At 35.3% G+C, this 230,686-nt stretch carries 238 protein-coding genes, 2 pseudogenes and 3 riboswitches (2 of these 243 only partly in view); of the genes and pseudogenes, 43 read left to right on the forward strand and 197 right to left on the reverse strand.

Going from position 1 to position 230,686, the window contains the following annotated elements; genetic code table 11:
- Both LKACC16343_RS01610 and LKACC16343_RS01615 read right to left on the reverse strand, forming a co-directional pair.
- Nucleotides 1-582, reverse strand: the 5' portion of a protein-coding gene (locus LKACC16343_RS01610) for an ABC transporter ATP-binding protein (RefSeq protein WP_056952417.1). 144 nt of this gene lie to the left of the window's left edge; only the first 582 of its 726 coding nucleotides appear in the window; the start codon lies at nt 580-582; its stop codon lies beyond the left edge, outside the window.
- Between the two features lie 97 nt (nt 583-679).
- The gene (locus tag LKACC16343_RS01615) at nt 680-1,177 is read right to left on the reverse strand and encodes a methylated-DNA--[protein]-cysteine S-methyltransferase (RefSeq protein WP_056952416.1); all 498 of its coding nucleotides are present in this window, start codon (nt 1,175-1,177) and stop codon (nt 680-682) included.
- Nucleotides 1,178-1,420: 243 nt separating this feature from the next.
- On the opposite strand from LKACC16343_RS01615, the gene LKACC16343_RS01620 reads away from it, so the two are divergent.
- The 3 genes from LKACC16343_RS01620 to LKACC16343_RS01630 all read left to right on the forward strand — a co-directional run bounded on the left by LKACC16343_RS01620 (nt 1,421) and on the right by LKACC16343_RS01630 (nt 3,437).
- Nucleotides 1,421-1,900: a PTS sugar transporter subunit IIA gene (locus LKACC16343_RS01620; protein ID WP_056952414.1), complete on the forward strand. Its 480-nt coding sequence runs from the start codon at nt 1,421-1,423 to the stop codon at nt 1,898-1,900.
- A gap of 124 nt (nt 1,901-2,024) precedes the next feature.
- Entirely contained in the window at nt 2,025-2,852 is an 828-nt protein-coding gene (locus LKACC16343_RS01625; RefSeq protein ID WP_056952412.1) for a site-specific integrase, read from the forward strand.
- A gap of 15 nt (nt 2,853-2,867) precedes the next feature.
- Nucleotides 2,868-3,437 carry an LOG family protein gene (locus tag LKACC16343_RS01630; RefSeq protein ID WP_056952410.1) on the forward strand — a complete coding sequence of 190 codons (570 nt, stop codon included), beginning with the start codon at nt 2,868-2,870 and terminating at the stop codon, nt 3,435-3,437.
- A 264-nt stretch (nt 3,438-3,701) separates the two neighbouring features.
- Here the strand turns inward: LKACC16343_RS01630 and rbsK are convergent, their stop codons facing one another.
- The 11 genes from rbsK to parE form a co-directional block, all read right to left on the reverse strand.
- A complete protein-coding gene (rbsK, locus tag LKACC16343_RS01635; protein ID WP_056952408.1) occupies nt 3,702-4,613 on the reverse strand; it encodes a ribokinase in 912 nt (303 codons plus the stop codon).
- Nucleotides 4,614-4,678: 65 nt separating this feature from the next.
- Complete coding sequence (locus LKACC16343_RS01640; protein ID WP_056952407.1) at nt 4,679-5,638, reverse strand: D-ribose ABC transporter substrate-binding protein; 960 nt, start codon at nt 5,636-5,638, stop codon at nt 4,679-4,681.
- A gap of 24 nt (nt 5,639-5,662) precedes the next feature.
- Nucleotides 5,663-6,649: an ABC transporter permease subunit gene (locus tag LKACC16343_RS01645; RefSeq protein ID WP_056952405.1), complete on the reverse strand. Its 987-nt coding sequence runs from the start codon at nt 6,647-6,649 to the stop codon at nt 5,663-5,665.
- Nucleotides 6,633-8,132, reverse strand: coding sequence for a sugar ABC transporter ATP-binding protein (locus LKACC16343_RS01650; protein WP_056952403.1), 1,500 nt, complete (start codon nt 8,130-8,132; stop codon nt 6,633-6,635). The genes LKACC16343_RS01645 and LKACC16343_RS01650 overlap by 17 nt, the downstream gene beginning before the upstream one ends.
- A gap of 16 nt (nt 8,133-8,148) precedes the next feature.
- Entirely contained in the window at nt 8,149-8,541 is a 393-nt protein-coding gene (gene rbsD / locus LKACC16343_RS01655; RefSeq protein ID WP_056952401.1) for a D-ribose pyranase, read from the reverse strand.
- Nucleotides 8,542-8,556: 15 nt separating this feature from the next.
- Complete coding sequence (locus LKACC16343_RS01660; RefSeq protein ID WP_056952399.1) at nt 8,557-9,573, reverse strand: LacI family DNA-binding transcriptional regulator; 1,017 nt, start codon at nt 9,571-9,573, stop codon at nt 8,557-8,559.
- Between the two features lie 145 nt (nt 9,574-9,718).
- Entirely contained in the window at nt 9,719-10,603 is an 885-nt protein-coding gene (gene rbsU / locus LKACC16343_RS01665; protein ID WP_056952396.1) for a ribose/proton symporter RbsU, read from the reverse strand.
- Nucleotides 10,604-10,936: 333 nt separating this feature from the next.
- Nucleotides 10,937-11,872 carry a manganese-dependent inorganic pyrophosphatase gene (locus LKACC16343_RS01670; protein WP_025084917.1) on the reverse strand — a complete coding sequence of 312 codons (936 nt, stop codon included), beginning with the start codon at nt 11,870-11,872 and terminating at the stop codon, nt 10,937-10,939.
- A gap of 24 nt (nt 11,873-11,896) precedes the next feature.
- Nucleotides 11,897-12,856 (reverse strand): LysR family transcriptional regulator, encoded by a 960-nt coding sequence (locus LKACC16343_RS01675; protein ID WP_054642262.1) that lies wholly within the window; start codon nt 12,854-12,856, stop codon nt 11,897-11,899.
- An 88-nt stretch (nt 12,857-12,944) separates the two neighbouring features.
- Nucleotides 12,945-15,392, reverse strand: a complete 2,448-nt coding sequence (parC, locus tag LKACC16343_RS01680) for a DNA topoisomerase IV subunit A (RefSeq protein ID WP_087721249.1) — start codon at nt 15,390-15,392, stop codon at nt 12,945-12,947.
- Between the two features lie 10 nt (nt 15,393-15,402).
- A complete protein-coding gene (gene parE / locus LKACC16343_RS01685) occupies nt 15,403-17,406 on the reverse strand; it encodes a DNA topoisomerase IV subunit B (RefSeq protein ID WP_056952395.1) in 2,004 nt (667 codons plus the stop codon).
- A gap of 210 nt (nt 17,407-17,616) precedes the next feature.
- On the opposite strand from parE, the gene plsY reads away from it, so the two are divergent.
- On the forward strand, nt 17,617-18,237 hold the full coding sequence (plsY, locus tag LKACC16343_RS01690) for a glycerol-3-phosphate 1-O-acyltransferase PlsY (protein ID WP_056952393.1): 621 nt from the start codon (nt 17,617-17,619) through the stop codon (nt 18,235-18,237).
- Between the two features lie 133 nt (nt 18,238-18,370).
- Entirely contained in the window at nt 18,371-19,075 is a 705-nt protein-coding gene (locus LKACC16343_RS01695; protein WP_056952382.1) for a DUF3862 domain-containing protein, read from the forward strand.
- A 198-nt stretch (nt 19,076-19,273) separates the two neighbouring features.
- Here LKACC16343_RS01695 and LKACC16343_RS01700 read toward each other — a convergent pair whose 3' ends face one another.
- From LKACC16343_RS01700 to LKACC16343_RS01755, 12 genes are all read right to left on the reverse strand, one after another.
- The gene (locus tag LKACC16343_RS01700; protein WP_056952381.1) at nt 19,274-20,155 is read right to left on the reverse strand and encodes an aldose 1-epimerase family protein; all 882 of its coding nucleotides are present in this window, start codon (nt 20,153-20,155) and stop codon (nt 19,274-19,276) included.
- A gap of 9 nt (nt 20,156-20,164) precedes the next feature.
- Nucleotides 20,165-21,604 carry an ATP-dependent protease ATPase subunit HslU gene (gene hslU / locus LKACC16343_RS01705; RefSeq protein WP_056952380.1) on the reverse strand — a complete coding sequence of 480 codons (1,440 nt, stop codon included), beginning with the start codon at nt 21,602-21,604 and terminating at the stop codon, nt 20,165-20,167.
- 19 nt (nt 21,605-21,623) lie between these two features.
- Entirely contained in the window at nt 21,624-22,148 is a 525-nt protein-coding gene (gene hslV, locus LKACC16343_RS01710) for an HslVU peptidase proteolytic subunit (RefSeq protein ID WP_054642268.1), read from the reverse strand.
- Nucleotides 22,149-22,159: 11 nt separating this feature from the next.
- On the reverse strand, nt 22,160-23,059 hold the full coding sequence (xerC, locus tag LKACC16343_RS01715; protein WP_056952379.1) for a tyrosine recombinase XerC: 900 nt from the start codon (nt 23,057-23,059) through the stop codon (nt 22,160-22,162).
- A complete protein-coding gene (gene topA / locus LKACC16343_RS01720) occupies nt 23,060-25,144 on the reverse strand; it encodes a type I DNA topoisomerase (RefSeq protein ID WP_056952377.1) in 2,085 nt (694 codons plus the stop codon).
- Nucleotides 25,145-25,249: 105 nt separating this feature from the next.
- Nucleotides 25,250-26,068 (reverse strand): DNA-processing protein DprA, encoded by an 819-nt coding sequence (gene dprA, locus LKACC16343_RS01725; protein WP_056952374.1) that lies wholly within the window; start codon nt 26,066-26,068, stop codon nt 25,250-25,252.
- 50 nt (nt 26,069-26,118) lie between these two features.
- Complete coding sequence (locus LKACC16343_RS01730; RefSeq protein ID WP_056952372.1) at nt 26,119-26,892, reverse strand: ribonuclease HII; 774 nt, start codon at nt 26,890-26,892, stop codon at nt 26,119-26,121.
- Nucleotides 26,882-27,736 (reverse strand): ribosome biogenesis GTPase YlqF, encoded by an 855-nt coding sequence (gene ylqF / locus LKACC16343_RS01735; RefSeq protein WP_054642272.1) that lies wholly within the window; start codon nt 27,734-27,736, stop codon nt 26,882-26,884. The genes LKACC16343_RS01730 and ylqF overlap by 11 nt, the downstream gene beginning before the upstream one ends.
- A 9-nt stretch (nt 27,737-27,745) precedes the next feature.
- Complete coding sequence (locus tag LKACC16343_RS01740; protein WP_025084931.1) at nt 27,746-27,970, reverse strand: YozE family protein; 225 nt, start codon at nt 27,968-27,970, stop codon at nt 27,746-27,748.
- A gap of 12 nt (nt 27,971-27,982) precedes the next feature.
- On the reverse strand, nt 27,983-28,576 hold the full coding sequence (locus LKACC16343_RS01745; protein ID WP_056952370.1) for a YpmS family protein: 594 nt from the start codon (nt 28,574-28,576) through the stop codon (nt 27,983-27,985).
- Between the two features lie 2 nt (nt 28,577-28,578).
- A complete protein-coding gene (locus tag LKACC16343_RS01750) occupies nt 28,579-29,439 on the reverse strand; it encodes a DUF459 domain-containing protein (protein ID WP_056952369.1) in 861 nt (286 codons plus the stop codon).
- A 45-nt stretch (nt 29,440-29,484) separates the two neighbouring features.
- The gene (locus LKACC16343_RS01755) at nt 29,485-30,327 is read right to left on the reverse strand and encodes a DegV family protein (RefSeq protein ID WP_056952366.1); all 843 of its coding nucleotides are present in this window, start codon (nt 30,325-30,327) and stop codon (nt 29,485-29,487) included.
- Nucleotides 30,328-30,533: 206 nt separating this feature from the next.
- Here LKACC16343_RS01755 and trhA point away from each other — a divergent pair, with 206 nt between their 5' ends.
- Nucleotides 30,534-31,184: a PAQR family membrane homeostasis protein TrhA gene (trhA, locus tag LKACC16343_RS01760; RefSeq protein ID WP_056952364.1), complete on the forward strand. Its 651-nt coding sequence runs from the start codon at nt 30,534-30,536 to the stop codon at nt 31,182-31,184.
- On the opposite strand, the gene LKACC16343_RS01765 is transcribed toward trhA, so the two are convergent.
- The 14 genes from LKACC16343_RS01765 to LKACC16343_RS14255 all read right to left on the reverse strand — a co-directional run bounded on the left by LKACC16343_RS01765 (nt 31,181) and on the right by LKACC16343_RS14255 (nt 43,669).
- A complete protein-coding gene (locus tag LKACC16343_RS01765) occupies nt 31,181-31,669 on the reverse strand; it encodes a dihydrofolate reductase (RefSeq protein ID WP_056952362.1) in 489 nt (162 codons plus the stop codon). The two genes, trhA and LKACC16343_RS01765, sit on opposite strands and share 4 nt — an antisense overlap.
- Nucleotides 31,670-31,681: 12 nt before the next feature.
- Entirely contained in the window at nt 31,682-32,632 is a 951-nt protein-coding gene (locus tag LKACC16343_RS01770) for a thymidylate synthase (protein ID WP_056952360.1), read from the reverse strand.
- A 9-nt stretch (nt 32,633-32,641) separates the two neighbouring features.
- Complete coding sequence (locus LKACC16343_RS01775) at nt 32,642-34,546, reverse strand: ATP-binding cassette domain-containing protein (protein ID WP_056952359.1); 1,905 nt, start codon at nt 34,544-34,546, stop codon at nt 32,642-32,644.
- A gap of 105 nt (nt 34,547-34,651) precedes the next feature.
- Nucleotides 34,652-34,822: a hypothetical protein gene (locus LKACC16343_RS14250; protein WP_156638752.1), complete on the reverse strand. Its 171-nt coding sequence runs from the start codon at nt 34,820-34,822 to the stop codon at nt 34,652-34,654.
- A gap of 67 nt (nt 34,823-34,889) precedes the next feature.
- Nucleotides 34,890-35,354 carry a hypothetical protein gene (locus LKACC16343_RS01780; RefSeq protein ID WP_025086352.1) on the reverse strand — a complete coding sequence of 155 codons (465 nt, stop codon included), beginning with the start codon at nt 35,352-35,354 and terminating at the stop codon, nt 34,890-34,892.
- A 52-nt stretch (nt 35,355-35,406) separates the two neighbouring features.
- Nucleotides 35,407-36,606 carry a CCA tRNA nucleotidyltransferase gene (locus LKACC16343_RS01785; protein WP_056952357.1) on the reverse strand — a complete coding sequence of 400 codons (1,200 nt, stop codon included), beginning with the start codon at nt 36,604-36,606 and terminating at the stop codon, nt 35,407-35,409.
- A 146-nt stretch (nt 36,607-36,752) separates the two neighbouring features.
- A complete protein-coding gene (locus tag LKACC16343_RS01790; RefSeq protein WP_056952355.1) occupies nt 36,753-37,997 on the reverse strand; it encodes a tetratricopeptide repeat protein in 1,245 nt (414 codons plus the stop codon).
- A 64-nt stretch (nt 37,998-38,061) separates the two neighbouring features.
- Nucleotides 38,062-38,337, reverse strand: a complete 276-nt coding sequence (locus tag LKACC16343_RS01795) for an HU family DNA-binding protein (protein ID WP_010019909.1) — start codon at nt 38,335-38,337, stop codon at nt 38,062-38,064.
- A gap of 188 nt (nt 38,338-38,525) precedes the next feature.
- A complete protein-coding gene (der, locus tag LKACC16343_RS01800) occupies nt 38,526-39,839 on the reverse strand; it encodes a ribosome biogenesis GTPase Der (RefSeq protein ID WP_056952352.1) in 1,314 nt (437 codons plus the stop codon).
- An 11-nt stretch (nt 39,840-39,850) separates the two neighbouring features.
- Nucleotides 39,851-40,510, reverse strand: a complete 660-nt coding sequence (cmk, locus tag LKACC16343_RS01805) for a (d)CMP kinase (protein ID WP_056952350.1) — start codon at nt 40,508-40,510, stop codon at nt 39,851-39,853.
- Between the two features lie 63 nt (nt 40,511-40,573).
- Complete coding sequence (locus tag LKACC16343_RS01810; protein ID WP_056952348.1) at nt 40,574-41,737, reverse strand: LysM peptidoglycan-binding domain-containing protein; 1,164 nt, start codon at nt 41,735-41,737, stop codon at nt 40,574-40,576.
- A gap of 90 nt (nt 41,738-41,827) precedes the next feature.
- Nucleotides 41,828-42,379: an ECF transporter S component gene (locus LKACC16343_RS01815; RefSeq protein WP_056952345.1), complete on the reverse strand. Its 552-nt coding sequence runs from the start codon at nt 42,377-42,379 to the stop codon at nt 41,828-41,830.
- Between the two features lie 72 nt (nt 42,380-42,451).
- Nucleotides 42,452-42,570, reverse strand: a riboswitch (FMN riboswitch).
- A 545-nt stretch (nt 42,571-43,115) separates the two neighbouring features.
- Nucleotides 43,116-43,292, reverse strand: coding sequence for a hypothetical protein (locus LKACC16343_RS14155; protein ID WP_156638751.1), 177 nt, complete (start codon nt 43,290-43,292; stop codon nt 43,116-43,118).
- Nucleotides 43,293-43,495: 203 nt separating this feature from the next.
- Complete coding sequence (locus LKACC16343_RS14255) at nt 43,496-43,669, reverse strand: hypothetical protein (protein WP_156638750.1); 174 nt, start codon at nt 43,667-43,669, stop codon at nt 43,496-43,498.
- 433 nt (nt 43,670-44,102) lie between these two features.
- Between LKACC16343_RS14255 and LKACC16343_RS01820 the strand changes: the two genes are divergently transcribed.
- The gene (locus LKACC16343_RS01820; protein WP_056952343.1) at nt 44,103-44,543 is read left to right on the forward strand and encodes a hypothetical protein; all 441 of its coding nucleotides are present in this window, start codon (nt 44,103-44,105) and stop codon (nt 44,541-44,543) included.
- Nucleotides 44,544-44,571: 28 nt separating this feature from the next.
- Here the strand turns inward: LKACC16343_RS01820 and LKACC16343_RS01825 are convergent, their stop codons facing one another.
- The 6 genes and pseudogenes from LKACC16343_RS01825 to LKACC16343_RS14265 all read right to left on the reverse strand — a co-directional run bounded on the left by LKACC16343_RS01825 (nt 44,572) and on the right by LKACC16343_RS14265 (nt 46,868).
- On the reverse strand, nt 44,572-44,871 hold the full coding sequence (locus LKACC16343_RS01825; protein WP_056952340.1) for a minor capsid protein: 300 nt from the start codon (nt 44,869-44,871) through the stop codon (nt 44,572-44,574).
- Between the two features lie 425 nt (nt 44,872-45,296).
- On the reverse strand, nt 45,297-45,524 hold the full coding sequence (locus LKACC16343_RS14690; protein ID WP_143444156.1) for a phage portal protein: 228 nt from the start codon (nt 45,522-45,524) through the stop codon (nt 45,297-45,299).
- Between the two features lie 137 nt (nt 45,525-45,661).
- A complete protein-coding gene (locus LKACC16343_RS01830) occupies nt 45,662-45,844 on the reverse strand; it encodes a hypothetical protein (protein WP_056952336.1) in 183 nt (60 codons plus the stop codon).
- A gap of 168 nt (nt 45,845-46,012) precedes the next feature.
- Nucleotides 46,013-46,171 carry a hypothetical protein gene (locus tag LKACC16343_RS14260; RefSeq protein ID WP_156638749.1) on the reverse strand — a complete coding sequence of 53 codons (159 nt, stop codon included), beginning with the start codon at nt 46,169-46,171 and terminating at the stop codon, nt 46,013-46,015.
- 87 nt (nt 46,172-46,258) lie between these two features.
- Nucleotides 46,259-46,688 (reverse strand): annotated as a pseudogene (locus tag LKACC16343_RS01835) (phage terminase large subunit); the annotation flags it as partial.
- A gap of 39 nt (nt 46,689-46,727) precedes the next feature.
- Nucleotides 46,728-46,868 (reverse strand): hypothetical protein, encoded by a 141-nt coding sequence (locus LKACC16343_RS14265; RefSeq protein ID WP_156638748.1) that lies wholly within the window; start codon nt 46,866-46,868, stop codon nt 46,728-46,730.
- 296 nt (nt 46,869-47,164) lie between these two features.
- On the opposite strand from LKACC16343_RS14265, the gene LKACC16343_RS01845 reads away from it, so the two are divergent.
- On the forward strand, nt 47,165-47,632 hold the full coding sequence (locus LKACC16343_RS01845) for a hypothetical protein (RefSeq protein WP_056952330.1): 468 nt from the start codon (nt 47,165-47,167) through the stop codon (nt 47,630-47,632).
- Nucleotides 47,633-48,233: 601 nt separating this feature from the next.
- Here LKACC16343_RS01845 and LKACC16343_RS01850 read toward each other — a convergent pair.
- From LKACC16343_RS01850 to LKACC16343_RS01865, 4 genes are all read right to left on the reverse strand, one after another.
- Nucleotides 48,234-48,731 (reverse strand): TIR domain-containing protein, encoded by a 498-nt coding sequence (locus LKACC16343_RS01850; RefSeq protein WP_056952327.1) that lies wholly within the window; start codon nt 48,729-48,731, stop codon nt 48,234-48,236.
- A complete protein-coding gene (locus LKACC16343_RS01855) occupies nt 48,715-49,569 on the reverse strand; it encodes a macro domain-containing protein (protein ID WP_056952325.1) in 855 nt (284 codons plus the stop codon). Before LKACC16343_RS01855 ends, LKACC16343_RS01850 begins: the two co-directional genes overlap by 17 nt.
- Nucleotides 49,570-49,827: 258 nt before the next feature.
- Nucleotides 49,828-50,004 carry an integrase core domain-containing protein gene (locus LKACC16343_RS14470; RefSeq protein ID WP_256970542.1) on the reverse strand — a complete coding sequence of 59 codons (177 nt, stop codon included), beginning with the start codon at nt 50,002-50,004 and terminating at the stop codon, nt 49,828-49,830.
- A 169-nt stretch (nt 50,005-50,173) separates the two neighbouring features.
- Complete coding sequence (locus LKACC16343_RS01865; protein ID WP_056952322.1) at nt 50,174-50,584, reverse strand: IS3 family transposase; 411 nt, start codon at nt 50,582-50,584, stop codon at nt 50,174-50,176.
- Between the two features lie 680 nt (nt 50,585-51,264).
- Between LKACC16343_RS01865 and LKACC16343_RS14475 the strand changes: the two are divergent.
- Nucleotides 51,265-51,840 (forward strand): annotated as a pseudogene (locus LKACC16343_RS14475) (site-specific integrase).
- Between the two features lie 23 nt (nt 51,841-51,863).
- Here the strand turns inward: LKACC16343_RS14475 and LKACC16343_RS01885 are convergent.
- From LKACC16343_RS01885 to LKACC16343_RS01915, 7 genes are all read right to left on the reverse strand, one after another.
- Nucleotides 51,864-52,208 carry a hypothetical protein gene (locus LKACC16343_RS01885; protein WP_056952313.1) on the reverse strand — a complete coding sequence of 115 codons (345 nt, stop codon included), beginning with the start codon at nt 52,206-52,208 and terminating at the stop codon, nt 51,864-51,866.
- Nucleotides 52,209-52,445: 237 nt separating this feature from the next.
- Nucleotides 52,446-53,171 carry a pseudouridine synthase gene (locus LKACC16343_RS01890; RefSeq protein ID WP_056952310.1) on the reverse strand — a complete coding sequence of 242 codons (726 nt, stop codon included), beginning with the start codon at nt 53,169-53,171 and terminating at the stop codon, nt 52,446-52,448.
- Nucleotides 53,158-53,703 carry an SMC-Scp complex subunit ScpB gene (gene scpB / locus LKACC16343_RS01895; RefSeq protein ID WP_082604522.1) on the reverse strand — a complete coding sequence of 182 codons (546 nt, stop codon included), beginning with the start codon at nt 53,701-53,703 and terminating at the stop codon, nt 53,158-53,160. The genes LKACC16343_RS01890 and scpB overlap by 14 nt, the downstream gene beginning before the upstream one ends.
- A 1-nt stretch (nt 53,704) precedes the next feature.
- Complete coding sequence (locus LKACC16343_RS01900; RefSeq protein WP_056952308.1) at nt 53,705-54,427, reverse strand: segregation and condensation protein A; 723 nt, start codon at nt 54,425-54,427, stop codon at nt 53,705-53,707.
- Nucleotides 54,427-54,819: a hypothetical protein gene (locus tag LKACC16343_RS01905; protein ID WP_025085494.1), complete on the reverse strand. Its 393-nt coding sequence runs from the start codon at nt 54,817-54,819 to the stop codon at nt 54,427-54,429. Before LKACC16343_RS01905 ends, LKACC16343_RS01900 begins: the two co-directional genes overlap by 1 nt.
- Nucleotides 54,820-54,833: 14 nt before the next feature.
- Complete coding sequence (gene xerD / locus LKACC16343_RS01910) at nt 54,834-55,754, reverse strand: site-specific tyrosine recombinase XerD (RefSeq protein WP_179207677.1); 921 nt, start codon at nt 55,752-55,754, stop codon at nt 54,834-54,836.
- 11 nt (nt 55,755-55,765) lie between these two features.
- Nucleotides 55,766-56,626, reverse strand: coding sequence for a CvfB family protein (locus LKACC16343_RS01915; protein WP_056952305.1), 861 nt, complete (start codon nt 56,624-56,626; stop codon nt 55,766-55,768).
- A 288-nt stretch (nt 56,627-56,914) separates the two neighbouring features.
- Here LKACC16343_RS01915 and LKACC16343_RS01920 point away from each other — a divergent pair, with 288 nt between their 5' ends.
- The 5 genes from LKACC16343_RS01920 to LKACC16343_RS01940 all read left to right on the forward strand — a co-directional run bounded on the left by LKACC16343_RS01920 (nt 56,915) and on the right by LKACC16343_RS01940 (nt 61,576).
- A complete protein-coding gene (locus LKACC16343_RS01920) occupies nt 56,915-58,036 on the forward strand; it encodes an NAD(P)-dependent alcohol dehydrogenase (protein WP_056952302.1) in 1,122 nt (373 codons plus the stop codon).
- Between the two features lie 187 nt (nt 58,037-58,223).
- Nucleotides 58,224-59,096 carry an ABC transporter ATP-binding protein gene (locus LKACC16343_RS01925; protein ID WP_056952299.1) on the forward strand — a complete coding sequence of 291 codons (873 nt, stop codon included), beginning with the start codon at nt 58,224-58,226 and terminating at the stop codon, nt 59,094-59,096.
- Complete coding sequence (locus LKACC16343_RS01930) at nt 59,089-59,850, forward strand: ABC transporter permease (protein WP_056952296.1); 762 nt, start codon at nt 59,089-59,091, stop codon at nt 59,848-59,850. Before LKACC16343_RS01925 ends, LKACC16343_RS01930 begins: the two co-directional genes overlap by 8 nt.
- Before the next feature lie 8 nt (nt 59,851-59,858).
- On the forward strand, nt 59,859-60,965 hold the full coding sequence (locus LKACC16343_RS01935; protein ID WP_158106688.1) for a sensor histidine kinase: 1,107 nt from the start codon (nt 59,859-59,861) through the stop codon (nt 60,963-60,965).
- 2 nt (nt 60,966-60,967) lie between these two features.
- Nucleotides 60,968-61,576 carry a response regulator transcription factor gene (locus LKACC16343_RS01940; protein WP_056952291.1) on the forward strand — a complete coding sequence of 203 codons (609 nt, stop codon included), beginning with the start codon at nt 60,968-60,970 and terminating at the stop codon, nt 61,574-61,576.
- Between the two features lie 97 nt (nt 61,577-61,673).
- Here the strand turns inward: LKACC16343_RS01940 and LKACC16343_RS01945 are convergent, their stop codons facing one another.
- The 4 genes from LKACC16343_RS01945 to dnaE form a co-directional block, all read right to left on the reverse strand.
- Entirely contained in the window at nt 61,674-62,480 is an 807-nt protein-coding gene (locus LKACC16343_RS01945; RefSeq protein WP_056952288.1) for a DUF4931 domain-containing protein, read from the reverse strand.
- A gap of 120 nt (nt 62,481-62,600) precedes the next feature.
- Nucleotides 62,601-64,370 carry a pyruvate kinase gene (pyk, locus tag LKACC16343_RS01950; protein WP_056952285.1) on the reverse strand — a complete coding sequence of 590 codons (1,770 nt, stop codon included), beginning with the start codon at nt 64,368-64,370 and terminating at the stop codon, nt 62,601-62,603.
- A 63-nt stretch (nt 64,371-64,433) separates the two neighbouring features.
- Entirely contained in the window at nt 64,434-65,393 is a 960-nt protein-coding gene (gene pfkA, locus LKACC16343_RS01955) for a 6-phosphofructokinase (RefSeq protein ID WP_054642294.1), read from the reverse strand.
- Nucleotides 65,394-65,497: 104 nt separating this feature from the next.
- The gene (gene dnaE, locus LKACC16343_RS01960; RefSeq protein ID WP_056952282.1) at nt 65,498-68,821 is read right to left on the reverse strand and encodes a DNA polymerase III subunit alpha; all 3,324 of its coding nucleotides are present in this window, start codon (nt 68,819-68,821) and stop codon (nt 65,498-65,500) included.
- Between the two features lie 93 nt (nt 68,822-68,914).
- Here dnaE and LKACC16343_RS01965 point away from each other — a divergent pair, with 93 nt between their 5' ends.
- Nucleotides 68,915-69,121 (forward strand): YjzD family protein, encoded by a 207-nt coding sequence (locus LKACC16343_RS01965; protein WP_082397480.1) that lies wholly within the window; start codon nt 68,915-68,917, stop codon nt 69,119-69,121.
- Between the two features lie 99 nt (nt 69,122-69,220).
- On the opposite strand, the gene LKACC16343_RS01970 is transcribed toward LKACC16343_RS01965, so the two are convergent.
- The 7 genes from LKACC16343_RS01970 to obgE form a co-directional block, all read right to left on the reverse strand.
- Nucleotides 69,221-69,955 (reverse strand): hypothetical protein, encoded by a 735-nt coding sequence (locus LKACC16343_RS01970; protein WP_056952279.1) that lies wholly within the window; start codon nt 69,953-69,955, stop codon nt 69,221-69,223.
- A gap of 64 nt (nt 69,956-70,019) precedes the next feature.
- Entirely contained in the window at nt 70,020-70,202 is a 183-nt protein-coding gene (gene rpmF / locus LKACC16343_RS01975; RefSeq protein WP_025085314.1) for a 50S ribosomal protein L32, read from the reverse strand.
- An 87-nt stretch (nt 70,203-70,289) separates the two neighbouring features.
- On the reverse strand, nt 70,290-70,613 hold the full coding sequence (locus LKACC16343_RS01980; protein ID WP_056952277.1) for a lipopolysaccharide assembly protein LapA domain-containing protein: 324 nt from the start codon (nt 70,611-70,613) through the stop codon (nt 70,290-70,292).
- Between the two features lie 14 nt (nt 70,614-70,627).
- Nucleotides 70,628-71,425, reverse strand: coding sequence for an SDR family NAD(P)-dependent oxidoreductase (locus LKACC16343_RS01985; RefSeq protein WP_056952275.1), 798 nt, complete (start codon nt 71,423-71,425; stop codon nt 70,628-70,630).
- 14 nt (nt 71,426-71,439) lie between these two features.
- Nucleotides 71,440-72,366, reverse strand: coding sequence for a ribonuclease Z (gene rnz / locus LKACC16343_RS01990; RefSeq protein ID WP_056952272.1), 927 nt, complete (start codon nt 72,364-72,366; stop codon nt 71,440-71,442).
- Nucleotides 72,367-72,386: 20 nt separating this feature from the next.
- Nucleotides 72,387-74,312, reverse strand: coding sequence for an acyltransferase family protein (locus LKACC16343_RS01995; protein WP_056952270.1), 1,926 nt, complete (start codon nt 74,310-74,312; stop codon nt 72,387-72,389).
- 12 nt (nt 74,313-74,324) lie between these two features.
- Nucleotides 74,325-75,605: a GTPase ObgE gene (gene obgE / locus LKACC16343_RS02000; protein ID WP_179207679.1), complete on the reverse strand. Its 1,281-nt coding sequence runs from the start codon at nt 75,603-75,605 to the stop codon at nt 74,325-74,327.
- Nucleotides 75,606-75,799: 194 nt separating this feature from the next.
- Here obgE and LKACC16343_RS02005 point away from each other — a divergent pair, with 194 nt between their 5' ends.
- Genes LKACC16343_RS02005 through LKACC16343_RS02015 form a run of 3 tightly spaced genes read left to right on the forward strand, consistent with a single transcriptional unit; the run spans nt 75,800 to nt 79,436 of the window.
- Nucleotides 75,800-76,552 carry a DeoR/GlpR family DNA-binding transcription regulator gene (locus LKACC16343_RS02005; protein WP_056952974.1) on the forward strand — a complete coding sequence of 251 codons (753 nt, stop codon included), beginning with the start codon at nt 75,800-75,802 and terminating at the stop codon, nt 76,550-76,552.
- Nucleotides 76,553-77,473, forward strand: a complete 921-nt coding sequence (gene pfkB / locus LKACC16343_RS02010) for a 1-phosphofructokinase (RefSeq protein WP_056952265.1) — start codon at nt 76,553-76,555, stop codon at nt 77,471-77,473.
- Nucleotides 77,474-77,492: 19 nt separating this feature from the next.
- Entirely contained in the window at nt 77,493-79,436 is a 1,944-nt protein-coding gene (locus tag LKACC16343_RS02015; RefSeq protein ID WP_056952263.1) for a PTS fructose transporter subunit IIABC, read from the forward strand.
- A 104-nt stretch (nt 79,437-79,540) separates the two neighbouring features.
- Here the strand turns inward: LKACC16343_RS02015 and LKACC16343_RS02020 are convergent, their stop codons facing one another.
- A complete protein-coding gene (locus tag LKACC16343_RS02020) occupies nt 79,541-80,080 on the reverse strand; it encodes a GNAT family N-acetyltransferase (RefSeq protein ID WP_056952261.1) in 540 nt (179 codons plus the stop codon).
- Nucleotides 80,081-80,414: 334 nt separating this feature from the next.
- Here LKACC16343_RS02020 and LKACC16343_RS02025 point away from each other — a divergent pair, with 334 nt between their 5' ends.
- Entirely contained in the window at nt 80,415-82,355 is a 1,941-nt protein-coding gene (locus tag LKACC16343_RS02025; protein WP_056952257.1) for a hypothetical protein, read from the forward strand.
- A 39-nt stretch (nt 82,356-82,394) separates the two neighbouring features.
- Here LKACC16343_RS02025 and map read toward each other — a convergent pair whose 3' ends face one another.
- Together map and uvrC are read right to left on the reverse strand one after the other, a co-directional pair.
- Nucleotides 82,395-83,234: a type I methionyl aminopeptidase gene (gene map, locus LKACC16343_RS02030; protein ID WP_056952256.1), complete on the reverse strand. Its 840-nt coding sequence runs from the start codon at nt 83,232-83,234 to the stop codon at nt 82,395-82,397.
- A 14-nt stretch (nt 83,235-83,248) separates the two neighbouring features.
- Entirely contained in the window at nt 83,249-85,066 is a 1,818-nt protein-coding gene (gene uvrC / locus LKACC16343_RS02035; protein WP_056952253.1) for an excinuclease ABC subunit UvrC, read from the reverse strand.
- A 203-nt stretch (nt 85,067-85,269) separates the two neighbouring features.
- Here uvrC and LKACC16343_RS14270 point away from each other — a divergent pair, with 203 nt between their 5' ends.
- Nucleotides 85,270-85,416 carry an SPJ_0845 family protein gene (locus LKACC16343_RS14270; protein ID WP_167593944.1) on the forward strand — a complete coding sequence of 49 codons (147 nt, stop codon included), beginning with the start codon at nt 85,270-85,272 and terminating at the stop codon, nt 85,414-85,416.
- A gap of 350 nt (nt 85,417-85,766) precedes the next feature.
- Here the strand turns inward: LKACC16343_RS14270 and LKACC16343_RS02040 are convergent, their stop codons facing one another.
- The 6 genes from LKACC16343_RS02040 to LKACC16343_RS02065 all read right to left on the reverse strand — a co-directional run bounded on the left by LKACC16343_RS02040 (nt 85,767) and on the right by LKACC16343_RS02065 (nt 89,951).
- On the reverse strand, nt 85,767-86,276 hold the full coding sequence (locus LKACC16343_RS02040; RefSeq protein ID WP_056952250.1) for a hypothetical protein: 510 nt from the start codon (nt 86,274-86,276) through the stop codon (nt 85,767-85,769).
- Between the two features lie 141 nt (nt 86,277-86,417).
- The gene (locus LKACC16343_RS02045) at nt 86,418-87,119 is read right to left on the reverse strand and encodes an MgtC/SapB family protein (RefSeq protein WP_025085295.1); all 702 of its coding nucleotides are present in this window, start codon (nt 87,117-87,119) and stop codon (nt 86,418-86,420) included.
- A 62-nt stretch (nt 87,120-87,181) separates the two neighbouring features.
- A complete protein-coding gene (locus LKACC16343_RS02050) occupies nt 87,182-87,760 on the reverse strand; it encodes a PTS sugar transporter subunit IIA (protein WP_082604521.1) in 579 nt (192 codons plus the stop codon).
- A 48-nt stretch (nt 87,761-87,808) separates the two neighbouring features.
- The gene (locus tag LKACC16343_RS02055) at nt 87,809-88,261 is read right to left on the reverse strand and encodes a low molecular weight protein-tyrosine-phosphatase (protein WP_056952241.1); all 453 of its coding nucleotides are present in this window, start codon (nt 88,259-88,261) and stop codon (nt 87,809-87,811) included.
- Between the two features lie 2 nt (nt 88,262-88,263).
- A complete protein-coding gene (locus LKACC16343_RS02060) occupies nt 88,264-88,545 on the reverse strand; it encodes a helix-turn-helix domain-containing protein (protein ID WP_056952238.1) in 282 nt (93 codons plus the stop codon).
- 536 nt (nt 88,546-89,081) lie between these two features.
- Entirely contained in the window at nt 89,082-89,951 is an 870-nt protein-coding gene (locus LKACC16343_RS02065; RefSeq protein WP_056952236.1) for a LysR substrate-binding domain-containing protein, read from the reverse strand.
- A gap of 232 nt (nt 89,952-90,183) precedes the next feature.
- Between LKACC16343_RS02065 and LKACC16343_RS02070 the strand changes: the two genes are divergently transcribed.
- Nucleotides 90,184-91,806 carry a malolactic enzyme gene (locus tag LKACC16343_RS02070; RefSeq protein WP_056952233.1) on the forward strand — a complete coding sequence of 541 codons (1,623 nt, stop codon included), beginning with the start codon at nt 90,184-90,186 and terminating at the stop codon, nt 91,804-91,806.
- A gap of 35 nt (nt 91,807-91,841) precedes the next feature.
- Nucleotides 91,842-92,807 (forward strand): AEC family transporter, encoded by a 966-nt coding sequence (locus tag LKACC16343_RS02075; protein WP_056952230.1) that lies wholly within the window; start codon nt 91,842-91,844, stop codon nt 92,805-92,807.
- A gap of 156 nt (nt 92,808-92,963) precedes the next feature.
- On the opposite strand, the gene LKACC16343_RS02080 is transcribed toward LKACC16343_RS02075, so the two are convergent.
- From LKACC16343_RS02080 to LKACC16343_RS02100, 5 genes are all read right to left on the reverse strand, one after another.
- Entirely contained in the window at nt 92,964-93,293 is a 330-nt protein-coding gene (locus LKACC16343_RS02080) for a PTS lactose/cellobiose transporter subunit IIA (protein ID WP_056952227.1), read from the reverse strand.
- A 1-nt stretch (nt 93,294) separates the two neighbouring features.
- Nucleotides 93,295-94,512, reverse strand: coding sequence for a PTS sugar transporter subunit IIC (locus tag LKACC16343_RS02085; protein ID WP_056952223.1), 1,218 nt, complete (start codon nt 94,510-94,512; stop codon nt 93,295-93,297).
- Between the two features lie 27 nt (nt 94,513-94,539).
- Nucleotides 94,540-94,848 carry a PTS sugar transporter subunit IIB gene (locus LKACC16343_RS02090; protein ID WP_056952220.1) on the reverse strand — a complete coding sequence of 103 codons (309 nt, stop codon included), beginning with the start codon at nt 94,846-94,848 and terminating at the stop codon, nt 94,540-94,542.
- A 179-nt stretch (nt 94,849-95,027) separates the two neighbouring features.
- The gene (locus tag LKACC16343_RS02095; RefSeq protein ID WP_056952218.1) at nt 95,028-95,360 is read right to left on the reverse strand and encodes a hypothetical protein; all 333 of its coding nucleotides are present in this window, start codon (nt 95,358-95,360) and stop codon (nt 95,028-95,030) included.
- 82 nt (nt 95,361-95,442) lie between these two features.
- Nucleotides 95,443-96,294, reverse strand: coding sequence for a fructosamine kinase family protein (locus LKACC16343_RS02100; protein ID WP_056952215.1), 852 nt, complete (start codon nt 96,292-96,294; stop codon nt 95,443-95,445).
- 83 nt (nt 96,295-96,377) lie between these two features.
- On the opposite strand from LKACC16343_RS02100, the gene LKACC16343_RS02105 reads away from it, so the two are divergent.
- Nucleotides 96,378-96,812: a GNAT family N-acetyltransferase gene (locus LKACC16343_RS02105; protein WP_056952212.1), complete on the forward strand. Its 435-nt coding sequence runs from the start codon at nt 96,378-96,380 to the stop codon at nt 96,810-96,812.
- A 72-nt stretch (nt 96,813-96,884) separates the two neighbouring features.
- Here LKACC16343_RS02105 and LKACC16343_RS02110 read toward each other — a convergent pair whose 3' ends face one another.
- The gene (locus tag LKACC16343_RS02110; RefSeq protein ID WP_056952210.1) at nt 96,885-98,024 is read right to left on the reverse strand and encodes a glycerate kinase family protein; all 1,140 of its coding nucleotides are present in this window, start codon (nt 98,022-98,024) and stop codon (nt 96,885-96,887) included.
- A 12-nt stretch (nt 98,025-98,036) separates the two neighbouring features.
- Complete coding sequence (locus LKACC16343_RS02115; RefSeq protein ID WP_056952206.1) at nt 98,037-99,320, reverse strand: GntP family permease; 1,284 nt, start codon at nt 99,318-99,320, stop codon at nt 98,037-98,039.
- Nucleotides 99,321-99,574: 254 nt separating this feature from the next.
- Between LKACC16343_RS02115 and LKACC16343_RS02120 the strand changes: the two genes are divergently transcribed.
- The 4 genes from LKACC16343_RS02120 (at nt 99,575) to LKACC16343_RS02135 (ending at nt 103,125) form a co-directional block, all read left to right on the forward strand.
- Nucleotides 99,575-100,615, forward strand: a complete 1,041-nt coding sequence (locus LKACC16343_RS02120) for a CdaR family transcriptional regulator (protein WP_056952203.1) — start codon at nt 99,575-99,577, stop codon at nt 100,613-100,615.
- A 93-nt stretch (nt 100,616-100,708) separates the two neighbouring features.
- Nucleotides 100,709-101,434, forward strand: a complete 726-nt coding sequence (locus LKACC16343_RS02125; RefSeq protein ID WP_056952200.1) for an alpha/beta hydrolase — start codon at nt 100,709-100,711, stop codon at nt 101,432-101,434.
- 70 nt (nt 101,435-101,504) lie between these two features.
- The gene (locus LKACC16343_RS02130) at nt 101,505-102,164 is read left to right on the forward strand and encodes an HAD family hydrolase (RefSeq protein WP_056952972.1); all 660 of its coding nucleotides are present in this window, start codon (nt 101,505-101,507) and stop codon (nt 102,162-102,164) included.
- A 115-nt stretch (nt 102,165-102,279) separates the two neighbouring features.
- Nucleotides 102,280-103,125: an aldo/keto reductase gene (locus LKACC16343_RS02135; RefSeq protein WP_056952197.1), complete on the forward strand. Its 846-nt coding sequence runs from the start codon at nt 102,280-102,282 to the stop codon at nt 103,123-103,125.
- 104 nt (nt 103,126-103,229) lie between these two features.
- On the opposite strand, the gene ribH is transcribed toward LKACC16343_RS02135, so the two are convergent.
- From ribH to LKACC16343_RS02210, 16 genes are all read right to left on the reverse strand, one after another.
- Nucleotides 103,230-103,703 carry a 6,7-dimethyl-8-ribityllumazine synthase gene (gene ribH / locus LKACC16343_RS02140; RefSeq protein ID WP_056952194.1) on the reverse strand — a complete coding sequence of 158 codons (474 nt, stop codon included), beginning with the start codon at nt 103,701-103,703 and terminating at the stop codon, nt 103,230-103,232.
- A gap of 1 nt (nt 103,704) precedes the next feature.
- Nucleotides 103,705-104,907 (reverse strand): bifunctional 3,4-dihydroxy-2-butanone-4-phosphate synthase/GTP cyclohydrolase II, encoded by a 1,203-nt coding sequence (locus tag LKACC16343_RS02145; protein WP_056952191.1) that lies wholly within the window; start codon nt 104,905-104,907, stop codon nt 103,705-103,707.
- A complete protein-coding gene (ribE, locus tag LKACC16343_RS02150; protein ID WP_056952188.1) occupies nt 104,897-105,496 on the reverse strand; it encodes a riboflavin synthase in 600 nt (199 codons plus the stop codon). The genes LKACC16343_RS02145 and ribE overlap by 11 nt, the downstream gene beginning before the upstream one ends.
- Nucleotides 105,496-105,663 carry a hypothetical protein gene (locus LKACC16343_RS14480; protein ID WP_321197783.1) on the reverse strand — a complete coding sequence of 56 codons (168 nt, stop codon included), beginning with the start codon at nt 105,661-105,663 and terminating at the stop codon, nt 105,496-105,498. The genes ribE and LKACC16343_RS14480 overlap by 1 nt, the downstream gene beginning before the upstream one ends.
- A 32-nt stretch (nt 105,664-105,695) precedes the next feature.
- On the reverse strand, nt 105,696-106,526 hold the full coding sequence (ribD, locus tag LKACC16343_RS02155; RefSeq protein WP_256970543.1) for a bifunctional diaminohydroxyphosphoribosylaminopyrimidine deaminase/5-amino-6-(5-phosphoribosylamino)uracil reductase RibD: 831 nt from the start codon (nt 106,524-106,526) through the stop codon (nt 105,696-105,698).
- Nucleotides 106,527-106,643: 117 nt separating this feature from the next.
- Nucleotides 106,644-106,778, reverse strand: a riboswitch (FMN riboswitch).
- A 156-nt stretch (nt 106,779-106,934) separates the two neighbouring features.
- Nucleotides 106,935-107,681 carry a gamma-glutamyl-gamma-aminobutyrate hydrolase family protein gene (locus tag LKACC16343_RS02160; RefSeq protein ID WP_056952186.1) on the reverse strand — a complete coding sequence of 249 codons (747 nt, stop codon included), beginning with the start codon at nt 107,679-107,681 and terminating at the stop codon, nt 106,935-106,937.
- Nucleotides 107,682-107,954: 273 nt separating this feature from the next.
- Nucleotides 107,955-108,323, reverse strand: coding sequence for a dihydroxyacetone kinase phosphoryl donor subunit DhaM (dhaM, locus tag LKACC16343_RS02165; protein ID WP_025086021.1), 369 nt, complete (start codon nt 108,321-108,323; stop codon nt 107,955-107,957).
- Between the two features lie 2 nt (nt 108,324-108,325).
- Nucleotides 108,326-108,910, reverse strand: coding sequence for a dihydroxyacetone kinase subunit DhaL (gene dhaL / locus LKACC16343_RS02170; RefSeq protein WP_056952183.1), 585 nt, complete (start codon nt 108,908-108,910; stop codon nt 108,326-108,328).
- Between the two features lie 15 nt (nt 108,911-108,925).
- Nucleotides 108,926-109,918 (reverse strand): dihydroxyacetone kinase subunit DhaK, encoded by a 993-nt coding sequence (gene dhaK, locus LKACC16343_RS02175; protein ID WP_056952180.1) that lies wholly within the window; start codon nt 109,916-109,918, stop codon nt 108,926-108,928.
- Between the two features lie 99 nt (nt 109,919-110,017).
- Nucleotides 110,018-110,830, reverse strand: coding sequence for a Cof-type HAD-IIB family hydrolase (locus LKACC16343_RS02180; RefSeq protein ID WP_056952177.1), 813 nt, complete (start codon nt 110,828-110,830; stop codon nt 110,018-110,020).
- Between the two features lie 11 nt (nt 110,831-110,841).
- Nucleotides 110,842-111,603, reverse strand: a complete 762-nt coding sequence (locus LKACC16343_RS02185) for a Cof-type HAD-IIB family hydrolase (protein ID WP_056952174.1) — start codon at nt 111,601-111,603, stop codon at nt 110,842-110,844.
- Between the two features lie 137 nt (nt 111,604-111,740).
- A complete protein-coding gene (locus LKACC16343_RS02190) occupies nt 111,741-113,051 on the reverse strand; it encodes a Sapep family Mn(2+)-dependent dipeptidase (protein ID WP_056952172.1) in 1,311 nt (436 codons plus the stop codon).
- An 11-nt stretch (nt 113,052-113,062) separates the two neighbouring features.
- Entirely contained in the window at nt 113,063-114,379 is a 1,317-nt protein-coding gene (locus tag LKACC16343_RS02195; protein ID WP_056952168.1) for a PTS sugar transporter subunit IIC, read from the reverse strand.
- Between the two features lie 15 nt (nt 114,380-114,394).
- Nucleotides 114,395-114,919 carry a GrdB-related putative oxidoreductase gene (locus LKACC16343_RS02200; RefSeq protein ID WP_056952166.1) on the reverse strand — a complete coding sequence of 175 codons (525 nt, stop codon included), beginning with the start codon at nt 114,917-114,919 and terminating at the stop codon, nt 114,395-114,397.
- 16 nt (nt 114,920-114,935) lie between these two features.
- Nucleotides 114,936-115,652 (reverse strand): GntR family transcriptional regulator, LSA1692 subfamily, encoded by a 717-nt coding sequence (locus tag LKACC16343_RS02205; protein ID WP_056952164.1) that lies wholly within the window; start codon nt 115,650-115,652, stop codon nt 114,936-114,938.
- Between the two features lie 12 nt (nt 115,653-115,664).
- Nucleotides 115,665-116,618 carry a glycosylasparaginase gene (locus LKACC16343_RS02210; RefSeq protein ID WP_056952162.1) on the reverse strand — a complete coding sequence of 318 codons (954 nt, stop codon included), beginning with the start codon at nt 116,616-116,618 and terminating at the stop codon, nt 115,665-115,667.
- A 377-nt stretch (nt 116,619-116,995) separates the two neighbouring features.
- On the opposite strand from LKACC16343_RS02210, the gene guaD reads away from it, so the two are divergent.
- Together guaD and LKACC16343_RS02220 are read left to right on the forward strand one after the other, a co-directional pair.
- Nucleotides 116,996-118,333, forward strand: a complete 1,338-nt coding sequence (gene guaD / locus LKACC16343_RS02215; RefSeq protein WP_056952160.1) for a guanine deaminase — start codon at nt 116,996-116,998, stop codon at nt 118,331-118,333.
- Nucleotides 118,323-119,672, forward strand: coding sequence for a uracil-xanthine permease family protein (locus LKACC16343_RS02220; RefSeq protein ID WP_056952159.1), 1,350 nt, complete (start codon nt 118,323-118,325; stop codon nt 119,670-119,672). Before guaD ends, LKACC16343_RS02220 begins: the two co-directional genes overlap by 11 nt.
- Before the next feature lie 60 nt (nt 119,673-119,732).
- Here LKACC16343_RS02220 and LKACC16343_RS02225 read toward each other — a convergent pair whose 3' ends face one another.
- The 14 genes from LKACC16343_RS02225 to LKACC16343_RS02290 all read right to left on the reverse strand — a co-directional run bounded on the left by LKACC16343_RS02225 (nt 119,733) and on the right by LKACC16343_RS02290 (nt 136,149).
- Nucleotides 119,733-120,860 carry a GGDEF domain-containing protein gene (locus LKACC16343_RS02225; RefSeq protein ID WP_056952157.1) on the reverse strand — a complete coding sequence of 376 codons (1,128 nt, stop codon included), beginning with the start codon at nt 120,858-120,860 and terminating at the stop codon, nt 119,733-119,735.
- Between the two features lie 132 nt (nt 120,861-120,992).
- Nucleotides 120,993-122,120 (reverse strand): GGDEF domain-containing protein, encoded by a 1,128-nt coding sequence (locus LKACC16343_RS02230; RefSeq protein ID WP_056952156.1) that lies wholly within the window; start codon nt 122,118-122,120, stop codon nt 120,993-120,995.
- A gap of 149 nt (nt 122,121-122,269) precedes the next feature.
- Nucleotides 122,270-123,433, reverse strand: a complete 1,164-nt coding sequence (locus tag LKACC16343_RS02235) for a GNAT family N-acetyltransferase (protein ID WP_056952155.1) — start codon at nt 123,431-123,433, stop codon at nt 122,270-122,272.
- A 53-nt stretch (nt 123,434-123,486) separates the two neighbouring features.
- Entirely contained in the window at nt 123,487-124,572 is a 1,086-nt protein-coding gene (locus LKACC16343_RS02240) for a DUF871 domain-containing protein (protein WP_056952153.1), read from the reverse strand.
- Nucleotides 124,573-124,596: 24 nt separating this feature from the next.
- Nucleotides 124,597-125,898: a PTS cellobiose transporter subunit IIC gene (gene celB, locus LKACC16343_RS02245; protein ID WP_056952151.1), complete on the reverse strand. Its 1,302-nt coding sequence runs from the start codon at nt 125,896-125,898 to the stop codon at nt 124,597-124,599.
- Nucleotides 125,899-126,039: 141 nt separating this feature from the next.
- Nucleotides 126,040-126,813, reverse strand: a complete 774-nt coding sequence (locus tag LKACC16343_RS02250) for a MurR/RpiR family transcriptional regulator (RefSeq protein ID WP_056952149.1) — start codon at nt 126,811-126,813, stop codon at nt 126,040-126,042.
- A 140-nt stretch (nt 126,814-126,953) separates the two neighbouring features.
- Nucleotides 126,954-128,411, reverse strand: coding sequence for a 6-phospho-beta-glucosidase (locus LKACC16343_RS02255; protein ID WP_056952147.1), 1,458 nt, complete (start codon nt 128,409-128,411; stop codon nt 126,954-126,956).
- A gap of 17 nt (nt 128,412-128,428) precedes the next feature.
- The gene (locus LKACC16343_RS02260) at nt 128,429-129,874 is read right to left on the reverse strand and encodes a 6-phospho-beta-glucosidase (protein WP_056952145.1); all 1,446 of its coding nucleotides are present in this window, start codon (nt 129,872-129,874) and stop codon (nt 128,429-128,431) included.
- Nucleotides 129,875-129,880: 6 nt separating this feature from the next.
- Nucleotides 129,881-130,216, reverse strand: a complete 336-nt coding sequence (locus tag LKACC16343_RS02265; RefSeq protein WP_002819703.1) for a PTS lactose/cellobiose transporter subunit IIA — start codon at nt 130,214-130,216, stop codon at nt 129,881-129,883.
- Nucleotides 130,217-130,331: 115 nt separating this feature from the next.
- Nucleotides 130,332-130,640: a PTS sugar transporter subunit IIB gene (locus LKACC16343_RS02270; protein ID WP_025085508.1), complete on the reverse strand. Its 309-nt coding sequence runs from the start codon at nt 130,638-130,640 to the stop codon at nt 130,332-130,334.
- Between the two features lie 243 nt (nt 130,641-130,883).
- Nucleotides 130,884-131,705, reverse strand: a complete 822-nt coding sequence (locus tag LKACC16343_RS02275; RefSeq protein WP_082604519.1) for a Cof-type HAD-IIB family hydrolase — start codon at nt 131,703-131,705, stop codon at nt 130,884-130,886.
- Nucleotides 131,706-131,789: 84 nt separating this feature from the next.
- Nucleotides 131,790-133,097, reverse strand: a complete 1,308-nt coding sequence (gene aroA, locus LKACC16343_RS02280; RefSeq protein ID WP_056952143.1) for a 3-phosphoshikimate 1-carboxyvinyltransferase — start codon at nt 133,095-133,097, stop codon at nt 131,790-131,792.
- A 190-nt stretch (nt 133,098-133,287) separates the two neighbouring features.
- Nucleotides 133,288-134,625, reverse strand: a complete 1,338-nt coding sequence (locus LKACC16343_RS02285) for a M20 family metallopeptidase (protein ID WP_056952141.1) — start codon at nt 134,623-134,625, stop codon at nt 133,288-133,290.
- Nucleotides 134,626-134,646: 21 nt separating this feature from the next.
- On the reverse strand, nt 134,647-136,149 hold the full coding sequence (locus LKACC16343_RS02290) for a YfcC family protein (protein ID WP_056952139.1): 1,503 nt from the start codon (nt 136,147-136,149) through the stop codon (nt 134,647-134,649).
- 169 nt (nt 136,150-136,318) lie between these two features.
- Here LKACC16343_RS02290 and LKACC16343_RS02295 point away from each other — a divergent pair, with 169 nt between their 5' ends.
- Nucleotides 136,319-136,861 (forward strand): hypothetical protein, encoded by a 543-nt coding sequence (locus tag LKACC16343_RS02295; RefSeq protein ID WP_056952137.1) that lies wholly within the window; start codon nt 136,319-136,321, stop codon nt 136,859-136,861.
- A gap of 63 nt (nt 136,862-136,924) precedes the next feature.
- Here the strand turns inward: LKACC16343_RS02295 and LKACC16343_RS02300 are convergent, their stop codons facing one another.
- The 3 genes from LKACC16343_RS02300 to LKACC16343_RS02310 all read right to left on the reverse strand — a co-directional run bounded on the left by LKACC16343_RS02300 (nt 136,925) and on the right by LKACC16343_RS02310 (nt 139,532).
- On the reverse strand, nt 136,925-137,695 hold the full coding sequence (locus LKACC16343_RS02300) for a DUF4097 family beta strand repeat-containing protein (protein ID WP_056952135.1): 771 nt from the start codon (nt 137,693-137,695) through the stop codon (nt 136,925-136,927).
- Between the two features lie 111 nt (nt 137,696-137,806).
- Nucleotides 137,807-139,189: a DUF4097 family beta strand repeat-containing protein gene (locus LKACC16343_RS02305; RefSeq protein ID WP_162255718.1), complete on the reverse strand. Its 1,383-nt coding sequence runs from the start codon at nt 139,187-139,189 to the stop codon at nt 137,807-137,809.
- Nucleotides 139,182-139,532 (reverse strand): PadR family transcriptional regulator, encoded by a 351-nt coding sequence (locus LKACC16343_RS02310; RefSeq protein ID WP_056952131.1) that lies wholly within the window; start codon nt 139,530-139,532, stop codon nt 139,182-139,184. The genes LKACC16343_RS02305 and LKACC16343_RS02310 overlap by 8 nt, the downstream gene beginning before the upstream one ends.
- Before the next feature lie 254 nt (nt 139,533-139,786).
- Here LKACC16343_RS02310 and LKACC16343_RS02315 point away from each other — a divergent pair, with 254 nt between their 5' ends.
- Nucleotides 139,787-141,373 (forward strand): L-lactate permease, encoded by a 1,587-nt coding sequence (locus LKACC16343_RS02315; protein WP_056952129.1) that lies wholly within the window; start codon nt 139,787-139,789, stop codon nt 141,371-141,373.
- Between the two features lie 562 nt (nt 141,374-141,935).
- Nucleotides 141,936-142,307 (forward strand): hypothetical protein, encoded by a 372-nt coding sequence (locus tag LKACC16343_RS02320; RefSeq protein ID WP_056952127.1) that lies wholly within the window; start codon nt 141,936-141,938, stop codon nt 142,305-142,307.
- A 3-nt stretch (nt 142,308-142,310) separates the two neighbouring features.
- On the opposite strand, the gene LKACC16343_RS02325 is transcribed toward LKACC16343_RS02320, so the two are convergent.
- From LKACC16343_RS02325 to tyrS, 7 genes are all read right to left on the reverse strand, one after another.
- The gene (locus LKACC16343_RS02325) at nt 142,311-143,123 is read right to left on the reverse strand and encodes a Cof-type HAD-IIB family hydrolase (protein WP_056952125.1); all 813 of its coding nucleotides are present in this window, start codon (nt 143,121-143,123) and stop codon (nt 142,311-142,313) included.
- Between the two features lie 136 nt (nt 143,124-143,259).
- Nucleotides 143,260-144,408 carry a quinone-dependent dihydroorotate dehydrogenase gene (locus LKACC16343_RS02330; protein WP_056952123.1) on the reverse strand — a complete coding sequence of 383 codons (1,149 nt, stop codon included), beginning with the start codon at nt 144,406-144,408 and terminating at the stop codon, nt 143,260-143,262.
- Complete coding sequence (gene pyrE / locus LKACC16343_RS02335) at nt 144,408-145,043, reverse strand: orotate phosphoribosyltransferase (RefSeq protein ID WP_056952121.1); 636 nt, start codon at nt 145,041-145,043, stop codon at nt 144,408-144,410. Before pyrE ends, LKACC16343_RS02330 begins: the two co-directional genes overlap by 1 nt.
- A complete protein-coding gene (gene pyrF, locus LKACC16343_RS02340; protein ID WP_056952118.1) occupies nt 145,043-145,735 on the reverse strand; it encodes an orotidine-5'-phosphate decarboxylase in 693 nt (230 codons plus the stop codon). Before pyrF ends, pyrE begins: the two co-directional genes overlap by 1 nt.
- Before the next feature lie 2 nt (nt 145,736-145,737).
- Nucleotides 145,738-147,021: a dihydroorotase gene (locus LKACC16343_RS02345; protein WP_056952116.1), complete on the reverse strand. Its 1,284-nt coding sequence runs from the start codon at nt 147,019-147,021 to the stop codon at nt 145,738-145,740.
- The gene (locus LKACC16343_RS02350; RefSeq protein WP_056952114.1) at nt 147,021-147,920 is read right to left on the reverse strand and encodes an aspartate carbamoyltransferase catalytic subunit; all 900 of its coding nucleotides are present in this window, start codon (nt 147,918-147,920) and stop codon (nt 147,021-147,023) included. Before LKACC16343_RS02350 ends, LKACC16343_RS02345 begins: the two co-directional genes overlap by 1 nt.
- A 266-nt stretch (nt 147,921-148,186) precedes the next feature.
- Nucleotides 148,187-149,431 carry a tyrosine--tRNA ligase gene (gene tyrS, locus LKACC16343_RS02355; RefSeq protein WP_056952112.1) on the reverse strand — a complete coding sequence of 415 codons (1,245 nt, stop codon included), beginning with the start codon at nt 149,429-149,431 and terminating at the stop codon, nt 148,187-148,189.
- Nucleotides 149,432-149,767: 336 nt separating this feature from the next.
- Between tyrS and LKACC16343_RS02360 the strand changes: the two genes are divergently transcribed.
- A complete protein-coding gene (locus tag LKACC16343_RS02360) occupies nt 149,768-150,343 on the forward strand; it encodes a histidine phosphatase family protein (protein WP_056952110.1) in 576 nt (191 codons plus the stop codon).
- Between the two features lie 59 nt (nt 150,344-150,402).
- On the opposite strand, the gene yihA is transcribed toward LKACC16343_RS02360, so the two are convergent.
- The 7 genes from yihA to rpsO form a co-directional block, all read right to left on the reverse strand.
- The gene (gene yihA, locus LKACC16343_RS02365) at nt 150,403-150,984 is read right to left on the reverse strand and encodes a ribosome biogenesis GTP-binding protein YihA/YsxC (RefSeq protein WP_056952108.1); all 582 of its coding nucleotides are present in this window, start codon (nt 150,982-150,984) and stop codon (nt 150,403-150,405) included.
- Between the two features lie 48 nt (nt 150,985-151,032).
- Nucleotides 151,033-152,280: an ATP-dependent Clp protease ATP-binding subunit ClpX gene (clpX, locus tag LKACC16343_RS02370; RefSeq protein WP_056952106.1), complete on the reverse strand. Its 1,248-nt coding sequence runs from the start codon at nt 152,278-152,280 to the stop codon at nt 151,033-151,035.
- 139 nt (nt 152,281-152,419) lie between these two features.
- Nucleotides 152,420-153,706: a trigger factor gene (gene tig, locus LKACC16343_RS02375; protein WP_054643610.1), complete on the reverse strand. Its 1,287-nt coding sequence runs from the start codon at nt 153,704-153,706 to the stop codon at nt 152,420-152,422.
- 223 nt (nt 153,707-153,929) lie between these two features.
- Nucleotides 153,930-155,120, reverse strand: a complete 1,191-nt coding sequence (gene tuf / locus LKACC16343_RS02380; protein WP_056952104.1) for an elongation factor Tu — start codon at nt 155,118-155,120, stop codon at nt 153,930-153,932.
- Between the two features lie 205 nt (nt 155,121-155,325).
- On the reverse strand, nt 155,326-156,273 hold the full coding sequence (locus tag LKACC16343_RS02385; RefSeq protein WP_056952102.1) for a tetratricopeptide repeat protein: 948 nt from the start codon (nt 156,271-156,273) through the stop codon (nt 155,326-155,328).
- Nucleotides 156,274-156,309: 36 nt separating this feature from the next.
- Complete coding sequence (locus LKACC16343_RS02390) at nt 156,310-158,007, reverse strand: ribonuclease J (protein ID WP_056952100.1); 1,698 nt, start codon at nt 158,005-158,007, stop codon at nt 156,310-156,312.
- Between the two features lie 173 nt (nt 158,008-158,180).
- A complete protein-coding gene (gene rpsO / locus LKACC16343_RS02395) occupies nt 158,181-158,450 on the reverse strand; it encodes a 30S ribosomal protein S15 (protein ID WP_054643613.1) in 270 nt (89 codons plus the stop codon).
- A gap of 215 nt (nt 158,451-158,665) precedes the next feature.
- On the opposite strand from rpsO, the gene rpsT reads away from it, so the two are divergent.
- Entirely contained in the window at nt 158,666-158,914 is a 249-nt protein-coding gene (gene rpsT / locus LKACC16343_RS02400; RefSeq protein ID WP_025085884.1) for a 30S ribosomal protein S20, read from the forward strand.
- Between the two features lie 75 nt (nt 158,915-158,989).
- On the opposite strand, the gene holA is transcribed toward rpsT, so the two are convergent.
- The 17 genes from holA to LKACC16343_RS02485 all read right to left on the reverse strand — a co-directional run bounded on the left by holA (nt 158,990) and on the right by LKACC16343_RS02485 (nt 175,653).
- Nucleotides 158,990-160,003, reverse strand: coding sequence for a DNA polymerase III subunit delta (gene holA, locus LKACC16343_RS02405; RefSeq protein ID WP_056952098.1), 1,014 nt, complete (start codon nt 160,001-160,003; stop codon nt 158,990-158,992).
- Entirely contained in the window at nt 159,978-161,639 is a 1,662-nt protein-coding gene (locus tag LKACC16343_RS02410; protein WP_082604518.1) for a DNA internalization-related competence protein ComEC/Rec2, read from the reverse strand. The genes holA and LKACC16343_RS02410 overlap by 26 nt, the downstream gene beginning before the upstream one ends.
- The gene (locus LKACC16343_RS02415; RefSeq protein ID WP_143444160.1) at nt 161,640-162,116 is read right to left on the reverse strand and encodes a DUF4131 domain-containing protein; all 477 of its coding nucleotides are present in this window, start codon (nt 162,114-162,116) and stop codon (nt 161,640-161,642) included. It abuts the gene before it with no gap.
- 115 nt (nt 162,117-162,231) lie between these two features.
- A complete protein-coding gene (locus LKACC16343_RS02420; protein ID WP_056952093.1) occupies nt 162,232-162,858 on the reverse strand; it encodes a helix-hairpin-helix domain-containing protein in 627 nt (208 codons plus the stop codon).
- 39 nt (nt 162,859-162,897) lie between these two features.
- Nucleotides 162,898-163,953: a SepM family pheromone-processing serine protease gene (locus LKACC16343_RS02425; RefSeq protein ID WP_056952091.1), complete on the reverse strand. Its 1,056-nt coding sequence runs from the start codon at nt 163,951-163,953 to the stop codon at nt 162,898-162,900.
- A 6-nt stretch (nt 163,954-163,959) separates the two neighbouring features.
- Nucleotides 163,960-164,451: a pantetheine-phosphate adenylyltransferase gene (coaD, locus tag LKACC16343_RS02430; protein WP_056952089.1), complete on the reverse strand. Its 492-nt coding sequence runs from the start codon at nt 164,449-164,451 to the stop codon at nt 163,960-163,962.
- A gap of 2 nt (nt 164,452-164,453) precedes the next feature.
- The gene (rsmD, locus tag LKACC16343_RS02435; RefSeq protein ID WP_056952088.1) at nt 164,454-165,008 is read right to left on the reverse strand and encodes a 16S rRNA (guanine(966)-N(2))-methyltransferase RsmD; all 555 of its coding nucleotides are present in this window, start codon (nt 165,006-165,008) and stop codon (nt 164,454-164,456) included.
- Entirely contained in the window at nt 165,008-165,274 is a 267-nt protein-coding gene (locus tag LKACC16343_RS02440) for a DUF2129 domain-containing protein (protein ID WP_025084713.1), read from the reverse strand. The genes rsmD and LKACC16343_RS02440 overlap by 1 nt, the downstream gene beginning before the upstream one ends.
- Nucleotides 165,275-165,278: 4 nt before the next feature.
- On the reverse strand, nt 165,279-166,451 hold the full coding sequence (locus LKACC16343_RS02445; RefSeq protein ID WP_056952085.1) for an FtsW/RodA/SpoVE family cell cycle protein: 1,173 nt from the start codon (nt 166,449-166,451) through the stop codon (nt 165,279-165,281).
- 131 nt (nt 166,452-166,582) lie between these two features.
- Nucleotides 166,583-168,442 carry a translational GTPase TypA gene (typA, locus tag LKACC16343_RS02450; RefSeq protein ID WP_056952083.1) on the reverse strand — a complete coding sequence of 620 codons (1,860 nt, stop codon included), beginning with the start codon at nt 168,440-168,442 and terminating at the stop codon, nt 166,583-166,585.
- A gap of 55 nt (nt 168,443-168,497) precedes the next feature.
- A complete protein-coding gene (locus tag LKACC16343_RS02455; RefSeq protein ID WP_056952081.1) occupies nt 168,498-169,277 on the reverse strand; it encodes an inositol monophosphatase family protein in 780 nt (259 codons plus the stop codon).
- Nucleotides 169,261-169,551 (reverse strand): UPF0223 family protein, encoded by a 291-nt coding sequence (locus tag LKACC16343_RS02460; RefSeq protein ID WP_054643624.1) that lies wholly within the window; start codon nt 169,549-169,551, stop codon nt 169,261-169,263. Before LKACC16343_RS02460 ends, LKACC16343_RS02455 begins: the two co-directional genes overlap by 17 nt.
- Nucleotides 169,552-169,683: 132 nt before the next feature.
- Complete coding sequence (lpdA, locus tag LKACC16343_RS02465) at nt 169,684-171,111, reverse strand: dihydrolipoyl dehydrogenase (RefSeq protein WP_056952079.1); 1,428 nt, start codon at nt 171,109-171,111, stop codon at nt 169,684-169,686.
- A gap of 5 nt (nt 171,112-171,116) precedes the next feature.
- Nucleotides 171,117-172,400, reverse strand: a complete 1,284-nt coding sequence (locus LKACC16343_RS02470) for a 2-oxo acid dehydrogenase subunit E2 (protein WP_056952077.1) — start codon at nt 172,398-172,400, stop codon at nt 171,117-171,119.
- 25 nt (nt 172,401-172,425) lie between these two features.
- Nucleotides 172,426-173,403: an alpha-ketoacid dehydrogenase subunit beta gene (locus tag LKACC16343_RS02475; protein WP_056952075.1), complete on the reverse strand. Its 978-nt coding sequence runs from the start codon at nt 173,401-173,403 to the stop codon at nt 172,426-172,428.
- 2 nt (nt 173,404-173,405) lie between these two features.
- Nucleotides 173,406-174,506, reverse strand: a complete 1,101-nt coding sequence (pdhA, locus tag LKACC16343_RS02480; protein ID WP_056952971.1) for a pyruvate dehydrogenase (acetyl-transferring) E1 component subunit alpha — start codon at nt 174,504-174,506, stop codon at nt 173,406-173,408.
- A gap of 148 nt (nt 174,507-174,654) precedes the next feature.
- On the reverse strand, nt 174,655-175,653 hold the full coding sequence (locus LKACC16343_RS02485; protein WP_056952073.1) for a D-2-hydroxyacid dehydrogenase: 999 nt from the start codon (nt 175,651-175,653) through the stop codon (nt 174,655-174,657).
- 223 nt (nt 175,654-175,876) lie between these two features.
- Here LKACC16343_RS02485 and def point away from each other — a divergent pair, with 223 nt between their 5' ends.
- The 4 genes from def to LKACC16343_RS02505 all read left to right on the forward strand — a co-directional run bounded on the left by def (nt 175,877) and on the right by LKACC16343_RS02505 (nt 179,491).
- Entirely contained in the window at nt 175,877-176,437 is a 561-nt protein-coding gene (gene def, locus LKACC16343_RS02490; protein ID WP_025084720.1) for a peptide deformylase, read from the forward strand.
- A gap of 137 nt (nt 176,438-176,574) precedes the next feature.
- Nucleotides 176,575-176,787 (forward strand): DNA-directed RNA polymerase subunit epsilon, encoded by a 213-nt coding sequence (locus tag LKACC16343_RS02495; RefSeq protein WP_025084721.1) that lies wholly within the window; start codon nt 176,575-176,577, stop codon nt 176,785-176,787.
- 3 nt (nt 176,788-176,790) lie between these two features.
- A complete protein-coding gene (rnjA, locus tag LKACC16343_RS02500) occupies nt 176,791-178,482 on the forward strand; it encodes a ribonuclease J1 (RefSeq protein ID WP_025084722.1) in 1,692 nt (563 codons plus the stop codon).
- Nucleotides 178,483-178,537: 55 nt separating this feature from the next.
- Nucleotides 178,538-179,491, forward strand: coding sequence for a diacylglycerol/lipid kinase family protein (locus LKACC16343_RS02505; protein WP_056952970.1), 954 nt, complete (start codon nt 178,538-178,540; stop codon nt 179,489-179,491).
- A 17-nt stretch (nt 179,492-179,508) separates the two neighbouring features.
- Here LKACC16343_RS02505 and recD2 read toward each other — a convergent pair whose 3' ends face one another.
- From recD2 to mraZ, 26 genes are all read right to left on the reverse strand, one after another.
- On the reverse strand, nt 179,509-181,890 hold the full coding sequence (gene recD2 / locus LKACC16343_RS02510) for an SF1B family DNA helicase RecD2 (protein WP_056952071.1): 2,382 nt from the start codon (nt 181,888-181,890) through the stop codon (nt 179,509-179,511).
- Nucleotides 181,883-182,545, reverse strand: coding sequence for a tetratricopeptide repeat protein (locus LKACC16343_RS02515; protein WP_056952069.1), 663 nt, complete (start codon nt 182,543-182,545; stop codon nt 181,883-181,885). Before LKACC16343_RS02515 ends, recD2 begins: the two co-directional genes overlap by 8 nt.
- Nucleotides 182,546-182,553: 8 nt before the next feature.
- Nucleotides 182,554-183,204 (reverse strand): histidine phosphatase family protein, encoded by a 651-nt coding sequence (locus LKACC16343_RS02520; protein WP_056952067.1) that lies wholly within the window; start codon nt 183,202-183,204, stop codon nt 182,554-182,556.
- A 161-nt stretch (nt 183,205-183,365) separates the two neighbouring features.
- Nucleotides 183,366-184,484: a tRNA 2-thiouridine(34) synthase MnmA gene (gene mnmA, locus LKACC16343_RS02525; RefSeq protein ID WP_054643632.1), complete on the reverse strand. Its 1,119-nt coding sequence runs from the start codon at nt 184,482-184,484 to the stop codon at nt 183,366-183,368.
- Between the two features lie 13 nt (nt 184,485-184,497).
- Nucleotides 184,498-184,833, reverse strand: coding sequence for a hypothetical protein (locus LKACC16343_RS02530; RefSeq protein ID WP_054643633.1), 336 nt, complete (start codon nt 184,831-184,833; stop codon nt 184,498-184,500).
- Between the two features lie 54 nt (nt 184,834-184,887).
- On the reverse strand, nt 184,888-186,036 hold the full coding sequence (locus LKACC16343_RS02535; RefSeq protein WP_056952065.1) for a cysteine desulfurase family protein: 1,149 nt from the start codon (nt 186,034-186,036) through the stop codon (nt 184,888-184,890).
- A gap of 12 nt (nt 186,037-186,048) precedes the next feature.
- The gene (locus LKACC16343_RS02540; protein ID WP_025084729.1) at nt 186,049-186,738 is read right to left on the reverse strand and encodes a 5'-methylthioadenosine/adenosylhomocysteine nucleosidase; all 690 of its coding nucleotides are present in this window, start codon (nt 186,736-186,738) and stop codon (nt 186,049-186,051) included.
- Between the two features lie 10 nt (nt 186,739-186,748).
- Entirely contained in the window at nt 186,749-187,036 is a 288-nt protein-coding gene (locus LKACC16343_RS14485; RefSeq protein ID WP_056952063.1) for a selenoprotein S family protein, read from the reverse strand.
- Nucleotides 187,037-187,606, reverse strand: coding sequence for an NUDIX hydrolase (locus tag LKACC16343_RS02550; protein ID WP_056952061.1), 570 nt, complete (start codon nt 187,604-187,606; stop codon nt 187,037-187,039). It abuts the gene before it with no gap.
- A complete protein-coding gene (locus LKACC16343_RS02555; RefSeq protein WP_056952059.1) occupies nt 187,599-189,020 on the reverse strand; it encodes an MFS transporter in 1,422 nt (473 codons plus the stop codon). Before LKACC16343_RS02555 ends, LKACC16343_RS02550 begins: the two co-directional genes overlap by 8 nt.
- 39 nt (nt 189,021-189,059) lie before the next feature.
- Nucleotides 189,060-189,275 carry a cold-shock protein gene (locus LKACC16343_RS02560; RefSeq protein ID WP_054643638.1) on the reverse strand — a complete coding sequence of 72 codons (216 nt, stop codon included), beginning with the start codon at nt 189,273-189,275 and terminating at the stop codon, nt 189,060-189,062.
- Between the two features lie 12 nt (nt 189,276-189,287).
- Entirely contained in the window at nt 189,288-192,065 is a 2,778-nt protein-coding gene (gene ileS / locus LKACC16343_RS02565; protein ID WP_056952057.1) for an isoleucine--tRNA ligase, read from the reverse strand.
- A 177-nt stretch (nt 192,066-192,242) separates the two neighbouring features.
- A complete protein-coding gene (locus LKACC16343_RS02570) occupies nt 192,243-192,980 on the reverse strand; it encodes a DivIVA domain-containing protein (RefSeq protein ID WP_056952056.1) in 738 nt (245 codons plus the stop codon).
- A gap of 15 nt (nt 192,981-192,995) precedes the next feature.
- Nucleotides 192,996-193,793 carry a YlmH family RNA-binding protein gene (locus LKACC16343_RS02575; protein ID WP_256970544.1) on the reverse strand — a complete coding sequence of 266 codons (798 nt, stop codon included), beginning with the start codon at nt 193,791-193,793 and terminating at the stop codon, nt 192,996-192,998.
- Complete coding sequence (locus LKACC16343_RS02580) at nt 193,790-194,059, reverse strand: YggT family protein (RefSeq protein ID WP_025084736.1); 270 nt, start codon at nt 194,057-194,059, stop codon at nt 193,790-193,792. The genes LKACC16343_RS02575 and LKACC16343_RS02580 overlap by 4 nt, the downstream gene beginning before the upstream one ends.
- Before the next feature lie 16 nt (nt 194,060-194,075).
- Nucleotides 194,076-194,486: a cell division protein SepF gene (locus tag LKACC16343_RS02585; protein ID WP_056952052.1), complete on the reverse strand. Its 411-nt coding sequence runs from the start codon at nt 194,484-194,486 to the stop codon at nt 194,076-194,078.
- Nucleotides 194,487-194,500: 14 nt separating this feature from the next.
- Nucleotides 194,501-195,754, reverse strand: a complete 1,254-nt coding sequence (ftsZ, locus tag LKACC16343_RS02590) for a cell division protein FtsZ (RefSeq protein ID WP_056952049.1) — start codon at nt 195,752-195,754, stop codon at nt 194,501-194,503.
- A gap of 44 nt (nt 195,755-195,798) precedes the next feature.
- A complete protein-coding gene (gene ftsA, locus LKACC16343_RS02595; protein ID WP_056952047.1) occupies nt 195,799-197,160 on the reverse strand; it encodes a cell division protein FtsA in 1,362 nt (453 codons plus the stop codon).
- A 76-nt stretch (nt 197,161-197,236) separates the two neighbouring features.
- Nucleotides 197,237-197,938, reverse strand: a complete 702-nt coding sequence (locus LKACC16343_RS02600; protein WP_056952045.1) for a cell division protein FtsQ/DivIB — start codon at nt 197,936-197,938, stop codon at nt 197,237-197,239.
- A gap of 17 nt (nt 197,939-197,955) precedes the next feature.
- The gene (gene murG, locus LKACC16343_RS02605) at nt 197,956-199,056 is read right to left on the reverse strand and encodes an undecaprenyldiphospho-muramoylpentapeptide beta-N-acetylglucosaminyltransferase (protein WP_056952968.1); all 1,101 of its coding nucleotides are present in this window, start codon (nt 199,054-199,056) and stop codon (nt 197,956-197,958) included.
- Nucleotides 199,057-199,065: 9 nt separating this feature from the next.
- The gene (gene murD, locus LKACC16343_RS02610; RefSeq protein ID WP_056952043.1) at nt 199,066-200,439 is read right to left on the reverse strand and encodes a UDP-N-acetylmuramoyl-L-alanine--D-glutamate ligase; all 1,374 of its coding nucleotides are present in this window, start codon (nt 200,437-200,439) and stop codon (nt 199,066-199,068) included.
- 16 nt (nt 200,440-200,455) lie between these two features.
- Entirely contained in the window at nt 200,456-201,421 is a 966-nt protein-coding gene (gene mraY, locus LKACC16343_RS02615; protein ID WP_056952042.1) for a phospho-N-acetylmuramoyl-pentapeptide-transferase, read from the reverse strand.
- 15 nt (nt 201,422-201,436) lie between these two features.
- Nucleotides 201,437-203,611: a penicillin-binding transpeptidase domain-containing protein gene (locus LKACC16343_RS02620; protein WP_056952040.1), complete on the reverse strand. Its 2,175-nt coding sequence runs from the start codon at nt 203,609-203,611 to the stop codon at nt 201,437-201,439.
- Nucleotides 203,602-203,967: a cell division protein FtsL gene (ftsL, locus tag LKACC16343_RS02625; RefSeq protein WP_056952038.1), complete on the reverse strand. Its 366-nt coding sequence runs from the start codon at nt 203,965-203,967 to the stop codon at nt 203,602-203,604. The genes LKACC16343_RS02620 and ftsL overlap by 10 nt, the downstream gene beginning before the upstream one ends.
- Nucleotides 203,968-203,979: 12 nt before the next feature.
- Nucleotides 203,980-204,930 carry a 16S rRNA (cytosine(1402)-N(4))-methyltransferase RsmH gene (gene rsmH / locus LKACC16343_RS02630; protein ID WP_056952036.1) on the reverse strand — a complete coding sequence of 317 codons (951 nt, stop codon included), beginning with the start codon at nt 204,928-204,930 and terminating at the stop codon, nt 203,980-203,982.
- Nucleotides 204,920-205,351: a division/cell wall cluster transcriptional repressor MraZ gene (gene mraZ, locus LKACC16343_RS02635; RefSeq protein ID WP_054643648.1), complete on the reverse strand. Its 432-nt coding sequence runs from the start codon at nt 205,349-205,351 to the stop codon at nt 204,920-204,922. Before mraZ ends, rsmH begins: the two co-directional genes overlap by 11 nt.
- Before the next feature lie 224 nt (nt 205,352-205,575).
- On the opposite strand from mraZ, the gene LKACC16343_RS02640 reads away from it, so the two are divergent.
- Nucleotides 205,576-205,701 (forward strand): DUF4044 domain-containing protein, encoded by a 126-nt coding sequence (locus tag LKACC16343_RS02640; RefSeq protein WP_371125782.1) that lies wholly within the window; start codon nt 205,576-205,578, stop codon nt 205,699-205,701.
- A 54-nt stretch (nt 205,702-205,755) separates the two neighbouring features.
- Here LKACC16343_RS02640 and thiT read toward each other — a convergent pair whose 3' ends face one another.
- The 12 genes from thiT to LKACC16343_RS02700 form a co-directional block, all read right to left on the reverse strand.
- Complete coding sequence (gene thiT / locus LKACC16343_RS02645) at nt 205,756-206,337, reverse strand: energy-coupled thiamine transporter ThiT (protein ID WP_056952033.1); 582 nt, start codon at nt 206,335-206,337, stop codon at nt 205,756-205,758.
- Between the two features lie 48 nt (nt 206,338-206,385).
- Nucleotides 206,386-206,488: riboswitch (TPP riboswitch) on the reverse strand.
- Nucleotides 206,489-206,519: 31 nt separating this feature from the next.
- Nucleotides 206,520-207,317: a septum site-determining protein MinD gene (minD, locus tag LKACC16343_RS02650; protein ID WP_056952031.1), complete on the reverse strand. Its 798-nt coding sequence runs from the start codon at nt 207,315-207,317 to the stop codon at nt 206,520-206,522.
- Nucleotides 207,318-207,319: 2 nt separating this feature from the next.
- A complete protein-coding gene (locus tag LKACC16343_RS02655; protein WP_056952029.1) occupies nt 207,320-207,988 on the reverse strand; it encodes a septum site-determining protein MinC in 669 nt (222 codons plus the stop codon).
- On the reverse strand, nt 207,985-208,527 hold the full coding sequence (gene mreD / locus LKACC16343_RS02660) for a rod shape-determining protein MreD (RefSeq protein ID WP_056952027.1): 543 nt from the start codon (nt 208,525-208,527) through the stop codon (nt 207,985-207,987). Before mreD ends, LKACC16343_RS02655 begins: the two co-directional genes overlap by 4 nt.
- Entirely contained in the window at nt 208,527-209,387 is an 861-nt protein-coding gene (mreC, locus tag LKACC16343_RS02665) for a rod shape-determining protein MreC (RefSeq protein ID WP_056952025.1), read from the reverse strand. The genes mreD and mreC overlap by 1 nt, the downstream gene beginning before the upstream one ends.
- Before the next feature lie 46 nt (nt 209,388-209,433).
- Nucleotides 209,434-210,435, reverse strand: coding sequence for a rod shape-determining protein (locus LKACC16343_RS02670; protein WP_025085321.1), 1,002 nt, complete (start codon nt 210,433-210,435; stop codon nt 209,434-209,436).
- 92 nt (nt 210,436-210,527) lie between these two features.
- A complete protein-coding gene (radC, locus tag LKACC16343_RS02675; RefSeq protein WP_056952023.1) occupies nt 210,528-211,166 on the reverse strand; it encodes a RadC family protein in 639 nt (212 codons plus the stop codon).
- 8 nt (nt 211,167-211,174) lie between these two features.
- Nucleotides 211,175-212,440 (reverse strand): bifunctional folylpolyglutamate synthase/dihydrofolate synthase, encoded by a 1,266-nt coding sequence (locus LKACC16343_RS02680; RefSeq protein ID WP_056952021.1) that lies wholly within the window; start codon nt 212,438-212,440, stop codon nt 211,175-211,177.
- 69 nt (nt 212,441-212,509) lie between these two features.
- Nucleotides 212,510-215,158, reverse strand: coding sequence for a valine--tRNA ligase (locus tag LKACC16343_RS02685; RefSeq protein WP_056952020.1), 2,649 nt, complete (start codon nt 215,156-215,158; stop codon nt 212,510-212,512).
- 634 nt (nt 215,159-215,792) lie between these two features.
- Entirely contained in the window at nt 215,793-217,010 is a 1,218-nt protein-coding gene (thiI, locus tag LKACC16343_RS02690; protein WP_056952018.1) for a tRNA uracil 4-sulfurtransferase ThiI, read from the reverse strand.
- A 9-nt stretch (nt 217,011-217,019) separates the two neighbouring features.
- Nucleotides 217,020-218,165 (reverse strand): cysteine desulfurase family protein, encoded by a 1,146-nt coding sequence (locus tag LKACC16343_RS02695; RefSeq protein ID WP_056952016.1) that lies wholly within the window; start codon nt 218,163-218,165, stop codon nt 217,020-217,022.
- A 74-nt stretch (nt 218,166-218,239) separates the two neighbouring features.
- On the reverse strand, nt 218,240-219,928 hold the full coding sequence (locus tag LKACC16343_RS02700; RefSeq protein WP_082604516.1) for a septation ring formation regulator EzrA: 1,689 nt from the start codon (nt 219,926-219,928) through the stop codon (nt 218,240-218,242).
- 326 nt (nt 219,929-220,254) lie between these two features.
- On the opposite strand from LKACC16343_RS02700, the gene rpsD reads away from it, so the two are divergent.
- Entirely contained in the window at nt 220,255-220,866 is a 612-nt protein-coding gene (gene rpsD / locus LKACC16343_RS02705) for a 30S ribosomal protein S4 (protein ID WP_054643658.1), read from the forward strand.
- 62 nt (nt 220,867-220,928) lie between these two features.
- Here the strand turns inward: rpsD and LKACC16343_RS02710 are convergent, their stop codons facing one another.
- Nucleotides 220,929-221,528, reverse strand: coding sequence for a DUF1054 family protein (locus LKACC16343_RS02710; RefSeq protein ID WP_056952014.1), 600 nt, complete (start codon nt 221,526-221,528; stop codon nt 220,929-220,931).
- 53 nt (nt 221,529-221,581) lie between these two features.
- Here LKACC16343_RS02710 and LKACC16343_RS02715 point away from each other — a divergent pair, with 53 nt between their 5' ends.
- From LKACC16343_RS02715 to LKACC16343_RS02725, 3 genes are all read left to right on the forward strand, one after another.
- The gene (locus LKACC16343_RS02715; RefSeq protein WP_056952011.1) at nt 221,582-222,868 is read left to right on the forward strand and encodes a replication-associated recombination protein A; all 1,287 of its coding nucleotides are present in this window, start codon (nt 221,582-221,584) and stop codon (nt 222,866-222,868) included.
- A 7-nt stretch (nt 222,869-222,875) separates the two neighbouring features.
- Nucleotides 222,876-223,154 carry a hypothetical protein gene (locus LKACC16343_RS02720; protein ID WP_025085330.1) on the forward strand — a complete coding sequence of 93 codons (279 nt, stop codon included), beginning with the start codon at nt 222,876-222,878 and terminating at the stop codon, nt 223,152-223,154.
- Nucleotides 223,155-223,233: 79 nt separating this feature from the next.
- On the forward strand, nt 223,234-223,707 hold the full coding sequence (locus LKACC16343_RS02725) for a universal stress protein (protein ID WP_025085331.1): 474 nt from the start codon (nt 223,234-223,236) through the stop codon (nt 223,705-223,707).
- Nucleotides 223,708-223,778: 71 nt separating this feature from the next.
- Here LKACC16343_RS02725 and LKACC16343_RS02730 read toward each other — a convergent pair whose 3' ends face one another.
- The 11 genes from LKACC16343_RS02730 to atpD all read right to left on the reverse strand — a co-directional run.
- Entirely contained in the window at nt 223,779-224,636 is an 858-nt protein-coding gene (locus LKACC16343_RS02730; RefSeq protein ID WP_056952009.1) for a helix-turn-helix domain-containing protein, read from the reverse strand.
- 103 nt (nt 224,637-224,739) lie between these two features.
- Nucleotides 224,740-225,036: a glycine cleavage system H family protein gene (locus LKACC16343_RS02735; protein WP_056952007.1), complete on the reverse strand. Its 297-nt coding sequence runs from the start codon at nt 225,034-225,036 to the stop codon at nt 224,740-224,742.
- Between the two features lie 9 nt (nt 225,037-225,045).
- Nucleotides 225,046-226,245 carry an FtsW/RodA/SpoVE family cell cycle protein gene (locus tag LKACC16343_RS02740; protein ID WP_025085335.1) on the reverse strand — a complete coding sequence of 400 codons (1,200 nt, stop codon included), beginning with the start codon at nt 226,243-226,245 and terminating at the stop codon, nt 225,046-225,048.
- An 11-nt stretch (nt 226,246-226,256) separates the two neighbouring features.
- Complete coding sequence (locus LKACC16343_RS02745; RefSeq protein ID WP_054643444.1) at nt 226,257-226,478, reverse strand: DUF2969 family protein; 222 nt, start codon at nt 226,476-226,478, stop codon at nt 226,257-226,259.
- 10 nt (nt 226,479-226,488) lie between these two features.
- Nucleotides 226,489-226,779 carry a membrane protein insertion efficiency factor YidD gene (gene yidD, locus LKACC16343_RS02750; RefSeq protein WP_056952964.1) on the reverse strand — a complete coding sequence of 97 codons (291 nt, stop codon included), beginning with the start codon at nt 226,777-226,779 and terminating at the stop codon, nt 226,489-226,491.
- Between the two features lie 4 nt (nt 226,780-226,783).
- Nucleotides 226,784-226,966 (reverse strand): DNA-directed RNA polymerase subunit beta, encoded by a 183-nt coding sequence (locus LKACC16343_RS02755; protein ID WP_054643442.1) that lies wholly within the window; start codon nt 226,964-226,966, stop codon nt 226,784-226,786.
- Nucleotides 226,967-226,974: 8 nt separating this feature from the next.
- Nucleotides 226,975-227,964, reverse strand: a complete 990-nt coding sequence (mreB, locus tag LKACC16343_RS02760) for a rod shape-determining protein (RefSeq protein WP_054643441.1) — start codon at nt 227,962-227,964, stop codon at nt 226,975-226,977.
- A 105-nt stretch (nt 227,965-228,069) separates the two neighbouring features.
- On the reverse strand, nt 228,070-229,392 hold the full coding sequence (gene murA, locus LKACC16343_RS02765) for a UDP-N-acetylglucosamine 1-carboxyvinyltransferase (protein WP_056952005.1): 1,323 nt from the start codon (nt 229,390-229,392) through the stop codon (nt 228,070-228,072).
- Between the two features lie 24 nt (nt 229,393-229,416).
- Nucleotides 229,417-229,650 (reverse strand): DUF1146 family protein, encoded by a 234-nt coding sequence (locus LKACC16343_RS02770; protein WP_025085338.1) that lies wholly within the window; start codon nt 229,648-229,650, stop codon nt 229,417-229,419.
- 124 nt (nt 229,651-229,774) lie between these two features.
- Nucleotides 229,775-230,203, reverse strand: coding sequence for a F0F1 ATP synthase subunit epsilon (locus LKACC16343_RS02775; protein WP_054643439.1), 429 nt, complete (start codon nt 230,201-230,203; stop codon nt 229,775-229,777).
- 17 nt (nt 230,204-230,220) lie between these two features.
- Nucleotides 230,221-230,686, reverse strand: the final stretch of a protein-coding gene (gene atpD, locus LKACC16343_RS02780; protein WP_054643438.1) for a F0F1 ATP synthase subunit beta. 992 nt of this gene lie beyond the right edge of the window; the window shows 466 of its 1,458 coding nt (coding positions 993-1,458); its start codon lies off the right edge, out of view — the gene reads right to left on this strand; its stop codon occupies nt 230,221-230,223.

The raw sequence follows: 230,686 nt of genomic DNA on the forward strand, positions 1-230,686 counted from the left end.
CATAACATGTGTCGTTACCAGAATCGTCTTTCCATCATCCCTTAATTTTTGCAACTCAGACCAAATCTGTTTACGTAATGCCGGATCAACCCCTACCGTCGGTTCATCTAAAATTAAAATTTGGTTAAACCCTAGTAAAGCAATGGCTAAAGACAAACGACGCTTCATTCCACCCGAATAACCACTAACACGTCTATCCAAGTCGATCACTAAATCAACTACTTGAGCTACATGTTTTATCTGTTCTATAACATCCCGTTTATTTAATCCTTTCATGTCAGCATAAAACTTAAGATTTTCTCGTCCTGTTAATTGTTCATATAGGGCATCTGTCTGAGCCATATAACCTATTTGACCTAATAATCTTCGATTAGGCATCTTTTTATCAAAAATCATTGTCGTTCCAGAATCTGGTACTTCCATTCCTAAAATAATCTTGATAATAGTTGATTTGCCAGCACCTGAAGGACCAATTAACCCAATAATCTTACCCTCTGTGATTTGTAAATTGACATCTTTTAAAACCAATTTTTTATCAAAACTCTTAGATACATCATCTATGGAAATAGCTGTTGTTACCATCTATAGTCACCCCTGAAGAAAAGTATAGTGAGTAAGTATTTACTCACTTAAATTCAAGGGTAAGTTTACCCTATGACTACTGGAAAGTAAACCATTATTAATTAATTGCTCCTTCCAAAGTTAATAGCTCCCGTTTCATTGCTAACCCTCCACGATAATTGCCCAATTGTTGATTCTTGGTTATAACCCGATGACATGGAATAACAATTAATACAGGATTCTTACCTACAGCAGATCCAACGGCACGAACAGCTTTAGGATTACCAATTGACTGTGCAATCTCTGTATAACTGCTTGTTTGACCATATGGTATTTTCTTTAACTGATCCCACACTGATTCTTGAAATTTTGTTCCAGAAATATCTAATTTTAATGAGAATTCTTGTCTTTTTCCTAACAAATATTCTCGAATTTGGTTCGCATATTTATTTACTATTTGTTCAGCGTCCATTAACTCGGTTTCTGGATAAAATCGTCTTACTTCTTCAAAATCTTGATCACGGGAACCAACAAAAGACAGTCCCTTTTTGGTAGCTCCAATCACATACTTATGACCTCTGATTGAATATACATGATAATAAATTTTAGTAAACATTTGTTTTTCCTCTTTCAATTTATTAAAAAATTATTTCTATTTATTGTTTTTATGTTAAGTATTGTGGTATATACCCGTTTTTTATTGAAATTATGTTTCAGGAGTTATACTATATATGAGTGATTAAGCGCTTTCAATGAATTTAAATCTATCTATATCATAAGTAATTTAAGCGCATTAGCAAGTATAACTTATATCTGTATCATCCTTACTTGCTAAAACATCAAGGAGGAAGATTTAATTATGGGGTTATTCTCTAGAAAAAAAGTTGATGAATTTGTTGCACCCGCAAATGGTAAATTAATACATTTGGATAAAGTTAGTGATCCAGTCTTTTCACAAAAGCTTATGGGAGATGGTTTTGCTGTTGCTCCATCAGATGGTACAATTGTAGCACCTATCGGCGGTGTGATTGGCACAGTGTTCCCTACTAAGCATGCTTTGATGATTACTTCTAAACATGGTCTAGAGATCATGTTACACTTAGGAATCGATACAGTTGAATTAAAAGGTAAACCTTTCGAAATGTTTATCAAGGAGGGTGAAACTGTTAAAACTGGTCAAAAGTTAGCAACGATGGATCTTGAACAAATCAAAGCTGCTAAGAAAGATTCCTCAATCATGACTATCATCACTAATTCTGATGCTGTCAAAGAAATGGGTACTTTCGAGGAAAAGGACGTCTTGGCTGGCGATCAAGCTTTAGATGTAACAATTAATTAATACAGTATCATCCCTTAGTGACAGTAATCATAGATTGCTGCCACTATTTATTTGTTCAAAATTAGACTAAATTTGGTTAGTCGTTTTAAGTAACGGTATAATATTGACAAAAGGAGGGTCTCAAATGGTAAAAATCCCCTATTTAACTGGTTTTGAAGCTCATTTAAAAACTAGGCATATTTCTGACAAAGCACACACTGAATATTTGAATTCATTAACTGACTTTTTCAATTACACAATTCAACACAATACAGAATATAAAATATCTGAAAGTATCCAAGATGTCCACGAGATGGATGTCCGTCTTTTTAAAGACTTTATGCTCGAGAATTTACAGCTTAGTCCTAGTACAATCAACAAAGTTATCAGTAATCTTAATGTTTACTTCAAATATCTCTTTAGCGTCAAGAAAACGCCTGAAATACCGACCTTAAATATTAATAGTGTTGCTGTCCCCAAACAAACTGATTTTCCTACAGTTGTTTTCTTAAAACTACCTGAATATTTAAAATCGGATTTGAGTGTTTATACGAGACTATTAATTTTAATCATTTCTAAGGGTTTTAACTACAAAGAGGCCTTGGCACCCGATTTCTATCGTAAATTCAATCAACTGACCTTTAACCCTGATGAACAGAAGTTTCTCGACATTTATAAAACTTACATTGAACCTTTCAGATCATTTTGGGATGATCAAAATCTTTTTCTAAGTCGAAATAAGGCCGCCAATACACCATTATTGACTGTTCCTGCCTTACATCGTGATCTCAAACGTGACAGTGAATCTACGGGCTTAGATTTGTCACCTAAGAAACTCTATACAACCTTTATCCTATTAGCCCTAAGTACTAAAGAACTTTCTGACGACCAACTACGGGCTTTAGATGCTCTAGATACTGCTTCGGTTCTTTACTACCGTCGACTCAAACGAGAAACCAATTTTGATATTTAATAACGAGGTTAAAAAATGAAAAATATTGCTGTTTATTGTGGTGCCTCTACTGGTAACCAAGAAATTTATACTACTAGCGCCCAAGATCTTGGTCACTGGTTGGTTCAAAATAATTATGGTCTAACTTATGGCGGTGGTAACAACGGTCTAATGAATGTCGTCGCTGACAGTGTTTTATCTGATAATGGTTTTGTTCACGGAATTATCACGCAACAACTCTTCGACCGTCATTTAGCACACACTAATTTATCAAAATTGGATATCGTTTCAACCATGTCAGAACGTAAAGAAGCCATGTTACAAAATTCTGTTGCTAATATTGCTTTACCCGGTGGTCCTGGAACTCTTGAGGAAATCTCCGAAGCCTTTTCGTGGACTATCATCGGTGTCAGCTCACATCCCTGTATCTTTTTTAATGTAAACCACTATTATGACAAATTGGAAAGTTTCTTCGATGAAATGGTTGATCAAGGATTTATGGAATCTGAAACTCGAAAAACTCTGCTATTTAGCAATTCTTTAACTGAAATTCACGACTTCATTCGAAGTTATATCCCACCAAAATTACGTAAATATCAGAAGTGATTTCAAGAGTTTTTATTTAACATTTTTTTCAAAAGGAAGTATATTATAGCCGTCAGATAGAAATAGACAAAAATATCTGGCGAAAATATTCTCCTTAGATATATACATTACAAATGTGATTTTCTCATTAATACTACTTATAATAAATATCCTCCCAATTTGTATAGTATTGAGATACAAATCAATTAAATTTATAAACTCTCTGATATAAAAATCAATAAATAAACAAAACACGCCGAATTAATTTTCGACGTGTTTTTTAGTTTATTTTAGAACAGCCTCGCGTTTAGGAATTGAAGGAAAAGCTCCTAATTTTTGAACTGTTAATGATGAAGCTTTACTTGCATAGACAATTGCATCATGGATATTAGATAGATCTGGATTCAATTCAGATGCTAACGCACCAATAAAGGTATCGCCTGCGGCCGTGGTATCAACAGCCTTGACTTTAAAGGCTGGAATTTGTTCTGACTTACCGTTTAGAGAAACAAATGAACCCTTTGATCCCAAAGTAATAATTACACCACTGATTCCTAAATTATGATAAAAATCAGCAGACATTTTCAAAGAATCCTCGTCAGTAATTTTAATACCTGAAATTAACTCACTTTCCGTCTCATTAGGAGTAATGATATCTGTCAATTTTAAGAGTTCCTCAGGGATGTCTTTAACGGCGGGAGCGGGATTCAAAATAGTTACCTTCTTAGCCGTATGAGCAACTTTAAAGGCAGCAATAGCAGCTGGGATTGGTGTCTCGAATTCTGTAACAATAAAATCACTCTGCTTAATCGTATCTTGAGCTTGATCAACATCTTCGGCAGTTACCAAAGCATTGGCACCTGCTTGATAAATAATGGAGTTCTGACCTGATTTTTGTAGAAGAATATATGATTGCCCCGTATCTTCCTTCGGAACTACTGTAACGTGTTTTGTATCTATATGATCCTCTTTTAAGAGTTTCAACATTAATTTTCCATTACCGTCATCCCCAACACGACCAATGAAACTAGTATCTGCTTCTGATCTGGCCGCAGCAACAGCTTGGTTAGCACCCTTACCACCACCAGCTTTCGAGAAGGAATTCATTTTTATAGTCTCACCAGGTTTGGGTAAGTTATCGATATGCATGATACTGTCAACGTTAATACTTCCGATTACAACTACTTTATTTGCCATTTTGCTCTCCTCCAAAAAAGGGAACATGAAGTAAATTCATATTCCCCTTTAATTCATGTTGATTACTATTTATTTAAACTATCAGTTGTAACTAATTTCAATGGTGATTCAATATTCTTTTTAACTTTTTTACCATTGAAATGATCATATGCAGCTTGTAGTGCTAAACGTCCCATTTCTTCTGGTTGTTGTGCTACTGTTGCAGCCATTTTACCTGACTTGACAGCCTTGATACCATCTTCTTCACCATCAAAACCAACGATAGCAATATCTTTGTTAGCTGACTTGACAGCTTGAACAGCCCCTAGAGCCATTTCATCATTTTGTGAGAAAATTCCTACAATATCTGAATTTCCTTGAAGAATGTTTTCTGTAGTGCTCAAACCTTTTGCACGATCAAATCCAGCTGTTTGTTTAGCAACAATATCTAGTTTACCTTTAGCATACTTGTCAAAACCTTTACCACGTTCACGAGTTGCTGAGGCTCCTGGGATTCCTTGTAGTTCAGCAACCTTAGCATTGTTACCCAACTTCTTGATCAAGAACTCAGCGGCCATCTTACCACCTTTAGTGGAATTAGAAGCAACTAAAGTCAAAACCTTTCCGCCCTCGCTAGAACGATCAACGGTGATGACTGGAATACCCGCATCATTTGCGTCTTTAACAGCCGGTGTAATAGCTGATGAATCTACTGGGTTAATGATCAAAACATCAACCTTTTTAGTAATTAAATCTTCAATATCATTATTTTGTTTAGCTGTATCATTTTGTGCATCAGAAACTTGGACATTGGTTCCATTTTTCTTAGCTAAATCATTGATCCCCTTCTTAACGGAAACAAAGAATGGATTGGACAAAGTTGATAGTGAAGCTCCAACTTTAATGTCCTTAGGTTTCTTAGTCTCTACTTTAGAATCACTTGATCCACCTGAGTCAAGACCTGACTTTCCACATCCTGCTAGAGTAAACATAGCTAATGCAGAGATACTAACTGCTAAAAGTACACGCTTTAAAGATTTCTTCATAATAGAAAATCCCCCTTAATATGATTAATCATTTGATGAACGTCTATCTAGTAGTACAGCAATCAAAATTACAATACCTTTAACGATCTGTTGATAGAAACTGGAAATTCCCAACAAATTCATACCGTTATTCAATGTACCAATTATCAAGGCACCAATTAAAGTTCCAAAGATTCTACCTTTACCACCAGCCAATGACGTACCACCTAAAACAACAGCGGCAATAGCATCCATTTCATAAGATGTCCCAGCATCCGGTTGGGCAGAGCTCAAACGTGAAGTTAAAATGATTCCAGCTAATGATGCCATCAATCCAGAAATAGTATAGATCCACATTGTAACAATTTTTGTCTTAACACCAGCAATGTAAGCAGCTTGTTCGTTGCCACCCAAAGCATATGTTTTACGTCCAAATGTTGTCTTATGTAACAAGACATATAAAATTAAATAAACAATTGCCATAATAAAGATTGGAACTGGAATTCCTAACAAGTAGCCACGACCCATAAATTGGAAAAGAAAACTGTTATTCATCTTGGCCCCAGTAATAGGATTACCATTTGTAAATACATATGTAGCACCGCGGAAAATGGTCATAGTTGCTAATGTAGCAATGAATGGTGCGGCTTTACCATAGGCAATCAAAATCCCATTTAAGAATCCTAGAAGTCCACCCATTAAAAATCCGACTAGCAAAGCGACAATTGCTGAAGTGCCACTGGCCAACATTGAGGCCGTTACCGCACCAGTTAAAGCAAGGATTGAACCAACCGACAAATCAATACCACCAGTTAAAATTACAAAGGTCATCCCAAAGGCAATTACGGCATTAATTGATACTTGTCTCAATAGGTTTAATAAATTACTAGGTTGAATAAATCCTGGACTCAGAGCAGTAACCAAGATAATCAAAATAATTAAGGCTACCAAAGGTCCTAACTTACTAATAAACTTTTTGAAATTAAAACCACTTTTTTCGCTTTTCTCAGCGATTTTAGTTTGTTCTTCCATCGTTTGATCCCCCTGTCGCTAAAGTCATAACTGACTCTTGTGTTGCTGTCTTTGTATCTACGATTCCTGTAATCTTACCTTCATAAACGACTGCAATTTTATCACTCATACCTAAAACTTCTGGTAAATCACTTGAAATCATAATAATAGCAACATGCCGATCAGTTAATTCATTCATCAAGTCATAAATTTCACGTTTAGCACCAACATCAACACCACGAGTAGGCTCATCTAAAATCAACACTCTAGATCCTGAACCGACCCATTTAGCCAAAACTACCTTTTGCTGATTACCACCGCTCAAACTACCAGCACTAACATCAGCACTTTGAGCCTTAACCGTCAAACGTTTCATTAACATATTTGTGAAATCGTTTACAGATTTGTCATCAATAATCCCGTGTTTAACAAATCCACCAATCGATGGTAAAGCAATATTGTCACGCAATGAGTCATTTAAAATCAGACCTTCATCCTTACGATTCTCTGTTAAGAAACCAATTTGATTTTTGATAGCCTCCTGAGGCGAATGAATATGCACCTCCTTACCATCAATCAAGATTTTACCTTCGTTATGAGGATCAATTCCAAAGATAGAGCGCATGATTTCTGTTCTTCCAGCACCCATCAATCCAGAAAATGCTAAGATTTCACCTTCGTGAACTCGAAAATTAACATCACTGAAAACACCTTTTTCCGATAGGTGCTGAACTTCAAGCGAAACTTTACCAAAATGAGGGTCACGGTCCGGATAGAAGTCTCCAATTTCACGTCCAACCATATCTTTGACTAATTGTTTCATATTTACATCTTTAGTTGAATACTCATTAATAGAAATACCATCACGCATTACTGTTACTTTATCCGCAATTTCAAAAATTTCTTCCATACGGTGAGAAATGTAGATAAAACCAACACCTTGTTTTTTCAAATCACGTACTACTTCAAATAGTTGTGCAATTTCATTTTCAGTTAAAGCTGCAGTTGGTTCGTCCATAATAATAATCTTAGCATCCGTCATCAAAGACTTGGCAATTTCAATCATCTGCTGACGCCCTACGCTCAACGTTCCAATTGGCTTATCGACATCAATCTTGGTCCCCAATTTATTTAAATAGAATCTAGCTTGTTCATGCATTTTGCTTTCATTCATAATGCCAAATTTGTTTTTTATTTCCTTATTAAGAAACATATTATCAACAACTGACATTTCCAAAAAATTATTCATTTCTTGATGGATAAAAGAAATTCCATGTTGTTCCGCATCAAGCGGACCATTAAATTGTGTTTGCTTACCATCGACATAAATTTCTCCGCCATCATCATCATAAAGGCCAGTAAGAATATTCATTAGTGTCGATTTACCAGCACCATTTTCACCCATCAAAGTATGAACTTCTCCAGATTGAACAGTGAAATTAACACCTTCCAAAACTTTATTAGTACCAAAGGCTTTAGAAATATTTTTCATTTCAATCTTCATAAAAAATCACCTCCGGTTAAAATGTGACTCCACTCTCTAAAATGATATTTGAAAACGGACTAGCTTCACCAGTACGGATGAAAGCCTTATTAGTACTTAATCTTTTTTTCATTTCATCATGTGGAATAAATTCGATTGGTACATCGATCAACTTTTTGATATTAGCCAATTGTTCAGGATTCTGCGTTTTAATTTCCTCTGCCAAATATACCTTTTGAATTTGTAATTCTGAAAGTACATTCTGTAAAACATCAATAAAGCTAGGTAAACCCTTTTGAACGGCCAAATCAATTTTCTTTGTTCCGGCAGGTACTGGCATACCAGCATCTCCAATTGACAAAGTATCAAAATGACCCATATCGGCTATCACTGCGGAAATCTGAGTATTCAAAACTAAACCTTTTTTCATCAGTTCGTCCCCCTCTTAAATCACTTTTCTTGTTGAATCTCCAATTTTTAACTTAGTATTTAGAATAATTGTCTTCTTTGCACTACTGGGATTTTTGATTCGATTAATTAATAGTTCTACCACTTGTTCACCAATTTCATCTATTGGTTGGGCCATAGTCGTTAAACTCGGCGTCAAATATTTATTTAAATTAATATCATCGAAACCAACGACTGAATAATCTTCGGGTATTCTCTTGTCCAATAAATTCAAGCCCTTGTAAACACCCATCGCCACATCATCATTAATGGCTATAACAGCTGTGGCATTAGTCTGAACAATCTTATGTGCTGCCTCAACACCACCTTCTGGTCCAAAAGTTGCTCTAAAAATCAACTCCTTTTCAATTCTCAAATTATGATTTTTAAAAGCTTTTTCGTAACCAGTAAAACGTTTTACTAAGTTCATTGTCAACGATTCAGGTATTACAAAAGCGACATGCTTATGACCTAGAGATAATATATGTTCCGCAATCTGTTCTCCTGATACCTCTTCATTGATCAAAACCCGATCATCATCAATATTTAAATCAGCTTGATCAGTTAGTACCATGGGAATATTATTATGCGTCGATAATTTATCAACAATTTCTTTAGATGCTCCTGGAGCCGCTAAAATCAAACCCTTTTGTGTTCCTGAAGCAAATTGCTCAATAAAATAATCGATATTCTCTTTAAAACCGTTGACACTAAAGATTTGAGGAAAATAACCCTTAGGGATGGCAGCCTGCTCAACACTCAATCCTAAACTAGCAAAGAAAGGATTCATAATATCCGGAATCACAATGCCGATTGAATTGGTTCTCTGTCCTACCAATCCTCTTGCATAATAGTCTGGATAATAATCCAGCTCTGTCTGAGCTTTATGAACTTTTTCTTTTGTTTCTTCACTAAAGCGATCACCTTTGCCATTTAGAATTAAAGAAACTGTTGTGACCGAAATATCTGCTTTATTAGCAACATCTCTAATCGTTGTTTTATGATTTCTTTTCAAAGTGAAACACCTCTCAAACCAGTAAACCGTTTTACTTACGCTTACGAGCACATCATATCTTGTTGTGTAAGCGCTGTCAATAATATTTTTTTATAAATCTCAAAAAAAGAGTCTTAACCCTTTCAGATCAAGACTTAAATTATTTTTATATGAAGGCTGTAATAATTCCGGCCACGACAACCAAGATCAATCCAGAAATAACCATGATCATTTCTTTATGTGTCTTTCTTTCATGCAGGATATAGATACCACCAAGTGTTCCGATAATAACATTCATTTGTGAAAGCGTAAATCCAGTAGCTAATCCATTCACATCTTTACGTGATGAGATCAAATATGTCAAAGCGGCAAAAGCAAAGAAGATACCACTAATAATATTCAAATAAGTACTCTTAGATCTATATGGTTTAGCTTGTCGATTACTCTTTGTAATAAAAGCAAAAATAGTTGACGCAACTGCCATACCTAAAGCCTGTGGCAAGAATGCTTGGAAACTATCAACGTAAACAGCTTGTGGAAATGCTGAATATCCAACATAACCGATCGTAGCAATTAGTACCAAAGAAATACCTTTAACAACACTTGATTCACTCTCAGTAACCTTTTTCTCACTATACGTAGTTAGATAAACTCCAATAATAATTAAAACAATTGAGAAAAAGCCGATCAATTTAGCCGTTACTGAAGGCCACTCTCCTAGAACCACGACACCCCACAATGAAGTACCAATCAATTGAAAACCAGTTGAAACCGGCATTGTTTTAGAAACACCCATTTCACCAAAGGCGTAGAATACCAAACTTTGAGCAATGGACCAACAAGCACCAGATAAAAATGTGAACAAGAAATTCTTACCTGTCAATAAAGGTGTTTGCATAGCAACTGCAACAACAATAGCAGATAACAAAGTACCATATGTAGCACCAATAATTTGATTGACTGGCTTCCCTCCGAACTTCCCAGTCATGATTGGGAAAACACCCCAACCGATCATTGGTAAAAGACCAATTAAAATATTTATTACATTCATTAAAAAAAGACTCCCTCTAACTCTAAAATAAAAGTAAATTTTCAGCAATGTTGCCATTATATCAAACTTAAGAATACGTTTTCAAGAAAAATGTTCATTTTCATTAATTTTATTATCAATATTTAGGATTCGATAAACAAATTTGACCATTGACAACAATGGCATTTCTTTAGATCATTTCATTATTCTGCATAAAAATAATTGTGAAAACGTGTGTTTTGGTTTCTGATAGTCTACTTTCTTATAATATAACGATTTCTAAAAATTCTAGCTACAAAAAAAATAAGAAACCTTCAAAAGGATTTCTTATCTTTTTAAAATCATAATATTAAATTAAAATTTAGCATCCAATGGAGGAACAACTTGCTTCTTACGTGATACAACACCAGGTAAACTAGCTTTGTTATCTGAAACCTTAGTATTAAGTGCTTCTTCAAATGTCTTGATAGCACTATCGTCTCCGATGATAATACCTGTTGTATCGCTTGTTAAGATATTTGTAATCAACAATACAAATAAGTTGTAACCCTTGTCAGCACTTTCAGCCTTAATGTCTTTAACAAAGTCAGCTTCACGTTTTAGAGTATCGTCAATATCAACAGTATTAACTTGAGCAATACGTACGCTATTACCCTTCATATCAAAGCTCTTAGCATCCATATCAATTAGTTCTTGTGTTGACTTGCTGTCAAGATTTGTACCAGCTTTCAACATCTCAAGACCGTATGATTCATAATCGATGCCAGCTGTCTTAGCTAGGCTCTTCAAAGCAGCTCTATCTTCATCAGTTGTTGTAGGTGATTTCAATAATAGAGTATCAGAAATAATTGATGAAGCCATCAATGCAGCAATCTTAGCAGGTACTTCAACATCATTTTCGTTATACATCTTCCAAATAATTGTACTTACACAACCAAGTGGCTCTGCACGATAGTATAGAGGCAATTTTGTTTCGAAATTAGCAATTCTATGATGGTCTACAACGTGTGTAATTTGAACATCATCGATGTCAGGTACACTTTGTTGTTTTTCATTATGATCAACTAACATAACTTTTTTAACTTCACCATTAATGGCTGAGATGATACGTGGATATTTAGCATCAAAATGATTATAAACAAATTTTGTTTCTAGGTTAGGTTCACCCAAAGCAACAGCTTCAGTATTGTATCCTAATTGATTTTGTAAATATGAATAAGCAACGGCAGCTGAAACTGCATCTGTATCAGGATTTCTGTGTCCAAAAACTAATTCTTTTTCTTTTGGCATGAATTGTGCGCCCCTTTTTAATATTTATCTTGAAGACTTAAGACGATCAACATAGCTCATCTTATCTAAGAAATTATCCCATTCATTGAGGAAATCTTCAATTCTTGGAATCTTTTCTTTGTCCTCTCGATATACAAATGATAAATCACTTGTTATAGCTGGTTCAAGTGGTGTTTGATAAAGTTTAAACATTGATTGATGCGCAATACAAAAACTCAATGGCAAAACCGTATAAACATCAGATGATTCTTGTGCAAATTTCAATAATTGATAAGGTGCCGAGAACCGAGCAATAACCTTAGGAAAATCGACTAAAGCATCTCGATATCTTTCACTGATCAATTCATAAAAATAATAACTCTTCAAATAAGTAGCCCAAGGTTTAGCTGTGGCGTCTTTATAACTAACGCTCTTCTTTTTATTAATCTTTTCATCATTATGAACCAACATAATATTATCGCTCATAATCTTCTTAGACCGATAAATCTTCCAGCTCTTAATACTTTTATCAGGTAAATACATAATAGCTAAATCAATTTTATTATTTTGAATGTTATCCCAAAGTTCCTTACGAGTTAATAAATTTAAATCAATAACAACATTAGGATTAACTCGATTGTACTCGACGATAAAATCTTCAATTACAACTGATTCAGCGGTCGACAAAAGTCCAATACTAATTGTACCAGATCTTTCTGAGGACTCTTGTTGAATTTGATCAGTTACATCATTGATCAAGTCAAACATTTGATGCGTTGACTTTAAAAGTAAAGTACCTGCATCGGTTAAATAAATCTTCTTACCGATACTGTAGAATAGTGGCGCCCCAACGACTCTTTCAATCTTTTTAATCTGTTGCGTCAATGCGGGTTGTGTGATTCCTAACAATTGAGCAGTTTTTGTATAACTCATATTCTTAGTTAATTCATCAAAATAATTTAATGCTTTAGAACTAAAAACACGTCTCGATTTCTCATCTAACAATAAGAAGATCCTCCTAATTTGTGAAAGTAAAAATTAATGTAATCAATAAGATAATAATACTATATAAAATGAAAATCTGTTATTTATATCACTCATTTTCTAACATTTTTTTCACAAATCTGAGTGGAATACCATCCGTTTCTGGATCCATAATAAATGAGCCATTGGAATAACGGTCAGCATTCTGATGTATTGACGGATCAATTTCAATTTCTTTATTCGAATCAGTTACGATTGATAGTTGTATATCATTACTAATATTCGTTACTAAACAAATACGATGTGGTTGACGTTTCAATTCTCTGAGAGTTAGAACGCCACGACGAGCACGACTAGTTACAGGTATTTCAGACAATTTCATTTGTTTATATGATCCACGTTGAGTTAAGACTGCAATTTTATCATTGTCGTCATCAGCCAAGAAATAACCAGCTAATTGATCATCGTCTTTCAAACTAACAAATTTAACACCCATTGCTTTTCCACTAACAACTGGCACTTCTTCAATTGGAAAGGCTGAAGCATAAGAATGCTCCGTAAAGACATAAACCAATTGTTTAGAATCATTCGGTACATAATAGACATCCATTACTCGTGAAGTATCGGCCTTCAATTTGCAATACTTGGAAGCTCTAGATTTGTAAGTTCTTCCTGGTAATAAATCATTAAAAGCTACTTGCTTGATGTAGTTCTCATTGGTCCCTATCAAGAAATTACCAGTTTCTTCTTCTAGCTTCTTGAAAACAAAAGCTTTAAGAATTGATTCATCTGTATCCAATCCAATTTCTTGAGAAAGATGTGAACCGGTATCCTTCCAACGACTATCTTCAATTTCAAAGATTTGTCGATAAATCAAATTACCTTTGTCAGTGAAAATAAAGACATGATCCAATGTATTAACATTTTCATCAATAATTGGATAATCTTCATTCTTCAGACCATTATCACCAGCGTCAGAAGCTTGATAAGAACGTAAGCTACTTCGTTTAACATAGCCATCATGACTGACCAATAGACGAACATCCTCACTGGCAACCATAACCTTTGTATCAACTTCGATCTCAGCCACTTTAGCTTCAATCTTAGTACGACGCTTATCAGCATAAGTATCACGTACTTGTGTCAATTCCTTTTTGATTAATGTCATCAAAGTAGTGTGATTATCAATGATTCCATTCAAATGATCAATTTGCTTATGAAGTTCTGCATCTTCTTTTTCCAATTCCGTTACATCGGTATTAGTTAAACGATATAGCTGCAAGGAAACGATTGCCTCAGCTTGTTCATCACTGAATTTATAGCTCTTAATCAAATTATTCTTAGCATCAGATTTATTCTTACTAGAGCGAATAGTCTTAATAACTTTATCCAGAATTGATAAAGCCTTAATTAAACCTTCAACAATATGAAGACGCTTCTTAGCCTTATTCAAGTCAAATCTACTACGACGTAGGACGACGTCTTCTTGATGTTTAATATATTCCTTCAAGATTTGAATCAAACCGACCTGTTGAGGACGCATGTCAGCAATGGCAACCATATTAAAGTTGTATGAAACTTGCAAATCAGTATTTTTAAACAAATAGTTCAAAATACCATTAGCATCAACATCACGTTTTAATTCAACAACGATCGACAATCCTTGACGGTCACTCTCATCACGTACTTCCGCGATTCCTTCAACCTTTTTAAGAACACGAATTTCATCCATCTTCTTAACTAATTGGGCTTTATTAACTTCATAAGGAATTTCAGTAATAACAATTTGAGACTTATGTCCACGGATCTCTTGAATTGAAGTCTTAGAACGAATATAAACACGTCCACGACCATTGGTATAAGCATCTTTAATACCTTGCTTGCCCTGTAAAATACCACCAGTTGGAAAATCTGGACCTTTAACGATCTTCATCAATTCGTCCAAAGTAATATCAGGGTTATCAATCATTTTGATTGTTGCATCAATAACTTCACCCAAATTATGAGGTGGAATCTCTGTTGCATAACCAGCCGAAATACCAGTAGCACCGTTAACTAATAAATTAGGAAAACGTGCTGGTAAAACCTTGGGTTCCTTTTCAGTATCATCAAAATTCCACTCTTCATCAACGGTATCTTTGTTAATATCACGTAACATTTCAGTCGAAATCTTACTTAAACGTGCTTCTGTATAACGCATAGCAGCCGGTGGATCACCATCCATCGAACCATTGTTACCATGCATTTCAATTAAAGGATTACGCAATTTCCAATCTTGAGACAAACGAACCATAGCCTCATAAATTGAAGAATCACCATGGGGATGAAAATTACCCATGACGTTACCAACACCTTTGGCTGATTTACGAAAACCTTTATCGTAAGTATTACCATCCAAGAACATTGAATAAAGAATTCTCCGTTGAACGGGTTTCAAACCATCACGGATATCTGGTAACGCTCTTTCTTGAATAATTGATTTTGAATATCTCGCAAATCGATCTCCCATGATTTTTTCGAGCGAGATATCTTGAATTTTAGGAGAATTTTCAGTCACTATGTATCACCTATTCCTTATTCAATAAATCGTCAACGAGTTTACTATCAATTGGATCAGTATCATCATCAACTTTTTCCAAGATATTGTCGCCTTCTTCAGTTCCATTGAAACGAACATTATCTTCGATCCAATCACGTCTAGGCTTAACTTTATCCCCCATCAAAGTTGTTACACGACGCTCCGCCAAAGCAGCATCATCGATATTAACTCTGATCAGGATACGATTTGTTGGATCCATTGTTGTCTTCCAAAGTTGATCGGCATTCATTTCACCTAAACCTTTGAAACGTTGTAATTCGTAGCCCTTACCCATCTTCTCAATGCCTTTTTGAAGCTCATCTGGAGTCCAGGCATATTCAATCTTAGTCTTAGCACCTTTACCCTTTTGAAGCTTGTAAAGTGGTGATAAAGCAATATAAACGTGTCCAGACTCAACTAGGGGACGCATGTAACGATAGAAGAAGGTCAACAGCAAGATCTGAATATGAGAACCGTCATCATCAGCATCAGTCATGATAATAATTTTGTCATAATTACGATCTTCTAATTTAAAATCAGCTCCAACACCGGCACCGATTGTATAAATCATAGTATTGATCTCTTCGTTTTTATAAATATCTTCTAATTTGGCCTTTTGAGTATTTAAAACTTTACCACGTAAAGGCAAGATAGCTTGAAACTTACGGTCTCGTCCTTGTTTTGCAGAGCCACCGGCTGAATCACCCTCGACAAGGAACAATTCATTCTTATCAGGATTCTTAGATTGAGCAGGCGTTAGTTTACCAGAAAGTAAACCGTCGGTTTTTTTATTCTTTTTACCGCTACGAGTACTCTCACGAGCCTTACGAGCTGCATCCCGGGCTTCACGAGCCTTTAAAGCCTTCTTAACTAACATTTGAGCTTGTTCACCATTTTCCAATAGATAAAAGCTCATTTGTTCATAAACTAGTTGATCAACAGCTGATCTAGCTTGAGGAGTTCCTAATTTACCTTTTGTTTGACCTTCGAATTGAAGAATTTCTTCAGGAATTCGAACGGAGATAATAGCTGATAGACCTTCACGAACATCGCTACCTTCCAAATTCTTACTATTTTCCTTTAGCAAACCTACTTTACGAGCATAGTCATTGAAGGCTTTTGTCAAACCAGACTTCATTCCGGCTTCATGTGTCCCACCATCAGCAGTACGTACGTTATTAACAAACGAGATGATGTTCTCTGAGTATCCATCATTGTATTGGCCAGAAAATTCAATTTCAATGTCAGAATTAGTACCCTCAACATAGAAAATTCCGCCTAAAGCATCTTTTCCCTCGTTCAGGTACTTTACAAATGATTGGATTCCATCTTCATAATGGAAAATATCTTGTTTTTCTTCTTCACCACGTTTATCAGTGATAGTAAATTTAACACCTTTTAGTAAGAAAGCTGACTCACGTAATCTCTCAGCTAACGTATCGTAGTTAAATTTAGTTGTTTGAAAGATAGTAGCATCAGGTTTGAAACTGATGGTTGTTCCACTATCTTCTTTGGTAGTACCAGTCTTTTTCAAGGTTCCAACTGGGTGACCACCATTTTCAAAACGTTCTTCATAAACTTTATGATCACGAACAACACGAACTGTCATCCATTCTGACAAAGCATTCACAACTGAAGAACCAACACCGTGCAGTCCACCAGACGTTTTGTAACTATTTTCTGAGAACTTACCACCGGCATGTAAAACCGTCAAAATTACTTCAATAGTTGGCTTCCCGCTGGCATGCATACCTGTCGGCATTCCACGTCCATGGTCTACAACAGTAATACTGCTATCCTCATTGATAGTAACGTTGATTTCTTTACCAAATCCTGATAGAGCTTCATCGACTGCATTATCGACAATTTCATATACCAAGTGATGTAAACCACGTGAATCAGTGGAACCAATGTACATACCTGGTCTTTTTCGTACAGCTTCTAATCCTTCAAGGATTTGAATTGACGAATCATCATAAGATGATTTTGGCATTTATATCATTCCTTTTCATTTGCTACGTAGTGCAATATTTCAATATTATAACACTATTACCTTAACACGAATATATGTTCGTACATAAGAAATCTTTTAATTTCTAGTAAAATAGTGGATAATGTCTAGGTTGGTATTTATAATTCTCTAATAAAAGCACCATAGAAATACAATATACCAAAAAAATAAAGCTAAGAGAGTGATTTTTTGATGAAACTTCTCATTTGTGCAATATTAGCCTACTTAATTGGCTCATTTCCAACTGCTTATATCGTTGGAAAAGTTTTCTTTCATAAAAATATTTTTGATTACGGTAGTGGAAACGTCGGAACTACCAATGCTTATCGTGTTTTCGGCAAATTTGCCGGAACAGTTGTTCTAGTTATCGATATTTTGAAGGGAACCTTAGGTGCATTAATGCCAGTTTTCTTTAATTTAGATCGTCATTGGATTCTATTTATTGGAATTTTTGCCGTAATTGGACATTGTTTCTCTATTTTTCTTAAATTCCGCGGTGGAAAAGCCGTTGCAACCAGTGCAGGAATACTTTTGGCTTATAATCCTCTACTATTTGTCATCTGTTTTGCTTTTCTTGCCATAATCGTTTATACAACCAGTATGGTTAGCGTTGCCAGCTTGACTACAATCTTATTCTTTACGATTGCTACTTTATTCCTTCACGATTGGATTTTAACTACCGTCGCCGCTATTATTACTGTCATTATTTATGTGCGTCATATTCCAAATATTAAGCGACTGCTCAAAGGAAAAGAAAATTTAGTTCCAATTGGTTTGAGATATAAGAAGCAACAAAAGGAACAGCAAAAATAATTACTACTTCTAAAAAACGACCATTTAAATTGGCCGTTTTTTTCTTTTATTTTCTTTAAATTCAACGTCAAAAGTCCTAGTTACTGATAAAATATGATTAAAGTGATTAGCACCGTTTAGGGGGAACATGACAATGGATAAAAAATATCCTAGTAGATCCGAATATCGTCGTTCTAATGGTCTTAAAAAATCTTTCTATCAAAGATGGTGGTTCTGGATCATAATTATTCTTTTAATTGTTGGTGGAGGCGCTGGCGGTTATTATTTATACTCTCATTCCCAAGAGAATGCTTCGAATGTTCAAAAGAAAAATACTACTTCAAAGGCTAAACCTAAAAAGAAGAAAAAATCAGTAACTGCTTCAGGGATAACTTTAAAACAGTACAATAGTATTTATATCAGTGACAAGGATGGCCTATCCTTAGATGTTTTAACGAAATTCTTCGGTAAATCAGTAACTAGTACTGTAAGCAAGGTAAATGATAAACAGACTAATATGGAAACGTGGTCTAAAGTTGCCAATGGTACTAAGGATTCCAAACTGGTCGTACAATTTTACAATGATCATGCTATTGAAAAGATTATCTCTGGTCTTACAGTTAATCGAAGTTCTAAGATTAGTTTAGCTGATTATGCCAAAATCGATAACAATCAAACAACTGATCAAGTTACTCAAACACTTGGAAAACCTAATTATTACTCTGAAACAAATATCGATGGTACTACAAATACAACATATAAGTATACAACCGGATTAGATGGCGAAGATGGTGCTAATTGCACGATCAATTTCACTAATGGTAATGTTAGTGGTAAAAGTCAAACAGGATTAAAATAACTTTTACCACTAACATAAAATCGTTTTATCCTGCGCTTATAAGTTGAAAATCCCCATATTTATTCGGGCGTTAAAACATCCTATAGTAGATAATTTACTATGAGGTGTTTTTCATTGCCTAAAAAAGAGAAGGACAGTTAATTCCAGATTCTAAATGAATCATGAAATTAACTGTCCTTTTATTTTTAATATCCAAATCTATTTCACTGATATACTGAAATATGCTTCAAATTGTTCATTAGGTGCTAAACGGTTAATACCGTATTTGGTCTTCAATTGATTTTCACTGTCGTTTTTATCGGCAATCCCCCACCAGGGTTCGATACACATAAAATTGCCTTCTGTGGGATATGAGGACCACATACCAAAGAATTTAGCGTTACCTGTATCTAGGATGACCTGACGTTCACTTTTATCACTTGAAATTGTCACTTGTGTGGGTTCATTCAAGCGATAAACGATTGCATCATTAACAAAAGCTTCATGACTCAATGGGAAATCTTGATTATCAACTTTCTTTTCATTGTTAAGATCAATATTTCCTGTTTCTCCATTAATTGGAATCAAAGTTCTGGATTCTTTGGGATCAACTTTGACAGTAAAGTCTTCATAATTAAGTCCCTTTTCAAAAGGCACTGAGAATCCGGGATGTGCACCAATTGAGAAGTACATATCTTCTGATTCTTCCAAACTATCAACTAAGTAGGAAATTTGAAGTGTTCCCTTAACTAATTGATAAACGATTCTTAACTTAAAGTGATATGGGTATTTTTCCAAACTGGCTTCACTTGTTGTTAAACTCAAAACCAATTTAGAATCTGATTGAGAATCAAGTGCAAATTCTTGATCTCTGGCAAATCCATGTTGTGTCATTTGATATTCCTTATCATTAACATAATAATGATTATCTTTTAAACGACCAACAATTGGGAATAGTACTGGAGCATGTCTTCCCCAAACATTAGGGTTAGCTTGCCACATGAATTCTACCCCTTTAGTATTCTTGACACTGATTACCTCAGCACCTAGAGACTCCACCTTAATTGTTAAAAAATCATTTTTTAATTGATAGACTGTCATAATTGCCCCCTATAGAATGTAACGTGAAAGATCTTGATCGCTGGCAATCTTACCAACTTGTTCACGAACATATTCACGTGTAATAGTAATATCTCCCATTTGCATATCTGGACCTTCATAAAGAATATCAGCTAAGATCTTCTCTAATACGGTTGAAAGTCTTCTTGCACCAATGTTTTGGTTACTATTATTTAACTCAAAAGCAATTTTTGCAATCTCTTCAACTGATTCTTTAGTAAATGTTAAATGTATTCCATCAGCTCTTGTAAGCGCAACATATTGTTTTGTTAAAGCATTATCCGGTTTAGTCAAGATTTGAATGAAATCATCTTCAGTCAAGTCTTGCAATTCAACACGAATTGGGAAACGTCCTTGCAATTCAGCAATCAAATCACTTGGTTTGCTTTCAGCAAAGGCACCACTGGCAATAAAGAGAATATGATCAGTATCTACTGGACCATACTTTGTATTAATTCGTGAACCTTCAACGATAGGCAAAATATCACGTTGAACACCCTCACGAGAAACCTCACCAGAAGTCTTTTTATCTCCGGCAGCAATTTTATCGAACTCATCAATAAAGATAATTCCGTTATTTTGAGTTCTTTCAATAGCTTTTTGATAAATTTCATCATGATCAACACGTTTTTGAGATTCTTGTTGAATCAATAACTCACGTGCTTCTTTAACAGGTAAAGTTCTAGTAATAGTCTTCTTAGGCATTAATGAATCCATCATGCCGCTCATATCAAGACCCATTTGTCCCATTTGATCATCCATAGGACCAACTTTTTTAGACTCTTCAACCTTAATAGTTACTTCTTCATCTTCAAGCAAGCCCTTATCTAATTGTTCCTTAACTGACAAACGTTGATTGCGAATATCATCTGTAACCTCAGCATTAGCATCAGGATCGTCGTCAACTGTATCGGCATTATTAAAGATATTGCCTAAAGCTTGGCCTCCACCATTTTGCATGTTGTTAAGCATACTCATGAAGTCATTGTTATTTTGTTTTTGTTCCTTTTTAACACCAGGAGCTAATAATTTAACTAATTTCTTATCAACGTCACGACGAACTTCTGGTCTGATATCATCAAATTTTTCCTTTTCAACCATTGAAACGGCAACACTAACCAAATCACGAACCATTGATTCAACATCACGACCAACGTAACCAACTTCAGTAAACTTAGTAGCCTCTACTTTAACAAAAGGAGCATTAACAATCTTAGCTAATCTACGGGCAATTTCAGTTTTACCAACACCTGTAGGTCCAATCATCATTAAGTTCTTAGGTGTGATTTCTTGTTGTAACTTTTCAGGTACTTGCATACGACGGTAACGATTATATAAAGCAATCGCTACGGCCTTTTTAGCATCAGTTTGACCAATAATATAGTTATCCAATTGAGCAACAATTTGTTTTGGTGTCAATACTTCTGTCATTTATTAATCCTCACTCTAATTAAAATTTATCTGAAATAATATTCTCATTGGTAAAGATATCGATTGAAGAAGCAATCTTGATAGCTTCAACAGCCATTTCTTGGGCGTCCATATCTTTAGCATGGCGTTGCATAGCGATGGCAGCTGCTTGAGCAAAATTACCACCTGAACCAATTGCTACAACATCTTCATCCGGTTCAATAACTTCACCACTACCAGAAATTAAAAGAAGATTATCTTTATCCATAGCAATTAACATAGCTTCAAGTTTTTGTAGAGTTGGATCTTTGCGCCAATCTTGTGCCAATTCAACTGCAGCACGTTTTAGATTGCCTGAATAAGCCTTTAATTTCTTTTCTAACCAATCTTGAAGTGTAATGGCATCAGCTACACCACCAGCAAATCCAATGACAACTTGATCATCAAAAATGCGTCTTACTTTATGAGCTGAGCCCTTCATAATATATTTTTCACCTAATGTAACTTGGCCATCACCGGCAATTGCAGTGTGTCCATCATGTTTTACAGCAACTATTGTAGTCATTTATTTACCTTCTATCTTGGAAAATATTTTTTATAATCTTTTTGCAAATGTTCCATTGTCACGTGCGTATATATTTGCGTCGTTGACAAGCTGGCATGTCCTAATAATTCTTGGACAGTTCTTAAATCAGCACCATGTTCCAACATGTGTGTAGCAAAGGTATGACGAATCATGTGCGGATGAATATCAGCTGTTAGGCTGGTTTTCTTGATAATTTGATTCAAGATATACTCAATTCCTCTACTTGTCAAACCTTTACCACGACTATTTACAAAAACATATTGGTGATCCTGATGATTCTTTTGCATTAATTTTTTACGACCATCATTGAAGTATTTCTCTAACGCATTTTTGGCATAACTTCCAAAGGGAACATAACGATCTTTGTCCCCTTTACCATGTATCAAAACAATATTGTTAGCGAAATCAAGCTGGTCTAATACTAGATTAGCACATTCACTCACACGCATGCCAGTGGCATAGAGCAATTCTAACAAAGCTGAATTTCTCTGGGACAGTGGATCATCCCCTTTAACTGCTTCGAACAGTTCTTCCATTTCTTTTTCGTAAAAGAAACGTGGCAGTTTGCGGCCTTTGTGACGTATTTGTACTAAATCAAAAGGATTCTGCTTAATGAACTTATTTCTTACTAAAAAGTTATAGAAAGAACGTAAAGCCGAGATTCTTCGTGCCACAGTATCGGTAGCATAGTTTTCTTCATCTAAATATGTCAGGTAAGTTTCAACATCAACTCGTCCAATTTTAGTGAATCCAGTAAAACCACCATTTTTAGACAAAAAAGAAACAAAATTATCTATATCTTCTAAATAAGATTTTTTTGTTTCTTTTGAGTAATGATGATTAACCATTAAATTATCAACAAATTTATCGATTAATTCTTGTTCTATCATTTATTTTTGAATGTCCTCTTCATAATCACCGTTTGGACAGAGTATTTGACGACCACCCTTAACCTTCTTTTCAACTAAGTAGTGACCATCTTTTGGACAATCACGTCCAACTGGTTTATCCCATGAGACGAAATCACAATCCGGATATCTTGAACAACCGTAAAAAATACGATTCTTCTTAGATTTTCTTTCGATAACTTGACCTTTTTTACACTTAGGGCAAATTACACCGATTTCCTTAACGATTGGCTTAGTATTACGACAATCTGGGAAACGTGAACAAGCATAGAACTTACCATAGCGTCCCATTTTAATTACCATTGGGGCACCACAGATATCACAATCCATACCTGCTGGTTCATCTTTAATTTGAACTTTTTCAATCTTATCTTCAGCAGATTCAAGTTCTTTAGCGAATGGCTTGTAGTAACGATCAACTACCTTAACCCAATTCTCTTTACCTTCTTCGATATTATCTAATTCATCTTCCAAATTGGCAGTGAAGTCGATATTTACGATATCAGGGAAATAACTTTGAATTAAATTGTCAACGATCTCACCAAGTTCAGTTGGTTCAAAACTCTTACCATTCAATTTAACGTAATAACGTCTCTGAATTGTATCAATAGTTGGAGCATAGGTTGAAGGACGGCCTACACCATTCTCTTCCAAAGCCTTAACTAGTGAGGCTTCAGTAAATCTTGCAGGTGGTTGTGTAAAGTGTTGAGCTGGATCGTTAGATTGCAACTTAGCTTTGTCACCTTCAGAAATTTCTGGCAAGATGTTATCTTTCTTACTGTTTTCAGATGTACTTTGATAGACCTTACGATATCCTTCAAACTTCATCTTAGAACCATTAGCTCTAAACATAACGCCATTTTGAGAAAGATCAACTGTCATAGTATCAAAAACAGCTGGTGTCATTTGACTGGCAACGAATCTTGACCAAATCAAGTCATACAAGCGATATTGATCACGACTAAGAACGTCTTTTAGGGACTTAGGTGTTCTCATAGTAGATGAAGGACGAATAGCCTCATGGGCATCTTGAGCCCCTTCTTGGTTTTTATCCTTACGTTCTTTGACAGCTGCAAATGGTTCACCATATTCTTCATGAATAAACTTCGAAGCTTCTGCTTCGGCAACTTTAGAAATACGTTTGGAATCAGTACGCATATAAGTGATTAAACCTACGGTACCTTCCTTACGTCCCAAATTGATTCCTTCATACAATTGTTGAGCAATCATCATGGTTTTTCTAGTCTTAAAGTTTAGACGCTTGTTAGCCTCTTGTTGTAGCGAACTAGTTGTAAATGGAGCGGCAGGGAATCTCTTACGTTCCTTTTTAGTAACCTTATCAATTTCAAAGTCATTCTTTTTGTTGACACGACCTAATACTTCTTGAACTTGATCATTATTTTTTAATTCAGCTTTCTTTCCATCTAATCCATAGAAATTGGCTTTGAATTTATCTTTGCCATGTTTGAAAACTGATTCAATTGTCCAATACTCTTGAGGAACAAAACTCTTAATTTCATTTTCTTTTTCAATTACAAGTTTCAAAGCGATTGACTGCACACGTCCAGCACTCAAACCCTTTTTAACTTTAGCCCAAAGGATTGGGGAAATTGAATAACCTACTAATCGATCCAATACACGTCTGGCCTGTTGAGCGTCAACCAAATTCATATCAATTGATCTTGGAGTTTTAAATGCTTGTTTAACTTTATCTTTGGTAATTTCATTGAAGACGACACGATTTTTACCATCATCTTCTAATCCTAATAAGTGGGAAACATGCCAAGCAATAGCTTCACCTTCACGATCCGGATCGGCTGCCAGGTAAACTCGCTTAGCTTTTTTTGCTTCCTTCTTTAAATCTTTAATAACTGGACCTTTACCACGAATAGAAATGTACTTTGGCTCATAGTCATGTTCAATATCGACACCCATTTGACTCTTAGGTAAATCACGAACGTGACCTAAACTAGCAACTACGTGATAATTACGTCCCAAATACTTCTCAATTGTTTTTGCTTTTGATGGTGATTCAACAATCACCAAATTCTTTTGTGTTGATGGCACGCAAAGTGCTCCTTTCCAAAATGAATCAATTAAAACTGTTCAATATATTAATCACAGAATTTTATTTTGTCAATTCAAAAGATAAATTTATCTTCCAAATATAGTCTATAAATCATTGAAATTAATCAAAGGGATGGCACCCTCTTCAATTAGTTTATTACAACCAGCTGAAAGGTTAACATCGATTCTACCGGGAATAGCTAAAACATCCCGATTGTTCTCTAAAGCCAAATCCGCAGTAATTAAGGAACCACTGCGTTTCTTAGCTTCAGTAACAACAACCTTTTGACTGAGACCGGCAATTATCCGGTTTCGTTGAGGAAAATGCCAAGGTTCGATTTTTGTCATTGGTGGGTATTCAGTAACAACCAATCCCTTTTTCATAATTTCCGCTTGTAAGTGAAAATTCTCTTTAGGATAAGTTACATCTAAACCACTACCAACCACTGCAATCGTCTGTCCCTGATTCTTTAGTGCGGCCTGATGAGCCCAAGAATCGACTCCCTTAGCTAAACCGCTCACAATAGTATAACGATTTACAAGTCGTGGAACAAGACCACTTATACAACGAAAACTATAATCTGATGCTTGCCTAGCACCAACGATTGCGATGCACTCAGTTTTAAGTAAAGCAATATTCCCCTCAAAAAACAAGAGTGCAGGCGGATTATAAATCGTTCTTAACAATTCTGGATACTCAAAGTCCAAATAATTTATAGCCTTTAACGAACCGATCTTCTGCTTATCAAATAGGAAACGAAAGCGTTGAAACTTATCCAAGCCCCACTCCTGTTTTAATAAATCAAAGGATTCAGTTATTAGGTTAGCACTATTTATAGATTTTTTTATAATTTTTAGCATTATTTGATTCGAAATCATTCCTGTTAAACGACATTTAATCAAAAAGTTAGTTAATTCAGTCATAATAAAAACATCACTCCCTTAACTTAAATTACGAAAGTGATGTTTCTATTTTAATATAATTTAGAAATTTTTCTAACAGGCGAAAAACTCAAACGATGAATTTTAGTACGACCAAACTCATCTAAAGCCTTCAAATGTTGCTTTGTACCGTAACCGTCATTATTTTCAAAGCCAAACTCTGGATAGATTTTACTATACATCGTCATCAACTTATCACGTGAAACTTTGGCAACAATACTAGCAGCGCCAATACTCAAGGACTTGGAGTCACCTTTAATCAACTTTGTTTGAGGTATGTCAACAGGAATCGTCATAGCATCAACTAAGATATGATCAGGTTTCAAATAAAGATTATTAATTGAATCTCCCATCGTCAATTCCGTTGCATGATAGATATTTTCTCGATCAATTAATTGCGGACTACCCACTGCTACACTGATATCTATTGCTTGCGCACAAATCAATTTATAAAGCTCATCACGCTTTGCAATCGACAACTTCTTAGAATCATCAACCTCATACAAAGTATTATCGGGTGGCAAAATAACAGCAGCTGTGACAACAGGACCTGCCAAAGGACCGCGTCCTACTTCATCAACCCCCGCTACTGCTAAACCATGATCCCAAAAAGGCTTTTCGAGAAACTCCTTTTTGTGAAACTTCTCAATTAGTTCTTTTTGTTTCAATTGCTTCTTATAATATCGCTCTAATAATTTTTTAATTCCGCTACGTTCATCTTGTGAAAATTTATTTAATAATTCTTCACTTAAATCAGTTTGTTTCAGAATATTTCTTGCTTCGGCAATTGTATATTTACTCTTCATAAAACTCCCCAGGAATATCAAATGTAAGACGTCCTAATTTCAATTTTCTAACGTCATCGATAATTCTTCTGGAAGCACGATCATAGTCATCCTTATAACCAAATTTTTTCGTCAAATTCATCAATACTTCTGGTGTTGTATGGTTAAAAATATCGGACTTATCTAATTTGTAACTTTCAAGCAATTGATCCATGTAGTGAGTTTCCATAAAATTAAGCGCATAAATAGCCACATCATCGGGTGCGTAAATTTTGTCCTTAATTGCACCTGACAAAGCCAACTTCATCCCTACTTTAGGATCATCAATTTTAGGCCACAAGATACCTGGAGTATCCAATAAATCAATTCCAATATTAGTTTTTAGCCAATTTTGATTTTTAGTTACACCAGGTTTATTACCAGTAATAGCCACATTTTTTCCAACAAAGCGATTCAAAATAGTAGATTTTCCAACGTTAGGAATTCCAATACACATTGCTTTGATCCGATAATTTTGTACACCATTACGTTCATAACGGTCAATCTTATCTGACAATTCTGAACGAATCAAGCTTTTAATTTTACCTAGACCTTTATTGTGCTTAGCATCTAGTTCAATCGACTTAGTGCCTTCTTGTTCAAAATTGAGTTTCCAATCGGCTGTAACCTTAGGATCTGCCAAATCTGATTTATTAAGAATAATAATATGTTTCTTTTGGTCAATTATTTGTTCTAAAACTGGATTTCTGGATGAAAAAGGTAGTCTTGCGTCAACGATTTCAAGTACGATATCGACTAATTTTAGACGATCCTGCACTTGGTTCTTCGCTTTGTTCATATGTCCTGGATACCATTGTAATGCCATTGTCTTCACCTATTTTCTATCTATTTCTTGATACTTTTGATATACCTCATCAAAAATTGACATACTGGGTAAATAACCTGCATTCAATTCTAAATAATCTGAGATTTTTTGATAATTCTCCTCATGTTTAGGAAAAGATTGATCATGAAATGCGTTATTTGCAAATTCTGCATCTGGTTCAACACTGTCTGCGTTTCTTAGTGTCATTAAAAATTCATAAAAACTTCTTCGCATCTTTGCTCCTTTCTATTGATTGTCGGTGATCTTTGTATTCATTACCTCAAACGATAACTTGTCATGCTTCAAATCAATATTCTTTGCACGAATGCCATATCCCTCTTTGGTAGTAAATTTAGTAAATTTCAACAACATTGTCTTATCTTTGCCGTTAATGCTTACCCAATCAGGGGTCTTAAAACTATTCTTAATATAATTCATTACAAAGGAAATTGGCAACGATAAGTCCCCAATCTTCATTTCTTTAGCCTTTAAGAGTACATCCCCGTTAGTTTTAGCATATGGTTGCATCAAAATTGTAAAGTGAATTTTGGCTCCTAAAAACTTAATAGCACCAGATAATTCAGCATCCTTTTTCAATATTAATTGATATTCCGTCTTACCATTATTCAAAGTATTCTTTAAATAGTATTGAGCCATTTTATTGGCTTCTTCTTTGTTCATATTAACGGTAAAAACTTTATCATCATTATTGATTTTAGAACTGACTTGATAATTCTCAGTTGGTGAACTAAGTACTTTAGTACCCAAATAACCAAATCCCACTACTAAAATTGCTACTAAAGCAATAAATGCATATTTCCAATAATTCTTATTCTTCATAATTATTTAAAAAGCCACTCCTTTTTCGTAACACTAACTTCATCGAACACTTTTTGCGTCATCATATCGTAACCAGTTCCATTAGGATGGAAGTGATCCTTCTTGTAAAGATAAGGATTAGTTCCGGTCTTTTTAACCTTATTATCGATAGTTTTATTTTGATATAAATTATTAATATCAATGAAATAGGTTTTATTAAATCCACTAGCCACTTTGGCAGATGCTTTGTTCCAGTTAATGAATGCTATTTTAGCATTTTTTACATTCGATAAATAGATACTAAAAGGATTATAAATACCTATTAGATAAATTGGTGCCGATTCATTATAATTTCTCAAATCAGTCAATAATTGTTTTAATCTTTTGTCGAATTTAACTTGTTCATCAGCAATGTCACCCGCTGTCAGATCAATTCCTTTACGTTGCAAGAGGTGCATGAAGTCATTACCACCAACTGTCACCGTGATAATATCAGCCTTGGGTAGATCTTGATGCATCTTTTTATCAGACTTGATACGAGCCATAATTTGGCTACTAGTATCACCTGAAACACCATAATTATGCGACTGTGTGGGAACATTGAACTTCGACTGCACTTTTGACTGCAAACGAGTCACATAGCCACCACCAGCTTTGGAAGAATCACCAACCCCTTGTGTCAGTGAATCTCCGACTGCAACAATACTGATTTGCTTCTTTTTAGGAATAACTTTTTTCTTTGGTTTTATTATTTTCTTGGTTGTTTTAGTTACTTGGGCAGTAGACTGCTCACTTTGATTATTGTTAGTGAAATAATAAGCTCCACCACCAACAGCTATCAATATTAAAACTACGACTATGATCCAAATACTTTTCTTCTTCATTAATTAATCCATCTTTCAAAAAAAAGCTGATGCATTCATCAGCTTTTACTCTGTATAAAATTCAATTGCAAAGGCTCCAGAACCAGCATGTGTAGCAATAACTGGACTTGTCACTCTTATAAGCAACGGCACATCAGGAATAATTTCTTCCAGCTTAGCCTTTAGCTCATTAACATAGTCCATCTTGTCAACATAAGAAATTCCTACAGCTTTGATATTCTTTAAACCTTTGATTTCTTCCATTACGTTATTCATATATTTTTCAATTGTCTTGCGACCACGACCACGCTTAACAATATCTAGACTATTATTCTTTACTGTTAGAACCAAGTTAATATTCAACAAAGTTGAAAGTGTTCCAGCAAATCTGCTCAAACGACCTCCACGTAGAATATTTTCAATACTTGTTACACCCATGTAAAGATAAGTATGCGCACGAAGCTCATCCAAGGCCTGTTTAATTTCCTCAACAGATTTACCTTCTTGGGCCATTTGAGCGGCTCTAATTACTTGGAAGCCTTGGGCACGATCTGTAAATTCTGTATCGATGACTTCCATATTACGGTCAACCATATCTTCTACTTGTCTAGCTGCATTAATGGTACCACTAATGGCTGGTGTCATAATCAAGGCTAAGATATCCGTATAATCATCAGGAACCTTATCAATAACATCCATAAAAGTTCCAATTGATGGTTGAGATGTCTTAGGTAAATCCTTTGAAGAATCCATTTCTTCAACGAATTTTTCGCGTGTAATATTAACGCCATCAACATAAGTTTTTTCGTCAATACTAATTGTCAAAGGAACGACACTAATATTATACTTTTCTATTTCCTCTGGTGTTAACTGTACCGATGAATCGGTAAGGATCTTTACTTTGCTCATTTTATCCCTCTTTCATAGGGTTTTGTTTCCTATTACTTTTAATTATTATAACAAACTTAATAGGGTCTAATGATAAATAACTAATCATTTTACTAAAATAAATATGCTGAATCTTTATTAATTATACAATACCATAACCATATGAAAAGCCTTCTAAGACGTTTATAATAATTATAGTAAACAGTCCAAATAATTGAGGTTTTAACATGACGAAAAAACACAACTTTTCTAGAGCTTATTTAATTACAGATCAAGTCTTCAGTGCTGTCACTCATGGTATCGGCATCATTTTAGCAATTATTGGTGCCATATTCTTATTGATCAAAGGGTTTCAGCAGGGAAAGCCTTTGAACATCACAGCCTATTTTATTTACGCATTCACTTTGTTCTTCTTATATCTAAGTTCAACCCTATTCCACAGTTTATACTTCACTAAGGCTAAAGGCGTCTTTCAGATATTCGATCACAGTTCAATTTTCTTGATGATTGCAGGTACTTATACACCTTACTGTTTGATTGCTTTACATTCTACATTTGGAATCGTTATTCTAGCATTCATTTGGCTATTAGCCATTGGTGGTATTCTCTACAAAATCTTTAATGTTGGTCGTTTTAAGTATTTTGAAACATTGCTCTACGTTCTTATGGGCTGGGCTATTATCGTCGCCATGAAGCCACTCTACTATGCAATTGGCGGAACCGGTATTGCTTTGTTGGTCGCTGGTGGCGTTGCCTTTACGTTAGGAGCTTGTCTCTACTTAATGAAAAACATTAGATACATTCACGTAATCTGGCACATTTTCGTTATGATTGGTACAGCTCTAATGTACTTCTCAGTATACTTTTACGTAGTTTAAATTTTGTCCCAAGTCTCGAAGGTATATGGATAGATATTCTTATCATCCATATGGCCTTCTTTTTTTTCGACTAATTTAAACTTACTGTAGTCGATTGAACACATTTTAGTGTCACCTGTAAATTCATGATCAATCTTAGTCAGATATAGTCTATCAACATCGTCTTGGAATAGCTTAAAAATACCACTTCCACCGATAACCATAACTTCATCATCAGATTGTACATATTTTTTCAAGTCAGCCTTATCATTGATTAAAACTACAGAATCAGGTACCTGATAATCAGGATTTTTAGAAATAACAATATTTAGTCTCTTAGGTAAAGGACCATTAGGAAAACTTTCAAAAGTCTTTCGTCCCATAACGATGGGATGATTGATCGTTACATCTTTAAAATGGTGTAAGTCATTAGGTAATGACCATGGTAAGTGTCCTTTTTCACCGATGATGTGATTCTTATCTTCAGCCCAAACAAAACTTATCATTTACAGTTCCTCCTAAACAGCCACTGGTGCCTTGATGGCAGGTTGTGGATTGTAGTCATTCACGATTATATCTGAAGCTTCTATTTCGAAAATACTCTTATCACTCTTGATCTCTAATTGTGGTCCCATAGCTGGTTTACGACTAAGTTGTTCTTTAACTTGATCCAAATGATTCAAGTAAATATGAGCGTCACCTAAAGTATGAATAAATTCTCCTACTTCTAGACCAGTCTCTCTTGCAATCAAATGTGTCAAAAGCGCATAACTAGCAATATTAAAAGGTACCCCTAAGAAGAGATCCCCACTTCTTTGATAGAGCTGGCAGGACAGTTTACCATCATTTACGTAGAATTGGAACAACGTATGACAAGGTGGTAAAGCCATTGTTGGCACATCTTCTGGATTCCAAGCACTAACAATCAAACGGCGTGAATCAGGAGTTTTTTTGATTTGATCAATCACATTTGCAATTTGATCAATAAAACCACCATCACGTTTTTGCCAATGGCGCCATTGAGCTCCGTAAACATCCCCTAAATTACCGAACTTTTGAGCAAAAGCATCGTCAGTTAAAATAGCTTGATCAAACTTGTTCTTTTGAACTTTATACTCTTTGGCAAAATCAGTATCCACTAAACTGCGACGTCCGAAATCATTCATATCAGGTCCAGTATAATCAGTACTTTCAATATAGTTCTTAAAAGCCCATTCGTCCCAAATATGATTGTGATGTTCCAATAAGTATTTAATATTAGTATCGCCATGCAAGAACCACAATAGTTCACTCTTAATCAAACCAAAAGGAATCTTCTTAGTTGTCAAAAGAGGAAATGATTCTTGTAAATTAAAGCGCATCTGATAACCAAAGGTACTAATCGTTCCTGTTCCTGTACGATCACTTTTCTTGTGACCTTGATTCAAAACATATTGTAAAAGATCTAAATATTGTTGTTCGTTGTGCATTTTCTTCTCCTAGGCAAATTGACTTAAATATTCCCAACGTTCCATCAGTTTTTCTTCTGCTTGGTTCTTTTCATCAAGTTCTCTTTGATAATCCATTAATTTTTCGTAACCATTGTCTGGATTATTCAATTCATCTTGTAAGGTGGATATTTCAGAATCCAATTTGTCGATCTGAGGTTCTAACTTTTCGTACTCTTTTTGTTCTGCATAAGTCAGCTTTTTCTTAGGCTCAGCTTTTTGTTCTTGTTCAGCCTTTTGCTTAGCTTCAACGTGCTTTTGTTCCTTAGCCTCATGATGTTGAGCCTGTTTCTTAGCAGTCGCTCTTTGTAAGTAGGCTGAATAAGAATCATAGCTCTCTTCAATTTGACCTTGGCCTTCAAAAATCAACAATTTATCAGCAATTTTATCTAAGAAATAGCGATCATGGGATACTGCCAAAACAGTTCCTTTAAAGCTACTCAAGTAATCTTCCAAAATTGTCAAAGTTTCGATATCCAAATTATTAGTTGGCTCATCAAGCAAAAGTACATTTGGTTGGTCCATTAGAATGGCTAGTAAGTATAAACGACGTTTTTCACCACCGGATAGCTCACGAACAAATGCACCCTGCATTTGATGATCAAACTTAAAGGTATCTAGCATTTGTGAAGCTGACATGTGTTCACCGTCAGTATTTCTCACACCTTGGCCGATACTCTCCAAATATCTAATTACACGCTTATCAGGATCCATATCACGCGTATGTTGTGTATAGTAGCCAATCTTTACTGTTTGACCAGTTTTTATCTCACCTGAATCCAATGGGATTTGCTTATCAATAGCATTCAAAAAGGTAGTCTTACCAGAACCGTTTGAACCAGTTATCCCAATACGGTCACCACGTGATACTAGATAGCTGAAATCATCTAAGATAATGTGTTTAGCAAATTTCAAATTAGCATCTTTAATATCAAAAACATCATTACCCAAACGTTGTTGGGCAATATCGATTGACATTTCTTTTTGAACATCTGGTTTATCTTGAAGATCTTCTTTTAAATTAGTAAAGCGATCTTTTCTAGCTTGCTGTTTAGTTCCACGAGCTTTAACGCCGGCACGCATCCACTTCAATTCTTGTTTGTAGAGTTGGGTTTTGTGATGTTGTTCTGAAGCATAAATGTCTTCATTATCGGCTTTTTGTTGAAGATACTTCTCATAGTTACCGTCGTATTCAGTTATGTTACGATTTTCAATTTCAAAAATTCTTGTAGCAACCTCATTTAGGAAATAACGATCATGGGTTACAAATAGAACGGATCCTTTATACTTACTCAAATATGCTTGCAACCAGTCAATTGCTTCATAGTCCAAATGGTTAGTTGGCTCATCAAGGATTAAAAGATCAGCTTCAGAGATTAAGGTCTGGGCTAAAGCCACACGTCTTTGTTGACCACCAGATAATTCTGAAATCTTCTTGTCCAATTCTGTAATACCAAGCTTATTCAAAATCGATTTAACATCTGATTCCATCTGCCAAGCTTCAGATGCGTTCATCTGCTCCTGTAACTTGAAGAATTCATTTTGAATCTTAGTATCAGTCGAATTAGCGTTAAACTTAGTCAATGAATTTTCATATTGACGAATTAATTGGAATTTTTCGCCACTACCATTGAAGACAGCATCAATAACAGATGAATTTTCATCCAAATCAGGTTGCTGCTTCAAATAAGAGATTTTATAATCTTTTGGTTTATCGACTGTGATTGTATTCAAATCACTATTATTAACAATACCGTCCAAAAGTGTTGTCTTACCAGTACCATTTAGGCCTAAAAGACCAATTCGGTCACCTTCGTTAATTGTAAAGGTAACATCCTTAAAGAGTGTTCTTTCTCCAAAGGATTTTGATGCATTAGTTATATTTAAGGTTTTCAATTAATTTTCACCACTGTAAATAAAAAATTCCTCTACCCATGTAGATAGAGGTATCAAACTTATCAATATTTATTATCACATGTAACCCGTCGATTGTAAAACCTCTTAGTACTCTTTTAACTGATCCAATGCATAGTATAGCTGTTGGACTCCGCCAAACCTGACTAAAATTTTTTCACGTTTTTCATCAAAATAAACGACTGCCCCAATTTGATCTTTCATAGCATCTTTTTGATCAACAATTTTAACCATCGATCCTATTTTTAAATTCCCCATATTAATTTCTCCCAATAAAATACGGAACACAAGTCAAAATAAATTAACCAATGTCCCGTATTTTTAATTATAATTCTTCTTTATATAAGTCATATACCGTATTTTCTGGATCAATTGAAATAAATAAGTTTCCACTCTTGCTTGAAATTGTTGAAGTTTGATAAGCATTGTCTAAGCCTTCAGCATCTTTTTGCTTGAATGGGAAGTAAATCTCCATTGGTTCCTTGCCTTCGTCATCTTCAAAAACAATGTCACACTTTTCGATATCTTGATACTTAATAATACGGTTGAACATACCATCTGCCAAAGCAGCTGTAGAAACATCAGTATCCTTAATGTAGTCAGCTGCAGGTAAAATTTCAATTCTAAAACGTTTACATGGGTGAATCTCTTGCATACGTCCACCCGCGATACGTCCATAACTTGTAGTTACACGAGAAATCCAAACATCACTCATTTCTCCATGATTAACTGTCCAAGTATCATCATTTCTGAAGTAGAATTTCAATTCTTTAAAAACATGCTTAGTCATATTACCACCCTTTCAATCATAAAATACTTACTGATTTCATAATAACACAGGGTTATTGATTACTTAACAAATAATGTCTTAATTCATCAAAATTATTGTAAACGTTTCCTTCCACGACAGCACGCTCTATTTGAGACATTGATTTTCCAATAATTGGACCTGGTTTTACACCTAGAATCTCACAAATATCTTTTCCTGTAATAGCTAAATCATGACTATTTTTGATAGAAATTTGCTCTACTTTTTGTTTTAAATCTACATAATCAAATTCAATTTGAAGCATTTGGCAAAGTTGAAGCACACGTTCAAAATTATCCAAGCCAAATTTATAAATATTCCACAAATCGTAATCCTGATTCTCAAACAAATGCAGCATATCCAGACTATTCACACTAGCCTCACGAACCTTATTGGAAACCTTCCAATCACGTAAAAATCTGTTGAATTCGGGATGATTCATATTTAAAGCGTAGCCAATTGCTGTCCAAGCTGCATCCTCATCGACAAAAGTACCCTCAGCATTCAATAATTCAGACAATTCCACCCGCTGGTCTTTGAAACCAGGACAATACTCACTCAAATTCAACTTGAGAAAGTCAGCAAAACCAGTTTTCCACGATTGACTCAATAGCAATTTAACGAATTCTTCTCGAATACGTTCAATTGCTATTTTGGACAACAATGGTGCATTATCAGCCACTGCCTGAGCCGTTTGAGCTTCAATTTGAAAGTTCAATTGGGCTTGGAATCTAACTGCTCGCATCATTCTCAAAGCATCCTCGTGAAATCTAGCTTCAGCCTGACCAACTGCTCGAATGATTTTCTTGTCCAAGTCTTTTAACCCATCGAACTTATCAATCACATTACCATTCAAATCAACTGCTAAAGCATTGATCGTAAAATCACGGCGCTTTAAATCATCAGCTAGTGATCTCACAAAAGTTACTTTATCTGGACGACGATAATCTTGATAACCGGATTCTGTTCTAAAAGTAGTAATTTCATATGACGCATCATTCAATAATACCGTGACTGTGCCATGTTGAATTCCGGTATCAATTGTACGTTTAAAAATTTTCTTGATTTCTTCCGGATAAGCACTTGTAGCAATATCGACATCGTGGATCGGTAATCCTAAAATATGGTCGCGCACACTTCCCCCAACGAAATAAGCCTCAAATCCGGCTTGCTCAATTTCTTCTAGTACTGGTAACGCCTGTTTAAAATCTTCAGGAAGTTGTTTGATTTGCATATTTTTACCTCACATAATCATAAAAGTCTTTATTTATTATATACCAATCATGAATGTTACTAAATAAAGACCTTATAATGCGGTTAAAATTATAAAAATAGCCTCACTAAGATATACATTGATCCTAGTGAGGTTATTACTAATTTCTATATTTGATCCAATAGATTATGCATTTCTTCATTATCAGGATCTTGTTTCAAGTACAGTTGAATGGCTGGCTTGAGAACATCATTATTACCCGTGCTACGAAGGATTTCAATTAAATCTGATAAGTAATCCAAATTATCCTTAAAATCGTCGAGAACTAGCAAAATATTCTCCTGAGCCTTATTTACATCATCAGTTTCAAATTCTGATTTGGCTAGATTCCAAACCAACTTAGGATTATTACTGATGTCACGACCGTTCAATAAATCAAGATTACTCTTGAATTGGCCTTTAGTTACATAATAATCACTCAGTTTAATTACCAAAGGCAAAGGATTCTCTACTGTTTGAATTCCTTTTTCAAGTATCTTGATTGCCCCGGTTGGATCTTCCGCAGTTCCAGCATCAAAAGCTATCTGATAAAGATTGTCATCTAGTTCATTCAAATTCAAACCTAATTGTGCATACTTGAAGGCATCGGAATTCTTCTTAATGTTCAAATAATCCTCGGCCAAAATTGAATAAGCAGTTGGATAATCACGGTTCGTCTCCAAAAGTTTTTCCAAGATACTGATTGACTTGTTATAGTTTTTAACTTGATTATACAAGAAGCCTAATTGGAATTGAGCGTCCTCATTCAACTCAATCGCATTCAAATCTTCATAAACGTCAATAGCTTCTTCATACTGACCATCCCCAGCAAGGGAACTGGCCTTACGTAAAACAATTGAGATACCAGAGTAATTTTTAATGCCCATATCTAATAACATATCGTAATATGTCAAAGCTTTACTGAATTTATTCTCATCAAAATAAACTTCAGCTAAAGCAAACTTGAATACTTCTTCATCAGGGAATTCTCTGATACCACTTAATAGTTTTTGTTCACTAACTTCATACAAACCTTGAGATTGATATATATCGGCTGAAACCAGCAAATTTTCGGCATATGCTGGTGAATCGGGCGTGATTTGAGAAATATAGCTTAAAGCTTGATCGGTATCTCCATCAGACACAGAAATCTCCGCTAAACGAGACAAAATTTGCCCTTCAGTTGGATACATCGTTAATAAATGGTCATAGACAGTCTTAGCTTGGACGGATAAACCACGGCTCATCAAAGTCTCTGCAAGTGAGAATTGAGTTTGGTCATCATCTTGTACAATTGATTCTTGAATTAAAGAATCAACTTTCGAAAAGTCACCATCATCAATTGTTTCTATAACTTCATCTGCTTTACTCAAATTGTTACCTCCATATTTTTGCGTAAAAAAAGACGGTCTAATGACCGCCCCTAATTAAAAAGAATTATTTAACTGAATCCTTCAAAGCCTTACCTGGTTTAAATGCAGGAACCTTGCTTGCAGGAATCTTAATTTCTTCGCCAGTTTGTGGGTTGCGACCCTTACGAGCAGCACGTTGACGTACTTCGAAGTTACCAAAGCCAATCAATTGAACTTTGTTGCCTTCTGATAAGTTTTCTTGGATTGTTTCAAAGACTGCATCAACAGCTGAAGTTGCATCCTTCTTTGTCAAACCAGTTTTACTTGCTACACTATCGATAAGTTCAGCTTTATTTGCCATATGTAAAAATACCTCCGAAATTTGTAAAAAATTTAGAACACATGAACTATTTGAATGCGTTCATTATTCTATTTACAAAACTACCATAGGAATGTCGATGTGGCAAGCATTTAAGCCGTTTTTTACGATAATTTTCTTTAAATATAAATATATTTATAAAAGCGTGTAAAATAGCACCGTTTTAGGCTCTATTTACGTTTTCTTGGCAAGATCTTAATTGGTGTTCCTTCAAAGTCAAATGTATCTCGTAATTGATTTTTCAAGAAACGTTCATATGAAAAATGCAATAATTCACTATCATTAACGAAAACAACGAATGTTGGTGGTTGAATAGCTACTTGTGTCATGTAGTAAATACGTAATCTCTTACCATTAACTAATGGTGTTGGTGCAATTGAAGTAGCACGCAACAATAGATCATTCAGAACAGCTGATTGAATTCGACGGTGACGGTTATCGAAGACACGTGTTACTAATTCTGGAATTTGATCTAAACGTTGTCCCTTAATTGCTGAAGTAAAGAGAATTGGAGCGTATGACAAGTATTGGAACTCTGCTCTAATTTGGTTTTCAAAGTCCTGCATAGTGTGAGTATCTTTCTTCAAAGCATCCCACTTGTTAACAACGATAATAACACCTTTACCAGCATTATGAGCATAACCAGCTACACGTTTATCTTGTTCACGAATACCCTCTTCAGCATTCAAAACAACACAGACAACGTCAGACTTATCAATTGCACTCAACGCACGCAATACAGAGTATTTCTCTGTATTTTCATAGACCTTACCACGTTTTCTAATACCAGCAGTATCAATCATTGTAAAGTCTTTGTCGAGCTTCTCATCATGATACTTAGTATCGACAGCATCACGTGTCGTTCCTTGCATATCAGAAACAATAACACGCTCGTCGCCTAAAATAGCATTAACTAATGATGACTTACCAACATTAGGACGACCAATAAAACTAAATTTAATTGATTCGTCATCTATATCTTTATCATCATTAGGAAATACCTTTACGATTTCATCCAACAAATCACCTAAACCAGTTCCCTGTGAACCAGAAATAGGATTAGGATCGCCAAATCCTAGTGAATAAAAGTCATAAATATTCTCACGTTGTTCTGGATTATCAGCCTTATTAACCGCTAAAACAACTGGTTTCTTAGTACGATAAAGGATTTTTGCAACATCCTCATCTTCCTTAGTAACACCATTTTGTCCATTAACGATAAAGACAATAACATCAGCTTCATCAATCGCAATTTCAGCTTGGTTCTTGATTTGCACTGACATCTTTTCTCCGCTCATTTCAATACCACCGGTATCGATCAAACGGAATTCCTTTCCAAGCCAACTAGCACGTGAATAAATACGATCTCTAGTTACACCCGGTGTATCTTCAACAATAGATAATCTTTCATTAATTATTCTATTGAAAATAGTAGATTTACCAACATTGGGGCGTCCTACTAACGCAACTACTGGAACAGCCATAATCTGCCTCCCTACTTATGTTCATTAACAATTTCTGTAACTTTTTTAACAACTTCTTCAATGGTCATATCTGATGTATCAACTTCGATAGCGTCGTCAGCCTTTTTCAACGGCGAAATTTCACGATGTGAATCCTTGTAATCACGAGCAGCAATTTCATCTTGCAATTCTTTCAAAGGTGTATTGATGCCACGTTCAAGGTTTTCTTTATAACGTCTTTGCGCACGTACTTCTACACTAGCAATTAAGAAAATTTTTACTTCGGCATTAGGCAAAACAGTCGTTCCAATATCACGACCATCCATTACGATATTAATGTCGTTTGCCATGTCTCGTTGCATTTGAACTAATTCCGTTCTAACTTCTTTGATTGCTGAGACTTGAGAAACGTTATTAGTTATCTCTTCTGTTCGAATAGCATCTGAAACATCCTCATCATCTAAGTAAACGTGTTGACCATCTTCTTTATTAAGAAAATGGATCTTGTGTTCAGACATTAACTTCAAAATATTGAAAGTATCACCATACCCTACATTATTCTTTTTTGCAAGTAATGTTACTGTACGGTACATCGCACCAGTGTCGCAATAAACAAAATCTAAATTTTTAGCAATTAATTTGGCAATAGTACTTTTACCAGCTGAGGCTGGTCCATCGATTGCAATTTGCATCTATTTTTCTCTCCTTAATAAAAGGGCCCAGACAAAATTGTCAGAGACCCTTAATTACTTAATCTATTTTACTCTTAATGTTGTACCTGGTGTCAATGTACCAACATTACCATTCAAACTCTTCAATTGAGCTGTTGTTAAATTGTTGTTGTAAGCAATTCTGAACCAGTTATCACCGGCCTTAACAGTGTAATATGAAGCTCCACTATTAGCATTACTATTTGATGTAGTGCTTGAAGTATCTGAACTGTTGGAACTATCAGTACTATTTGATTGGCTAGCTTGTGATTGTGAATCTGAGCTTGTTGTTGAATTGGCTGTATTGTTATCACTTGCTGTAGTGTTACTACTATTTGAAGTAGTACTGTTGTCATCATTTGTAGCATTTGAGTTAGAACTATCATTATCTGTTGTATCAGAATTATTATTACTATCATTACTTGAAGAATTGTTGTTGCTTGTTGACTTCTTAGTTGTTGTCTTCTTGGCAGCTTTCTTCTTAGGTGTAGCTTTCTTAGTAGATTTCTTCTTTTTCTTAGTTGACTTGTCTTTGTTTTCTACTGACTTAGCAGATTGAGTACTATCCAAGTCGCCACTACTACTACCTTTAACAGCATTGATAACCACTGGTGTAAACATAATAATAATTAAGGCAATAACCAAGGTAACAACTAAAGTATGATTACCACGTTGTTTTTCTTTAGTTACAGCACGTGACACATGTCCATCATCGTCAGTATCAGTATCGAAACTGTTTTCCCAAGGCTTACTACTCTTCTTATCATCATCTTCAGCTTCATCATCAACTGAATCTTCTGATTCAGATTGATCAAGTGCTTCGGGTGCTACTGGTGTAGGTATTGGTGTTTCGGGAACAGACTGATCGTCCTCTGGTGCTGAGTCATAATTATTATCGTCATAATTTGGTTCCGGATTATTATCCTGTTTTGCTTCGCTTAAATGATCTTGGCTTTCTTCAGATTGAAGATGATCTGCAGACTCCTGATTCTCATTTATTGTTGAGTCATCAGTATTTTCTTCTACAGGTGCATCATTAGAAGTTTGATCGTCAGAAACCGCACTAGTAGGTGTAACTTCATCACTTGTGCCATCACTAATTAGATGATATTTCTTCAAATCTTCGAGACTAACGGATCCCTCAAGTCCTTGTGTGGATTTAGGAACGCGAGAATCGCCAGACATATTGTTTTTATCCTTATCGGCCATTAAAAACCAACCTCCTAATTTCTATCTCTTAAAGCATATCATAAAAGTTTAAAATTTTTCTTTAAAGATTTATAAAATTCTGTTAGTTTCTCATTTTATTGAGAAATGTCCTTTGATACGTGGATAAACAATCATCGTAGCCGCTGAAATGATCAGTGCCTTGACAATATTAAATGGTACCACACCTGTTGCCACATATTCGGCCAAACTCATATTTAGTTTCATTCCAATCACGTTCATATAAAGTGGCATTACAACGAAGTAGTTCAATAATGACATAATAACCGTCATTACAACTGTTCCTGCAATCACTGCCATAACCTTCTTATTCTTCTTCCAGAAGTAATTGAAAGGCAATAACAAAGCAACTGACCCCACAAAGGCGGCTCCATTACCGATCAAGCCTGCCACACCACTACCTGTGACGATTACGTGCACCATTGACTTCAGTAATGCAATTAAAACTCCACCTACGGGACCAAATGCAAAAGTTCCAATCAGTGTTACTACATCACTTAAATCAACTTTCAAAAAAGGTAACCAAAACAGAATTGGAAACTCGAAAAACATCAGAATCGTTCCCAATGCTGCAAAAACAGCTACTCCTATTACCTCATGCATCTTATCTAAACTTTTCCCCATTAAAATCAACCTCTCCAATTGATTTCCAAAGAAAAAAGACCTATTTTGGGCACACCAAAACAGACCTTAACCTTCTGTTTTCTTTCATCTAGACTTTACTATCGGTATTGGAATCTAACCAATTCAACCAGCAATGCTGGGTCGCGGACTTTACCGCCGGTCGGGAATTTCACCCTGCCCTGAAAACCAATTATTTAATTTTATACTCTCAATATAGCAGAACGCCTGATATAAGACAACTGTGGAGTTTTTCTAACATCGATACCATTCCATTATTAAGTACCCAAAAAGTACGTTTTGGCAGTCTTTTTGCGGTTCAAAGGAATTAAATTTTATCTTCAATTTTTCCAATATTCACTAAAAATGTGCCATTTTATATATTATCCAATGAATCCAGACCCTTGTGTATACTTAATAGGTAGATATTCATCGTTAGCAACTTTATAGCACCATCCAATTCAACTTAGAATTTTCATCTCGAATAATGGGAAATCCAATCGAAACACCGCTCGACTTAAGAAATTCTCCAAAATTTGTACCAACAGAACATATGTCATAGTAACACCCGACATCGGTAAATATTTTTTGCTTTTGCCATACCCCAACAGAAATAAACCCAATCAGTGCATTGAAAAGTATTTCCTTTTGAATCAAACACGGGCATATCAGTGATGATACCCAATGTTTTGATAGCACTAGTAACTAAGTCACATTGTGGTGAAATAAAATTAACCACCTACTTAATTGAATTCTTAATAATTTCATCTGAATACTTATCTACATCAAGTTGCATACCAGAATCATGCATGACGTGTTGAAACAGATAATTTCTATCTTTCAGATCATTTTCGAAAGCTTGAATGTACTCATATCCATCTTCTGATTCAGTATTGGCGTAGATATCAGATGACATCTTATCTCTAGATGGGTATTTGGCTACTGACTTCCACAAATTACCATGACCGACATAGTAACTCTTCGAATCTCAATGTCTGATGTATCGTTCCAGTCTTGTGGATCACCACTAAGGTCGTTTAATACAGGAATGTTTATTAGTCCTACCCGGTTCTTGATGATGTGAACCCATCACATCATCAGATGGAACAGCACCGGAGGTTAAAAGACGATTGGTCTTAGTAGTGTCATTGTTAATATATTGTATCCATAGGCGATTCTTAACATTTTTTGCATGGCATTATCTAATTTAGTTTTGACGCTTTCAAAGTTTTGCTTTGTTTCGTCATCATTAGAACCAACAAATAGTCCAGCAAACGACAATGGCAACTTCATACCTCAACCATTTTAGTAGCTAAGTTAATTAGATTCCAATGCTGATTCTCAGCTTTCAACTCTTCAAGTCGGCTGTTTCAGTATCAGCTTTTTCTTTACCAATCATATTGGCTTCAGCATCATGTTTAGCATTAGCGTTCTTGATTAAATCAGGAATACTGGCAACCTTTTCTTGCTGTTTATCATCAGATACCTCCCTAGACTCATTGCCGTTCGTTTGACTATTTAGGTTCAGGAATTATCCTCCTGCTTTAAGCCCGTCGGCTTTAATTTCCATTTAGAGTCCGTTAACTATATCTATGGCTTTTTAACGCCTGATACACGTCTGAAGGCAATAAAAATAGACCTTGCAATCGTACAATTTACGTACGCACAACGCCTCGTTAAATGATATTGTTTAACTATTAAATATTTAATGAAAGTTGGCAAAATAATGAAACCCACCGATTGGATAAGTGCTATTTCTGCAGTTACTTCCGCTTTAGCAGCGATAATTGCTTTATATATTTCTAATTCTAATTCCAAAAATAATAAAAAGTATTTACTCAAGCAACAATTGGAAGATATTATTTTGATTTACCGAGTTATAAATAATTTTTTAGACACTAATATTTTCGCAATAAAAAACAACACCTCCATGGGGCAAATAAAAACTTTTTTATTCATATCCGTTAATGACTATAATAATTGGTTAGATAACAAAATTTTGACAGCAACTAATAATAGTCAACTGGAATTATTGCGAGTTGGCCGATTAGCTTCATCCAATTCATCTGGTTCATCCATAGAGTCATTAAAATCACTAAAAAAGGAATTGGACTCACGATTCAAACAGTACCTCGACGAAACAACAGACGAATTTATCAAATCATAGTTTTTCAAGTTCTTCACTAACATCGTGATCAACTTGTATCCCAATCATCGTTATCATTAACCTCAATAACAATACATTGACAATTGTAATGCATCAAAGGAAAACTAACACCTTCTTCAACATCTTCAACATTAAATACTTGACCATCTAGCGCATCACAATCAACACATGTCGTTGGTGATACGAGTGAAACGCATTTATACTTTTTAACATGACTCAATTCTAAATCCTGTAGTCTAGTTCGATTCATTGCTTGAGCGGTAGCATTCCGAATCATACCAGCAGCACGACCCATTTGCCCATTCGTTGCTTTACTTCCACCAGTCAAGATGTCGCCACTTCATTCTTCCAGTTAATAGCACTCTTGGGGGCTTTTAGCAGTCTTCTCAGTAACTTCACGTACTTTTCTTAATGTCTGCATAGTTTGATAAAAACATCCCAAAATCAACGTGACTATCTAATACAGCATTATGAGTTGACTTGTATAAATTGGCATCAACATCATCAATAACTTTAGATTAAGTATATTGATACATGTGTTCAATCTCAAGCACAAGTTCATCCTGCTTAACATAAATTTTTTGAGCAATTCTAATCGCTTGAATTTTCGTTAGTTTCATTTGCATCTACCTCATCAGAATCATCCTCACTGCCATCTGAATTATCGTTTAGCTTTCTGTTGAACAACTTATCAACTGGACTACCTTTAAGTTCTTCATTGTGTTGATTCTTGAGACGTTCCTTTTCAGCTGTTTAATTTACTCCGGTAATCGATTCAACCATATCCAATACAGTCTCATCCGATACTTTTCCAGTATTAACAAGTGAAGTTACGTTCTGCATAATCTCGGTATCATTCTTAGGAAGGTTCGGCGTATAAATTGAATTGATATTCTCTACTATATCCGCACTAGAAATACTTTCTAATCTGCTCCCCAGTAGTTTCCAAGTAGTCTCCTCAATCCACGCGTATATAGTGATTCCTGATTGTTATCCCAAAGCTTACAAGTCACAGTAATGCCTGAAGCATTAGATGCGAAATTAACATCTGATGTATCAGGCGTATTTGTGTCCTTATGATTCCCATATTGAAGGCATCAATATATAAAACTCCTTAGTTAGATATGTGCTGTTGGTGGAATAACAATTTGTGTTGAGCTAATATCGTCTTTTACGATTGCTGGCTTTAACCAGATTTTACCTTTATGAGTATGTACATCCGGAGTTCGACGATAAATAGTCCTTCCATCTTCATCAAGCATTGAATCATCATTGATAACGTCAAATATTTCTTGTGGCATCTTATATACTGCTCGCTTGAATCAAGTGCGAGAAAAGTCTGCCACTTAACATATGGACAGTCCTCTTATTCGAATACGGAAGACTTGAATATATTCCATCACATTATCTTCAATTGCCATTAGTTCGCCTTTCTTTCTTTAAAATCCTAAGTTGTCTAAATAACTAGCTTAATCATTGATTGATGGTGCTGATGCTTCTGTTTCCATTGACATGATCAATCCAGTAAAACCAGTCAAAGTATCGGATGCATCATCGTGTAGATTCTTTACAACCATTATTAGATTCAATTCCAGCAAGGTTAGCCCTGTTTCGATAGTAGCTTTCATTTACTAAGAATTTAGTGACTTACATAGGTTCTCGTGTCATGACTTACATCTAAGATATAAGGTTCTTACTTGTATATCCCATAAACGATTGATAGGCGTTTCAGTTAGTACACGTCCAGCTAAATCACCACTGGCCCACCGTGTCATGATTATCAATACTTTGCCACCTTTTTCCAAACGTGAAAGCACTGTATCAATATATCAACGGTAGATATCATCTAAACGATTAGCGTTATTAGCTTCTTGAGCTAACTTGATAAACATCATCAATAATGATTAGATCAGCGCTAAAACCAGTAGCTGTACCACTTGGAGACGTAGCAAGATAATTATTAACTGAATCGCCTTCAAGACTCCACATATTCATAGCAGCGTCGCCATATTTGTATTTGATATGAGTGTCTGGGAAAATATCATTATAAACAAGAATACTGTCATCGGCTTTAACTTCTTGAATCATATTACGAACTGACTTGGAAAACACAGTGGATAATGTTTCATTATATGAGCCTGTCATAATTCTTTCGGTGCTATCCCCACCAAGCAGCCATTCAACCTAATCAGTAGCTATCAAAGACTTTCCATGACGTGGTGGCTCATTAACTATTAGCACTTGATCACCACTAGTTAAAAAATTTTCTAAGTCATTACATAAATCAACTAGATACTTACGATTAGGCTTATAGAAACTTCGCATTCTCAATTTCACGATCAACAACAGATTTACCTTTTTTAGGGTCTCCCAAATCTCCCGTTTCTTATTTTTCCAACGATACAAAGTGTAGTTCCAATACCAATATTATATGCCTCATCGGTTAAGCCATCCCTTGCCCAACCTTCGAGCTGTATCAACCCTTCTGATGTAACCCATTTATCAATCTCAAACTTAGCCAACGCCATCACCTGTTTTCACAATTTTATAAAATGGAAAAATCTTCTACTTGTTTCTTTGTTATATAGTTAATTTATAATCAAAAAAGGAGGTTCCAAAAAATGGAACATTATAAATACAAATTCACATACAGATCCAAAGTTACTATAAAAACTATGCCAAATGTAATATTGTTTTTCTCGGCTCCAATAATAGCCTTTTCTTCCCTCTTTATACAAAGAATTCCTCAAAATAGTCCAATAATCGCTTTAGCGTGCTTTATCTTGATTTCTTATTACGCTTATTTAGGATATTTTTTTGCTGTTATGAAAATAACTATCAATTCATCATTTAAAAACGTTGATGATTTATGGGATATACTCTTGTATGTATCCCAAATATTTATATCCATTTCTGCTATTTTATTAGGTATAACAATATGGGCGATAACATCAACTGTCTTTAATAATATGCTTGCTCAGTATGCCCAAGTGTTCTATCTGTTATTTTACGTTTTTCTTATAACTACAGCTTCATGCCTTACGTTTGTACTTATTTTACCTACAAAAAAAACAAGGATAAAGCTTTAAATTCTTTTGTTTTTTGAAGTTACTTTTTGTGACTTCTTTTTTGCTCCGGTTCACGGTCAACATCACCAATTATCTTAGCTTTCATTGGTGTCATCAATCCACATGATGTTTTAATCATCTTCATGGAACCAAGCTTCTAAACTCATCATTAGACTTCTTTAAAATCTTATCTGCCTTGCGATTAGTATGCCATGCAATAATTGCCATGATAATTCTCCAAATATCTATTACCACTAGCCTAATTAGCAATTGACTAAATAGCAACCCACCATGACCAACTAATACATCCTAAAATCTTTGCTACAAAGAAAATGAGTGTAAATAAAGCAAATATATTAATCCACCAATATCTTTCTGGTTCTATCTTCATTTGGTTTGCTAATTGTTCCTCCTAGCTCAAGCTCCTCTAATAATTGATTATTTTTTGTACCTCCAAGACCAAATCTCTGCTTAAAAAATGTAGAATGAATTTCTTTTACACTGTTCGATTCAAGCAGTTCAATGACATCCTTAACGTAATCTTCATTATCTTTTATATCGTTTCCTACAAAATAAAAAAATCACATCAGCCGATGTGATTTTTTATTTACTAATTTATTATTTAGTCTTCTAAATCTTTATATACTGAACCTTTATAATAAAAATTACTAATTTCTCCTTTTTTACGATAATTTTTATCATTTTCTGACCAAGTGTTAATTGCTAATTTTACTATTTTCTTTTCAAATGGAACGAAAATAGCTAATTGATTTTTTAAAATAGGAGGACACAATTCATCCGAAATTCTTGATTTATTTATATTGACAGCAACTATCGGTAATTTTAATCTTATTGCAGTTTCAATCTCCCATTTAACAAACTTGGTTAAATACTTTGTGTGTTCACCTATAATTAAAATAAACATTTTTGAATTGGCAAATCTATCTCTCAATGAGGCCTTAATGGACTCCTCTTTACTAGAATCGCTAGCCGTATGCAAATCATGCGCATTATAGAAGTTAAAATCATCATTCTGAGCTTTCCACGCCAACATCAAATCATAATATCTAATGTCATTATCCCCATCAAAAGCAATATAGATTTTATTTTTGTAAGCCATTGAACATACCCCTTATTTTATAATAATTAATACCTTTATTAGTATTATCATCCATAAGTATAATCAATTGTGCAGGTTTCTTAAATTTAATTCGTCTTAAATAAAATGTCCACAATATTATTTCTAAGATTTGATTTGATGTATAAGTATTATTATCCAATCTCGTTATTCCACTGCCTAAAAGAGTTATAACTACTGTCTTTCCCGCATATATTGTATTAACCTCATCCCAAAAATTAATAAGAAACCTTATGTACTCCTGTATTGTCAAATTTGCTTTATTTTCATCATCAAAATGTGTCATTGCTGTGAACATAGTATTGTCATTATACTTAAATATAGTCCCCAACTTATATTTTTTCTTTTTGCCATTTGATCTGTCCCTATTTGTTCCAACTTCATTCTTTTTTAAATGTTTATCATCTGAAACTCTCCTATCCAGTTCATCAATATCGGAAACCTCTTTAATAATAACCTGACCGTTTAATGATGATTTAGAAATAATTTCATTATCAACTTTTGTATCAAAATATTCATTAAAAGCAAATATTCTAATAGTATCATCGTTTATATACTTGCCAGAAAAAATATCACCACTCTTTATTTCTATTGTCGATTCATCATATTTTAATACCAAATCACTTATTCTATTGGCACTAAGCCACTCAAGAATATAAAACAGAAAACAAATAATAAAAAATAAAATAAAAATATGATATCTTGTCTTTACACTAAAATCAAAAAAGCCGACAGCCGTTCCTACAACTCCAAACAAAGTCCCAACGGTACCAGCAGCTTTTAATAAGAGATTGCGATCAAACATACTTACTTTAAGCACAACATTTCACTCCCCTCATGGAATATTATACATATATCATATTACTTATTGCGTATTGAAAAATAATAAACAACAAATTAATGTCACTGTGGTCCACAGAGTACTATCCCATTTTCTAAAAAAATGGATAATAATAAAAAAATATACTAACAAATAGGCACACTCTATTGATCACTTTATAATTCATGGCTAAATTCCCCCAATAAAAAAAGAACCACTCATTGAAGTACAATAAAAAATTAGACATTTTTATAAGTTTTAAAAAATCTTGGATTGTTCCCCGTATTCTACAGGGACAATCCATTTTTTTAATTCAGTTAGATCATCAATATTATACCTATAAAGACATTCTCTTTTGAGCAGATTAAAGAAACTCTCAATTGGGGCATTGTCGTGACAATTGCTCTTTCGAGACATACTTTGTTTAATGCCCATTGTTTTTAAAGCACCTCGATAATATTTAAGTTGATAATGCCATCCTTGCTCAGAGTGAAGAATTGGCTTTAAAGAGGGAACTATATTTTGCTTCAGCTTTCTAGAGTATCTAATATTATAATTTATTAGGGCTCAAACTTATTGAACAAGATAATATTTTGCTGCTAACTTAGTCCAGCATGGCTGGATAATATAACCCCCACTTGTCTTTGCGCAAACGGATTTGAGCTACATCTGTATGTAATACTTTTAATAGTTCTGTCTCAATGAATTTCTGTTTGATTGTATTAGGAGTTAATTTTCCAAGGTTACCTTTATAGGAACAGTAGCCAGATATATATTTTGTAAAAATAACTACTTTTAATTTAAGTTTAGTCATTAAATACCGAATTGTTTCTAGAGAATTCTTGAATCCGACCTTGAGAGACTCTTTCCAGATTCGACGATAACCGTAGGTTGAGTTTGAATCGTGATATGTTTTAACAATGAACTCTTTTAGTTGAGCGTATTTATCTGTTTTACTAAGGCGTTCATAATAAGCTGATCTTGGCAGGTCGATCTTAGTTAATAAGTCGTTCAACTTGTACTTTTTAAGTAATGATTTGACTAATTTTGGTTTTTCGAATTGGAATCATTTTCCCGCAAGGTCTTTAGTGCTTTTAAAATATCAGGGTCCATTTCAGCATCATGTTTTAAATCAAGAATTTCTTGTTTAAATTTCTCTTTTCTTGGCTATTAACGGTCATCTCCCTCTGGGACGACTCCTTATTTCATAAATTAACTTGACTAGGTGATATCTTGAAATAAATTGCCTTATCAAGGCGACTGATCTCATGTAATTTATAATATTCTATCACGGATAATTTGAAATCTTGAGAATATTCTTTATAGGATTTCTTAGTTATCAAATAATTAAGTCCATTCGCCTCCGCTTCATGGATCCAGCTATAAATCGGTGATTTATTGGGCATTCCATATTTTTTTGATAATCCAAGTATAGAAATTTGTCTATCAATACATTCATTTACTAATTTAACTTTGAAATCTAAAGAGTATTTGGTCATAAAAAAAGTGCTCCTAAAGTTGTTAGATTAGGTCTAACAATTTTAGGACACTTCAATACTCCGCCATCGGGAAATTTATCCATAATTACTTTGGAGATACCAAATTAAAAAGTTTAACAAATCCTCAAGGGATATCAAATACTTTGTAGTTGAGGAAGCATATAGAATTAGAGATTATTATTTGAAACACGCATCTATGTCTGCTATAGGTAAATATGAAATTGCCTTATCTCTTGTTACCGGCATGCGCTATGGAGAAATCATCGGTTTAACCTGGAAGGATATTAATTTTGATAAACATACTATTGATATCAATAACACACATGGCTATAAATATCGAACCGGATTTAAACCAACTAAAATCCATTCTTCTATCAGAAAATTGGACATTGATCCTATTACTGTGAAAATGTTAAAGAATCTTAAATATGAGTAAAAAAAATTATTTTTAAAACAAAAATTTCAAAATAAAGATAATTTAGTGTTCATAAATTCTCAGCATCATGTTCCTAATGATGGCTCTGCAAATATGATTCTAAACTATCTTCAAACAAAATTAAATACAAAACCAGGTAATCATCTTACTCTCCATACTCTGCGCCATACGCATGCTTCCATATTGATTTCAAGAAACGTTAGCCTTGAATATGTTTCAGAACACTTAGGGCACTCCAGTACTTTGATGACCTCAAAAGTCTACGTTCATCTTTTGAAAGATAAAAAGCTATCAATCCTTATCAGAATTATCCAGATGAAATCGTCAAACAATTAATTCTATATAAGGATTGATAGAACCTATACTTGAATAGCTACTATACTTCCAGATGAATCAATTATTTCAAAAATATGATTTGCATCATCAAAGGACATTTTTTGATAACCAGTACTATAGATACCATGTAAATTATCTAAGTTTTTATAATCCGGTCTTTTATCTGATCCGTCTTCCCACATAATATTAATTGTACAATCATATGAAAAGTATTTATCCACTGTCACAGTGTATAATCCAGAAAAAACAGTAGAGCCATTCTTATATACTGTGATATTTTGTTTTCCCAGAGAACCAATTGAACTTATTAATTTTTTTGCTGCATCAACTGATTTAAGCGCTTCTTTTGTTGATAATCTATTTCCCAAAATCATTTCTCCTTCAAATTATTCTTAACATGTATATTATATAGCCACATAAATATTTATACTATATTTCAATATGCCAAAAATGTGCCACTATCTACTAGCTATTTGCAATGATATAACAACATAAAAAAGACCCGAATGCTGATAATTCAACATTTGGGTCTTTTGCTAATTATTTAACTATTATGTATGTTTCAGATAAAAACTATCGGTATTGTAATCTAACCAATTCAATTATTAACGATTATCTTGTTTCAACTGAGCGACTTCTTGTCTTGTCAAATCACGGTACTTACCAGAAACTAAACCGTCAAGAGTTAAGAAACCATAGTTCTCACGAGCCAATTTTTCAACCTTATGACCGACAGCATCGAACATATTCTTAACTTGATGATTATGTCCTTCATGGATAGTTATTCTAACGATTGAAGAGTTTTTCTTCTTATCCTTAGACATGACCCTAACTTTGGCACGAGATGTTGTATAGTCCTTAAACTTAATTCCAGACTCTAATTTCTTGATCTCTTCAGTCTCTAAAATACCTTCAATTTTAGCAACATAAGTCTTATCAACATGGTAACGTGGATGCATTAAATGATTGGCAAATTCACCATCATTTGTTAGTAACAACAAACCTGAAGTATCGTAATCTAATCGACCAATTGGGTAAACACGTTCTTGTACGTCTTCTTCCAACAAGTCAGTAACTACCTTTCTACCCTTATCATCCTTAACGGCTGAAATCACTCCACGAGGCTTGTACATTAGAATGTAACGTTTCTTTTCTGTTTCTAGAGGCATCCCGTCAACTTCCACTTTATCGCTGTGGTCAACTTTGATACCCATTTCGGTAACTACTTTGTTATTTACTTTAACATGGCCTTTGGCAATCAATTCTTCTGATTTACGTCTAGAAGCGACCCCGGCATCAGCCATGAATTTTTGTAATCTAACTTTCTCCATTTATATCTCCTATATCGGAACTATCCTCAAAATTTTCTATTTTTGGCAATTCTTTTAAATCTTTGATTCCAAAATAATCGAAGAATTCATCAGTTACTACATAAAGATTAGGGTGACCAGGAACGTCCTTTTTCCCATTTTCTTTAATTAATTTTCTCATCAATAAAGTATTCAAACTACCAGAACTCTGTACTCCTCGAATCTCATCAATTTCAATTCTCGTGATTGGTTGACGATAAGCAATAATCGACAACACTTCGAGCGCTGCTTGACTCAACTTAGTGGCCAAGCCAGTCTTAAAGTACTTGGTTAATAATTCATTGAATTCATTTTTAGTAACTAATTTATAATTCGAATTAAATTCAACTAACTCGACCCCAGAATCGACATCGGTCATTAATTTTACTTTTAACTCTTCAATATTCTGTCTTAAGGCTGCACTATCTATTTCCAAAAGTCCAGCGAGATCTCTTTCTTTAATACCTTGATCTCCGGCCACAAATAATAATGCCATTATTTTTGCTTGATACACATTAATTCCTCAATTCAATGAATAGTTCACTTTGAAAACCATCCTGACTAACCGAAACTAATTGTTTACTGGCTAATTCCAAAATGGCCATAAAGTCGGTAACTATTTCTTCAATATTATTATTTAATTTCAAAAGGGCTCTAAAAGTCATTTTTTTAACTGATCTCAATTCACCCATAATATTATTAGTTGCATCTTCAATTGACAAAGTTTCATTTTCAATTGTTTCAATTTCTGGTTGATGATTCTTTTGAGCACGTAACAATTCAGAATACGTCGCTGCTAAATCATCTAAAACTACTGAACCAGGTTTTAAAAATTGATCCAATTGTTCTTTAGGTAAACTGACTTCCTTATCAAACTGTTGCTTTCTAACTTGTTCTTTTTCTTCAAAATAAGCCGCAACTCGTTTGTATGTTTGATAGGTTAAAAGTTGAGAAACCAATTCATCACGCGGATCTTCTTGAATTTCGTCTTCAATTTCATCCGGTGCTTGTGGTAACAACATTTTACTCTTGATCGACATCAAAGTTGACGCCATGACCAAATAGTCACCTGCAACATCCAACTGTAAAACTTTCATACTATTTAAATAATCAATATATTGTTGCGTAATTTGTGCAATTGGAATGTCATAAATATCGACTTTGGATTCTTTAATCAAATGCAATAATAAATCAATTGGACCTTCAAAATCAGTTAAAACTAAATTCAATTTTTGCATTAGCTGTTTTCTTTTTCTTTCATATCTTTTTCTAATTTTTGTTTATTTTGACGCCACTGTTGAATCTGTTTACTCAAGTTAAAATTCCCCAAAATCACTAAATTAGGAAACTTCTGTTGAATATCGTCAAAAATTTTAAAAACATTACTCTGTGATCGATATGAAGGGTTCAATGAAACGTATTCGATAAAGACAGTATTATCCGAAAATGATAACGCTACAATACCTGAATAATCTTCCATATTACTCTTCCAAAGATATAACTGACGGTTTTCATCTTCAGAATAGAGCTGCAATTCTTGCTCCAGATTGTTCAGATCCTTGAGGTCACTGATATAAGATAAAAAGCCCATAGCAATCTTCTTATTTTCATCACTATATTTACTAAGCATCCCTATCCCCCTATCTAAGCTCTTGGAAAGGCCTTGTTATAGACCTGTTTCATTCTCGTTTGATTAACATGCGTATAAATTTGTGTCGTTGAAATGTCGGAATGTCCCAATAACTCTTGGACAACTCGAAGATCAGCTCCATTTTCTAATAAGTTGGTGGCAAACGAATGTCGTAAAGTATGCGGTGTAACATCCTTTTTAATTCCAACTTGAGCGATATATTTTTTGATCATACGCCAAATTGATTGACGAGTTAATTTCTTACCACGAAAGTTCAAAAAAACTTCTTTCTGTTGACCATATTTAGCCACTAAATCTTTTCTAGTTTCCGCAAAGTATTTTTTCAACCATTTAATTGCTGTATCGCCAATTGGCAAGAGGCGTTCTTTGTTTCCTTTACCCAAAGTCTTGATCAATCCTAAGTCCAAATGTAAATCATCCATACTCAAATTGACCAGTTCACTGACACGTAAGCCAGTCGCATACATCACTTCAAAAATTGTCCGATCTCTGATACCCAAAGGCGTCGAAACATCTGGCGATTCAATCAACGAGTTCACTTCGTCCATCGACAAAACTACTGGTAAATGGCTTCCCTTTTTCGGAGCATCCAATTCATTCATCGGATTGGCATGAATCTTGTCAATAACTTCCATCCACTGATAGAAGCGTCTCAACGAAGAAAACATCCGCATCTGTGAAGTCTTGGACTTATTTTCCTTATCTTGACTAACAAAAAATTGTGTTACAACAAAATGATCTTCTGGATAAAAAGGTATTTGCTTCTTTTCCAAAAAACTACTGAATTCTAATAAATCTTGTTGATACGAAACAATTGTATTTTGTGACAGTCCTCGATCCAACCGAAGGTAACGCTCATAATCAGCAATCGTATCAATCATCTTTTGGTTCTTAATTGATAATTTCTCACTCATAATTGTTACCTCTATTTGAGATAAGTGTAGCCGTCTTTTTGTTCAATCTTCTTTTGTTTCATAAGATTACCCAAAGCACGCTTAAAACTACCCTTACTGATACCAAAGTATTCTTTAATATCATCAGGATCACTCTTATCAGTATAAGGCATTTTCTTATCACGAGAATGTTCCAAAACGGCGACGATCATTTGAGCATCCGGAGTAATTTCTTCATAAGCACGAGGTCTCATTGATAGATTCAAACGACGGTGACTAGTACCAATAACACGAGCTTTAACATGTTGACCAATATGTAGTGGTTGTGATTGTTCTTCCACATGAATGAAACCAATGTAATAACTTTCCGTCATAACAAAGGCACCACTCTCTCTAATAGCGATGATCGTACCTTCTTCGTCCTTATTCTTAACGTCAGCACCAGGACTACGAGCAATCTGCGTATAAAGTTCAATATCGGCTAATTTACCCCAAAGTCTTCCCTTGTGATCAATATCCAATTTGACCATTAAACTATCGCCCTTTTTAGGCCATTCAGAATGTTCAAAAGGTAAATCATCTAAAGAAACAACAATATCTTTATCATCCAAACCAATGTTAACAAACACACCAAGATCGGTTCTAACATCAGTTACTTCAGCAAAATCCCAAACGCCTTGCACAACAAAAGGTACTACTGTCGTCATTTTATTTTTGTGGGCTTGATTCTCATAAAGAAAACCACTAATTTCGTCACCCAATTCAGGGATCTCTGTTAATTCATTTAAGTCTAAAGCAAACGTCTTACCGTCAATTTGAACAAAGACTTCATCTTTGTTTAAATCGGTCACAATACCCGTCAATACTTGACCATACATTTCTGTTATATCCATATTCACCATACTCTTTATTTTAATTTTCTTTGCTATTATATTTTACCAGTTTACGTTACATAATACTTTTAAGATTTTAATATTTTCATAAATTAATTCTTCTTTTTAAAATCCCTACTATCTCATGAAGAGATTGATTTTATTTTCACGATAAAAATTTATAAAATATAGCTCTTTAATAGCAAAATTTTTAAAACCTATTTGAATTATTTTAAATATTGTGAAATAATTTCTTATGTAGTAAACGTTTTCAAAAGTATTTTATTTTACGGAAGAGGGTTCCTTGTTATGAAAATTAAAGCTGCTGTTGTTGATAAAGTAAATGATCCATTTGTTATTAAAGATGACGTTGAATTGGCCGATCTTGAGGACGACGGTCTACAAGTTAAAGTTGTTGCATCTGGTATTTGTCATTCTGATGAAGCATTACGTAAAGGTGATGCCGCCTTTAGTTTTCCAGTTGTTTTAGGACACGAGGGTTCAGGAATTGTCGAAAAAGTTGGTAAAAATGTTAAGAACTTCAAACCTGGTGACCACATTATTATGTCCTTCTATTCATGCGGTGAATGTGACAATTGTTTAAAGGGTAAACCAACACAATGTCGTAATTACGCTAAATCAAATCTTTCAGGAACACGTCCTGATGGCACTGATCACTTCACTGAAGATGGCCATCATGTTAGTGATATGTTTAATCAATCTTCATTCACAACTCATACAGTAATCTCACAGAGAAATGCTGTTAAAGTTCCTAATGACCTTGATTTGAGAAAATTAGGACCTCTTGGCTGTGGCTACGTAACTGGTAGTGGTACAGTCTTCAATACCCTTCAACCAAAACCTGGTGATACGATTGCTGTCTTTGGTACAGGTGCCGTTGGCCTAGCAGCTATGATGGCTGGTAAGATTTCTGGCTGTGTCAGAGTTATCGCTGTCGATATTGTTGATTCACGTTTGGAATTAGCTAAGAAGATGGGCGCTACTGACGCTGTTAATAGTAAGAACGAAGATGCTGTTGAAGCTATCAAGAAGATTACTAATGGCTTAGGTGTTGACTGGGCTGTTGATACAACTGGTGTTGAGAAAGTTATGGAAGACTCTATTGCTGCTTTAACACAAGGTGGTACAACTGCAACTATTGCGGTTACTCCACATAACATTACTTTGAGCACTTGGAACGATCTCTGTGTTGATGACAAGAAGATCGTTGGTGTCAATATGGGTGATTCAATTCCTCAAATTGATATTCCTCGTCTAATCGAATTTTATAAGATGGGTGTTTTCCCATTTGATCTAACTGAGAAGTTTTATGACTTCGACCAAATCAATGAAGCTGATGCTGATTCAGTTAGTGGTAAGACTATCAAACCTGTTTTGGTTATTGATAAAGATTACAAACCTGAAGCATAATAATTCATCAAACTCTCCAGTCCTTTTTTAGGATTGGAGAGTTTTTATCGGCTTATGTTTTCGTAAAACATTTAATAATACAAATTAACATGACATTTGTCATATTAACTAATGACATTGCTTACTATTACTGTACAGCCAATTCTCTTAAAATAAAGTTATTCAATTAAGAGACGAGGTTAATCACATGACTATTTTAGAAATTCAACATATAAACAAATCTTTTGGCAAAAAAATTATTTTAAAAGATATCAATCTTCAAATTGAATCATCGTCCATCATTGCCTTAGTTGGTGCAAATGGTGCTGGAAAAACTACTTTAATCAATATCATTCTAAATCTGATTCCTCAAACTTCTGGTCAAGTAAAATTTCTAACTAATGAAAATTGGAAACAAATTACCGGCGTCATGATGCAAGACAACATCGTATTACATCGAATCACTGTTAAAGAGATTATCAACCTAACTCGCAGTTATTTCGATAAGCCACTTTCTTACGAAGAACTCCTAAATATCTCTGGTCTAAAAGATCATCAAAATAACCTAATGACTGGACTCTCTGGTGGTCAAAAACGTCGGCTGGCCTTCGCATTGGCATTGGCCGGTGATCCAGAAATACTTTTCCTAGATGAGCCTACCGTCGGCATGGATAGCAACGCCCGGAATGATTTTTGGCAAGAAATTGATCGATTGAAAAAATCCGGTAAAACAATTTTTGTTACCAGTCATTATCTAGAAGAACTAGAAAATATTGCAGATCGATTCTTAATTTTACAAAACTCAATCATTGCTTTTGATGGCACAATCAAACAACTTCGCAGTCGTGAAGGTCAAAGTTTGGTTGAGTTCGACAGTGAACTGAATCAAATAGATTTTAAAAATTTGCCAGATGTAATCTCAATCAATTTGGTTGGACATCACTTTCAAATCATCACTAACAATGTTAATCAATTAGTCACTGAATTGACCCCTTACTTAAAGGCGATTGACAATCTACAAGTAAAACAAAGTACTCTAGATACGCTATTACTTAACTACAAGGAGAATAATCATGAATAAATTTATCTTTCAAACTAAAATCAACTTCAAACGTATAGTTTTCAGAAATAAGGCTTTCTTTTTCTTCGATATGTTACTACCAATCGTTTTTTATATCCTGTATACTAAAATTCTCGTTAGTAATGTTCCTGCTAGTTATCTCAAAGCTTGGAATGAAGATTATTTAGTTAGTATGATGATTTATGCATGCATGTTAGGTGGCATTATCACTACAGCAAATACACTTTTAGAAGACGAAATGTCTAACTTTAAATTATTTGTCACACTAAGTCCCCTTTCAAACTTTCAATACTATGGATCCATGGCAATTGTACTTATCACTTTGAATTTAGTATCCTCTATCGCACTTACTGCTGTAGCAATGATCGTCAATCATGTCAATATCTCAATTGGTCTACTATTTGAATTAATTTCAATCAATCTTCTAGGCACTATATTATTAATTTTAATTGGTGTACTGATCTCATTTGCTAAAAAGCCCAATACTGTTAATTTGCTAACAAACTTGATAGTATTTCCTTTAGCAATTCTAAGTGGATTGTGGTGGCCTATTAATATCATGCCTACTTGGTTACAAAATATCGGTAAAGTAATGCCCACTTATCAATTATCAGTCATCGATAAAAACATTCTACATCAGACAACTCAACACATTGGTCCTTTCATTAACCTGTTGATTTGGTCCCTCATTATTTTCTTAATTCTATTTATAGTAAACAAAATTCAAAAAGAAAAAGGACTTGTTACGCAATGAAGAATTTCATGCAAAAACACATTTTATTCCCAAAAAGATTGGGCTTTATGCCCTATTTTTGGGTTTTTTCGTTATTTCTTATGGCAACTCAACTCTTAGCTCATGAACCCCATTTCAACTGGTGGCATTTAACCTTAATGATTATTTTTCTTAAATTTTATCGTGATGGCTACTGGATTAATCCATATCTATGGCTAGATCTTCTCGTACAATTATCTATTGCTGTTTATTTTGTCATTTTATTTCCCGACGGAGGTGGCACTCTCTTCATTTATACTGCATGGGAAATCGGTTCATTACCGTTGAAATCAAAAAAATTCTTTCAATATTATGCTATGTTTCTAATAATTTCACTAAGCTGCATTACTTCATTTGTCCTTTTAAGTCCAGTGATGAATAGTTATGGATTCATAGGTGTAATTATTACTTTAACTTTTACAATAGGTTCACCCCTTGCTGCTCGATCATTAGCCAATAGTTATCGTCGTAGCTACCAAGCAAAGAAAAATAATAAACGTTTAGAATCAATTATTAAACAAAATGAGCGTGACAGAATTGCTAAAGACTTACACGATAACATTGGTCAATCTTTTTCCATCATTACCCTCAAGGCTGAACTTGCTTCTAAATTAATCGACAAAGATCCTACAAAAGCCCAGCAGCAGTTACAAGATATATCTAAAACTTCTCGTGAGGATTTAAATTTGGTTCGTAAAATAGTTGCTGACCTTAATGAGAAAACCATTGCCAGTGCCATGATCGAAGAAGAAAACAATTTACAAGTTGCTGATATAAGGCAACATTCGGTTAATGAAGAAATATCTGCCAAATGGCCAAAGACAGTTCAACATGTCCTTTCGGCAATTATTAAAGAAGCCACTACCAATGTCATCCGATACAGTAAAGCTAATATGATGAATCTTATTTTTGAGGAAGATCAAAACAATTATTTACTAAGAATTCAAGATGATGGCATAGGATTTCAAAAATCGGATGATCGTCAAACATTTGGTTTAAATGGTATGAAAACACGTCTTAATAAAATTGATGGTAAACTTGAAATAGAATCCAAACGTGGTGTAACACTAAAAATATCTGTTCCAAAAAGGGAGTAATTATGACATCCATTTATATTGCTGAAGATCAAGAAATGCTTAACTCAGCACTTTCTGCAATCCTTAATTTAGAGGATGATTTTACCGTTATTGGTAACGCAACTGACGGCCAGACAGCACTTAAAGAAATAATTTCTTTAAAGCCAGATGTAGCAATTCTCGATATTGAAATGCCTCAAATGACTGGTTTGGAGGTCGCTAACGAACTTCGTTTAACAAAACAGGATTTAAAAATCGTCATCCTTACGACATTCGCTCGTAAAACTTATTTTGAACTAGCCGTAGCTGCCCAAGTGGATGCATACCTTTTGAAAGATGGTCCTACTGATAAACTAGTTGATACAATTCATAAAATTTTAGACGGTCAAACTATTTATGATTCAAATTTGGTTTCAACCATTTTAACTGCAGTGAAGAACCCCTTAACTCCTCAAGAATTGAAAATCATGAAAGAATTCTCTCAAGGAAAATCAACCCAAGAGATCGCTGATAGTGTCTTTCTCTCTAATGGAACAGTCAGAAACTATATTTCCTCAATTCTTAGTAAAACCGGTACTCACTCTCGAATTGAAGCCCTAAATGTGGCTCAAAAAAATAATTGGATTGATTAATCCTTTTTTATTTAATTATCAAAGTTACATAACATTTCTACTCCGAAGTTAAAATAAACCTAACAAAAAGGATGGTTCACATGAGCCATCCTTTAATTTATTCTGGATTTTCAATTTCTGAGCTATGAACATTCTCTTGCAGTCTTTGCAATAAAACGTCCGCAATACCTCTTACTTGCTTATCGCCATCACGTTGTGACAAACGATAACCTACAAAGTATGGAGATACTACATATCTAGCCTCGATCTTACAAATAATTTTTCGACCAACTTTATAGAAGAACAAGTTGTAAGAATCAAACTTACCACCATAAAGGTCATCTAAGACATATTTAACTGTTACACGTGTAAATTCAGCCAAATCGTCAATATATTTAGGATTATTGATGACAACATTAAATTCTACAAAACCCATGATTGGTTTTTCCGAAACATTGACATTAATATGTTTTGAATTAAATACATCCATTCCAGTAAAATTCTCGGCCTCAATATGTTTATATCCATCAACTTTATCTAAACCTATCACTTGGAAATGTGGATGGCGCAAAGACCCGCCGGACATAGGTCCAAAATTTTTATACAATAAAACACTCTTGTATTTTTTACTCTGAATCATTTCATTCCAACAATTATAAACAAATTCAAAAACTTCTCGATTTTTGGCAACTGAGTAATTGGAAATATCACCATAGTGATCACTAGATTCAATTAACACCGTTTGATTAGTATCTTTAAGTGTTTTAAATTTATTCTCTAACCAAATCATGTCCCCCTTTTGTTCAATTATATTAGTTAAGTTTTCTCGATCACAGAAAGGACAATAGTCTTTCTTTTTCTTAATATCTCGTGGCTTCCCTTTAGCCTGCTCAATCTCAAATACTAAAACATCTCTATTTGACAATTTTTCACCTCAGTATCTTTATTAATACGATATTAACGCAAACACAAAAAAACTGAAAGAAACTCGTCAGTTTCTTTCAGTCAATTTATGTTTTAAAGCGTGTTTAATTTCATTTAAAAATTAAAGTGAACGTGAAGCACCCTTGTATACAACACCACGTCTTGAATCAACAGTAACAGTGTCACCATCTTTAACAAGTGATGTAGCATTCTTAGCACCAACAACAACAGGTAGACCCATAGCAATACCAACAACGGCTGCATGTGATGTCAAACCACCGTTTTCAACAACAACGGCACTAGCTTTTTCAAGAGCTGGTAGGTAATCTTTGTCTGTCATCTTTGTAACAAGAATGTCGCCTTCGTTAACCTTCTTGTTAGCTTCTTCAGCTGAGTTAGCAACTACAACGTTACCAACAACTGATTCTTCACCAACACCTTGGCCTTTAACCAATGTTGATCCAATTAATTGAACCTTCATCAAGTTAGTTGTACCTGTTTCACCAACAGGAACACCGGCAACAACAAGAATTAAATCGCCTTCCTTAGCAAAGCCAAGTTCTTGAGCTTTCTTAGCAGCTAAGTCAAACATTTCATCAGTGTTTTCTGGCTTGTCAACAACAACTGGATCAACACCCCAGTTAACTGTCAAACCACGTTGTGTAGTTTCATCAAATGTTAGAGCTAGGATATCAGCACTTGGACGGTATTTAGAAATCATACGTGCAGTGTAACCTGATTTAGTAGCTGTAACAATTGTATTGATGTTTAGTTCTTCAGCAGTTCTAACAACTGATTCACCGATTGATTCTGTAACGTTTGAACCCTTGTAATCTTCGAAACGTTGGATTGCAAGTGAGTTGTTCTTGTCTAATTGTTGTTCTGTACGTTCGTCGATACGAGCCATAGCAGCAACAGCTTCAACAGGGTAGTCACCATTAGCACTTTCACCTGAAAGCATTGTAGCATCTGTACCATCAAGAACAGAGTTAGCAACATCAGTAACTTCGGCACGTGTAGGACGTGGGTTTTCTTGCATTGAGTCAAGCATTTGTGTAGCTGTGATAACTGGTTTACCAAGAGCGTTACACTTCTTGATCAATGATTTTTGAACGAATGGTACGTTTTCGAATGGAATTTCAACACCCATGTCACCACGAGCAATCATCAAACCATCTGAAACTTTAAGAATAGAATCGATATTGTCGATACCTTCTTGTGATTCGATCTTAGGGAAGATTTGTACGTATTCACAGTGTTTTTCTTCAAGGATTGCACGAATATCTAGGACATCTTGAGCTTTACGAACGAATGAAGCTGAGATGAAGTTAATACCTTGTTCCAAACCAAAACGAATATCGTCTGAATCTTTTTCTGTGATACCTGGTAGACGAACTTCAACACCAGGAGCATTGATACTCTTTCTTGAACCGATCATACCATCGTTTTGAACAACAGTAACCAATTCACGGTTCTTGTCATCTTTTTCAGTAATCTTCAAGTCAACAAGACCATCATCGATCAATACGTGACCACCAACATGTGTATCATCGTATAGACCAGGGTATGTAGAAGCAATCTTTTCAGGAGTACCTGTTAATGAGTCATCCATTGAGATACGGATTGTTTGACCAATCTTAGCTTCAAACTTGTTACCTTCTTGAACAGTAGTACGGATTTCAGCACCCTTAGTATCAAGAACGATACCTACAGTTTTACCTGTAATCTTTTCAGCTTCGTGTACCATTTCCATACGAGCTTTATGTTCTGGATGATCACCATGTGAGAAGTTGAAACGGAAGATGTTAGCTCCGGCTTCAATCAACTTAACGATTGTGTCAACATCGTTACTGGCAGGTCCAAGTGTACTTACAATTTTAGTTCTTTTCATCGAGAATCCCCTTTTCTTGTTTTCATCGTTTATTGTAACAAATTAAAACGTTATATGCTTAACTTATCTGCTTAAAGATTCATTTAAGTCATATAATGATAAATCAGGTTTGTGCTTGCTATCGAACAAATCAAGAATGTCATGAGAAGTAATCTTGTTGTTTTCGATACCAACAGCAAGACCACCCTTGCCGTCAAGAAGTAAATCAACAGCATAAGCACCCATCTTACTTGCTAAGACACGATCCTTAACTGTTGGTGAACCACCACGTTGTACATGTCCTAAGACAGTAGCACGTGAATCAAAATCACCATACTTATCTAATTCCTTCTTGAAGTCATCGGCATGCATAACACCTTCGGCCAAAACAATAATCATGTTCTTGTTACCGTTTTGACGGCCTTCTTTAACTTCTTCAGCAATTTCCTTGATGTCAAAATCACGTTCTGGAACGATAATCTTTTGAGCACCACCGGCAACACCAGCCCAAAGAGCCACGTCACCAGCACCTCTACCCATTACTTCAACAATAAATGTTCTTTCATGGGAGCTAGCAGTATCATGCAACTTATCAATGGCATCAACAGCAGTAGATACGGCTGTATCAAAACCAATTGTAAAGTCAGTAAATGGAATATCGTTATCAATTGTTCCTGGTAGACCGATTGCGTTGTAACCATGTTCTGTTAAACGCAATGCACCATGGTAAGAACCATCTCCACCAATAACAACTAATGCATCAATTCCAAATTTCTTTAATTGCTCAATACCCTTGAGTTGACCTTCTACGTTAGCAAATTCAGGATATCTTGCAGAATACAAGAATGTACCACCACGTTGAATACGGTCAGATACGTCTTCGCTTGTTAGTGGGAAAATATCACCAGCAACCAAACCAGCATATCCATAATTGATACCAAACACTTCGAGTCCTTTATCAATGGCTCTACGTGTGACTGCTCTAATAGCAGCGTTCATACCAGGGGCATCTCCACCACTGGTTAAAATACCAATACGCTTCATTTGTTCACACTCCAAAATTATTTGTTTCTAAAACAAAACCTAATCAAATATAACATTTTTATAGATTAGTTTGTAGAGCTGAAAACGTTTTTCAAGCAAATTTGTTAGTCTTTTTTTAAGAAAACACTTTTTTCGCCTAAGAAATTTTTCAATTGGCTCTGCACTTTATTATTAAAGCCTATCCAACGATTAGATTTCAACAGTAATGCTTGCTTCTTTTTATCCCGATAAATAATAACTGGCATTTTCCCGGGGTAATGTTCGATCAAACGATACAGTTTCTCTAAATTATCAGGCGTATCAAGATTCTTCGTAACTCGAAGATAGAGTTTTTCACTTGGTAATTGAACAGTGTATTGTTTAGGATCACTTAAACGATCAGCAATGAATTCTAAATCTCCTCGTTGCCCCACATTACTGTGACCATCGAACAAGAAAATTTTACCATCTAATTCCATATTTTCAATTCTTTGAAAAACTTTAGGAAAAATTGTCACTGATATACTACCTGACTCGTCTTCAATTGTCATGAAGCACATTCTCTGACCTTTTTTAGTTCGTATAACTCGTAAATTTTTAATTAATCCCAAAATTTTTACAGAAATATTCTGAACCATTTTCAATTCAGATATCTTCTTAGTAGAAATATTCAGTAGCTTATTACGATACCTTTCAACCGGATGTCCAGAGACGTAGACACCTAAATACTCTTTTTCTTGATTAAGTCTCTCTGTCAAAGTAAAGTCATCAACTTCATGTTTCTTCGGATCCAGAACATCAAATAGTGACAAATTACTACCTGCCAATTGAATACTCTCTATCAAATCTCGAAAGTCATACAGTAATTCCTTGCGGTTTTTATTGAATGAATCAAAAGCTCCTGCCAAAATCAATGGTTCCAAATAATCATTCTTAACAAATCTTGGATCTATTCGTTGCAAAAAGTTTAAAGCACTCGTAAATGGCCCATTCTTTTCTCGTTGTTCAACAATCGATTGAGCTAAATCACGACGCATCCCTTTAACACTCAACAATCCAAAACGTATTGCTTTATTAGCTGAGCTAAATTCATAGGAACTCAAATTAATATCGACATTCAAGATTTTAATTTGTTGATCTTTGGCATCTTGCACATAAGTTGAAACCTTATTCTCATTATTCAAATTAGAATTCAACAGACAGGCAAAGAACGCATCCGCAAAATGGACTTTAATGTAGGCTAACCAAAAAGCAATCATCGAGTATGCAACCGCATGGGATTTATTAAACCCATAATTACCAAATTTCTCGATATATTGATAAACCTTTTCGGCTGATTCCTTACTATGCCCTTGGCCGACAGCACCATTAATAAATTTTTGTCGATTTTCTTCAATCAACTGTTCATTCTTCTTACTAATAGCCCGACGTAAAATATCCGCGTCTGCTAAAGAGAAATTAGCCATTTGCGACGATGCCTGCATGACTTGCTCTTGATATACTAGAATGCCATACGTTGGTCGTAACAAATCCTCTAAAGACTTATCTGGATATGTTACAGGTTCTTGACCATGTTTTCGGGCAATAAATGTAGCAATATTTTGCATTGGACCGGGACGATACAATGCATTAGTTGCCACAATATCGTCAAAACTAGTCGGTACAAGCCTTCTTAAAACACTTCTAATACCATCTGATTCAAATTGAAAAACTCCGTCTGTAGCGCCTTTCTGGAATAATTCCAGTGTCTTAGGATCATTTAAAGGTATTTTCTCTGGAATAAATTCACGACCATAATCCTTTGAAATTATTTGAATAGCTTTATCCAAAATCGTCAAATTCTTTAAACCTAGAAAATCCATTTTCAATAGCCCAACACTTTCGACATTATTTTTTGTCTGTTGTGTTAGATTAATGCCATCATCTTCAAGCTGAACCGCCACAATATCAGTCATCTTTTTCTTACTTAAAACAATTCCTGCTGCATGTTTGGAATAATGACGTGGAATACCTTCTATTCGTTTGGCCACTTGATAAATCAATTCATTTTCTCGAGAATTATTAACCAAGTTTCTCAAAGTGCTTGACTCATCAAAAGATTCTTGTAAAGTTATATTCAATTTCTTAGGAATAGCATTCGACCACTGCGACATTTGAAATTGTGTTTGACTGAAAGTTCTAGCGATATCACGTAAAGCCATCTTAGCCGCCAAGGTTCCAAAGGTGATAATTTGTGCCATATGGTCAGAACCATACTTGTCATGCATATACATAACCATTTCATCGCGTCGATTATCAGGCAAATCTAAATCAATATCTGGCATATTCACTCGTTGAGGATTCAAAAATCGTTCAAATAACAGATCGTATTTAATTGGATCAACTTGAGTAATACCCAAACAATACGATACTAACGATCCAGCCGCAGAACCACGTCCAGGACCAGTTTTGATTCCGACCTCATGAGCATGCTTGATAACATCCCAAACAATCAAAAAGTAGTCTGAAAATCCCATTTTATCAATGACACTTAATTCATATTCCAATCTTTGAGCATATTCATCAGGAATTTGACCCACCAAACGTTTATTCAATCCTCTTTGCGTCAATTCTGTTAAAAATTGAATAGAAGACTTTCCATCAGGTGTTTCAAATTCAGGCAATTCTGTTTCTTTAAATTCAATCTCAACATTACACTGATCGGCAATATAACTAGTATTTTCTACTGCACTTGTCATATCAACTTCTGCAAAATCAGACATAAAATCGGCCGCTGGGCGTAAATAATGATCCCCTGTCTCTACAACTTGCTCTAAATTGTCAAAATGCTGTCCTGTACGCAAGTAATTGACTACTTGGTAAGCTAGATGGTCATCCGTCCTAACATAGCGTACATCGCCTAAGGCTGCCAATTTAAGTCCATTCAGCTTAGATACATCCTTAATAATTCGAACATTATCGAGTTGTCCTGAATAAAGTCCTACACCTAAATAAAGTACTTCTTTATCAATTAACTTCAGCAGCTTTTGAACATAGGCTCTCTTATCATCGATTGCAATAATTTCTGCACCACTTGCGGGAGTAATCACAAAAAGATTCTCTAGATACAATTTTAAAGTCGTTAAATCTAGAGGTTCTTTAGACGACATGACTGCTGAAGAAATTTTAATAAGATTTTGATAACCACTATTATTTCTTGCTAATAGAATTAAAGGATAACTATTCTGGTCATCAATCAAACCTTGTGCTTCAATTGTCAAACCGATAATAGGTTTAATTCCCGCTTTGTTAGCATATTTATAAAAATCTATTGAACCATATAAATTATTAATATCTGTTAGAGCAATAGCTTTATAGCCTAGCATCTTTGCTTGATCAACTATTTCGGTTAATTTAGCAGGACTATGCAAAAGACTGTAGCTACTGATTACTTGTAATTGGGCTTGCAATTTAACGCCCCCTTTGTTTAAAATTATATCAAAATCAAGCAGAAGTTTATTGGGTAAAAATCCATTTTGTGCTAAACTACTTGAGAAAGTGAGATGGAAGAAATGAGATATATTGCTGTAATTTTCTGGTCAATCATGTTGGGACAAGTTGCCGGTTTTATCGGTGGTGCCCTAAACCAACAAACTTACAATACAAATTATTCTATCATTGTTAGTATAGTATTCGCTGTCATCTTCAGTGTAATTCCATTGATGCTCGACAGTTCTGTTAAAGAAACAAAGACCGAAAAAAACGCTTAATTCAGTTTAAGCGTTTTTTTGTGCCATTAAAACTTCTAAATTATAACTAAAAAACTTCAACTCAATTTTCAGAGTTGAAGTTTTTATTTTGTAAGTAAATTAATACTTAGTGATGTACATATAGAAATCTTTAGTCGTCAAATTAATATTATAATTAACTCCCTTAGAAGTAATTGTATCCATTGAAGTCTTAGTAGAATTCTTGTCAGCATTCTTAGTTTGCTTAGCAAAATCCTTTAAAACCTTCTTACCATCAGCTCCTAATAACTTGGAAACGATCATCAAATCTGTAGCAAAATTCTTTTGACCAGTCTTAGATTTGAGATCTTTATAAGAGAACTTTGTTGCAATTCCCATTAATTGGTTATTTTGAACGTTATAATACCACTTCGTTCCATCATTCTTCTTATGCGTTATAATTCCATTTTTAGAAATTAATTGTAATTGATCATTTTGTTGTCCTAATGATAGCAATGTATAATTATACGATTGCGCAAAAGTCAGGTAATCTTCAAGTGCCTTAGCTTTTTTTACTTTAACTAACTTAGTCTCTGTCTTGTTACCATTCACAGCTTTGATCCTAACATTCTGATCACTTGCTGAAACAGGTACAGAGATAGCAAAATGTCCACCGTCTACAGCTACTTTCTTAGTTTCGCCATTAACCGTATAGGTCAGCTTCTTATAATTACTAGCTTGGCCTTTAACCACAGAAACTAAACCATCCGCACTATATGACTTCTTAGTCGTTGATAAATTTAATTTTGAACACCCTGAGAGCATTAAAAAGAATAGCGGAATAACCAACAACAATAAATACTTTAATCTTTTCATAGTTGTTTCCCCATCCAATTAAAAATATTAAAAAAAAGCCAAGACCAATTGACTTGACTTTTAATTAAGCTTCTTTGTTATCACTGATAACTTTTTCACCCTTGTACATACCTGATGGTGAAACGTGATGACTTAAACGATATTCACCAGTAGCAACGTCGAATTGCATGTTTGGTGTGTTCAATTTAATATGTGCACGTCTTTGACGTTTTCTTTGTTTTGATGATTTTCTCTTTGGAACTGCCATATTTAAAAACTCCTTTATTTATATTACTTAATCAAATCTAACGTTTAATATAATACTATCATAAAAACATTAGAGCAAGCAAAAATCCTATTTTGTTTGCTTTTTTACATTATTTTCCTTTAAAGCATCCGCAATTTGGTTATCATGAGAGACTTTTACGTTGGAAATTTGTTTTTGTGCATGACGATTAAGTTTATTTTCTTTCTTGTTACCTGTATTAGCTAAAAGCAATGTGATTACTGCTCCCAAAAGCAACGAAACAATAATTAAAATAATTAATGGCAACTTCACTCTTGTAAAACCAAAACTGACTGTAACTGGATCTACATTCAACACAGCAAAGATTACCACAATCAAAGCTATAACTAATCCAATGACGAATCTTGATTGTTTACCATTATTATTACTCATTTTTTAACCCTCTATTATTTGCAATTTCCAAGTGTTGAAGCAAAATAATCCCCTAAACTTGGTGCTAACTTATAAAGTACTGCAGCTAATTCCATATAACGTGGACGATTGATTTCACGTTTATTTTTGTTAAACGTATCAACTATTTCCCAGGCTAATTTATTTGGATCAAGTACAAAGTTCTTCACTGAATCAAGATAGTTTCCGTTATGATCGGCTACAGAGAAGAAATTGGTTGCTACAGGGCCTGGATTGATAGTCGTTACAAATACACCTAGTGGCTTCAATTCTAGTCTTAGACCGTCTGAAAATGCGATTACAGCTGCTTTAGTAGCCGCATACGCTGCTGATTTAGGAGTTGTGATCTTTCCAGCCATTGAACCAACGTTAAAAATGTGCCCACGACCATTATCAACCATTTTGCTAGCAACTAATCTAGTCATCAACATTAAACCTAAAACATTCACACGAAACATTTTTTCAATCTTATCAAAGTCTGTCTCTAAATAATTAGAGAAATCACCAAAGCCAGCGGCATTAACCAAGACATCAATATCATCATTGATCTCAAAAGCCCTTTTTACTCCATCAGTGATTTGTTGCGGATCACTCATGTCAACACTCAAATATTCATGACGAGCACCCTCTGCACCTACACGAATACATTCATTCTTTACCTGCAACAATTTATCTTCATTACGAGCTACTAAAATTAGATTAGCACCGGATTTAGCAGCATTGATAGCTACATTCTTACCAATTCCGGAAGATGCTCCTGTAACCAAAACTGTCTGATTCAATAAATTAACCATTGTCATCCTCTTTTCTATTTGAATGGAACTTCAAACAAATCAAAATCACTAGCCACTTTAGTATTCTTAAAGATTCTTTGAGCTTCTCTTTGCAAAATTAAAGCACCCCTACCAGTATATCTAGCAGAAATATGTGTCAAAATCAATCCTTTTGCATGAGATCTTTTGGCTACTTCCGCTGCCTGAGTGGCAGTTGAATGGAAATAATTATAGGCTAGTTTCTTTTCATCGTTAGAAAAAGTTGATTCGTGAACAATTACGTCCGCATCTTGTGACAACTTATCAATCTCTGGAGTATAGCGAGTATCAGAAATGATCGTAACAACCTTGCTTGGTTTATCAGGACCAATAAAGTCCTTACCATTCAGAACTGTACCATCTTCTAGAGTAACTGTTTTACCAGCCTTCAATTGGCCAAAAATTGGACCATTAGGAATATTGTACTTTTGTAGATCATCCACCAATAATTCACCAGTTCTTGGCTTTTCAACAACACGATATCCAAAGCAAGTTACTCGATGCTTCAATTCACCAGCATATACGATGAAAGTTTTATCATTGAAGATTTCTCCACCATTTTTCATCTCAATATATTTGATGGGATAACTTAATCTGCTGCCAGTTACCTTTAGAGAGGTTTCAACGAATAGTTTTATCCCAACTGGTCCATATATTTCTAGAGGCGAATTTCCACCTTGATTAGAACGACTGGATAATAAACCTGGCAAACCAAAGATATGATCTCCATGTAAATGAGTGATAAAAATCTTTGTAATCTTTCTTGGCTTTATCGCTGTTTTTAAAATCTGATGCTGTGTAGCCTCGCCGACATCAAACAGCCACACCTCGTTCCTTTCATCCAGCATTTTTAGAGCTGTACTTGAAACGTTGCGACCTTTTGATGGAACGCCAGCGCCTGTTCCTAAAAATTCTAATTCCATAAAAAATTCCTATTCTACTTCTACTTTTTATCCAATGACTTCAAAATTTCTTTAGCCACGAAGGATGTGTAATACATTGAACCATCTGGATTAGGATGGACATTATCATCATAGAACCAATCAGTATGTCCATTTGAATATCCATTCCAATCAATCACGGTCAAATTCTTATACTTGCTTTGAGCTTGGCTCAGAACACCATTAACAGTCTTTTCCCATGGTCTTGTTGGAACATGGACATTGATCCAGTAAACATGACGTTGTGGACCAACTAATGACATGATCTGTCCAAGTTGTTGCATATTGAATGGTCCATTAGTTCCTAAACCAATCAAGACATTAGGTGCCAAGACTCCTTGATCTTTGTACTTTTGTAAGATATCTAGACTGGCTGCCAATTGACGACTTACTGCCGCATCAACAACAACCTTCTTGTCATCAAATAACTTCAAGAAATTATCTGAACCATCAGCCATAACTGAATCACCAACAGCTGTTAATGGTACATCCTTTAATCTCTGTAAGTCGATCTGTGTTAAACCATACTTTTCAAACTCAGTATTAATTGGATGATCTTTAGCAGCTTTCTTATATCTAGCATAATCAGCAGCTGACATCTTACCTGTTGCATTCTGTTTCTTTTTAGCTTTTTTCAAATTCTCAATGGCTTGTTGTTTCTTTTTCTTATTAGCTTTTTCATTCTTATTAATCTTATTAGCCAATTGACTGTGATTAACGTTAGGATTTGGTGCACTAACTGCTTTAACCACACTGTAACAACCAGTAATACTGATTAATGCAATTACTAGAGCCAAAACACGTTGAATTCCCGTTGAAGATTTGAAGAAATTCTTAACGTCGCTCCACTTAGCATGAGCTAAAGGTTGTTCGACAAACCTGAATGAAAATTCAGTTACTAAGACAATTAAAATAACTTCAATCACCGGATATAAAATCGGATGGTCTGCAACATTTTTAAATTTAGATTCAAAAAAGATCATAACAGGAAATTGGTATAGGTATAATCCATAACTTCTTGAGCCCACATAATGGAAGACCTTGTTGGATAACAAACTATTCCACATAGAATCTGGATGAGCTACGACCGCAATAAAGATACATGTTGTGACAGAGAAGATGAACATTCCACCACGATAAAGGAAAGGATCAGAATCTTTAATTGTGAAAATCATCAATAGCATTAAAGCCAATGACAATAAACCAACAATATTCAATTTCCATTTATCAGACTTTTTAAGACCCTCTTTTAGTTTCTCGGCAGGCCAAACTAATGCCAAGCCGCATCCCAAAAGAATAGAGAACAATCTTGTGTCAGTACCATAATAGATTCTACTTGGATCAACACCTGGTTTAAATAAAATTGCCATCCAAATTGCTGATGCAATGGAAACAATCAAAGAGAAACCAAAAATACGACCCTTTTTAACATGGAATTTACTAAACAAAATCAACAGAATTGGCCAAATAATATAAAATTGACCTTCAATAGACAATGTCCATAAATGTGTAAACGGTGATTCATTATTGGCAAATCGTTCAAAATACGACTGACCATTAAAAATTTGCCACCAATTATAAACATTCAAAACATTTGTCACAAAAATCTGATCGAAATGGTATAGCAAGTTCTTCAAAAACAAAACAATATATGCACCGGATGCCAATAATACAAATAGCATTCCTGGGTACAATCTTTTTACTCTTTTTAGATAAAAATTACTTAATGAAAACGAACCACCATAATCTACAGTATTAAAGAAATGATCTGTGATTAAGTATCCAGATATCAGGAAGAAAATTGGAACTCCCAAATATCCACCGGAAAAAACATTAGGATTTAAGTGATACATGATAACACCTATAACCCCTAAAGTACGTAGTCCATCAAATCCAGTAATAAATCTTCTTTTCGGTGATTTATTCATTATTTCTAGCCCCTAAATAAATTCAAAAGTAAAGTCAAGAATTGTAACTGAATCACCTGATTCGGCCCCTGCCTCAATCAAGGCATCTTCAATACCCATTGACTTCAATTGTCTAGCAAAACGCATGATTCCATCTTGATGATCCAAATTAGTTCTTTGAAGGAGCAATTCAACTCGATCACCCTTAACAACAAAGCTATGTTCGGCATCTTTTTCAATAGTAAATTGTTTCTTCTCTGGCTCAAAATTGTATTCCTTAGAATCATCAGCTTGTACATCAAAGTGAATTGGTTCTGCTTTAGATAGTACTTCACTGGTATGGTTCATTAGATCTTTAACACCAGTATGTTGAATACTTGAAATAGGGAAAATATCGGCATTGGCATCCAATTTCTCCTTAAATTCTGCCAAGCGTTCTTCAGAACCAGGAATATCTAACTTAGTTGGTACAATAATTTCTGGACGTTTCAAAACATTTACATCGTAATTACCTAATTCTTTACGGATAGCTAAATAATCATCGTAAGGTTCACGACCATTGTTAGGATCCATATCAACTAAATGTAGGATGACTCTAGTTCTTTCAACGTGACGTAAGAATTGAATTCCCAAACCAACACCATTAGAAGCACCTTCGATCAATCCCGGTAAATCGGCAATAACAAAATCTTGACCATTTTCCAACTTAACCATCCCTAAATTAGGAGATAAAGTCGTAAAGTGATATGCAGCAATCTTAGGCTTAGCTGAAGTTGCTACAGATAATAAGGTAGATTTCCCAACAGATGGGAATCCAACTAAACCAACATCCGCAATCAATTTCAATTCGAGCTTCAAATGCTTCTCTTGACCGGGTTCACCGTTTTCGGCTACTTCTGGTGCTTGGTTCTTAGAAGTAGCAAAGTGAATATTACCACGTCCACCATCGCCACCTTTAGCAACGACTAATTCTTGATTGTTTTCAGTCAAATCTCCAACTAATCTACCACTATCTTCATCATAAACTGATGTTCCTGTAGGAACGACAATGTAAACTGGATCAGCCTTGTGACCATACATTCCTTTAATTTGGCCATTTTGACCAGGTTGAGCTTTAAAAATTCTCTTATATCTAAAGTCCATCAAGGTATTCATGCCTTCATTAGCCTTTAAAATTATGTCGCCTCCGCGACCACCGTCTCCACCTGAAGGTCCGCCAAGTGGTACATACTTTTCGTGGCGGAAGGCAACAGCGCCGTCTCCACCCTTACCAGATTTTACGGTGATTTTAACGTTATCTACAAACATTAAAATCCCCCTTTCTAAACTTAATTATCATTTCTAAATTTTAGCACAAAAACATACTTCATAATACTTTGAAGTAGAATTGATTGTCCAGTAATTTATTAATTGGTTAATATCTTTTGGAAGATTTTGAAAGATTCTGAGTTTTTATGATTGATTTTGAACGAATATGGAGGTATTATATTTTTTGCGAGGTGATGAAAGTGCTTACTGAAGAAAGACAACAAATTATTTTAGAACAATTAAAAATACACAATATTGTCAAACTCCACGATTTAATTCCATTAACGGGTGCTTCTGAATCTACCTTGCGTCGTGATTTGCAAGATCTTGAGAATTGTCACAAATTATTACGAATTCACGGCGGTGCTCAAAACGTCATTTCATTACATGAGGAACCAGCCCTTTCCCAGAAAGCAGCTGTACATATTAATGAAAAGAAGTTGATTGGTCAAACAGCCGCAAGTTTAGTTAGAAATCATGAGGTAATCTTTTTAGATTCCGGAACCACCATTCAATTCATGATTCCTTACTTAATAGAACATAACGACTTGTTAGTCATTACCAATAGTGTCGATAACGCTTCGATGTTGGCCGATTACAACGTGAACACATTTCTTCCTGGGGGAAAGTTAAAATCATCTACAAAAGCATTGATTGGTGCGAATATCATTCAAACACTTGAAAAGTATCATTTTGATCGTGCTTTTCTCGGTACTAACGGCTTTTCTATTGACGCTGGCTACACAACGCCAGATCCTGAAGAAGCAGCCATTAAGAGTTTGGCGATCACACAATCGAATCAATCTTATGTACTATCCGATAGTTCCAAGTTTTCGCAAGTTAGTTTTAGTCGTTTTGCAACTTTAGATGAAGTTCCATTAATAACAAGCAGACTATCAGAAAAAGAAGCTAATGCTTTGAAAAAATTTACTAAGATAACGGAGGCAATCTAGTTGATCTATACAATTACAGTTAATCCTTCAATTGATTATGTTTTGCAATTGAAGAATTTAAATACTGGTGAAGTTAACCGTACTCAAAACGATGTTAAACTTCCTGGAGGAAAAGGAATCAATGTTTCTAGAATCATGAAGGAACTTAATATTGATTCCACAGCACTTGGTTTTGTTGGTGGTGCCACAGGTTCAATGTTTGAAGAATTACTTTCTCAACATAATCTAAAGACTTCCTTTACTAGAGTTAAAGAAGACACTCGTATCAATGTCAAAATCAACGCTACTGAACAAAATGAAGAAACTGAAATTAATGGTGCCGGTCCTGTCATCAGTGATGAAGAACAAACTAACTTCATGAATAACTTAAGTGAAATTGGTAAAGGCGACATCGTTGTCATGGCTGGAAGCCTTTCCAGAAATCTCAATACTAATTTTTATTTAGATATTGCTGAAAAGATTCAAAAACAAGGTGCTGAATTTATCATTGATACTACTGGTCAAGCTCTCTTGGATACTTTGCCATTACATCCATTAGTCGTAAAACCAAATCACCATGAATTAGCTGACTTATTCAACGTTACTTTCAAGGATGAGCAAGAAATCATTACTTATGCTAGAAAGCTTTTGGACAAAGGAGCTAAGCACGTCCTAGTTTCTATGGCTGGAGATGGTGCTTTACTGGTTACCAAAGATAAAGCTTACAAGGCTAATGCACCTAAGGGAACTGTTATCAATTCAGTTGGTGCTGGTGACTCAATGATTGCCGGATTTGCTGGTACATTCATGGAAACAAACGATCCTATCGAGAGTTTCCACATGGGTGCTGCTTGTGGATCAGCTACTGCCTTCAGTCAAGACATAGCTATTAAAGAAAAGATTGACGAAGTTTATAAGGAAATTTCTATTACAGAAATCTAATTGAGGGGGACTCTTAATAATGGACTTAAAGCAACTATTGTTAAAAGACGCCATGATTATGGACTTGAAAGCTACTACTAAAGAGGATGCCATTGAAGAAATGGTTGATAAGTACTATCAAGTTGGCGTTATTGATGACAAAGAATTATACAAAGCAGATATTTTAAAGCGTGAAGCACAAACTAGTACCGGTATCGGTGAAGGAATTGCCATGCCACATGCTCGTGATAAAGCCGTTAAACGTGCTACAGTTTTATTCGCTAAAAGTGCTAAGGGTATTGATTATAAATCACTAGATGGCCAACCAGCCTACCTATTCTTTATGATTGCTGCTCCAGATGGTGCTGACAATCTTCACTTGCAAGCTCTTGCCGCACTATCATCACTTCTAATCAATCCTGAATTGGTCAAGAACTTAAAGAATGCCCAAACAGCTGATGAAGTTCAAGAATTATTTGACAAGGCTATGAAGGAAAAAGAAGCTAAGGATAAAGCTGACGAAGAGAAAGAAAAAGCTAAAGCAGCAGCTGCTGCTCAAGCTAGTGATTCTGATGACAAGAAACCTTACGTCGTTGCTGTTACGGCTTGCCCTACTGGTATTGCTCATACATACATGGCTGAAGCTGCTCTAAAAGAACAAGCTGAAAAAATGGGCATTGATATTAAGGTTGAAACTAATGGTTCCGAAGGTGTTAAGCACAAGTTAACTGCTGACGAAATCAACCGTGCCGATGGTGTTATCATTGCTGCTGACAAGAAAGTTGACATGCCTCGTTTTGATGGCAAGCACTTAGTTAACCGTCCTGTTAGTGATGGTATCAACAAAGCCGAAGAATTAATCAACTTAGCTGTTGAACAAAAGGCTCCCGTCTTCCATGCTGAAGGTGGTGCTACCGCAGAAAAAGAAGACACTGAAGAAAAGAAGTCACTTTGGTCAAGAATCTACGCTGATTTAATGAATGGTATTTCTAATATGCTTCCATTCGTTGTTGGTGGTGGTATCTTAATGGCCATTTCCTTCCTATTGGAAAACTCCGTTGGTGCTCATTCACAATGGTTCCTCTTCTTTAATAATGTTGGTAATTACGCCTTCAGTTTCTTGATCCCTGTTCTAGCCGCCTACATTGCGGTTTCAATCGGTGATCGTCCTGCCTTGCTACCTGGTTTCGTTGGTGGTTACATGGCTTCCCAAGCTACAGCTTCTGTAGTTAGTTCCAAGAGTCCTGCCGGTTTTATCGGTGGTCTTCTAGCTGGTTTCATTGCTGGATGGGTTGTTGTTTTCTTAAAGAAATGGCTCAAGAATCTACCTCATTCATTAGCTGGTCTTAAGACTATCTTGATTTATCCAGTATTAGGATTGCTCTTCACTGGAGCTATCATGTACTTCGCTGTTGATCCAATCTTTGCTGTTGTTAACGCTGCTATTACTCACTTCCTAGAATCAATGGGTACTGGTAATGCCGTTATCTTAGGTACATTGCTTGGTGGTATGATGTCTATCGATATGGGTGGTCCTTTCAACAAGGCTGCTTACACATTCGCCATTGGTACATTTACTGCAACTCAAGATGGTGCTTTGATGGCTGCCGTCATGGTTGGTGGTATGGTTCCTCCTCTAGCTATTGCTATTGCAACAACATTCTGGAAGAACAAGTTTACTGAACAAGAAAGACAAGCTGGTCTTTCAAACTATATTTTAGGTTTATCATTCATTACTGAAGGTGCTATTCCATTTGCTGCCGGAGATCCATTGCACGTTATCGTATCAAGTGTTATCGGTTCTGCTATCGGTGGTGGCTTGACACAACTATGGGGTGTTAATGTTCCTGCTCCTCACGGTGGTATCTTCGTTACACCATTAGCTAACAAACCATTACTTTACTTATTAGCTGTTGTTATCGGTGCTGTAATTTCTGGTGTTATCTACGGTGTTTGGAAACCTGCTAAAAAAGAAAATAAATAAATCCCGTTATAAACGGACAAAAAACTATTTAACTGGCTGAAAAGTTAGCTAAATAGTTTTTTTATTTAGAAGGAATTACTAAAAGCCTCCAATTGGAGCTACTACTATAAATCTTCTTTAAGCAAACTATATAGATTTTCATCATGAAAACCATCGTCCAATAATTCGTTTTGGCGTAATGTTCCCTCCAAAATAAAGCCCGCTCTTTTAGCCACCGCATTACTAGCTTCATTATCAACAGCTGCTTGGATTATGACACGATTTAACCCATAATCTTCAAAACCTAAGTTAGCAAAACATTGTACTGCTCTTGTCGTAATACCTCTCCCCTGAAACTTCTTACCCAACCAATAGCCAATATCAGCACTAGCCCGTAAATGATCAAACTGATTAAAACTAATCATTCCAGCAATTTCATTTTGATACCAAATTATAAGGTTTAGTGAATCATTCGTCCCCATATGACGGTTAGTCATTTGTAAAAACTCAACTTCATCATTCGCCACTTTGGTTAGCTTTAACCATGGTAAATAATATTCAAAATATTCTCGTTGCCCATCCAACAAGTTGAATAACTTGGGACCGTCAATTTTAGGTCTTGGTACTGCCAATTTAATATCATCTGATACTTTGCAAGATAACATCGTACTTACCTTCTTTATCTTAATTAATATTATTTTTATCCTTTATTTCGGATAAAGCAAAAATTTTAAAAAATCTAATCTTAAAATATATGAGATAAGAATTCAGTAGTTCAACTCGATTACTGAATTCTTATCCTTTTTTATTCTCATTAGCTTTTATAATTCTTTTCCCATTATCTGAAATAATTTTCCATAAAACAATTTTTGAATTGCCATTTTTTGTTGATATAACACGTTATTTAGCGCTTACAGAGTGATTTTCTCTGTTATACTGAAACCACTTACAAACCTAATGGTTTGAAAATTCCCTACCACAAAACGCAAGGAGTTTATTATGAAAAAGAAAACAATCTTACTATCAGCCATTATTTTAGGAGGTTTTGCGGCCCCAATCGTACAACAATCGGTTGTTAACGCACAGACTATCCAAACTGAAGTTGTTCAGAATACAAATAAACAGGAAGGTGAAAGTACTAATAATCAAGAACCACGTACTAACAAGATTAAATTAAGCGATAAAATCTCATCGGATCAATTAAATGCTGACACCAGCATCGTAATCCCTTCTACAAATAAAGATGTTAATACTAAATTAGATGATATCTACGTTAATCTTAATGACAAAGAAATTGCTGAATTAAAGGCTAATAAAGAAACCAATTTCCAAGTTGATGACTTAGAAATTACTACTAGTTGGGGAGGTTCTCTTAGCTACGAAAGCGTTAGTTCAGACATGCAACTACAGTATGACGACAGTACTCAGACACTTTCTCTACTAGATGATTCTAAAAAAGTTAATCATATTACCTACGAACTAATGCATGGCGATGCCAATGTTCATTATATTTTCAAAGATACTGGTGAAGAAATTTATCAAAAGATTCATGATGATACTCTTGGATCCGGTGAACAAGATTTCACAGTTGAAGATTTAGTCTCTCTCCAAAAGGACTATTTATTAAAGGGACATTTTGACGCTGTTTCTATTGATTTTGATAATATTGCTAATGTCGTGAACCCTTCAAATCCGGCCGAAATAAGTTTTAAAGAAGAGCCAATTGTTAAAGAATATGATCCTGACAAGATTAACAAGGACAATGCCGAATTTACTGTTAAATTAGAAAAAGCTGAACCGACTATTTTTAATTTAAATGTCTATTTGGACGGTAAAATTTTCTCCAAGCAGAGCCTTACGGCTGATATTTATACAAAGCTTTCTAAGCAGACTGGTGAAAAATTACCAGATCCATCAACAGCTAAACTAAATAATAATAAGACACATACTGACGTGAATTACTCTTATTTCCCACAATTGGGTGTAACCACGATGTCTGGTAAGGCCTTCCATCAAACTATTTTTGACGTTGGAAATAACTGGATAGATGAACCCACAACTGAAGATTTTTTTAATCAAGCTCTACATTATTATATTCGTGACATGGATATACACCATTTATTTGCTGGCCGTAAACAAACCATCTCTATTTACTATGAATCAGATGGTTACTCTGAAGAAGAAGCTAATTCTACCGTAACTTCTAACGTACACATCAATTCTAATCTTGGATTGCAAACGGTTCTAAATGTTACCGGTAAAAAAGGTGAAACCATTCTTGTCGATGTACCTCAAATTGAAGGTTACGAATCGGATAAAAAAACTGTTACCGCCAAGGTAAATGAAGACGGCACTATTACTACTAACGAAAAAGTAAAATATAGTTTAATTAAGGATGATGAAGGTGCAGGTTCCACTAAGCCACCAATTACTAATCCTGAGCCAAGTCCTAATCCGACTCCAGATCCTAGCCCAGCTCCAAACCCTAATCCAGCTCCAAACCCCAATCCGGCTCCAAACCCTAATCCAGATAAAATGAATGGATTCGTTGGTACTATGAAACAATACGTTAAATTGTACCAATTGGAAAAAGGCAAAATGAAGCCTATTACCAACAAAGAATTGGGTAAGCATTCTGATTGGAAGTTTGATCAAACTATTAAGGTAAATGGTAAAATTTACTACCGCGTTGCCACAAACGAATGGGTTGATGCTAAGACCGTTTATCGTTACCAAGTTGAATCAGGCATTGTTGAAACTAAAGATAAAGAATTTACCAGTTTGGTTAGTTCTGATGCTAAATTAATTTCTAACCGTGGCCTAGGCGCTCATTCATCTTGGAAATACGACCGTATTGCCTACTTAGGCGATAATGAAGAAAAGTACTATCGTGTTGCTACTGATGAATTCATCGCTCTTAACGATGTTATTAGAAAATAAGTCGAAAAAAAACAGCCCTTTTACGGACTGTTTTTTTAATTATTTCATTTGATTATGTTCTTTTAAATATTTACGTGCCCAACTGAGATATTTCTCATCTTCAGCAGCATCTTGTGAGGTTAAAATCTTGGGACCATCTTCTGTAATAGCCAAAGTATGTTCATATTGTGCAGACCATGAACCATCAGCACTAGCATAGTAGATCCAATCATCGTTAGGATCCTTCAATGAGCGATCAACAATTTCCCATGTTCCCTCATTAATCATAGGTTCAATTGTAATTGTCATACCATTCTTAAGACGTAATCCTTTGCCTGGTTCACCATAATGCAAAACATCAGGTTGTTCATGCATTGTTGGTTGAATACCATGTCCACAAAGTTCTCTGACATCCCCGTAACCATGTTCATCTTCAGTGTAATGTTGAATAGCATATCCAATATCACCTAATCGATTACCCTCAATACTTTGAGCAATTCCTAAGTATAGTGACTTTTTAGTAACTTCCATCAAATCGGATGTTTCTTGACTAACTGAACCGACGGCATAACTCCAGCAAGAATCACTTTGATAGCCCTTATAGCTAACGGTCATGTCTACTTTAACTAGGTCGCCCTCTTTTAAAATCAAATCCTTACGTGGTGTACCATGTGCAACTTCATCATTTACATCCACACAAGTAGCATATTTATAACCTTCAAATCCCTTTTCAGAAGGAACTGCACCATGACTAACAATATAATCATTAGCAAATTCCTCAATTGAGTATGCTGAAATACCAGGTTTAATCATATCACGTAGGCCTAAATGGACTCCGGCTAATATTTTACCTGATTCACGCATACCTTCAATTTCTCGTTCTGATTTCAATGTAATCATCAAATCTCTCCCTTTTAACCTTTATGATACTTCTTATGAAAATCTGTACTTGCTAGCGTTATTTTAATTGTTTGTGCCGTCGTTTTAGGAATTCCCAGATCAGTCAGTTGCTCAACAGAAGCCTCTTTCATCTTCTTAACCGACCCAAACTTCTTTAACAATTTTGTTCTTGTCTTAGGACCCACTCCCTGAATATTATCAAGTTGCGAAGATAAAGCATTTTTGCTCCGCGTCTTTCGATGGAAAGTAATCGCAAAACGGTGCACTTCATCTTGAATTCTCTGTAGTAAGTAGAAACCTTGACTCTTACGGTCTAATGGTACCTCAATTCCCTCTTCACCGACAATTAAATGTGAAGTATTATGGTGATCATCCTTGACCATTCCCGCTACAGGTATATTAATTCCTAATTCATTAGTGAGAACATCCATCACAGCACGCAATTCGATGATACCACCATCCATCAAAATCAAATCTGGTAAAGGATCATCTTCCTTAATTAAACGTGAATAGCGTCGATAAATGACTTCACGCGTATTGGCTGCCTCGTCAGCACCTGACTGATGTTCAACCTCACCTTTAATTTTATACTTTCGATAGCCACTCTTTTCTGGACGGCCATCTTTAAACATGACCATTGCTGATACCGGATTGGTCCCCTGTATATGTGAGTGGTCAAATGATTCAATGATATGACCATAAGGCAAATCAAGTGCCTCAAAAATCTGTTTCTGAGCACCATAAGTTTGGCGATTATCCAATTCCATTAATCGGAACTTTTCTTGTAGAACCAATTTGGAATTCTCAGCCGCCATATCCATTAGATCTCGTTTTTGACCACGCTGAGGTGTTCTAAATGGAATATTTAAAACTTGAGACAAGGTATCTTTATCTAAATTATCAGGCACCAAAATTTCTTTAGGCAAAACCTGATTTCGACGATTATAGAACTGTAGGATAAAAGTCGATAATTCTTCTTCCGGTGTATTGATGCAAGCGAAAACTTTTTTCTCACGCTTCATTAAACGAGCTTGACGAATAAAGAAGATTTGAATTGAAATCCAACCTTTTTCGACATAATAATTAAAAATATCTCTAGGCGTACTATCATTAGAAATGATTTTTTGTTTTTCAACTGTAGTTTCAATATATTTAATTTGGTCTCTTAATTCGGCAGCTCTTTCAAATTCTAGTTTTTCTGAAGCCGTTTCCATACGATCTTCCAGTTGATGTTTAATCTCACCAACGTTACCACCTAAAAACTTTTTGATCTTTTCAATCTGTTGATCATACTTTTCTTTAGGAACCGTTTGAAAACAGGCCCCTAAACACTGCCCCATATGGTAGTACAAACAAGGCCGACCTAAGTTCCCCTGACATCTGCGTAATGGATAGACTTTTTGCAAAAAGTTTAGGGTATTAGAAGCTGCCCAAACATTAGGATAAGGACCGAAATAGTAAGCACCATCCTTCTTAACCAAGCCTGTAATCTCCATCTTAGGATCACGTTCGTTAGTGATTTTAATGTATGGATAGCCTGTACCACGTTTTAATTTAATATTGTAATACGGTTGATGCTTTTGAATTAAAGTAATTTCCAACAAAAAAGCTTCCTTATCGTTGGAAGTAATAATTGTTTCAAAATCACGAATCTCTGATACTAAGCGAGCAGTCTTACCCTCATGTGAACTCTTAAAATAAGAACGTACCCGATTACGTAAATTTTTAGCCTTACCCACATAAATAATTTTAGAATTAATGTCCTTCATTAAATAACATCCAGGACGTGGTGGTAAGAGGCTTAATTTATGTTCAAGATATTCAGTTGCCAATAAATATCCCTCCCTCTTATAGTCCGAACTTATTTAATCTTAAGTTAATCTGAATAATTGTCAAATGAAGTGACATATTTGGTTAAAGATACCTATCACCATAAAAAAATTAACTAATTTAATTTACCTAAATAATTGTTATTCTTTTTGAAAGGCTATATAATAACAATAGATATAAAGAAACCTGAAAGGGGCTGATACCGATGGGCTTAACAGTGAAACGCGAAAGTGATTTTGGCAGTTTGTTTGATAAGTTTGCCTCTCTTCCCGATGATGTAAAAGAAAACGAAAAACGCGTAGATTCCGCAGATAAGAAATCTGCTAAGAATAAAAAGGAATCTAAAAAGTAGTAATTAAAACTTCTCTTGTTTGATGTCACTTCTCATAAGTGAAATGCCATTTAATTTTTACTATTTCTTTAAGAACCCTTTTGATATAAAATGTGTGCCCTCCATTTTGGATATTTGCCATCCAAAACTTGGAGGGTTTTTTGTGTTCAAAAATAATAGTCCCAACAACTTAGCTTCAAGTTATTGGGACTATTATTTTCACCTCTGCATAAACTGTTTCCTGACAATTGAGCTTACAACTAGTCTGGAAGTACTTCTGATTCCATTTTTCTTAAATCGATTAATTCTTGAAACATCAAATATTCAAAATTATCATCTAAGATGCTACTGTATAATTTCATGATTTCCCCTTATTTGTTTATTTTTAATTGTATGAAATTAGCAGCTATCACGGGACGTCTAATTTGACGACCCTTTTCATTGATATAATTGTCGACTGAAAGAACTTCACCGTAGAACTTTACAGTGTCATCTTCCTGCAAGCTACTAATATTTCTAGCAAAATTTGAGTCGGTGTATCTTACCTTGCAAACTCTTGAAGCGTCATTACCGTCTAATGCCACTAACATATACTTATCTTCTGGATCTAATTTTTTAATATGTCCAAATTGAAAAATCTTCGATCCAAAATATAAAGTTGTATTCTCATATAAATTGTCAAAAGAAACATAAGAGTATTTTTTACTCTCATTACTAAATTCCGAAATACTCTTCTGCTTATGCTTCGTTTCACCTACTAAAATAATATTTTCACGGTTACTGCCAATTACTTTATTTTTTGATAGCAACAAATAACCTATTAGTACTAATAACGTACATAAAAAAGCAATTAACAATTTGGATCGTAAAATTCTTATCATTTAATTCCCCCAACTACAAAAGATAGCAAAGGTCTAGACAAATTACAACGAATTATCCAGACTAAAATATTTAAATAAGTCATCATTAAAAATGAGCATAAAAAAATATCTCTAAGTTAATTTAGGGATATTCCTACTTTATTAAACATTAATCGTTTCCACCTTAATAACATTCTCATTCATTGACAATCCTTCAACGATGTCAACATAATCAATATTTTTTCCAAAATCAATTGAGTAAACATTAGTATAGATCTTCGTATCATTGAAATTAGATACGCTAAACCTTACACCCTCAACTGTTATATCATGTCTTTGAAAATACTCATCAATAAATTTCTTAGTATCTAATTTGTGTTTATACTCAATTTTCAACTTCCGGACGGGACTGATCTTGATAATTTTCTTCAAGAAACCCAAAACTGCATAAACCACTAAGAAACCAACTATAGCAATTATATAATCACCCATACCAATAGCGATTCCTAGACAAGCAACTACCCAAAGACTGGCAGCAGTTGTTAATCCACGAATCGAGTGATGTTCCACAATAATTGTTCCAGCACCTAAAAATCCAATGCCACTAACTACCTGAGCTATTAAACGAGCATCATCAGCTCGCAAAACGCCTTTATATTGTGGATACTGACGTGCCATCTCCAAAGCATCAAACCCAATATTCTTTTGTATCATTGCAATGATACAAGCACCTAAACAGACCAAGATATGTGTTCTTAAACCGGCAGGACGATGTTTATATGCCCGATCCAATCCAATAATACCTGAAAATATCACAGCCAATAGAAGTCGAATTACAACATTTAGCACACTTAACTGGCTCAAAAATGATCCCTCCAATATTCTCATTAAACAACTCAATTATTATAACATTATTACCTGTTTTTTTAATTATTACTATTAATAAACATATCGGTTATCTGTTCAGGACTAGTAGCCTCATTTAATGCATAACGAAAATTTGGTTTTAATAGCAAAAGCGAAATACTGGCTAAATACTTTACGTGCAAAAAATTGGGCTCAGTCTTAGGAATTAGTAAACTGATAGCCATATCAATTTTCTCGTCATCCCACATAATTGGATTATTAAGTTTTATAACTAACATAGTCAACTCTTTAACGGAATCATCAATAATATGAGGCAAAACAATGCCATCACCTAAATTAGTTGACACCTGCTGTTCACGTAGCAAGAACTGCCCATATATTTTCTCTTCATCCAAACCAGATTGTTTCTCACAGGCAAATTGGGCTAGATAATGTAATAACTCGTCCTCAGAAGAGGCAGAAACATCCACTCTGACATTTTGTGACTTCAAGATTTGCGAGAAATCACTAGTCTCCTCTTCCTTACTACGTACTTTATTTTGAGGATCATTAATATCATTAGTTAAAATAGTATTATTGTCCTTTTCTTTCTTGCTAAAAGCATTTCTTAACTGGTTCCACAATGATTGATGCATCATACAACCTCCATAACAAAAAAAGTCAAAACCTCAAATAGAGTTTGACTTTTAGGATCTTAGTTCTTCTAGCCAAATAGGCAAAACTTCTGCCAACTGACGATAGGTACGATCAAACTTATGATCATACCAGGGATCTTCAATTACTGCAGTACTATTCAAGGCTTCATAAGCCATACGGATTTTATCTCTATCAGAAATAGGTGCCATTTGTTTCAAATCAGCAATATTTTGTTCATCCATACCGATGATCAAATCAGCCTCATCAAAATCCTGAGTAGTTATTTGCTTAGCAACATGCTTAATAATAGGAACGTTTCTTTTCTTCAGTTCAGCAATAGCCCCAGGATGAGGTGTATTACCAATCTCATAAGTTGATGTAGCCCGTGATTCAACTTTAATTATTGAATTCAAGCCTTGTTCATCAACTAACTGTTTCATCATCATTTCTGCCATTGGCGAACGACAGATGTTTCCTAAACAAACGAAGATGATTTTTTTCATAATTATAACAATCCTAATCTCTTCTTAACTTCATGTAGTTGAGCTTCTAGAACAGGATCTTTTCGACTCAAAACGTCCAACATATTTGGTTGTGACTCCTGTCGAGGTTGAGAAACTTCTTCAGCCTTCTTTGTTGGCTTTGCCTGCGATTTCTTATACTTTCTCACCCACGCAGCTACTTGTTGGTATGAAATTCCGTACTTCTCACCAGTAGCCTTATAATTGTTATCATGCTCTACCGCATATTGGGCAATTTCTTTTTGTTGACTAACATTGTAATTCATACTAAAAACTCCTAAATAGCTTATTACAAAAAATTATACCATAGAACGCAATACCCTTATTGGTATAACAAAGTTTAGCGTATTGAAACCACAAAAAAATGGCAGCTCAGGGAGGAACTACCATCAATTTCATATTCTTATAATTATCTAACAAAGATTTAGCACAAACCCTTGTCTATAAATAATACTAACATAGTTATATATAATTATAAGTAAGTTTACAAAAGTCGACAATTTTTTATAAATCAGTTTCTCACTAAAAAAAGGCCTCTCTACATGGCCTTTTTCAGTAAATGGGCTGTTTAAACACAACTATCCCATAAATTTCTAACCCATTTTACTTATAAAAAGTGATAATTACATAATATATTTACAAAATTGAACACTACATTGATGAGATATAGCATTTTAATTTACTAATATAATTAATCCTTTTTCCCCAATAGCCAATTCATTAATATCAATTGACAAATTATATTTTACTAAAATGGGCTAGACCTGTATACCATATTATATTTATAACTAAAAATTATTATCTAAATATTTTTAAAGATTTCCATCAGTTGTTTTAGAATCTGATTACCAATCATATTGTGTCGATAAACAAACAAAATATAAAATGATGGTAAATCTAAATCATTAATATGGATTTCTTGAATTCCTGGAACATCTTGAATAGCTGTCTCAGTAACAAAGCTAAAGCCCTTATCCTGCTTAACTAAACTTAACATCAAGCGATAATCGTTTGTTTTAAACATTGTATGAGGCTTGACATTATAGCGTTCTATAATTCTTTCTAAAACTTGGCTGTGAACAGATTTTTCATCCAATGAAATAAAATCTTCATTAAATAGTTTTTCAACCGAAGTAATATTAGAAACATCTCGATTTGCTGAGGCAATGAACTTAAAATGATGTTCTTTAATTAATTGATAATCCAGCTGATCTTCCTGTGGCAAAATTGTTGATCCTAATAAGGATAAATCAATTTTGCCATTTTTTAACTCTGACAACAATTCACGAGAACTGTCTCTTCTAGGCACAATCATATTCAATAAATTGGCATCCCGTAGCTGATCAAACACTTTAGGAATAACATAATTACTAATAATTGGTGGCCAGCCCATAACAATCTTCTGACGTTTAATTCTTTCCATATCATCATTAATCAAATCATCTTCCAACAAGATTTTATTTATATGAGACAACAGTTGCTCCCCAGCATATGTCAATGACAGTGAATTAGCATAGCTTTTTCGTTTAACTAAAGAAATTCCATAAGTATCTTCCAACCTTTTCAATGAATAAGTAATAGTTGGTTGACTAACGCTAAAAAAATTAGCCGTATCGGAAAAACTCTTAGACTCTGACAATTTCTTGAAATATTGATAATCCTTTATATTCATATTTGCACCTATAAATTTTATTTATTGAAGACGATATATTTGACTATATTTTTTATTATGTTTTATAGTACCATACGAAAGTTATTTACGAACACCAATAATAAATATGCCATGTGGACTATATATAAAATTCATTATCTGTAAATTTATTTTATATAATACGATATATAATCGTATATCAATTATTATAGTGTTTACTTGTATAAAAAATTAATTAGGAGGAATTAATTCTATGAAATATGAGGGTTTAGATTTATTAAATAATCACTTCTTAAATAAAGGTACTGCCTTTACTAAAGAAGAAAGAAAAGAAAATCATCTTGAAGGCTTGCTTCCACCATTCGTTCAAACTTTGGATCAACAAGTTGAACAAGCTTATGAAAACTATTCAAACAAGAGTACGTTCCTTGATAAGAGAATGTATTTGATGGATTTATTCAACGAAAACATTACTTTGTTCTATAAACTATTCAGCAAACACGTTTATGAATTCATGCCTGTTGTTTATGATCCAACAATTGCTGACACAATTGAAAATTACAGTCATTTCTTCTTAGATCCACAAAATGCTGCTTTCCTATCAATCGATGATCCTGATGACATCGAAGCATCATTAAAGAATGCTGCTAAGGGCCGTGACATCAAACTTATCGTTGTTACTGATGGTGAGGGTATTCTTGGTATTGGTGACTGGGGTGTCCAAGGTGTTGACATCTCTGTTGGTAAATTGATGGTTTATACAGCTGCTGCTGGTGTTGATCCTAAGTCAGTTCTTCCTGTTGTTCTTGATGTAGGTACAAACAGAAAGTCATTACTTGACGATGATTTATACATGGGTAACCATCACGAACGTGTTACTGGCGACAAGTATTACAACTTTGTTGACCAATTCGTTGAAACTGCTGAAAACTTGTTCCCTAACATGTATCTTCACTTTGAAGACTTTGGTCGTAGCAATGCTGCCAATATCTTGAACAAGTACAAAGATCAAATTCTTACATTTAACGATGATATTCAAGGTACAGGTATTATTACTCTTGCTGGTATCCTTGGTGCTTTGAACATTTCTAAACAAAAGCTTACTGATCAAGTTTACCTATCATTTGGTGCTGGTACTGCCGGTGCTGGTATTACAAAGAGAATCTTTGACTCAATGGTTGAAGAAGGTCTATCTGAAGAAGAAGCTAAGAAACACTTCTACTTAGTTGATAAGCAAGGTCTATTGTTCGATGATACTGAAGGCTTAACACCAGAACAAAAACCATTTACTAGAAAACGTAGTGAATTTGCTAACGCTGACGAACTAACAAACTTGGAAGCAGTTGTTAAAGCTGTTCACCCTACAATTCTTGTTGGTACATCAACACAACCTGGTACTTTCACTGAATCAATCATCAAGGAAATGGCTGCTCACACTGAACGTCCAATTATCTTCCCATTATCAAATCCTACAAAACTTGCTGAAGCTAAGGCCGAAGATCTTTTGAAGTGGACTGATGGTAAAGCTCTTATCGCAACTGGTATTCCGGTTGATCCAATCGAATACAATGGTGTAACTTACAATATTGGACAAGCTAACAATGCCTTGGTGTACCCTGGTCTTGGTCTTGGTTCAATGGCTGTTAACGCTAAATTGCTTAGCGATGGTATGATCAATAAAGCTGCTCACTCATTGGGTGGTATCGTTGATCCTACAGAACCAGGTGCTGCAGTATTGCCTCCTGTTTCAAAACTAGATAAGTTCAGTATTACTGTTGCCGAGGGTGTCGCACAAGAAGCTATTGACGAAAAATTGTCATCTGCTACTGATGCTAAGAAGGCTGTTGCTGACCTTAAGTGGGAACCTAAATATTAATATATAAATTTGTCAAATAAAGGGGAATTATTTTTATGGCTGCATTTATCACTTCACTAGAGAGTGTTGCTGAAATCGTTATTGTTATCGCCTTAGGATACTGGTTAAGAGGATCCGGTCGTCTAGGTGATGAATTCAAGGGTAATATTTCATTTATTATCATGAAAATTGCTTTACCTGCTTCTATCTTCGTTTCTGTTCTTAAATATTTGAACAGAGATAAATTAGCTAGTTTATCTGGTGGTTTAATTTTTACCTTCGCCAGTTTTACTCTAGGTTACATCGTAGCTTGGATCTTAACTAAAGTATTCCGTATCAGAAAAGGTCGTCGTGGTACTTTCATTAACATGTTCGTTAATGCTAATACTATCTTCATTGGTTTACCATTGAACATGGCTCTATTTGGTACAAAGAGTTTACCTTATTTCCTTGTTTACTATGTTATGAACACAATTTCTACTTGGGCCGTTGGTATCTTCTTCATCTCAAGTGATGATCCAACAGTTGAAAAAGGTGCTAAGAAAGACTTTAACTGGAAGAAACTTCTACCTGCTCCACTTGTTGGTTTCTTAGTTTCATTAGTCTTCTTACTACTAGCAATTCCTGTTCCAGAATGGATCAACAAGACTTTAGACATGGTCGGTGGTATCGTTACACCTATGTCACTTATCTACATTGGTATTATCTTAGCTGATGCTGGTTTGAAATCTATCAAATTTGACCGTGATACAATCCTTGCCTTAGTCGGTAGATTCATCATTGCTCCTGCTTTGATGATCAGTATCATCTTGTTAGGTAAATCAATGATGGGTACTAACTTACCTGCTCTAGAAAGTAGCTCATTCATCATTCAATCTGCTGCTCCTGGACTTGCTGTTCTACCTATCTTGGTTGACCAATCACATGGTGATGTCGACTATGCAACAAACCTTGTTACAACTTCAACCGTTCTATTCGTTATCGTTGTTCCAATTCTTATGCAAGTAGCAAACTTGATCTAATTAAGAACAATTCACACATTCAAAACCTCCTATAAATACCTTTTCACATTCATTTAAAGATTGGGCTTTCCGTGTTCATTCTTTCAACTGATTTTTATATCTAACACATAACAAAAAAGCTCCTGAGCTTGGAATAATCCGAGTTCAGGAGCTTTTTTAATGGTCACGCTTTTTGAATACTTCAATTAGATGTTTTACCAAATTATATTCAGTATTAACTGACATCATCGTATCCTGGGCATGGGTGAATAAAACAGAATACTCCAGTTTCTCACCTTCCGCCTCTTTCTGTATCTTGTCTGTCTGCAATGCATGTGCCGTTAAGAGCTTTTCATGAGCTTGCTTTAATAATTGTTCAGACTCATCATATTTAGCTTCTCCGACCAAATCTAGAGCCTGCATGATAAATTTTCTAGCATCTCCTGAAAAAATAATCATCTGCATTGTTTGGCGTAAATCACTATTATTTTCTGCTTCATTCATCATCTTATTTACCTGTTTCCTTTTTTACTAATTCACGATCATACGCTTTGAAAAAGGGATACCAAATCAAAGTCGCTACCAAAAAGATAATTACTACTAGAATGATTGAACCAATTGTATGTCCATTGATCCAGGTATTAATTGGAAATGGCACATACCACATTTGAAAGACCGCATCAGGTATTCTACCTAAACCAGTTTTTAGTCCTATCCAAACGATAATTGGCAAAATAACACCTTGAATCCACATCGGAATCATCAGATAAGGATTCCAAACAATTGATCCAAAAACTACTGGTTCATTGATATTAAAGATACTAGGAATGATAAAAGCTTTACCCAAAACTTTTAGACGCTGAGATTTGGCTAAAAATAACATCATTAATACTAATGGCATCGTACAACCGACCCCACCGATCCATAAGTATGTTGAGAACATTGTCTCCCCAGTAACAATATTCTGTGCTCCATGGATCTGATTAGCTTGAATAGCGGCTAAATAAACTGGTGTTGTAATTGGCGTTAGAATCCAAGTAGAAATTCCCATTGAATAAATTAAACAATTGATCAACATAACTAACACAAAACCAGGTAAAGTTTCTACAATACTAGCCAATGGAGAAAACATTTGAATAATTACTTGATAAACATTTATTTTCAAAACATTAACTAATATAAAGCCAACAGTAATCACGATACCTATTGGCAGCATCGAATCAAACCAAGCTGTTACAAAATCAGGGATTACTGTATCTTTAGCAAAGAAACTGAATTTACCAAAGAATTCCATAATTAAAGCTGTAAAAATACCACAGACAATGGCAACAAACATTCCTCCAGCCCCAAAGTGGCTGAATTCAAAAGTAGCGCCACCATCTTTAGACATCACTGGATTGGTTAATAATAAAAATAAACCTAATGATGTTAAACCGGAGATAATTCTCTGCTTAGGCAGCTTCTTTTTCTCCATCATGTTGAATGGAATTAAAAATGCCACAAAAATCGAAATAATACCAAAAGTAAAATTACTGATACCTGATAAATCAGGCCACCACTTCCAAATATTAGCGAATAAGCCCAAAAAGGTAATCACTGAACTAACTAGAATAAATGGTAACGTTTGAAGAATTGAATCTTTTAAAATACTGATCCAGATATTCCGACTGATTCGATCCATCTTTGGTGCTACTTTCTCTTTAAAGATTGCCATAAAACTGTTCATTATTATTTCAAATCCTTTTCTCCGTTTTTAGTTGAGTACACTTTGAAGATGTTCCAAAGCTTGCTTTCCATCTAACATTGCATAATAATCAGGATTCATTAGAATTACTTTCTTTTTGGTACCAGATACCACCTGCTTAATTTCTGCTTCCATAAAGGATAAGTGTGGACCAATCATGATAACGTCAGTTTCATCTAAATAATTCTCCAATTCAGCTTCACTACGTGCTTGAATTTGGTAGTCTAACCCTTGTTTTTTTGCAGCTTTGCGCATGCTGACAGCCATAAACCCTGAAGATGCACCTGTACCGCAAACCAATAATACTTTTAAACTCATATTCTCTCCTCAATTGACTAATTTATTTAATGCATTTATTCAATTTAAAGAAGTTAAAAATAGAAGTCAAATTTACCTTTAATAATTCAATCTTCAAGAAATGGCCTTAAATCAACAAAAAAGGCCAACAACTGTCATAAGATTTCGACAATTATTGACCAAAATATCGGTAAAATATTCTATTTTTGAGGTGAAATCAAACCAATCAAACGATTAACTAAATCCGCAACCCGCTTGGAATCACTAGCAATAGCTGCCATATCTCGTTCTTTGACCATAGTATGTGTCACTAATAATAAACTGACAGAATCAGTATCATCATTAAATTTCCCAATTGACAGGTTCACATTATGATCATACATTGGAATGAGTCCTTCTTCGACTTTAACTATCTTTGAACCTTCAGGCATACTCAAGATATAGCTTTTAATTCTCTTTAAGCTAAATTTATCCTGATAAAAACCATAAATAACTGTTAACTCATTCATGATATATTTGATTTCATTATTCATACTTAATCCACTCCCATTAAAATGAAACTGTCTTTACTTATAGTATCTCTCTTATTTCTATAGATTGACAAGGATGATAGGCTTAATTTTCAACACTTTGTTTCAAAACATTGTCAAAACTGGCCCCATAAGTTTCACCAAAAAGATTTAAGTGAGCCAATAAGTAATAAGTTTGATACCAAGGTACTCTTTTTTGCCAATCTTTATCTAAAGGATACAAGTTTTGATAACCCTGATAAAATTCTTCATTGAATCCTCCAAACAACAAAGTCATGGCAATATCCATTTCACGATTGCCAAAGAAAACATCAGGATCAAATAGAATCGGTTGTTGATCCTGTTGAAATCCGACATTACCATTCCATAAATCCCCATGCATCAAGCTTGGTATGATTGGATGAACTTGGTAATACTCTATTAACTTTTCCTCAAATAGGCGCATCATTTTATCTCTTTCATCGTTCCACAAATTCTTCTTCTGAACCTCATTGATTAAAACGTTTAAACGTTGTTGAATATAAAAATCTCCCCAGTTAGCACGCCAAGTATTGATTTTGGGATTCTTAGCATTCAAAACATCATGTCCCAAGCCGAAACGTAATGAATGGCGTTGATGCATCTTTGCTACCAATTGGCCCAAATCATACTGTGAGCCAGTCCCAAAATGAATATAATTCAATATAAGATACCCACTATCACAGAAAGTTCCGCTTCGAACAACTTTAGGAGCATTGGCAACTGAATTGATCAAATTGAGACTCTCGACTTCATGATCAAAAAAGCTCTCGTTATTATCGGGCTGAACTTTTAAAAAATACTCACCCGTATCAGCAATTATCTTAAAAGCTAAATTTATATCGCCTCCAGAAACAGTTTGGACTTCCTCAATTTTGCCCAAATCTAGTTCTTTATACCAACTTTCATCTATCAGCATTAATATCCCTCTTATTCTTTTAGCCTCTGATATAATGATAACTAACTACTACATTAATGAGAAAATTCATCTTGAGGTACATTTTGAAAATAAAAATAATTTCTGAAAGATCCGACGATTTAATAAATCAACTGACAAATGTCTGGGAAGCATCCGTTAGAGCCACTCATTCCTTTTTGTCTGAAACATCGATTCAAGAAATCAAGACATCTTTACCAAAAATTCTACAACAAATCCCTAATTTAATCATCGCAGAGAACGAAAAACCTGTGGCTTTTATGGGCATTTCTCATCAGGAACTTGAGATGCTGTTTGTCGCTCCTGAATTCCGCGGTCATGGCTTAGGTAAACAATTAATTAACTATGGTATTAAAAATTTTGATGTAAACAAATTGACGGTTAACGAACAGAACCCACAGGCTATCGGATTCTACCAACACCTTGGATTCAAAACTTATCGAAGAACTGAAACTGATGATGCCGGCAATCCTTATCCCATTCTATACATGAAAAAATAGAGAATCAAAAACAGCACTTACTTAGAGACGTAATTATGTACGTTTATTCTAAATAAGTGCTGTTTTCATTTTTTATTTGGTATTCTTAATTAAGCGAGCAATATTCTCAGAAACTTGCTGTAGGTTCTTATCAGTATCCTGAATAGCCTTTGACAATTCCTCTACACCAGGTACACAAGTAAAAATTGCATCAATTCCTAAAGGATAAAGCTCCGATATCTTTTCACCAACAGAACCGGCAATTGCAATAACAGTAGCTTGAGGATTAACCGCTTTAGTTGCTTTAGCAACACCAATTGGTGTTTTACCAAATTTGGTTTGAAAGTCAATCTGTCCTTCACCAGTTACTACCACGTCAGCATCTTTTACTTTGTCTTTTAAATCAGTGTAGTCAACCACAATATCGACTCCTGAACGCATTTCTGAATGAGTGAAGGCCAATAATCCAGCTCCCAATCCACCAGCAGCTCCCGCACCAGGTACTTGTTCCAAATCTTTTCCAAGGTCTCTCTTTAGAACCTCAGCATAATGAGACAAAGCCTTATCTAAGAACTCGACCATTTCTTCACTAGCACCCTTTTGAGGACCAAAGACATGACTAGCGCCATTAGGACCCGTTAACGGATTTGTTACATCAGAAGCAATGACAACTTTTACATCAGCTAGTTCTGGTAACATATCTGTAGTGTCGATTTTATCTAGTTTTTCCAACATAGCACCACCATATTGGAGTTCCTGACCTTTTTCATCCAATAAATGAGCACCTAAAGCCTGAGCCATTCCAGCACCACCGTCATTAGTAGCTGACCCGCCAATTCCGATAATAATAGTCTTTGCGCCCTTTTGGATAGCTGACTTTATCAATTCACCAGTTCCAAAGGTTGTTGTAATATAAGGATTTTGAGTAAATTGATTAATATACTGGATTCCACTTGCTTCGGCCATTTCAATCACAGCCACTTTACCATCATCAATCAAGCCATAGTGAGCTTCTGTCTTATACCCCAAAGGATTAGTTACTTCTTCAGTAATAATTTGCCCATTTTTAGCATCTACTAAAGATTGAACGGTTCCCTCACCACCATCAGCCATTGGCACATCAACAAAATCTGCCTCTGGATAAACTTTAGCAAATCCCTTATGCATCGCAGTAGCGACTTCTTTAGCTGTTAATGAATTTTTATATGAATCTGGAGCCAAAACTATTTTCATCATAATCCACCTCTAGAACAAATTTCCATACATTAATGTTGCTACAATCGTCATTGAAAGTCCAACTAGCATTTCCCACAAAACAACGCTCATTCTTTCTTTAAAGTGCATGTCAACGGCTTTGGCTGTTACGTGGAAATAGTTACCATGTGGTAATTGATCGATAACAGTTGCTCCAGTATGAACCATCGCTGCGGCACCTGTACCAGAAATACCAAAGGACATGATTGACTTGCTGAATGAGTTCGATGCCAAAATAACACCAGTAGAAGTTGAAGCTGTTGCTGCGGCCATTAAAATACCGGCAATTGGAGCCAAGAAAGTTCCGGAGATTCCAGAAACCTTTACGATTTCAACTACCTTTTGTGGTAAATCAGATGCTGAAACTAAACCAGCAATCGCACCAGCACCTATCAAAATCAGCACTACATCAGTCATTCGTGCTAATCCACCGGTCATATATTTCAAAAACTTTTTACGTTGTCCCATCGCCAAAGTTCCGATTAAACCGGCAATCGGTAAAATATACATTGCATCTAAGTTGAATGAAGCTAAAGCTTTAATTCCTAGAATGTCACCTACCGGAGTAATCAAAAGTAGAATAACAGCTACCAAAGGTGTCACAATTGCTGCCTTCAAACTTGGTAAATCTTTATCCTCTTTAGTTTCAAACTTATGCTCTGCTGACACGAAAGTTCCTTTATTTTTGATCAATGTTGCCAAAAGTACTGTTACGATCAAACCAACGATAGCTGGTACAAAATCTGCGATCATAACTTGTGAAAGTTCAACATTAAAACCCTTAGCAGCCGCAATTGTATTAGGATTAGGTGAAATGATATTTCCAGCCTTACCACCACCAGAAAGAGCTACTAATAATGAAAGTTTACTGTAATGCATCTTCTGCCCAACTTCTAGAGCAATCGGTGCCACAATCAATACAGCTACGGGAATAAAAATCCCTACACCTGTTAAAACCATCGTCGATAAAGCCAACGCCAAAATGGCCAACTTATCACTAAAATGATTAACAATATTAGATGCAATTACGTTAGCTGCACCTGATTCCATCATAACTCCGGCTAAAACTCCAGCCGCAATAACACGGATAATCGTCCCCATAACACCAGAACTACCTTTGACAATTACATCGGTTGTCTGTGAAAGATTCATTCCTCCAATTAAGCAACCAACAATTGCCCCAAAAATTAATGCATAAATAGGATTAACCCTGAATAAAATCAATCCAATTGCTAAAAGCAAGCCTAACAAGGCTGCCCACCAAGCAATAACCATTTTTAAATATCCTCCTCAAAAACACGGTAATTGTTAAATATTGAACAATTATTAACTTTTGTATAATACCTTGATAAATTTTCTAAATCAATGTACACATGCACAAAAATAATTGGATAATATATTAAAAAATAATGTGATTTCTTGATAAATCAATGTTTTTAAAATTTAAAATAATGTAAAATATTTATATGCACAAATAATGGATTTAAGCTTTTATGTAAGTTTGCTTAATCTTTAACAAGGATAAAATTATGAAATTAGACCCCAAATTAGCTCAATCCATTGTTGATCGAATGATGGAAAGCATCCCTTATAATATTAATATGATGAACGAGAAAGGTTATATCATCGCTAGTGGCAATAAAGAGCGTATCAATACTCTTCATATTGGTGCCATTGAAACTATTGAAAGTGGCAAGACTAAACCTATGGTTGAATCCTTTGGTAAATTCGGTCAACCTGGTGTGAACATCCCAGTCGAATTTCAAGGTAAAACGATTGGCGTTATTGGCATTACCGGCGATCCTGAAAAGGTTACTCCCTTAGCCTCTCTACTCAAGGTATCAACTGAATTACTGATTACCCAGATCAATAGCTCTAAGGCCGAAAATCAACGTAAGGAATCACTGAATCATTTTCTTTATCAATGGACCACTATCGACAATATTTCTGAAAATGCTGAATTAAAATCTCGAGCTCAAGCTTTGAATATCAATCTAGAATTAAAACGCTATGCCGTTATTCTCGAAACAGATAATCAACCAACGATTTTTGAAGGTGACTTCTACTTCAGTAAGACACCGCATCAACAATTGATTATTACTCGTAATACCGAAAATTTAGAAAAGTACTTAAAATTCAGTCAACTTAATCAAATCGTGATTGGCATCAGTAATCAAAGTACTAATTTAAAAAAAGCCGTTCAACAAGCGATTGATACTATTAAAGTTGTTTATGAATTGCAATTGACCGATATTTATTATTATCACCAAATCAGCTTTCTAAATAAATTACTCCAAAGTCAGCTCCACTCGGCCAAAATCATCAATAACTTTAAAAATTTGCTTAAAACCAGAGCCGGAACTGAATTAATTGATACCCTCGATTGTTATTTCAAATCAAATGGTAATGTGACCGACACTTCAACTAGATTGAATGTTCATCGAAACACGACTAATTATCGGTTGAACAAAATTTCCGACTACTTCAACCTTGATTTGCATGATATTACAGACATGTTAGAATTGTATACCAACTACTTACACTTTAAAAAATATCTTTATGAGCATTAATTTTCTTTACTATTTATCTCATAACTAGACTTTTTTAAGAATTATGTTTACCATTTTCACGAATACTAATAATTAATATTGCGAGGCTTAATAATGGTATTAATGGATCTTAGTTATCGTACAAATTACTTACATACTTACTTTAAGACTTCCGTAGTTATTCCTGATACTAATGAACCAGATTACACAGTAGTCTGGTTACTACACGGCTATACCGGCGACAGCACTGCTTGGAGTAAACACGTCTATATAGAGGAAATTGCTCGTAAATATAATATGGCCATCATCATGCCTGACGGATTAAATTCCTTTTATTCTGATTCCAAATTCATTCCTTATTATTCTTTCTTTATGGATGAATTTATCCCTAAAATGCAGAGCATTCTGCCTATTTCTAAAGACCCCGCCAAAAATTATATAGTCGGTTCAAGTATGGGTGGTTATGGTGCTTTGAAATTTGCTTTTAAAAATCCAGACAAATTTGGTAAAGTTGCAGCTTTATCACCTATTACCGATATTGAACATTTTCGTGATAATCCTAAGTGCCCTATGGCAAAAAACACCTTTAATGCTATTTTTGATAGTCCCGAAAATATTGCCAAAAATCAATTGATCAATATCTATAATAATCGTCAACCCAAATTACCTATTTTAACTCTCTGTGGCGATACTGATTTTATGCATGAAGATAATGTCATGTTTAAAAACTTCCTATCTATTCACGCCAAAGGTCATTACACTTGGATGCCAGTTGAGGGTGATCACTCCTGGAAAGTCTGGAGTAGTAACATTCAAAATATTTTCGACTGGCTATCGTAAACCCTCTATAAATATATTCATAAAATGATATTATGAGTATGAAATCTTTATTATGGAAGAAGCCTTTATCATGCAAAAAAAATATCTTACTTTCGACTGCTATGGTACTTTACTAAATGAAAATAATACTTATGATGAAATTGAAAAACTTGCTCGTCAAATCGGTGTCGATCCAAAACGTGCTCGCCAACGTTTTCAAACTTACCAAGATGATCGTAATAATATGCATCCCTATTTAGATTACGATTTACTTACTCGAAATAATCTAATTCATCTAGATTACCAATTTGGTTTAGAACATCAATTTGAAAAGTACTTTGTTGACGTGCTTATTGCTCATCAAAACTTAAAACCATTTCCAGAAGTGATCGAAACATTACGGACTCTTAGTGACCGTGATTATCAACTTATCATTATGTCAAATTCTTCATGGGATATTATTGATAAAAATGTTCAGAGTCTCAAAGTTCCATTTGATGTTTGGACGGCTGAAGATGTTCACGCATATAAACCTGATCTACATTTTTTCAAAACTGTTGAAAAAGAATACGGCTTTACTCCTGAAAATCATTGGCATATTGCCGAAGGTTACGACAGTGACATTATCTCTGCTGACAAAATGAATTGGCCTTCTATTTGGGTCAATCGTCCACAGATTGAGGCGTCAACTTCCATTCAACCAACGCATATGGTTACTGATTTGGCAGAAACATTAAAATTCCTAAAATAATTGATAACAAAATACCAACCAATTTACTTCTAATATTGGTTGGTATTTTTATATAAAACATAACTGCTGTTCTATAATTAACGTAATAACGATTATTAGAAAGTGAGGTTTCTTCATGAAATACATTACATTTAATCATCAAAATACTTCCGCTATCGGTATTGGTACTTGGCACCTTGGCGAGGGCAATCAAGCCCAAACCGAAGCAGAAATGCAAACCATTAGATATGGTTTAGATCATGGCATTAACTTAATTGATACCGCCGAAATGTATGGCGAGGGATTATCCGAAACTTTAGTTGGCAATGTCATGAAAGATTATCATCGTGAAGATTTACAATTGGTTTCTAAATTCTATCCTTTCCATGCCACACCAAAACTAATTGAAACAAGTCTCAAAGCGAGTCTTAAGCGGCTACAAACTGACTACTTAGATCTCTACCTACTTCATTGGCGTGGTGACACTCCACTTTCTGAAACAATTTTTGGATTAGAGAAAATGGTTCAGGCTGGTCTCATTAAAAATTGGGGTGTTTCTAATTTTGATTTGGCCGACTTAAAAGAACTAACCAGTTTGGAAAACGGTCAAAACTGCCGTATCAATGAGGATCTTTACAATATTGGTAGTCGGGGGATTGAATATTCAATTTTACCATGGCAAAAACAGCATGACATGTCCTTTGTCGGATATTCACCATTTGGTTCCGATGGTAGCGAGTATTTAAACATTAAACCAGTTATCAAGAAAATGGCTCAATCTAAAAATATTTCTATTCACCAATTACTTTTGGCTTGGGTTATTCGAAATCACGATTTACTTAGCATCCCTAAAACTGGTTCAGTGGCACATATGCAAAGTAATCTAGCCGCAATAGATGTTCAATTCACAAAAGATGAATTGGAACTTTTGGATAAAAGTTATCCTAAACCTACTCAAGAACCATCTCTTGAAACTATTTAAACAGAATTTATCAACAAATAGAAAAAGGTGCTTATATTAACCATTTAGCTTTGGTTGATATGAGCACCTTTTTTAATTTTAAAATAAAAAGATATGTTATGTCCCTAAATTATTTTTCTTATTTCTAACTCTAGATTTGCCATTTCTACAACATCGACTGCACATTCAGAACCCTTGTTTCCTGACTTACCACCAGCCCGATTGAGTGCTTGAGCCATATTTTCTGTAGTCAAAATACCATACATTACCGGAACCGATCCATTTAGTGAAGTTTGACTGACACCTACAGCCGATTCAGCGCAAACATAATCAAAGTGTGCCGTCTCACCCTTCACAACTGCTCCTAAGGCAATGATTCCATCAAATCGTCCACTTTCAGATAGCAGCTTAACAATTCGAGGAATTTCCATTGCTCCGGGAACTTTGACTACGGTAATATTCTGTTTAGCAACATTCAGTTGCCATAATTTTTCCTGAGCACCTTTTAATAACTTGCTTGTCACGATCTCATTGAATTTAGCCACTACGATAGCTATTTTTAGATTCTCACCGTTTAATTGTCCTATAATTTCTGGCATTTTATTTAACCTCACTTAATAAATGATGAAATTTCTGTTTTTTGGTTTCTAGATAATGTTGATCATGAACATTAGGTTTCATCTCTAATGGTACACGACTAACTTCAATCCCCATCTGTTGCAATTGCTCAATTTTATCGGGATTATTAGTTAGCAATGAAACAGATTTAATTTTCAATTGTCCCAACACAGCCGCTGCAATCCGATAATTTCGTTGATCAGCGGGAAATCCTAATTTTTCATTAGCTTCAACCGTATCTAATCCTTTATCCTGCAGTTGATAAGCTCGTAACTTATTTATCAAACCAATTCCTCGGCCTTCTTGATTCAAATAAATCAATGCTCCAGAACCGTTCTTCTCGATTTTTCGTAAGGCACTTGCCAACTGTTCACCACAATCACAGCGTTCTGAACCTAAGACATCACCAGTGAAACACTCTGAATGGATTCGCGTTAAAACGGATTTCTGCTGCGCAATTTGACCTTTATAAATTACTAATACCGGCTCATCTTTGAAAGTGAATGACTTCAAACGAAAATGGCCATACTTAGTTGGTAAATCAACATCTGAAACTTCAGTCAAAACATTGTTATCACAGGCAAAACGATAATTAACAATATCTGCAATTGTGATTAGAGACATATGATGTTCTTGGGCAAAAGCTTTTAACTCTGGTCTACGAGCCATTTTGCCATCTTCCTTAACAATCTCACAAATATAAGCAACTGGTGATGCCTGAACTAATTTGGTTAAATCCACTGCTGCTTCAGTATGTCCATCACGTTCTAATACACCATTGTCTTTCGCGATTAATGGAAAAATATGTCCTGGATGATAAAAGTCTTCAGGATCATTAGAAGTTGCCAACTCTTTAAGAGTCTTTGCACGATCAAAAGCTGAAATACCAGTTGTCGTTGTCTTGGTATCCGTACTAATTGTAAAAGCTGTATTAAAGGCGTCATGCGAGTTCGTCATCAAATGTAGGCCTAACTTTTTGGCACGATCAGAACTCATTGGTGCACAGAGTAAACCTCTAGCATGCTTGATCATGAAGTTAACTGTTTCAGGAGTTACAAAGTCAGCCAAGCCAACCATATCACCCTCAGCTTCACGTTCTGTTGAATCAGCCACAATAATTAGTTTGCCTTGCCTTAACTCCTCAATAGCACGTTCTACTTTTTGAATAGTTGTCTTAATTGTCATTTTGATACCCCCGTTGAAAAGCTTGATTAATGTATTTTCCTAAAATATCCGTTTCCAAATTGACCGTCTGTCCAATACTTAAAGCACTCAAAACAGTTTCTTTGCTGGTATAAGGAATAATTCCAACTTGGAAATTTTGTTTAGTTACTTTTATCAAAGTTAGACTGACACCGTTAATGGCAATTGACCCTTTCTCAACTAGATCTGGTAGGTATTCTGGTGCAATCGAAAAAGTCAGTAAGGTTGAATTCCCAGCAATTTCTTTTTGAATTAATTTACCCGTGGTATCAATATGTCCCAAAACAAAATGACCACCCATCTCATCAGTAGGTTTCAATGCTGGCTCCAAATCAACCTTTTCATCAGGAGTGAAGTCCGCAATATTAGTTCGTTTGACTGTCTCTGGCATAACCTCAACTTGAAATTGCTGCGCCTCTTGATTCGTAACCGTTAAACAGATACCGTCTATCGAAATACTGTCTCCCAAATGAACTGATTCCAAGTGATGCCCAATTGTCAAAATAAAATTGTCTTTAGATTCCTTTATCGCTATCACTCGACCGATATCCTTTACTATGCCTGTAAACATTAGTCTATCCTCCACGTTGTTATTTTTAGATTAGAATCCAATTTTTCCACGTTTAAATCGCTAAATTGCATGGAGGGTATTTTTTTATCCCATATAGCCGGCAATCCATGACCAAAGACCTTATTAGCCAAATAAACTACAATTTTATCCACCAGACCTTGCTCCACAAAATCAGCCTGAAGATGACTACCACCCTCGATCAATACTGACTCAGACCCTTTTTAGTAAATAATTCAATAACCTTTTGCGGATTCCACTCGCCAACAAACACTTGCACATTCTTAGGCAGTTCATACTGACTTTTAGTTGTGCTAAAGAACCAAATTGGTTCCTGAGATTGAAACAAACGACTGTTCGAATCAACTGTATTGATATCTCGCACCATTACCGCCCGAATTGGTGGAAACATTAAGCTTTGACTACGAACCGTTAATCTCGGGTTGTCAATCTTCAATGTATTTTCACCGATTAAAATCACTTGATTCTGACTACGTAGTTTTTGAGAATCTTCATAAGACTTTTGATTAGAAATTAAAGATCTAATTTTTTTATCTTGATTAACTTTTCCATCCAAAGTCATCGCATACTTTACTGTAATCAGCGGTCGTTTATTTTTGTAAAAAAAGTTGTAAGCAGTATTCAAATTTGTCGAAACATTAAGGTTCTCAACTGTAACATTGTGATCTTGTAAATATTTGATTCCTCTTCCACTAACGATTGGATTAGGATCGACTTGGCCAATCACCACTTTTTTAATTCCCACCTTAACAATCTTTTGAACACAAGGAGGAGTTTTACCAAAGTGTGAACACGGCTCTAAAGTTACGTATAGCGTTGCTCCTTTAGCTTCAGATATATCGGCCAAGTTCTTTAAGGCATTAACTTCAGCATGTGCCTGGCCAAACGTTTCATGATGACCCTGACTCAATATTTGGTTATTCTTAACCAAAACGGCACCAACTTGTGGATTTGTCCACGTATTCTGTCCCTTTTTAGCTTCCAAAAAAGCCAATTTCATAAATTTTTCCAATTCTTATTCACCCCACAAAAAAAGCCCCGCAATTATGTTTGCAGGGCTTCCAAGATAAGCTAAATAAGACCTCATACGAGAGCAGTCCAAAAAAGACTTATCAATAGCATGAAATATTATTTTCTTCTACCATCCTGACTTTACAGTCGGTTCTAGACTTTCACTAGATCCACCGCTTGCGCGGGTCACGGACTCCAATTTCTAAGAATTGTTACCGTCGGTCGGGAATTACACCCTGCCCCGAAGAAATCTATTCAGTTTTCAAAAACGATAGTACTATAAAAATATTATTTTGACAAATATAGTTTTATTATATTTTATTTAATAAATTAAAAAATGGAATTATCGAGATTGCTTGATTCAAAACTGATAATTCCACTAAGTTTATTTTTATTCAATTATTTTTGTTTAAATCGAACCGCTTTCCATTCTATTTGGATTACCGATACGAGAAATGAAATCACTAAATAAAGCTAATTCTTGTGAATCATGCCGCCATAAATTTTCCGGATGCCACTGAACCGCCTGAATACTGGCATCTTCATTTTCAATAGCCTCAATTACCCCATCAGAAGCCGTCGCTACAACCCTTAAAAAGTCAGGAACTTCTTTAATCGCTTGGTGATGACGAGAATTGACAAAAACATTGTCACCAATAGTTTTATACAGTTTAGAGTTATAGTCTACTCTTACAAAATGAGTTGGTTGATCTCCTGGAGCTTGTTGCTTGTGTTTAATCAATCTACCTGAATACTGAGTCCCCAAATCCTGATAAATTGTTCCACCTAATGCGACATTAATCATTTGTGCACCGCGACAGATCCCAAAAATAGGAATTTTTTTAGCGACAGCGGTCCTGATCATCGCTATTTCGAAACGGTCACGATTCCGATTAGTCACACCTAACTTAGGAATAGGTTCTTCTCCCATAAAACTAGGGTCGATATCTGGTCCACCGGAAAAAATAATTCCATCCATTCTCTCAATTAATTGATTTACTTTATCGACTGGTAGAATTGGCAATCCCACGGGAATACCACCTGCCATTAACACCCCATCAACAATTGGTCGTGGTACGAAGTCCATCAATTTTTGGTTTATTACGTCAGTCGCCCCTAAATAAACATCTGCAGTAATACCAATTAATTTGCCCATAGAGTTGAACCCCCTTTTTATAATTTTAATTGTAAGATTAGCACTCTAAATTAATCTGTCAAATATTTTGTTAATAATATTAAATAAATACTAATAAAAGTCTAATAATTTCACCTATTATTTAGTATAATAAAGCTGATTCATACAATCAATATTAAAGGCTTTCTAATCTTATAGACATTTTGGACAGAATTACTACTATTTTCTAATGAAAATCGATAAAAAATAAAAAATCCAACAATTTAAAATTTAATTGTCAGACCTTTTTCAAGTTTATTTTATTTTTAATGGTTCCAAATTGGTTTCAATTGTAGCCAATGGTGATTCAACTTCAGCTAAAGTGGCGGCCGTATAGGCACCCTCTACCAAGGCAACATCATACTTATGAATCTTTTTATCAGTCATTTCCATCAGCATTTCAAGATTCATTTTTGAACTTCCTAAATCATAAAATGCCAAAATTTCATCACCAGTATTATCATCAACTGCTTTTTGAATTTTTTCTAAAGATGACCCTATTTCATTATCATCAGTTCCCCCAGCCGTGGTAATCGATAGATCCGGTGCAGCTTGAGAAATTAATTTTTTTACACCCTCAGCAATTTCAAATGAATGCGAAACGATCACTATTCCATATTTCATTTTTATTCTCCTAACACTTCGAGTAAGGCCTCAAATAAATAAGCACTTGATTGTGAACCAGGGTCCAAATGGCCTTTAGATTTTTCTTCCAAGTAACTAGCACGGCCTTTAGTAGCGACCATATCTTTTGTAGAATTTAAGGCATTCTCAACTACACTCTTAGAAAGGTCATTGGACTTCAGTGATTCGGCAACTGGTTGCCAAACATCGATCATGGTTTTCATACCAACATCAGATTGTCCACGACGTTTCAAACCGTCGCTACCTACTTGAACTAACTCAGCCAAGTCAGTTGTTTCCTTAGCTTTTTTTGACATATCCAAGAATGCTGTTCCATACAAAGGACCGGGGGCTCCACCAACTTTTTGAATCATTGCAAAAGCAACTGTCTTATATAACTCAGCTAAATCAGCTGGTTCTTTCTTGGCGAGTGCATCAGTGACTGCTGCCATCCCTCGAGCCATATTGCTACCGTGATCACCATCACCAATAGCCGTATCCAATTCGTTTAACTCAGACGTATTAGCCTCAACTTTTTCAACAAATAATTCAATCCATTTCTTTGTGTCTGCTAAATTTAATTCCATTAGTTTACTTCCTTTCTACCAACCAATTGTTGTTACAGGTTCTTTTAACATTTTGATCCAATCATCGTCAGCCTTCATTATTGTCAGCGAAATACCCTGCATATCTAAAGATGTCACTTGATTGCCCACTTTACTGAAACCAACAGAAATCTTATCAGCTGCTAATTCATTTAGAACATCATTAGCAAAAATATATTGTTCCATCAATGGCGTAGCACCCATACCATTAATTAGTACGGCAAAGTGACCTGTCCGGTCAGAAAATTCACTCATGATTTTTTTAATTAATTCGTGGGCTAACTCTTTTGATGGTTGAATCTTCTCAACTGAATAACCACGCTCATTATGAATACCAATACCATATTCAATTTCATCGTCACCCAGCTCAAAACCAGGATGACCGACAGCTGGTACTGTAGCAGCATGTAAGGCAATTCCGACTGTTTTGGTACTGTCAATCACCTTTTGTCCTAAGTTAGCCAAGTCATCTAAATTCATTCCTGAACGAGCAGCAGCGCCAATAATCTTTTCAACTAAAACTGTTCCCGCTACTCCACGTTTTCCTTGAGTGAACTCACTATTTTCTACTGAGATATCATCATTCACGACAATCGACTTAATCTTGATATCATCAGCTTCAGCCATTTCCTTTGCCATATCAAAGTTCATGACATCACCGGAATAATTTTTCACAATTAATAAAACACCTAAACCTTGATCAACGGCCTTAATAGCTTCATAAATTTGATCAGGAGTTGGTGAAGTAAAGACCTCACCAGCAACGGCAGCACTTAACATTCCATCACCGACATATCCAGCATGTAGAGGTTCGTGACCGCTACCACCACCGGATACAACACCAACTTGTTTTTCTTCAGCAAATTTGGAATCATTTCTCACAACCGCAGTTGTACCTTCAATCTGTTTCACTAAATCACTATTAGCTTTTACAAGTCCTGAGATCATTTCAGGAACAATGTCCTCAGTTTTATTAATGATTTTTTTCATAATTGCCTCCCGTTAGCGTTTTCAATACTTCTTCATTATATTACTTTTCCGTAAATCCTGGCAAAAACAAAAGAGCCTAGAAATTAATTCCAGACTCCTCTACAAAGCAAATTTTTCAATGGCTAATCCAACACCATCATGATTATTATCGGCAGTTACGTAATCACTAACAGCCTTAGCACCACTAGTAGCGTTTTCCATAGCAACTCCCTTGCCGGCTACTTTTAACATAGAAATATCATTATCACGGTCTCCCATAGCCATGACCTGACTTAAATCAATCTTCAACTGAGTAGCCAATTGTTTAACGGCCTCACCTTTATTGACGTCCTGACGAAAAATCTCTAAGAAACCAACTCCTGTCCGTACAACAAAATAGTCTTGATCAAAACGTTGATGAACCATTTCTGAAATTTCATCCAATTGTTGCTCAGGTCCATTGATAATTGCTTTAACAATTTCAAAATCAGCTGGCAACTCTTCAGGCTCACGAATATAAAGGCCATTATCATTCTCAAAAGCCTGTGTAATAGTATATTTATCAATTTTTTCTACATGGCTAGTATAAGTATTACCTTTATCGTCAACCACATTGTAATGTAATTGGTTCTTCTTAATAAAATCGACGAACTCACGATAAAATTGGTTGCTCATTGTTTTTGAAAAAATAATTTTTCCAGCCATATTTTCAATCATTCCACCGCCATTAGTGATCATATATTGATTCTCGCCACTAATACCCAGTGTTTTAGCATAACCTGTGATTGCATTATGTGTTCTACCTGAACACAAGACGACCTTGATTCCCTGTTTTAAGGCTTGTTTGATTGCTGCCTGATTTTTGGCAGATATTGTTTTTTCAGTCGTTAATAATGTATCGTCCATGTCCAATGCTATCAGTTTGTAACTCATCAAAAGCCCCCTTAGTTTAAAACATATTTCTCAATCGCTTGACCAACGCCACTATGATTATCATCACCTGTAATTTCATCACTAATCGCTTTTACATTTTCCGGTGAATTGTCCATAGCAACTCCTAATCCAGCAAATTTGATCATTGGAATATCATTATCTAAGTCTCCAATAGCCATAACTTGTTCAGGCTTTATTTTTAGATGCTTAGCGAGTTTTTCCAAAGCTTTACCCTTATTGACTTCTTTAGGAAAAATCTCAATATCACGTTTACTTGTGACAACGACGAAGAATTTAGCATCATATTCTTGATGAAGTTTTTCGGCTGTCTCTTCTAAATTACGTTTATGAGTGTGAACCATGAACTTGGTGATTGCCAAATCTGTATTCAGCATACGTTTCTCCATCCATTCCTGATAAGAATCATAGCTATTACCTTCAGTGTCGATCAATACATAATTAATCTTCTCAGACTTCAAATTACGAGCAATAGCCTCACAAGCATTGTTTTCCATTACTTTTTTATAAATAATCTTTTTATCTAAACTCTCGATAATATTACCACCAGAGTTGATCATATATTGATCTGCTCCAGAGATACCCAATTCCTTATAGGCATAAGCAATACCATCATATGCACGTCCAGAATTAAGTACTATCTTAACCCCTTGTGCCAAGGCTTTAGAGATGGCGGCCTTATTTTGCTCTGTGATTTCTCTTTTATCGTTTAATAGCGTACCATCCATATCAAGTGCAATTAATTTATAGTCCATAATGTTCTCCTTGCAATAATATCCACTTATTATTGTAACCCTTTACACAAACAAAATGATTTAAAAATTTAAACAAAAAAACAGATATTTATTAGAGTTAATAATGTTTCTCTAAATAGATATCTGCTTTTTTATCATTATTCATCAACTAATTCATTAACAAAACAATCATAATAAATTTGCATCATCATTAGCCAATCACTATATTTCAACCATTCGTCACCTTTATGAGCAATTCCTTTTTGACCAGGAAAAGAAGGTCCAAAAGCGATAATGTTAGGCATCTCTCGTGCATAAGTGGCTCCAGTAGTTGTCACAGGCTCACCATTTAGACCAGTATCTTTCTCATAAATTTTTGAGAATTCCTGCATATAAGACAAATTCTTATCCTTTACGGTAGATGGAAAACTACGATTAATTTTTAATTCCATTCCTTCTAGAAATTGACTCTTAAGTTGGTTCAAAATTTTATCCTCAGAAATAGTAACGGGGTAGCGCATTGAAATACTAAAATTCAATTCATCAATACCCTTTTCTAAATCATAGAATGATAATTGGAGTTCTCCCGAATCTTCATCTCGATAATTCAAGCCCAAATTTTCACCATTATACTGATTGCCTATTTTTTCATTAATCCATTGGAATAACTTACCTGTCTGTCCGACTAAGTCTTGATTACTCTCAATCAGTTTTGGTAAAACATTTTCAGCCATATCCGGAGCATTACTAGGTGCTTTCTTACCGTAGTATTCAGTCTTTTTACCATTAACAGTAATAGTTGCATAATCAGGTAAAAAGCTATGATCAAATACACCTTCAAGTAAATCAATTTGTTCTAATGATCCATCTGTAATTGGCAAGGTTACCGTTAAATCGACAATACCTCTTTCTCCATAAACAATTGGAAATTTACAATCAGGTGTAAAGCCGGCATACGGTGGTTTTTGTTCCTTTAAAAAGAGAGGAATATCACGGCTTCCCATCTCTTCATCAGTTCCAAACATAATTCGAATTCTTTTACTTAAAGGTATTTGCTGCTTTTTAATTAAATACAGTGCAAATAAAGTTGACAGTAATGGGCCCTTATTATCTAGCACACCTCGCCCATAGAAGTATCCATTTTTTAAGGTCAGATCAAAGGGCGGATAATTCCAATCATCTACAACATCAACCACATCAATATGACCTAGAACTCCAAAATAATCGTCAGTTTCCGGTCCATATTCAGCCCAACCTACACAATCACTGGCCTGACCAGTTCTAAAGCCCAATTTTTCGGATAAATTTAGCATATATTCCAAAGCGCGTTTAGGTCCTATTCCAAATGGAGCTTGATAAGTTTTATTGCCATTAACACTTGGAATTCTAATCAGTTCTTTGAAATAAGTTAGAAACTCGTCTTTGGATTCTTCAAATAATTTTTGAAAATCTGTTCTAATCTCTTTCAATTCTCTTCTCCTTAAATATTACTAAAGTCAATATCCACATCTTCTGCCTCTTCAGCAGCCGCTTCCTCGTTCAAATACTGTTTATCCAGCATCTTAACAAATGGATAATAAATCAGAACTCCAAGCATCAATTCAAATAATTGCAATAGAGAAGCCAACCAACTTCCTGTCGAAAGCCATCCAGAAATCAATGGTGGTGTTGTCCATGGCAACATAACCCCATTAGTATAAGGAATCCAATGTAAGCTAAAGACAATTCCGGAAATTAAGGTATTAACAACAGGCACAATAATAAATGGAATAGCAATAATAGGATTCAAAACCACTGGTAAACCAAAGATCAAAGGTTCGTTAATACCAAATATTCCTGGTACAATAGCTAACTTACCGAGCTCTTTAATTCGTTTTGATCTACATACAAACAACATTACGATCAGAAGTGACAATGTACTACCGCCACCACCGTAAGTTGTGAAAATATCAATAAATTGTTGTGTATAAATATGAGGTAAAGCATGTCCACTTTGGAAGGCTTTGAGATTATCTTGAGTCAAAACAAAGAAAATTGGTGACCAAACACTATTTGTAATAGTTGGTCCGTTAATACCAAAACACCAAAGTAATGATGCTAAGAAATTGTAAAGCAAAACTGATGGCAATGAATTACCAACGTTCTTTAATGGTGCTTGTAACATTGTATAAATAAAGTTATAAGCTGTACCAAAATCAGTCAAGCTAAAAATAATTCTAACTAAAAAGAATGCCAAAATTACAAAACCACTTGGTAACAAAGCATCAAAAGATTCGCTTACTGCTGGTGGAACACCATCGGGCATTTTTATAGTCCAATTACGTTTAATAGCAAAACGGAATAATTCAACACTGACTAAAGCTGTAAACAAACCTAAGAAAATACCATTAGGTCCTAAATAAATTGTTTGCACAGCACCAACTGTCTTTTTACCAACTTCAACTGTAGTTGGCGTCATAATCAAGAATGAAACAATTGCTACAGCACTGGCATGAACCGCACGTAACCCACGGTTTTTACCATATGCATAAGAAATACCGAAACATGCTAAAAGACCAGTAAAACTGAATACAGAATCAGAAACAGCACTAAACCATTCTGTCCATTGGGGACCGAGAATTCCTGTCCAAAAATCTGCCCAACCTGGAATTGGAAAGTTTCCGATCAGTAGGAAAATTGAGGTAACAATAATTAAAGGAGTAATAATTAGAAAACCATCACGTAAAGAACGTAAAACTACGTTGTTGGCTAACTTTGTCGCCACAGGCATTAATATTTGCTCAAATTTCTTTTGCATGAAGATCATTCCCTTCTAAAAACAATATTTAGTCACAAATTCAGTTATATCTTCTTTCTTTACTTTTTTGGCACATAGTTCAATCCCATTATCAATCGAGTCCGATAAACCAGTACCACCCTTTTTGGGCATTTTAACGATATTCAATTTATCTTTATACTCAGAGATAATATCGGCATTTTTTTCTTGAGCCACCATTGCCACAACCGGAATCTCGGAGTTACTTTCCACTGCATATCCTACTTCGCAAGCCATTTTTGCAAAGTCGCTATAGTCATAGGTTGGCCCAACTAATAAAACATCTGGCTGCATTTTTTGACACATGCGAGTGATTTTTCCTTGAACAATATCCTTATTAGCCTCATAAAATTCTGTCCCACAGAAAAAAGTAGCCATAATTGAGGAATTTTTCTTTTTTAAAGTTTTATCAATCGTATCAGCCGCACCCATCGCCAATTTTTTACCGCCTAATTCAGTATCGGCTTTTTCTTTGCCACCTAAACCTGCTTGAATTTGGTCTAACAATATAATCACTTTCATTTTCCTAACCTCCTAACTAATGATGACGATACAAAATATTATGAAAACTATATTTATCAGATCGATAGTACGATTCGTCATGTAAAATTGGATATCCATCAGCTGAATATGATGTCGTATGAACTAAAAAAGTTGGTTCTCCTGACCTATTTTGCAAAAGTTCACTAATTCTACCTTCAAGAATAACTGCCTCTAACTCCTGACTGGCATAGGCAATCGAAACATTTTTTTCAATCATCTTAAATAAAGAAGTGGATGCCGTCTTCTCAGTTAGATCAGGTACAAAGCGCTTTTGTAAATATATTTCTTCATGTGTCAGAGGTTCCCCATTACCCAGTCTTAATCGCTCTAATTTCCAAAGTGGTTCATCACCTTGCAATTGAAGTTGCTTTTTTATCAGAGATGGTACCTCTTGGGCTGTCTCCAAGTCCAAAACAACGGTTTCTGGTTTCATATGCTGTCTTTTGGCCACTTCACTAAAACTATATAGGCCATTTAATCCACTAGAAATTTTCTTAGTTTCTGGTGGCAAAATAAAAGTTCCCCGATTGCGATCTTTTACAACTAAATCACGTCTTTGTAACTCCTCTATGGCTTTCCTAATTGTTAAACGTGAAGTTTCAAAACGAAACGACAATTCATTTTCTGCTGGTAATTTTTGGTGAATTCCAAATTCACCATTCTTGATATCTTGTTCTAACTTATCGGCTATTTCACTATATAAATACTTCATAAAAACTCCCTCTTAATCTATCGGAGCCTTGATTCTTTTTTCATAAGCATCTAACCACTCTTGAGTAATTGGATTGATCTTAGTCTTATTACTATCTTCTGGATAAGCAATATAAATCTTAGGTTCCTTAGTCTCTGTTCCCACGGCAAAAGTGAATTCAACATTTGTTGCTACACCCCATTGACCCTCTTTATTAAGAGCAACCAATGAGAATTCACCTGCTTTACCATAGCGTTTCTTCAATTTCTCAACAAATGGATAAACTGCTTGGTCACACGCTTCTTGTGGACTTAATCCAGTTCCCATCAAACGAACGATTTCATAGCAGAGACATCCCTTCATGATATCTTCTCCTAGTCCAGTTGCAGCCGCACCGCCAACCTCACTATCAGCGTAAAAACCGTCTCCTACTAGTGCTGAGTCTCCAGTTCTACCCGGCTTCTTCATAAATAATCCTGATGTAGAAGTACCAACCGAGACGGATCCATTTTGATCAAGACTTACCATCCCTACAGTATCGTGACCATCATAGGGTGATAAATTCTTTTCGGCTATTTCTTTTTTTCTTTTTTCCCATATTTTTTTAGCGCGATCGGTCAACATGTTTTTCCGTTCAAAACCACTTTGTGATGCATATTGAGTGGCGCCCTCTCCTACCATGACGCTATTAAAATGCTCATGACTTAACCTTTTGGCTACCGAAATCGGATTCTTAATATCACTGATTCCCATCACGGCTCCAACTTCAAAAGTATCGCCATTCATAAAGGCAGAATCCATTTCCACCAAACCATTAGCATTGGGTAAACCACCATAACCAACTGATTTAAAAAAGGGATAGTCTTCAACTTCTTTAATAGCTTCTTCTACAGCATCTGAACTTTTTCCATTAGTCTTTAAAAGGTCCATGCCTTTACACAAACCCTCATAAGCCATTCTCCAAGTACCAATCATTGCATAAGTCATTTTATCGCTCCTTTTTGTAATCGATTTCGCTTTTAGTATAGTCAGGATTGTATATACAATCAAGAAGTTTTTTAAGCAAATTTGTAAAGAAATAATTACAATTGGTCTATTTAATTAAAACGAAATATTTTTATAAAAAAATCCTGAATACTTTTAATAAATATATTTCTTAAAAATCAGATTTCATAAATCCTAAATATCCTAGTTTAAAAGCAACTACAATCTGTTTCAAAATTATTTTTATATAAAAAAATAGCACGTATCCCTTTTTTGGAAGCGTGTTATTTTCTTATATAAGTAAAACACGAACATTTTACTATTTATTTACACAATCATTCATGTTATTCTAAGGACAACAAATTTTAAGGAAGTGTTAGATTATCACCTATCAAATTGTTTTTGAAGGCCCTATTGTATCTTCAGCAACGTTTGACAAGGCGGATTTTACACCAAAAGTACTTATATGTGTAGACCAGTCAGGCATTATTGACCGTGTAATTTCCGTTGAAGATTCTGATTATCAATCTGTCAAACAACTTGCTAAGCAACAAAAGATTCTTCATATCTTACCGCCTGGTAATTATTTACTACCAGGATTCACTGATTTACATATTCACGCTCCACAATGGCCTCAAGCTGGTTTGGCTTTGGATCGGCCACTTCAGGAATGGCTCAATACGTATACTTTTCCATTGGAAGCTAAGTTTAAAGACCTAGTCTATGCTGAAAAAGTTTACCGAAACCTCATTTCTGAACTTTTAGCAAATGGAACAACTACTGGTCTTTTCTTTGGTTCGGTTGATACTGATGCTAATTTAGTCCTTGCTAAAGTATGTGCTCAACTAGGTCAAAGGGCCTTTATTGGGAAAGTTGCAATGGATAATCCAGAACAAACCCCTGATTTTTATCGTGATAACTCTTCTCAAGAGGCCATTAAAGAAACTAGACGTTTCATTGAGGAAATTCTTAGACTTCAAAAGCAAACTAAGGCCGAAGTAACTCCAGTTATCACACCGCGTTTTGTTCCTAGTTGTACGGACAATACTCTCGCTGGCCTAGGAAGATTAGCAGCTGAATACAATCTCCCCATCCAAACTCATTGTAGCGAAAGTATCTGGGAAGATCAGTATGCTATCAATCGTTTTCACAAAAGAGATGCTGAAGTACTGAATCAATTTGGCTTACTAACTGACAAAACAGTTTTGGCCCATGGTACTCAACTAAATGACAGTGACCTAGAACTATTTCACAAAAAACAAACCGCTTTGGCTCACTGTCCAATTTCTAACGCCTACTTTGGCAACAATATCATGCGTGTCAAAGCAGCTCACCAACAAAAAGTAAAAGTTGGTTTGGGAACTGACATCTCTGGAGGGTTCTCTCCAAGCCTTTATCGAAATATGCAACAAGCAATTATGTCATCTCAAACTTTACAAGATGAAACTAAACAAAATAGTCGTTTAACAGCTGCAAATGTCTTTTATCTAGCAACGGTTGGCGGCGCTTTAGCTCTTCATCTCAAAACTGGTCAAATCAAGGCTGGTTTCAAGGCTGACTTACAAATTGTTGAAGATCAATACTATGAACTATCATCCAATCAACCACAAGAAATCTTTGAAAGACTGATTTATCACACTAACAAAGAGAATATCAAACAGGTTTATGTATCTGGAAAATTAGTTCACGATAAACTAGGAGAAGAAAATGGAAAATAATAAAAGTAATTTATTAGTTGGACCAGATGATAAAATTGGTCTAGGAGAAGCTGGATTCTTAGGACTTCAACACGTCTTAGCAATGGATATTTACGTACCCCCTATCATTCTTGCAGGAATGATGGCTATGGGCTTAGGAGATCAAATGGGACTTCTACAGTCAACCTTCTTAGCTGCTGGTATTGGTACAATCTTACAAACCTTCGTCTTCATGAAAATGCCTGTTTCACAAGGTCCTTCGTTTGTTCCACTAGGTGCCGCCGCTGGTGTTGTTTTAGCCTCTGGTGGTCTTAAAGGCAACGGAATGGGAACTTTAATTGGTGCTTTATTGATAGGTTCCATCATTCTAATCATCTTAGGTGCCACAGGTGCTTTCCAAAAAATCATCAATAAATTAGTCCCCGCTATGGTCGGTGGCACTATCATCACTTGTGTTGGTCTTTCATTAATTCCTACAGCTTTAAACAGTAATATCTTCAACGCTCCTGGAAATATCGATAAAAATATTATTCTAGCTTCTATTACAGCTTTAACATTAGTTATTTCTGTCGGAATCAGTTTGAAATTTCCTAAGGTTCGTCGTTTCTTCAGAACTAGCTCAATTATTTTAGCTTTAGGTGTCGGTACTCTTGTATCAAGCATGATGGGTATGTTCGATTGGAAAACCGTTGCTGATGCTGCTTGGTTTGGACTTCCCCAAAGAACTATCTTCCACTGGGGTATCAACTTCTCACCTTCAGCTATCATCACTTTCATTATCATCTATGCCGTAATTACTACTGAAACAACTGGTACATGGTTCGCCATGGGTGCCGTTACTAATCATGAGATTACTGACAAACAATGGAACCATGGTATTATCGGTGAAGGAATAAGTTGTTTAGTTGCTGCTCTTCTTGGTACAACACCTGTTACAGGTTACTCAACTAATGCTGGTGTGATTTCTATTACTGGTGTTGCTAGTAAACGAGTTTTCCTTTTCGCCGGAATATGGTTCTCCATTTTAGGATTCTTCAGTAAATTATCTGCTTTCCTAGCCGCTATTCCCGCACCAGTTATCGGTGGCGTCTTCGCCATTATCACCGTTACTATTATGTTAAATGGTTTAAACGTTATCCGTGGTCTTGAAACAACTGATCGTGACCTTTATATTATCGGTCTACCAATTGTTTTAACATTGGCCTTAGTACTCTTACCCGCTAACGTAACTAAGAATGCTCCACAAATTCTTCAATACTTACTAGGATCACCAATTGCCGTAGCAGCTATTGCCGCTATTGTTCTAAATCTGGTTATGCCTAAAAGTAGTAAAACTTCAAAAGTAGAAACCGCTGCATAAAAGTAAATGGCACCTATACTAGATTTATGAAAAATCTAATATAGGTGCCATTTTTTAATTTTAAGCTACTGTAATTCTCATACGACCATTTCTCTTGGAACGATACAGATTACTATCAACTCGTGTATAGAAATCATTAGGTTTCGTATCCTTTTTCGAAATCATCGAAACACCAACAGAAATTGTTATCGAAATATCCTCACCATCAATATTAACATCTAAGTGATTCAAAGCTGCAAAGATTTCCTTAACGATTGGTTCCGTAGAATCCAAATCATATCCTGGAAAAATTACGTTGAACTCTTCACCACCAGTACGATACAACTTAACATTTGGATCATTAGCATTGATAACTGTATGGACTACATCAGCGACATGTTGCAAAACCTTATCGCCAGCTAAATGACCATAAGTATCATTTACTTGTTTAAAGTGATCAATATCAAACATCATCATCGACAAGTCCAATTTATTTCTTGCACTACTGTCGAACAAATTGTTTATTTCTTCCGTATAGGCGGCATAATTTTCAGTTTTAGTTAACGCATCATGATTAGCAAATTGTAATAACTTTAATTTTAATTGACTATCACGCAAAATCATCCCTACATAACTATAGAGTAGAGCTTCGAAAATAACTAAGTAACTCCATTCTTCTAGGAACGTTGCTATCGGCAATGCAAATTTAATTTTCATGCATAACCACAACAATCCTCCAAAAACAGTACCCATTAACATATAACAAACAAATGGGTGACGGTACTTTTGACGACGACGTAATTTATTTAATGAGATATAAAAAATCATTAAAATAAATCCATGAAGCCATGATTCCCAATAACCAATTGAACCATTAAAGAACATGTACAGAACCATAATTGGAAAAAAGAAATATGTTGAAACTTTTATATTCAAGAAATAGGCACAGAAAATTAATCCTATCAATTGAAAATTCATAAATTGCCACGATATGGGTGTTCCCACTAAGGTGGCCTGCATACTAAAAATAAAAATCAACATATACAAAACTCCAAATATGGAGTTTAATGAATCATCATCTATCTTAATATTCTTAGAATGTAGCAACGTCTTTAATCCATCATAGAGAACTTGATATAACGTAAAGACTCCCAAAATAAAAAAAACACTTGTTACAAATGGTGATACGTGCCACACAGACCATGTCAAGGACGCATAACCCTCCTTAGGAATTTCATTTAATAATTTATTTAATTTTTATAAACTTTTATATTTATGCTAGTTAATTTTAGCATAAAAAAAACCGTTATTTCATTACAATCATAGAAATAGCGGATTTTTTTAAAAAGCAGTAATTTGCATACGACCATTGTTCTTAGAGTGATAAAGGTTACCATCTACTCGACTATACAAATCATTAGGTTGAATATCTTTTGCTGAAACAGTTGAAACACCCATCGAAATAGAAATATAGATCTTTTTACCATTAATATCGATTGGTAAATGGTTTAAGGCCATAAATATTTCATCCACGATATCTTTAGTTGATTCCAAATCATATCCCGGAAAGACGACGTTGAATTCTTCCCCGCCAGTTCGATAAAATTTTACTTTCGGATCGTTAGCATTAATAACTGTCAGTGCAACATCCGCAACGTGCTGCAAAACTTTATCTCCTGCAAGGTGACCATAAGTATCATTCACATGTTTAAAATGATCAATATCAAACATCATCATGGAAAGATGTAATTTGTTTCGTTGACAGGATTCAAACTCATATTGAATCTCAGTCGTATAAGCAGCATAATTTTCAGCTTTAGTTAAGGCATCGTGATTAGCAAATTCCAACAAATGTAATTTCAATTTGCTATCACGTAAAATCATATTCACATAACTATAGAGCAATATTTCAAAGATAACTAAATAGAACCATTCCTCGTAGAAAGTAGTCAACGTCAAATTAAATTTAACCATAACGAAAAACCACATTAGACCACCATAAACAATTCCTACCATCATGTATCTAAATGAACGATGACTTTCACTTTGAATTCGATTAATATAATTGAACGATTCATAACTCATAATCAAAGTCCACGCGTGGCACCATGACTCCCAATAGCCTATTGAAGAATTAAAGATCATATAGACTAATATAATAGGAATAAAGTAACGATAAGGAATATGGATGTTCAAAAAATAAGCACAGAAAATCAATGCAATTATTTGAAAGTTCATAAATTCCCACGAAACAGATTTTCCTACAATCGTTGCCTGCATACTAAAAATAAAAATTAGCATGTAAAGAATACCGAATACATCTTTTAACTGATCATCAGTCATTTTTACATTTTTAAAATGAAATAACGACTTAATCCAGTCATACAGGACTTGATATAATGTGAATACACCTAAAATGAAAAAAATACTGGTAATGAACGGCGATACTTGCCATACATGCCATGTCAAAGAATGTAACCTCCCAATAGTATTTTCCTTCTATTAACTTATAAACCCATGACAAGCGTACTATACTTTTTTTATTTTTTCATTAATTATTACATATTTTTTATGAATTTTATTCTATATATTTTATTATATTTTGGTCCTTACCAATTTTAGAAATAGTCGATCAACTGAGGTCTTTCGGAAACAAAAACTTTTGATAGGCTATTTATCTTACTTAAATCCCCTTTAACTGTCCCATAATCAGCTAAAGAGTTTAAATTACGATAGCCAAACATTGCCTTAGTTAGCGTCTGGATTGTTAACTCAAGATCAGCTCCTTCACCGTCGGCATCACTTAATTTTACTTTGCCATCATTAATCTCTAAAGCCCAAGTATGATCATTCCATTCCAAAGTATCTTTAACCCTAAAGTAGATTTTTTCTAAAGAATTTACCTGAATTGGATAGCGTTGTAAAAAGTCCTCCAAATTAACAATTCTTGCCATCATATAAGGAGTAACTGTTAAATTTGTTGTATAAGGATCATCTAAAATATCTGATTTAAAATCTGGATTTGGTGATTCATAAACAAACTTCGAAAAAATTGATTGATGCTTAATAACAAATTTGGCTAATAACTGACGACTTAACGGATTGAGGTTGATCCATTCGTGTATATAAAAGGTTTGATCTTGGTTGTAGTAAATTAAATAACCAATCAAAACATCATCGTCATCGTAGGCTAGAGCGGCCTGGTAATCGGAATGCTTATCAAGCATATGATCCCACCACCATTTTGAACGATTAACTCCACCCAAATCATTGTGATCTAAATACATTTTCTTTAGTTCATCAGGAATATCCTTGATGGAGATTCTTTCAACATAGCCGTGCTCAGCATTTTTGATTCTAGGCAAACTTTCACTCTTGATCTCAACTTGTGTGTGATCAAAGACCTGTTCAAACCCAAAACGACGATAGTATCCAAAGGAAAATGGTGCTAAGTACGACAAAGTAACATGATTCTTATACATGTCAAACAGTGCTTCGTTCATTAATTTACCAGCACCACCTTGACCGCCAAATTCAGGCGCACTCATTACATCCCCAATACCATTCATCTTATAGTCAACACCATGAAAATTGACTTCAAAAGGAATACTAAACAGACCACTACCTAATTTTGAACCATTCATAATACCGTAAGATAACGAATGGTCATATCTTTCTTTGAAGACACGTTTACGTTGTGATGAGTCTTGACGATTAAAGGAATACAAATATAAGTCATAAAACTTATCGAATTCATTTTCTCCAAGCAAATATTTATTCATAATTTTCTCCCTATAAAAAAATACTATTCATCCGAGAATAGTATTTCTTTGTCTTATTCAGTTAACTTAAAACTACTCCAAGGCTCTATGTATTTCAACAGAAAAGCCTCATCAGAATTCAAATGACCAATAACATTACGTCGTCCATCATTCTTAATATCACGTAGTGCTATTTGAGTTTCACCTTTATATTGTCCATATTTTTCATTAACAATAATGATGTCACCCCGTTTAATATCATCGGTATCATGAGCAGGAAAGTCACGATCACGATAATGCACTCTAGTCATAGTACTACGTAACAAGTAATCTGATGCATCGCCACGATAGACGTGAGTAGACTTCAAGATAACCTCTTTTTCTAATTCAGTAGCATTTTGAGAAAAATCCACTTTCAAAACTGGATATGGTGCATAGAAAGCTTTTGAAGCTTCCTCTAATTCTTCATCAGATGCATAAGTGTTACCGATAATCACATCATCAACTACACCACTTAGCAATAAATGTTTAACTTGAGTAGCGATTGGTAAATCACGATCATCTTCCAAAGTTGGTAAACCATCTTGTACTGGCCATGGTCCAAAGGTTGCTTGATGTGAACTTACAAAGGCAGCAGAATGGATGTTACGTTCCTTAAAGAAGTTTGACCATTTAATGAAGAAGTCTTCCCCCAAACCAGTATATCTTTGAGGATAGAAATTATGACAACCTAGTAAGTTGTTTTTATCTGGATGATATGAAATGATATTGTCCAAGTAATGAGTACCAGAACTCATATTTATTTCAATTTTCAGCCCATAAGGATTACGAGTCATTTTAGCCTCTTCCATACCGGAAAAGCCCTCGTCTAATCTGATTCCATAAGCCCCAAGATCGTGGAAAAATGATAAGTCATCGTAACTGATGTTCAATTCCTTAAACAATCTAGGATTCATATCTACAATCGTAACGAAACCAAGCTCATTTCCATAAGCAATCGTTTCTTTGAAACGATTGATAGTCTTATCCTTGTCATCACCCAACTCTAATAATGAAGCAAATATTCTTGAATAACCTAGTTTACTAGCTGTATCGAGATATTTTTTATCTTCCTCTAGGGTTGAATGTTCAGGATATAGTGACAATCCAAGTATTCTCAAAACGAAACCTCCAAAAAATTAATATTAAGCTTCAGCGTTCTTTGGATCTAATTCTTCAGCCAACTTTTCTTTATCCATTGACTTGAAGAAGTAGAAGTACATCAAAGTATCAAGAACGATATTGATAATTTGCATTACAGAACCAGAAATATGTCCAGTTGCAATGAATCCTGATAGGATTGGTGGAGTTGTCCAAGGAATGTAAACACCCATTGGTCTTGCAACCAAGTTAGTAGCCATACCAATATATGTTGTTGTTACGTTAATCAAAGGTGTAACAATAAATGGAACTAACATCTTGTAGTTCATAACAATTGGTAGACCGAAGAGAATAGGTTCGTTAATATTGAACAAAGCAGGTCCAGCAACCAACTTACCTAAAGTCTTAAGTTCCTTACTCTTTGCGGCGAAGGCTAACAACATAGCCAAACCAATTGTGGCACCAGAACCACCCATGTGAACGAAGTTATCGAAGAATGATGTTGTAACAATATTTGGTAGAGCTTTACCAGCAGTGAAAGCTGCGTGGTTTTGGTTCAAAGCTGTTAACCAGATAGGCATCATAACACCAGAAACAACGTTAGCACCGTGAATACCGAAGATCCATAGGAAGGAAATTAGGAATTCAGCTACTAGAGCACCAGGTAATGTGTTACTCAAGTGACTTAGTGGTGTTGCCAAGAAGAATGAGATGATATTTGGAATACTTTGCATTGGTGTTGCTTCAACACCTAAACGAATTACCCAAACAAGAGCCAAAACAATGAAACCTGGGAACAAAGCAGCAAATGAGTTACTTACTGCAGGTGGAACTGTATCAGGCATCTTAATTGTCCAGTTCTTGTGAACCATCCATACATAAAAGTCGGTAATGAATAAACCAACAATAATAGCTGTAAATAAACCAGCTGAATCAAATTGTGTCAATGGAATCCACAATGCGCCAGCTTTATCTGTCTTCAAAGGAATAGTAAGTACGAAAGCACCCATTGAAACGATTGAAGCAGAGATTGGATCAACCTTATAACTCTTTGCCAAATTATAAGAAATGCCAATAACAGCAATCAGACCCATAATATGGAACGATGCGTTAGTTGGATATTGTAAAACGGTTGCCCAATTCTTACCAAAGACACTAGCCATAAAGTCCAAATAGGCTTGAATTGGAAATTGTGCGATAATCATGAAGACTGATCCAATGATGATCATAGGAACAGCTAATGTCATACCATCACGCAATGCAATCAAATGACGAGAAGAAGCAAGTTTACCAGCGAGTGGAATAACCTTGTCGGTGATAAAACTGTTTGGTTTCTTTTCAGCCATGAGCAAAACCCCCTCAAAAATAAAATTTGTTACTAAGCAGAAACACTGTTATCCGCTTACAAATACTATTGTAAACCTTTTCATCAAAATGTATATGTTTTTATAAGTAAAATAATATGTTTTAATCTAAAAAACATGTCACTAATCTATGACATGTTCCGAAAATCTATTATCTACTTGGTCTACCATCTTATGGTAAGCACAATTAGAAATTTGTTCTAAGGTATAAACAATAGGCACTTGTGTCGTAACATTGATGTGTCCCTTACGATTCTGGGGCGTATCATACGAAATTGCAAAGTCTGTTACCTGATTTAAAACAGAATACGAATTAGCCGTCAAAGCAATTGTTTCTGCCCCATTTTTCTTATAATAACGAGCTTGTTCCAATACTTCATCAGTCTCACCAGAAATAGATACTAAAACTAATAAAGTCTTGCTGAAATCACGATTGGAGAACGGTTCCGGTTGGAACGGATCAATGATCGGTAATGAATAAATACCATAACTAGATAAAATACTAGCTCCATATTGAGCAATGCGCCCACTGTTGCCTACTCCAAAGAACAGAACCAGGTCAGCAGCGTTAATCATATCGGCAGCTTGTTCAATTTTGTTATCAAATGGTTCTTCATCGGCAACTAATTGGAAAAAGTTCTTGATTGGTTCCATGCTGGGATCCTGCTGTGCTTTAGAGGGCTGTTTCAAGCTTTGCTTTAAGGCAAATTTGAACTCTGAAAAGCCACTGTAATCCATTTTCTTGAGAAATCTCAAAATGGTTGTCGTTGAAACATGTGCGGCATTAGCCATCTCACGAATAGTCATATCTTGTACTTCTCTGGTATGCCCGATGATGTACTTATAAACGATTAATTCTAATCGATTCAACTCATGAACTTTCTGATAAGGAAACATGTTTTTTTCACCCTCCTTTTTATTGGTATATATCATTTTTACTAAACTAGTTTCAGTATACATGTAACAAGTTACATTTTCTAGCGATAAAAAAAGCCGAGACAAGTGATTTAGTCGTTGTCTCAGCTTTTTTGTTAGATTCAGTCTAAGTCTGATCCGTTCGAACGGATTACTTTTTGATACCAATAGAATGAATCTTTCTTTGAACGTTCAAGTGTTCCGTTACCTTCATCATCTTTATCGACATAAATGAATCCGTAACGTTTGGACATTTGACCTGTTCCAGCAGAAACTAAATCAATGCAGCCCCATGGAGTGTAACCCATAAGATCTACGCCATCTTCATTAACTGCTGTAATCATTTGTTTGACGTGGGCACGCAAGTAATCAACACGATAATCATCATGGATACTGCCATCTGATTCAACTTTATCATATGCACCAAAACCATTTTCAACGATCATCACTGGCTTGTGATAGTGTTCAGTCAACCAGTTCATTGAATATCTCAAACCAACTGGATCAACAGGCCAACCCCAATCATTGTACTTAAGGTTAGGATTCTTAACTGCTTCACGATCACCAACAAACTTAAATTCAGGATTGTCATCACTATACTTAACAGTCATAGAATTATAATAACTAAAGCCAACATAATCAACTGTTCCTTCACGTAAAACAACGCGATCTTCAGCTGTAATATCTGGTCTTAGGTCATGATTCTTGAAGTATGCTTCCATACCAACTGGATATTCACCCAAAGCTTGAACATCAGCCCACCAGTAACGTCTTTGCATAGCTTTTTCAGCCAATAAGATGTCCTTAGGATCTGATGATGCTGGATAAACTGGAGTAAAGTTGACCATATTACCAATTTCAAAATCAGGATTGATCTTGTGACCAATTTTCACTGCCAAAGCACTAGCAACGACTTCATAATGTGATGCTTGATACATCAAGGCTTCACGTTCTGCTTCAGATTCGTTATTTCTAAAAATCAAACCAGAATCAGTTGCAATAGAGAAATCATTTGTAAAGGTTGTTTGATTGTTAATTTCATTGAAAGTCATCCAATACTTAACCTTATCCTTGTAACGTTTGAAACAAACTGTCGCAAACTTAACAAAGAAATCAATTACCTTACGATTTCTCCAACCACCATATTCTGTAACTAAATGATATGGCATTTCAAAATGTGACAAAGTAATAACTGGTTCAATACCATACTTTAAGCATTCATCAAACATATCATCATAAAATTTCAATCCTGCTTCGTTAGGCTCATCTTCATCACCATTGGGAAAAATTCTTGTCCAAGCAATAGATGTTCTAAAACACTTAAAGCCCATTTCGGCAAACATTTTAATATCATCTTTGTAATGATGATAAAAATCAATAGCCTCATGATTAGGATAATTTTTGCCAGCAATTATGCCATCAGTAATCTCACGGGGTTTTTGATAAGCACCAGCTGTCATAATATCCGATACACTGACACCTTTGCCGTCAACATCCCAAGCTCCTTCGAGTTGGTTTGCAGCAACGGCTCCTCCCCAGAGAAAATCTTTTCTTAATCCACTTTTTGTTGTTTCAGTCATATAAAAGCCCCTCTCAACTATATGTCTAGATCTTTACCATTTGATTCAATTACTTTTTTATACCAGTAGAAGGAATCTTTTTTAGAACGTTTCAAGCTACCATGACCTTCGTCATCTTCGTCAACATAAATCATTCCGTAACGTTTCTTCATTTCACCAGTACTTGCTGACACAAGATCAATGTGACCCCATGGAGTGTAACCAAGTAATTGAACGCCATCTTCTTTAACAGCCTTTTCCATTTGTAAAATATGATCATGGAAGTATTGAATACGGTATGGATCATGAATACTACCATCATCCTCAACCTTATCGTAAGCTCCAAAACCATTTTCAACGATGAACAAAGGTTTATGCCAACGAGTTGTCATCCAATTCATAGCATATCTCAATCCAACTGGATCAATTTGCCAACCCCAATCTGATTTCTCAACGTATGGATTTGAAACCAAATCATCATGTTCGTCATAATCAAAGTGAGTTTCACCTTCATGTGCCTTCGTTGCAAAGGACATGTAGTAACTGAAGCCGACATAGTCTACTGTTCCAGCCTTAATTGTTGCTAAATCGCTAGCCGTGATATCTAAATTATAGCCTTTACGAGCCCAATACTTTTGAATCCATTCAGGATAGAATCCTAAAGATTGAACGTCACCAAAGTAATAACGATATTGCATAGCACGTTCAGCTTTCATAATATCAGCTGGTTTAGATGTCAATGGATAGATTGGACACATAGCAATCATGGAACCAACTCGTAGACTTGGATCAATTCTATGAGCAATTTGAACCGCATCAGCACTAGCAACAAATTCATAATGAGCAGCTTGGAACATCTCTTCTTCCCAGTTGTCATTCTTATCTAGTTGCAAGCCGGAGTTTTGAAGCAATGGATGTGGATCTCGCCAATCAGTTTGATTATTTATTTCATTGAATGTCATCCAATATTTAACTTTATCTTTGTAACGCTTGAAACAAACTTCAGCAAAGCGATCAAAGAATTCAATCATCTTACGATTGCTCCAACCGCCATATTCTTTAACAAGATGATATGGCATTTCAAAATGTGACAAAGTAATAACTGGTTGAATACCATATTTCAAGCATTCATCAAACATATCATCATAAAATTTCAAACCAGCTTCATTAGGTTCCGTTTCATCACCATTGGGAAAAATTCTTGTCCAAGCAATAGATGTTCTAAAACATTTCAAACCTAATTCAGCAAATAATTTAATATCTTCTGGATACTTGTGATAGAAATCATTACCCCAATGATTAGGATAAATTTCTCCATCCTCGACACCATCTGTGACTCTTCTTGCAACACCTTTAGCACCAGCTGTCATAACATCGGCAATACTTACACCTTTGCCACCCTCATTCCAGCCACCTTCTAATTGGTGTGCTGCAACAGCGCCTCCCCAAAGGAAACCTTTGGGCATTTGAATTCCCTCACTCATTTAAGATTATTCTCCTTCTTTAGCAAGTTTCTTATATAGATCAACAATTTCTCCGGCTAAGTCTCTAAATGTAATAGCATTCATAATATGATCTTGTGAATGTACCATTAGCAAAGTAACTTTAGCGTGATCACCATTAGCTTCTTTAGTTAGCATATCTGTTTGAGAATTGTGAGCGTCAACTAAGAACTTGTCAGCTTCCTTCAATTTTTGGTCAGCAACTGTAAAGTGACCTTTTTTAGCAGCATTGATAGCTTCAAAAGATGAACTCTTAGCATTTCCTCCATTAATAATTAGTCCCATAACTGTTTGTAATTGTTCATCATGTTGTTCTTCTGCCATTATTCTGTTCTCCTCATTAATCTAATTTTATATTTTTATTAAGCGCTTACTTTATCTTTAAAAAACGAAAAGGGTGCTAACATGCGCCCTTTTTGTGTGTTTTATAAATGAATGATTATTTGATTAAGCTTAAAGCTTCTCTTAGAACCTTTTCACCGTTCATCATTCCGTAATCTTGCATGTTGATAACTTCAACAGGAATTGTCAACTTCTCTTTGAATTGACCTTCTAGATATCTAACTTGAGGTCCAAGCATTAAAACATCAGGATGTTTTTCTTCTAGTTTTGCATCAGCATCAGCAGCGGCAGTAGCGAAGATTTCAGCATCAACGCCGTCACTTTCAGCAGCTTTTTGCATCTTTGATACTAGTAAACTTGTTGACATACCTGCAGCACAGCAAAGCATAATTGTTTTTTCAGCCATAATAAAATACCCCTTTGAATATAATATTTATTTGTTTTTTATTTAAAACGTTTACTTAAAACGCTTTCATAGAACAATTAGATTGTATAACTAGTTTCAACATTTATCAAGATGTTTTTATCAAAAAACATCTTGAATTTATAAAAATACTCTCAAATCATTTATAGAACGCCAAATAATCAATCTTTTAAAAAATAAAACAGTGACTACTTGAGAAATATTTTTCTCGAATAACCACTGCTATTAATTAAATTCTTTATTTAAAACTCGCCTAATCATGGTTGCTACACCGTCTTGATTATTAGTATCAGTAACATTCCATGCTACATCCTTCACTTTATCAATTGCATTAGCCATAGCTACACCATAACCTGCTTCTTTAATCATATCCAGATCATTCCCATAATCACCAAAACACATAAAACTAGTCATGGGAATTGTTTCATACTCTGAAATATGTTGCAAAGCCGACAATTTTGTTACATCTTGCCCATTAATTTCAAAATAATCACTACCCGATCGACTAATAGTTATTGGTAGAGCTGTAAATGATTCTAGTTTTTTTTGTAATTCATGCAGCCTTTTAGGTGGGCAGCTGAAACAGACCTTATAAATGTTTAAATCTTTCTGGTCATTCAACTTCATCAACTCATTTACAGAATGAGCCTTGAAATGATGCCGCCCCATCCCCTCAAAGTATGTATTCCAATGACGATTGGGATCATAGATATAAGTATCATTGAGCCCATCCAAAACAATCTTAAACTTACTAAATTCTGCACGTTTCAAAATTTCCGCAATCACGTCATGATCTAATGGTTGATCAACAATCCTTTTACCCTTGGCGTCAACTACGACTGCCCCGTTTAAAACTACACGATAACCTGGTATTTTTAAATCTTTTTCAAAAAATTTATTAACGGAATGTAAAGTTCTCCCCGAACAAATTGCAAACACAATTCCGGAATTGACCGCATCGCGAATAGCTTGCACGTTTTGGGCAGAAATTTTACTGTAACTATTCAACAGTGTTCCATCTAGGTCAGTTCCAATAAATTTAATCATTAATTAAGTAACCCCTTACATAAATCTCAATTACACTAATCATACGACACTAGTTACTAAAAAAGAAGTCTCTTTCTAACTAAACTAATCACACGCAACTAATACTTTCTTAAAATCAGCTAAGAAATTAGGATACGAAATATCGATTGATTCGATGTTTTTTATTTTAAAAGATGTTTCCGTAAGAATTGATGCCACACAAAGCATCATGGCTATCCGATGATCATTATGACTATCTACATCGTCCTTAACTTTAATTGATTGTTCACCGTTTATCACAATTGAATCATCGTTTACTTGCATAATTATTCCTAATTTAGCCAATTCAACACGCATATTTCTGATACGATCACTCAATTGTAAGTGGACATCGTGAACACCTTCTATTACTGTCTGACCTTCTGCCTGAGAAGCTAACAAAGCAATCAAAGGTATTTCATCAACAATAAATGGAACCTGTTTAGCGGTAACTGTCGTCCCATGTAATTTTTTAGACTTAATCACTAGATCACCATAAGGTTCAACACTATTAATCGAGTGGCTTTCCAATATAATGTTAGCACCCATTTGTTGAGCAACATTCAATAAACCAATCCTTGTAGAATTTAATCCCACTTTAGGCAGTCTGATTTCACTACCCTTTGACAACAAGGCTCCTGCAATATATGGTGCTGCTGAAGAAAAGTCCCCCGGTATCATTAAACTTTGACCAGTCAAATGAGTATGCTTAGGATTGATCGTAATAATATCTGGTTTAGCATCAACATCCGCACCGAAATAATTAGCCAAAACTTCTGTATGGTCCCTTGTAGGTAATTTTCGAATAATCGTAGTAGGTGTTTTAGCATAAATACCTGCCATTACCAATCCACTTTTTATTTGAGCACTGGAAATATCTTGTTGATAAGTAATTCCCTCTAACTCTTCACTACCATGCATTTTTATTGGCAAATAATCAGCCGATAGCTTTTGAAAATTAGCACCCATTTGTTGTAATAGCACTACTAATCTGTCAATTGAACGCTTCTTTAAAAAATCACCGCCATTGATTGTATATTCATTATTACTTGTTGTTAAAACACCTAGCAAAAGACTTTCCAAGGTTCCAACATTATCAATATCCAATGGATGATCTAACGGCTTGAACTGATGGCTGACACCTTTAATAATCATGTCATTATTACTCATCTCAGTATGAATCTTAGCTCCAAGCTCCTTGAAAATCTTTGTCGTCACGGCTAAATCATCTGAATAGGAAAAATTACTAATCTGTGTAACACCGTCTGCTAATGCACCAAAAGTAATCGCCCGATGCGCAATACTCTTATCACCCGGTACGATAACTTCGCCTTGAAATTTAAATTTTGCTGCTCGTGTATTATAATCAAACATTTTTATTACACCTCAATATGTCTAAAGGATCATTCTCATAATCCGTGCCTTCTTATGTTACGCTACCTAATTTCTTCATATAAAACAAATTTTTTGTCCTGAAAACAAAAAAAGACATTTATTAGAATCCACGGTATACACGCTTATCCAGTAAATGTCTATTTTATTAACAACGAGTTAAAGCAAAATCTTATTTAACACACAAACGATAAATTGCTTCTGCAAAAATTTCCATAGCTTTCTTCATGTCAGCCTTACTCCAATTTTCATTAGCCTGATGCATGAAATCCGGAGTTGTTGGTAACATTCCACCAAAGGCTACACAATTGTGCATTGTTCTGGCAAATGTAGCACCACCGGAAATAGCTGGTTGTGATTTAGTATCGCCAGTTAAATCTTGATAAGTTGACATCAAGGTCTTAACTAGTTCACTGTCAGTTGGAACATACAATGGTGCAACATAATCAAAGTTTTCATACTTCATATCAAATTTAGCAACTGCATCAGAAATCTTTTGAATTAATTCATCATGTTCAATTTTTACAGGAATTCTCAAATCAATTTGCATTCTTGATTCTTCAGGTGTGATCTTCAAACTAGAGATATTGAAAGTCAGCTTACCAGAAACATCATCAGAAATATCTCCTAAAAGATTGGTTCCATTTGCAGCTTCACCAAAGGCTTTTAAGAACTTCAATACGGCGATATCTGGGAAAACATCGGCCAAAGCAATTCCTAATCTAACTACAGCATTAGTTCCTTCGGGAGCATTCATGGCATGAACTGACTTACCGTGAACCTCAATTGAACCATCATGCTCTTCAGCTTCAAAGTTATGTTCTTGCAAGGCTTTTAAAACTTCAGCTTGTTTAGGACCACTATAAACAGCCTTTCCGGGAACAGCGTTAAAAGCATTTTCTAAGTCCAAGTTCAATTCATCTGATCCTGGTCCAACTAAATAAGATTGTTGTAAACCTTTTTCAGCATAAATTAATGGGAATTCAGCATCGGGAGCGATTCCTAAGTCAATAGGATCTTCTTTTTTATTATATTCAGCCAAACATCTCCAAAGAATCTCTTCATCGGTTCCAAAAATTACTCGGATTTTCTTATTAAATTTGTATCCCTTATCAAGGATTGCCTTGATAGCATAAATTGCAGCCATTGTAGGTCCCTTATCATCCTGAGTACCACGACCATACAATTTATCATCTTTTTGAGTTAATTTATAAGGTTCAACATCCCAAGCCTCTAAGTTTCCAGCTGGAACTTCATCCATATGACCAACAATACCAAAGGTCTCATCGCCCTCACCGATATCAGCATATCCATAATATCCTTCATGATCTTCGTAAGTCTTAAAGCCTAATTTTTCAACGATAGCCAACACTTCATCCAAAGCCTTTTTAGGACCTTTTCCAAATGGTGCCTTTGGTTGTGCTGGTTCATTATATGAAGGTACACTGACAATTTTAGCCAAGTCAGCAATTGCCTCTGATTGAATTTCGTCTGTAATAAATTTTTCCATTACTAATTTCCCCCTCAATTACTAAATTATTGCGCAAATAACTAGGAATACTGCTACGACAACAAATAGAATTGCCATCAGTTTCCACATGTACTTAAACCATTTAATAATATCAACGTGTCCAATGGCTAAGGCTCCCATAACTACTCCAGAAGTTGGTGTAATCAAATTGACCCATCCAGAAGCAGCTTGATAAGCAGTAATGACTAATGAGCCGTCAACACCAGAGAACTTACCTAATGGACCCATAATTCCCATTGTAGCAGCAGCTAAACCTGACGTTGAAGGAATCAAGAATGACATTGGTATGTAGAATATATAAGTTAAAACAATAAAGACACCAGCTGACAAACTTTGTAATCCAGTCTCACCAGCATGTAACACTGTAGCTGTGATATAACCATTGTTCATAACAACTTGAATACCACGGGCCACTGCTACGATAATGGCAACACTTAGAAAATCGTTCATTCCACCTAAAAAGGCATCGATGAATTCTGATTCTTTCATACGGAAAACAAACATTACTACAACTGACATCATAAAGAACAATGTCGTAATTTCTGTGAAGTACCAAGTTCCTAATGGAGCTAGATCTTTACCAATCAAAGCACCCAAGAAAGGAATATTAGTTAGCCACTTAGTAAAACTATCAAAGAAAGTCCAATGTTCATTCAAACTTGACCATGGAATCAAACTGACAATCATGATCAAGAATGTTAAACCAAATAACCAAAGAACTGCCTTTTGACGTGATGACAATTTATCATCAATACTACGTTCAGGCATTGAAAATTCCTCTAGATCTTTTTGACGACGATCAAAAACATATGACTGTGATGGATCTTTTTTAATCTTATCGGCATAACGCATTACATAAACAATACTAATAACCGTCACAATAACTAATAAAATCAGTCGTTGGATTAATCCATCACCTGGTGAAATACCTAAAGTCTGTGATGCAACTCCTGTGGCAAAAGGATTAACAGTTGAAGCTAAGCATCCAACCTGAGTTCCAATTAAAGCAATCGAAATAGCTGTGATCGAATCATAGCCAACCCCAATCATGACTGGAATTAAAATCGGATAAAAAGCAATTGTCTCTTCACCCATTCCATAAGCTGATCCACCAATAGCAAATAATACCATCAAAATTGGAATCAAGGCTTTTTCTTTACCACTGTATTTTTTTACGGTGGCGCTAATTCCATCATCTAGTGCTCTTGTCTTATTTACTACTCCTAAAAAGCCACCAATAACTAGGATGAACAACGATACTGAAATGGAACCCTCAGTTTCCGAAGTTCCGACCATACCATTAATTGGTGCTAAGAAAACATCCCAAATACCTTGCGGACTACTTGCACGAGCCTTATAAGTTCCTGCAACAATATTGCCAGCCTTAGTGGTAGCGTATTCTCCAGCAGGAATAATCCAAGTCAAAATTGCCACTAGAATTATTAGGAAAAACAATATTGTATACGCGGAAGGCATTTGCCATTTTTTGGCTTTTTTCCCCATAAACATTATCCTCCTCTATCTATGTGATATATATGTAGAATATACGATAAATTTATCTATTACAATGCTTTCTCAAAAAATAGTTTTAAATAAAATTCCTATCACTCCGCTTGTGATAGCGCTTGCAAACCGTTACAATATTCTTAGCTTCTAAGAAAGGATAACGCCAATGATTGAAAAAACTGAATTTGGAAAAAAAATTAATCGTCGTCCTTTAATAGTCAGTATATTACTTAGTCTGATTATCGGAGGATTGGGATTTTTTATTAGCTTCTCGGTTGCTCTTGGTTTATTTCTAGTTGTCCTTTTTTTATTAATCTTTATTTATTATCCTAATAATCTACCCAAAATGTTTGGGCATTGGCAGTTAGAAAAACACGGAGTATCCTACTACAAACTAATTTCTTATCATGATCGTTTAAAGATGATTTTTTTACCTGATCGTATTGATTACCAATTTATCAGTTTTTCCCAAGTTAAAAAATGTTACATCGTTGAAAGTGATAAAAAATATGATTTACAAAACATTCTCACTATTAATCCAGCTAAACAGTCTTTTTTCCCGTGGCTGAGAAGGCCATTTTATCTTGTTTTAGATCTCAACAAGGGGAAAATCCTGCTAGATTTATCCTGGAATCAACGACATGATCCAAAAAACACTCTTTACCGAGTTAGCAATGTTTTAGAAATCATCACTAAAAAAATCAATTAAAAAAGTCCAGTGTAGCAACCGTTTTTGGTTACCACACTGGACTTTTGTTATATAAAGACAAACCTATTTAACTTTAATTCGTCCAGACTTAGTTTGAACATTCAATTGATACTGTGGATTATCCCCCACGGTACCCTCCTTATATTCCAAACGATCATGATGCAAACTAGTCCTTGGTGCCCTGACTTCAGCTACCTTAGACTGCAATTTAAAGTTATAAGAATCTCTTTCAGGCATCGAAACCTTAACCGTTCCTTTAGTATCATTAACGACAATATTTCCAGAAACCATTTCAAAATCCAATTGAACATAACCCGTTGAACTTGATACACTGCCAGCTCCGCTTAGAGAAACAGCTTTGATCATGCCACTATAAGAGTTCAAATAGAATCGACGACTTCTGATATTGTCCATTTTTATATCGCCATTACGTGATTGAATAAAGAATCCCTTTTCAATTTTCAAATCATCCAATACTATTTTGCCTGAATTATCAGTAATAAATAACTGTTGACAAGTCATATCGTGCAACAAAATTGAACCATTGTGATTCGATATGATCACATCACCAATAAAGGTTTTAGGAATAAAGATTTGCAGCTCAAATTTTAATGTTGGAATTCGAGGATATTTTTCCTGATTGATGGACAAACTGTTACCAGTAACATCCACTTTAAACATATATTTTAAATTGCGACGTGACATTAATTCACGTACAACAAATTTTTCTCCATCAGTCGACATTACTTTCACATTAGCGTTGTTACAACCAATATTCAACTTATCAACGTCAAACGTCGGAATAAAGTGTTGATTTACTATCTTTTCAATCATAATCAATACTTCCTAATCTAAGTATTATCCTCAAAAATTCTCTATGAGTATAAATTAATATTGATTAAATTGTAAGAAAGATGTCCCCAACTATCCAAAACGTCAAATTCATTATGAAACTTTGATAATACCCGATTTTGCATGAACCGTTAGCTGATACTGTGGATTATCACCAACTGTTCCTTCCTTCAAATTCATAATATCGTGTACCCAATTGGCAGCTTGTTTCATATGAACAATTCCGCTTTGAGCTTCTAGATCAAACTTGTAAGAGTCATCCTCAGGCATCTTCAACTTGACCGTACCACTATTGTTCTCGACATTTACATCACCAGTAACCTTATCGAAATTCATATGAACAGTACCCGACTTTACCATGATATTACCGGCACCGCTGAAATCAGTTCCTTTGATCGAACCGCTTCTGGAGGAAATATCAAATTTAGGTGTTGCCACGGTATCCATATTAACTAAACCACTACGATCATTGATAGCCAATTGTTCTTTAGTCAAAACATGATCCAATGTTAATTTACCTGAATTTACATCAAGTAATAAAGTTTGGCTTTCAAAATTATTCAAGTAAACTGCCCCACTGTGACATTCAACAACTGCCCTTTCCAAAGCCTTCATACCCTGAACTTGTAAATTACCACTATCATTAATCACTTGAAGTGTTTTGACATAGGTTTTAGGAATCAAAATTTTCACTCTAATCTTTAATGACAAAAAATGTGGAATTTCACCTTGCTTAATACTCAATACGTTATCAACCAAATCTGTCTTTACTTGGTAATTAGGATTTGTACGTGACATGTATTCACTAATTTTAATTTTGTCACCATCGGTAGGCAAAATCTTTAAATCGGCACTCTTATAGTTAATTCTGATTTTGTCCAGATCCGTATAGTCAAATTCATACTCATCAGTTAAAGGCAAAGTTTCAACATGGACTTCGGTATTAAAATTATCATCATTGAAGTCGTCATCAACGTCAAAGTCCGCAAATTCTTTATCAAAATAACTATCGAATTTATCTTTACTTTTTTTAAAAGGTTTCGTATTACCTTTAAAATTAATGCCATTATCATTGATTACTAAATTACCAAACTTGATTCCATCATCGTTGATTTTAATAGTTTTACCATTATTGACTGTAATACCATCGTCATTGATGTTGAATAACTTACCATTATCAATGCTAATACCCGAATTATCAATATTAAAGGTATGTCCTGCAGCATGTTTATGATGTTCATTTTGATGATTATCATTCAACACTTGGTTAATCACTTCATCAATATCACCGAATTCTTTAAAAGCTTTTTCAACAGCGGTTGCTGGAGTCACATCAGCACTTAATTTATCTTCTGCAGACGACATCAAATCAGATGACAATTCCTCTTTCAAATCACTTAATTCAACAGTTTCAGGATAATCATTAAAAATCTTATTTAGTCTTTGGTTAACTAATGTCTTTATTTCTTCATTCATGATCATTTATCCTTCCTAAAATCAATTCATCGATTACTTTCTTAGCAAAATTCCAAGCTTCAATATTATCCGTTAGGGTTTGTTTCCCTTGAGTAGTTATCTGGTAATACTTACGACGTCCACCTTGAGTTTCATCACCCCAATAGCCAACAATGTCACCATTTTTTTCTAACCTTCTAAAAACAGTATAAAGAGTAGCTTCATTCAATTCATAATCATCGTGGCTCAATTCTTTAACTCGTTTGGCTATTTCGTAACCATAACTGTCGCCTTGATTAAGAATGTTTAAAACAATCGTAGCAGTGTGTCCACGAATAATATCTTTGGAAATTAGTGGTTTCATTATTTCGTCTCACCTTTTTTCTATGCCAATAATGTATCACCAATTACTATGTGTGTCAAAGTAATTTATTCAAAACAGTATTTTATTTACAAAAGGTCTAACTAAAATTACCCTTTTACCCTAATCTGCCTTACTATTAGGGTAGTAAGATTTATTGAAAGTTCATTTATGGAAAAATATTTTTTACTTTTCTACTGCATTGAATAAGTAAAAAATTATATAATGATTAAAATACATTTATAAGGGGAAATTTCATGATTATCGTTGCTTTATCAGCTGTTATTCTGCCATTAATCCTTTTAGGAATTATCAATATGCCCGCAACTAAGGGAATGTCGATCAGTGCTTTCATCGTTTTGTTGGAAGGTTACTTTCTTTGGAAAATGCCGACCAAAGCACTATTAGCTTCTATTTTTCAATCAATTCACAAAGCTCTACCGATTCTTTGGATTCTTTTCGGTGCTTTGATGATGCTCAATATTTTGCAGCACACCGGAGCAATTGATCGAATTAATGCCGGATTTCACACCTTATCGGCTGACATGAGAATTCAATTAATCTTAGTTGCTTTCTTATTTGGAGGACTGATTGAGGGTGTCTCTGGTTTTGGAACTCCAGCTATGGTTACTGCTCCATTGATGATTGCTTTGGGTTTTTCACCTATGGCAGCTGTCACATTAGCCTTGATTGCCGACTCCACACCGGCTTCTTTTGGTGCTGTCGGAACACCTTTAACAGTCGGTTTAAGTAACGTTAGTGAAAAAAGTACCTTCCTTAATTCCATTGGTCAACGAATCACACAATTAGATTTCTTTGCTGGTACTTTTATGCCTTTGATGTTGATCTTCATTCTTGTCTTTATCTTCGGCAAAAATGACGGACATCAAAGAAAAGATTTCTTAAAATTAGTTCCTTGGTCCTTATTTATCGGACTAGTCTACAGCACCTTTGCTCTTTTAGTTTCATTTGTACTCAGTTACGAATTTGTATCCATCTTAGCCCCATTCGCAACTATTATCATCACTATTTTGACTATCAGATTAAAATTCTTATTGCCTAAAGATAGCTTCACCAATCCGTGGACCACTTCAACTAAAACAATTGCTTCCGAAAAGAAGATGTCTTTGTTAACCGCTTGGTCACCATACATCATTGTTATCCTAATGCTCTTAGCTACTCGAACAATTGCTCCATTAAAAGAGTTTTTAGTAACTAACGTCAATCTATCGTGGAAAAATATTTTAGGATTCTCACAAGTCAATTCCGACTGGGAATTCCTATATTCTCCAGGAACACTTTTAACGATTGCTGTTATCTTTGGCTTGTTAATTCAAGTTAAATCTTTGAAGAATTTCTTCCCCATTGCTAAAAAAGTTGCTCTGTCAATGAAATCAACTGCCTTAGCTTTGGTTGTAACCTTGATCATGGTTCAAATCTTTACTAACTCTGAAATCAATTTAGCTAAACTGCCTAGCATGCCTATGTATATCGCCGAAGTTATTTCCAAATATCTTTCCGGTATCTGGATCATTATTGCTCCATTCCTCGGTCAACTAGGTTCATTTGTTACTGGTAGTACAACTGTTTCAACCTTGACCTTTGGACAAATTCAAGCTGATATTGCCTCCAATGCTAATGTCAGCAAAGAATTAGTTTTAGCAGCACAATTAATTGGTGCTGCAGCTGGAAATATGATCTGTGTTCACAATATTGTTTCTGTTAGTTCTGTCGTTGGACTCAGTGGTCAAGAAGGTAACATTTTACGTAAAACTGTTTTGCCAGCTTTGTTATATGGACTTCTAGTTGGTATCGTTGGTTTCGTCTTCACCTTATTTATGTAGACATCAAAAATTCCGAATTAAGAAAAATAATAGTTTTTCCTAAAGTCAGGTAAAATGCAGTTGTGCTTGAATTCCCGTCTTCCGTAAGAATTAAAAATGCATTGGAACGCTATGGGCGTGACTTGAAGCTAATAATTTTACCTTCGGCAAAATTATGGATCTCCAAGATCAGCCTTATTGTAGGCGGCAAAGCCGCCAACAATAATTTCATAGCTGAATGCATTTTTAATTCTTACTCCAGACTAGACAGTATTTCTTTCATTTTCCTGAGGTAAGTATATTTAATACGTAAACCTACAAATTAATTTAATCTAGTAGGACAAAAAAACAGCCTCTATTAAGGGATTCAAGTAAAGAATCTTGAATACTTAATGGAGACTGTTCTTTTTGATTTAAAATTTCTTTTGGGTTAAAAATCTTAAAACACTGATAATACTAAAACCAAGAAACTAGTCGATAGTAAAAACTGGAATAATCCTTTTACTTTTTCAGTGCTTTCTTATACCTTGATTAACCCATTCAATGCTATTCTTATCACAAATGATTTTACGGAAGTGATCTTATGGAAATAGGTTCTCTAGCTGAATGGGTTGAAAGTTTTGCCGAAATCTTGGCCGTCTCAATTGCACTCTTTTTGCCCTATTACCAAAAACGTAGGGCTAATAAGGAAAAAAATCAGCAGGCAAAACAGATTATCATCAAAACTTCGAATAAGCTTCTACATCAAACAAAAATTCAAGAATCGCTTCAATTTGAAGAACTGACAAAATTTGTTTCAATCTACTTAGTATTGGCTACAAACGACACCACTGTCACAATCATTCAATTAGGAGACGCTATTCTCAATGTTATTGGTACTTCTGATCAACTATCGGCTGAGCAGCAATCTCAAGTTACTAAATTAATTGACGATTTGAATAAAATTAAGATCTAAAATTTATTCAGTAACAAATTTTTCAATCGTATTCCCTACACCATCATGGTTATTATCAGTTGTTACATAGTCGCTAACAGCTTTTACTCCTACCTGAGCATTACCCATAGCTACTCCTTTCCCGGCTATCTCAAGCATCGAGATATCATTATCACGATCCCCAATTGCTAAAACATCTTCCAAATCAATCTCTAATTGTTGAGCTAAATGTTTCACCGCTTCGCCTTTATTGACATTATTAGGAAAAATTTCCAGATAACCAACTCCTGTTCTTACGACAAAGTAATCACTGAATCGTCGATTGATAAAGTCAGTGATCTCATCCAAACGTTGTTCGTTACCGTTGATGACTGCCTTGGTAATTTCAAAATCGGCTGGTAAATCCTCTGGTTCTTTGATATACAAACCACGACTATTCTCGTAGGCCATGGCAATCGTGTAATCATCGATAAATTCAAAACCACTTGTGTAAGTATTACCTTGAATATCCAAAACACAGTATGGTAAAACATGTTCCTTAACAAAACTGACAAATTCACGATAAAAATCATTACTAAGTGTTTTCTGATAAAAAATTTTACCACTCATATTTTCAATAATTGCCCCACCATTAGTGATCATATAATTATCATCACCATCAATCCCGAGACTGCGTGCATAATCATACATGGCCTTGTGCGGACGACCAGAACAGAGAACGACTTTAGTTCCTTTTTTCATGGCTCTTTGAATCATGATTTTATTTTTCTCTGAAATCTCTTTTGCTGTCGTCAAAAGTGTATCGTCCATATCAATGGTAATTAATTTGTATCCCATAAAATCTCCCTCATCACACAAATAAAAGTAATTTTAACTGTTAAATATATTTAGAGCTACAAACTTTGGACGATAAAATTTTTTCCATCAAAAAAAGACTGTTTAGATAAGAATCCCTATCTGACAGTCTTTTTGTTTACTCTTCATGAAAAGATGCGCCTGAATTGGCATCTAATTCAACTTTTTTATCTTCATTAATATCGGTAACTTCAACATCTTGTGAACTATGACTTGGTACTTTGGCAACGGGAGTGTAATCCAAATTACGTACCACATCATTGATAGATAGATGACGATTGATTTTTTCCAAAAGAGTTGGTCCGTTATAGATGAAACCTGTGTAAACTTGTACTAAACTGGCACCTGCTTCTAGAGCTGTCTGCGCATCCTCAGGTGTAAATACACCGCCAGAAAACATAATTGGTAGCTCTGGAAAGGCTTGATGAATTGCTTTAGTCAAACTCAATGATTTAAGGAAAATTGGCTTACCACTCAAGCCACCACCTTCATTACGATTAGTTGACTTTAAGTTGTTATAAACTTTGCTTGGATTGGAGGCTGTATTAGTTAAAATAATACCATCCATTAATCCTTTTGTTTCATTGATCAATTCAATTAATTGCTCAGCAGTGATATCATTTCCAAATTTACAAAAAACTGGTTCCTTAATATGCAGATTATGGATTTTTTGCAATAATCTCTTGGCAACTGGTATCTCTTGTAAAGTTGTTACACCTTTTTGATTAGGGCAACTCTGATTCAAAGCTATATAGTCGGCAAATGAATGAATCTCTTTGATATCGTCCACCATTTCATCAACCATTTCTTCACTACTTAAACCATGTCCAGGAGCCACACTGATACCAATCGTGACATGTTTAGGAGTATTGGCCAAATGTTTTCTGGTTTCTTCAATTCCCAAATTATTCAAACCCATACGATTGATGATAGCTTGATCCTCTGTTAAGCGAAAAATTCGTTTCTTAAGATTACCTGGTTGATTTTCTCTAGTTACACTACCAATTTCAACAAAACCAGCACCTAGAGCACCTAAGCTATTATAAAATTCAGCTTTCTTATCAAAGCCCGCACCTATTCCAATTGGTGAATCGAAATTTACACCTTTAACGGTAACTTTTAAATCAGCTCGTTTTTTGGCTTGAAACATTGTTTGTAAAGCTTTGGGATAGCGATTAAACATTTTTAATCCATTGGCTACTAAGTGATGATCAACTTCTGGATCTACTTTAAAAATTAATGGTCGAACTGTTTTATATAAATCCATTATTTACACCATCCTTCGGGATCTTTATACCATTGCTCTAAAAGTTCGGTATCACTTTCTTCAATATAATCCTGTTCCTTAGCCACTTGAATCAATGTAGGAAAATCAGTCAGAGTAAACAGCTTTGTTCTAGCTGCTACAAAATTAGTGGTACTTTCTGGTAAATCATAAGAGAAAATAGCAACTGTACCGATAACCTCGGCACCTGTTTCACGAACCGCATCGACTGCCTTTAAAATACTGCCACCGGTTGAAATCAAATCATCGATCAATACAACTTTGTCACCAGCTTGACAGCGACCTTCAATTTGGCCTTTTTTACCGTGATCCTTTTTCTTTGGACGAACATAGTTCAATGGTAAATCGAGAATATTGGAAACTCCCGTGGCGTGAGGAATTCCGGCTGTGGCAACTCCACCGATAACTTCTACCTCAGGATATTTTTCTTTAATTAGAAGAGCAAGATCTTCAGCAATGGTTTGACGAAATTTCGGATAAGCAATGGTCAAACGATTATCTGTATAGATTGGTGATTTAATCCCGCTGGCCCAAGTAAAAGGCTGCTTTGGACTTAATGTCACCGCCTTAATTCTTAATAATTGACTGGCAATATCGATTGCTATTTTTTTATCCATTACTTACTCCACTCCTTTTCAATATTCACATAAGCGTTGTACTCATCTTTAGCTTGAGTAATTGGTCGTCCTACTACAATAGCATCGCTGCCTAACTTCTTAGCTTGGCTAGGTGTCGCAACTCGTTTTTGATCACCTACCTGAGCTGATTTGGGACGAATTCCAGGTGTAACGCAGAGGAACCCTTCACTAGTAGCTTCTTTAATCATTGGTACTTCTAAAGCGGATGAAATAACACCATCGGCTCCATTGTTGAAAGCTAACTTAGCCAATCTTGTAACATAATCTTGGGATGGCAATGAAACTTGTAACTCGTTCGTCAATTCAACTTGCCCTAATGAAGTCAACTGCGTAACAGCCAACAGCTTAGTATTAGAACCTGATAAACCTTCTTTAGCGGCCGCAATCATCTCTGCTCCACCACTAGCATGAATCGTTAACATCTGAACATCCCACTTGGCAATCATCTGACAAGTTCTTCTAACGGTGTTAGGAATATCGTGCAACTTCAAATCGAGAAAGATATTGTAGCCTCGTTCTCGCAAACGCTTGACGAAAGGATGGCCATACTGGCAAAACATTTCTAAGCCGATTTTTAAAAATAACGATTGATTCTTAGGAAATTGATTCAAAAAATTAATACATTCAAAATCATCTGCAAAATCTAATGCTACTATAACTGGTTTATCCATTTTTACCCCTCGTAGTTGTTTGTATAAACTGCTTTGCCATTCACATAAGTGGCCTGAACTTGACCAAATACCGATTGTCCGATAAAAGGACTGTTAGTCCCTTTAGATAAAAAGTCAGCTTCATTAATCTTATAGTCTTGATTCAAATCAATAATAGTAAAATCAGCTTTCTGATTTAATCCAATTGTTCCCACACCCTTTAATCCAAACAACTGAGCTGGTTTTACCGCCATTAGTTCAACTAATTTTTCCAGACTGATCAATCCCGTTCTAACTAAACGTGTATACATTAGTGGGAAAGATGTTTCAATTCCGGTAATACCAAAAGCACTCTTTTGAAATCCTTGGCTTTTCTCTTCTTTAGCATGTGGTGCATGGTCAGTCGCAATCATATCGATCGTACCGTCTTCTAGTCCGTCTAATAATGCCATTTGATCTTTTTTCGAACGTAGCGGTGGATTCATTTTGAAATTAGCATCATCCGTCATGATATCTCTATCGCTGAGCAATAAATGATGTGGCGTCACTTCACAAGTAACGTTGATACCTGCATCTTTAGCCATTCTAACTAAGTCAACGCCATCTTTAGTTGAAATATGACAAACATGGTAATGTACACCTGTTTCCTTAGCCAAGACTAGATCACGGGCTAACTGTGAAGTTTCTGCTACCTGCTTGATTCCGGGCAAGCCTAATCTTTGTGAAGCAGTTCCAAAGTTGATCACACCATGATTGAAAAGATCTTTATCCTCGACATGTGCTGCTAAGTGACTGCCAACAGCTTCAATTCTTTCCATTGCGGAGTACATGGTTTGTGCATTCATAATTCCATGACCATCATTAGAGAAAGCAAAAGCTCCTAATTGATCTAAAGCTTCAATATCAACTAATTCGTCACTAGTTTCATCTTTTGTTACTGGGGCATATTGCAAAGTATTGATCAAAGAATTATTTTGATTTAATTCCAACTGTTTTTGAAATTTCTCTGTGTCATCGGGCACTGGAATAACATTTGGCATGGCCCCAACTGTAGTAAAACCACCGTGGGCTGAAGCTAAAGTACCTGTTTTAATAGTCTCTTTATGGACTTGACCGGGTTCACGAAAATGAACATGGACATCGACTAATCCGGGAGAAACCAATCGTTGTTTAGCATCGATTACTTGAACATTATCAGTCGATATCTCTTCAGCAATCTGCGTAAATTTACTGTTTTCTACTAAAAGATCTGCTGGATTCAACTGTCCTTGATAGTACAACTGTGCATTCTTTATCAATGTTTTCATTATTTAGCACCTTTCAAAACTGATTCAATCATTGCCATTCTGACAAATGTACCATTGATCATCTGTTTAAAAATATACGATTTATCACATTCCACAACGTCATCCGCAATTTCAACTCCGCGATTAACTGGAGCTGGGTGCATCAACATGGCATCGGGTTTCATTAGATTAACTCGGCGCATATCTAAACCATATTTCTCAAAGTAATCGGCTTTAGAAAAATCTTGGTTCTCTTCGGCTGATAATCTTTCATGTTGAACTCGTAAAAGCATGACTACATCCATTTCTTTACAAAGATCATCCACAGTTTTGTGAGGTCCCATAGCCTGAAATTCTGATGTATACCAAGAATTAAGTCCACCAAAGTAAACTTCTGAACCTAATTGTGTCAAAATCTCAGCATCAGAGTGTGCTACTCGTGAATGGCTAAGATCACCGATGATACCTACTTTCAAGCCATCCAAACGGCCAAAGTGTTCATAAATTGTCATCAAATCAAGTAAGGATTGGGAAGGATGTTGACCAGCACCATCACCAGCATTGATGATTGGAATACCAAAATTACGATTTAAAAGTTCGTTATAATATTCATCTTGACTATGACGGATAACAGCTAAATCAGCTCCAACGCTTTCTAATGTTCGACAAGTATCATAGAGGCTCTCACCTTTCTTAGTTGAGGATTTCTCAGCATCAAAGACAATCTGTTGCATCCCTAATTTCATTTCCGCGACTTGAAAGCTTGATTTAGTTCTCGTACTATTTTCAAAAAACATATTGACGGCAAATTTACCTTGACCAATCGTAGATTGTCGACCATTTTTAAATTCCAAGGCTGCATTGAGATAATCTTGAACCTCTTGGTTGGATAATTGTGACATAGAAAGTATATTTTTCATTGTTTTCCTCCAAATTAAAAGGGGTAGCTGTCAGTCCAGCTACCCCCAAAAAGTTTAGTATTATCCCTTAAACCTTTTAGACCTCACTGGATCTGATTAAAAGTTCCCTAGTTTTTTAAGTAAACAAAAAACTCCCTATCCCACAAGGAAAGGAAGTTTACACTTTTTCTGTCAAATGTAGTCAATACCTTCCAAGCCTCACAGGACTCGATTAAAAGTTTTCGTTGCAAATAATATAAACGATTTTACATTTTCAGTCAATGGTTTTATTTAATTTTTGCTAAGAAGTACTTCTTCTTACCACGACGAATAACAATGTATTTGCCGTCAAATGATTCTTTAGGATCAATTTCAAGAGTTGTATCCGTCAACTTCTCACCGTTGATTCTGATAGCACCATTTTGAATATCCTCACGTGCTTGACGCTTCGATTTATCAACGTTAGCAGCAATTAATAGGTCAACTAAGTTAATTGGATCTGCAGCAATTTCTTCACTAGGAACACCATGGAAGGCTTCAGCAACTTCTTCAGTTGTTAGTGCTTGAATTTCACCTGAGAACAAAACATCAGTAATCTTTTCAGCTGTCTTCAAAGCTTCTTCGCCGTGAACAAATTTAGTTACTTCTTGAGCTAATGTCTTTTGAGCTAAACGTTTTTCTGGAGCTGTCTTAATAGATTCAGCCAATTCATCAATCTCTTCTTTAGACAAGAAAGTAAACTTCTTCAAGAGATTAACAACATCTTTATCGTCTTGGTTGAACCAGAATTGATAGAATTCGTATGGTGAAGTCTTTTCAGGATCAAGCCAAACAGCACCACCGGCAGTTTTACCAAATTTAGTTCCATCAGCCTTCAATAACAAAGGAATTGTCAAAGCGTAAACTTTAGCATCTTGTCCTTCAGCCTTATGGATCAAATCAAGTCCAGCAGTCAAATTACCCCATTGATCACCACCACCAACTTGCAATTGAACATCATGTTTACGGTATAGTGTCAAGAAATCAAGTGATTGCAAAATTTGGTATGTGAATTCAGTAAAGGAAATACCTACTTCTAGACGACTAGATATAATTTCCTTATTAAGCATTGTATTAACGTTAAATAATTTACCGTAATCACGTAGAAAATCAAGAATACCAATTGGTTCTGTCCAGTCATAATTGTTAACCATTGTAAAATCACTGAAGATATTGTTGACTTGATTGCTCAAGGCTTCAACATTGTGATTAACTTGGTCCATTGTTTGCATAGGACGTTCAGCTTTTTTACCACTTGGATCACCAATAGAACCAGTAGCACCACCAATAACAACGTATGGATGATGTCCAGCTCTAGCAAATCTTTCCAAAGTCATAAATGGCAACAAATGACCAATGTGCATTGAATCTCCAGTTGGATCCATTCCACAGTACAATGAAATATCCTTTTCATCGATTAAGTTACGTAGACCTTCTTCATCAGATTGTTGATTGATCAAGCCACGCCATGATAATTCATCAATAATATTCATAGATCTTCCTCCAATAATTTATCCCCGTTATAGAAAAAAAGCGCCCCTGCAGTTATGCAGGGACGCTTATGCGCGGTACCACCCAAATTCAAGTATTACTACTTGCTCTTTACTCCTATAACGTAGGACACGAATTTTAGTTTCGTATTTGATAATCTACCCTGCTTGACTCTCACCAAATGTCAATTCTCTGAACACCGAAGTAAATTACTACTTAGTTTAAAACCAAAACTATTTATAAATATGATGATACACAGGAGTGATATTTTTTTCAAGCTCTTTTTTAGAAAAGCAAATGTTATTGTATAATGTAAGTGCTTTTATGGAGGGGAAAACATGAAAAAAAAGCTTTATTTAATGCGTCATGGACAGACACTTTTTAACGTTCTATGTAAAATTCAAGGCTGGTGTGATTCACCACTGACCGACAAGGGTATTGAACAAGCTAAGACGGCTGGAAAATACTTTAAAGATAATCAAATCGAATTTGACGCTGCTTTTTGCTCGACTGCTGAAAGATCTAGTGACACATTGGAATTGGTTACAGATATGCCTTATACCCGTTTAAAAGGGTTACGAGAGATGTCTTTTGGTAAATTTGAGGGTGAACATGAATATTTGAATCCTAAAATCACTGATGCTCAAAAACAATATGGTGACTTTTTCGTTCAATATGGTGGTGAAAGTGCTCAACAAAATAAGGATCGTGTCAAAAAGACTCTACTTGATATTATGAATCAGGACAATAAATCGGTTTTAGTTGTTAGCCATGCTGGTTCCATTATGAATTTTACTAGCCAATGGACTGATATTGGTAAAATAAAGGATAGTGGCTTTGGTAATTGCAGTATTCTAGAATTTGAATTCGAAGATAATAAATTTACTTTTAACAAGATTATTAATTTTAATTAGAATAATTATTATAAAAAATAGAGATGGTAATCAAATCACGATTACTATCTCTATTTTTGTTACATATGTTTTTCAATCCAGTCCCAGACTTCTTCTTTACCATACTTAGTATCAGAACTAAATAATTGTAGATCGTCGGTTTGATTGATTTGCATTGCCTTCTTGACTTGGCTAATAGTCTTATTCCACTGATTGCCCTTAACCTTATCCATCTTCGTAGCTACAATTAGCGTAGGAATATGATAATAACTGACAAATTGATACATTGAAATATCATCTTCACTAGGTTGATGACGACCATCAACTAAAATAACTACACCTTTCAAAACATCACGAGTAGTCAAATATTCTTCGATCATGACACCGAATTCTTCACGTTGCTTCTTGGAAACCTTAGCAAAGCCATATCCGGGAACATCAACAAGATATAATTGATCTTCGATATTATAGAAGTTAAGTGTTTGCGTCTTACCTGGCGTACTAGACGTTCTCGCAAAGCTTTTACGATTGATAAGAGTATTTATCAAAGAAGATTTTCCGACGTTAGAACGGCCTAATAAGGCTATTTCTGGATATCCTTCACTTGGATACTGTTTTGAGCTTACGGCGCTCAAATTCATTGATACATTATTTACCTGCATAATTCACCTCAATGAAGTAATTTTACCATAAACAAAAAAAGCTGCCCACTAGGCAACTTCTCCATTTTTAAGAATCAATTCTGGTTCTTTGATTTTTCTAACAGCTTCTTTAGTTACTTTGACACTTTCAACGTCATCACGTCCAGGAATATCGAACATGGTATCAAGCATTGTTTCTTCAACAATAGATCTCAAACCACGAGCACCGGTATTTCTTTCGATTGACATCTTAGCAATTTCCTTCAAAGCACCATCAGTAAAGATCAAGTTGACCCCATCCAAGCTTAATAGTTCCTTGTATTGCTTAATAAGAGCATTCTTTGGTTTTGTTAGGATATCGACCAAATCACTCTCTGTAAGCTTCTCAAGTGCTGTTACGATTGGAATACGACCGATAAATTCAGGAATAATACCAAACTTCATCAAATCTTCAGGGATGATCTGTTGCATTAAACTCTTCTCTTCGGCAATTGTTGCTTGTTGCTCAGCACCAAAACCAATCGTCTTATCGCCTAAACGATTCTTAACAATTTGTTCGATACCGTCAAAAGCACCACCAACGATAAAGAGAATATTAGTTGTATCGATTTGAATTAATTCTTGTTGAGGATGCTTTCTACCACCTTGTGGTGGCACACTAGCAATTGTTCCTTCAAGAATCTTTAGAAGTGCTTGTTGAACACCTTCACCAGACACATCACGAGTGATGGAGACATTCTCGCTCTTCTTAGCAATCTTATCAATTTCATCAATATAAACAATACCATGTTCGGCCTTATCTACATCGAAGTCAGCATTTTGCAAAAGTTTCAAAAGAATGTTCTCAACATCTTCACCAACATAACCAGCTTCAGTTAATGTTGTAGCGTCTGCAATTGCAAATGGCACCTTCAATATACGAGCCAAAGTCTGAGCCAAGAAGGTCTTACCGGAACCGGTAGGTCCGATTAGAGCGATATTACTCTTTTGTAACTCTGTTTCACCATCTTTAAGGTGTTCCATTTTATTAATTCTCTTGTAATGATTATAAACGGCAACTGATAATGCCCTCTTCGCATCAGTTTGTCCAATTACATAGTCATCAAGAATTTTTTTGATTTCTACAGGTGTTGGAATATTTTCAAGATCCATTGGTGTTGAATCATTTAATTCTTCATCAATGATTTCTTTACATAAATCGATACATTCATTACAAATGTATACACCTGGTCCAGCAACAATTTTCTTAACTTGATCTTGCGTTTTACCACAGAATGAACAGCTAATTGTGCCAGTATTTTCTGTACTATCAAACATAGTTATTCTCCTTCAATAGTTCCAATTACTTTGAAAGTCTAGCATTGTAATAACTTTGAGTAAAGTAATTAGTTTGAAGCCATCGTTTTTACAAAAAAAGGAAGCCCAGTGGCTTCCTTTATTTTAGTTCAAAGAAACATTATTTTTCAACAGCTGAGTCAACGATTAATTCGATGGCTTTCTTAGCGCCGATATCATGGGCAAGCATTTCATCACTAAGTGCATTTCTTACAGCGGATTCTTCCATCTTGTATTCATCTGCTAGTGACTTAACTTCACTCTTAATTTCGTCTTCTGTTGGCTTGATGTTTTCTTTAGCAACGATTGCTTCGATAACTAAGTCAGTCTTTACACGTTCTTCAGCATCTTTAGCAAATTGTTTCTTCAAGCTTTCTTCGTTTGTACCTGTCATTTGATAGTACAACTTAGGATCGATACCTTGACGACGTAGGTTAGCCAAGTATTGGTTCAATTGGTTGTCAACTTCTGTATCAATCATAGCTTGTGGAATGTCATCAATCTTGGCATTCTTAACTGCTCCAGCAATTGCTTCTTCTTGAATGTTTTCTTCAGCAGTTTCTTTCTTTTGATCCTTGATTTCGTCATGAAGTTTTGTCTTCAATTCTTCAAGTGTATCAACGTCTTCGTCAACATCCTTAGCAAAGTCATCATCTAACTTAGGTAATTCTTTTGACTTAACTTCATGAATCTTTGTCTTGAAGATAGCTTTCTTACCAGCAAGTTCTTTAGCTTGGTAATCTTCTGGGAATGTAACATTTACGTCAACATCTTCATCAGCAGCATGACCAATCAATGCATCTTCAAATCCAGGAATGAATGAACCTGAACCTAATTCAAGTGAGTAGTTTTGTGCACTACCACCATCGAATTCTTTACCATCAACAGAACCAACATAGTCAATAATAACTGTGTCGCCCTTTTCAGCTTTACCATCTTTAAGAACTAGTTCAGCTTGTTGTTTTTGAAGGTCTGTTAGACGATCTTCAACATCAGCCTTCATAACATTACGTTTTTGCTTCTTAACTTCGATGCCCTTGTATTCACCAAGTTCAACATCTGGTTTAACTGTAATAGTTGCAGTAATAGCCCATGGCTTGTCTTTTTCCATTGATTCAACACTGATTTGTGGTTGGTCAACAGGTTCTACTTTAGTTTCATCAACAGCACTTTGGTATGCATCTGGTAGAACAGCGTTCAATGCATCTTCGTACAATGCTTCTTCACCGTACATACGGTTAAAGATTTGGCGAGGAACTCTTCCTTTTCTGAATCCAGGAACATTTAAGCTCTTCTTAACACGATTAAAAGCAGTATCTAAACCTTTTTTAATTGTATCTTGGTCAATTTCAAATTTTAATTCACCAGTATTATTTTCTTTTTTTGTAAATTTAGCCTTAGCAGACATTTATATTATCCCTCCGGTATTTCAACGATCTCATACTTTGTAATATTACCCTAAAATGGTGATATTGTAAACATTTGACGTTATTTAATAGGTTTTTTAAGACATCATTCGTATATTATATGACACTTTTTACGATTTTTAAATAACTTAGCCGTAAAAAATAGCCATAAAAAAAAGAGCTGGATTAACCAACTCTTTTTTAATTATCATTACCACTTAGAAATTAGTCTAAGATTTCTGTAACAACTCCGGCACCAACAGTACGGCCACCTTCACGAACAGTAAATCTTGTACCATTTTCAATAGCAACTGGAGCAATCAAATCAACTTCGAAAGTAACTTGGTCACCAGGCATAACCATTTCTACACCATCTGGTAGTTCAATAACACCAGTAACATCAGTTGTATGGAAGTAGAATTGTGGACGGTAGTTTGAGAAGAATGGAGTATGACGTCCACCTTCTTCTTTACTCATGATATAAACTTCACCCTTGAACTTGTTGTGAGTTTGGATTGAACCTGGCTTAGCAAGAACTTGTCCACGTTCGATTTGATCACGGTTAACACCACGTAGTAAGATACCAACGTTATCTCCGGCTTCACCTAAATCAAGAGTCTTACGGAACATTTCTAGACCAGTAACAGTTGACTTCAATACTTCTGGCTTCAAACCAACGATTTCAACTTCGTCACCAATCTTAATTTCACCACGATCAATACGACCTGATGCAACAGTACCACGACCAGTGATAGTGAAGACATCTTCAACAGGCATCATGAATGGTTTTGTATTATCACGTTCTGGTGTTGGGATGTATTCATCAACAACATCAAGTAATTCTTCAACGTGTTTAATTTCCTCTGGGTCACCTTCAAGAGCCTTCAAAGCTGAACCACGGATAACAGGAATGTCATCCCCTGGGAAATCGTATTCTGATAGAAGTTCACGAACTTCCATCTCAACAAGGTCTGTTAGTTCTGGATCGTCAACAAGATCAGTCTTGTTCAAGAATACAACGATGTATTCAACACCAACTTGGCGAGCAAGCAAGATATGTTCACGAGTTTGTGGCATAGGACCATCAGTAGCAGCAACAACAAGGATAGCACCATCCATTTGTGCAGCACCAGTGATCATATTCTTAACGTAATCAGCGTGTCCTGGAGCATCGATATGTGCATAGTGACGCTTTTCAGTTTCGTATTCAACATGGGCTGTGTTGATAGTAATCCCACGTTCCTTTTCTTCTGGGGCCTTATCGATATCAGCATAATCTTCAGCCTTAGCTAAACCTTTGTCAGCCAATACTTTAGTGATTGCAGCTGTTAAAGTAGTCTTACCGTGGTCAACGTGACCAATTGTCCCAATATTTACATGGGGCTTTGTTCTCTCATAATGTTCTTTTTCTGCCATTACAAAGAATCCTCCTAAAATTTCATTTCATAAGATTGATCCAAAGAAAATGTTCTTTAGACGACTCTTTACTGAAAAATTATACTACTTTCAGAGGTGAAAGCAAAGTAATTCAAAGCAAATCACCGACTAAAAATATACTCTTTGGATTATACGGGGAGTAATCGGAATTGTAAATACTCAAAGCAAAAAAAGTTAATTTTTTTCACTCTTGAAAGGCATTTATTAGCTCATCGAACCTTTTTAGCCAATTATTTACTTCTTTTAACCCCTGATTATCACTTATTTGTGATTCATCAACTAAACGATACCTTAAAAGCATAGCTTTTGTCCAGAGTCTTGGACTTTTTATTATTTCATCCCCAAACGGATAGACAAATGCCGCGTACAGTGACAACTCACCTTTAAAGTTTTCTAATTGCGAATCATTTTCGTCAGTTAATAATTTTTCTAATTCGTCGCACATTTTCAAATAGACATCAGTTGACATAATAGGCATTAAGTCACTCGGATTGCAAGTTTTATTTTCACCATAGAACGAAATATCTATAGTTTCATCGATCCCTAGTTTCAATAAATTTTCCAGAGCTTCACTCTTTAAAAGCGGATGTAACAAGGGATTGACTAATAAAATCTTTGCATCCTTTACATAATCACTCTTGTTAAATTGTCGCAAACTTCTTAACAATTGAATTTGTTTTGGAGTTGATTCTGTAACGATAGAATAAAGTCGTTTAGATAATTGTTTCTTCTCTGGCTTGAAAGAACGTTCGTGACGATCTTCTGCTACTTGTATTCGTTTCGTTATATCTTCTACAAACTCTGGCTTAATATGTGGCAATGTCTCTATGTCATAAAAATTTAACATTTGATTAGCTAATAAGAAATCATCATTTTCTAAAATGATATCCAAAGCTAATTCAGCCGTTTCTGGTTCACTGAGGTAATAATTAAAATAATCTAAGATTACTGCTTCAGCATCGCCAGGTCTTTTTTGATTCAACAAAGAAGCAGCCAACCCCCTGTTAATTGAGAATGACTGCTGCATTGCATACGCCTGCGTATATAAATCCACTGCTTCAGACCAAACGCCCTGTTCAAAGGCTTCTTCCGCCTGATCAATAATTTTTTTTAGATTATCTGAATCGTCCATACAATACCTCAACAATATCTAACTAATTAAATCAGTTTATTTTTTGGCTTTTCTATGTCTGTTCTGGTTTACTTCCATGATTACAGGAAGAATTACCGGGTGACGATTAGTTTGTTCATACAAGAAGTGATTTAACTTGTCACGGACATCTTGTTTCAAATCAGACCAATCAAAATCTTTACTATCTTGCATATAATCTACGATTGTCTTGACAATAATATCTGAGCTTTCGCTCAATAAGTCACGGCTGGCACGCATATAAACAAACCCACGAGCCGTAATTTTAGGTTTAGCAACGACTTTCTTCTTTTTACGATCAATTGTAGCTACCGCAATGAAAACACCGTCTTCGGCCAATAATTCACGATCACGTAGAACGATACTTCCAATGTCGCCAACACCTTTTCCGTCGATCATAGTATCTCCGGCATCGACAGCCTTAGCTTGATAGAATTGTCCATTTTCATAATTCAAAACATCACCCTTTTTAGTAAGGAAAATATTTTGATAAGGAATGCCTGTTTCGTGCGCAATTCTTGCATGTGCATCCAAAAGACGATATTCCCCTTGAACAGGAATAACATTCTCTGGATTCAAAAGATTGATCATCAATTGCAGATCAGTCTTATTAGCATGGCCTGAAGAGTGTTTGTCATCACTCAATGCTTTAACTTCAGCACCTGTACGATAAATAGCATCTCTAGCTTTGGCAACAGTTGTATCCATGGCATGTGAAGGAGTTGTAGCAATAAATACTAGGTCTCCTTCTTCAATTTGGAACTTCGTCTTAGCTGCTGGATTAGCCATCTTTCGAAGAACCTTGACTGGTTCACCCATTTTACCGGTTTCAACAACAACTAATTTATTATTATCAAAACCTTTTAGTTCCTTAGGTTTTAAAATTAATTCTTTATTAGGAATCTTCAAATAGCCTAAGTTCATAGCCGTTTTAACAATCTTTTCGGCGTCCGTTCCTGATAGGAAGACTCTTCTACCTGTCTTATCAGCTGCATCCAAAACTTGTTGCATTCTTTGAATGTTTGAAGCCACTTGAGCCACAATAATACGGCCATTGTGATAACTAAACGTATCCAAAATATATTCATAGATATCACGTTCATTAGAATTTTCATAAGGTGATTCAGCATTAGCAGAGTCACTTAACAAGGCTAGAACACGTTCACTACCGATTTTAGCAATACGGCCATAATCAGTCTTATAAACTGGTACAGCAGCTTGATCAAATTTAAAGTCACCCGTATAAACAATTTGACCTTCTTCAGTCTTGATAACTGTTCCTAAAGAGCCTGGGATTGAATGGGTTGTTTTAAAGAATGAAACTGAAGCCTGTTCAAAATCAATAGCTGTGTTTTCATCGATAACGTGGAAATCTGAGAATTTCTTACTGCGACTGTCATTTGAACAAACAATCTTAGCTAGTTCGATCGTCATTTCTGAACCAAATACAGGAATGTCGTAATCACTGATTAGGTATGGCAAAGCACCGATTGCATCTGCATGACCGTGTGATAGGAAGATACCCACCACTTTATCAATATTTTCCTTGATGTAAGTCATATCTGGTACAACAACATCAATTCCGTAAAGATCATTATCAGGATATTGTAAACCAATATCCAAGATATAAATCTCGTCATTTACTTCTACTGCGTACATATTCTTTCCGTTTTCACGTACGCCACTTAACAAAATTATTTTAATTTTTTTGCTCATTTTCATCTCTCATTTCATTAAAATAGCATAGATCATAATATCCTATTGTGATTTTTAAGTCTTTTAAGACTATTTAAGCTATACCTGTTTGTTATTCTACCATACGAGAGACAATATATAAAAAAAAGCGAAAAAAAAGAAGCCTCCCAAACGGGAAACTTCCTAAATTGATATTAACGACGTAGACCTAATGATTTGATCAAATCATGGTAACGTTGAACATCCTTGTTACGTAGGTATGCCAATAGGTTACGACGGTGACCAATTTTCTTTAATAGACCAACATATGAGTGGTGGTCTTTCTTGTTAACTTTCAAGTGATCGTTTAGAGAATTAATATCATAAGTTAAAACAGCAATTTGTACTTCTGGAGAACCAGTGTCTCCATCTTTACGTGCATATTGTTTGATAACTTCATTTTTCTTTTGTTTTGAAATAGCCATTTCATTCACCTTTTCCTTATATATTTAGCCAAACTATGTCTGCGTTGGTGATTCGTCAAACAGAGCATGGTTAACACAACTAACTAATTTACTACATAATGTAGAATATTGCAATAGTGTAAAAAAAATCGACATTTCATTGCATTGCCAAAGCTAATTATGTATAATTCTATGTATTGAGTTTTAAGCTTACTAGGTAATCGGAGGTGAAATTGATGCCACAAATTAAATCAGCTATGAAACGTGTAAAGACTGCACAAAGTGCAACTCTTCGCAATGCTTCACAAAAGAGCGCTATGCGTTCAGCTATCAAAAACTTTGAAACTTCAGCTGCTAACAACACTGACAACAAAGAAGATATGTTTAGAACAGCAGTTCGTGCTATTGACATGGCTAAAGCTAAAGGCCTAATCAAGGCTAACAAAGCTGCTCGCGATAAGTCAAGACTTGCTAAATTGAATTAATCTTAAGCGACCTATATTGGTTGCTTTTTTATTTCTCAAAAAAGGAGTTCAGATATTATTCTGAACTCCTTTTTATTATGCAAATTTTGCTATAAAGAGATCAAATAGTAACTCTTTGTCCCCTTGTCCTGACTTAATCTGGTAATCTAAGTTCACTAAGTCCTGATACATAACTATTAATTGCTTCATATCCAATCGCTTAGACTGTCGATGCGACAATTTAACTCGATAAGGATGCAATTTGAGGTTCTTAGAAATCGTGGCTTCAGTTAAACCTCTTTCAGTTAGCACCTTAACTTGAATCAAGAGACGCAATTGAGACATTAAAATAGCAATCAAAAGTATTGGATCAATCTTTTGCAATAAGAATTGATGATATAGTTCCTCGGCCTGATAAATATTCTTATTAAGAATTTGATTCATTAAGTCAAAAACATTATCTTCTAATGATTGTGGTACTAGTTCCTCTACTGCCTGTTTATCAATTCTTTTCGATTGTAAAGCATACATCTTTAATTTAACCAATTGATTCGTTATCAAAGAGTAATTACTTTTGGTTTTATTTATTAATAAATCCAAGGCTTCCCCATCAATTTGATAACCATCAGTTTTTAAATCATTTTGAATCGTCCTAGTTAGAACTGGTCCCTCCATCTGACCAGCATCGACTACTGCCGCTATTTTCTTTAACTGCTTAACAATCTTCTTTCGAGCATCTAGTTTCTCATATGAGGCAAAAATCACCATGATTGTTGAAGGAGTTGGATTCTGAATATATCTCAATAATAAGTCTGTATTTTGTTCAACAGCATTTTTAACACGTTCCGCCGTTAAAAAATAAGGGTTCTGGGCAAAAACTAATCTTTTTTCACCAAAGAAAGGTGCAGAGATAGCTTCATTAATCATGTCATCTAATGATGTTTCTTCTAAGTCAAAACTGGAGAAATTCATATCACGTTCTTCAGGAGACATAATATTTTTAAATGATTTCTGAATATCTTTAATGAAGACCTGTTCCGCACCGGTAATCAAATAGACATTACTCAAATTACCTTGTTTTAAATTATTTTTTAATTCTGTTATTTTCAAACGAGTCACCCTTTAAAAAAGTTGTTATCTTTTCTCTATTACTGAAAAAATCGTAATACCAAGATATCATACCATAATCAGCCGTGTTTAAATATTTTACCTGGTGATTTTCTAACCGTTTCAAGGTTTCTATATTAGGATGTCCATAGCGATTATTAATTCCGGCCGAGATTAAGCCCAACTTTGGTTGTGTTTTTTCCAGTAACTCATCCCCTGTTGCTGTTTTTGATCCGTGGTGACCTAACTTTAAATAGTCAACTTTGAATTGATAATTTTTCAATATCTTTTGTTCCGAGGGAATATCTAAATCTCCCGTAAAAAGCCAATTTTTATCTTTAATTCGTGCCAATAGCGTTAAGGAATCACTGTTCTCTCCTTTTCCCTTCACTTTTGGCCAAAGAACTTGCCAATTTATAAAACCAGTTTTTATAACATCTCCTTGTTGACGACTCTTGAATTCAATTTCTGGATGAGTTCGAATGACATTTTGAATTCGAAGATTTTGATTCAAACCAATACCGAAATTAACTTGCCTAACTGGAAATTTATTCAATAAGATATCTAAGTTACCGATATGGTCAACATCCTTGTGTGACAAAAAGAGTATGTCAATTTTAGAAATTCCTTGCGACTTTAGGAACGGAATTGTACTGTGTTCCACTTGATTACTACTATTCCTCTTAGCCCAAGGTTTAGTCATAAATTTCAATTTACCCGCCGTATCAATCAAAAAAGTCTTTCTTATTAAAGGTGTTGTTACCAGAATACTATCTCCTTGACCTACATCAATTATATTTACTGATCCACTCAAGGGAAATTTATTGATCATTATGCAGGCGGCAAAGACAATTAGATACTGATACAAATACTTATTAAGAATACTTTTACTTTCAATGTAGAAAAGACTTATTATCACCAACAAAATAACTGATAAAATAGCCAATTTACCCGTCACCAATATAAATTGAGCACCATTGGAAAAATAATCTAAAAATCCATACATACCTTCAAATAAATCATTTACATTATTCCAAATTTTTAACTTAACCGACAGTGCCGAAATAAAGGTCAAAGGCAATATTACGTAAGTAAATAATGGAATAAAAATCAAATTGACCAATAAAGTTAACAAATTAAGCTGATACGTATAGAAACATATTATCGGTAAACTAACTAAATTCATCTTTAATGTCGCACAAATGAATTTAGTGTTCTTATACAGATACATGATGGCAAAAGCCAACAGAAAACTAAGCTGACCACCCATAGTCGTTATAGCCAATGGATCAACAAACAAGCATATCAATAGTGTCACGCTAAAAATATCAAGACTACTTAACGACCAACCCAATTTTTTAAATACAATTCCAACCATTGCCAAAACAACTGCACGCCAGATGCCACTCTTTGAACCTACCAAAATGCCATAGCTTGGCAGCAAAAATAACATTAACGTATCAATTAGTTCTAATGGAATCTTCAAAAAAGATGTCAATTTTCTAATTAACGTCAGAATAAGTAACACATGCAGACCCGATAAACTAAAAAGATGAATAATTCCCAAAACACTCAAGATTTTTAAAAAATCTTTATCTGCAGGATCAGTGTAACCAACTATCAGACTTTGGGCATGAATTCATAACCACTTCGGTAATTGTGCTAAATATTTAATAATATGTATTCGTAAAGCATTTATTTTACCTTTGAAATTTTGTGGTTGGTACTCTATAAGATTTTTGAATTCTGTGATTTCTGCTTGATAATGAATACTCTGCTTAGTTAAATACTTGGCGTAATTAAATTCACCAGGATTACGTGATTGGGCTATCGACTCTATTTTCTTAATTTGTGGCTTTGTTTGAACCATATGATCTAGCTTTTTCCAATACCGTTGTTCACGTTGTGTTTTTATTTGATAAATGAATTTCACTGTTTCATGACTAGTTTGTAATTCACCCGTTAGTAAATCTCCATTGATAGAAATTGAATCAGGCGTTACTACTCCACTCTGTATTTGCGGTACAGTGGTCGGTGGCTTTATCAACCGACAACGTACGGCAAAAATTACGGACAAACTTATAATCAATAGGTTAAGATTTTTATTTTTAAGCAAAACAATCCTTACTATTAATAATAGTAGAAAAATGATGAATAATTTATTCTCAAAATAAATAGTTATTAATAAAATTATTACCAATGCGGAAAAAATCAACTTACCTTTCATTATCTTAAACTGTTAATTGATCTTTTAATTTAGATAAGCTCTTCTCACCAATTCCTGAAACATTAGTTAAATCATGTAACGTTTTGAATTGGCCATGTTCTTCACGATAGGCAATAACTTTTTGTGCCTTTTTAGGGCCAATCCCAGTTACATTTTTAAAATCATCAACTGTTGCTGTATTAATATTTACTATCTTTTTACCTTGAGTATCACCTGATAAGTTTGTATTGGCAGGAGCGCGCGTTTTCTCACCTTTAACCGGGATATAAATTTGCATCTGATCGGCCACTCTCTTAGCCTGATTGATCTGTCTCAAATCAGCATTGGCCGCAAAGCCACCAGCTGTCTGTATCACTTCCTGTACAATCGCCTTATCTTTTACGTGATAAACACCTGATTTTTTAACAGCACCTTGTACATCGACAACTATTGTTTGTGGTTCTTTTATTTTTGAATCAATTTTACTCTTTTTGATCTCATCTTTTTGAGTTGCTAATTCCTGCTTAGGTTCTACTGTACTAGTCAGGGTTGTTTTGTGGAAAAGAAAAAAATATCCTCCTACAACTAAGGCTACGATACTCACTAATAAACCAATTTTTTTATTTCGAACGTATTGATAAACTTCTTCCATTTCAATCACCTCGAATTAAATTACGAAAAAAAACAGCCCTTATTTGGACTGTTTCGTTTTTTCGAGATAATTAATTGCATCATTTAAATTCTTTACAGGTACAATCTTCATCTTTGTATGAATTTTCTTAGCGGCACGTTTGGCTAAATTATAATTATTAACGTAACCTGGTTCATATTTCTTAATTTCTTTTGTTACAGGATCGTCAGGAGCAAAGAAAATTGTTGCACCCATTTCTGAAGCTGCATAGACCTTCTTCTCAATCCCACCGATAGGACCAACAGTTCCATCAGGGGAAATTGTTCCAGTTCCGGCGATAGTACGACCGGCCTTTAAATCCTTATTGCTGATCTGTGAGTAAACCTGCAAAGTAAACATCAATCCTGCTGAAGGACCACCGATACTACCAGCATCGATCTTTGTCGGAGGATTACCCTTGGCCTCTGTATTATCAGTCAAAGTGATTCCCAAACCATAACGTTTGGTATCTGCTAATTTAACCAGTTTACCTGAAGCTGATTTCTTTTTACCATCACGCACAAAATTAATTTTGACAATAGATTTTTTATCTTGCTTCTTAACATAATTGATAAATTGAGCTGAATTCTTAAAGTGATAGTTGTTAATAGAAGTTATCGTATCGCCAACTTGCAGTTTATTCTTAAAAGCAGAGTTATTCATGATGTCCATAATGTAAACGCCTAGATACTTTTTAGTAAATGGCTTTCCTGCTTTAGAGTATGCTGCCTGTATCGCATTATTGGTTGCTGATTTCATATAGTACTGTTGAACTTGAAAATATTGTTGACTATTTTCATTTCCCATCAATTCTTCTTGCGAATAGATGGTTTCGAAATCATTTCCCATTGATTTCAACAGCGTAAATGGAGTTCCACTGACAATTCCAACTGTCGTTAGTAGCAAGTTTCCTTTTTTCTTATCCTGCTTACCATTGACCTTTACAAATTGAGAAGTATCTTCGGCACTACCTGGAACTTCTAAATAATAACCTGTTGGTGTAAAGAAGAATGCCACGACAATAATAAAAATAAATATAGCACCAAAGATTTTATTTCTAGTTTTGTTAAATCTCAAAATAGTTTATTCCTTCCTCAATTTCTTTATCAATTCTAAAGCGACTGCTTGAGGTACAAATTCGGATATATCGCCACCAAACTTGGCCACTTCTTTCATCATTGATGATGATATCGTAGCATACTGATCATTTGCTAGCAGGAATATCGTTTCAATATTTTTGTCTAAAACTTTATTAATTGAAGCCACACCTGATTCATAACCAAAATCATCAGGATTACGCATTGAACGAACCATAAAACCAGCTCCTAGTTGACGGGCCAAATTGGTTGAAAGCTCTGATTTACCATCTACAACTGAAACATTACTTAAATCTTTAATTTCAGCCTCAATGAAGGACTTCTTTTCCTGATAGGAGAATAAATACTTTTTTGATGTATTAGTCATAGGTGCTACATATAATTTATCAAACAATTTTGAAGCACGACGAATTATATCCAAATGACCGTTGGTAATTGGATCAAAACTTCCTGCATAAAGGCCAATTCTTTGCGACATACTTACCCTCCAAACTGATACAGTGCAACCTTAGTATCTTTATAATTCTTTTCTTTAAGTAAATCTATTTTGTCAAAATTAGTGAGATCAATATCATAATCCGTCTCGTCAACAATGATAGCACCAGGATTTAATAACTCCTCTTCAACCATATCTTCGATGATCTGTTCTGTAATCTTCATACGATAAGGTGGGTCCAAAAACACTAAATCAAATTTCACTTGATCATCTTTAAATTTAGTTAAAGCCTCAGTTGCTGCAGTTTTCATAACCACAAAACTTTCATTTGCACGAGTCTTATCAACATTTTCTTTAATTGTACTAATAGCTTTATAGGCCTTATCAACTAAATAAGCCGTCTTATAGCCACGTGATACAGCTTCGATACCCAAACTGCCTGTTCCTGCAAACAAATCCAAAGCTACGCCATCCTCAACTAAATATGGTGTTAACATGCTAAAAACAGCTTCCTTAACCTTAGCTGATGTAGGACGAGTGTTATTGCTAGGAACTGCCTTTAAATTCAATCCACGAAACTTTCCTGATACAACTTTCATTAATTTTCCTCTTGCTTACTTTCAGAAGTTTTTAAAACATAATGTTCATCTAATTCTTTTCTATGAGCTAATGAAACTCTCTTTACATAATTTTTAGAATTCAATTCTTTTCTAACTTCCGCAACTCGATTGGAATTTACATACATCATCACATATTTCATTTTAGGGGAAGTGTAGTAAATTGTGCCATAGCGCTGCAACTTCTTCCGCCATTTAAGTGAATAAACCCAAACATACAAAGCCTGGCGTTCCACTTTTTTAAACATAAAATCACCTTGTTCTTTCAAATTTATTCGTGGCATCCAAGTTAAGGACGATTCCCAAAGCAATCGACAGTATTAACATACTAGATCCACCATAACTGATAAATGGCAAAGTAACACCAGTTAGGGGAATCATACCTAGTAATCCTCCTACGTTAAGTATTACTTGTGTCAACATCATTGTCGCCACTCCATAACAAACTAAAGCATTATAATTTTTCTTAGCACGAACACCGATAAGAATTATCCGTAAAATAATCAATGCCAAAAGCGATAATACAACGATATCACCTACTAGACCTAACTCTTCACTGATAACAGCCAAAATGAAATCGGTATGTGGTTCTGGCAAATAACCACGTTTCTGAATCCCATTACCCAAACCAACTCCAAAAACACCACCATTACTAATAGCATAAAAGGAATTAACTAACTGTGCCCCAGCATGCTGTTCCAATTTAAAGGGATGTTGCATCGCTAGAATACGTTGATATTGATAATGACTAGTAATAATTGAAGGAGCTAATTTAAAAATACCATAGATTGATAAGCCTAAGAAGGCCCCTAAGCCCACACTCAATCTAACGATATATTTACCAGGAATTGTTGAAGCACCCAAGAGAACCCATGTAATTAGTGAAATAACGATAGCTCCACCAAAGTCCGGTTGTATTAAAAGTAAAATAACAATAATTGCCACTACTAACACTGGAGGTAAAACTTCAAAACCTATTTCTTTCCAATTTTGATAGGACAGTAAACGTTCTTGTTTACTGGTTAATACAAAGGATAAATACAAAATCAAAACTAATTTGGCCAATTCCAATGGCTGATAATTAAAAGGACCAATTGGAATCCACGCTACCGCACCATTAACACGCAAGCTAGGAAATAGCTTACCCAAAATCGGTAAAGCTGCCAAGGACAGTACTGTGAAAAGCAACGCATATTTAATAAAATGTCGATTTTTAAAAATCTTAGCTTTGAGAATAAAATTGAAATAACATAAAAATAATCCCAACACTGCAAAGATAGCCTGTTTAATTAAGTATTGTGTGGTACTTCCACCAGAAACTAATGAATTGTAAAAACTGGCTGAATAAACCATAACGATTCCAATACCTAATAGGATGATATATGGAATGACAATCCATAAGTCAATTTTTTTTAATTTTTTCACATCTTAGCTCCTAAAATCTAATAATAAGATTATACCACCAAATAATACCAGAAAAAAACTGTCCTACTCTGTCTTTTTGGCATAAAAAAAGAAGCTAAGGAAATCTATCCTTAGCTTCTTTAATAATCTGATTATTTAGACATTTTTTTCGTTTTGTCAAACTTCTTACGTTCGTTTGTGTTCAAGATCTTCTTACGTAATCTAACACTCTTAGGTGTTACTTCACAAAGTTCGTCTTCGTTTAGGAATTCGATTGATTGTTCAAGTGACATTGCCTTTGGAGTCTTGATAGCAGCAGCATGATCTTTACCAGAAGCACGAGTATTTGTAAGGTTCTTACCCTTAGTAACAGTAACAGCGATATCTTGATCACGACTACTTTCACCAACGATCATACCTTCATATACATCAACACCGGCACCAATGAACAATGTACCACGATCTTCAACAGATTGTAGTGAGTAAGTAGTTGATGGACCTTGGTTGATTGAAACCAAAGCACCAGTTCTTCTACCTGGGTTCCAGTTTCTAACAACTGGTTTGTATTCTGAGAATGTATGGTTCAAAATACCATAACCACCAGTCATTGATAAGAACTCTGTTGAGTAACCGATCAAACCACGTGAAGGTGCTGAGAAGATAAGTCTTGTTTGGCCATTTCCAGTACTTTCCATGTTTTGCATGTCACCTTTACGTTGTGACATTGAGTCGATAACTGAACCAACATATTCATCAGGTGTATCAATAGTTACCTCTTCAAAAGGTTCGCACTTTTGATTATCAACTGTCTTGTAAATAACTTCTGGACGTGATAGTTGTAATTCGAAACCTTCACGACGCATTTCTTCAACAAGAATTGACAAGTGAAGTTCACCACGACCTGAAACTAGCCATGAACCAGCTTGGTCTGTATTTTCAACTTTAAGAGAAACATCAGTATGTAGTTGTCTTCTTAAACGATCTTCGATCTTTCTAGCAGTAACTTCTGTACCTTCACGACCAGCGAAAGGTGAGTTGTTTTGCAAGAATGTCATTTGTAGTGTTGGTTCATCAATACGTAGCAATGGAAGTGCTTCTTGATGATCAACTGGTGTAACAGTTTCACCAACATAAATATCTTCCATACCAGAAACAGCAATTAAATCTCCGGCTTTAGCTGATTGAATTTCAACACGGTTCAAACCAAGGAAACCAAATAGCTTTGTAACACGGAAGTTCTTTGTAGATCCATCAAGTTTCATAACCGTAACGGAATCACCAACGGCAATCTTACCACGGAAGACACGTCCAATACCGATACGACCAACATAGTCATTGTAATCTAGCAAGGCAACTTGGAATTGTAGAGGTTCATCTGAGTTGTCAACTGGAGCTGGAATTGTCTTCAAAATTGTATCAAAGATTGGGTTCATTGTGTGTTCTTGGTTAGCAGGATCATCTGAGTAACTTGATGTACCATTAATAGCAGAAGCATAAACAACTGGGAAATCAAGTTGTGAATCGTCAGCACCTAATTCGATGAACAATTCAAGAACTTCATCAACAACTTCAGCAGGACGAGCACCGGGTCTATCAATCTTATTAATAACAACGATTGGAATCAAATGTTGTTCCAAAGCTTTCTTCAACACAAAACGTGTTTGGGGCATTGTACCTTCATATGCATCGACAACTAGAAGTACACCGTCAACCATCTTCATGATACGTTCAACTTCACCACCGAAGTCAGCGTGTCCTGGGGTATCCAAGATGTTGATCTTCTTGCCGTCATAATCAACAGCAGTATTCTTAGAAAGAATTGTGATTCCACGTTCTCTTTCAATAGCATTTGAATCAAGGGCACGATCTTGAATTTCTGAGTGTGAATCCAATGTGTCTGATTGTTTTAACATTTCGTTAACTAATGTAGTTTTACCGTGGTCAACGTGAGCGATGATCGCAATGTTTCTAATATCTTCTCTTCTCTTAGTCAAATTAGTTCTTCCTTCCATAAATACGTGTTTAAATTACTAGCAATAAAAAAACTGTGAAACTTCTCACAGTTCACTAACGCGTTTTGACTGTCGTCAGTGCTTCAGAAACAACTTTCTGAGTACCAACTATTACGACTTGTGATTTTAGCATATTTATTGGTGCATCGTCAATACTTACTACACTCATACCTGCAGCTTCACATAAGACACGCCCGGCAGCCAAATCCCATGGTGCTAAGTATGACATATACATGACTTCTTTTCCAGTCAAGAGATGACCAAAAATAATTCCCGCACTTCCATAAACTCTGAAACCACTACTTTTTTTAATGACTTCCTGAACATTAAATTTATTAGCCAACGCCATCGGTGCCGAAACATCGACTAAACCTTCAACTAAAGGTAAATTTCTTGGAACATCTATTCTCTCATCATTAATGAACAAGCCAATTTCTTTACCGCCATGGTAAATGTTATTACCCATAACATCTATAATAGCACCAATTAATGGTTTGCCATCAATGTAAACGCCAATCATTGATGCAAAATCGTCTCCACGCTTAACAAAATTCATTGTCCCATCGATTGGATCGACAAAAAAAACTAGTCCCGACATATCTGTTACTAAATCACCATATCCTTCTTCACTAACAATCGTAGCTTCTGGAAAAACTCTTTTAATCTCGGAATTAATATAGCGTTCAGTTTTTTTATCAAAATTTGTTACTAAATCATTTCGGTTCTTTTTTGTATCAACAGATTTCTTTTTTAAAGCATCATCCCTCAAACTCTTACCCACATTTTGTAAAAGTTCTACTAGAAATTTATCTATTTCCTTACTGTCTACTGTCATTGTGAATCCTTACTTTCTCGCCTTTTTTTGCTGTACGACACTTTTTAAACACTTGATAGATGGAATAGCCCGATTCAAACTCAAATTCTTTATCTAATTTTTTTTGCTCCATTTTCATTGGAACCACTTGTTGGAATGAGCGATATTTTTGCAAAAATTCATCACTTTTTATACTTGATTCATAGGCCTTTTCAACCGCATTATACAAAGCAATCACTTTAACAATCTCATCTTGTGACCATGTCTCATCAAGAGGATAACTGTAATTATGCATTGATAGCTCCCTTCATTTTTACTCTACTATACAAAAAAAGCGATACAATTGCATCGCTTTTTTATGGAAATAATTAATTTAGTATACGAAAAATCCTCTTTTCGGTTTCTAAACGTTCTTCCCTTTTTTCTATTAAATGTGTGTTGGATAACCGATTAAAATATCGGCAGCTTCTTGAATAGGTTCACCCAAAGTTGGATGTGGATGAATTGTGAGAGCAATATCCTCAGCATTAAGTTGACAATTAACAGCTACACTTAATTCAGAAATCAAGTCACTAGCTCCTGGTCCAACGATTTGACCACCTAGTAAAGTACCTGTATCTTTTTGAGCAATTAACTTAACAAATCCTTCAGCGGCATCAAGTGAAACAGCACGTGCATTTCCGGCAAATGGGAATTTAGCTACTTTGACATCAATTCCCTTATCCTTAGCATCTTTTTCTGTTAGACCGACACTAGCTAACTCAGGATCAGTGAAACAAACAGCTGGAACGCCAATATAGTCGTTAGCTGTATGTTTACCTGAAATTGCTCCAGCTGTTGTCTTAGCCTCAAAGAAGGCTTTATGGGCCAAAGCTGGTCCTGGTGTAATATCACCAATTGCATAAATATTATCGACGGAAGTTTTACCTTGTTCGTCTACTTCAACTAAACCTTTTTCAGTCAATTTGACATTGGTCATTTCAAGTCCAAAATTATCAGTATTTGGACGACGACCAACGGTTACCATACAATAATCAGCACTGATTGTTGTTGGCTTGCCATCAACTTCATAAGTTACTTCAACACTATCGCCCTTGTTTTCACTCTTTTTGGCCATAGCATTTGTAATAATTGTAACGCCCTTCTTTTCAAGGTTCTTCTTAACGATTGAAACCATATCTTTTTCAAAGTTAGGAATAATATTAGGTGAACCTTCAAGAATAGTTACGTGTGAACCCAAGTCAGCATAAGCTCCAGCCAACTCTGTTCCGACATAACCACCACCAATGATGACGAATTCCTTTGGAACTTCTTTCAAATTCAATCCACCAGTTGAATCGATAACACGATCATCAAACTTGAATCCTCTAATTTCAATGGGGCGACTACCAGTTGCTAAAATCAAGTGCTTGAACTTAATTGTTTGTCCACCGCCATTATCCATAAATTGTCTAGGACCACTTGGCATAACTCTTAGTTGTGTATCGCTATCTAAATAAGCTTCGCCGTTGATCAATTCAACATGATGCTTCTTCAAAAGCATTTGTACACCGCCAGTCATTCTGGCAACAACTTTTTCATCTTTCCAAGCTTGAGTCTTAGTGAAGTCAATTGTGGCATCACTAGTTGTAATTCCATAAGTTGATGAATCTTTAGCTTGTTGGAGTCTATGTCCGGCTGTGATTAAAGCCTTTGATGGAACACAACCAACGTTTAGACAAACACCACCAACGGTATCTGACTTTTCAATAATAGTAACATCTTGTCCTAATTCTGAAGCTCTGATTGCTGCAACGTAACCACCAGGGCCGGAACCAATAATAACGGTATCTTTTTCTATTACGTTTTCTGCCATGTTAACTAGCCCTCCATTAATAACATATCTGGATCATGCAACAATTTCTTCAAGAGATTCAAAGCATTTTGTGCTAAAGCACCATCGATCAATCTGTGATCATAGCTCAATGATAACTTCAACATGTTACCTACTTGAATGTTGCCATCTTCATCAACATAAGGTTCTTTAGCAATCTTACCAACACCAAGAATTGCTACTTCTGGATAATTGATAACTGGTGTAAACCAGCCGCCACCAATAGAACCGACGTTACTGATTGTAATTGAACCGCCTGACATCTTATCCATACTCAACTTGTTGTCATAAGCAGCTTGTGAATTTTCAGTAATTTCTTTAGCAATTTCAAACATACCTTTAGAATCAACGTTCTTAACATTTGGAACATAAAGTCCATGTTCTGTGTTAGTTGCAATACCAACATTGTAATAATGTTTGTAGACAATTTCTTCAGTAGAATCGTCAATTGAAGCATTCAATTCTGGGTATTCTTTCATTACAGCAACTAAAGCTTTTACGATATAAGGTAAGAATGTTAAATGGATACCTTTATCAGCAGCAATTGCCTTATATTTCTTACGGTTAGCCATTAAAGCACTTACTTCGACGTCATCAAAACTAGTTACATGTGGAGCTGTGTGTTTGCTATTAAGCATTGCCTTAGCAATAGCTTTTCTAGTCATTGACATCTTCTCACGTGTTTCGAGTTCCGGAGTGGCTGACTTGTATGGTGTAATAGTATTTGCAGGTGCTGGTGCTACAGCGGCTGCAGGTTGAGCTGCTGCTTGAGGTGCGGCACTACCGTCGAATGAATCTACATCAGCTTTAGTAATTTGTCCGTGCTTGCCACTAGGTGTGACCTTTGCCAAATCAACACCTTTGTCACGAGCATATTGACGTACTGAAGGCATTGCTAAATAGTGAGCATCAACTGATCCAGTAGCTGGACCGGAAGCAGCTTCTTCTTTAGGTGCACTTTCAGTTTCTTTATCGGGCTTTTCAGTTTCCTTGTCATCTTTAGCTGGTTGATCATCGTCAGCTGTATCGGGAGAACCATCATCGATTACAATCAAAGTGTCACCGATTTCAACAGTATCTCCCTCTTGAGCAACAATTTGTTTAACAGTACCAGCAACTGGTGAAGGCAATTCTTCAACTGATTTGTCATTTTGAATTTCTACTAAGGAGTCATCTTCTTTAACTGTGTCTCCTTCTTTTACTAGCCAGCTGGCGATCTCACCTTCGGCCATCCCTTCACCTAGCTCAGGTAATTTAAATTTGTAAGCCATAGTTGGATTCCCTTCCTTCGATTAATTAGTAGTTGAGAATTTCATTTACTTTTTCTTCAATTTCTTTTGCACGTGGAATCCAAGTGTCTTCACCTAAGGCAAATGGATATACACTATTTGGAGCCGCAACTCTACCAATTGGTGCATCAAGAGAAAGAACCGCATCTTCGGCAATAGCTGAGGCAACTTGTGCACCCACACCAGCTATTTTTTGTGCTTCTTGAACAATAACTACTTTATGAGTCTTTTCGATTGATTTGAAAATTGTATCGGTATCAATTGGTGAAACTGTTCTAAGATCAATAACTTCAACAGAAATATTCTTCTTTGCCAAATCATCAGCAACCTTCAAGGCCTCATTTACTTCAGCACCGTAAGCTACGATGGTGATGTCATTACCCTCACGGGCAACATTAGCCTTGTCCAATGGAACTGTATACTTGCCATCAGGAATATCATCTTTCATTGAACGATATAACTTCAAGTTTTCCATGAATAGCACAGGATCGTTATTTTCAACTGAGGAAATCAATAATCCTTTAGCATCATATGGATTACTTGGCATAACAACACGTAAACCTGGAGTACTTGCAAAAATATTTTCCAAATTATCAGCGTGCATTTCAGCAGTATGAGTACCACCACCATAAGGTGTACGAATCGTTACAGGAGCTGTCTTTAATCCATCAAAACGGAAACGCATTCTAGCTTCTTGACCAATAATTTGATCAACAGCTTCAAGTGAGAAGCCCATAAATTGAATTTCAGGAATTGGACGCCAACCAGTTAAACCTAGTCCGGTTGCTAATCCCAAGATTCCTGATTCAGCTAAAGGTGTATCGAAGACACGATCTTCACCATACTTTTCCTGAAGTCCTTGAGTCGTTCTGAAAACACCACCGTTTTTACCGACATCTTCACCAAAGATCAAAGTTTTTGGATCATCTTCAAGAACAATGTCTAAGGCGTCTGTAATTGCTTGAATGTAAGTTTTCTTAGCCATTTTTACTTCGACTCCTTTGCTTCAAATTTAGCGATTTCTTTCTTCATTTCTGGAGTTGGAATTTCAAAAGTACGTTTTAACATATCTGAAACTTTATCTTCAGGAACTGCATCAGCTTCCTTGATTGCCTCTTTAAACGAAGCCTTATATTCATCAACTAATTTATCTTCTTGTTCTTCAGACCATAAACCTTTGTCTTCAAGAACTTTTCTTAATCTAATTAATGGATCCTTATCGAACCATGGTTGTTCTTCAGCCTTAGTTCTGTAACGTTTAGGATCATCACCAGCACTTGAGTGAGCACCGAAACGATATGTCAAGGTTTCAATCATTACAGGACCATTGCCAGCTGTAATGTACTCACGAGCTGCTTTAGCCACAGCATAACAAGCTAGGATATCCATACCATCAACTTGAACGCTTGGAATACCAGCGGCAACAGCCTTTTGGGCTAATGTTGGAGCAGCCGTCTGTTTTGCACGTGGTGTTGAAATGGCAAAACCATTATTTTGAACAATGAATAGTGCAGGAACCTTAAAGGCACCAGCAAAGTTCATTCCTTCGTAACTATCACCTTGAGAAGTACCACCATCACCAGTATAAGTAAATGCAATAGCGTCTTCGCCATTCTTCTTTAGACCCATAGCTACACCGGCTGCCTCATCATATGCGGCACCAATGATAATTTGTGGCATCATAGAGCGAGCCTCAAACTTGTTACCAGCAACATGTCCACGTGACCATAAGTAAGCTTGGGTTACTGTAGCGCCATGTTGAATCAATTGTGGTACATCACGATAAGCTGGAAGAAGATAATCATTCTTCTTCATTGCTAAAACAGTTCCCATCTCAGAAGCTTCCTCACCTTCAGTCGGTGCATAGAAACCCATCCGACCTTGACGAGAGAAGTTCATTGTCTGTTCATGCAATGCACGCTCCCATACCATCTTTTTCATAAACTCAACTAAATCATCATCTGAAAATGAATCAAAGACTTCTTGATCTGTTATCTCAGCTTTTTCATTCAATACTTGAATGGGTTTTGAAACATTCGATAAGTTATTTTTAAGTGCTTCAAAATCAACAATTGGTTTATTTGCCATTCTCCACAGTCCTTTCATAAAAACTTGCCCTTGTGAAACCTGTAAGGGCTTTCATATATTTTTAGTCTAACATTGATCACTCAAAAAACAAGTAATTTAGGCATTCTTTGAACATAAATAAATTTATAATAGTTTGTGAAAATGGTCACTATTTTTCCAAATCTATCTCATTTTCTGAAGTTCCGGTATTTAATTCTGAAACCATGGCATTTAGTGAAACAGTCGCCATGTTTTTAACAGCCTTAGTTGTATAGAAAGCAATATGTGGTGTCAAAATAAATCTTGGACTTTTAATTACTTTATCTAATACATCATCAGAAAATTCCTGATCACTCAAATCGGAATTAAAGACACCAACTTCTTTTTCATAAACATCCAAAACAGCTCCATAAAGCTTACCTGAAGCTACAGCATCATATAGATCCTTCGTATTAATCAAATCGCCACGTGCTGTATTAATGACGATAGCATTATCTTTCATCTCGGCAATCGACTTACTATTGATCAAAGTATGGCCTTTACCAAGGCTTGGAATATGCAACGTTACGACATCTGATTCTTTCAATAAAGTATCAAGATCATCGACGTACATTCCTTCTTTTTCTAATTCTGGATTGTGAAATTTATCATATGCAATAACTTTTGCTCCAAATCCTTGATAAATTTTTATTGCAGCACGACCAATTCTTCCGGTTCCAGCGACACCCACTGTAAGCTGATTGAGCTCACGTCCGATATCAGGAGCCCATTGAAAATCATGTTGGTCCACTTTTCTGATCATATGTTTTAGATTTCTTAGTAATGCCATCAAACCTGTAACTGAATATTCCGCAATAGCTTCTGGTGAATAACTAGGTACATTAGTCAAACGAATTTGATTTTTCTTGAGAGCTGCAAATGGGACATTATCGACGCCGACATTTCTAAGCGAAAGGACATGAATTCCATATTCATTCATTGCATCGAAAATCTTCTCATCGTATGGCAATTGCTGATAAGCAACAATCCCGTCATAACCCTTTGCTAGCTGAACGGTCTCAGGCGTTAGTAAATCGGAAACGATTTTTACTTCTATATTGTTCTCTTTAGACCATTCCTCAATATATTTTTTTTCATCTTCTCTGACACCAAAGTCAATTAATCTCATATAAAACCTCCAGTAGCAATATTTTATGTATCTTCGTGTAACCGATAACATATAAGAGTATTTTATCATGTACCCCCTTAACAAAACAAAAATAGTACATCTGAAATCGTTTTCTAAAAATTCTCAAGCAGGTTTTTTCTCAAATCCTTCTATTTTTATCGAAAAATAATCTATAATGGATATACTGAAGTATTTTTATACAATTAAACATTCGGAGGAAACTATGTATTTTATGAAAGATATCGTCCGTGATGGCGATCCCGTTTTAAGAAAAGTTGCAGCAGATGTTAAATTCCCATTAAGCGATGAAGACAAAGCTTTAGCCGCTAATATGATGGAATATCTCGTTAAGAGTCAAGATGAAGAATATGCTGAAAAGCACCAATTACGTGCTGGTGTCGGTTTGGCTGCTCCTCAAGTTGGTGTTTCAGAAATGATGGCTGCTGTTTTAGTACCAAATGAAGAAGATCCTGACAAACCTCTTCTTAAAATCACTCTGATCAATCCTGTTATTGTCAGAAACTCAGTTCAAAAGGCTGCCTTGTCTGAAGGTGAAGGTTGCCTTTCAGTTGATAAAGACGTTCCAGGATTCGTACCACGTGCTGATCGTATTACTATTAAATATGATGATTTTGAAGGTAATTCTCAAACACTACGTGTTAAAGGTTACCCTGCTATCGTTTGTCAACATGAAATCGATCATTTAAATGGTCACCTATATTACGACAAGATCGACAAAAAAGAACCATTTACACTTGATCCAAGTACTGTTGTAATTTCTTAATACAGCCTTCAAGTATACTTACTATTTTATATATGGTAGAATTGTGCTATCTATTGATTAACGCACAAATGGACTAGAAAAAACGTCAAATGAAACTGACCTGTTTCATTTAATTCGATTTAAAGGAGAAATTTATATTGATTTATAAAGTTTTATATCAAACAAGCGAACTAGATAACCCCCGTCGTGAATTTACACATTCACTATACATGGATGCTGAATCAAGCATTGCTGTACGTGAAGCAGTTGAAAAGAATACCGACTATAACATTGAATTTATTCAGGAACTCGACGAAAAGCATTTGGAGTACGAGAAAAAGAGTCCTGAGTTTAAATTAACGGAGTTTTAGTTAATGTCATTTAAAGTTAAAAATAATGAAGTTGCCGTTTTTGCCATCGGGGGCCTTGGTGAAATCGGTAAAAATATGTACGGAGTTCAGTATCAAGACGAACTGATTGTAATTGATGCCGGAATTAAGTTTCCTGAAGATGAACTTCTTGGAATTGACTACGTCATTTCCGACTACAGTTACTTAGTAGAAAATAAGGACAAGATCAAAGGATTATTTATCACTCATGGTCACGAAGACCACATTGGTGGTATTCCTTATCTTCTCCAACAACTTCCAAATATCCCTGTTTACGCCGGTCCATTGGCATGTGCATTGATCAAGGGTAAATTGGAAGAACACGGATTGTTAAGAACTACAGAAATGCATGTCTTGCATGAAGATGATGTTATCAAATTCCCTAAGACAAGTGTTTCCTTCTTCAGAACTACCCACTCTATTCCTGATACCTTGGGTGTTGCTGTCCATACGCCACAAGGCATCATCGTTGAAACTGGTGATTTCAAATTTGATTTGACTCCAGTTGCTGGTTTACCATCACCTAACTTACAAAAGATGGCTGCCTTAGGTCAAAAAGGTGTCTTATGTTTACTATCAGATAGTACAAATGCTGAAATTCCTACATTTTCAAAATCTGAACGTTCAGTTGGTTTGACGATTCATCAAATATTTGAAACTATCAGTGGCAGAATTATCTTTGCTACCTTTGCTTCTAATATTTATCGTATCTCGCAGGCTGTTGATGCAGCTATCCAACAAGGACGTAAGATTGCTGTCTTCGGACGAAGTATGGAACAAGCAATTGAAAATGGTCGTGAACTTGGTTACCTTAATATTTCTGATGATATGTTAATTGATCCACATGCTTTGAACCAAACACCCGCAAATGAGACTTTGATTCTTTGTACCGGATCACAAGGTGAACCATTAGCCGCATTGAGTCGTATTGCTAACGGAACACACAGACAGATTACTATTCAACCTGGAGATACTGTTATCTTCTCAAGTAATCCAATTCCTGGTAATACTATCAGTGTTAACCATTTGATTAACCAATTATCAGAAGCTGGTGCTGAAGTTATTCATGGTAAAGTTAATAATATCCATGCTTCAGGACATGGTGGTCAAGAGGAACAAGAGTTGATGCTTCGCTTGATGAAACCTAAGTTCTTTATGCCAATTCACGGTGAATATCGTATGTTGAAGATTCACACTGAGCTTGCTGCTTTGTGTGATGTTCCTCAAGATCATTCATTCCTTTTGGAAAATGGTGATGTCTTAGCTTTAACTAAGGATAATGCTCGAGTTGCAGGTCACTTCCCTGCTGGCGACGTCTACGTCGATGGTAAGGGTGTTGGTGATATTGGTAATGTTGTTATTCATGATCGTCAAGTTCTTTCAGAAGAAGGAATGGTCGTTGTTGTAGCAACTATTGATTATCAAAAGCACATCGTTCTAGCTGGTCCTGATATTCTTTCACGTGGTTTCGTTTATATGCGTGAATCAGGCGAATTGATCAATCAAGCACAAAAACGTGTCTTCCATTTGATCAAGAATGCTTTTGACGATGACGAAAATAAAGTAACTGAAGCAATTCTTAAACGAGTTATTATTGAAGGATTACAAGAATTCCTTTACAAACGTACAGAGAGAAATCCTGTTATCCTTCCAATGCTTATTGGAACTTCAATCTAAATTCAATTTTAAAGTAGATCACTTGATCTACTTTTTTTATTTAAAGGGTTACAAAATGGAAAAAACTGAAAAAATCGAAATAATTTTAAATCATCATGCTGGAAGTGGACGTGCTCAAAAGGCCTGCAACAAAGTTACGGACTTTCTAAAACAAATAGACATTTCGTATGAAATTCATTTAACTAAATGTGATGGAGACGGTCAAAGAATTGCTAAACAATTAGCTGATCTGCATCAAGATAATAAAATTGTCGTCATCGGTGGCGATGGTACTTTAAACCAAGCTGTCAACGGTGTTAAATCCTCTAACTATCCCGATACTGCTTTAGGCTATATTCCCGGTGGTTCCGGTAATGACTTTTGTCGTGGTATTAAATTAAAGACTAAAGATCCGGTCATTTTAATGCAAGCTATTCTCTCTTTAAAAAAACCGCGAATGATTGATGTTGGGAAAGCTACTAGCAAAACATTTTCTCATTATTTCATCAACAATATCGGAATCGGTTTTGATGCCAGTACCGTCTATTACACTAATCATTCAGAAAGAAAAGAGCTTCTCAACAATTTAGGATTAGGAACCCTCTCCTATTTCACTAATCTGTTAAAAGTACTCAAACGTCAGAAAGCTTTTGGACTGGACGTCAATTATCAACAACATCAAAAGCACTTTGATTCTGCTTATGTCGTTGTTGCTACTAATCATCCCTATTTTGGTGGTGGCTTTGCTATTGATCCTACTGCTACTCCCTTTAATCATCATTTGAATTTAGTAGTAGTTAAGAAGATCAGTACACCAAAACTTGTTAGATTGCTGACCAGATTATTGACAAACGGCTCACACCTACAGGATAAAAACGTTTGGCACATTGAAACTGAACAGTTTGAGCTAAAGAATTACACCAAACAACATGGTCAAATGGATGGTGAAGAATTAAGTCAACACGAATTTGACTTTAATTTTGAAACCAGCCAACATCCATTTTGGTTGCCCATAAAAAATAACGCTTAATGTGATTACAAGTCACACTAAGCGTTATTTTTTTCGAGAAAACTATATGGAGTTACATCATCCATACCTATCATTGGATCTATGGAATTGTTCATTACCATATCCAAAGTTAAATGATAATCCTTTGGTTCTAGAATTTCCTCTTCTTCAGTTTCCTCTTTTTTAGGTTTAATTTTAAAAGTAGCAAAGATTCGTTCCTTTAATGTTGTTTGACGTTCATTCGATTGATCACGAATTGATCTTTCAAATGCTGAACGATCACCAACCATAATTAAAAGACGTCTCGAACGAGTTACCGCTGTATATAACAAATTACGACGTAACATCCTTGACTCCTCATTAACCAATGGCAAAATAACCATTTCAAACTCAGAACCTTGTGCTTTATGAATCGATGTACAGTAAGCCAAAGAAATATTAAGCCAATCTTTGCGATCCAATGAGACTTCATTCCCATCAAAATCAATAATTAATTTATCAACATGATCAGTGTTCTCTTTAGCTAAAATTATTCCGACTATTTTACCAATCTCACCATTAAAAACATTATCTTCTGGAGTATTGACCAAATAAACGACTTTGTCATTAATTCGATACTTCGTATTACCAACGGAAACTTCTTTGCGTTTAGGTGCCATTGGATTCACAACGTTTTGAATGACAACGTTCAAATTATCAATCCCTGCCTGACCACGATACATTGGTGCCAAAACTTGAACATCAGCAATATCAAAGCCACGGTCCCCAGATTTACTGATAATTTGGGACAAAACTTCGGGAACATTACGACTATTGCAATTAATAAAACTTCGATCGGCTTTATTTTGAAAAATAGCGTCATCAATAATACCTTCATTGATATCATGTGCCAATTGGATAATAGTTGAATCCTCATCTTGACGGTGAATTTCATTCAAAATTGTTGTTGGGAAAGCATCACTATTGATCAAATCTGAAAAGACCTGTCCTGGTCCTACTGATGGCAACTGATCCTTATCCCCTACCAGAACAACTTGTGTTCCCGGTTGAACTGCATTGATCAGCGTTCTAAAAAGTTTTGTATCAACCATAGACATCTCATCAATGATCAGGAGTTTACAATCTAAAGTTGGCTCCGCAAACTCATCATCCTCAGTTCCCGTTAAACCTAATAAGCGATGAATGGTCATTGCCGGTAAGCCAGTAGACTCACCCATGTGTTTAGCAGCTCGACCAGTTGGCGCAGCTAAAGCAATTGCGTAATCCTCTGAACTAGGATCAAGTGTTGCATCATTTAATTTGGCATAAGACGACACAATGGCATTAATGATAGTAGTTTTACCAGTTCCAGGACCACCAGTTAAGAGAAAAATTGAATGAGTCAACGACTGTTCAATAGCCTTTTCCTGTGATTCATCATATTGAACTTTAAAAGTCTTCTCCACGTGCTTCAATTCTTTTTTGAATTCGTGCTTAGTCCATTCCACACCCTTGAAAGTATCAGTAATCATTTTGAGTGATTGAGCAATTGACCATTCACTGTCAGATAGACTCTTTTCGTAAACATGTCCATCCTCAACTGCCAGCGCTCCATCATTGACTAATTTTTTCAACCCTGACAATAATTTTTTGTTCAAGTCTGGAGTCGAATTAGCATTCAAAACACCACTTGCTCGTTTGATCAGGTCATCTTGAGACACAAAAGTATCACCGGTTTCATTGATAATCAAACTAACCATTTGTATCAATGCACCCTTAATTCTTCGAGGATCATCGCCTGTAATACCCAAACGTTTAGCCAATTCATCAGCACGTTTAAACCCGACACCCTTAACGTCTAAAACTAATTGATATGGATCTTCTGTAATCTTATCCAATGTCTGAGCACCATATTTTTGAAAAATACGAGCACTCAAAGTAGTACCAAAGCCATAGTTATTCAATTGGTACAAAACTTGTTCCGTCAAATGGTTCTTAGAAATCTGTTCAACAATGTTATTAGTTTTTTCTTCACCTAGCTTCAAAAAATCTAGAGCGTGAGGATCCTGCAAAATTTTATCTATTGCATTCTCCCCTAGTTCATCAACAATCTTCTCAGCCTTCTTTTTACCAATACCGGGAAATTCATCGCTAGAGAAGAAACTAATCAGTTCTTTACGTCCGCTGGGACGACTACGTTTATAAGAAGTGGCTTGAAATTGTTTACCGTATTTTGGATGGTCAACCATATTGCCTTCAAAACGATATTCCTCTTCCTCTGAAATCTCACCAAAACTACCAGTTACGACAATATCATTAGCATCCCAATCTGTATTGGTCTTTTTAATCTTAATCGTAAAAATTTTGAATAAATTCTCAGGGTTCTCGAAGAAAATGGCTTTAACGGTACCGACAAAATACTGCTTATCACTTTCAGTCATTCTTCTCTCCTTGTTGTTTGATAAATTCTTGTAAATCGGCTAATTTCTTTTCGTGTTTCAAATAATAGTCCTGATCTAGCTTTTTAGACTCATTTAAATAATTTTGATAGTCTTGCTTAAGATTCATCGCACACAATGCCATATTAAAGTAATGCTTAGCCTCTGGCTGGATTTCATTAGCTGTCTTGTAAAATCCTAAGGCCTCTTCAAAATTACCGTTAGCGAGCAATAAATCGGCTAATAATTCATTAGCTTGTAAATCTTTGGGAGCTTTTTCAGCAGCTGTCAAAGCATACATAATTGCTAATTGACGTTTCCCTTGCTGATCCAGCGTTTTAGCCATCATAAAATAAGCTTCAAAAGCATAGTTATCATCAATCAAATTTTGAAAAATCTGATTAGCTTTATCATACTTATCGGCCAAGTAATAAACATTTCCCAAATTATAAAGTAAATCTTGATTATCCTTAAACATTTCTAAGGAGCGAGCTAAGAGTTCTTCAGCCTGCTCCAAGTCTTCAGATTGCACTAAATAAGTTGATAATTGTAAAATTTCTGACAATTGTTTAGGATTCTTATTCAAATCAGCAACTAGTAATTTAATTGCTTCTTGTTTATTGCCATCGTTAAATAATTTTTCTGCTTTTTTATCCATCTAATACCTCAAATCGTATCGGAACTCTCTAGTTTCTTATGTAAGTATCCTGTTTCATTCCATTCGACCAAATTATATTGGCCATCTTTATATTGTAAATGGGTCAAACTTGTATTTGACAATCCACCATCTTTTCTAATATCGTCAACATTTGTTCCTAATAATGACTGAATCATCGTAACTAATGCAGCACCGTGACTAACAATCACAACACTACCTTTTTCGTGGTTAGCCTCAACAATTCTTTGTACAGCGCCGGTGGTTCTTTGAGCCACCTCTTCAAAAGATTCCCCACGAATCAAATCATAATCATAGTCTTTAGGTTGATGTCTAAAAGCATAAATAACTTCTGGCATCTCACGTTCTAACTCTGAAAACTTACGACCTTCCATAATACCTAAGTCAAATTCTCGTAAATCATCAACAATGGTCAAGTCAACGTCACGATGTAAATCTTTAATCAAAGTTTCAGCTGTTGTTTTAGCACGTGGAAGTGGACTTGAATACATATGATCAATTTCCACATCTTCCAGACGTTTAGCTAACAAACCAATATCATGCAAGCTTTCTGACAACAAAGGTGAATCCCCATGTCCACCCTGATATTTTCCCTCTAAATTCCATTGGGTCTTTCCATGTCTGACAAAATACAATTCCATTTTTCTCTCACCTTACAAAGTTAATTAATTACAATTATGGATTTTTTAGTATCTTTTTTCAAGTTAAGCCCAATTTTTACAGAAAATAAAAAACACCTATTAAAGATGCACACATATTATTCATGTGTATACAACCTCTAACAGATGTCTATTTTTTATCATTAAATGTATTGTAACTTCTTTGCAGCCATGTAAGCAGCATCGATAGTAGCACCACCAAGGCACTCCTCGCCATCATAGAAGACAACTTCTTGTCCCGGTGTGATAGCACGAACTGGATTATCGAACTCAACATTAACCTTACCATCACCTAAAACGTGAACTGTAACGCCAGTATCCTGTTGACGATATCTGAACTTAGCTGTGGCATGGAAAGTATCGCCATAATCTAAGCCTGTGATAAATGAAAGATCTGAAGCCTCTAGATGATCAGCATATAATCTAGGATTATCATATCCTTGGTCAACATAAAGAACATTCTTCTTCATATCCTTACCAACAACGAACCAAGGCTCGTTAGACTTACCGTTACCACCAATACCAAGACCTGATCTTTGACCGATTGTGTAATACATCAAACCAGCATGATCACCCTTAATCTCACCAGCAGGTGTCATCATCTTACCAGGTTGTGCAGGCAAGAACTCACTCAAGAACTTACGGAAGTTTCTCTCACCGATGAAACATACACCAGTTGAGTCCTTCTTCTTAGCTGTAGACAAACCAGCCTCTTCAGCAATACGACGAACCTCTGACTTTTGCATACCACCAATTGGGAACAAAGCCTTTTGAAGTTGATCTTGTTGAACAGTACTTAGGAAGTAAGTTTGATCCTTGTTAGCATCACCACCACGTAACAAATGAACAACGCCATTGTCATCGCGGAATGATTGAGCATAGTGACCCATTGCAATATAGTCAGCATTTAGTTTGTTGGCATAATCCAAGAAAGCCTTGAACTTAACCTCTTTGTTACACATAACGTCAGGATTAGGAGTTCTACCCTTACGATACTCTGCTAAGAAATATTGGAAAACACGGTCCCAGTATTCCTTCTCAAAATTAACTGAGTAGTAAGGAATACCAATCTTGTTGGCAACCTTAGCAACATCTTCATAATCCTCAGTTGCAGTACATACACCGGAGTCATCTGAGTCATCCCAGTTCTTCATAAATACTCCGATAACCTCGTAGCCTTGTTGTTTCAAAAGAAGTGCACTAACTGACGAGTCAACGCCACCACTCATACCTACTACAACACGCTTCTTCTTATTATCCATTTTAAAACCTCATTTATTTTGCTAATACGTTTTTTTCTTTCAAAAAGTCCATTAAATATCTATAATCTTTGATTTCTTCTTCGGAATCCTTCAATTTGAAGATATTAATATTGTGCATACCGCTTTTATCGGTAATTGATAGCTTCAAACTATCTAAATCTTTACTAACAACAGCTTTAACAAAAAATCTAGCTGCATATGGAGAAGTTCCATTAAGTGGATGTTCCAAACGGAAACCACCTTTGTTAGTTTCTTTAAAACCACTATCCATTAGTGAATAACGTTTAACCTCAGAACTCAATTCATAAATCTCTTGATCTCCAAGTACTTGAGCTTGTTTTTTATCCATATTTATCATCCCTTATAAATAATCATTATTAATTATAAGTTTGAATAAAATTAATTAATTAGTCAAGTCGGAAACGATATCTACTAACTTATTTGTAAATTTAACAATTTCAGCTTCAGTATTGTCCTTACCAAAACTGATTCGTACTGAATCATTGATCTTAGGACTATCCTCGCCAAACATTGCTACTAAGACATGTGAAGGTTCCAAACTACCGGCTGTACATGCAGAACCACCAGAAATAGCAAACCCTTCAAGATCCAAGCGAGTCAACAAGACTCCACGATCAACACCGGGCAAATACAAGTTCATTACATGATTCAAAGCATGACTGTCAGTAGGTCCATTGATTCCAAAAGGAATGTTGTTTTCCTTTAAAATTTCTTGAATCTTCTGTTTGAAACCAAAATAACGTGTCTGACGAGCTTTCTTTTCATCAGGAGTAATCAATTGTACTGCCTTAGCGAAACCAGCGATAGCAGGCACATTTTCCGTTCCTGCACGGCGTTTAGTTTCTTGATCGCCACCTTTAACAAAAGATGGAATATGAATATCGTCATTAATATATAAAAAGCCGATAAACTTAGGACCATTGATTTTATGTGCTGATGTTGAAAGCATATCAATATGTTCAGCTTTGACATCAATATCTTCCATGCCATAAGCCTGCACAGCATCCGTATGGAAAAAGGCTTGATGATCTTTTAATAATTCACCAATTTCTTTAATAGGATTCATTGAACCTACTTCATTATTACCATACATAATCGTTACTAAAATAGTATCGTCACGTAAGGCATCTTTAACTTGTTGAACAGTGACTTCGCCACGTTCATTAGGTTTAAGATAAGTAACTTCAAAGCCAAGTGATTCCAAGTAGGCTAATGGTTTCAAGATAGCTTCGTGTTCAATCGCTGTTGTTATAATATGTTTTCCTAATTTTTGTCTAGATAAAGCTGTTTCAATGACAGCCGTATTATCACTTTCGGTACCACCACTTGTAAAGACTACTTCTGAATCTTTTGCATTGATACTTTGAGCAATTACATGCCGATTTTCATCTAAAACTTTACGAGCTTGGCGTCCAAAATAATTGGTAGCAGAAGCATTACCAAAATTGTTTGCCATTTGGTCGCTGATCACATCGACTACAGATGTAGCCATTGGTGTCGTAGCAGCATTATCTAAATAAACAAATGCCACAATAAATCCCCTCTATTCTTGGTCTAAAAAGTTCAGCAACATTGTTACTGATTTGCGTCCGGCTTGTAAAACAAATTCGTCAAAGTTTACACTAGCACTTTCGTCACCAACATCACTCATTGAACGAATAACAACGAACGGTGTCTTGAATTGTGTACAGACTTGAGCCACAGCTGCACCTTCCATTTCAGATGCTAAAGCATCTGGGAATGACTTTTTAATTGTAGCAATTTTTTCAGCTGCGTCAATAAATTGGTCTCCTGTTACGATCAAACCAACACGTGATGTTAAGCCAGTTCTCTTAGCAGCAGCTGCAATTTTTTCAACATAAGTCTTATCTGCATTAAAGTAAAGCTCCTGTTGAGGTAATTGACCAACTTTATAACCAAAACCAGTTGCATCAACATCGTGATAAGCCATTTTGTCTGAAATAACAACATCACCGATATGTAAACCTTCACCGATACCACCAGCTGAACCTGTATTAACAATAAAATCTGGTTGGTAACGTTCATTGATAATTGTCGTTGTCATTCCTGCTTGTACTTTACCAATTCCACTTTGAGCTAGATAAACTTGATGATCTTTATAATTACCGATCGTAATATCTACTCCAGCTACAGAATCTTTTTTAACATCAGTTAAAGATTCTTTCATTAATTTGATTTCTTCTTCCATTGGAACGATTACGCCAATTTTCATACTTTACTCCTCAAATAAAAAATAATATTAAAAACACTAAGATAATTAGGCCGAATACTGTAATAATGGCAATATTTAGCTTTTTTTTCAAACGATTTGTCTTATTATCAAAAGATTGCATTTTTTCTTCGATAATTTGCTCAGAATGTTGTCTTGCATACTCTTGTTCGGCTCGACGACGTTCTTGCATACGCATCTTTTCTTGTTGTTGTTCAATCTGATCAGCACGTACTACTGTCTGCGGTTGATCAGCCGATTTAGTCTTTGAATGATAAAAATCTTTCAATTTAGAAAACATTTATTTTTCCTTTGCTTCCATTAATTCCCAGTAAGTAACTGCGTAGATTGATTTGGAATCACAAATAACTCCTTTGGCAATTTGTTCTTTAGCTTCAGCTAAAGTTAATTCCTCTACATTTAAGAATTCATCTGGATCTAGTGGGCGTTTGAATTCAACTTTCTTCAAATCAGTTGCCTTGAAAACCGTTAACTTCTCATTTGAATATCCAGGACTGGCAAAGAAAGCAGTTACCTTTTCAAGATTATCAGTTGTCAATCCTAATTCTTCATCCATCTCACGTAGGGCAACTTCTTTCAAGTCGCTACCCTCGTCCTCATCAATTTTACCGGCAGGAATTTCTAAAGTTTCTTGTTCTAAAGGTGTACGCCACTGTCTGACAAAGACCATCTTACCATCGCTAGTGAATGGAATAATTGCCACAGCTCCATGATGTTGCACCACTTCACGAATATCAGGGATTCCGTTTGGCAAAACAACTTGCTCTACATCAACGTCAAAAATCTTGCCTCCGAACATTCTCTTCTTAGCAACAATCTCTTCATAATATCTTGAATCTTCTTTACTCATTACTTGACCTTCCTGACTTTATTAATCTTACGACTGACATCACAATTGCAATTAAGCAAATAACTACTGCAAATGACATTGTAACACGCATCCCGTCAATAAAAATATCAGGTCTGCCTTCAACGTAAGTAGTGACTGACCTACCATAGAATTTACTCATCGATAAAAATAGAACTGTCGTAGAAACTGAAACTCCGATTATCATACCTAAATTACGTGATAAGGCATTCAAACCGCCAGCAATTCCTAAATCTTTAGTTTCAACTGAACTCATGATCATTGTATTATTTGGTGCTTGGAACAAACCATTACCCAAGCCATTTAACCCAATACACAATAAGATAAACCAGATCTCTGTTTTCAGACTAAAAACTAAATATCCTAATTGAGCCAATTCAATCACGACTAAACCAACAATCGTTAAGACAATTGGATTAACCTTTGCTGATATTTTACCAGAAATAGGCGCAACTACAACCTGTACTAGTGGAAAAGCCATCAAGATATAACCTGCTGTTGAAGCAGCAATACCTAAAGCATTCTCCAAATAAAATGGCGATATCACGTTGAAGAAGAAATTAGTAACAAAAATAAAGAATCCTGCTACTAGCCCTAACGTAAAATTGTGGTTACTAAAAATTCTTAATTCAATCATCGGATTGGCGACTTTTTTCTCAATCATTAAGAAGATTCCAAAGAAAATTATTGCAGCTATAAAGGCAACGATAATATAAGGATTGGTGAACCCAATCGATTGACCAATAAAGATAGCTCCAAAGAACAGTAACAATGTTACAAAATATGCTGCAAAGCCAGTTTTATCAAATTTAACCGGATTAGTTTTTTCAGACTTAGGCAAATTAATATAGCCTAGAATCAACGCCACTAAACCAATTGGAATATTGATCCAAAAAATGTAACTCCAGTGGAAATGACCCAGGATCAAACCACCGATTCCCGGTCCGGCAATTGCACCGATAGAAACAAATGAACCAATGTAACCTAGAGCATAACCACGCTCTCGCAATGGAAAGGTTTCAGTAATAATACCATTATTGGTAGCCATGGCCATTGAAGCACCAATAGCTTGGACTACTCTACCTACTAACAACATCACTAGATTATTGCTCAATCCACAAACGATAGAACCAATAATGAACATTACCGAACCGATTTTAAATACTTTTATTTTACCGATTGAGTCAGCTATTTTTCCAAACATCAATAAAAAAATACAAATTGTGACTAGGTAAATAGAAACGATCCACTCAGCCATATTCATTTCAATATTCAAATTCTTACTGATGACTGGCAAGGCTATATTCACTATCGAACCGTCAAGCGTTGCCATTAAAGTAAAAATACCAACCGAGATCAAAATCATCCATCTTCTTGGATTTGCTTGCTCGTCCATATTTCTTCTCCTATTTTCTTTTCAAAGAAAAAGAAAGCACTATTCAGCGCTTTCTTCTTTTTTAATATTAATATTAACAGCTTGTGGCCCTTTATAACCAGGTGCAATCTCAAAAGTAACATCGAGACCTTTTTCAATATAAAAGTCCTCACGGTTAAGAATTGAGTCTGCAAAGAAGAAAATATCTTCTTCTCCATTATTTATAAAGCCAAAACCACGGTCCTTATTGAACCTTACTATTTTTCCTGTGAACATTAGTCACCATTCCTAATCATCAAAGCCCTCAGTCTTTGTTTCTGGATACTCTTCAGCAACAATCTTAGCACATCTAGCACAGAATGTTGGATAATTACTATCACTACCAACGTCAGTCTTGATCATACGACATCTTTGACAAACGTCTCCTTGAGCTTTTTCAACTAAGACATCAGCAAGTTCATACTCATCAGCATTTGCTAATTCTTGATCTGAAAGTTCAAATTGAGAAACAATCAATAGTTGACCAAAGTTACTATCAATCTTATCAAGAACGGCCTTTAAGTCAGCACTTGGATGAACAGTTACCTTAGCTTCAAGTGATTTACCAATCATCTTGTCAGCACGAGCAACTTCTAGTGACTTCAAGACGTTGTCTCTAAAGTCCATAAATGTTGTCCAATCACTTTCAATTTCGGTTTGATCGGGGATATCTTCAACTTCTGGCATTTCTGCTAATTGAACATAATCCTCTGGTTCTTTAAGATACTCCCAAACTTGTTCCATAGTATGTGGCAAGATTGGTGTCAACATCTTAGCTAATTTAACAACTACATCATAGATAACAGTTTGCATTGAACGACGAGCATGTGAATCTTCGGCATCAATATAAACAACATCCTTGGCAAAGTCTAAGTAGAATGTTGACATTTCATTAACGATAAAACTAACAATTGATTTCTCAACATCAGCAAAATCATATTTGTCATAATCTGCCAAAACATTCTTAACTAAGTCATTCAACTTAACCTTGATATATTTATCTTCTGGACGAAGATCACTATATGCAACAGCATTAGTCTTTGGATCAAAGTCAGTTGTGTTAGCTAACATGAATCTGATAGTATTTCTGATCTTACGGTATGTTTCAGAAACTTGTTTAAATGAATCAACTGAAACAGAAACATCAGAACTTGAGTCAACTGAAGCAACCCAAAGGCGGATAATTTCAGCACCGAATTGTCTTTCAATATCACTTGGTGAAATAACATTTCCAAGTGATTTACTCATCTTAACGCCTTTTTTGTCCAAAGTGAAACCTTGTGACATAACAGCCTTGTATGGTGCAACACCATAAGCAGCTATAGAAGTAACTAGCATCGAGTTGAACCAACCACGATATTGGTCAGAACCTTCAAGAATCAAGTCAGCTGGGAATGTTAAGTTATCACGTGTCTTAGCAACACCTGAATGAGCTGTCCCAGAGTCAAACCAAACATCCAAAATATCAGTTTCCTTAGTAAACTTACCATTTGGGCTACCTGGATTAGTATAACCTTCTGGAAGTAGGTCCTTAGCATCCTTTTCAAACCAAACGTTAGAACCATACTTACCAACTAAATCAGCCACGTGGTCAACAGTTTCTTTAGTCATGATTGGATCGCCATTTTCAGCATAGAAAATTGGTAGTGGAACACCCCAAGCACGTTGTCTAGAGATTACCCAATCACCACGGTCACGAATCATATTGTAAAGACGTGTTTTACCCCATGCAGGTTTGAAGTCGATTTTTTCGATTTCATCAAGAATTTGTTGTCTAAACTTATCAATTGAAGCAAACCATTGTGGTGTAGCACGGAAGATAACAGGTTTCTTTGTACGCCAGTCATGAGGATAACTGTGAGTGAAGAAACTAAGTTTCAATAGTGAACCATTTTCCTTCATACGTTCAGTAATCATCTTATTAGCGTCATCGTAGAAGACACCTTCATATTCTGGTACTTCATCTGTGAAACGGCCTTGTGCATCGATTGGTGAGAAGACAGGCAACTTGTATTTCATACCAACAACAAAGTCATCAGCACCAAATCCAGGAGCTGTATGAACTAAACCAGTACCATCATCAAGTGTAACGTGGAATCCAAGAATTAATTCTGATTCACGGTCATAAAATGGATGTGTGGCTGTTAAGCCTTCAAGTTCAGCACCTTTAAATGTCTTAAGAATTTCAACATTCTCCCAGCCTAGTTGTTCTTGTACGAATTGAATTCTTTCTTGAGCAACGACGTACTTCTTACCATCAGCATTAACTTCTGCATAAATGAATTTAGGATTTACACAAATAGCCTCGTTAGATGGAATTGTCCATGGAGTTGTTGTCCAGATGATGAATGAAGCATCACTGTCAACTACACCCTTACCATCACGTACTTTGAAAGCAACAAAGATTGATGGTGATTTGATATCTTTATATTCAACTTCAGCTTCAGCTAGAGTTGATTCAGATGATGGTGACCAGTAAACAGGTTTCTTACCACGGTAAATGTAGCCTTTATCAACCATTTCACCAAAGATTTCTAGTTCAGCCTTTTCAAATTCAGGTTGATAAGTAATATATGGATGATCCCAATCAGCTGAAATACCTAAACGTTTGAAACCAGCCATTTGTTTCTTAACTTCGCCTTGAGCAAAATCGTAACACAACTTACGATATTCAGACATGCTCATTTCCTTACGCTTAACACCTTTTTTAGCCATTTGTTGTTCAATTGGAAGACCATGAGTATCCCAACCAGGAACATAAGGTGAACGGAATCCGTCCATTGATTTGTAACGAACGATAATATCCTTTGAAACCTTATTTAGTGAATGTCCCATATGGATATCACCATTAGCAAATGGAGGTCCATCTAGTAATTCAAAGGTTGGTTTACCTTCGTTTAATTTTTGTCGCTTTTCATAAAGTTTGTTTTCTTCCCAAGCCTTTTGCCATTCAGCTTCCTTGTTTGGCAAATTACCACGCATTGGGAACTTAGTTTTACCTAAGTTAAGAGTATCTTTTACTCGCATTCTTTCACCCCTTCTAAAATAAAAAGAACCCATCCAATTCTAGGACGAGTTCTCGCTATACCACCTATTGGTAAATTAATATACGGTTTTTTAAGAGCCGATATACCTAAAGGACTTTTACTAACCTCACACCATTTGCTAGCTCGCTGAAAAAATTTACTTTAAGCACTTATTCTCTTAATTTTCCTTCGAATCACCATCAGAGTCATCTTGAAAATTGAACGTAGGTTCATTTTGTTGATGATTAATCGTATAAGATTCATCTGGTTGGTCATCCTGAATATTATCATTATAATTCATTTGATCTGAGTTTGAAACCTGATCTTGCATATTTTCATTATTTTGTACATTAGGTTGATAATCTTGAGCGGTACCATCGGCTTGATCACCAATTTCTCGTTTTAACTTTTCAGTAGATGTACTGTCATTAAGCTTAGACCACTCAGGGTTCTCAACCATATCAAGTTGTTGTTTAAGCATTCCTTGAAGTCCTTGACGGAATGAGTTAACTGATTTTTTCAAATTATCCGTCTCAATCGTAACTTGACGAGCGCGATCAGACGCATCTTGTAAAATCCGATTAGACTTATCAGTTGATTGATTTAGTAAATCACGAGCCTTTTTTTGTGACTCTTCTACGATAATCTGTGCTTCCTGCTCTGATTCAGACTTCACTTTTTCGGCTGCTTCTTGAGCTACCAAAATGGATTGATTCAAAGCATCCTTCATATCAGTGAAATATTTCAATTGGTCAGTAGTATCTTTGAGTTGTTTCTCTAATTCAGCATTCTTTTGTAACGCCAAATTATAATCTTGAGCTGCTTGTTTCAGAAAGTCATTCACTTGGTCGCGGTCATAGCCTCTAAATTTACTATCAAATTCTTTATCATGTATTTCTACTGGTGACAATACCATAACTTCACGCCCCTATTATTTCTTAATAACATTTACGAACAAAATATATTTATTATTCTTTGAACGTCCCATAATGTCGTTAATTCTTATTCTACCAAAACCTCTTACACTAAGTGTATCAGTTATTGTAATAAATGAACTAGCATTCTTATTAACAGCCCAATTTATTTGAACTTTTCCATGATCTACCAACGCTTTAGCATTTTGTCTAGATAAATCGTAAACGGTGGCAATGATTGTGTCCAAACGTAATGATTGAACATTAATTGTCTCATCCGTTGATTCATCTCTTGGCAACAACAAATCCTGAAAATCTTTTTCCATCAAATGTACTTTGAAAGGACCAATTTTTTTAACTTGTTCCTCAATATAATCACTCATTGACTTGAAAACAAAAAATTGCCAGTTCTCACCGTCTGTAATAATATCACCGAAACGATCACGATCAATTCCTGAACCAGTTAAAGATCCAAGAATTTGTCCGTGATGTAAATTAGCAAATTTCTCTGGATAACGAATTTCGTACATAGAAACATCATAATCCGAGTCCTTAGGTACAAAATAGTCAGGAGCAATTATTCCCCTGACCCTTTCAGCATTATCATATCCACCAAAATAATGTACAAATAAATCATCGTACTTATTAATCAGATTGTTTAAAATTGTTTGCTCTCTTAAATTTAAAAAATCCGTCAATTGTGGAGTATACATCGTTTGAGCCTTCAGCAAAAGGTCGCTCATTTTATCAATGAACGGCTTTTCTTCAGGCCTAAAATAGCCTCCACCCATGACTCCTTTTTTATCTTCCATCATAAAATTATCATAAAGATCACTTTCTGCAATAATCGTATTAATATTATGGCAATTATTGGAGAGAAATCAAAAAGGCCAATACTTGTTGGTATGACTCTTCTGATTAGATTTAAGAATGGATTTACCATTGAAGCAACAAATCTTCCAAAAGCAGAGTTATATAGAGCTGGTACGAATGACATCAAGCAATATACGAATAAAATAAATTCGTACAATTCAAACGCCCAACTAATGATAAATGGTAATCCACTTACAATTCGATCCATATCTTTCCTCGACTTACTATTCGTTTATGTCTGGTATACTTCCATCGATTTCAAACTTCGGTGGTGTGCAAAGAAAGATCTTTTCCCCAACACGTTTAATCTCGCCATTTAAAGCAAAGATAGTACCAGTTAAGAAATCTACGATTCTCTTTGATTGTTCATCATTGACATTATTAAAATTAACAATCACAGCTTTATTATTCAAAAGTTGTTTAGCAATAACCTTTGCGTCAGAATAAACTCTGGGTTGATAAATAGCAATCTTACTATTGACCGCCGCACTTCTACTCTCACTTGCTGCACTCATTGATACGACCTTTTCATTGTTTGAATAATTTTTTTTAGGTTGAGGCGTTTCGACTGGTTTCTCTTCAAAGTCTTCATCGTCATTAATTCCAAAAAAACTGCTTAGTTTTTCAAATGCCATAAGAAAATCTCCTTTTATTTATTGTTACGACGTTTAAAGATTGGAGGAGTTGAATCATCGTCATCATCGCTTAAATCGATAGTTTCAGGCTTTTGGAAAATTTCAAAATCTCCCTTTTCACCAGAAACATCTTTTGACTTAGATGCGTCACGATTAATATCCCAAGCGGCCAATGGATCATTGTTATTAGCTTGTTCCTTTGGCTTTGCTGGTTGTTCATCAGCATTATTATCAGTTGCTTTATTTTGGTTATTATTAAAAGCAGCTCTTGGATTATTTAAAGGACGTCTAGCTGGTTCACGCTTCTTATCTTCACTTTCAACGCCTGTAGCAATTACAGTAACCTTAACTTGGTCACCCAAAGTATCATCGATTGAAGTACCAAAGATAATATTAACATCTGAGGTAGCTTGTTCGGAAACAATTTGTGCTGCATCTTGAGCTTCAAACAATGACAAATCAGGACCACCAGTAATATTAAGAAGAACTTGTTTAGCACCATCAATTGAAACTTCAAGTAATGGTGAAGAAATAGCCTTCTTAGTTGCTTCAGTAATTCTGTTTTCACCGTTAGCTGTACCGATACCCATCAAAGCTGAGCCTTGATCAGACATAACGGTCTTAACATCAGCAAAATCAAGGTTAACGAAACCAGGCGATGTAATTAGATCAGAGATACTTTGAACACCTTGACGTAAAACATCATCAGCAATACTAAATGCTTCACCCATTGGTGTCTTCTTATCTACGATCTCTAATAATTTACTGTTAGAAATGATAACTAATGTATCAACATCTTTTTTAAGTTCTGTGATACCGTCGGCAGCAAAACGTGAACGTTTAGCACCTTCAAAGGCAAATGGACGTGTAACAACGCCGACTGTCAAAGCACCACTTTCTTTAGCGATATTAGCTACGATTGGAGCAGCACCAGTACCAGTACCACCACCCATTCCGGCAGTAACAAAAATCATATCGGCACCTTCAAGGGCCTCTTTAATGGCTTCTTCACTTTCTTGAGCAGCCTTTTGTCCAACCTCGGGATTTGATCCAGCACCTAATCCTCTTGTTAGTTTAGGTCCTAATTGAATTTTGGTTTCAGCGTTAGAGCTTTCTAGTGCTTGAACGTCAGTATTAGCAGTGATGAATTGAACACCCTTGATTCCTGCTTCGACCATTCGATTTACGGCATTACCACCAGCGCCACCGACACCGATAACCTTAATTACCGCTCCCTTATTATTGGTTGAGTCTAAAGTATATTCCATTAAGGAGTTCCTCCTAGTTTAAAATTGTATTTAATTTATTTTTATTAATCAAAAAACTTACTCCAAAAGTCCTTAAGCTTCGATGTCTTCTTGGTCTCATCGGGCTTAGAAGTCTCTTCATCAGTAGCTTTAGGTTCTTGAGTTTGTGGTTGTTGTTCTTGCACTGTTGGATTAACAGGAGCTTGAACAGGTTGTTGTGACTGAACTTGTTGTGGTTGTTGAGGTGTGTTATGGCCAATAGTTGCGCCATTAACAACATTATCAGCAATCACGCCAATATCATTCAACCTAGAAGCATAGGTCACTAAACCTAAGCCCAATGAATATGAAGGATATCTCATACCCATTTGTGTTGGGACATAACTTCTTACTTTTACATCAAAAATCTTTCGAGCTAGATCCTCAACATTAGGTGTTGCAGCAACTCCACCGGTCAATACAATTCCACCGGGAAGTGACAAGGCACCAGCATCCTCTAATGGAGCCTGTAACCTTGTAAAAATCTGCTCCAAACGGGCTTCAATAATTTCAGACAAATACTCTTCAGAAATTGTCTCAGGCTCATTTTTACCAACCACTTCAACACTGATATTCTCCTCAGTTGATGCTTGAGCTGATGAAGCATTACCATAGTAAAGTTTTAATTGATTAGCATTTTCTACTGTTGTATTCAAAACCACCGAAATATCATGAGTGACATAATCTCCACCTTCAAAATCAACTGTAGACAATTTGAGATTATGATCATGAACAACTGAAGCAGTCGTCTGACCGGCACCCATATCGATAATTACGGCTCCAAAGTCACTTTCACCATCATTTAATACAACTTGACTTAACGCCATCGGAGAAATAACTTTATGAATAATATTTAGACCAGCCTTTTGGATGGCCTTTTTCGTATTATGTACAATTGTTTTCGGTGCAGTATATATGATTCCTGTCATTTCCAAACGTACACCAATCATTCCGCGAGGATCACGAATATTATTGAACCCATCAACAGAAAATTGTTTAGGAATTAAAGAAACCACTTCTCGCTCACTAGGTAAGTTTTGAACCATTGCAACCAACATAACTTGTCTGACATCATTTTCAGTAATTTCTTTTGATTGGGAACCAACCGCTATCATTCCCTGACATTTTTCAATCTGTAACATATTAGCCGATATACCGACTACAACGTCACGAATTGTGATATTTGCTTGTGTTTCGGCCCGCTTAACAGCCCGTTTTATAGCGCCTGCAGCCTTATCAATATCGACTATAACGCCACGGCTAACTCCTTGTGATCGTTCGCTTCCTACGCCAACAACACTTAATCTGTCATCTGACGATTCAGCAACCACTACTTTTACTGAATTTGTACCAATATCAAGACCTACAAAAAACTCTGAATTGTCCATTAATCGTGGCAGCCTCCCTTACCTAGAAAAAATCTATTCACTAAAAAATTTTAACACAAAAACGATTAGATTAAACCTATTTCTTATCTTTAAAGGGATAAGAATAGGCTCCTATCTCCAAATCTATAACGCCCTTCTTTTTCATTTGGGCAGCCATACCTGGATAATATTTTAATTTAGTTTTAACTGTTCTCATATCCGCAATAACTTTATTGCCATCATTCATATCAATTTTAATCCTATATGGATTTAACTTAGTCGGAGAATTATAGATTTCTGAAATATTCGTTTGTACACTACTTGGTAATTCAGCATATAAATTAGCAATTTGCTTTAGGCGCTTAGTCCCAAAATTACTATATGTTGGATAATTGCCAATCGGGGCACTCATTTTTTGATTTATCACATGACCATTATTGATAATGCGGTAATAATAGCCATTCTTATTGATGAATCCTAACGTTGGATACTCTTTAACATGTATCGTTACATCCCGCATATTTCTTGTCTTAATTGACATCGACTGAATTGATGGTAACTTCTTCTCAGTTTTTTCTGTAATTGATTTATGATGTATCAATAGATTCAACAGCACTGAATTATCATCGATCTTAGTTGCATCAATAACCTGCTGTGCGCCTAAATCATTAACACCTTCAACATTAATGTTTCTAACTTTACTCAAAGGCGAACCAAAATAAGCAATAATAATTATGATAAAAACTATTAAAAATATCAATCCATTTTTACTTATCCTAATTCTTTTTTTTAATGCCATCAATATCAATCCTTATACTACTTATTTACCAAGTCAGTTAAAATCTTGATCAAACGATCAGCTGCATCAGGAACACCGATTTTTTTAGACTTATCGGACATTTCCTTTTGAATTGATTCACTACTCATAATCTCATTGATCTCTTTAAAAAGAGAATCTGGGGTAAGATCTGATTCAGGAATCAACTTAGCAGCACCGACGTTTGAAACGGATAGTGCATTTTTTGTTTGATGATCATGTGTTACATATGGACTTGGAATAAAAATTGCAGGAATTCCTAAAGCAGTAATTTCAGCAATACTTGTTGCACCGCTACGACCAACAATCAAATTAATGTCAGGAAGAATTTCTGGCATATTATCAATATATGGTAATACTGAAATATTTGCACTCATTAGGTACTTAGAATCGATTTTTTCGACCACATTGTCATAATGTACACGTCCTGTTACAAAAAGAACTTGATAATCGGCAGCTGCAAATTTATCCATTGCGGCTATTGTTGCTAAGTTAATTGGCTTAGCACCTCTAGAGCCACCAAAGATCATAACGGTTGGTTTATCAGCTGCTAAATTAAATTCTTTCAAGCGATCATTCTTCTGAATATTGACTACTTCTTGGGCTCGAGGATTACCAGCAAACACTAATTTCTTCTTTTCACTGAATTGATCAACTGCATCTGGAAAAGCAATGGCAATCTTATCAACAAAATGTGCTAGAAATTTGTTCGTTACACCAGCAATAGTATTCTGCTCATGTATAACGGTAGGAATATGCATGGTATGTGCTGCGTATACGATAGCACTTGAAACATAACCACCGGTTCCTACAACGATATCAGGTTTAAATTCTTTGATAATTTTTTTAGACTTACGAATGCTTGATAAGAAGAGTTCAACAACTTTAACATTTTCAAGCGTTAATTTCCGTTTGAAACCACGAATTTCAATTGTTTTAAAATCGATTCCCGCATTCTTAACTATCTTGCTCTCTAGTCCCTTTTTTGTTCCAACGTATAAAACATCCTCAATCATGTCTCTTTCCTTGAGGCGTTTAATTAAAGCCATTGCCGGATAGATATGGCCACCTGTTCCACCGCCGGATACGATTATACGCATTTTTGTCATCTATTTAACTTCTCCCTTTAAAGTTTCAACTTCTTGAATAAATTGGTCTCCACGTTGTTCGAAGGTCTTAAATTGATCCCAACTAGCGGCAGCTGGTGAAAGTAAGATTACATCCCCATCATCACTTTGCTTATAAGCTTCGGGAACGGCTTCCTTAAGATCGTTAACTTTGACAATATTAGAAACATCAGCCTTTTCAGCAGAAGCAATAACTTTATCGGCTGTTTGACCATAAACTACTAAATTATTAACTTTTCCCTTAAGAGAAGGAATCAATTCATCAAAACCATTACCACGATCAAGTCCTCCGGCTATCAAAGTGATAGGTTTTTTAAAGGCTGTTAAAGCGACGATTGTGGCTTCAACATTTGTTGCTTTAGAGTCATTATAAAATTTATGTCCACCAAAAGTATCGACATATTGTATTCTGTGCTTGACACCAGTAAATGATGATAGAACTTCAACAATATCTTCGTTTGAAACATCATACATTTTAGCAACGCTGATTGCAGCCAAAGCATTTTGTACGTTATGTTCTCCAGGAATTTGGATTTCATCAGTATTCATAATCTTTTCGCCATTGCAATAGATGACGTCATCTTTAGCGTAGGCACCATTAGCAAGTTCCTGGTTATCTGAGAATGGCACTATAGTAGCATTTGATTGATCGGCTAAATTACGCCACTCCTCAGTATTCCAATTAACAACAAAGTAATCATCCTTAGTTTGGTTCTTAGTAATATGCATCTTGGCCTTAATGTAGTTAGCACGGTTCTTGTGAAAATCTAAATGTGTTGAATAAATATTATTTAATACCGCTACATGTGGACGTAAGCTAATTGTTCCTTGAAGTTGGAAACTTGATAACTCAGTTACTACAACATCATCTTTGGTAGCCTTTTGAATAACATCAGAAATAGGAATACCAATGTTACCAGCATAATATGAATTCTTAAACTTAGGTGAGTGCTTCAACATCAATTGAATTAAAGTTGTAACGGTAGTTTTACCATTAGTACCGGTTACAGCAACCATTGTAGCGTCTGAATAACTGTAAGCTATTTCTGGTTCTGTAATAACAGGAATGTTCAATTCTTCAGCACGTTCAACTAATTCATTTGAATAAAATATTCCAGGGTTCTTTACTAAGTAATCATAAGAATCATCAATCAGACTCTTATCATTACTTCCTGTAATAACATTAAACCCATCATCAATTAATGCCTTTGCTTCGGTATTCTTTTCTAGCGGATTAGAGTCAACAACTGTTACGTCTGAACCCATTTTTTTTAAAAGTTTAGCAACCGCAAAACCACTTTTGGCTAAGCCTAAAACTAAGATTTTTTTATTTGAATAATTACTTTTTGTTTTCATTATTATCTTTTACTTCCTATACGAATAAAATTAAATAAATTGCAGAACAAATCAAACCAACGATCCAGAATACGATATCTATCTTCCATTCACTCCAACCCAACATTTCAAAATGATGATGAATTGGTGTCATCTTGAAAATACGACGATGAAAAACTTTGAATGAAAAGACTTGAAGCATAACACTCATAGTTTCAACTACATAGACAAAGCCAATCAATAATAGTGACCAGTAATGACCCAAAAGAATCGAGATAGCTGCTAAACCGGCACCCAAAGCTAATGAACCTACATCACCCATAAAGATCTTAGCTGGCTTGTGATTGTACAATAGAAAAGCTAATAAAGCACCTACAACTGAGAAACAAACAATTGCAATATCAGCACGATTTTGGTTCAAGGCAATAATTCCGTATGTAGCATAAGAAATTGTTCCTAAACCACCTAATAGACCATCCAAACCATCAGTTAAATTAGTAGCATTAGAGAATCCTACCAACCAGAAAAGTGTAAACAGAATAAAAATCACGGCTGAATCGATTGACAAAACACCAGGAATTGTAAAGTTCATTGGCAATTGATCGCCATTATAAACGTATAAGAATATTATCCCAACAATAATTTGTAAAAGTGCTTTCTGCCAGGCTCTAAGTCCAAGATTTCTCTTCTTGAAAACTTTGATGAAATCATCAATGAAACCAATACATCCATAAAGCACAATAACAAAGGTCGTAATTAAAAGTGAATGAGTTAGTTGACCCTGCCAAGCACCAACCCAGATATTTGTAATTAAAGCGGCTAAAATAACTAAAAGTCCACCCATCGTTGGTGTACCGGACTTTTTCTCATGCCACTTAGGCCCTTCCTCACGAATTGACTGACCCTCTTTATGAGCAACTAAATAGCCAATCAGAAATGGCATTAAGATTGCCACAATTACAAACGAACTAACTATGTCGAAAACTATATGACTAATTTCCATGAAAATCCCCTTATTTTATTTATTTTTCAATGTAACTATAATTTTACCACTGTCATTTATCACATGACCAGAGCTGACAGACTGTTTAACAACATATCCGTCACCTTTTGTCGTGACTTGCTTACCAGTAATCTCGGCAAACTTCAAAACATCATTTTTGGACCAACCTGTAAGATCTGGCATTGTCATAGCACCATTAGTTAACAAGACCATTCTCTGTCCAGGCATAACCTTCTCACCACTCGCAGGTAATTGTTGAACAACCTTGTTACCAGTACCGATGACACCTGATTGCAATTTAAGACTACTAATTTTACTCAAAGAATCATTTGTTGACTTATCCAATAGACTTGGAATCTCAACATACTGACTACCTGCTTGGGTACTATTTGTCTGAGATTTACCTTGATTTACCAGGCGTTTAACTAGTGGATTAAAGACTTCAGATAGAATCTTCTCAGGTGATTCTGTCATCTTCTGTGGTTGTCTCATCGTTACATAAACAATGTAATTAGGATCATTGTAAGGGATCATCCCCGCAACCGAGAAAATATAATTATTACTACCAGTCAAATACCCACCATTTGGAGAGGCAATCTGAGCTGTACCAGTTTTAACTCCAACCTTGATACCAGGAATATTGTAAACAAGTCCTGTACCATAATTCTTCGTAACAACTTGACGCATAGCCTTTTGGACCTGCTTAGCCGTACTCTTTTTAATTGGTTGTCCGACTACTTGTCGCTTAAAGCTTTGAGTAGTCTTACCAGTATTAGTATTAACAACTTTTTGGACTATCTGCGGTTTAATCATCTTTCCACCGTTAGCAATTGCTGAAAACGCCTGTAACATTTGAATCGTATTTACATTGACACTTTGTCCAAATGAAGTCATTGCTTGATCACTGGCATGTTGGAATGAAATACCACCAGCTACTTCACCTGGCAATGAAATATTCGTCTTAGTACCAATATCGAAACGGCGCATATACTTCATCCAAGTCTTTGATCCCATCTTCTGTTCCAGCTTAACCATTCCGACGTTAGATGATCTTGGAAAGGCCTCTGATAAAGGTATATAACCCCAACCGGCATTATTCCAATCACTAATTGTTCTTCCGCCTACTTCAACTGAACCAGACTTATATAGTTCATCTGGATCATAATTACCGGAATCAATTGACGCCGACAAAGTCAAAATTTTCATGACAGACCCCGGTTCAAATTGATCTTCAACTAGGGTATCACGCCAACTATTAGCTAATCCCTTACCAGTTGTTGGATTAAACGTTGGTCGTTGGGTAGCTGCCTCAATTGCACCAGTTTTGGCATTCATAACTAAAATCTGTAAATTCTTTGGTTCATATTTATCAGATATATCCTGTGCCAAAATTTCAGCATACTGTTGAATTTTACTATTTAAAGTCAAATAAACATTCGACCCATCGATCGATTGCTTCTCGTTTACTTGAGAATTAGGCAATTCATTACCATTAAAGTCAACTTTAGTAATTTTCTTACCATCTTGACCAGATAACAATTTATTGAAATACTTTTCAATCCCCATCACACCACTAATATTACTATTCTGATCATTAGCATCGTCAGCCTTAGTAATACCAACTAAGTTAGTGGCAAAAACACCGTTAGGATAAGATCGTGATGGAAATTCCACAAAGTGAATTCCGGGTAATTTTTGGGCCGCAATTTTACGTTTGATTTCTATTGATAAATTACGACCAGCTTGTCCAAATTCTACTTGGTACTGTTTCTTATTTTGAGGAGTTAAATATTTAATCAATTGTTTTTCAGAAAGTGGTAAATACTTACTCAACGCTTTGGCTGTTTTTTCTTTATCAACCACATAATCAGCTTTACCTGTGGCCGTCTTCGACTTATGATTTACAATTGCGTAAATATTATAAATCGTAGAATCTCCCGCAATCATATCACCATTAACATCAAGGATATCGCCACGTTTAGCATTAACTTTCGTTACTTTTTCATATTTAGCTTTAGTTCTTTTTTCTAGATTCACTCCATCATATTGTTTACTCATAGAGATATAAGCGAATCTTTGGATAAAAAGGATAAAAGAAAAGGCAGTCACAATCAAAATTAATATACCAACTATATAATGATTGCGTCTTGCCTTATTTTTTAATAGTTTTCTGAACTTACTCATCTTGATATATTCCTTACATTATTATCGCTCATTTTTAAATTGTGCTTTTTAGCGAAAGAAGAGAACCGATCAAAACTGCTTAATTCAGAAATTTCTTGTCTTAAATTAACATTGCTCGTATTAGTCTTAGAGATTTGATTAGTAAGACTATCTAACTCATTTTGAGAAGAAGTCATCGAAACTTTTATACTAACTAAAGCTACCATTAATGCCAACGTTAAAAGAGAGAGACCTACGATGGAAACAGTCTCAAATTTTGACAGTTTTACACTATGTACTTTAGGAGCTGCTTGAACAACCTTCTCAGGCTCTGGAGCAACTTGATAGTCTTGTAAATTTCTAGCTGTACTTTCTTCTCTCATATTATTTCTCCATTATATCTTTTCAACAACGCGTAATTTGGCACTATGTGCCCGATTATTTTCAGTTAATTCCTTATCGTTAGGCAGAATTGGTTTTCGTGTTATCTGTTTCAAAACTGGTTTAATGTCATCTGGAATGACTGGTAATCCGCGTGGAACATCAACGTGTGAATTATCCTTAAAAATATGTTTTACAATTCTGTCTTCTTTTGATTGAAAAGTTATAACGCTTATTCTACCCTTTGGTGCTAACAATTTAATTGCTTGATCCAAGGATCTCTCAAGAGAACCCAATTCATCATTTACCGCAATTCTAATTGCTTGAAAGACACGTTTAGCAGGATGACCGCCTGTTCTTCTAGCTGCTGCAGGAATGGCATTCTTAATAATATCAGCTAATTCCAATGTAGAAGTAATACGATGATCCTCACGTGTTCTTTCAATGGCACGGGCAATCTGTTTAGAAAATTTTTCATCACTGTATTTGTAGAAAATACCGACTAACTCACTATATGACCAGTCGTTAACAATTTTCTCTGCATCTAAGTCTTGTCTTTGATCCATCCTCATATCAAGACGAGCGGCCTTCTTGTAACTGAATCCTCTGACTGCATCATCAAATTGTGGAGACGAAACTCCTAAATCGTAAACAATCCCATCTACCTCAGTAACACCCAAATCCAACAAACGTTCTTGCATATTCTCAAAATTATCACGTATTAAAGTTAATGTATTATCACCAATGATGGTTGGATCGTTTTGAATACTCTCACCGACCTTAATGGCAGCCTCGTCACGATCAAAAACATAAAGATGGCTGTGGTGCATACGGCTCAATAATTCTTTACTGTGCCCTCCACGGCCAAAGGTAGCGTCTACATAAATACCATTATCATGTGGATTTACCTCATCAATAGTTTCTTTTAAAAGTACTGTTTTATGTTTATATTCGTTAGAAGTCAAAGTCTGTCATTTTCTCCGATATTTCTTCAAAATTATCTTCAGCCTCTTGGCTAAATTTATTCCAGCATTCCTCATCCCATATTTCAATACGGTCAGAAACACCTACAATTACACAATTCTTATTTAACTTAGCAAATTTGATCAACGGAGTCGAAAGATTAATCCGACCCTGTTTGTCAAATTCTACCTCTGCAGCTGCAGAATAAAAGAATCGGGTGAAGGCTCTTGCATCCTTCTTAGTTAGTGGTAACTTATCCAACTGAGCTTCAAGTTTATCCCATTGCTCTAGAGGATAACCAAAAAGGCAGCCATCCATTCCACGAGTTATTACGAACTCATCACCAAGTAGTTTTCTAAATTTAGCAGGTACAATAATTCTGCCTTTATTATCAAGTGTGTGATGAAATTCACCCATGAACATGGATATCACCTCAATTCTTTAACACTTCCTAATTTACCACAAATCACCACAATTAACCACACGATATTTGACAATCGGTCTAAAGTAGTTAAGAAACTTGCAAACAGTTGGTAATTATACATTTACGAGGGTGGGGAGTTTTCCCAAAATCAAAAGAGAAAACCATTACAATATTGCATAAATTTCCTTTGTGAAGTACCATTTCACTATATATAAATTAGGTGGTGGAAGTTTTGGACGAAAAGAAACCTAAAAGCACATTGACTAAAATTATTCAAATTGTTGTTTGGTTGATGATTATTGTCACAATTGGTGGCGTTGTTCTTGGCTCAATTATGAGTTTTATTTAAAAGAGCGCAAAAAAAAGAGTCTAACCTGAAAAATTCAGGTTAGACTCTTTTTAATTAATTTCTTGGAATTATCAATTGTTTAAAGATTCGATTTAATAAAACAGCTAGGACAATCAACATGATCATATTAGCTATAAAGCTACCTCCATTGATAACTAAGGAATAAATCCAAGGATTCATTGATTTAGGTGCATATGAACCCCAATAGATACCACCAGCAATAAAGTGCAAGAAGTACTTAGCTAAAAAACCAATTGCTGAATAAAAGATTATCAATCCTAATGCATTTTTACCATTTCTAATAGCACGTTGAACTCTAACACTTCCTAAACCAATCAAGCCCACAACACCAAAAGCCAATGGATATTCAACAAAACCTTGAAGTGGATTCAAAACTCCTCCACCTAATCCCCTAAGGAACATATCTAATAATCCCCAAACTAAGCCGGCCATTAAACCAGGCTTTAGTCCTCTTCTTAAAGCATAAATGGACATTGGTATCAATCCATAAACAAATTCAACTGAGGAAACTCCCGTGGAATGAGGTATATAGGACAACCCCATTGCCAAAGCGGTAATGATAGCCCCCTCTGTCAAAACAATTAAACTATCTTGACTACTAGCTTTATTAATCATACAAAAAAACTCCCTTCTGATTTTTGTCATCACAAGAGAGTTCGAGCTTCTGCTTGAACAACACTATTCCTACGCATGTATTAACATAACAGGTTTAAAGGGTCTGAACGATTACGCTCACTCTCAGCCAAAGGCTCCCCCTGTGTTGACTTATATTATTTAAAAACATTGTACCATAGGACTCATTTTTTTCCAAAGACACGGCCCCAGAATCCAACCTTTTTAGTTTCAGTTGATAGATCTAAGGGAATACTCTCTCCCAACATTCTTCGAGCAATATTCTGATAACTGTGACCTGCACTGCTATCACGGTCAAAAGCCACTGTTTGCCCAGCATTAGAAGCCGAGATAACCTTATCTTCATCCATAACAATTCCTAATAATGGAATTCCTAAATGATTAACAATGTCATCAATTCGCATTGATGTACCCTCATTAATCATATTCTTACGGATACGATTGATAACTAAATGCGGTGTTATCGGCATGTTCATATTCTCTAAGATCCCGACTACTCGATCAGCATCACTGACTGAAGCAATTTCAGGGTTTGTTACCACTAAAGCTCCATCAGCTGTTGAAACAGCATTTTGAAAGCCATACTCAATCCCAGCTGGACAATCAATCATCACAAAATCAAATCGTTGCTTCAATTCATCGATAATCTGTGCTAATGAGTCTTTGTCTAAAACGTATTTATCAGCAAACTGTGATGCCGCCAATAAATATAAATTGTCTTCAAATCTAGGATCTCGCACCAAAGCTTGAGAAACCACTACCCGATGTTGAGCAACATCCACAATATCGTAAACAACTCGATTAGTTAGACCCATTACAGCATCCAAATTTCGCAATCCTATATCTAAGTCAACCATGCAAACTTTTTTACCAAGACTTGCCAAGACAGTACTTACATTTGCGGTGGTAGTTGTTTTGCCAACTCCACCTTTTCCTGAAGTTACAACTATTGATATTCCCATAGTTAATCTGTCCTTTTTCTTAAATCATTTATTTTATCTTTGTAATTCTTTAAATCGTCAACACTAATAGCGTGTAAATCATTGATAAAAGCAAACTTGCCATCCTGAAAATCTTCACGATTATCATCGGTTACAATTTCAATAACATCAGCAATTCGTAATTGATCGATACCCTTCAGATTACCAAAAATGGCTGCATTAGGATTATCGGGAAAACCAGCTTGAACGATTCCACTGACTTCTCCCAAAATATAGATAGAACCAGTCGCACATATTTGAGCATCACGATGTAATGATCCCAAAAAAATCAAATCACCTTTATACTCTAATCTTTGACCGCTACGTACAATTCCGGATTCAACATTAGTCTTGTTAGCATCAAATAACTCTTTAACGTTTTTTTTATCTTCAACATCTGATTCAATATCCTTTAATTCTAATTGTGGATATTTTTCAAAGAATCCTTCAATACTTTCCTTTTGTTGACTAGTAAATAATCGCTTACCGGTTTTAATAGTAAAACTAATAGCATCATCATTTTCATTGGTTGATTTAACGTTTTGTTGCATAATTAACTCTTTTAGTTCTTTCAACGCATCGTCATAATTGGCATTTTCATTAAAAATAACTGAAAATCCATCTTTACCACCTTTTAAAATGATGTCACTCATTTACTATCCCTCCGATATTTCACCAACCAGGCAGACATATTTGCTAATGGAATATAGATAACAAAGAAAACAACTATATTCCACAACAACGTTGGTCCCAACGTATACGTAATGAAATCAAAAACATCTGTACTTGTTTGCTGCAATAATTTTTCTAACAAATAGATTCCCGTTTGTAAAAAGGTTAACGACAAAAAATAAATGGAAATATCATATCCCATATTATTTTTAATCAATAAAAATCTGAAATGATCTATTCCCACCATTAGCAGTGGCAACAGAATTGTATATAGTCCAATGATTCCATAATAGTAAGAATCATAAATAACCCCAAAGACTATACCGTATATGATCAACTGACGACGATCCTCAATCCTCATCGTTAACATAACGACTGCCATTAACATGATTTGTGGCAAGATCACTATTGTTTCATGATTCATATTATTCAAAAAGGCCCATTTTATTAAACCATCTAAATAAAATGCAAATAAAATGAATAATACTTGTCCAAAAATCTTTCGTCTTTTAATATTCATTAATTCTCACCATGAACCGAAGACTTAATGACTGTTACAACAGTAAAGTTACGCAATTCAGCGGCTGGGGTAATATAAACAGAATTTGTCATCCCGTAATTATCTTTCTTAATCCCATAAACTTTACCTATGTACAATCCACGAGGTGTCAAGCCACCTAAACCTGATGTAATTACGCTTTGGCCTTTTTTAATATCTTTTGTAGAATTAACGTTTTCCATCACTAAGTCACCAGTAGAACTATCGTAACGACTAACAACACCAGTAACATTTTTATTATCACCTAAAATTTCGGCAGCAAACTTATCATTCAATTCATTATTAGTTGAAATCAATTCAACCTTAGAACTGACCTTGTCTACTTCGATAATTCTACCAATTAAACCTTTTCCAGACATAACCGGCATATTCTTCTTAATACCACTTGTTTGACCACGATTAATTGTTAAGTAATTTTGCCAACTACTTGGTGACCGCGACAAAACAGAGGCATTAACTGTACTGTAATCAGTGAGTGTACCATTAAGTTTTAACTCTTGTTTTAACTTCTTATTTTCATCTTGAACTACTTCTAACTTAGCCTGATTTTGTGCTAACTCGCCAATTCTGGCTTTTAAACGTTTGTTTTCAGAATATGTGTTGTACAAATCAGAGAATTCTGAGGTAGCATTTTTTACAGCATTAGTTGGATATGCAAAAACTCCACCAACAACACTGACGACATCATTACCAACCTGTTGAACAACTGGCGGTGTACTCTTTTTATCACGAATATTAACCGTTACCGCCAAAAGTCCAAAAGTAACAATAATAAGTATCATTAAAATAATCAATTTTTTATTTGAAAAAAACTTTTGCATTGCTTCCTCCTAGTAGATCAAATAAAAAAAACGGGATTTATCCCGCTTATTTTTGGCGACGCATTACATCGATATTCTTAAGTGATTCGCCAGTACCGATAGCCACACAATCTAGTGGGTCTTGAGCAATGAATACGGGAACTCCAGTTGCTTCTGAGATTACTTCTGGTAAATGATGTAACAATGCTCCACCACCAGTTAAAACAATACCGTGATCGATAACATCAGCAGCAATTTCAGGAGATGTTTCTTCAAGAGTCTCTTTGATTGTTTCAATGATTTCTTGAACATTTTCATGAATTGCAGTTGCAATATCTTCACCAGTTAATTGAACTGTCTTTGGCAAACCTGTAACAAGGTCACGACCACGAATTTGCATTGATTCAATCTCTTTAGCCTTTTCGATTGAGGCTGAACCGATTTGAATCTTAACATCTTCGGCAGTTCTTTCACCAATTTGTAAATTATAATTTGACTTAATATAAGCTGAAATTGAATCATCAAACTTATCACCAGCAACTCGAATTGAGCGTGATGACACAATTCCACCTAGTGAAATGGTAGCAACATCTGTTGTACCACCACCAATATCAACAACCATATTACCGGTTGGATCCATAACAGGAAGTCCAGCTCCGATAGCGGCTGCAAATGGTTCTTCGATTACATATGCTTCACGAGCACCTGCATGTTGAGTAGCTTCGATAACAGCTCTCTTTTCAACTTCAGTAACACCACTAGGAACACAAACCATTACAGAAGGTTTTGAGTTATTTGCTGTTTTTTCGATGAAATACTTCATCATAGCAGCAGTTGTGTCATAATCAGCAATTACTCCGTCACGCATCGGACGAATGGCAGAAATACTACCAGGTGTACGTCCAATCATTTCACGAGCATCTGAACCAACAGCAACGATCTCTCCAGTGTTATTATTTTTTGCGACAACAGAAGGTTCGTTTAAAACGATTCCTTTTCCTTCAGCATAAACTAAAGTATTTGCAGTTCCTAAATCTATGCCAAGCTTCTTTGATCCAATACCAAACAATTTATTTCTCTCCTTTAAAGTACACACCACATTTTACGCTAACCAAAATTATATCATACAAAATAATGATTTAAAGTATGACCAATCATATCCTAAATTAAATTTAACTTCTTTAAACTAGAATACGATTTTCTCGTAATAATTAAATGATCTAATAAGTTTATTCCCATTAAATTGCAACACTTCTTCAGCCGTAAACTAAACTCTTGATCATTCTTCGAAAACATTAATGTTCCGTTTGGATGATTGTGAGCTATCACAATTTGCGTCGCTGAAATTTGAATTGCCTCTCGCAGGATATCCCTTGGATGAACAGTTGCCTGATCAATTGTTCCAATGAAAATAGTCTTCTCATTAATGACATGATAACTATTATTCAAGTAGACCGCCATTAGTTTCTCTTGTGGAGTACTACCTATTATATTTATTAAATGTTTTCCAATATCGTCTACTGAAACGATTCGTTCTGATAACTTATCTGATTGAACTTTTCTAGTGCCCAATTCGATTGCCGCTAAAATCTTACAAGCTTGGGCAACACCAATTCCATTAAAAGCCATTAGTTGTTCTAAATTCAAATTTAAGCCATTCTTATTTGAAACAATTTTTTCTGACAAGTCCAAAACGTTATTTTTCTTAGTGCCATTGCCAATAACAACAGCCATTAATTCTTCATCTTTTAAGGTGCTGACACCATAAGCCAAAATTTTTTCTCTTAAATTTATCATCATACTTGAAATTACGCAAAATAGTTTTCCAAATCCGAGATTAAATAAAAAGATCCCGTAATGAGTAACATTTGTTGTTCATTTAATTGCTTCACTATTTTCTGTAATTCAGTATGATAATTTTCAATAAAAGAAACATTCTCATAGTTTGATAAATTATAATCACCAGCGACAGCGGAACGTTGCATATCAAGTGTTGTGATATAGATATGCTTCACTCTTGGTGCTAATTCTTGAATAATCTCACTGCGATCTTTATCTTTCATTCCAGCATATAAGACAATTATATCTTTATTTTCATAATTTGTAGTCAAAGAATTAATTAAATTATAAATTGCCGAAATATTATGTGCTCCATCCATTAAAATTAATGGATTATTCTGTACTATTTGTGCTCGTCCCAACAAATGATGACTATCGAGATTGTCCTTAATAAGTTTCTCTGACACCTCAATTTGGTGTTTTTGATGATATTGAACGTAAGCACAAATTGCAATAGCAGCATTCATCGCAGTTGTTTTTTCAAAGCCATCACAAGATATCTCTCTTATTGTTACCTTATCGTCATAATATGTAAATGATAATTTAAAATTTTTTGTCTTAAAATCGTTAATTCCAAAATCTCGGCCAAATTTATAAAGCGGACTCGACATTTCCACAGCAGTATTTGCAACTATTTCTTTTATTGAGTCCTGCAAAAAACCAGTTACGATTGGTCTATTTTTCTTAATGATTCCAGCTTTTTCAAAAGCTATATCTTGTAAAGTAGGACCAATTAGCTTCTCATGATCCAAGTCTACTGAGGTAATCACTGACACAACGGGTGTAATAACATTCGTTTTATCATGACGAGCACCAATGCCAGCTTCAATCACAGCTACATCGACACGACCACGAAAATAAAAATACCCCAAAACTGTAACAAATTCAAATTCTGTCAATGGAATTGAACCAATTTTTTCTATTAAATAATTTACATTATCCAATAAATCTTGATTGGAAATGTACTGATGATCTATCTGAATACGTTCATTAAATACTTTTACATAAGGTGAAATAAACAAACCAACTTTTTTGCCATCAGCTTCTAACAAATTGGCCAAAAAATTACTGGTTGTTCCCTTTCCATTCGTACCCGTAATATGAATCGTCTCATAATCATTTTGTGGATTATCCAGAACTTTTAAAGCTTCCTTAATATTGTCCAAATTATTCGTACGATGAAATTTTGGTAATGAGTGAATATAGTTAATTGCCTCTTTATAACTCTTTAACAATGTAAAATCACTCCTTTTCAAAGAAAAGGGGTTGGACATTTGCCAACCCCTCTAATTATATACTCAATTTTATTGATTATCTTTCAATTGTTGAATTCTTTGTTGAACTTTTGCTTGACGAGATTGATAGTCAGCCAATTTTTCTTTTTGTTCGTTAACAACTTTTTCAGGTGCTTTTTGAACAAAGTTAGCATTGGAAAGTTTCTTATCAAGACGTGTAATTTCTTGATCTAACTTCTTCATCTCTTCATTTTGACGAGCAATTTCCTCATCGATATCGATCAATTCAGCCAATGGAACGTAAAGTTCAGCATTAGTTGTAACTGATGTCATAGCCAAAGCAGGTGCAACAATATCAGTAGCAACCTTCAAATCCTTAGGATGCATGAAACGATCAATATAATCTTCGTTATTCAAAATAACAGCTTTTACATTTTCATCCTGTGGTTTGATCAAAATATCAACGGCCTTAGACATTGGTGCATTAGCTTCCAAACGAATCTTTCTCAATGACTTGATTAAGTCAATCAAGATATCCATTTGATCCATAGCTTCGGCGTTGTCTAATTCAGCGTGATATTCAGGATACTTAGCATGCATGATTGTCTTACCGTTATGAGGCATTGTCAACCAAATTTTTTCGGTAACAAATGGCATAATTGGGTGCAACAAACGTAATGTTTGATCCAAGACATAAGTTAGAAGCATCTTCTTTTGCTTCTTAGCTGCTTCATCATCCCCTGTTAAAGTAGCCTTACTCATTTCAATATACCAGTCACAGAAATCATTCCAGATAAAGTTGTAAAGATTACGTTCAACTTCACCGAATTCAAACTTATCTAACAAATCATTAACGTTCTTAACTGTTTGATTCAATTTAGCCAAGATCCATTTATCAGAAAGGTCATAGTTTGTAACTTGAGATAGATCATCCATTGCTGGAGTATCATCGTCAAGATTCATGATAACGTAACGTGAAGCATTCCAAATCTTGTTGATGAAGTTCCATGAAGCATCCATCTTGTCATAACTAAATCTAGTATCTTGACCAGGTGTTGTTCCATTCATAACGAACCAACGTAAAGCATCAGCACCGTATTTAGCAATAACGTCCATTGGATCAATTCCGTTACCAAGTGACTTACTCATCTTACGACCTTGTGAATCACGCATTAAACCATGGATAACAGTATTATCAAATGGTTTCTTACCAGTAAACTTCAAACTTTGGAAAATCATTCTAGAAACCCAGAAAGGAATAATATCGTAACCTGTAACCAAAGTATCAGTTGGGAAGTAACGTTTGTAATCTTCTGAATCATTGTCAGGCCAACCCATAGTAGAAAATGGCCATAGAGCACTTGAGAACCATGTATCTAGAACATCTGGATCTTGATCCCAGTTTTCGATATCTTTAGGTGCTTCTTCACCAACATATGTTTCGCCAGTCTTCTTGTTATACCAAGCTGGAATTTGATGTCCCCACCATAGTTGTCTAGAAATAACCCAATCATGAATATTTTCCATCCATTGAGTAAAGGTTGTTTCAAAACGGTCAGGTACAAAATTAACTTTGTTATCACTCTTTTGATTCTTCAAAACTGTTTCAGCAAGTGGCTTCATCTTAACGAACCATTGTGTTGAAAGTCTTGGTTCAACTTGAACACCAGAACGTTCTGAATGACCAACACTATGTACATAAGGTTCGATCTTGATCATGTCATCATCATCTTGAAGATCCTTAACAATAGCTTTACGAGCTTCGAAACGATCCATACCATTATACTTGCCGGCATTCTCGTTCATTGTACCATCAGCATTCATTGTGTTAATACGTTTCAAATCATGACGATTACCAACAGCAAAGTCATTAGGGTCATGGGCAGGTGTGATCTTAACCATACCAGTACCAAAGTCTTTATCAACATAGTGATCGGCAATAATAGGAATCTTACGATCAACTAATGGAACAACGACTTCTTTACCAACAATATCCTTGTAACGTTCATCATCTGGAGCTACGGCTACAGCCACATCACCAAACATTGTTTCAGGACGAGTTGTGGCAATTTCAATAAAGCCAGAACCATCAGCATATGGGTACTTAACGTGATAGAAAGCACCTTGGTCATCCTTATGAATAACTTCAATATCAGATAAAGCTGTTTGAAGTTGTGGATCCCAGTTGATGATGTATTCGCCACGATAAATCAAACCTTCGTTATACAATTGTACGAAGACTTTACGAACAGCCTTTGATAAACCTTCATCCAAGGTAAATCTTTCACGTGAATAATCAAGTGATAAACCTAATTTACCCCACTGTGATTTGATAATCTTAGCAAATTCATCTTTCCAGTTCCAAACCTCATCAACAAACTTATCACGTCCAAGGTCATAACGAGTTACACCTTGTTCACGTAATTTAGCTTCAACCTTAGCTTGAGTAGCAATTCCGGCATGATCCATACCTGGAAGATATAAGGTATCAAAGCCTTGCATACGTTTATAACGAATTAATGTATCTTGAATAGTTGTATCCCAAGCATGTCCCATGTGTAATTTACCAGTAACATTTGGTGGTGGGATAACAATTGAATAAGGTTTAGCTTTCTTGTCACCAGAAGGTTTAAAATCATCGTCATCTAACCATGTTTGATAACGGCCTTCTTCGACTTCTTGTGGATTATATTTTGTATCCATGTCGATTTCTCTCATAGTATTTCCTCCATAAATTAGATATTTACTATTAATAATTAAATATGGGATTGATTAAGGATGCCGTCCTCCGCAACAAAACTGATTGGGCTGGAACGCCATGGGCACGACTTGAAGCCAATTAAGATTCACAATTGTCTCCAAGCTCGGCCTTTTTCTAAGCAACTTCATTGCTAAGAAAAATTTCATGGCTGAACCCATCAGTTTTGTTACTCCGGACTGAACGGATCTTCCTTTTTATAACTTGTTTGAAAATATTCTTTATTTCCCCATATATAGAACTTTGAGCGGTTAAGTTGTCTGTGTTTAAACAGAAATCTCTATACGGACGTCTTTCGGCGTCCCCATAATAGACTCTAAGTGGCTTCGACACTAAGAGTCTATAAAAAAAGAGCCCTCATCCGAATAGGACGAAGACTCGCGGTACCACCTAAATTAGGAGTTACAAATAACTCCTCACTCAACAGATAACGGTGGCCCGATCATTTTTATATGATAGCTCACAGACAACAATTACTCAGTTTGATTTGGCAATTCTCAACAACATGCCTTCTCTGAAATCTAGCTGAATAACACTCCTGCTCAAAGCTGATATCATGATGATAAATCATAAATTGTGAAACGTCAATCAGTTTTATAGTAAACTGCTGATATTTTCTTGATCACTTTCCATGAACTTGTCGCCATGTTCAATGGTTGTGATCTTGATTCCATCCATTGCACGTTGGATTAAGCCGTCAACATCAAGTGAGCTTTCAAACTTACGTGTCTTTTCAATACTTGGACGTGTTTTTGGTGATGGTGGAGCAAAAACAGTACAACAGTCTTCGAATGGTTGGATTGATAGATTAAACGTATCAATTTTTTCAGCTAATCGAATAATCTCAGTCTTATCCATTGTTGCTACAGGACGTAAGATTGGTGTTGTTGTGACATCATTGATGGCAGCCATACTCTCTAGTGTTTGTGAGGCTACTTGTCCTACGGCTTCTCCATTAAAAATAGCTAGACCGTTCTCTTTTTCACGAATCAAGTCAGTCAATCTTAGCATGAAACGACGTTGGATTGTCATTAGATATCCTTCAGGAACGCCGGCTTTGATTGTTTCTTGAATTTCAGCAAATGGTACTTCAATAAATTTGATGTGACCACCAAAGGCTGTTAATTTCGATGTTAATTCTTTGGCTTTATTCAAAGCTTGTTCTGATGTGTATGGTGGACTGAAGAAATGGACCATTTCGATATCAACACCACGTTTCATAGCTAAATAACCAGCAACGGGTGAATCAATACCACCTGATAGCATCAACATAGCTTTTCCAGCAGTACCAACTGGTAATCCACCAGCACCTTTGACTGTTAAGTATGATAGGTAGATTCCATCTTGTCTTACTTCAACAGAAATCTTGATATCAGGTTTCTTCATTTCAACATCAATACCAGGGAATTCGTCACAAATAGCATCCCCTAATTGTAAATTAACTTGGTTAGTATCAAGTTCATAAGTGTGATCTGAACGTTTTGTACCGACTTTGAAACTCATACCAGGCTTATAGGCCTCATGCATCATTTCAATAGCTTTTTTCTTAACATCTTCAAAATTACGTGACACTTTAACACTCAATGAGAAAGTTTGAATTCCAAAAACATTCTTTAACTTCTCCATCACTGGCTTAGCATCAGTACCATTCAATTGAATATGTAAACGATCACGATGTGGTTGCATTCTTAAATCAGGATAATCATTCAAAACTTTAGCTACATTACCATGAAGACGGTCAATAAAGCTCTTACGATTCTTACCCTTAGTTGATAGTTCGCCGTAACGAACCATAATCTCAGTATATTCCATTTAAATCTCCTAATTCAAAATTTGGAAATGATCATGAACTTCATCCAAATTCTTGATAAATTCATCCATTTCAGCTTCTGTATTACTCTCATCTAAACTGACACGTACGGCACTAGTTGCAACATTTTCTTGCACATTCATTGCCTTTAAAGTACCTGATTCCAAACCTTTCTTGGAAGAACAAGCACTAGTTGTAGAAATATAGATATCACGATCTTCAAAAGTATGAACAATCGTTTCGCCACGTACACCATCAATTGTGAAACAAATAATGTGTGGTGCAAAATCATCAGCTATTTGTGAGAAGACGTGAACGTTATCCAAAGTATGCAAGTGGTTAACTAATTTTTCTTTTAATTGCTCCATCTTGTCAGCCTTTTGAGCTTCATTTTCTTTCAACAAACGAATAGCCTTTGCCATACCAGCAATTGCAGGAGTATTCTCTGTACCACTACGAAGATTAGACTCCTGCCCACCACCAGCCATTAATGGTTCAAGCTGTTTGCCTTCCTTCATATAAATAAAGCCAATTCCACGAGGAGCATGGAATTTATGACCTGAGAAAGTATAGTAATCAACTCGAGGGTCCATAAACTTAGATTGAAGATTCTTACCAATTGCTTGAACTGAATCGACATGGTAACTGATACTTGGATAGTCTTTCAAAACATTAGCAATTTCATGAATTGGTTGAATTGCACCGATTTCGTTATTAACTGCCATTGTTGAAACCAAGATAGTATCGCTACGAATAGCCTTCTTCAAATCGTCTGCACTGATATGACCTGTTTTGTCTACAGGTAAATAAGTTACTTCAAAGCCGAGTTCTTCTAATTGGTGCATAGTATTCAAAACTGAAGGATGTTCAATTTCAGTTGTAATAATATGTTTACCAAATTCACGCTTCTTAAAAGCTGTACCCTTGATGATCCAATTATTCCCCTCAGTACCACCACTAGTAAAAACAACTTCGTCTTGTTTAAAGCCTAATAAGTTCGCAATTTGTTTGCGAGATGTTTCCAATAATTCATATGCTTTCAAACCCAATTTATGCAAACTTGAAGGATTACCAAAGTATTCCTCACTGGCAGCATTATAAGTTTTTAGTACAGAATCATTAACTTTTGTTGTTGCACTGTTATCAAAATATATCATTTCTGCCTCACCAAAACAAAAAGGCCTTGCGGCCTAAAATTTTATCTCTTATAACTTAACACAAAACTACATCATTATGCATTAATTGTTTCTTTTATTCGGTCAACTGAACCAGATTCAACACTCTCTAAGGCTTTTGAAATAACTTCAACTGCCTCATCATAATTATAATCAGTATCAAACAAGGCACGTGCACGAATTAATTGATCACTAAATTCGGGATTCTTATTAGCGTAACGATTAGCATACTGTAACAATTTTTCAGACAAGAGAACATTATATTTTAACTTCTTAGTTTTTTCGACTAAGTTGCTCAAATCTTCCTGTGTCACAATTACTTGTTTGCTAATATCTTCCATATTAATCTGTTTAGCATCTAATTCATCATAAAGCTTATTAATTTCGTCATAAACCATATAGAAATAATCCAAATAATCATCAGGCAAACCATTCAAACGTAATTGCTTAATCATCTTCTTTTGAATTTCCAAACGCTTAGCATATTCATCCACACTATTACGGGCAATACGTTCGCTAGACAACATTTGGTTAAGATCATCATTAATTGATTTTTCGCTAGCTTCAATATCATCCAAGTGCTTAACAATTTCTTTAAAATCATCCCTGACTTCCGAGAAAATAATCTTCTTATCAGCAATACCTTGTACATCAGCATCATATTCTTGGCGAACGTCATTTAATGTTGCAAAGTTATCGTTGAAAGTCTTCATAGTTTTATCAGCTAAGACATACTCTTCTTCCAATTTTTGAATACGTTTATCCAAACGGTTATGTTGAAAGACGGCATGATTCAAGTAATCTAAAACAGGCTTTTGTTCCTTTAAAACTTCTTTTTTACCATCTATTTCTAAGGTCAAGGTTTCATATAAATCGTCAATACGCTGTTTAATATCTTCATTATTAGTATTAACCGCATCAAAGTTCAAATCACCCAATTTGTTGTTGGACTCTTCAATCTCATCTTGAACTTCCGAAATTTGTTGAATAATATCATCTTTAAATTGGAAATATTGTTTAACTAATTTTTGATAAACAAACTTTATCTCATCAACTTGTCCAGGGAAAACTTCATTTAAGTCATGATACAAAGGTTCGATGACTTTTAATTGGTCTGTGATCAAACCTAATTTAAGTTTCACATCATCTAAGTATTGGCTAGCTTCAATGTGATCACCTTTATCAGTTAGTTGCTTCTCTTGGTCTAATAAATTAGCAATCTCTGATAATTCATCCTCTAACTTATCAGTTGCAGGTCCATAACTAAAAGATTGGGTTAAGACTTGTTTTCGTAAAGTTTGATATTGCTTTTGTAATTCTTCACTGTGAGTCGCATTTAATTCATTGCTAGCTAATAAATCTTCGAAACCTTTAGAAACTTCGCTGATTTTTTGCTCAAAATCAGTAACTGCTGCACTGACCTTTTTCAACTCATTAGCTGAACCAAACACCTTAAACTCAGTATTTTTATATTCAGCCGCCCTCATTTGTTTCAAAATATCAGTAAGCACTCGATCAACTTGCTCACGGTAACTGTCTTTTAATTGGTTGAAACGATCTTTGCTGGCACCAGCAAGTTTCATCTCTTCCAATTTCTTGATTTTTTCATCTAAAGTAGCTTTTTTTAAACGATCCGTTTGATCCTTTAACTTATTTAAAGTAGATGCGTTCTTTCTTTGCAAGAACCACATATACCACAAGAAGATCAATACGATCACTATTATTCCAATAATAATTGCAAACACTTTTACACCCCTAATGACAATTGCGTCTTATCTCAAAGAAATTATACCAAATATTATTACTATTATCAGAACTATCAACTTTTCATAATAAAGTTTTAAACTATTCCCTCCAAAAATTTACTTTGACAATTGGTATCAATCACGTTACACTAGTCCTCGTGTAAAATATGCAGCAAAGAGCGGCAAGAACGTCAACATTTATCGACGATTTAGTTCAACAAGTAACCTGTGAGCTGCACATGGCGAAAATTGTAACGATAACTGCACGAATGCTGTGCTCTAGTTAATTATTTTACTCCAGACAAACATTTTGGAGGAATTTATTTATGTCAAGATATACAGGACCTCGTTGGAAATTATCACGTCGTTTAGGAATTTCACTTTCAGGTACAGGTAAGGAAATTGCCCGTAGAAACTATGCCCCAGGTCAACATGGACCAAACGGTGGCCGTCGTAAGGTTTCAGAATACGGTCAACAATTAGCTGAAAAGCAAAAGTTACGTTTCATGTATGATGTTAACGAACGTCAATTCCGTAACCTATTCAACCGTGCCGGTAAGATGGAAGGAATTCATGGTGTTAACTTGATGATTCTTCTTGAAACAAGATTGGATAACATGGTTTACCGTTTAGGTTTAGCAAGCTCACGTCCACAAGCCCGTCAACTTGTTAACCACGGTCACATCACTGTTGATGGCAAACGTGTTGATATCCCTTCATACGAAGTTAAGATTGGTCAAAAGATCAGCCTTCGTGACAAGTCAAAGAACCTTACAATTGTTAAGGCTAACCTTGAAAACGTTGTTGGTCGTCCTGGTTTCGTTACATTTGATGATAACGAAATGACAGGTTCTCTAGTACGTAACCCAGAACGTGACGAACTAGAACCAAATATCGATGAATCATTGATTGTTGAATACTACAACCAAATTCTTTAATATTTGGAACAAATACATCCACTCCTTGGTGGGTGTATTTTTTTTACAAAAAAAGAGAATGCCTATTTGGCAACCTCTTCATTAAAAAGAACCAAGTACTTACTCAACTTCATGAACTTATCTTTCAAAAGCTGATCATAATCTGCACTTGATACTATCGGATCATCCTTTAAAAGTTCAAATCCCACTACTAAGTCACTAGACTTAACTTTTTGATAATGCTTAATTACATCGCCAAATTCAGCAGCATTCTTTAAAACACTGGAAGTGTGATCATTTGACACTCCCCAGCCTTCTGATATGATTTTATCTTGATACTTTTCTAAAATCGGATAGTAATTTACCCTATCTCTAATATCAGCCAATAAACTAAAAGTTATAAAGTAACGATCTGGCCATAAGCCAAATTCCAAATGTGGTGTCTTTTTATACCCTTTTTTGTCTTGGTTGATAGCTAACCAAGTATCAGGAGGTGGATTCTTTGTCCGACGTTGATGCTTAGCTATCTTTAAAAAGAACTTCTGATGATATTCATCTTCAAGTGCCTGAAGCAAGTCTTGACCTAAAACCTCAAATTTAGGATCAAGATCTCTTTTAATTAACTCCAAACGTCCACTCAAGGTGTCATCATTGAAAACTTTAAAATCATTTTTATCAAACATGTTCTCAATCCTTTGTTGTAGAATATATACATATTAATTATATAGGAGGAATTATGCAAAAACCATTAGCATATCGCATGCGACCTACTAATATTGATGAAATTGTTGGTCAACAACATTTAGTTGGTCCCCATAAGATCATTCGCCGAATGGTTGAAGCTAAAATGTTATCTTCAATGATTCTCTATGGTCCTCCTGGGATTGGAAAGACCAGTATTGCCAGTGCAATTGCCGGAAGTACCAAATATGCTTTCAGAAAATTAAATGCCGCCACTGACAGTAAAAAAGATTTACAAATTGTAGCTGAAGAGGCCAAAATGAGTGGAACAGTTGTCCTTTTATTGGATGAAATCCATCGTCTAGATAAGACTAAACAGGATTTTCTTCTTCCACTACTGGAAAGTGGCTCCATCATTTTAATTGGTGCAACTACTGAAAATCCATATATCAATATAAGTCCTGCTATTCGCTCTCGTGTACAAATTTTTGAATTATATCCTCTTACTAGTGATGATCTAAAAAAAGCTGTCAGAAGGGCTCTAGAGGATAATAAGAACGGTTTAGGCAAGTACGATGTCAAACTAGATGAGAATGCTCTAAATCTATTGGTCAATTCGACAAATGGTGATCTACGAAGTATTTTAAATGGGCTTGAGTTGTCGGTACTTTCAACAAAAAGTGATGAAAACGAACAAATTCATATCGATTTACAATCAATTGAAGAGTCAATTCAACGTAAAGCTATCTCAGCTGATAAGAATGGTGATAGCCATTACGATGTCATTTCCGCCTTTCAAAAATCGATCCGTGGAAGCGATCCTAATGCTGCATTACTTTACCTTGCTCGACTTTTAGAAGCTGGTGAATTAACATCTGCTATCCGTCGGTTACTAGTTTGTGCCTATGAAGACGTCGGTTTAGCTAATCCACAAGCATGTGCTCGAGCTGTTCAGGCTGCTCAAGTAGCACAAATGGTTGGACTACCCGAGGCTAGGATTCCTTTAGCAGATGCAGTAATTGATCTTTGCCTCTGCCCTAAATCGAACTCAGGTATGGTAGCTATTGATGATGCACTAGCAGACGTACGTGATGGTAAAGCTAGTTCAATTCCTGACGATCTGAAAGATGCACATTATTCAGGTGCCAAGAAATTAGGTCACGGACTCGAATACAAATATCCACATAATTATCCTAATTCTTGGGTTGAACAACAATATTTACCTAACAATCTCATTAACAAGAAATATTATCAACCTAAGAACACTGGTAAATATGAACAAGCATTAAATCTTCGAATGCAACAAATTCAAGAATGGAAAAAGAATTCAAAACGAGGTTAGAATAGTTATGATAATTAAAGTTTTAATGATATTTTTTATTATTTTTTTGTTGGCATTGGCCTACACATTATGGTCACACAGTGATAAAAAGTTTTTAATCTACTCACCTAACGAAAATCTTACTTTAAAAAATATCATGCGTTTCACTGCTGTCCTATTAATTTTGGTTTCTATCCTAGGAATCGTTGTCCTTTTAGTCGGTACCAAGGAAATGAATCTAATAACATTGTTATTGGGAAGTCTAATTGCGGCAGCCTTTTCAATTTATTTAGCAAATATTCGCTGATGACTGTATTTATCGGCCTCAATCAACTAAAATAAAGATATAAAAGCAGTAATAATACTACACTAACGGGGTGATACTTATGTTACAACAATATAAAAACATTCTCGTACCAATCGATGGTTCATTTGAAGCTGAACTAGCATTTAAGAAAGCTGTGGAAGTAGCTAAAAGAAACAATGCCGCTGTTCATTTGCTTCATGTTATTGATACTAGAGCTTTTCAAAATGTTTCTAGTTTTGATTCAACAATGGTTGAACAGATCACTGAAAAGGCTAAGGATACTGTTAAAAGTTATGTTAAGACAGCTCAAGATGCTGGCCTAAACGAAATCGACTACAGTATTGAATATGGCGCTCCTAAGGCAATCATTGCCACAGACTTCCCTAAGAAGTTAGGTGTCGACTTGATTATGATCGGCGCTACTGGTCTTAATGCTATGGAGAGATTGCTAATTGGTTCGGTTACTGAATATGTAACAAGAACTGCAGCATGTGATGTACTTGTTGTTAGAACTGACTTAGATAACAAGACTATCAAGAAACCTAGAAAATAAATCGTAAACAAAAAGGAGTGATTCTTTCGAATCACTCCTTTTTTATTGGAATTTAATAAATTATTTATTTTTTAAAAGATATTTAAGTGCATATCTTTCACTTTAGATTTTAATTTTTCAAATACTCTTTTATCTTCACTCACACTAGAAATCACATATGCTTTAATGTAATCTTCATCGGCCTTTTGACCTTCGCGTGTGCCTGCTTCTGCTAAGTAACAATACATTTCATCAAGCTTGAAAAGAGTTTGTTCTCTTCTAGCAATGAAAATACCTTCATTAGCGTATTCCATAGCCTTTTGATTTTCATCCAGCTTTAATGACAAGTCAGACATATTAGCATAAATCAAAATACTATCATGGTAATTTTCATCACCGATTTTATCTAAGCTTGATTTGATTAAGTCTTTAGCTTGATCATAGTAAACTTTAGCTTCATCAAGTGACTTTTTATTGATGTATGCCTTGGCTGTAAATATGTCGATTAGAATATCATACATATCCACATTAGCAATATTCACATTCATTGCGCGATTGAAATCAAAGATGGCCTTGTCGTAATTCTTGCTTGTGACATATTCAATCAAACCATGGAAGAAGTGAATTAGCTTAATTTCTTGTTTATTGTTGACATTGATGTTGTTAAGCTTACCCAGTTTATCACTAATTCCATCGAAATCATCTTGATAGAATGACTTCTTAATATCACTAATTATTGAATAGATTTGACTATCGTCATTAACAATTACAAGGTTCATTGTGATACCCAGTCTCTCACAAATGCGAACCAAAATTTCCATACTTGGAATCTTGTCTTTTTTTTCAATCAGGCTGACAGTTGCCTGTGTACAAATGCCATCAGCTAACTCAGATTGAGAAATACCTCTGAGTTTTCTGTAATGACGAATCTTTTCACCTAAGATTTTCATTCTAAACTATCCCCATTCATTTATTAATTCCATGGATAATTTAAACAGTTATTAAAAAATGTTGCAAGAAATAAGCAACAATAAAAAGATAAATTTTAAAAATTTAATTATTTACTTCAAAGAACCAAGCATCTTTTTCAGTACCATTTAATAATTCAGGATTATCATTTAATTTATCATTAACCTTGACAATCTTGCCGCTAACCGGTGATTCTAGCTCAACTACAGCTTTTTGAGCCTCAATCTCACCACTAGATTCGCCTTTTTTTATGTCAGAATTTAAATCAGGTAATTCAACATATTTGACATCACCTAAAGTATCTTGAGCTTCCTTAGTGAGACCTATACGAGTCGTATGCTCACCTTTTTTTATCCAAAAATAATTCTTTTTATCACTCATAATTAATTCCTACCTTTGTTTAAAAGTACCGTTTTCAAACATGTAACTCTTATGATGGAATCTCATTGACATAATCAATCCAATACCGATCATATTACCTAATAAGGCAGATCCACCTTGCGAAATAAATGGCAATGGAATACCCGTCAACGGTAATAGACCTACACTCATACCAATATTTTCAAATACGTGGAATAAAATCATCATAATAACACCAGTTGATACGTAAGCATAAAATTCATTCTTTGTATCAAAAGTTACTTGAACCATTTGGTAAATTAGCAAGAAGTACAAGAGAATCAAAATACAAGAACCAACAAAACCAAAGTTTTCACCAACAACAGAGAAAATCATATCTGATTCACGCACTGGTACATAAACATTAGAAACGTTGAAGCCTTTACCAAATAATTGTCCAGAACCGATTGCCTTCATATTTTGCCAAATCTGATACCCATTTTCTGAAGTATCAGCCGAAGGATCACGCCAACTATCAATTCGGGCAAACTGATAAGATCTAAAGCCAAAATGGCCTAGGATAGTTCTTCCCCAATCAGTAGTAGCAAATAATAATGCCGTACCACCAACGACAGCTACGATCAGGAATCCTACTAAAAGAATCCGCCAATCAATACCTGAAACCAAAATCATTCCACCTAAGATGGCTACGAAAACCAAAATAGTACCAAAATCATTTTGTAACTTCAAAAGCACCATAACAGGCAATGTCCACAGGAATAGTTTTCCAATCAACATAAAATCACTCTTGATAGTATGTGAATATTCACTGTTATGATTTGTGATTACTTTACCCAGCATTAAAATAAACGCCGGTTTCATAACTTCTGATGGTTGGAATGTAAATGAACCGATAGCAAACCAACTCTTAGCACCAGTACTTGCAGCATAGGAGCGACTGTAAAAAATCAATACTAAAAACAGTAACGCCAATCCTGCAAAATACGCCAAGGTGGCAACTTGCCACAACTGCTCCGCATCAAACTGCATCACCACTGCTACTATAACAGCACCGATAGCATACCAAACTATTTGTGAAACCACATTCTTCAATGGGTTCTGTGAATCTTGAATCGTTGCTACATAGATTGACATTAATCCAATCATAGCCAACATCATTACGGAAAAAATTATTCCATAATCAATTCTTGAATCCACGTCATTCTTCTTATTTTCATTTCTTATTTGCATATCTACACCTATTAATGATTATGTAAATTATATTGCATCAACAATTCATTAATTGCATCGTCAAGTTTGACCGACTTAAAGGGAGTATCGTTGCTCTCTACAAAAGAAAGGTAACGTTCAGCCTCCTTTTTAATCGTTCCAATATAATGTTTACCATCCCAAAGTTCATAAGTTTCGGGATCACTACTGATATCTTTTAAACTAATTTCTACTGATTTCTTTTTTCTAGACATTGAATCTTTCCTATTCTTTGTTATGAAATTTTTTTGCAATAATTTCATCTTCATATTTTTCCGGATGAGGATTTCTAAAAATGGTGAAATTATCTGGTACGGGATCTACCCCACCACGCACAAAGGGATTACAACGTAATATTCTTGCAATCCCCATAACAGTACCTAAAATTCCACCGTGCTTTTTCACCGCATCAATAAAGTAAGATGAACACGTTGGGTAATATCGACAACTAGGTGGCAATACTGGAGATATGAATTTTTGATAAATTCTAACGATTCCTATTAATATTTTTTTCAACATATTATTTTAGGAAATCAAACATATGCATCCAGGTTCCTGGCCATAAAACAGCCAGTGGATTAGAACCACCTAAGGCTGATCCAATCAACATACCCAAAACTAAAAAAATTAGCATTAATAATAATACCCAACCTATTTTCTTAAAAATATCACGACGATATTCTTTACCAAAGTCTCTTTTCATTTTTCACCCTAGTATTTTTTATGTTTTTCGATATTCTCTAACAAAACACCAGTACCCAAGGCAACCGAGTCAAGTGGACTATCTGTCAAAAGTACGGGTACTTGTAACTTTTCGGAAAGAAGCTTGTCAAGGTTCTTCAACAAGGCTCCACCACCAGTTAACATAATACCACGATCAATAATATCTCCAGATAATTCAGGAGGAGTTTGTTCCAAAACATTTCTGGCAGCATCAACAATTTGATCTACACCGTCAGATAAAGCGTTTTGAACTTCTAATTCATTAATCGTAATTTCTTTAGGCAATCCAGTTACGACATCAATTCCACTGGCAGAGAATGTCTTACTTTCGTCAGCATCCATGACACAACCGATTTCCATCTTAATTTGTTCAGCAGTTCTTTCACCAATAATAAGGCCATGGTTTTGCTTCACAAAGGCCTGAATAGCGCCTGTCATCTTATCACCCGCGAAACGTAATGAACGGCTTGTAACGATATCTCCCATTGAAATAACGGCAATATCACTAGTACCACCACCGATATCAATAACCATATTTCCTTGTGGCTTAAAAATATCAAGACCAGCACCAACAGCAGCTACCTTGGGTTCAAGTTGTAGATAAACTTTTCCCCCACCAGCTTGTTCAGCAGCTTCAATGATAGATTTTTGTTCTACTGGTGTCACATTAGTAGGTGCACAAATCATAATCGTTGGCTTAGCAAAGCGACTTCTCATATTCAATTTATCAATGAAATACTGAAGCATTTTTTCAGTAATATCAAAGTCAGCTATTACACCGTCTTTCAATGGACGGATAGCTTTAATATTGGCTGGTGTTCTACCAACCATCATATAAGCATCTTTACCAACTGCTACGACATCATTATTATTCGTATTAATTGCTACGACAGAGGGTTCGTTTAAAACAATTCCCTCGCCTTTTACATCAATAAGTACATTTGCTGTACCCAAATCAATTCCTAGATATTTCGACATACTATATCCTCCAAAATCTAAACACAAAAAGTATATCATAACCAGCTCAATCATTAAATTGCCAATAAAAAAAGAAAGTGGAAATCCCACTTCCTTAAGTCAACTTTAAGCCAATTTTGTAACACTTGGTATTGTATTCAATACTAAACTTTCTCGACCAGATTCATCGATTGCTACACGTCTTATGTTAGCACCTAAGTCTCTTAACTTCTCAGTAAAATGATAATATCCACGATCCAAATATTGAAGGTTAGAAACTCTTGTCTCGCCTTCAGCAACCAATCCTGCTAGTACCAACGCTGCAGCAGCACGTAGGTCAGTAGCGGCAACATTAGCACCACTCAATTGTGCAGGTCCAAACATAATAACTGAATTACCTTCAATTTTATAGTCGGCCTTCATCTTCCCAAATTCTGGGAAATGCATAAATCTATTTTCAAAGACTGTCTCTGTCATTACAGTTGTTCCAACGCTTAACAATTGAGCCAAAGTCATTTGAGCTTGCATGTCAGTTGGAAAACCTGGATGAGGCATTGTCTTAACATCAACTGGTTTCAATTGATTAGAACCAGTAATACGAATTCCTTCGTCGTTCTCATCAATTTTAACGCCCATTTCAATCAATTTAGAGATCAATGGACGATTATGTGCAGCCACAGCATCCTTGATGAAAATATCACCATTTGTAACTGCAGCAGCTACCATAAAAGTACCAGCTTCAATTCTATCTTGCATAATTGAATGTTCACAACCATGTAAACTAGATACACCGTTAATACGAACTGTGTTAGTACCAGCTCCTGTAACGTCAGCACCCATTTTACTTAAAACATTAGCTAAATCTACAATTTCAGGCTCTCTAGCGGCATTGTCAATAGTTGTTTCACCATCAGCAAGAGTCGCAGCCATCATAATATTTTGAGTAGCACCAACACTTGGAAAATCTAAATAAATATTGGCGCCATGTAGTCCATCGGTAGTTGCATCGATATAACCACCATTTTGATTAAATTTAGCACCCATTGCTTCAAGACCCTTAATATGTAGATCTATTGGTCTTGAACCAATTGCACAGCCACCGGGCATAGCAACATGGGCTTCTTTATTTCGAGCCAACAATGGTCCTAAAACAACAATTGAAGCACGCATTTTATCAACTAGGTCTTCAGGAGCTGTAGTGGATGTTCCTTCACTCGTATCAACCGTTAAAACTTCATCAATTTCATCATATGAAACATTAGCATTCAAAGCTTTTAATACTTTGGACATTGTAATTACATCTGATAACGGAGGGATATTTGTCAAAGAGGTTTTTCCTTTTGATGCTAAGATAGTCGCCGCCAAAATTGGTAAGGCAGCATTCTTTGCACCTTCAATTCTTACATTTCCCTTTAATTGCGTAGGTCCATTTACGATTATTTGTTGCACAATATTCTCCTCCAAAACCTGGAATCATTTAAAAAACAAGGCTATATTCTGAGTTAAACTGAAAATACTCATGAAAAACGAACTTACAGTGTAACCCAGAGCGATTGCAATAAACGCTACAAGTAATTGTAACATTTTAGGATTGGTTTTGTTATATATCTTTTTCCAATCCACCACTTGTAATATATTAAAACTGATCCATATAAAAATGATATGGCTTACAAGCGTAATTATTGCATTTATTCCTAAATTTGTCATTTTATAAACCTCACTTTTCTAAATAATAACATTTTATTAATAATCACGTTTATCCATACCAAATACTTTAACTTAATTTAAAGTACAAAAAAGACTGAGTCTCCTCAGTCTTTTTTATTACATATTAATTACGATGTGAACTTACGTTAATTCTATTAATAGCCTTACGTAAGGATACTTGTGCACGAGCTAACTCATCAATATTGTGCTTTTCTTCAGCAGATTTGATAGTACTTTCAGCCCTTTGCTTAGCATATTTGGCACGTCTTAAATCAATATCTCTAGCTCTTTCGGCACTATTAGCCACGATCGATACTAGATCATTACTAAACTCCAAGAACCCGCCATTTACAGCAATTGAGTCTTCATGGTGAGGCTTGTCGACACGACGGACACGAACTTCATCAATGACCAATGGGGCAATAATTGGGGCATGGTGCGCCATGACACCAATTTCACCATCAATGGTACTCAAGACAACGAGTTTTGCATGATGGTCGTAAACAACACCATCAGGAGTAACAATATTGACCTTCATAATATTACCAGCCATATCATTTCCTCCTTCTGTTAATTGGCAACTGCTTCAGTAGAGTTGTCATCGTTGTTTTCTTCATCAGCTGGTGTCCAGCCCATCTTCTTAGCTTTAGCGAGCACGTCATCAATTCCACCAACACCATTAAAGGCGTCTTCAGGAACATCGTCATACTTACCATCTAAGATAGCACGGAAATCTTTAACAGTTTCTTCAACAGGAACATAAGATCCGGGTACACCAGTAAATTGTTCAGCAACACTGAAGTTTTGTGACAAGAAGAATTGAATACGTCTTGCACGAGCAACAACAGTCTTTTCTTCGTCAGATAATTCATCCATACCCAAGATAGAAATAATATCTTGTAATTCGTGATATCTTTGAAGAACCTCTTGAACTTCAGTAGCAACATCATAATGTTCTTGTCCAACAACGTCGGGGTCAAGAGCAGATGATGATGATGCCAAAGGATCAACGGCTGGGTAAATACCTTGTTGTGTC

Source organism: Companilactobacillus bobalius, from assembly GCF_002179915.1.
GTDB lineage: Bacteria > Bacillota > Bacilli > Lactobacillales > Lactobacillaceae > Companilactobacillus > Companilactobacillus bobalius.

Excerpts from the sequence above, each read along its gene's own strand:
- LKACC16343_RS01615 (WP_056952416.1), bottom strand. The coding sequence starts at position 1,177 with ATGTTTACTAAAATTTATTATCATGTATATTCAATCAGAGGTCATAAG.
- LKACC16343_RS01620 (WP_056952414.1), top strand. The coding sequence starts at position 1,421 with ATGGGGTTATTCTCTAGAAAAAAAGTTGATGAATTTGTTGCACCCGCA.
- LKACC16343_RS01625 (WP_056952412.1), top strand. The coding sequence starts at position 2,025 with ATGGTAAAAATCCCCTATTTAACTGGTTTTGAAGCTCATTTAAAAACT.
- LKACC16343_RS01630 (WP_056952410.1), top strand. The coding sequence starts at position 2,868 with ATGAAAAATATTGCTGTTTATTGTGGTGCCTCTACTGGTAACCAAGAA.
- rbsK (WP_056952408.1), bottom strand. The coding sequence starts at position 4,613 with ATGGCAAATAAAGTAGTTGTAATCGGAAGTATTAACGTTGACAGTATC.
- LKACC16343_RS01640 (WP_056952407.1), bottom strand. The coding sequence starts at position 5,638 with ATGAAGAAATCTTTAAAGCGTGTACTTTTAGCAGTTAGTATCTCTGCA.
- LKACC16343_RS01645 (WP_056952405.1), bottom strand. The coding sequence starts at position 6,649 with ATGGAAGAACAAACTAAAATCGCTGAGAAAAGCGAAAAAAGTGGTTTT.
- LKACC16343_RS01650 (WP_056952403.1), bottom strand. The coding sequence starts at position 8,132 with ATGAAGATTGAAATGAAAAATATTTCTAAAGCCTTTGGTACTAATAAA.
- rbsD (WP_056952401.1), bottom strand. The coding sequence starts at position 8,541 with ATGAAAAAAGGTTTAGTTTTGAATACTCAGATTTCCGCAGTGATAGCC.
- rbsU (WP_056952396.1), bottom strand. The coding sequence starts at position 10,603 with ATGAATGTAATAAATATTTTAATTGGTCTTTTACCAATGATCGGTTGG.
- LKACC16343_RS01670 (WP_025084917.1), bottom strand. The coding sequence starts at position 11,872 with ATGCCAAAAGAAAAAGAATTAGTTTTTGGACACAGAAATCCTGATACA.
- parE (WP_056952395.1), bottom strand. The coding sequence starts at position 17,406 with ATGCCAAAATCATCTTATGATGATTCGTCAATTCAAATCCTTGAAGGA.
- plsY (WP_056952393.1), top strand. The coding sequence starts at position 17,617 with ATGAAACTTCTCATTTGTGCAATATTAGCCTACTTAATTGGCTCATTT.
- LKACC16343_RS01695 (WP_056952382.1), top strand. The coding sequence starts at position 18,371 with ATGGATAAAAAATATCCTAGTAGATCCGAATATCGTCGTTCTAATGGT.
- LKACC16343_RS01700 (WP_056952381.1), bottom strand. The coding sequence starts at position 20,155 with ATGACAGTCTATCAATTAAAAAATGATTTTTTAACAATTAAGGTGGAG.
- hslU (WP_056952380.1), bottom strand. The coding sequence starts at position 21,604 with ATGACAGAAGTATTGACACCAAAACAAATTGTTGCTCAATTGGATAAC.
- hslV (WP_054642268.1), bottom strand. The coding sequence starts at position 22,148 with ATGACTACAATAGTTGCTGTAAAACATGATGGACACACTGCAATTGCC.
- xerC (WP_056952379.1), bottom strand. The coding sequence starts at position 23,059 with ATGATAGAACAAGAATTAATCGATAAATTTGTTGATAATTTAATGGTT.
- dprA (WP_056952374.1), bottom strand. The coding sequence starts at position 26,068 with ATGACTGAATTAACTAACTTTTTGATTAAATGTCGTTTAACAGGAATG.
- LKACC16343_RS01730 (WP_056952372.1), bottom strand. The coding sequence starts at position 26,892 with ATGAAGAGTAAATATACAATTGCCGAAGCAAGAAATATTCTGAAACAA.
- ylqF (WP_054642272.1), bottom strand. The coding sequence starts at position 27,736 with ATGGCATTACAATGGTATCCAGGACATATGAACAAAGCGAAGAACCAA.
- LKACC16343_RS01740 (WP_025084931.1), bottom strand. The coding sequence starts at position 27,970 with ATGCGAAGAAGTTTTTATGAATTTTTAATGACACTAAGAAACGCAGAC.
- LKACC16343_RS01745 (WP_056952370.1), bottom strand. The coding sequence starts at position 28,576 with ATGAAGAATAAGAATTATTGGAAATATGCATTTATTGCTTTAGTAGCA.
- LKACC16343_RS01750 (WP_056952369.1), bottom strand. The coding sequence starts at position 29,439 with ATGAAGAAGAAAAGTATTTGGATCATAGTCGTAGTTTTAATATTGATA.
- LKACC16343_RS01755 (WP_056952366.1), bottom strand. The coding sequence starts at position 30,327 with ATGAGCAAAGTAAAGATCCTTACCGATTCATCGGTACAGTTAACACCA.
- trhA (WP_056952364.1), top strand. The coding sequence starts at position 30,534 with ATGACGAAAAAACACAACTTTTCTAGAGCTTATTTAATTACAGATCAA.
- LKACC16343_RS01765 (WP_056952362.1), bottom strand. The coding sequence starts at position 31,669 with ATGATAAGTTTTGTTTGGGCTGAAGATAAGAATCACATCATCGGTGAA.
- LKACC16343_RS01770 (WP_056952360.1), bottom strand. The coding sequence starts at position 32,632 with ATGCACAACGAACAACAATATTTAGATCTTTTACAATATGTTTTGAAT.
- LKACC16343_RS14250 (WP_156638752.1), bottom strand. The coding sequence starts at position 34,822 with ATGGGGAATTTAAAAATAGGATCGATGGTTAAAATTGTTGATCAAAAA.
- LKACC16343_RS01780 (WP_025086352.1), bottom strand. The coding sequence starts at position 35,354 with ATGACTAAGCATGTTTTTAAAGAATTGAAATTCTACTTCAGAAATGAT.
- LKACC16343_RS01785 (WP_056952357.1), bottom strand. The coding sequence starts at position 36,606 with ATGCAAATCAAACAACTTCCTGAAGATTTTAAACAGGCGTTACCAGTA.
- LKACC16343_RS01795 (WP_010019909.1), bottom strand. The coding sequence starts at position 38,337 with ATGGCAAATAAAGCTGAACTTATCGATAGTGTAGCAAGTAAAACTGGT.
- der (WP_056952352.1), bottom strand. The coding sequence starts at position 39,839 with ATGGCTGTTCCAGTAGTTGCGTTAGTAGGACGCCCCAATGTTGGTAAA.
- cmk (WP_056952350.1), bottom strand. The coding sequence starts at position 40,510 with ATGCAAATTGCAATCGATGGACCAGCCTCAGCTGGTAAAAGTACTATT.
- LKACC16343_RS01810 (WP_056952348.1), bottom strand. The coding sequence starts at position 41,737 with ATGGCCGATAAGGATAAAAACAATATGTCTGGCGATTCTCGCGTTCCT.
- LKACC16343_RS01815 (WP_056952345.1), bottom strand. The coding sequence starts at position 42,379 with ATGGGGAAAAGTTTAGATAAGATGCATGAGGTAATAGGAGTAGCTGTT.
- LKACC16343_RS14155 (WP_156638751.1), bottom strand. The coding sequence starts at position 43,292 with ATGTCATCTGATATCTACGCCAATACTGAATCAGAAGATGGATATGAG.
- LKACC16343_RS14255 (WP_156638750.1), bottom strand. The coding sequence starts at position 43,669 with ATGAAGTTGCCATTGTCGTTTGCTGGACTATTTGTTGGTTCTAATGAT.
- LKACC16343_RS01820 (WP_056952343.1), top strand. The coding sequence starts at position 44,103 with ATGAAACCCACCGATTGGATAAGTGCTATTTCTGCAGTTACTTCCGCT.
- LKACC16343_RS01830 (WP_056952336.1), bottom strand. The coding sequence starts at position 45,844 with ATGCCACAAGAAATATTTGACGTTATCAATGATGATTCAATGCTTGAT.
- LKACC16343_RS14260 (WP_156638749.1), bottom strand. The coding sequence starts at position 46,171 with ATGAAAGCTACTATCGAAACAGGGCTAACCTTGCTGGAATTGAATCTA.
- LKACC16343_RS14265 (WP_156638748.1), bottom strand. The coding sequence starts at position 46,868 with ATGCGAAGTTTCTATAAGCCTAATCGTAAGTATCTAGTTGATTTATGT.
- LKACC16343_RS01845 (WP_056952330.1), top strand. The coding sequence starts at position 47,165 with ATGGAACATTATAAATACAAATTCACATACAGATCCAAAGTTACTATA.
- LKACC16343_RS01850 (WP_056952327.1), bottom strand. The coding sequence starts at position 48,731 with ATGGCTTACAAAAATAAAATCTATATTGCTTTTGATGGGGATAATGAC.
- LKACC16343_RS14470 (WP_256970542.1), bottom strand. The coding sequence starts at position 50,004 with ATGGGCATTAAACAAAGTATGTCTCGAAAGAGCAATTGTCACGACAAT.
- LKACC16343_RS01890 (WP_056952310.1), bottom strand. The coding sequence starts at position 53,171 with ATGGAGAAAGTTAGATTACAAAAATTCATGGCTGATGCCGGGGTCGCT.
- LKACC16343_RS01900 (WP_056952308.1), bottom strand. The coding sequence starts at position 54,427 with ATGCAAAAATTGAATTTAGTTTTAACTGATTTTGAAGGTCCAATTGAT.
- LKACC16343_RS01905 (WP_025085494.1), bottom strand. The coding sequence starts at position 54,819 with ATGCTTAGTAAATATAGTGATGAAAATAAGAAGATTGCTATGGGCTTT.
- xerD (WP_179207677.1), bottom strand. The coding sequence starts at position 55,754 with ATGAGTGAGAAATTATCAATTAAGAACCAAAAGATGATTGATACGATT.
- LKACC16343_RS01915 (WP_056952305.1), bottom strand. The coding sequence starts at position 56,626 with ATGGATATAACAGAAATGTATGGTCAAGTATTGACGGGTATTGTGACC.
- LKACC16343_RS01920 (WP_056952302.1), top strand. The coding sequence starts at position 56,915 with ATGAAAATTAAAGCTGCTGTTGTTGATAAAGTAAATGATCCATTTGTT.
- LKACC16343_RS01925 (WP_056952299.1), top strand. The coding sequence starts at position 58,224 with ATGACTATTTTAGAAATTCAACATATAAACAAATCTTTTGGCAAAAAA.
- LKACC16343_RS01930 (WP_056952296.1), top strand. The coding sequence starts at position 59,089 with ATGAATAAATTTATCTTTCAAACTAAAATCAACTTCAAACGTATAGTT.
- LKACC16343_RS01935 (WP_158106688.1), top strand. The coding sequence starts at position 59,859 with ATGCAAAAACACATTTTATTCCCAAAAAGATTGGGCTTTATGCCCTAT.
- LKACC16343_RS01940 (WP_056952291.1), top strand. The coding sequence starts at position 60,968 with ATGACATCCATTTATATTGCTGAAGATCAAGAAATGCTTAACTCAGCA.
- pyk (WP_056952285.1), bottom strand. The coding sequence starts at position 64,370 with ATGAAAAGAACTAAAATTGTAAGTACACTTGGACCTGCCAGTAACGAT.
- pfkA (WP_054642294.1), bottom strand. The coding sequence starts at position 65,393 with ATGAAGCGTATTGGTATTTTAACCAGTGGTGGAGATGCCCCTGGTATG.
- LKACC16343_RS01965 (WP_082397480.1), top strand. The coding sequence starts at position 68,915 with ATGGAAGAAATGAGATATATTGCTGTAATTTTCTGGTCAATCATGTTG.
- LKACC16343_RS01970 (WP_056952279.1), bottom strand. The coding sequence starts at position 69,955 with ATGAAAAGATTAAAGTATTTATTGTTGTTGGTTATTCCGCTATTCTTT.
- rpmF (WP_025085314.1), bottom strand. The coding sequence starts at position 70,202 with ATGGCAGTTCCAAAGAGAAAATCATCAAAACAAAGAAAACGTCAAAGA.
- LKACC16343_RS01980 (WP_056952277.1), bottom strand. The coding sequence starts at position 70,613 with ATGAGTAATAATAATGGTAAACAATCAAGATTCGTCATTGGATTAGTT.
- LKACC16343_RS01985 (WP_056952275.1), bottom strand. The coding sequence starts at position 71,425 with ATGGTTAATTTATTGAATCAGACAGTTTTGGTTACAGGAGCATCTTCC.
- rnz (WP_056952272.1), bottom strand. The coding sequence starts at position 72,366 with ATGGAATTAGAATTTTTAGGAACAGGCGCTGGCGTTCCATCAAAAGGT.
- LKACC16343_RS01995 (WP_056952270.1), bottom strand. The coding sequence starts at position 74,312 with ATGAATAAATCACCGAAAAGAAGATTTATTACTGGATTTGATGGACTA.
- LKACC16343_RS02015 (WP_056952263.1), top strand. The coding sequence starts at position 77,493 with ATGGACTTAAAGCAACTATTGTTAAAAGACGCCATGATTATGGACTTG.
- LKACC16343_RS02020 (WP_056952261.1), bottom strand. The coding sequence starts at position 80,080 with ATGTTATCTTGCAAAGTATCAGATGATATTAAATTGGCAGTACCAAGA.
- LKACC16343_RS02025 (WP_056952257.1), top strand. The coding sequence starts at position 80,415 with ATGAAAAAGAAAACAATCTTACTATCAGCCATTATTTTAGGAGGTTTT.
- map (WP_056952256.1), bottom strand. The coding sequence starts at position 83,234 with ATGATTACATTGAAATCAGAACGAGAAATTGAAGGTATGCGTGAATCA.
- LKACC16343_RS14270 (WP_167593944.1), top strand. The coding sequence starts at position 85,270 with ATGGGCTTAACAGTGAAACGCGAAAGTGATTTTGGCAGTTTGTTTGAT.
- LKACC16343_RS02040 (WP_056952250.1), bottom strand. The coding sequence starts at position 86,276 with ATGATAAGAATTTTACGATCCAAATTGTTAATTGCTTTTTTATGTACG.
- LKACC16343_RS02050 (WP_082604521.1), bottom strand. The coding sequence starts at position 87,760 with ATGATGCATCAATCATTGTGGAACCAGTTAAGAAATGCTTTTAGCAAG.
- LKACC16343_RS02055 (WP_056952241.1), bottom strand. The coding sequence starts at position 88,261 with ATGAAAAAAATCATCTTCGTTTGTTTAGGAAACATCTGTCGTTCGCCA.
- LKACC16343_RS02060 (WP_056952238.1), bottom strand. The coding sequence starts at position 88,545 with ATGAATTACAATGTTAGTCAACAAAAAGAAATTGCCCAATATGCGGTA.
- LKACC16343_RS02065 (WP_056952236.1), bottom strand. The coding sequence starts at position 89,951 with ATGAATATAAAGGATTATCAATATTTCAAGAAATTGTCAGAGTCTAAG.
- LKACC16343_RS02070 (WP_056952233.1), top strand. The coding sequence starts at position 90,184 with ATGAAATATGAGGGTTTAGATTTATTAAATAATCACTTCTTAAATAAA.
- LKACC16343_RS02075 (WP_056952230.1), top strand. The coding sequence starts at position 91,842 with ATGGCTGCATTTATCACTTCACTAGAGAGTGTTGCTGAAATCGTTATT.
- LKACC16343_RS02080 (WP_056952227.1), bottom strand. The coding sequence starts at position 93,293 with ATGATGAATGAAGCAGAAAATAATAGTGATTTACGCCAAACAATGCAG.
- LKACC16343_RS02085 (WP_056952223.1), bottom strand. The coding sequence starts at position 94,512 with ATGAACAGTTTTATGGCAATCTTTAAAGAGAAAGTAGCACCAAAGATG.
- LKACC16343_RS02090 (WP_056952220.1), bottom strand. The coding sequence starts at position 94,848 with ATGAGTTTAAAAGTATTATTGGTTTGCGGTACAGGTGCATCTTCAGGG.
- LKACC16343_RS02095 (WP_056952218.1), bottom strand. The coding sequence starts at position 95,360 with ATGAATAATGAAATCAAATATATCATGAATGAGTTAACAGTTATTTAT.
- LKACC16343_RS02100 (WP_056952215.1), bottom strand. The coding sequence starts at position 96,294 with ATGCTGATAGATGAAAGTTGGTATAAAGAACTAGATTTGGGCAAAATT.
- LKACC16343_RS02110 (WP_056952210.1), bottom strand. The coding sequence starts at position 98,024 with ATGAAAATAGTTTTGGCTCCAGATTCATATAAAAATTCATTAACAGCT.
- LKACC16343_RS02115 (WP_056952206.1), bottom strand. The coding sequence starts at position 99,320 with ATGGTTATTGCTTGGTGGGCAGCCTTGTTAGGCTTGCTTTTAGCAATT.
- LKACC16343_RS02120 (WP_056952203.1), top strand. The coding sequence starts at position 99,575 with ATGAAATTAGACCCCAAATTAGCTCAATCCATTGTTGATCGAATGATG.
- LKACC16343_RS02125 (WP_056952200.1), top strand. The coding sequence starts at position 100,709 with ATGGTATTAATGGATCTTAGTTATCGTACAAATTACTTACATACTTAC.
- LKACC16343_RS02130 (WP_056952972.1), top strand. The coding sequence starts at position 101,505 with ATGCAAAAAAAATATCTTACTTTCGACTGCTATGGTACTTTACTAAAT.
- LKACC16343_RS02135 (WP_056952197.1), top strand. The coding sequence starts at position 102,280 with ATGAAATACATTACATTTAATCATCAAAATACTTCCGCTATCGGTATT.
- ribH (WP_056952194.1), bottom strand. The coding sequence starts at position 103,703 with ATGCCAGAAATTATAGGACAATTAAACGGTGAGAATCTAAAAATAGCT.
- LKACC16343_RS02145 (WP_056952191.1), bottom strand. The coding sequence starts at position 104,907 with ATGACAATTAAGACAACTATTCAAAAAGTAGAACGTGCTATTGAGGAG.
- ribE (WP_056952188.1), bottom strand. The coding sequence starts at position 105,496 with ATGTTTACAGGCATAGTAAAGGATATCGGTCGAGTGATAGCGATAAAG.
- LKACC16343_RS02160 (WP_056952186.1), bottom strand. The coding sequence starts at position 107,681 with ATGGGCAAATTAATTGGTATTACTGCAGATGTTTATTTAGGGGCGACT.
- dhaM (WP_025086021.1), bottom strand. The coding sequence starts at position 108,323 with ATGAAATATGGAATAGTGATCGTTTCGCATTCATTTGAAATTGCTGAG.
- dhaL (WP_056952183.1), bottom strand. The coding sequence starts at position 108,910 with ATGGAATTAAATTTAGCAGACACAAAGAAATGGATTGAATTATTTGTT.
- dhaK (WP_056952180.1), bottom strand. The coding sequence starts at position 109,918 with ATGAAAAAAATCATTAATAAAACTGAGGACATTGTTCCTGAAATGATC.
- LKACC16343_RS02180 (WP_056952177.1), bottom strand. The coding sequence starts at position 110,830 with ATGAGTTACAAACTGATAGCATTGGACATGGACGATACATTATTAACG.
- LKACC16343_RS02185 (WP_056952174.1), bottom strand. The coding sequence starts at position 111,603 with ATGGACTATAAATTAATTGCACTTGATATGGATGGTACGCTATTAAAC.
- LKACC16343_RS02195 (WP_056952168.1), bottom strand. The coding sequence starts at position 114,379 with ATGCAAAAGAAATTTGAGCAAATATTAATGCCTGTGGCGACAAAGTTA.
- LKACC16343_RS02200 (WP_056952166.1), bottom strand. The coding sequence starts at position 114,919 with ATGAAAGTGATTATATTGTTAGACCAAATTCAAGCAGGTTTAGGTGGC.
- LKACC16343_RS02205 (WP_056952164.1), bottom strand. The coding sequence starts at position 115,652 with ATGAAGTATTTATATAGTGAAATAGCCGATAAGTTAGAACAAGATATC.
- LKACC16343_RS02210 (WP_056952162.1), bottom strand. The coding sequence starts at position 116,618 with ATGACTTATGCAATGATTGGTACTTGGAGAATGGCTTATGAGGGTTTG.
- LKACC16343_RS02220 (WP_056952159.1), top strand. The coding sequence starts at position 118,323 with ATGGAAAATAATAAAAGTAATTTATTAGTTGGACCAGATGATAAAATT.
- LKACC16343_RS02235 (WP_056952155.1), bottom strand. The coding sequence starts at position 123,433 with ATGAATAAATATTTGCTTGGAGAAAATGAATTCGATAAGTTTTATGAC.
- celB (WP_056952151.1), bottom strand. The coding sequence starts at position 125,898 with ATGGCTGAAAAGAAACCAAACAGTTTTATCACCGACAAGGTTATTCCA.
- LKACC16343_RS02250 (WP_056952149.1), bottom strand. The coding sequence starts at position 126,813 with ATGTTTCCTTATCAGAAAGTTCATGAGTTGAATCGATTAGAATTAATC.
- LKACC16343_RS02255 (WP_056952147.1), bottom strand. The coding sequence starts at position 128,411 with ATGACTGAAACAACAAAAAGTGGATTAAGAAAAGATTTTCTCTGGGGA.
- LKACC16343_RS02260 (WP_056952145.1), bottom strand. The coding sequence starts at position 129,874 with ATGAGTGAGGGAATTCAAATGCCCAAAGGTTTCCTTTGGGGAGGCGCT.
- LKACC16343_RS02265 (WP_002819703.1), bottom strand. The coding sequence starts at position 130,216 with ATGGCAGAAGAACAACATGATGAACAATTACAAACAGTTATGGGACTA.
- LKACC16343_RS02270 (WP_025085508.1), bottom strand. The coding sequence starts at position 130,640 with ATGGCTGAAAAAACAATTATGCTTTGCTGTGCTGCAGGTATGTCAACA.
- LKACC16343_RS02275 (WP_082604519.1), bottom strand. The coding sequence starts at position 131,705 with ATGATTAAATTTATTGGAACTGACCTAGATGGAACACTGTTGAATAGT.
- aroA (WP_056952143.1), bottom strand. The coding sequence starts at position 133,097 with ATGTTTGATTATAATACACGAGCAGCAAAATTTAAATTTCAAGGCGAA.
- LKACC16343_RS02285 (WP_056952141.1), bottom strand. The coding sequence starts at position 134,625 with ATGGAAAAATTTATTACAGACGAAATTCAATCAGAGGCAATTGCTGAC.
- LKACC16343_RS02290 (WP_056952139.1), bottom strand. The coding sequence starts at position 136,149 with ATGGGGAAAAAAGCCAAAAAATGGCAAATGCCTTCCGCGTATACAATA.
- LKACC16343_RS02295 (WP_056952137.1), top strand. The coding sequence starts at position 136,319 with ATGATTGAAAAAACTGAATTTGGAAAAAAAATTAATCGTCGTCCTTTA.
- LKACC16343_RS02300 (WP_056952135.1), bottom strand. The coding sequence starts at position 137,695 with ATGATTGAAAAGATAGTAAATCAACACTTTATTCCGACGTTTGACGTT.
- LKACC16343_RS02305 (WP_162255718.1), bottom strand. The coding sequence starts at position 139,189 with ATGAATGAAGAAATAAAGACATTAGTTAACCAAAGACTAAATAAGATT.
- LKACC16343_RS02310 (WP_056952131.1), bottom strand. The coding sequence starts at position 139,532 with ATGAAACCACTAATTTCCAAAGATATTATTCGTGGACACACTGCTACG.
- LKACC16343_RS02315 (WP_056952129.1), top strand. The coding sequence starts at position 139,787 with ATGATTATCGTTGCTTTATCAGCTGTTATTCTGCCATTAATCCTTTTA.
- LKACC16343_RS02320 (WP_056952127.1), top strand. The coding sequence starts at position 141,936 with ATGGAAATAGGTTCTCTAGCTGAATGGGTTGAAAGTTTTGCCGAAATC.
- LKACC16343_RS02325 (WP_056952125.1), bottom strand. The coding sequence starts at position 143,123 with ATGGGATACAAATTAATTACCATTGATATGGACGATACACTTTTGACG.
- LKACC16343_RS02330 (WP_056952123.1), bottom strand. The coding sequence starts at position 144,408 with ATGGATTTATATAAAACAGTTCGACCATTAATTTTTAAAGTAGATCCA.
- pyrE (WP_056952121.1), bottom strand. The coding sequence starts at position 145,043 with ATGGATAAAAAAATAGCAATCGATATTGCCAGTCAATTATTAAGAATT.
- pyrF (WP_056952118.1), bottom strand. The coding sequence starts at position 145,735 with ATGGATAAACCAGTTATAGTAGCATTAGATTTTGCAGATGATTTTGAA.
- LKACC16343_RS02345 (WP_056952116.1), bottom strand. The coding sequence starts at position 147,021 with ATGAAAACATTGATAAAGAATGCACAGTTGTACTATCAAGGACAGTTG.
- LKACC16343_RS02350 (WP_056952114.1), bottom strand. The coding sequence starts at position 147,920 with ATGAAAAATATACTTTCTATGTCACAATTATCCAACCAAGAGGTTCAA.
- tyrS (WP_056952112.1), bottom strand. The coding sequence starts at position 149,431 with ATGAATATTATTGATGAATTATCATGGCGTGGCTTGATCAATCAACAA.
- LKACC16343_RS02360 (WP_056952110.1), top strand. The coding sequence starts at position 149,768 with ATGAAAAAAAAGCTTTATTTAATGCGTCATGGACAGACACTTTTTAAC.
- yihA (WP_056952108.1), bottom strand. The coding sequence starts at position 150,984 with ATGCAGGTAAATAATGTATCAATGAATTTGAGCGCCGTAAGCTCAAAA.
- clpX (WP_056952106.1), bottom strand. The coding sequence starts at position 152,280 with ATGTTTGATAGTACAGAAAATACTGGCACAATTAGCTGTTCATTCTGT.
- tig (WP_054643610.1), bottom strand. The coding sequence starts at position 153,706 with ATGTCTGCTAAGGCTAAATTTACAAAAAAAGAAAATAATACTGGTGAA.
- tuf (WP_056952104.1), bottom strand. The coding sequence starts at position 155,120 with ATGGCAGAAAAAGAACATTATGAGAGAACAAAGCCCCATGTAAATATT.
- LKACC16343_RS02385 (WP_056952102.1), bottom strand. The coding sequence starts at position 156,273 with ATGGACGATTCAGATAATCTAAAAAAAATTATTGATCAGGCGGAAGAA.
- LKACC16343_RS02390 (WP_056952100.1), bottom strand. The coding sequence starts at position 158,007 with ATGAGCAAAAAAATTAAAATAATTTTGTTAAGTGGCGTACGTGAAAAC.
- rpsO (WP_054643613.1), bottom strand. The coding sequence starts at position 158,450 with ATGGCTATTTCAAAACAAAAGAAAAATGAAGTTATCAAACAATATGCA.
- rpsT (WP_025085884.1), top strand. The coding sequence starts at position 158,666 with ATGCCACAAATTAAATCAGCTATGAAACGTGTAAAGACTGCACAAAGT.
- LKACC16343_RS02420 (WP_056952093.1), bottom strand. The coding sequence starts at position 162,858 with ATGGAAGAAGTTTATCAATACGTTCGAAATAAAAAAATTGGTTTATTA.
- coaD (WP_056952089.1), bottom strand. The coding sequence starts at position 164,451 with ATGTCGCAAAGAATTGGCCTTTATGCAGGAAGTTTTGATCCAATTACC.
- rsmD (WP_056952088.1), bottom strand. The coding sequence starts at position 165,008 with ATGAAAGTTGTATCAGGAAAGTTTCGTGGATTGAATTTAAAGGCAGTT.
- LKACC16343_RS02440 (WP_025084713.1), bottom strand. The coding sequence starts at position 165,274 with ATGTTTAAAAAAGTGGAACGCCAGGCTTTGTATGTTTGGGTTTATTCA.
- typA (WP_056952083.1), bottom strand. The coding sequence starts at position 168,442 with ATGGAAGGAAGAACTAATTTGACTAAGAGAAGAGAAGATATTAGAAAC.
- LKACC16343_RS02455 (WP_056952081.1), bottom strand. The coding sequence starts at position 169,277 with ATGACAGTAGACAGTAAGGAAATAGATAAATTTCTAGTAGAACTTTTA.
- LKACC16343_RS02460 (WP_054643624.1), bottom strand. The coding sequence starts at position 169,551 with ATGCATAATTACAGTTATCCTCTTGATGAGACATGGTCACAAGATGAG.
- lpdA (WP_056952079.1), bottom strand. The coding sequence starts at position 171,111 with ATGGCAGAAAACGTAATAGAAAAAGATACCGTTATTATTGGTTCCGGC.
- LKACC16343_RS02470 (WP_056952077.1), bottom strand. The coding sequence starts at position 172,400 with ATGGCTTACAAATTTAAATTACCTGAGCTAGGTGAAGGGATGGCCGAA.
- LKACC16343_RS02475 (WP_056952075.1), bottom strand. The coding sequence starts at position 173,403 with ATGGCTAAGAAAACTTACATTCAAGCAATTACAGACGCCTTAGACATT.
- pdhA (WP_056952971.1), bottom strand. The coding sequence starts at position 174,506 with ATGGCAAATAAACCAATTGTTGATTTTGAAGCACTTAAAAATAACTTA.
- LKACC16343_RS02485 (WP_056952073.1), bottom strand. The coding sequence starts at position 175,653 with ATGAGATTAATTGACTTTGGTGTCAGAGAAGATGAAAAAAAATATATT.
- def (WP_025084720.1), top strand. The coding sequence starts at position 175,877 with ATGTATTTTATGAAAGATATCGTCCGTGATGGCGATCCCGTTTTAAGA.
- rnjA (WP_025084722.1), top strand. The coding sequence starts at position 176,791 with ATGTCATTTAAAGTTAAAAATAATGAAGTTGCCGTTTTTGCCATCGGG.
- LKACC16343_RS02505 (WP_056952970.1), top strand. The coding sequence starts at position 178,538 with ATGGAAAAAACTGAAAAAATCGAAATAATTTTAAATCATCATGCTGGA.
- recD2 (WP_056952071.1), bottom strand. The coding sequence starts at position 181,890 with ATGACTGAAAGTGATAAGCAGTATTTTGTCGGTACCGTTAAAGCCATT.
- LKACC16343_RS02515 (WP_056952069.1), bottom strand. The coding sequence starts at position 182,545 with ATGGATAAAAAAGCAGAAAAATTATTTAACGATGGCAATAAACAAGAA.
- LKACC16343_RS02520 (WP_056952067.1), bottom strand. The coding sequence starts at position 183,204 with ATGGAATTGTATTTTGTCAGACATGGAAAGACCCAATGGAATTTAGAG.
- mnmA (WP_054643632.1), bottom strand. The coding sequence starts at position 184,484 with ATGGATAATAAGAAGAAGCGTGTTGTAGTAGGTATGAGTGGTGGCGTT.
- LKACC16343_RS02530 (WP_054643633.1), bottom strand. The coding sequence starts at position 184,833 with ATGGATAAAAAACAAGCTCAAGTACTTGGAGATCAAGAGATTTATGAA.
- LKACC16343_RS02540 (WP_025084729.1), bottom strand. The coding sequence starts at position 186,738 with ATGAAAATTGGCGTAATCGTTCCAATGGAAGAAGAAATCAAATTAATG.
- LKACC16343_RS14485 (WP_056952063.1), bottom strand. The coding sequence starts at position 187,036 with ATGTTTTCTAAATTGAAAGATTTTTATCATTCAAAGACTAAATCGGCT.
- LKACC16343_RS02550 (WP_056952061.1), bottom strand. The coding sequence starts at position 187,606 with ATGAGTAAAGAAGATTCAAGATATTATGAAGAGATTGTTGCTAAGAAG.
- LKACC16343_RS02555 (WP_056952059.1), bottom strand. The coding sequence starts at position 189,020 with ATGGACGAGCAAGCAAATCCAAGAAGATGGATGATTTTGATCTCGGTT.
- LKACC16343_RS02560 (WP_054643638.1), bottom strand. The coding sequence starts at position 189,275 with ATGTTCACAGGAAAAATAGTAAGGTTCAATAAGGACCGTGGTTTTGGC.
- ileS (WP_056952057.1), bottom strand. The coding sequence starts at position 192,065 with ATGCGAGTAAAAGATACTCTTAACTTAGGTAAAACTAAGTTCCCAATG.
- LKACC16343_RS02570 (WP_056952056.1), bottom strand. The coding sequence starts at position 192,980 with ATGGTATTGTCACCAGTAGAAATACATGATAAAGAATTTGATAGTAAA.
- LKACC16343_RS02575 (WP_256970544.1), bottom strand. The coding sequence starts at position 193,793 with ATGATGGAAGATAAAAAAGGAGTCATGGGTGGAGGCTATTTTAGGCCT.
- LKACC16343_RS02580 (WP_025084736.1), bottom strand. The coding sequence starts at position 194,059 with ATGGATCGAATTGTAAGTGGATTACCATTTATCATTAGTTGGGCGTTT.
- LKACC16343_RS02585 (WP_056952052.1), bottom strand. The coding sequence starts at position 194,486 with ATGGCATTTGAAAAACTAAGCAGTTTTTTTGGAATTAATGACGATGAA.
- ftsZ (WP_056952049.1), bottom strand. The coding sequence starts at position 195,754 with ATGGAATATACTTTAGACTCAACCAATAATAAGGGAGCGGTAATTAAG.
- ftsA (WP_056952047.1), bottom strand. The coding sequence starts at position 197,160 with ATGGACAATTCAGAGTTTTTTGTAGGTCTTGATATTGGTACAAATTCA.
- LKACC16343_RS02600 (WP_056952045.1), bottom strand. The coding sequence starts at position 197,938 with ATGGCATTAAAAAAAAGAATTAGGATAAGTAAAAATGGATTGATATTT.
- murG (WP_056952968.1), bottom strand. The coding sequence starts at position 199,056 with ATGCGTATAATCGTATCCGGCGGTGGAACAGGTGGCCATATCTATCCG.
- murD (WP_056952043.1), bottom strand. The coding sequence starts at position 200,439 with ATGAAAACAAAAAGTAATTATTCAAATAAAAAAATCTTAGTTTTAGGC.
- mraY (WP_056952042.1), bottom strand. The coding sequence starts at position 201,421 with ATGGAAATTAGTCATATAGTTTTCGACATAGTTAGTTCGTTTGTAATT.
- ftsL (WP_056952038.1), bottom strand. The coding sequence starts at position 203,967 with ATGAGAGAAGAAAGTACAGCTAGAAATTTACAAGACTATCAAGTTGCT.
- mraZ (WP_054643648.1), bottom strand. The coding sequence starts at position 205,351 with ATGTTCATGGGTGAATTTCATCACACACTTGATAATAAAGGCAGAATT.
- thiT (WP_056952033.1), bottom strand. The coding sequence starts at position 206,337 with ATGATTAATAAAGCTAGTAGTCAAGATAGTTTAATTGTTTTGACAGAG.
- minD (WP_056952031.1), bottom strand. The coding sequence starts at position 207,317 with ATGGGAATATCAATAGTTGTAACTTCAGGAAAAGGTGGAGTTGGCAAA.
- LKACC16343_RS02655 (WP_056952029.1), bottom strand. The coding sequence starts at position 207,988 with ATGAGTGACATCATTTTAAAAGGTGGTAAAGATGGATTTTCAGTTATT.
- mreD (WP_056952027.1), bottom strand. The coding sequence starts at position 208,527 with ATGAATATTAAAAGACGAAAGATTTTTGGACAAGTATTATTCATTTTA.
- mreC (WP_056952025.1), bottom strand. The coding sequence starts at position 209,387 with ATGCAAAAGTTTTTTTCAAATAAAAAATTGATTATTTTAATGATACTT.
- radC (WP_056952023.1), bottom strand. The coding sequence starts at position 211,166 with ATGATGATAAATTTAAGAGAAAAAATTTTGGCTTATGGTGTCAGCACC.
- LKACC16343_RS02685 (WP_056952020.1), bottom strand. The coding sequence starts at position 215,158 with ATGAGAGAAATCGACATGGATACAAAATATAATCCACAAGAAGTCGAA.
- thiI (WP_056952018.1), bottom strand. The coding sequence starts at position 217,010 with ATGGAATATACTGAGATTATGGTTCGTTACGGCGAACTATCAACTAAG.
- LKACC16343_RS02695 (WP_056952016.1), bottom strand. The coding sequence starts at position 218,165 with ATGATATATTTTGATAACAGTGCAACAACAAAAGTTAATGATTCTGTA.
- rpsD (WP_054643658.1), top strand. The coding sequence starts at position 220,255 with ATGTCAAGATATACAGGACCTCGTTGGAAATTATCACGTCGTTTAGGA.
- LKACC16343_RS02710 (WP_056952014.1), bottom strand. The coding sequence starts at position 221,528 with ATGTTTGATAAAAATGATTTTAAAGTTTTCAATGATGACACCTTGAGT.
- LKACC16343_RS02715 (WP_056952011.1), top strand. The coding sequence starts at position 221,582 with ATGCAAAAACCATTAGCATATCGCATGCGACCTACTAATATTGATGAA.
- LKACC16343_RS02720 (WP_025085330.1), top strand. The coding sequence starts at position 222,876 with ATGATAATTAAAGTTTTAATGATATTTTTTATTATTTTTTTGTTGGCA.
- LKACC16343_RS02725 (WP_025085331.1), top strand. The coding sequence starts at position 223,234 with ATGTTACAACAATATAAAAACATTCTCGTACCAATCGATGGTTCATTT.
- LKACC16343_RS02730 (WP_056952009.1), bottom strand. The coding sequence starts at position 224,636 with ATGAAAATCTTAGGTGAAAAGATTCGTCATTACAGAAAACTCAGAGGT.
- LKACC16343_RS02735 (WP_056952007.1), bottom strand. The coding sequence starts at position 225,036 with ATGAGTGATAAAAAGAATTATTTTTGGATAAAAAAAGGTGAGCATACG.
- LKACC16343_RS02740 (WP_025085335.1), bottom strand. The coding sequence starts at position 226,245 with ATGCAAATAAGAAATGAAAATAAGAAGAATGACGTGGATTCAAGAATT.
- LKACC16343_RS02745 (WP_054643444.1), bottom strand. The coding sequence starts at position 226,478 with ATGTCTAGAAAAAAGAAATCAGTAGAAATTAGTTTAAAAGATATCAGT.
- LKACC16343_RS02755 (WP_054643442.1), bottom strand. The coding sequence starts at position 226,966 with ATGAAAAGAGACTTTGGTAAAGAATATCGTCGTGATATTTTTAAGAAA.
- mreB (WP_054643441.1), bottom strand. The coding sequence starts at position 227,964 with ATGTCGAAATATCTAGGAATTGATTTGGGTACAGCAAATGTACTTATT.
- LKACC16343_RS02770 (WP_025085338.1), bottom strand. The coding sequence starts at position 229,650 with ATGACAAATTTAGGAATAAATGCAATAATTACGCTTGTAAGCCATATC.
- LKACC16343_RS02775 (WP_054643439.1), bottom strand. The coding sequence starts at position 230,203 with ATGGCTGGTAATATTATGAAGGTCAATATTGTTACTCCTGATGGTGTT.